Source organism: Fibrobacter sp., from assembly GCF_045112255.1.
In the GTDB taxonomy this organism is placed as follows: domain Bacteria; phylum Fibrobacterota; class Fibrobacteria; order Fibrobacterales; family Fibrobacteraceae; genus Fibrobacter.
The window spans coordinates 1-169325 of sequence record NZ_JBGUHR010000099.1; the positions used below are offsets into that span (position 1 = coordinate 1).

A 169325-nucleotide genomic window follows, 5' to 3' on the forward strand; every position below is an offset into this window, starting at 1 on the left:
GCTAGAATTAAGCTCTTCAGATGTTTTGTGGTCGAGTTCGTCGGAAGTAGTTTTAAGTTCATCCGAAGGGATCTTCTCAAGTTCGTCAGAAGAATCTTCAAGTTCTTTTGAAGAAATATCGTCTAGCTCTTCGGAAGAAGCTTTACTTTCAAGCTCATCTGAACTGTTAGAATCCAGTTCCTCAGAAACACAAGAATCAAGCTCTTCAGATGAATTGTCATCGAGTTCATCCGAAGATGTTTTAAGTTCAAGTTCATCCGAAGAAATCTTGTCAAGCTCGTCAGAAAGTCTGTTGCTTTCAAGTTCTTCTGAAATTGAAGTCTCTTCAAGTTCAATCGAAATTTTGATCAGTTCCTGTTCTTTTGAAGAATCTAGTTCCTCTGAAATATTGCTGTCTAGCAGTAGTGTGATTTCATCGAGTTCGCAAAATCAATCAAGTGCTAGCGTCATTCGCACTTCGTCAAGTTCTGCAAAATCGTCAAGCTCGGCAAAATCTTCATCCAGCTCAGTGAAGTCTTCTTCAAGTGTCGGCAAGTCGTCATCCAGTGCGGAGAAATCTTCCAGTTCAATGCAAAAGCAAGACATTCCCTCCATTGTATATAGGAGTGTCCATATAGATGTCTCGGGAAGATCCTTGCATGTTTCTGGCGTTCCTCATGGCGAAAAATATGCCATATTTAACATGCAAGGAGGGCTTGTTGAATATGGTTTTGCAAACTCCGGTTCTGTCGAAGTGACTTTGAATTCATCAGGTTCCTATTTGCTTTATACTGCGGGCCGGTTCAAGAAGTTCTCCATCAAGTAAAAAAACTGCGAAAAAGTCTACTAAAACTGCTTTTTTGAACACTGTTTTGCGGGGTGTCACCTTTTGACATCCTGCTTTTGTTATATTAGTGCTCATGGTAGCAGTAAATAAGTCTAAGAAAGAAATTGAGTATCTCTGTACAGAATGTGGCAATACGACTCCTAAGTGGGCGGGTAAGTGTCCATTCTGTGGCGCGTGGAGTTCGCTGAAGGAACATGTCGTTGAACGGATTACGGAGGGTCCTGGGCGAACTGGGCGAGGGCTTGGTGGTCCAGTCCATAAGGTTGTTCCGCTGAGGGATGTTGCAACGGAGGATACGCGTCGCCTGAGTACTGCGAATACGGAATTTGACCGTGTGCTTGGCGGTGGGTTTGCTCCAGGAAGTTTAGTGCTGATAGGGGGCGATCCTGGAATTGGCAAATCGACGCTCGTACTTACGACGCTTGCGACGATGAATGCTGCTGGAGTCAAGGCTCTATATGTGAGCGGTGAAGAGAGCGCGTGTCAGGTAAAACTCCGCAGCGAAAGGTTGAATGTCTCAGGGAGCGATATGTTGCTTCTTTGCGAGACGAATCTTGAAAAGATTTTGGAGCAGGCAAAAGAGGTCAAGCCTCAGGTGCTTGTGATTGACTCTATCCAGACGGTCTACAAGAGCGATCTTGCTGGGACTCCCGGGTGTGCGACGCAGTTGCGTGAATGCACGCTAGACTTGATGGTCTTTGCGAAAAATTCCGGTTGCATTACGATTCTCATTGGACATGTGACGAAGGATGGCCAGATTGCAGGGCCGAGAATCCTGGAGCATATGGTCGATACGGTTGTTTATTTTGAGGGCGACCGAAATCATCAGTACAGGCTATTGCGCACGATAAAGAACCGCTTTGGAGCGACCGATGAAATTGGCGTTTTCGAAATGACGAGTCACGGGTTGAACCCTGTCCTGAACCCGAGCAAGGTCTTTTTGCAGGAGGGCGTTCCGCCGACACCAGGGAGTGCCGTGTGCTGCACGATGGAAGGTTCACGGGCGCTCCTGTTCGAGACTCAGGCGCTTGTGAACCAGACTAATTTTGCGGTGCCGCAGCGTGTGGCAGCTGGTATTGACCCGAAGCGCCTTACGATTATCCTTGCGCTTTTGGAAAAGTTCGGTGGTGTGACGATTGGTGCTTCGGACGTGTTTGCGAGTATCGCCGGAGGCATGAAGGTGAATGACGCCTCTTCAGATTTGGCTCTTGCTCTTGCTGTGGCGAGCAATCACTTGGGAATCCCGCTTTCACGGCAGACGATTGCTATTGGCGAACTTGGACTGTCGGGCGAGGTGCGTGGCGTAAGCCTCCTGGAACAGAGACTCAAGGAAGCAAGTCGCTTGGGAATGACGGAGGCCGTTGTGCCGGCGAGCTGCAAACTCTCTGAGAATGTTGGGCGGATGAAAATTGTGCACGTGCATACGCTTTCCGAAGCGATAAGCTGGCTCATGGATAAGAAATAAAAGAAAAGGGGCGCTCTTGTGAGCGTCCCTCGTTTCCGTTATTCAAAAAGGCTTACTTGCGCTTTTCGCCCGGCTTGGAGAAACCGAAGGCGCGCGGATCGAAACCGCTGGGGAACTTGGTTCTTTCGTTGTAAAGAACGCGCTTGGCAGTGAACTTTTCAATCTTTGCACCGGTCAAGTCTGCACCGGAGAAGTCCACGTCTTCCATCTTGGTGTCTGCGTCGATCTTGACGCCTTCCATCTTGGCGTTGATGAACGTGACCTTGATGAGCTTAGCACCGGAGAAGTTTGCACCGGAGAGCTGTGCATTGTTGAATGCAGAACGTTCGATGGTGGAGTTTGCAAAGTTTGCCTTGGTGAGGTCTGCGTTATCGAAGATGTCCTTGAAAACGTAGGCACCGTCGAAGACAGCCTTCATGAGTTCAGCGTAGTTGAACACGTTCTTGCTGACGCTAGCATCGAAGAAGGAAGACTTGTTGAGCTTGGTCTTGTCGAAAGAACTCTTGGAAACTTCGCCCTTGTCGAAAACGACACCGTTCAAGTCCTGGTTGTTGAACTTCATGTTCTTGAGCTTGGACTGAGCGAACTTGGCCTTCTGGAGCTGCGTTCTGGAGAGGTCCACGTCATTGAAGTAGGTCAGAGAAAGGTCTGCTTCCTGAAGGTTGACGTTGATGAAGTCTGCACCATCGAAATCAGCCTGGGAAAGACCAGCCTTGGCGAAATTCACGTTGTTGAGCTTCACGCCAGAGAAGTTTGCAGCGATGAGGTTGCATGCTGTAAAGTCTGTCTTGTCCATGGTGGTCTTGCGGAGGTCGCTGTTTGCCATCAAGGAACGGGAGAAGTTCGTGTTGGTGAGGTTTGCCTTGCTGAAGTCAGCGCGGGTAAGGTCCATGTCCATCACGGATGCCTGGGTGAGGTCTGCCTTGCTGAAGTCGCATTCGTCAGAGACCTTCATAGCGTCGAGACGGGCGTTCTTGAGGTTAGCCTTCGGGAATTTGCTATCGAGAAGCGTTGCACGATAGAGGTTTGCATTTTCGAGGTTTGCGCCTTCGAAGGATGCAGAGCGGATGTCTGCGCCGCTAATTGTTGCACCCTTGAGGTTTGCCTTTTCGAAGTTGGCGCCGCTAATCACAGCGTTGCGGAAAGAAACTTCGGCGAGGTTTGCTTCTTCGAAGTTCGGAGAGTCGCCGGCAGAGCGCTGGAAGTCCGTAACGCCCTTGATGGCCCTTGCCTTCTGGAACTGGTAGTTGTCGATACGCTTGTCGCGGAAGGAGGTGTTCAGGTCCTTACCTCTAAAATCTTGCGCAGATACGTTGAGCGCAAGGGCACTAAGGAGGCAAAGACCAAATTTATAGACGTTCTTCATATTCATAGTCAAATTCCCTTTATGAAAAAGTAAATCAAATAACGGATAGCCCTAAAATAACTAAAAAATTTGCAAAACTAACAACTAAAAATAAAAAGTGACCAAATAAATACTAATTTTACGTTGAAATGACTTGTTTTCGTTCAAATTCTTACAAAGTGGTGGTCTGCGGTGCAGGTCCGGCCGGTCTTATGGCGGCATTCCAGCTTGGAAAGTTGACGGGCGGTGCCGGACGAATCCTTCTTTTGGATAAAAAGGAACCTTGGAAGGAACCTATTTTTTGTGCAGAAGCTGTATCGACCCATCGTTTGAACGATTTATGGCCTATTGATGAATCCTGGGTGCGTGGAAGCCTTTCGGGCATCTACTTTACGTCGCCAAAGGGATACAAGGCTGAATTTTACAGCAAGGATTGCGGGCGGCTACTCGACCGCTCGAAGTTCCACCACGCTATTGCCGACGCCTGTGTCGAGGCTGGCGTGGAATGCCGTTTTGACGCTCTCGTCAAGAGAATCGAAAAGACTGAAAATGGCTGGAATTTGGATGTCCAGGTGGGTGGCGAGCTTGTTTCGCTTTCGTCAGAGGCTTTTATTGACGCTAGCGGTCCTGGTTGCCGTTTGACTCGCGGAATTCCGTGCCTTGAAGGGATTGAATCGGGCGATACTGATTTGGAACCTGGCATTTTTGCCGTGGCCGAAGGCATCAAGCACGACCGCGACCATATCGACTTGCTTTACGGAAGCGAATTCCCGGGCGGTTATGGCTGGATCTTCCCGCGTGATGGCAAGGAAGTGAATGTTGGCTTTGTGCTTTCTAAGGACGTGAAGCCTGAAATGCCTTTGCGTGAAAAGCTCAAGCACTTTATCGCAACGCATTATCCGAATGCCAAAATCAAGGCGATTTACGGTGGAATGATTGCCTGCGGGCAGTCAAATAAACCGCTTGCCAAGTGCGGTCTCTTTAAGTCGGGCGATGCGGCGAGCTGCGTGAACCCGATGAGCCGTTCGGGCATTGTCGAAGCGCTCCTTAGCGGAAAAATTACAGCTGAAGCGGTTCATGAATGGCTGAATGCTGTAGATGATGGCGCTCGCGCCCGTATTGAGGCTTCTGTCCTTGATCGTTGGATGGCCGCTCTGGGTAAGACTCATTTGCAGATTTCGCGAGCCAAGTCAGGCTTTGCAAAAATCAAGGACGAACAGTTTGATAAGGCTGCAAAGAGCCTTTCGAAGCTCCCGCGCGAAAAGCAGACATTGTTTAGGATCTTCTGGGCCGTGCTTTGGTCCTGTCCGTCTTTAATTTGGAAAATGCGTTCTTTTTTGCATTAGTATGATTATGTCTGAAAGTATTGTTGATCGTCAAGAAAAGATTAGAGCAAAATTTGCATCGTTCACAGATCCGGATGACAAGTGGAAATTCCTCTTGGATTTGGCTCGTGAGCACAAGGGCATGGATGCCTCCCTCAAGGCGGAAAAGTTCATTATTCAGGGCTGCGCTTCGACAATGTATCTTGTGCCGAAGTTTGATGGCGCGAAAATCCATTTTGAGATGGACGTGGAAGGCGGAACGACGAACCCGCTCATTAGCCGTGGCCTCGGTGCGCTTGCCTTGCAGGTTTTCAACGACATGGCTCCTGCCGATATCCTTTCGGTGGATCCGACGTTTTTCCAGCAGATTGGTTTGAATGTTGGGCTTTCGCCGACGCGCTCGAACGGTTTTGCGAGCCTTTTGAAACAGATTTATTTATACGCACGCGTCTTTGACGCAATTTCAAAAAAATAGGACGACTCTATGTTTAGTTTCTTGAATGGAAAAAGCCCGTTTGACGAGGCTGAAGAAAAACTGGAAGCCGGTGAAACCATTAACGGGAGACCGAAACTTCCGCAGGCGCCGATTATGGGCTGGCAGGACGGCGTGTTCTTGCTGGTGCTTGCCGGCTTGATCGTAGGTTGTTATTATTATTATCAGTACGCCAAGCAAAAGAGCGCTGACGCTTTTGCGAAGTGCGATGCTTTGTACGTTGCCGCCGAAACGGATGCTGCAAAGTATGTGGAAGCTGAAGCCTGCTATAACGAAACGTGGGACTTGGGCTTTGTAAGCGATTCCATGGAAATTCTCCGCCAGAACCGCCTGGGCGCGATTGAAGACTTGCGCAACCAGCAGAAGGACCTGTATGCTGAAGCTATGGGGGCCATGGCTGCTCGTGATACCGTTGCTGCATTCAATGTCGTGAAGGATTACAAGGGCCCGATGCTTTTGAATCAGGGAGACCGCAAGGATTGGAACAACATTGCTGAAAACGATGCAATCAAGGCTAGTGTTGCTGCTGCCGCCGCTCGCGCTGATTCGATTGCAAGGGAAAAGGCTATTGCGGATTCTTTGGCACAGGTCGCTGCGGAACTCCGTGCAAAGGCAGTTGCTGATTCCATTGAAAAAGTGAACAAGAAACTTGCTCGCAAGAAACGTAAAAAGGCTCAGTAAGGTTTAGTCAGTAGTCAATGGTCATTGGTCAATAGCATTTCTAATAACTAACGACTAATGACCAACGACTGATAACTGAATGCTACTTCGCGATTTTCTCGACTGTAATTTCGCGTTCGGTTTCGGAAACGATTTGGATTTTAACGACGTGGGTGATGCCTGTGTCGTTTTCTTCTAATCGCTCGGGCCATTCGATGAGGCTGATGCCGCTTTCGAGGTAGTCCGGATCCATGCCGACTTCATAAAGGTCTGCGCCGCCTTCGAGACGGTACAGATCAAAGTGGAAAATGGGCGGGTTGTTCGGATATTCGTGGAGGATGGTGTATGTCGGGGAACAGACCGTGCCTTCGAAGCCAAGCCCTTTGCAGATGCCGCGGCTGATGACGGTCTTGCCTGCGCCGAGGTTCCCGTAGAGGGCGACCTTGTCGCCGACCTTGAGTTCCTTCGCAAATTCAAGCGCCCAGTTGTATGTGTCTTGTTCGGAATGGAATAGCATAATGAAATGGGGTTGTTAGTCAATGGTCATTAGTCTGTAGTTTATATTTGGCGCCTATGGCGCGATTATACGACTAATAACTAATGACTACCAACTAATTACCGTGGCGTTGTCAATTACAATTTCTCTTTAAACTGCTCGTACGTGAATTTGTGGAGCAGGTGGAACTTGCCGTTTTCGTCGAACTTGCCGATGCTCGGGTGGCGCACACCGTTGAAGAACGTGGTCTTGACCATGGTGTAGTGGATCATGTCTTCGAAGATGATGCGGTCGCCGACCTTGAGCGGTTCATCGAACGAAAAATCGCCGAGCTGGTCGCCTGCGAGGCAGGAGTTGCCTGTGAGCTTGTACGTGTGGGCCTTTTCACCCGGGAATGCGGCGCCGATGATGTTCGGACGGTACGGCATTTCGAGGCAGTCCGGCATGTGGGCGCTGATGGAAACGTTGAGTATTGCGATGTCCATTTCATTGTGGACAATGTCGCCAACGCTTGCGACGAGTTCGCCGGTCTGCCAGCCGATGGCTTCGCCCGGTTCCATGATGACCTGCAAGTGCGGGTAGCGTGCGGAGAAATCCTTGAGGATGCGTACGAGTTCGTCGCGGTGGTAGTCCTTGCGGGTGATGTGGTGGCCACCGCCGAAGTTCACCCACTTCATTTGTGGGAGATACTTGCCGAAGTGCTTTTCGAATGCGGCGAGAACGCCTTCAAGGGCATCGGCATCTTGTTCGCAAAGCGCGTGGAAGTGGAGGCCGTCAATGCCGTCGAGGAGCTCGGGCTTGAATTCCTTTTCGGTTACGCCGAGGCGGGAGAACTTGCCGCAGGGGTTGTAAATGTCAGTTTCGACTGTCGAAAATTCCGGGTTCACGCGGATGCCGGCACTCACGCCGTGGGCGAGCGTCTTGTCCTTGAAGCGCTGCCACTGCGAAAAGCTGTTGAACGTGATGTGGTCTGCGGCATCGAGGATCGCGTCGATTTCGTCGTCTTCGTAGACGGGTGCAAAGACGTGAACTTCCTTGTTCATCTCTTCGCGCGCGAGGCGGGCTTCGTTGAGGCTAGAGGCGGTGGCGCCGGCGAGGTATTCGCCGATGAGCGGGAAGGAACGCCAGAAGCTGTAACCCTTGAGGGCGCAGATGATTTTGACGCCGGTCTTTTTCTGGATATCGTTAAGGATTTCCATGTTGCGGCGGAGACGTGTTTCGTCAAGTACGAAACAAGGACTTGGAACTTGAGAATAGTCGAGCATGGCAAGAAAGATAGAAAGATTTTGGCTTTAGATGCCATTCTAATCAAACGACAAGTTAAGATAATACGCTGTTGCGGTTTGAATATCTTTTAAACGAGGATTTGATCTGCGTAGTAGCAAAAAACAGGTGTCTTGAATTTCCTCTGTTTTTAGTGGCAGGCTTACAATCTCTAAATTTCCATTATTAAAATGAGAAAACCACGAATCATGCTTTGCTGAAAGAAACATTCTGTAACGTGCGTGTTGTTTTCCGTCACTAGAATCAAGAACTATTAAAAGCGCGCAGTCCGGTTGCTTTGTAAATAGTTTTGCAAGTAAATATGCTATGGTATTTTTTAGTTTATGTGGAAATTTTTCATTTTCAAAAGAATTGCGTTTTGCGATTTCTATGCCAAAGTCGTAAATCCTTAGTCCGGTAAGTCCAATTATATCTGTTAGGTCAGAAAATGTAACCAGATATTCGTTTCCGAAATCTGTTGTAAAGGCGTACCCGTTTTCAGAGTCTGTTAAATTATAATGGCTTAGCGAATTTAATTTGATCATCGTTAAATGACTTTAAAGACCCATGTTTTTTGATATGGGCAGACATACGCCGTTTGGCTGCAATCACATCAGGCAGCTTGTCAATCAGCTTTTTTATGTCTTTTTGAATTTTTTCGTTCATTTTAGATGACCTTATCTCTATGTGAATATAGTTATTTACCGTTGTGAAGTCAAGAATTCAAATGAATTGAGCCCATTGGATGAACAAATCTACAAACATAAATTTCAAAAAGTATGATTTGCTGAAATTTTGCAAACAACCGTTGGCAAAAAGAGAAAAAATGTTTCAAATTTTTGTATGATTGGTGGTGTTATCTGTTGCATCGGAGGCTTGTTTTGCGGCGGTTGTTGATTGGTTTTATAGCGTTGGTGGTCTTGATTGTGTTGCTGTGCGTGGCGACGCTTTGCTTTGGTGCGGTGAACATTCCGTTTGCGGATGTGGTGCAGGCGCTGTTTAGCCCGGGTGCAGATGTTTCTTCGAACATCTTGTGGAACTTGAGAATCCCGCGAATGATTGCGGCGATTTTGGCGGGTGCGTCGCTTGCTGTGTCGGGCTTGTCGCTACAGACTGTGTTCCGGAATCCGCTTGCGGGACCGTTTGTACTTGGTATTAGCAGTGGCGCAAGTCTCGGCGTAGCGCTTGCGCTTTTGGCAGGCATTGGCTTTGGAAGCGTCGGCGTGCTTGGCTCGGCGGCGCTTGGGGCTTTGCTCGTGACGCTTGTCGTGATGTTTGCGGCGACGCGTTTTGCGCAGACGGGCGTTCTTTTGATTGTCGGGCTTTTGACGGGGTACTTTATCGATTCGATTGTGAGCGTTTTGATTGCAGGGAATTCTTCGGAATCGCTTCGCGTTTACGTGGCGTGGGGCATGGGTAGCTTTGGGCGCGTGACGCTCGGTGATGTCTGGATTTTTGTGGCGGCTGTTTTGGTGGGATTGGTGATGATTGGTGTTTCACTGCGGTACCTGAATGCTGCGCTTTTGGGCGATGATTTTGCACATGGGCTTGGGTTGAACGTGAAGCGTTCTAAGATTTGTGTGTTGCTCGGAGCAAGCCTTTTGGCGGGGGCGACGACGGCGTTTTGCGGGCCAGTGGCGTTTATCGGAATTGCGGTTCCGCATTTAGCTTATCTGCTTTTCAAGACAACGAACCATCGAGTGCTTTTGCCTGGGGCTGCGTTGTGCGGCGTGGCGCTTGCGCTTTTGGGTGGACTTTTCCCGGCTTCGGTGCCGCTGAATGCTGTTCTTTCGCTGGTGGGTGTTCCTGTGATTTTGTGGGTGCTTGTGCGCGGCTCTGGTGCGCGTTTTTAGGGGGCTTTTATGACGAATGTTGAATCGCAGAACGTTTTGCTAGAATGTAAGGATTTGCTTGTCGGCTATGGTAGTGCGCTCCCGTCTATGAAAATCCCGTTTGACTTTTCGCTTGCGCCGGGAACGGTTGTGGCTTTGATGGGCGAGAATGGTTGCGGCAAGAGTTCGCTTTTAAAAACTTTTGCAGGCTTGCTTATGCCGGTGGCGGGCGAGGTCTCGCTTGAAGGTAAATCTCTTACGGAATGGGCGCCTCGTGAACGCGCTCAGGAAATCTCGCTTGTGCGAATGTCGAGTGCTGTGCCCCCGCGAATGAGCGTGAGTGAATTTGTGCGATTGGGCCGTTCGCCGTATTCGGGAATTTTTGACAGCCGCACAGAAGAAGACAATCGCATTGTTGATGAATCGATGGCGCTTTTGGATGTGGCGAATTTCGCGAATCGTCCGATTGCGGAATTGAGCGATGGCGAGCGCAGCCGTGTGTTTTTGGCGGAGGCCGTGGCGCAACAGGTGAAAATCTTGCTGCTCGACGAACCGAATGCGTTCTTGGATATTCCGCGTAGCCATGCGCTTTTCAGGTTGCTTAAGAAAATTGCGATAGAACGTCAAATGGGCATTGTTGTCTCGACGCATTCCGTAGAGTATGCGGAACGCTATTGCGATAAGATTATGGTTGTGAATGGAGGCTCGGTGTGCGTGGCGCCTGCCGCTGATGCCCGCAAAACAGGCTTGTTAGATTGGACGGAAATATGCGACGCTCTTTGATTTTGTTTTATGCGATTGGTGTGTTTTTTGTTGCGCTTTGCTTGTCATCGTGCGCGGGGTCGAAAAATGTTGCGGAACCCTCGGAACAGAAACATTTCTTCTGGAAAGTTTCCGATGAAAATTCTTCGGTGTGGGTGCTGGGGAGTATCCATTTGGCAGACTCGACTTTGTATCCGCTTGATCCTGTGATTGATTCGGCGTTTGCGCATGCGGAGGAGCTTGCTGTAGAACTCAATATGAACGATGAAGAAGTCGTGAAGGAGATTGGTAAGGAATCCGTTTCGCAGGGAATGCTTGATGAAAGATTACTCCGTGATATTCTGCCGCCGGAAATGTGGAATACTTTGGATAGCCTTTGCGCGGCCTGGGATATTCCTATGGTCGTATTTGAAAAGATGCGCCCCTGGCTTGTGGCAACAACGCTTAGCGCGTATGCGTTTGAACAGGCTGGCTTGAATCCGGAATATGGAATCGACTATGTGCTTTTGGATAGGGCTGCAACAGATGGCAAGGCAATTGTCGGGCTGGAAACTGCTGAAGAACAGATTGGCGCCCTTGCAGATACGACAGAATCGGATTCGGCGGGTGTGTATTACTTAAAGACGACTTTGCGTGAAATTGCGGAACTTGAAACGCTTGTGAAAAATTTGATTCATGCCTGGAAAACAGGTGATGACGATTTGTTGCGTAGTTTGCTGAATAAAGATGACGAAGAAGACGAAAGCGCAGAAACGTCGTCTAGCGATCAAAAGTTTAAGGATGGTTTTGAACAACGTATTTATGTAAATCGCAATGCAAAAATGGCCGAATCAATTGCGTCTTTCTTGCGCGAAAATAGGAATGTTTTTGTCGTGGTCGGCGTGGCGCACTTGGCGCTTGAAAAAGACAATGTGATTGATGCGCTTCGCAAGCGCGGCTTTAAGATTGAACGCTTTTAACGCTTAAGCCGAGTCGCGTGAGGCGGTTATAAAGGGCCGTGCGGTTCATGCGGAGCCGTTCGGCGGCAAGGCTTACGGAACCATCGCAATTGCGAATGGTCGATTTCAAAAATTCTCGTTCTTCGTCGAGCTGCATGTCGCGGAATTCTTCGTAATTGCTCACGTTGAAGGCTTTTATCGCGGCACGATCGGCGCTAGTAAAGCTTGTTGAATTGTTGTCGGAACTTTCGTCGATTTGCAAATCTTCGGTGCGTAAAATGCCTGGGTCTGTAAAGCAGAGTGCGCGTTGGATGACGTTTTCGAGTTCGCGAATGTTGCCAGGCCAGTTGTGGTTCTGGAGCTTTTGCAAAGCTTCTGGCGAGAGCGTGTAAGGCTCGCCTTCGGGGGCGTACTGGCGGATAAAGTAATTCGCTAAATCTTCGATGTCTTCTTTGCGGTCGCGGAGCGGCGAAAGTTGCATCGGAATCACGTTCAGGCGATAGTAAAGGTCTTCGCGGAAACGCTTTTCGCGGATTTCTTCGCGAAGGTCGCGGTTTGTGGCGGCGATGATGCGCACGTCGATGTGTCGCGTCTTGTTTGCACCGATGGGGCGGATTTCGTGATTCTGGATGACGCGCAAAAGCTTGACTTGAGCGTGGAGCGGCATGTCGCCAATTTCGTCCAAGAAGATGGCGCCGCCATTGGCATCTTCGAAAAGACCGATGCGTTCGTTTTGGGCGCCCGTGAATGCTCCGCGCGTGTGACCGAAAAGTTCACTTTCGAAAAGCGATTCGGGAATGGCGCTACAGTTGACGGTGACGAATTTGTCGTAAACGCAAGCGATGGCTCGTGCGACCAGGTCTTTGCCGACGCCCGATTCTCCTTGGATGAGGACGGGGCCTGTGTGCAGAATGGCGCGTTCCACTTTTTTGCGGAGGTGCTGCATGGCTTCGCTTTTGCCGACGAGATGTGACATCCTTTCGCGGAAAATGCGCTTTGCGTTGTAGATTTCCTTGAGTCTGGAAATCTTGCTCATCAAGTGGAGGCGAAGCGCTTCGACAGAGAGTATCGTGTCGTAGAGCTTGCTAGAAACTTCGCTGTAGCGTTCGGGTGATTCCGCGTAGGCGAGAATCATGGAATCCGGGCTAAAGTCGCGAAGGCTTGCAAGCAGTTCTGCATTTTTTGCAGTGAAAGAATCAAGGTCCCAGATGACGATGGGCGCGAGTTGAGTGCGCAATGCTTCTGCGATTTCGGGCGCCTCGTCGCTGGTGGGGGTATGAACATCGACAGTGTTATCCACAGAAGAAAGGACGTCCAAGATGAACGAGGACGTCGAAGTTTCTTTTGTGAAAAAGTCAATGGAAGGCATTTGTTTGTAATTCGGAATTAGGAAGTAGGAGTTAGAAATTTTTTAATTTGGCGGCTTTGCCGCAATTAATACAATTCCTTATTCCGAATTCCGCATTCCTAATTATTTTCCCAGTTCCTTGCTGCGGTTCGTGCCGGCGACAACAGCCTTGATAAGTGTGCTGCGGAACGCACCTTCTTCGAGGACGTCGATGCCAGCGATTGTCGTGCCTGCCGGAGAGCAAACCATGGCGCAGAGGTCGCTCGGACTCTTGCCGGACTGCTTGACGAGTTCCACGCTGCCTTCGATGGTGCCGAGGGCAAGCTTGAGGGCGACATCGCGGGTGAGGCCTGCCTTCACGCCACCGCGGGTAAGGCCTTCAATGAATTCAAAGACGTAAGCAGGGGCGCTGCCGGAAAGTCCGGTTACGGCGTCGATGAGAGATTCTGCAACGCGGCAGGTCACGCCGATGTTGCCAAAGATTTCTTCGGCGAGCTTGAGCGTTTCTTCGGAGACGCCGTCGGTGGCGAGGCCAACGGAACCCTTGCCAACGGTCAGCGGTAGGTTCGGCATCACGCGGAGCACTTGGTTCTTTTCACCGAGCACTTCGATGAGGCTCTTGCGGGCGACGCCGGCCATGATGCTGATGAATGTCTTCTCGCTCTTGAGAGCGGATGCGGCGGCCTTCCATTCGGCGGCGACGAGCTTGAAAATCTGCGGCTTGACACAGAGGAATGTGACGTTTGCTTTTTCGATGCCTTCGGCAAAGCTCTTGACGCGGACGCAACCGAGGGCGCTTACGGCTTCGGCAGCCTTGTCGCTCGGGTCAAAGAAGAAAATGTTCTTGGCGTCTGTGCCTGCGTTCAAAAGACCGCGGAGGATGGCTCCGCCCATGTTACCGGTACCGGCAAAGAAAATCGTAGTGTTCATATAGGTTCCTTTTTTAAACTTTGTAGATTGCTTCGGCCCCTTACAGGGTTCTCGCAATGACGAAAGTTGCGTTCGCTTTTTGCAATGACGTTACGGTAGTAAACGTAAAAATTTTTCAGTTGTAAAATGGTGATGCCGTTCCGGAATAGATCCGGGATGACAAAAAAGTCCGGCATGACATGGGGATAAAAAGGAGATGCGCTCCCCATACGCGGATCATAACCACTAAATACTAAAGTATTAAGTGGTTAAAGAGTTCGGAGACGGGCATGACAAGCGTAAAAAAAGCCCGCGCTTTAATGCGCGGGCTTCTCGCCAAATTTGAATAAGACGTTTCTTGTCTAAATTGTATTAGACTTTTGGTTTGGAGAGGACACTCAGGAGTTCGGCATTTGTCTTGAGCTTGCTCATGAGTTTGAGCAGGTTTTCCATGATGCCTGTTTCCGTCTCGTTCTGGCTGCCTCTGCGGAAATTCCATGCGGCATTCTGTTCGAGGAGCGTCAGCAATCGTTCTTCCTTGCGGGTGCCGGACTTGAACACGTCAATGGCAGGCCAGATGCGCTTTTCGGCGATGCGGCGGTCAAGCACGAGTTCCATGTTGCCGGTTCCCTTGAATTCTTCGAAGATCACTTCGTCCATGCGGCTGCCCGTTTCGATAAGGGCGGTACCGATGATGGTGAGAGAGCCATTCTTCTGGACTTCTTCCGTGATGGAGCCGTCTTCGTTTTTCACGGTGCGGATCTTGTCCTGAATCTTACGGGCGGCACCGAAGAACTTCTTCGGGAACTGCATGGCGTTTGCATCCACACCGCCCGACAAAATCTTGCCGGAATGCGGAATCACGACGTTGTTTGCACGGGCGAAACGCGTGATGGAATCAAGCAGAATCACGACGTCCTTCTGGCTTTCGACGAGGCGCTTGGCCTTTTCCAAAACCATGTTCGCGACACGGGTGTGATGCTCTGGTGGTTCGTCGAATGTCGATGCGACAACTTCAGCCTTGATTTCAAGTCCTTTTTCAGCGGCCTTTTCCTTGATGTCCGTGATGATGTCGCGCATTTCCGTGACTTCTTCCGGGCGTTCGTCGATGAGGAGCGTGATGAGGATGATTTCAGGATGGTTTTTCGCGATAGCGCGGGTCACGTTCTGCAAGAGAACGGTCTTACCGGTACGCGGAGGTGCGAGGATGATACTGCGCTGGCCCTTACCGATCGGGGAGAACAAGTCCATGATGCGGGTGCTGTATTCTGTCTCGTTCCATTCGAGGTGGATCTTTTCTTCCGGATGGATCGGCGTTAAATATTCGAACGCCACACGGCGGCGCATCTTGTCCGGTTCTTCAAAGTTCACGCGGTCGATGCGGCGCATGGAGAAATACTTATCTTGTTCGCGAGGAGTGCGGACAAGTCCTTCAACCGTATCACCAATCTTAAGGTTGAATTTACGGATAAGGTTTTGGCTGACGTAGACGTCGTCCGTGCTGGTCTGGTAGTTCTGATCCGGCATGCGGAGGAATCCGTGGCCTTGCGGAGTCACTTCGAGGACGCCTTCCGTATAAATGATATTGCCTTCGTTTTCGAGGCTCTGCAAAATGTAGTTGAGGGACTGTTTGCGCATTCTGCGGAAGTCCACTTCCTTTTGCACGGCGAGTTCCTGGAGTTCGCTCATGGAGAGCTTGCGGAACTTGAGCCAGTTTTCCTTGGCCTTTAAAATGGCTTCGGAACCCGGTGCCGGGAGCGTCGCAGAGTCATCGACAAATTCTTCTTGCTGGAAATTGCGATTGCGGTTGTTCTTGTTGAACTTGTTGTTCTTATTGAACTTGTTGAATTTGCCGTTTTGGTTGTTGAAGCGGCGGTCGTCCTGACCTTCGCCATTCTGGGCTTGGCCTTCGCCTTGCTGCTGGGCGTTCGGATCAGCATTCGGATCTACAGAAACTTCACCTTGGTTTTCTGCTTGAGCCTGAGCCATATCGGCTGTTGGCGGAATTACGGATTCGACGTTGCTGTCGCCGACAAAAGCGTTTTCTTCGGCAGATTCTGCCGGCTTGTAGTTCTGTTCGCCAGTGTAAATTGGTTCTGCAATGGCGTCGATGTTGGAAACGCCGTACTGCTCAGCGAGACGCTTTTCGGCTGCAGCTATGCCATCAACCGGTTCTTTTTTTTCCTGATAATTTTGTTCGATATCGGCCTGGAAATTTTCTTCGACATCAACGTCCTTGCGGGCTTTTGATTTTTGGCCTGGCTTTCTACCGCGGCGCTTGGGCTGAGGCACTTCATCGGCGCTTTCAGGAAGCTTGTCGGGTGTTCCCAGATAATCGGGTACGGGAATGCCTGTGCTTTCGGGATAAACGAGATCCGTCAAAGAGGGGGCTTGAACGTCTTGTTCTAAATTCTGATTCTTGGGTGTTCTGGGCACGATTGCGTCCTATAATTGGATATTTCAAAAAATGAAATAGGCGATATAGTGAAAGGATGATAAGGGCTTACAGCCCCATAAATTTTTATTGATGATTTAATATTACGTTCCGAAACTGCGGAACGGGTTAAAAGATACATTAAATTTTGTGAAATGTCATAAAAAAAATTTTTTTTGTGAAAAATATGAGTTTTTGAGTTTTGTTCTTTTAAATTTGACTGGATCCTTCCGCTTTCAGCGTCAGGATGACAATGTTTAATCGTAAATTGCTTTCTGCTGCCTACATTCTACTTCTCACTTCCTACCGTCTACTTCCTACTGTCTACTCTAAAAATTGACTATATTTGGGGCGTGGATTCCTTAAATAGAGTATATATAGCACTCGGAAGCAATCTTCCAGACCGCTCGGCCCACTTGAATGCCGGGAGGGAGATGCTTCGCCGTATAAGCGCTGGTGGCTGGGTGGAAAGCCCTATTTATGAAACGCCGCCTGTTGGACCGGAGGGTCAAGGACCGTATTTTAATCAGGTCGTGAGCTTCTGGTACGATGGTGATCCGACTAAGCTTTTATACTATTTAAAGGGGTCCGAGCTTGTTCTTGGGCGCAAGGATCGTGGCCATTGGAATTCTAGGGAAGTGGACCTGGATTTGCTCTTCTTTGGTCGTGAAATATGTTCTGGGCGCCCGACTATACCGCATCCGCAGATTTATAATCGCCAGTTTGTGCTTGTGCCGTTATGCGACATCGCACCGGACTGGGTGGATCCGAAGTCGAACAAGACCGTGAAGGAATTGCTTACGGAACTTCTTTCGAAAGAAGAAAAGATTCCGTTCCGTGTTATAAATGGGGAGGAACCTTAATGCTCCTTGACAAGAACATTCATTTCATGGCTATTGAGGGTGTGATTGGTGTCGGAAAGACTTCGCTTGCCCGTGCCATTTGTGAACGCTGGAATGCAATGTTCATCGAAGAGAATTTTGCTGAGAATCCTTTCTTGCCAAAATTCTACGAGAACCGTTCGGCATACGCATTCCAGACGCAGCTCTTCTTTTTGCTCGACCGTTTTAAGCAACTCCAGAATTCAGCCTTGCAGAGCGATCTGTTCCACGATTTGCTGGTGAGTGATTATACGTTTGATAAAGACCGCATCTTTGCTTCGCAGAACCTCACCGAAAATGAACTTACGATGTATGACCAGGTGTCGAACGCCTTGAATCACGATATCCGCAAGCCGGATTACGTTGTCTATTTGCAGGCAAGCGTTTCGACACTCTTAAAGCGCATCAGGGGCCGTGGCCGCGCGATGGAAAAGACCATTGACGGCAATTACCTGAGCGACTTGCAGGACCGTTACGACCACCATTTCTGGCATTACACGGATGCTCCTGTGCTCATCATCAATACTGACAATATCGATTTTGTCCATAACGAAAGCCATTTGCAGATGGTATTGAACGCGATTGCGTCTTGCCCAAGTCAAACGACTTATTTTGTTCCAGAAGGTAACTAATCATGCAGATTATTAAGTCTATCGATTCCCTACGTCAAACGCTTGCTCCTCTTGCGAAGGAAGGGAAAAGAATCGGTCTCGTTCCAACGATGGGTGCTCTCCATGAAGGTCATGGCGCTCTTATCAAGGCTTCTGTGAGCGAGTGCGATGTGACTGTTGTAAGTGTGTTCTTGAACCCCATCCAGTTTGGCAAGAACGAAGACCTGGACAAATATCCGAAGCGCTTGGAAGCTGATGCTAAGCTCGCTGAATCCATTGGCGCCGATTACGTCTTTGCTCCGTCTGTTGCTGAAATGTATCCTGATGGCGACCCGATGACGCTTGTTCGTGATGAAGCTCTCGAAGGCATGTATTGCGGCGCTTACCGTCCGGGACATTTCCGCGGTGTCTTGACGGTTGTTTCCAAGCTGTTCCTCATTTCTGGCGCAAATGACGCCTACTTTGGCGAGAAGGATTACCAGCAGGTGTTCCTGATCGAAAGAATGGTGAAGGACTTGAACTTCAATATCAAGATTCACCGTGTGAAGATTGTGCGTGAAGAAAGTGGCCTTGCCCGCTCTAGCCGAAACGAATACTTGACTCAGGAAGAACGCGATCAGGCGCTTGGCATTTACAACGGACTCAAGGCTGCAAAGGCTGCCTACGAAGCTGGCGAACGCAGCGTCTCGAAGATTCGCGATATCGTCGTGAAATCCATCGTTGCCGCTCGTGGCGTGGTGCAGTATGTGGAAGTTGCAAACCAGAAGAACTTGCAGAAGTGCAATGGCGCCCTTGCCGCCGAAGACAAGGCCGTAATTCTTGCTGCCGCCTTCTTCGGAAAGACTCGCCTCATTGACAATATGGAGTTGAACTAGGGAATACCCGCTACTTCTCTGTAGCGGTAAAGATTCCGTCCCATTTTTCGCCTGCGTGAGCGGGCGGATTTTGTTTATAGGCTTTGCAGCGCTTGATGTAGACCTGGCTTGGGCAAGTTTTGCTTCCCGGATCGCGTTCGGGCAAATGCGGCTCGTACGCGAGGCATTGCGTGAATAGTTCTGTTGCCTTGTTCCATTGCATGTCGAGATAAGCGGCTCGGGCCTGTTCCCAGAGCTTGCAGAGCTTTTTGAGCTTGCTTGAATCTTTGTCGTTTGCGTAAGCGAGGAGTTCGAATGTTTCAACAGGTTCGTCTTTTCCTACTACGCGAATGATATCGAGTGGACGGTAAATATATTGGTTGTTTACTTTCTGCTCGATAAGTTGATCAATTGTATTTTTGCAAATGTGAATATAGGCTCCGTACTGTTTGGCGGCACTTTCAAGGCGCGCAGCAAGGTTCACTTCATCGCCCATCATTGTGTAGTTCTTGCGCATGGTGGAACCCATGTTTCCGGTCACGATGTTGCCTGTGTTGATGCCGATTCGCATGTGCATGTTGAGTACGACGCTTGGCCATTTTTTTTCTTCGCTGTGCCATTTTTTGCGGAGTTTTAAAAGTTCGCTTTGCATGTCAAGTGCTGTGTCGCAAGCGCGTTTTGCGTGATCGTCGTATTTCATTGGGGCGCCGAAAAATGCGATGATGGCGTCTCCTTCGTACTTGTCGAGCGTTCCTTTGTTCTTGGTTGTCAAAACTTCGGTCATCGCGGTCAGGTATTCATTCAAAAGTTCAACGAGCTTGGTCGGGTTGCCAATTTGTTCAGAGAAAGTCGAAAAACTCTGGATGTCGGTGAAGTAGGCCGTGATGTTTGATTCTTCACCGCCGAGTTGCGGGGTGATGCCTCCTGCAACCATTTCATCGATCAGTTCCGGGGATATGTACTGCTTGAATGAACTTGTAATAAATTTCTTTTCCTTGCTCTCAAAATACGCTTGCACAACCATGGCGAGTGTATTTGTCGCAATGATGGCTAGGAGTTGCTTGGAAACGCCTATATAAATATTGTGCTTGAAACAAATGTAGGCTAGTAATGTGTATAGAATGGCAAGCGTGATTGTGAAGAATAGTGAAGCAAAACTTCTGAAGTATAGCCCGATGAGAGTGCTGATTAAGGCGAGTATAATCACGGCATAACGCTGGTGGCGTTCGTTCAATACGGTCAGATAATCGTCTTCGAGAATGTTCTTGATAATGCTTGCGTGTACGAGAATTGCTGGAACGTTTTCCTCGTGCGGGCCGTTGACAATATCGAAAAGTGCAGAAACGGAAGACCCGAGAATAATTGTTTTCCCGGCGTATTGATCGAGATTTGTGGTGTCTCTAAAGATGTCGAAATAAGATATGTGCTTGAAGGTTCTTGTTTCGGGGGTGACTCGGTTGAAACGGCCTTTGTACTTGATGAGGTATTCGCCATGTTCCCCGATGGGAATGCGCTTGTGAGGACCGAATCGCAATTCTTCGCCGGGCGTGAGGCTACTGATTTGTTTATCTGTAACCTTGGAAATGTCCCGCAAGATTTGATTTGTGAAAAATGCGATTGAAGCGGACCATTCGTCTTTTGATTTGTTGTAGCTTATATCCATTTGGCGTGACAAATGCTTGTGCTCGCCAACCTTGATGCGTCGATAGCTTGATTCGTAAAAATGGATGGTCTTGATTATGTTGGGCGTGATATAGATTTCTTCATCGTCTTCGTTTGTGATGACGTAAACACCTTCGTCATCTTCGCTTTTTGCCATTTTATAGCCGAACTTTAAATCAATGGATTTGTTGTCTTTGAGCTTGTCAAAGATGCTTACAGGAAGCTTTCGTAAAAGCATTGAAAGCTTTTCGTCTAGGTGCTGGTCGTCGTCAATGAATATGTCAAAGACGATTTGTCCTTCGTTATTTCTTTTGGCGGTAACCTTGGATGATGTCTCGACGAGACTAGCCTTTTCAACGCCGCTTTCCTTGATCTGCTTCATCTTATCGCGCAAGGCGATAAACATGGGATAGGTAAAGTTTGGATACGTTGTATGATACTCGCCGATAGAGTCTCGGTAAATTCCAAATGGCTTCCCGATATCGATGTATTTTCCCGTTTTTACGGTGATGTCTTTGGGATCCTTGTGGAAAAGGTGTAAAATGGTCATTAAGGAAAGCGTCGAGTAGATGCGCTGCGGGGCGAGCTTATCGTCTTTGACAAATGGGAACTTGTACAGCATGCTGATGCGGCGAATGGTGCCGTCGTTGTCGGGGTATGCGTTTACGGCTCCGATGCGGGCGCCCGCGTTGGAAAGCTCCGGGAATACGTTGTCGAGTAGTTGTCGTGATTCAATATTTTGCGGCTTGTCGACCTGGTTTAACTGAAGAGTCGATGAAAATCCGATTTCTTTGGCGCGGTCCCATGTGCTTAGCGGATTCCAGTCGCTTTTGTTCTTGTAGTACGAGGTGTTGTTCATCAAGAAACTGACGATGCAAATGCCGGAATTGCGTGTGGCTTCGACGAGAACGGAATCGTAATTGTAGTACGATTGAATTTGTGAGAACAACGCTATATGACTTGTGTCTGGATCAAGTGCAGTAAGGATGTCGCGGCACTGCTCGCCTCTGCGTTTTCCGAAGTCCGCTTCTTTGAAAAGAATATCGAAGGCAATGGCTGCGGCCCCGCCTTCGCTTAAGTTCTTGATGACTTTTGCATGAATGGATCGGTCCCATTCGTAGTAATGGCCGAGCTTTTGCAATGACTTTTCATCAATATCTGCAATGAGGATACTGGGATCGTTGTACGGCTTGCTTTCCATGATGATGCCGTCTTTTGTGCTTGTCGTATCCCGTACTTCAGTTGTCCATTTAAAAAACTGGTCGTAGAAAATATTTTCTGCAGATTCCGCAGTAAAGTTGTTTTGCCTGTTGCCAAAGATCAAAATGAGCAAAACGGCGATTGCCGAAAATGCTACCCCAAAATACAGTTTTCTTTGATTTTTCGAATTTTTTTGTGCCATGACATCAAAAAAATAATAATTGAGCAAATAGTGTCTTTTTTTGTGTCAAAGTTAAGGCCGTTATTAGACTATATTTGAAGAGGATAATAGAGGAGCGTGTTTTTTGGCTGTTCAAAAGAAAAAAACTGTAAAGAAATCGAAGAAACCCAAAGTTGAACCGAAAAAGGATATTCAGCCGGATTCGTATTTTGTGACGATGATGGTTGGCTATCTGGTTTTGCTTGCTGGTGTCATTTTGTTGCTTGGCTGTGTTACAATTTCAATTGTGGGCGAGCAGGAAAATTGGCTTGGCGATTACTTTGGCGTGATGTTCCCAAGCTTTATGACATTCCTGTTTGGGCGCGTGGCCGTTGTCGTGTTTACGGCGGCACTTGTGCTTTGGGGGCTGTTTATCGCGATAGCTTCGCTCCGTGCAAAGTTGTTGCGCTTTGCGGTTGGGTTAAGCTTGCTTGCGGTGAATGTGTCGTTTCTCATGTCGCTCAAGAATTTTGGCGTAAGGAATGTCTCGAATGATGCGCTTTCGATGAGCGGTGGCGTACTGGGCGAGTTCTTTTTGCAGAATTTGGCGATTCCTGTGTTTGGGCGCGTTTCATATGTGGCTCCGCTGATTATTTTGTTGACCACTTTGGCTCTGATTCTGGTGCTTTCGTTTGGGGTGCGTCCGAGACACTTTAAGTTTGTGGCCCAGACGATGCGTTATTTGGCAGGACTTTTTGGACGTCGCCGTAAAGATGAAGTTGATGAACCGAAAACGGAATACGTGCCGAATATCCGTGATGAACGCTCCGAAAAAAAGCAACTTCGCCGTGGCGTTGTAATGGAAGACGAGACGATGATTTTTGTCCCGGATTCCGTGAAGATGCGCAGGCGCGGAAAAGTGGAACCGTTCAACGGTCGCCATAACTGGCTCACGGATGAGCTGGACGTGAGTCGTTCGGATATGCAGACGCAGGTCGGTGAATCGTTTGGCTTGCCGCAATATGCAGGGAATGCCATGCTTGAAAAAGCGGCGGGGAATGTGCGACCGGGCGATTTGCGAGAAATTCCGGTTGAAAACGCACAAAATGCCCAGCTTGGGAATATGCCTGCGGGTGCAACATTGGGCGGTGCTGATGATGGAGTCTATGAAGATCCGGAAATCCGTCGTTTGGAAGAAGAATTGCGTTTGAACGAACGCCACATGAACGCGCTCCAGATTCTGGAAATCAAGGAACGCATTGGCGCGCTCCGCCGTGCCCGTGACTTGATTGATTGGGAAAAAGGCCATAAGGGCCGTATGCAGGTGAAGGGCGATGTGCGCCGTACAGCCGGCTCTGAAACTGTGGATGATGCTATTGCTGGAAATGCCGGCGCGAAAGCTGGTGGAAATGCTGCTAATGTCGGCGGCGCGGCTCGTCGAACATCTGAAAGAACTGTTGTTGGAAAAGTTGAAGTGCCGAAATCTTCGACAAGCGCCAATACGATTGTCCGTGATGCGGCGCTTTCGGATTCTGTGGCAACGCGGGCTGCGATCCATGCCGAAGAGCTTCTGGGCGGTGATGGCGCCTACGTAGAGGACTTCCCGGGAAGCCCGGCGGTCGAAGATGATGAAACATTCGCCCCGGTGGTCGTGACTGCAGATGAAGTGGGCGAGGACCCGACTTTCGGCGCTGATTTCGGTGCGACGATGGGTGGTGCTGGGAATGCAAGCGGGGGTGCTAATGGGAATGCGCGCCCGGCGGTCCATTCGGCTACGATTCCTGCTGCACCGACGGCTTCTTACGACGAATACAAGATTCCTGAAATTTCAAAGATTCTCGACACGCACGAAGTGCAGACGGCCGACTATACCGAAGAAGAGCTGAACGCCATCGGCAAAATGCTCGAAGAAAAGCTTGAAAACTTCAAGGTAAAAGGCCGCGTGATTGGTTGCGAAACGGGTCCGATGATTACCCGTTTTGAAGTGGAACCTGGTCCAGGTGTGAAGGTGAGCCGCTTCTCGGCTTTGCAAGAAGACTTGGCGCTCCCGCTCAAGGTCTCGTCCATCCGCATTCTGGCGCCGATTCCTGGCAAGGCGGCGGTTGGCGTTGAAATCCCGAATCGCAAGTTCCAGACGGTGTTCTGCCGTGACGTGTTCATGAGTGAAAAGTTCAAGCCCGCGCATGACAAGATTCTCGTGGCGCTCGGCAAGGACATCACGGGTGAATCGTTTACGATGGATTTGGCGAAGGCTCCGCACTTGCTGATTGCTGGTCAGACGGGTTCTGGTAAGTCCGTTTGCATTAACGCGCTCATGGCATCGATGCTGTTTAGCAAGACTCCGGATGAACTCCGCATGATTCTCGTGGACCCGAAGGCGGTGGAACTCAAGATGTACGAAAACATCCCGCACCTCCTTGCGCCGGTGATTACGAAGCCTGAAATTGCTATCCAGGCGCTCCAGTGGCTTTGCTACGAGATGGACCGCCGTACGGAAGTCTTGGCATCTGCAAAGGTGCGTAACATCGGCGGCTTTAATGCAAAGTTCGAAGCGGGCGAGTTGCCGGATGAAGTTCCAGAAGAAGACCGCGGTCACCGCATGGCGTTTATCGTCGTGATTATCGACGAAATGGCGGACCTCATGATGGTTGCCGGCAAGGAAATCGAAAAGTCCGTGGCTCGTTTGGCGGCTAAGGCTCGTGCTGTGGGCATCCACTTGGTGCTTGCCACGCAGCGTCCGTCCGTGAAGGTCATTACGGGTATCATCAAGGCGAACTTGCCGACTCGTATCAGCTTCAAGGTGGCATCGCAGATTGACGCCCGCACGGTGATGGACCATGCCGGTGCCGAAAAGCTCCTTGGCCGTGGCGACATGCTTTACAAGGCCGTGAACGACCCGGATCCGGTGCGCGTACACGGTGCATTCTTGAGCGACGAAGAAGCCGAACGCTTGGCTGACGCTTGCTCTGACCAGAACGTGTTCTACCCACAGGTGGAATCGTTCGACGTTTCGGGCGGCGAAGAAGGCGATGAAGAGGGCGGCGGTTCTCTTAAGAACGAGAAACTCGACAAGTTGCTTTTCGAAGTTGCGCAATGGGCTATTAGCGTGAACGGTCTTTCGACCTCTGCGGTGCAGCGCCACTTTAGCGTGGGTTACAGCCGAGCAGGTAAGATTGTGGACCAGCTTTATGGCCTCGGCGTGTGCGGCCCGAGCAAGGGCAACTCGAAACCGCGAGCCATGCTTATCGGAATGGACGAACTCATGCAACTCGAACGCTCTGGAAAATTTGGATAAAATTCGGAATTAGGAAGTAGGAATTAGGAATTTTTAGTTAGGCGGCTTTGCCGCGATTATTTCAATTCCGAACTCCGAACTCCTAATTCCTAATTATCGTAACCCCTATAACCTACAACCTACGACCTATGCTTGAATACGCTCCTGCAAAAATCAATTTGTTTTTAGATGTCATCCGCAAGCGCGAAGATGGCTACCACGATCTTGGAACTGTTTTCCAGACCGTTGACGCTGGCGATACGGTTGAAGCGACGCTTCGCGAAGATGGCGAAATTCATTTGACGTACAATGAACCGCAGAATTACCCGCTGGAATCGGACCTCGTGTTCAAGGCGGCAAAGGCACTTAAGGAATATGCCAATTGCGCTCTTGGTGCGGACATCCATCTCACGAAGGTCATGCCGCTTGGGGCGGGCCTTGGCGGTGGCAGTGCCGATGCTGCGGCAACGCTTCGTTTGCTCAACAACTTGTGGAACTTGAACCTCCCGTTCGAGACGTTGGAATCTATCGGAACCCGTCTTGGCGCCGATGTGCCGTTCCTCGTTCGTGGTGGGACCGCTTTTGCCGAAGGTATTGGTGAACGCTTGACGTTCGTGGATCCGCTGGATCTCCCGGAAGGGGCTGCGCTCCTCATTGCGACTCCGCTAGATTCCGTGCCGACGAAGGATGCTTATGCGGGCGTCCCGAAGTCTGGCCCGGACCGCTGGGAACAGTACAAGGCCGCATGGACCGCTTCAAAAGCCGCGCAGTCCAATGCCGTGCAGTCCCAAAGCGCGAAGTCTACAATTCCGCAGTTCCTGAACCCGGATTCCTATTTCAACGCCTTTGAAATTTCGGTTTTCCCGACGCATCCGCTTGTTGCCGAAATGAAGCAAAAGTTCATTGAACTTGGGGCCGATGTCGCCTTGATGTCTGGCTCGGGCGCTTCCGTTTTCGGGATTTTCAGGACCAAGGAGCTTGCTGAAAAGGCTGCCGCTGCGATGAAACCGATTTCCCGCTACCAGACTGTCACCAAGTTCTGGCATCGGTAGTGTTGCTTTTTTTTGTCAAAATGCGCGAAAAATGACTTTTTTCAGCTCTTTTTTTGCTCGTTAATCTTTGACAAAAGAGACTTTTTTACTATCTTTGTCGCACCATTGGGGTATCGTCAAGTGGTAAGACAACGGATTTTGATTCCGTTATTCGTAGGTTCGAATCCTGCTACCCCAATGAATTTTTTTATCTAATGGAGATAACACAATGGAACTCACAACGCTCAAAGCTGCCTCGAGAGTGCTAGGTGCAAACCGCGACAACGCCCGTTTGCGTAAGGCTGGTCAGATTCCGGCCGTCTATTATGGTAAGGGTATCGAAGCTAAGAACATCAGCGTCAGCGAAATCGACTTGCGCAAGGTTCTTGCTCCGGGCAAGCGTTACACGCTTCTTGACCTCGAAATCGACGGCAAGGCTGGCAATCCGGCTATCGTCTACAGTGTCCAGAAGGACGCTCTCACCCAGAAGATCACGCACGTTGACTTCATCAAGATCGCTGATGACGAATTCGTTAAGGTTCGTATCCCGGTCAAGCTTTCCGGTCTCCCGGTTGGCGTGAAGACTCAGGGCGGTCTCTTCTCTCAGGAAGCTCGTTATCTCATGCTCGCTGCTAAGCCGGCTAGCATCCCATCCGTTCTCGAATTGGACATCTCCAACTTCGAAACGAACGTGACCTTCTACGCTAAGGATTTCAAGCTCCCGGAAAACGTTACGCTCGCTTCTGGCCCGCGCACCGTTATCTTCACGATTTCTTCTAAGTCTAAGAAGAAGGATGCTGCTGCTCCGGCTGCTGACGCTGCTGCCGCCGCTGCTCCGGCTGCCAACTAATTCTGGCAACAAGCTGAAAGGCTTTAAGAGACCTGCTCCGATTGGGGCGGGTCTTTTTGATTTGTTATAAATAATATCCTATATTTGCGGCATGAAATTCTTAAAGATACTGTTTTGTGGTGGTCTTGTTTCGTTTCTAGGCTGCGCTGGTTCTGGGTCTACAGCTGGACATAACGATGCTGATGATATCCGAGCTAGGGCAGAACTTGCTTACAGTGAACTTGACAATGTCGCACTCTCGTCATCATCAAATACTTCGCAAGATGCAGAACGGCCTTTGCAAACAGTTGTAGATTCCCGGTTTTCGCTTGTTGAATTGTTGCAGTCTTCGACGTGCCCGGATGCGGATGATTTGCGTGGCGTAGGTATTGCAGGTGATGCAAGTGCCGCTCTTGTTCTTGCGCAAAAGGATATTGCCGTGCAAATCCAGTCTGTTGTTGCTGCAAGGATTGAAGATGTTCGTCGTTCTGATGTCGATGCTGATGGAAATGAATTTGTACAGTCGTCGCTTGAAACTAGGACGCTGGTGCTTACCCGTCTGCAAAATGCCCAGGATGCAAAACCGATTGCCACACTGAATTCTGGCGACAAGTTTGGCGTCGTAGCCTGCATGCGTAGAGCGGATGCAGCCAGGCCTTTTATCCAGGAATTTAATTTGTTGCAGGATTCTCTGAAATTAGCGGTAAAGCTTTTCGAGGAGCAGAAGCATCCCTTGGTGAAGAACGACGCGTTCCGCACGGCACAAAATGCCTATGTCCGTTTGACCGATATTGGCTCTGTGATTAAAGGTATTGGCGCTGAATTTGACGACAATTCGAAGTTGATGTTTGAGTCGCTCCAGCAGAAATACAGTGTATTCCGTTCCCAGTATGCCTTTTATTACCAGTTGTCCGGTGATAAGGATGCTTTGGTGTCTCAACTTCATCGTAGTACTTTTGAACGTATTTCGGAAAGGTATCCAGTGCGTACGGCAAAGTGTACAAGTGGTCTCTTGCTGAAATTGGATATTTCGCCTGTTGAATGTTCCGAAGGCAGTCTTGGAATTGCCTGTGTGTCGGACTTGTCTTTGTCGGGTTCGAGTTGCGAAGGGGAATCTTACTTTAGTCTTCAGGCCAAGGTTAAAGGGGCCGGTCGCTATGATACAAAGGAAGCGAAAAAGCGCTTGAGGGAAAATGTATCTAAGGGAGCCTGGTTTAAGGAATGGGTGATCGAACTTGACAAGTGGAGATTGAAATGATTCGTTTAGCGTTTGTTGTCCTGCTGATGGTTTCGCTTTCTTGGGCTGAAAATTTTACTCCAGACAAGGAATCGCGCAGGATGGAATTGCCGGCTGCCCTTTCCGATTCGCTTCCGTGGTTTGCTGTTCGAGAAATTTCTGAAAATTCGCTGCCGTTTACTCGTTCCCATTTGGCAAAGATTGCTAGGAAAAGCGAGCGTACGGCGTTGGTCTATTTTGCGACGTGGTGCATCCCTTGCAGGGTTGGCGTCAGGCGGCTTGCTGAAAATTTTGAAGAACTGCAAAAGAACAAGGTTTCTGTGGTGCTTGTGAATATCGGCGAACAAGATGAGAATCTTGTTATGAACTGGGTGGAGAAGAATCATGCGACAAAGTTTATGGTCATAGGTGATCCGTTCAAGCGCCTTACTGAAGGTTTTGGACTTGTAAAAGAAAACGAAAAAATCAGCCTCCCGCGCACGATTGTATTGGACAAAAAAATGAAGCCTTTGTTCATGCTTGGTGAAGAGGGGAGAGACTGGCCTCAGGTCCTTTGGAGTAAATAGGTTTTATTATGTATTTAATTGTCGGTCTTGGAAATCCTGGTACTCAGTACTCGAATACGCATCACAATGCTGGCTTTATGGCTGTCGAAAAGCTTGCCGATTCTAGCAAGGAATGGAAGAGCGAACACAAGGCGCTCACCATGAAGGTGAACATCGCAGATGAGGAATGCCTCCTCGTGAAGCCGCAGACTTACATGAATTTGTCTGGTGAGGCTGTGCAGGCGCTCATGACCTGGTACAAGGTGAAGGTCGATCACCTGCTCGTTTTTAGCGACGACATTAATTTGGATGTAGGCCGCATCCGCTGCCGCAAGGACGGCAGCCATGGCGGTCAGAATGGACTCCGCAACATTATTGAACATGTGGGCGACAAGTTCCCGCGCATCCGCTTTGGCGTGGGCAAGTGCCCTCCGAAATTTGACCTGAGCAGCTGGGTCTTGGCGAAGTTCTCGCCCGAAGACCGCCCGAAATTCGATGAAGCGATTGCAAAAGTTCCTGCCCTTGTGGAATGCTACTTTAAGCTCGGCATTGAAAAGTGCATGGAACGCTACAACGGGAAGTAAAACCGACTTTTTTACATAATTCTAGTGGTTTAGAGCTAGGATTTAAAGCCGAAAATTACTATATTCAATGCGCAAAAGAGGTACTATATGAAACTTTTGCCAGAAGCATTGACGTTTGATGACGTCCTACTCGTTCCCGCTGAATCTTCTGTTCTTCCGGCTCAGACGGATGTGAGCACCCAGCTCGCCCCGAATATCAAGCTGAACATTCCTATCATCAGTGCTGCAATGGATACCGTTACGACGGCTCCGTTGGCTATTTCCCTTGCATTGCAGGGTGGCCTTGGCATTATCCACAAGAACATGTCCATTGAAGACCAGGCCGAAGAAGTCCGCAAGGTCAAGCGCTGGCAGTCTGGTATTGTTACCAATCCGGTGACGCTCGATGCGGACCAGCCGGTTTCTGCTGCTTTTGAACTCCGCGCCAAGAACAAGGTGAGCGGTTTCCCGATTCTTTCCAAGGGCAAGCTCGTGGGTATGCTCACGAGCCGCGACCTCCGCACGGTGAGCGACATGAATGTGAAGATCAGCTCTATCATGACGAAGGATCCTGTGACGGCAAGCCCGAAGGTGAGCCTCGCCAAGGCGAAGGAAATCCTCGCCGAAAAGCGCATTGAAAAGCTCCCGCTCGTGGATGCTTCCGGTGCTTTGAAGGGCCTCATCACGATGACGGACATCTTGAAGCGCGAAAACAACCCGAACGCAAGCCTCGACAAGAATGGTCAGTTGCTCGTCGGTGCTGCTGTTAGCACTTCTGCAAATACTCTTGAACGCGTCGCAGCCCTCGTGGATGCTGGTGTTGACCTGTTGATTATCGATACGGCTCACGGCCACCACATCGGTGTGCGCAACATGGTGAAGACCGTTCGCAAGAAATATCCGAAGCTCACGATTTGCGCCGGTAACGTTTGCACGCCGGAAGCTGTCGAAGAACTCGCCAAGTGCGGTGCCAACATCGTCAAGGTGGGTATCGGTCCGGGTTCCATCTGCACGACCCGTATCATTGCCGGTGTCGGTTACCCGCAGTTCTCCGCTGTCGTGGAATGCGGCAAGATGGCTCGCAAGGTCGGCGTGAAGATTATCGCTGACGGTGGCCTCAAGTTCTCTGGCGATATCGTCAAGGCTTTGGCTGCTGGCGGTCACGCTGTGATGGTGGGCTCTCTCTTTGCCGGTACCGAAGAAGCTCCGGGCGAAGTCATCCTCGCTGATGGCCGTAGCTACAAGAGCTACCGCGGCATGGGTTCTCTCGGCGCCATGAAGGCTGGCTCTGCTGACCGTTACTTCCAGGGTGGCGTTCAGGAACCGCGCAAGTTTGTTCCGGAAGGCATCGAAGGCCGCGTTCCGTACAAGGGACCGCTCCGCGACACCGTTTACCAGCTCATTGGCGGTATCCACTCTGCTATGGGTTATGCCGGTGCTGCAAACCTCGAAGAACTCTACAAGAAGGCAACGTTTGTCCGTATCACGGGCGCAGGCCTCCGTGAATCTCATCCGCACGATGTGACCATCACGAAGGAAGCTCCGAACTACCGTACTGGCGACTAATCGCTTTCGCCTTCTCGAAAAAAAAACTTCAATCCGTTGCATACAAGTGCGGCGGATTTTTTTATTATTTGCAAAAAAATTGGAATAATATCAAAGAAGGAGTTGTAAATGAGAAATGTTAAGTTGTTTGTTGCCTTGGCCTTGTGTGGCCTAGCCCTTGTCGGTTGTTCGGCTTCAAAGCAGCACAAAGATCCGTCGTGGACGGCGAAACCCTCAAATTTACAGGTGGTGTTCACTGCACCTGTTGTTTTGGATTCGGCAAAGGATAATTGCCCGATGTTCCCTTGGTATTATAGCGCTTCTGGTGTAGCAGGAGGGGGCGCAAAAACTATATGTGAGAAGGATGCTCTTATGCTGCCTGATGAAATGAAAAAGATGTCGGAGTGGTTCTTGAGCAATGTCGATAATACGCTTAAGTTCAATTCAAGTTCTCATTATAAGATCAGTGAAGTTTCAAAGGATCTTGTTTCTTACTCTGAAAAAGATGCTGATGGTGAAAAATTTCGTGTTCCTGTGCTGAAATCTATGTCGGACAGTGCCGATGTCTATATGGTTTTGGATAGTATTCGGCTGAAGTCCAATATCCGCGTGATGGAAGGGGCTTCTACAAATTTGGTGTCTGTAGGCATGAGTGTTGGATCTACCATAAATAATAATTGCGTACATATATCGGCTTCGTACGCTTTTTACGAGGTGAAAACAGCAAAACCGCTGGATTATGGTTATTTGGAAGAATCGCAATGCTCGGACCAGAATGTAATTGAGCATGACTGGCAGAATGTTCTACGAGACCTGATTCTGCACATGATTGATAAAACTCCAATTGCGCAGTTTTAAATAAGAAAACGCAGCTTCGCCAGGCTGCGTTTTTTGATATATATTAGGGATGAGAGTGTATTATGAATAGTAAGTCTCGTTCTAATTGGTTATTGGCGACGGTGCTCGCGGGAGCGCTAGCGGTTCCGTTTGCTTTTGTGGCGTGTGGCGATTCGCCGAATGGTTCGCCGGTTATAGTCGGTGAGGATTCTTCTTCTTCGCAAGAGTTTTCATCTTCTGAAATGCCCGCGAGTTCAAGTTTCGAGAAGCTTGCGGAATCCTCGTCTGCAAAAAAAGCTGAAAGCTCTAGTTCGGAAAAGTCCGTGGAATCTTCTTCTTCCGAGAAGCCCGCGGAATCGTCGGATAGCGGCGTCTGCACGAGTTGCGATAGCTATACGGCTGCAGATCCTGTGCTTGTTGAAAATGGAGGCAAGGGTTCCGTGACAACTTACGGAAGCGTCACAGCGAAAGAAACGAGTCTCGGTGGCGCCTGCAATTACGGACAGACGAATATCCAATATTATGCGGCTATCCATGTGAATGTTTCTCCGGGCGATGATAAAGGCCCGTGGGATGGCGGCATGGCTTGTGGCGGCTGCGTTCACGTGAAGGCAAAGACGCCAGACGGCTGGAAAGAAGTGACCGTGCGCATTACGGACCGTTGCCCGGATGCTGACTGCGGCGTGGATTTGGGCGGTGCGCCTGCCAGTGACATTATGGGAATCCAGGTTGGCCGCTATTACGGCGAATGGGAATTCGTAAGCTGCGAAGGTGTCGAAGGCGTATGGGGCGATTCCACATCCATCTGGGTCAAGGAAGGTGCTAGCACGTACTGGAGCATTATTCAGGTGCGTAACCCGAAAGATGCTGTCCGCAAAATTGTGTTCAACGAGTTGGATGGCGACAAGACTTATCCGCTTGAATTTGTTGTCGGGACGGAAAACTTTTGGACCGTTCCGCTGGAAATTTTGCAATCGGAAAAAAGTTACAGCGTAGTCGTCACTTACCGCACTGGTGCGGATGACGAATGGATTATCAAAGGCTCGGAACTTGCTGTTCCCGAAGCGAACCTTTATCTGTACGAACACCGTGCTGATGTGAAATTTTAAAATTGTATCTGTTATTGGAAGTGTGTAAGTTGATCCCGGCACAAGGCCGGGATGACAAAAAACGGCGCCTTGGTGGGCGTCGTTTTTGCTAGAGTCGCGGCTTGGGGAGGCCGCGCTTTTTTACTTGTTCAAGCGTTCGGTTGCTTCGGCGACGGCGAGCAAGTCTGCTTCCTGGAACGGCTTGCCAATCCACTGGAGGCCAACCGGGAGTCCGCCTGCCATACCGCACGGAACGCTCACGCCCGGGAGACCGGCGAGGTTCAAGCTAACGGTGTAGATGTCGGAGAGGTAAACTGCCATCGGATCGGATTCGTTCATGCCGCACTTGAGCGGGAGACCTGGCATCGTCGGGCTTGCAATCACGTCGCAAGTCTTGAAGGCTTCGGTGAAGTCGTCCGTGATGAGACGACGAACCTTCTGGGCCTGCACATAGTAGGCATCGTAGAAACCGGCGGAGAGAACGTAGCTTCCGAGGAGGATGCGGCGCTGCACTTCCTTGCCGAATGCTTCACTGCGGGACTTGGCGTAAAGGTCGAAGAGCTTCTTGGCTTCGGGGCTGCGGTAGCCGTAACGTACGCCGTCATAGCGGCTGAGGTTGGAGCTTGCTTCTGCCGTTGCAATGATGTAGTAGCTCGAAACTGCGTAGCTGATGTGCGGAAGGCTCACTTCCTTGATTGTTGCGCCTTCGGCTTCCATCTTCTTGAGCATGTTTTCGATGGCGGCCTTGCATTCTGCATCGAGACCTTCACCAAAGTATTCCTTCGGAACGCCGATGACCTTGCCCTTAACGCCAGTGCCGAGCTTTGCGGTAAAGTCTTCGGTCGGGCGAGTGCTCGTGGTGTTGTCGTGCGGGTCAATGCCGCAAATAGCACCGAGGAGCGTTGCGCAGTCACGAACGGTAGCACCGAACGGACCAATCTGGTCGAGAGAGCTTGCGTAGGCGAGGAGGCCGTAACGGGAAACGCGACCGTAAGTCGGCTTCAAACCGACGACGCCTGTGCAGGCAGCCGGCTGGCGGATAGATCCACCCGTGTCGGAACCGAGAGCGCAAGGAACTGTGCCAGAGGCAACGGCGACTGCGGAACCACCCGAGGAACCACCCGGAACGCGGGATTCGTCGAGCGGATTCTTGACCGGGCCGTAGTAAGAGGTCTCGTTGCTGGAACCCATGGCGAATTCGTCCATGTTCGTCTTGCCAACGATGATGGCGCCAGCGGCTTCGAGCTTTTCGAGTGCCGTTGCGGTGTACGGAGCAACAAAGTTGTCGAGAATCTTGGAGGCGGCCGTGGTGCGTGTGCCGGTTAAGCACATGTTGTCCTTCACGGCGACCGGGATGCCATCGAGGGCGCCCAGAGACTTGCCTTCGGCGCGGCGCTTGTCGCTTTCCTTAGCGCGTTCGAGAGCGCGGTCGTTCAGCACCGAGATATAGGCGTTCAAATTCTTAGTCGATTCAATTTTTTCGAGGGAGGCCTGTGCGAGCTTTTCGGCAGTGGTGCTGCCGTTAGCCAATTGAGCCTGAAGTTCCTGAATAGTCTGCATTATCTTTCTCCGGACCATTTCATGATGTAAAGAGCTAAACCCATGCCAACTGCACTTAGGGCATTCACCTTGAAGCCAAAACCAAGCGCAAATTTGACGAGGTACAAATCAATGACGACGGGCTGCGGGGTATCGCCAGAAAAACCGATACTATAATCGGCCGCCGCTGTAAAAATGTGGTGAACGCTGTTATCGTAGCCACCAGCGTTCAAGAGGACTCCGAGTTCGCCAAATAAAGCTCCGAGAGCTTCGCTCATGATGCCGCCTAAAATGAGGCCGACAAAAATGAAGAGGACGACACGTGCCAATGAGTTCTTGTGAGTCATGCCCGCAAATATAGTATTTTGGAATGTCATCCTGAACCCTTTATGGGTGAAGGATCCAGTAAAACTTGAATATTATCCCAAATCGATATCGGGTGAAACCTGTATCTTGTAATCGGGGTAGAGTTGGGCGGCTTCGCTCTTGATTGTATCAAGTGCTTCCTGGGCGTTCACACCGAATTTGATGACTACGTCAAAGCGCATTTCCTTGGCTTCGATGTTCACGTAAAAACCGTGCATCTGGAGTGCCCAATCGTGAGACTTGACTTTGTTTAAAATCGTGTCGCGGATCTTGGCGGCTTCGTCGTTTTGGGTGTTGTATGAGTAAACGCCGATAGCGGTGAGGATGACGCCTGTTTCGCGGTAGACCTTCTTTTCGATTTTGCGTGTGAGGGAATCCAGGTCGGCGACGGTCATGGTGTCGGGGAGTTCCACGTGTACGGAGGCGAGTTTCTTTTCAGGGCCGTAATCGTTGATGACGAGGTCGTATGCGCCGTGAATCCCTTCTTCGCTGCGGATGAGTTCCTTGATTTGCTTGGCGAGTTCGTTGTCGTTTTGCTTGCCGAGTAAGTCGCTCACGGTGTCCTTCAGCATTTCAAAGCCGGCTTTGACAATGAAGATGGAAATCAGGACGCCGACGTAAGCTTCGAGAGAGAGACCCGTGAAAATGAAGATGAGGGCCGAGGCGAGAACGGAAAGGGAGAGAATGGCGTCAAAGAGCGCGTCGGAGCCGGATGCGATGAGCGAACCAGAATTTACGCGTTCGCCCTGCGATTTCACGTAACGCCCGAGGACGACTTTCACGACCACGGCGATGGCGATGATGACAAGAGAAACCGTAGAGTAGTCGGCTGCTTCGGGGTGAATGATTTTCTTGACGGATTCCACGCAAGAGGTGATGCCCGCGTAAATTACGATGGAAGCGATGACCATGGCGGTCAGGTATTCAATACGGCCGTATCCGAGCGGGTGCTTTTCGTTGGGCAATTTTCGCGAGAGCTTGTTGCCGACAATCGTGATGATGGATGAGAGCGCATCCGAGAGGTTGTTCACGGCATCGAGAACCACAGCGATGGAATTTGCCATAAGGCCGATAATCGCCTTGACGCTCGCGAGAATGACGTTGGTGACAATTCCGACAACGCTTGTCTTGACGATGACCTTATTGCGGTTTTCTTCGTTGTGCTTTTCTTCATTGCAGTTCTTTGCCATAATTTTTTCCCTTTTAAAGTATCGCTGTCTGCATCCTGCTGCTTTTTCCTACAGCTTGCTTACCGTGTACTTTTTACTTCCTACTTCCTACCGACTACTGCCTACTTTACTTAATGCTCCAGTCGATGGGTTCGAGCCCCTTGCTGATAAGATAGTTATTTGCCTTGCTGAAGTGTTTGCAACCGAAGAATCCGCGGTATGCCGAAAGTGGGCTTGGGTGCGGGGCAGTGAGAATCAGGTGGCCGCGATTGGGCGCAATGAGCACTTGCTTTTTGATGGCAAAACTGCCCCAGAGCAAAAAGACAAGGTTCTCGCGGACTTGCGAAAGGCGCTGGATAATCGTGTCCGTGAATTGCTGCCAACCGATGCCTGCGTGACTTGCCGCCATGTGGGCGCGTACCGTGAGCGATGCGTTTAAGAGCAAAATTCCTTGGTGTGCCCAACCTTCCAAATTGCCGTGTGGCGGCGGCGTGATGCCGAGGTCGTCGTGGAGTTCCTGGAAAATGTTCACGAGGGAGGGCGGCGGCTCGATGCCAAATGGCACCGAGAAGCAAAGCCCGTGGGCTTGGCCCGGATTGTGGTACGGGTCTTGTCCGATGATGACGGCCTTGACTTTATCGACGGGGCAATAGTCGAGTGCGGCAAAAATCTGCGGTCCGGGAGGATACACCACATGATGTTCCGCGTGTTCCTGCAAAAGTTTTGCCTTAATTTGTTTAAAATACGGCTGTTCGAACTGATCGGCGAGCAGCTTTAGCCAAGATTCTTCAAGTTTAACGGACATAATATTAGTAGACAGTAGGAAGTAGACGGTTAGAAGTTGTTTTGTTTCTTGTCATCCTGACCCTGGAATGCGCAGCATGAAAGGGGAAGGATCTTGTTAAGTTCTTGTGGTGCTACTCGATTCTCCTCGCAAGAATCGCGATTTTCTCGCCGTCGAGGCGTGTGTAGAATAGCGTTGCAGCGTTTTTGCCTTTGGGCTTGAGGCGCTTAATTTCTTGGTCGGGATCGACTTTGACGCCTCGCAGCTTGAGCGTGAGTTTTCCGATGTCGTGCGATTTGAGCATGGCGCGGACGGCGCCTGTCGAAATCTCGGATGATTCCAAAATTTCGTAGTTCGCGAAGGCGGGCGAGGGGAGCGGTTTTTCGCTAGTCACGTATGCGATGCCCGGCGAAATCAAGTGTGTCGTTTCGTCGTGGGCGAGGGCGACCACTCCAAAGAGGTGGCTGCGGAGCAACACCGGTGCGGGTTCTGCGATGAACTTGGAAATCCCGCCGAGAGGCAAGTCGGATTCGCTGCTTGATGTGCGGTAAACGCGGTCGCGGCCTTCAAGTTCGTAGTTGTGGTCGTATTGCGATTGTTCGCTCTCGTTGCGGGCTTCGCGCTTCTCGTCGCGGGCGAACGTCCAGTTGGCGATTTCGTTCCCCGTTTTGTCGACCATCACGGCGCGAACATGGTCGGGATTCTGGGCGAGTTCGCCGAACAGCACTAAGCATTCGCGGCAGTCCGTGCGTGAACCGATGTATAGAATTTCTGTGCCTTTCGGAATTTCGCAAATGGGATAGCCAGGCGGGATTTTTGCCATGCCGCCTTTGTAGTGCTTCGAAATTTCGATGACTTCTTCGAATGTGGGCGTGAGGTTGCGCAAGTCGCGCTGGTTCTCGCCTTCAATCGCTCGGCGTGCCGGGTCTATCGTGAAGTAGTCCGCGTGCTGGGCGTCTGATGCTGCTGCGTTGGAATGCGTCGCGACTTCGCGGACATCCCCGAGGATGACGTGTGCGTCGCTAGACTCTGGCGAGATGCCTCGCATCACGCTGCTGTTGTAGCGGTACATCGCCAGTCGGTTTTCGTCGAGGTCTACGCCGATGGTTGAAAATTCCTTGGGCAAGTAGAAGGAATCCCCTCCCATGCCACAGCAAAGGTCGTGAACGATGGGGGCGGCGCTATCGTTGCTGTTATTTTCGCCATTATTTTTGTTCGCTTGGCGGGCGTTTTCCCAAAGCGTTGCTTTCCAGCGCCCGATATCTTGCGCCGTACTCTGTTCTAAAGCTAATTTATCGCAAAGGAGGAACGCGGTATTCTCGATTCCGAATTTTTCGCGGAATTTCGGCACAAGCGCCATATAGTCCATAATTGCGGCTCGTTCTTCGTTGCTGAATTCCTTGGCCAGTTGCGTCGATACTTGCAATGCATCCAATTTTTTCTTGGTTGCAAGCTTGATAAAATCCTGAACTTTAGCCGAAGTGAGTAAATCCGCGTTGAACATGCTAGAAATTTAATTTTTATGCGGGAATTTTACAATTTAAAATTTTGAGGATTGGCGATTAAGATGTATTTTTATGATGAATGCGGTAGCGGCTCGTCATTCTGAGGCGTAGCCGATATACGAAACTAGCTACTTGAGTAGCTTAGTTGAGTTATGCCCTTTGGGTAAGAATCCAGTGAAATTTTATTGCCAGATGAATGAAAATTTGTAGGATTGGGTTGGTATGAAGTTTTTGAAAAATCTTGCAGCGTGTGCGTCTAGTGCGTCATTGGCGCTTTTTATGCTGGGTTGTGGTGACGATCCGGCTTCGTCGCCTGTTTATGCTTTAAGTTCATCGTCTGCGCAGGAATCTTCGTCATGTCATTCCGGACTTGATCCGGAATCATCTTCGAGTGTGCCGGAATCCTCGGCTCAAGAATCCTCGTCATCGGCGTTTTCTGAATCGTCTTCTAGCCAAGATGTTGGTGGCATCTCGTCGAGCCGTTCCGAATCTGATGCAGAATCATCTTCATCCGTTGCAACGTCGTCTGCGGTAGAACCGACTTCGTCTGAAACACTGCTCAGTTCTTCTTCAAAAACGCCAAGTTCATCGTCCGCTCAACCTATAAAAATTGACTTTTTCAATGGCGCCGACATTTCCGAAGTCCAGGAGTACGAACGAAATAACACAAAGTTTTACGATGTCGATGGCAAGGAAAGCGATATTTTCACGATTTTGAAAAATCACGGATTCAATTCCATTCGCTTGCGCACGTTTGTTTCGCCCAAGGCTAAGTACGGCTATGCGGCGAGTGGTTGCGGTCATGATACCGAAGCGTATGGCGACAAGGAACATGTTGTTGCATTTGCCAAGAAAGTCAGAGCGGCTGGTATGGGCCTCCTCGTGGATATTCATTACAGCGACGTCTGGGCAGATCCGGGCAAGCAGATTATTCCCGAACGCTGGCGTAACGTGAACAATGCTAATGCGATGGCGGATTCCGTGTATGCGTACACCAAGGATTTGATGCTTGCTCTTAAGAATGCGGGCGCAACGCCTGACATGGTGCAGATCGGCAACGAAACAACGCCAGGCATCTTGATTCATAAGCCAAATAACAATACAGACTGCTGGGGAAACGGCGTCGATAAGGCTGCAACTTCAGTCAATGGCGATATGGGAACCGCGACGGGCAAGGCGAATGCCGCCAAGTATTTCAATGCGGGCATCAAGGCTGTCAAGGAAGTTTCGCCGACAACGAAAACGGTGCTTCACATTGAACGCATCCGCAAAGAAGAAACCGTAAAATGGTGGATGGGCGTCATCTTTGACGACTATAAAATCCCCGCCGACGTGATGGGCTTCTCCGCTTATACCGCATACGGCGATGGCACTCCCGATAATTGGAAGAATTTGTTCAATACGATTACGACAAAGTATTCTAAGTTGGAATTTATCGTTGCGGAATATAATGGTGGTGATTCTGACAACCACTACAATTTCGATAAATCTCGCCAAAAGACACGTGAATCCGTTCGCGAGATGAACCGCTGGATTGGCTCGTTCTTCTGGGAACCGACAATCGGTGGCGCGTGGGGGCCGGGCCTTTTTGACTGGCGAGGTAAAGATCTTTACGCCAACAAGGATGCGTTCAAGGAATTTTTCTAAAACGTAAAAGGGGCCTTGTGGCCCCTGTGTTTTCAGCTCGTTTTTTGCGGTTATGCAAATATTCTGTAATATGTTTAAGCATACGCTCTTTCGTCAAGGCATTTTTCAAGCTCGACAATGATGTCGTCTTTGTTATAGCCTTTTCCGATGAATACGACTTGGTTCTCGCGGTCGCCAAAACGGGAATCCCAGTTTTCTTGAACTTCAGGATTGTCTGCGAGGTAGGCTTGTTTTACGTCTTCACGCAGTGCGTCAATCCAGTAAGAAACCGGCATTACAGACGAGTTGCGGCCAGCCTGCTCAAAAAGTTGCACATCCCTGCTTGCGTCAGAGAACCAGATGTAACCCTTGGAGCGGATAAGCTGTGACGGGTATCTGTTGTTGACAAATTCCATAAAGCGGTCTCTGTTGAACGGTTGTCTAGCCTCGAAAACGAAAGATGAAATACCATATTCGTCTACACAACCGTTATTCTTGCGGCCTGGCTGGGTTAATGTTGCTGTTGCCTTCTGGATGGCCGAAGATGAATCGATTTGATCGTAGTTGAACGGCTTTGTCGTCATGATTTTTTCGATGTCGATATCGCCGTTGACGGAGTGGATAATCGGAGCGCGGGGCTGGAAATCGCGAACGATGGATTCAACTTCCTTGAGCTGGTCTGCCGAAAGTAAATCGCACTTGTTCAAAATGATGAAATTGCAGAATTCAATCTGGTCTACGATCAGTGTCGAAATTTCTTCATCGCTCAAGTCATATTTTTCTGCAAGGCTGTCTCTTGCTTCTTTTTTCTGCTTCAATTCGCTAAGGAATTCACGATAAATTCTGTCGCCATCGACGACCGTGACGATAGAAGTCAAGTAGACATTCGTATTCGGATTGTCTTCTTCATAAGCGAGGAAACTTGCGCTGACTGCGCCCGGGTCGCTGATGCCGGAGGCTTCGACAAACACGACTTCAATGGAATCGAGATTGGAAATTTTTTCAATCTGCTGGATGAATTCATCGCGCAAGGTGCAGCAGATGCAGCCGTTTTGCAATTCGAACATCGGGCATTCGGTGACGTTTGAACCGTTCTTCTTCAGGATTTCGGCATCGACGTTGATGCTTCCCATATCGTTCACGATAAGGGCTACTTTTCTCTTTTCTTGCTTGAGAAGATTGTTCAAAAGCGTAGTTTTACCCGATCCCAAATACCCGGTGATGAGTACCACCGGTTTCTTATTCTTTTTCATAAGAATCCTTTGTTGAAAAATTATGTAGTTATGTTGTTAAACCGCTAGGCGACAGTTCTCACAAAGTCCGTAAAAAACAGTGCGGAATGGATCAAGCGCAAAACCGTGTTCTGCCATCAGATGCGAACTCAGCTTTTCAAGATCGTGACATTCGAGATGGATGAGTGTACCGCATTTTTCGCACTTCAGGTGAAAATGCGAAACTTCTTTGTGACATTCTTCGCCCATGTACTGGAAGCAGGCGGCATTCTGTTCGCCAAGGAAATACTTTTGAACAACGCCCATCGCCACAAACTTTTCAATCTGGCGATAGATTGTCGCAATGCCGATAGAAATGTTCTGCTTCTGGAAATAAGCCGCCACGTCTTCTGCGGTGAAATGCCGGCCCTGCATCGCTTTAAAGCAAGAAAGAAGTAGTTCCTGCTGTTTGGTTTTGTATTTGATAATACCCATGCTTATCTCGAAATTTGATAACCATTATCAAATTATACTAAAGTAGGAGATGTTTGGCAAGGGGGAAGGAAAAATTACGGTTCCACTCTAAAAATAAACTTGTTCTTTAGGCGACTTTCGCGGCCTTTGTTTTGTACGCTTTTTCCGAGCGCATCCACGCGCTTGATTTGCGCATTCGGATTTTTCGATGTGTCTTGTCGGGAGTCTGCCGTGCGCTTCTTGTGAAACGCGTCGATGCTTGTCGTTCCTTCGTGCAATACAACAGCGATACTGTCGAGAATCGGATTCCCGACGCCTTCGATATAGTCGTGTGAAACTTCCCAGACCATGATGCCTGCGTAACCGTTCTCCTTGACCCAACGCGATTTTACGGCGGAAGAATGCGGGTCTTCGAAGGTGACGTAGCGGTTTTCTGTTATGCCGTAGGGTTCCACGGATACGCTGTCGAAATGATATTCCCAGGCGGTATTTTTGACGATATCCTTGTACGGTACCTGCTTGGCGGTGCCTTTGGTGAAGTCCTTGCCGGGGCCTGTGGCTCCTTGAAATTCAAAGCCGAATGATGGAATTCCGAAGACCATCTTTTCGGTGGGAACTCCGCGCTTGCTCCAGTATTCAAAGGTCTCCTGCCATGACCATGTGGTGTAGCCGTCATGCGGGTAGAGCGGAGAATCGAACATGGCTTTATCGTCCCAGTCGCCGGTTATGTCGTAGGTCATGAATCCGAGCCAGTCCAAGTTTTTCACGAGAACTTCGGGTGTGAAATACTTGCCGTAATAGGGGGAGCAGGGGAGTGCTGCCGAAAGGCTTTTGTCTTTTGGGAGAGCTTCGCGAAGCTCCGTGAGCAATTTACTGTAGGCGATAGTGTCCGCTTCGGGGACGGGATTGTATTCCCATTCCCAGTCCATGTCAAGTCCGTCGAGATTGTGGTCTGCAACGTATTTGACGAGGTTTGCGACGAATTTTTGACGGAGCGCGTCGTTTGACGCAACAGGTACGAAGTTGTCGCTTTGTCCGCCACCACCGAGTGAGACAATGACTTTTGTGCCTGCCGCATGGGCTAGTGTTACCATTTCGTCAAGTGCGCTTGGGTCTTCTGCCGCATCTCCGCGCAATGAACCGTCCGTGTTAGGAGTGATGAAGCTCCAAAGCACATGAGTTAATTTGCTATATGGAACTTTATCTACAGTGTAGGCAGGCTTGTGCCATTTGCCCCAATCGGGGTAATAGCCGATAAATAGCGGAGTGGCCCATGCGGAGCAAAATGCTGCGTAAACTAAAATCGAGAGTGCAAATTTTTTCACGTGCTACTCCTTTTTTAAACATTCGTCAATTGGATTTTGGATGAACGCTTGATAGTATGGGTTTATCGTAGAAATCCCATCGCATATTTGCGTTTTTGCTAGAATTCCTGTGAAGGTGTCGTTATGGTGTTGCGCCGCGGTGCTGATACAAGTTAGTTCATCGCTAGAAAGTTTTTTTTCATTTTTTACACTATCAATGTATGCTTGTGTATCTTCGAAAACATCAGAATCTCTTGCGTATACAAAATCTGTTTTTTGACAAAGCGGAGATGGTGCTGGAGAAGAAAATTTTGTTTTGTATTCTTCGAATGAATAGAGAAGGCTATCTATTTCGTAATAGTCTTCTTTCCCTGGTTCGAAGTATTTTTTCTCATAGGTGCTATCGTTGGAGCATTTGAATAAATCTATATGTTCGTAACTGACGCAATTTGTTTCGATAAGGAGATTGCCGCCGATTTCCTCAAGCTCCTTTTCGATTTCGTTAAGTTCTTCTAATGAGCGAGTTTCGTTTTGCTCAAGTTCATCTATTAATTGATTTATTTTATGATGCCCCATCATGTCTGAGACGCAAAAACCGGAGTATGATTTTTCTAATTTACACGTGATTGAAGTGTCTCTTGCTAGTTTGTATGGACCGAGCTTTTCGGCACTGGAACTGCTTGGAATTATTTCAAAGGAACTGCTTGAAAAAACTTCTGTAGAACTACTTGGAAATATTTCGGAACTACTCAATGGAATGTCGCTAGAACTGCTTGAAAGCGTCTCACATTCATTGCTGTAGGGGATAGATGGAGAATTTTCGCTGCTTCCGTCGCAACTTGCCCCAAATAGAGCTATTGCAGAGAATAAAATCCTTTTCCAGTGCTTGCGAATGTACATATTTTCTCCTAATCACATACAGTTCTGTTATCTTTAAAATAAAATTTTTTAAAGGGCTAGACAAGTATATTTTATTTTCTCTTCAATTCGACTACGTAATCGGCTGAATCTACAAAGTCTTGAGCATGTTCAATGGCGATGACGGTGTGGCCTGCGTTGCAAAGCCCGTGAATAAGGCCGAGCAATTGCTGGATGTCCTTTTGATGGAGGCCGCGGGCCGGTTCGTCAAAGAGGAATAGCGTATTCGGTGCTTTGGCGCGGGCGAGCGTAATGGAAAGTCGGAGTCGTGCGCGCTCGCCGCCGGAGAGGTGTGCTGTCGTTTGACCGAGACGCAAGTAGTCAAGACCCGTGTCTACGAGCGGTTTTAGCTTTTCGGCGAACGGCTTCATGTTTATAAATAGCTTGTACGCACTGCCGATTTCCAAGTCCAAGATGTCGGCGATGGAGAGCGACTTGAAACGGACTTCCAAGACTTCGTCGCGGAAGCGCTTGCCGAGGCACACGGGGCATTCGGATTCTTCGTAGCCGAGCGGGTCGTAAATGACGCCTTCGCCTTTGCAGTTTTCGCAGCGTCCGCCGGGGGCATGCATGCTGAATTTGGAGGCGGTGTAGCCGCGTACCTTGCTTTCGGGGAGCTTCGCGAATAGGTCGCGGAGCAATGTGGCAAGCCCGATGGCGCTCAAGACGGTGCTGCGTTTGCTCCCGTGAAAATCGCCAGTCGTGAGGATGGAAAGTGCGTCGATGCCGAGCTTTTTGAATTCTTCTGCTTTTGCGCGCTTGGCGATGTTTTCAAAAAGCAGTGTCGATTTTCCGCTGCCGCTTTGACCGGTGATCACGCTAAACTTGTTGATGGGGAAGGCTGCATTTACCGGCGCCATGTCAAACTTCGCGAAGTTCTCGACGAGGATTGCCGTGTCATCCTCCGAGCGGGAATCTCCTCTTTCGTCTCTCGTCTTTCGTCTTTCGTCTAATTCCCGAATCCATTTCCCCGTGGGCGATCCTGGATTTTCAAGCACTTCGTCGCGAGTGCCCTGGAATAAAATCTCGCCGCCTTTTTCGCCTGCGCCAGGTCCCATTTCAATGATGTAATCGGCGCGTTTGATGATTTGTGGATTATGCTCGATGAGCACGAGCGTGTTACCGCGCTTGCGGATTTTTTCGAGGACCTTCCAGAGGGCTGCAACGTCGCTGGCGTGAAGACCGCTGGCGGGTTCGTCAAGTGCGATCAAAAGACCGTTCAAGTGCCCAGTGCTGAGACTTGCGAGCTTGAGTCTTTGTAGCTCGCCTCCCGAAAGTGTTTGCCCTGCGCGCCCTGGCGTGAGGTAACCAATGCCCAAATCGTTGATGGCTTCAATGCGGTCTAGGAGCGAATTGAATGTCGCCTTCAGATTTTGCCCGACTTTGTTGTCAAAAATTTTGTGCAAAAGTTCTGGCAATTCCGCAAATCCCGTCATGAGAATTTGCTTGTAACTAACGTCATCTATAGTTGCGTTCAAGTACGTTTTCTTGAGGCGGAGGCCGTTGCAATGTGGACACTCTGTGTTTTCGTCCTCGTCACTTTCTACATCAGATTCGGCGCGATTTTTGCGGCTGTTTCCTTTATCGTTTGTTGCGGAGACTTCCTGAACGATTCCCGTGCCGTCACAGTATTCGCAGACGCTTGCGCGGTTGTATGGCGAGAATGCCCGCGCATCCAGGCTCGCGATAGTTTCTTGCATGTCGCTTGCTTGGTGCTGCTCGTCGCCAGCGTTCGGGCAGCACGGCTTTGTGCTGTAGAACTTGCGTTCGCCTGCAATGTCAAGTGTGATGGCGGAATGCGTCAGCTTTAAAGTTCCGTCAACGGCTTCGGCGATTCGTGTACGCGTATTTTCACGGACGATGATTCTATCGACGATGATGTAGAATTCCTTGGGCGTCAAGACTTTTTCGCCAGGGAGCAAGTCTGCAAGCGAATACATGGTGCCATCGGCAATTGCGCGTGTAAAACCTTGTGCTAAAAACACCGCCGAAAGCTTGTCCAACGTCGTGCGTTTTTTGTCATTCCCGGCTGCATTTATGTCACCCCGCACTTGTTGCGGGGTCGCCATTTCAGTATTTCCCGTTTCGATCTTCGCCAAAAACTGTAGCTTTGTTCCGACAGGCATTCCCGCAATTTCGCGAATGATCTCTTCGCGGCTCTGGCTCACCATCGGAGCGCCGCAAATAGGGCAGGCGGGTTTTGCAAATGCCGCAAACAATGTGCGCAAAGCATTGTCGCATTCGGCAATCGAAAGTGCAGAGGCTTTTGCGGGCGCTTCTCCGCGTGTGGCGGCAATCGCCAAACTAGCCGGGAGTCCTTCGGCGCTGTCGAGCGGGATGCTTCGCTTGCCACCGAGCAAGTCCGCTGCAAAAGGTGAGAGTGTCTCGAGATAACGTCGCTTGCTTTCGCCGTGGAGCGTGTCCATTACGAGTGTCGATTTTCCGCAACCCGACGGTCCGCATACAACCGTAATTTTCCCCAGCGGAAACTGGGCGTTGACATTCTTTAAATTATGGAGTCTGCAACCGCGAATCGAAATGTAATTAAGCATCGATTAAAAGATAATTAATATTGCTTCGGTGTATAAGTAATTACCTTTAACGATTGGGTTTTAGATTGCATAATAGATGTCATTCTTAGGAGTGGGGTGGGAGTAAAGGTTGTCTTTTTTTTTTTGCTGCCTTATATTTTTTTTATTTGAATTCTATGATTGATGTAGCTTTTTTTATTTTAGTTGTGCTTTTGATTTGTTTGTTTTAAATATTTTATTTGTGAAATAATTTATATAATGTTAATATCAATTTTATTTGAAAATAATAAAATTTATTTATAATAATATATTGACATCATAAAAGAATGTTTCTATATTTATGTTATTCTATCCCGTTTTAACGGGCTGATTTTTAGGAGTGTGCTAGAATGCATAATTTGGTTTTGAAAAAAAAAACTGCTTAGGACTGTTGTCTCCGCGTTGCTGGTTCTTGCTGGATTAAGTGTTGCGGATGATTTGGAAAAATGGGATTTTGCCGTAGCTGAAATAGTGCCGGGACCCGGTAATTTAGATGAGCCTGCTTGGAAAAAAGAAATTATAAGACCGGGCGTAAAGGCTACTGAGGATTTAATTGTCGCATACGATGAAAATAATTACCGTCCACACGGTTATTGTCAAGACATCGTTAATGCAACAGGAGATAATTTTAAAGACGGCGTTTTTCGTGTTGAATCTTTAGTTGGACAGCTTAAAAAGGAAGTGGAAAAACATGGCCCTTCTGTGGGCGGCATCATTCCCATATACCCATTCAGTATATGGCATTGGATGGCTCATTATACTATGGACTATACTGTAACTTGTGGAAATAAAATTACATACAAAGGTACTTTTAAATGGCGAGTAGAGTTGTTGAATTGTCAAGTGGGTTGCTCTGATGAAGATGATCATGATATGAGGCCTCATGATTTGGATGTTGACACATATAATTATACAACGAATGCCTTTACGTCTTTTCCTGAAGCCGAGGAACGTGGAAAAAATGTTGTGCCCATAAAGGACTTGATTACGGCATGGAATGAAAGACAAGTTGAATTTCCTGCGTGGACCTATACCGGTGAACCAGGAAAGACTCTTACTCATCCAGTTTTGTTTGTACATGGTTTAAATAGTGATTATGAAATATGGGGTGTAAAATCAAATGCACCAAAGCCATGCGATGGATGCGAAAAAAAAGCGCAGCCAGAATTCATGAAAGCTCTTGTAAAATCCTATGAAAACGGATCTGCACCAGATATTCTTGCAAGAACATACAATATTCCTAATACCGGTGATGCAATCAATAAAAACGGTATTTATTTCTACCAAACGCCTGGTGAATATGATAAGGACGGAAATTGGATAGAAGCAAGGCCCTCTTGGGATGCAACACCATCCCAATCCAAGAGATTATACGAAAGAATTAAAGAGGTTCTGAATGATTTTTATGGATCAAAGGATATTGACTGGACGACTAATGAAAAAACTTATATCGACTTGATTGGACATAGTCAAGGCGGCCTTACTATTAGAGAAATGTTTCGTGGTTTGAAAATAGACCCAGGGGAAGATGGTACAGGAACAGCAAATGCAGCAAATCATGTCCGTAAAGTTATTACCGTAGATACTCCTCATTTTGGTTCAGAATTGGCTACGGAAAATCCTGATGATATTTCAGAAGAATTTTCTGGTTTGAAAAAGATTGTTAAAGATTTAGATGCTTCTAAAACAGCAAATCCTCCAGAACATGAACTTGTTAAAGCAGAATTAGACATAGACTGGCTAGAATATATTTCAGCTGCAACAGAAGATGCAAAAAATCATAATAAATATTATTGTAAAAATTTTTCCATTAATGGTATTAACGCATGTAACGTGCTTGGCTGGTTTGGAGGGACATTTATTTATCTTTTTGATAAAAGTTATTTAACGATTAAGGGACCTTATATAGGTAAATATGTTGCAACAGTGTCTCTTGAAGGTCCGCATGATGATCCTAATGCTAAAACCATAGTAATTGATAAGCTCGAACCAGTTGCAGAAGATCTTTATTATTCTCGCCATAATGGAATTCATTTGGACCCTACAAAACAATTTATGAGCAATCTTAATAAGGTGATTAATGGAAAGCCTCCTTACCCAGAAAAGCCAAATGGAGAACTAGTTAATATGTTACCATTGTATTCTCCGAAATCAACACAAGTTCTCTCTTCATTACTAGGTTCTGTTTCTTATACTGCAGAAAAATTGTGCGAAGATTATGATGACGATGCAAGTGGGTGCTTTGTTATTGGTAAATATTTTAATGATGTTGTTGTTAATATGAGTAAGGAGGAAGGCTTTGATATTAGTAAAGCTTCTATAAAAACAGTAAATTCTGAATTGTGGAAAGCTCTTGTTGAAATTCAAGACACTTGGTTCGGTCAGAGTGATGCTCTTGTAACGGAATATAGCCAAAAGTTTGTTGATCAAAATTTACGTCTTTCTCCCGAAAATATAGCCGCATTCACTAAACCTAGACGATTTGTTTTCCATGATGCAATGGCTCCTTGGGAAGATATTCTTCATGGTCCCTTTAGCTCAGCGGAACTAAATATCAACATCGCGGGAGCTACGATGCAGGGACTTGATATTGTATGTGCATTGGATCTGCATTGTGACGATGTAGCACATAATGATGCCTCGAAAATTATTTACCTCAATATGGGAACAGTTGATTTTGTAGGGGACTTTGATGTAGCTCCGATTTTCATGAACCAAGGTACCCAAGAAATCAAGGTTAGTGACGCAACTTACGCCCTTACTGCAAGTTATATTCCAGGTACAGGTTCTGTAGTTCGCTTTACAGATGAAAATGGAGTAGAACACCAAGAAACGTTGTTTGATGGTTCTGTAGCAACCAGCCCTTCTATTAAACGTATTGGACAAGTTCTTCATGTTACATTCACCAACCAGTCGGGTAAAACTTTTGAAAAGGACTATCAGCTATCCAATTTGTCCGCAACAACTACTTTTGCAGTTGTTGTTGGAGCAGGTGAAGTTGCTCCCAGTGTAGTAATGGCTAAAGGTACTGCTGCAAATCCCTCTACACAGACTCCCCCTGTTTCTCCCATCGATAGAGTTACAAAAAATAGTCCTGTGACGGTGTACCATCGTGAGGCGCGAGCACAACATGAAAAGAATACCTCTCGTCCTAGAATTCTTGTTGTAAATGACAGTAAAAAGGATATTGTCGGTTTTAAAGTTGCATATTATTTTACAGCAGATCCAGCACGCAAGCCTGTTGTTGAAGTTGATTATCCTAAGATTCCCGTTTCCTTAGAAAACCTTGGGGGAGATCAATGGAGATTCATCCTTGATGCAAGTGATCAAGTTCTAACTGCGGGTAGCATTCTTCCTAATGTTGAAGGTTGGCAGATTCGTATCCATTATGAAGACTGGACAAACTATAAGTTTGTTAATGATTGGTCAGCAGACCATAATTATGGGATTCCTGCAAAAAACTCAAAGATTGTTGTTTACGACCTAAACGATAATATCATTTGGGGTATAGAACCTAGTGCATATAAGAGTGTTGATGAAAGAATAATCCCACAAGCTACAGCAACCATGACATGGCATGATTCAGCTCCTGATGAAACGAATTATTTAAAACCGGCAGTTACTATCAAGAATACGGGTTCTGTATCTCTCCGGAACTACAAGGCAAAAATTTGGTTCCGTGTGCCCGAAGGTAAGGAACTTTATGTTCCTGCAGATGATTGGTACACACCAAATTCAATTCCATCACTTACCAATATGGGTGAAAATGTATGGGAATTGGTCATGAGCTTCAAAAAGTTCATTCTATACCCAGGTGAATCTGTAAAAGAAGGCGATGTTGGCGTTCATCTGAAAGATTGGAGCACTTTTGACAAAACCGTTTGCGGTATGGCATTGCTTGATGCTGAAGATAATGTTATTTTCGGTAGTGTACCTACAGTTGAACATTGTAAGTCCTTTGATGAACCAGGTCTGTTAACCCCACTTTACACATGGAAGTTCTAATATGAAAAACTTTTTATGTCTTGTGATTGTTTCTATAATCTATGTCGCCTGTACTAAAGAATCTGGCATGATTTCAGAGCCGGCAGAAACTGTGCAAGATGGCTGGGTTTCTGTTTTCACTCCTGATGAGGAGTCTCTCAACACAAGAGGAAGCGGCTTGCAAAAGGTATTGCATTCAGGTTCATGGATTATGGTTGAAGATGCCTGGAGTATCCCTGCAGAAGGAAAACCCGGATATCTTGTGCATGCGCCACGCCTTTTTATATCTACCGTAAATGGAAATCACTGGGATACTCTTTCAGTGCCGTCGAAGGGCTTTGTGCATACGCTTTACTCTGACTCAACCGCATTCTATATTGGAACAACAACGGGTGATGTGTTGAAATATTTGCCGGATAGTAAAGAGTGGATAAAGATAAATGTTCTCGATTCCTCTGACGGTATTGAATATGGTGTCTATGGAATCGCCAAATTTGAAAACAACCTGATTGTTTGCCTGGCAGGATTCAAGGATACTGTCACAAAGGAGGTCAAATCTGTTCTGAGATTGCAGAATGGAGACTCATGGATAGATTTGGAAACACCTCCTATTCATTACGATGACTATACCGCAAAGAAAATTCCCTTGCAATTTCATAAGGGTGTTGAGTGGAATGGAAATTTTTATGCAGCAACGTCTGATGGAGTTTTTGAACTTAAACCTGGATCTAGAACGTGGACACAGCTTCCATTTCCTCCAAAAGTTCAATATACAAAGCTTTATATTGCGAATCCTGTTCAAGATATCCTTGTTCATAAAAACAAGTTGATCATAGCCGATCAATGGAGCTTGTTGGCATATGAATGGGACGATATAAAAAATGATTGGGTTTCCATAGACAGTCTTTTCTTAGATGGTTTTGATAAGGATACTTTGGATTATACAATTCGTGTCAATTCGATTCATGGTAAACACGCACTTGTGTCTGATGGAGTGCACTTATTCACTTTTGGTGATCGATCCTATCCTAAGGTATATATGGGTGATTACGGAGAACCCTATGGTAATATTCCTAAAGGATGGAGAAAGATTGTCGGCGAAATCAACAATGGGAAGCATATTCCGACATCACTTATATATGGAGGTGATGTGATAGACGGTATGCTCTACGCAGCAACCTACAAAGGTTTATATAAAATCCCATTGAAAAATCTAGACCGCATTATCGCTAACGAAAAGGATTTCTTCTGAAAAGATGAATAATCAGATGATTAAAAGGAATTATTATAATGAAGCATAGTTTTGAAAGAATGGTATCTATCGCAGCTGTTGTTGCAACTTCCGCAATTGCAGATGAAACATTTAATGGTATTGGTATTGCAATCACACCAGCTGAAAAAGGTGCTGAGGTTGTGAGTGTTATTCCGGGAACTCCTGCTGCTGATTCAAAGCTACAGAAAGGTGATGTAATTATTTCCGTGAACGGAAATAGTACATATTGTAAAAAGATGGATGTTGTCCAGAATTTGCTACGTGGTGAAAAAAATAAGCCGGTAGAAATTGTTTTTATCAATAATGGCGATACTCTTGAAACTAGTATCCGTCGTGAAAAATTAACTGTAAAAAATCTGAACAACGAAGGCTTCAAGCGAGACGATCTAGAATCTTACGCTAGCACTATTCAATCGGACAAGAAACTTGTTGCAATTATGGACCAGGGGAATGTCCTTGATAATGAAGCTACCGTAAAAGCAACGAAAGTGGACTGCATTTATATAGACAAGGATGTGATTAAGAATCCGCCCCCAGAAACCCAGGGAAAGGAAACTGAAAAGATTAAGGTGAAAGGTGTCGATCGTAACTCTATTACCTTTGAACTGGAATCGGCAGGCGAAGCCGTTGTTACGGTGACTAATTCTAGTGGGGTCGTTGTATCAAGTGTTTGGATTCCCCATGCTGTGAAGGGATTCAATAGAACCTCTTGGGATTCTAGCAATGCTCCTGCTGACCGTTATGTCGTTAGTGTTGAACATCGTGGTTTCACGAAAGGAAAGAGCGTTCTTCTGAAATAATTTGAACGCACTTAACTAGTTTAAAAGTAAAGCAAAGCCCGCGCAGTTCGCTTACTGCCGGGCTTTTCTAATGGCTACTGACCAATGGCCAATGACTATTCCTTAAACGTGAATCTCAGTTCCCCGAACGGAGTGCGGAAATCCTTGTTCTTAAGGTTGTTGGCTTCGATTCCTGCAAACAGCCTGTAGCCGCCGCCTACAGAAACTTCAAGGAGCTTTGTCACGCGGAAGTTGAACTGTGCCGAAAAGTCCGAGACGAAGAACGCGTCTTCGGCTTTGAAACCGTCTTCATCGCCTTTGTCCATAAAGTTGACTTCGCCAAACCCGAGGCTTACGGGGAGGGATATTGAAAATAGCCCATTGCGGAAAACGACGGGTTCAGCAAAAATGCCGAATGCGTGGTAGTCGATCATCTGGGAATGGTGCACTTTCGGGTTCTTCACGTCGCTAAAAATGGAAGAGCTGTATGCGCCCAAGCTGATGTAAGGGTTTAGGGCAACACCGATGCGGAGGTTCATGAAAATCGTTCCGTCGCGGGCAATCAAGGAATTGCCGCCGCTAACGCCTAAAAGAGCGCTCCAGCCTGAGGATTTTTCTTCTTTGGGCTGGTAGTCTCCGGAACCCTGGAGTTCTGCGTGGGAACTTACGGCAAGGGTTAAAGCCATAAGGAGTGATGTCAAAATTTTAGTTTTCATAGTCCGTCCGTATTGCCTTCCCATCTCCAGCTCTTTGTGCTGACGGCTGGCCAGTGGCAAATGGTCCACACGAGACTGTTGCCGCACAAAATGATAGACCAGACGCCAAAGAGCAAGAAGAGGAATAGTGGAATAAATGCTAGTGAACCATAGAAAATGGACATGCGCGTGACCATCGCGGTCTGGATGAGCATCAAGATTTTTACGTAAATGTTGATCGCGAGCCACGAAATCAGTGCCGATAAAAACGATGCCAGAAACAGCTTTTTACGCGTGTAGAGCTTGTGTCCGCTTGGGCGGGCCGGGAGCGCGTAAAACATGAGGAAGATGACCAGGATGACTGCGGCGTGGAATGTTGAAAACCAGAACGCCGAAATTAAAGCCTTGATGACTTCTGGCGAAAAATGGAATCCATCGACGATGATGACCGAAAGCACTTTCTGGACGTGGTTCACGAATCCTGCGAACATCCCGACGACAACGGCGCCGATGAGGAGGAACGGCGTGTAAACCTTGATTTGGCGCACCAGGGTTCTGGAGGTCTTGTTTTCCCAGACCACGTTGAAGTTCGTTTCGAGGCTGCCGAAAGCAAGAATGAATGTCACAAAAAGACCGCCGGCACCGATAAATCCGAGCTTCCGTATGGGAATGTGCTCTGCGTTCTCCACAATGTCCATGATCTGCTCTGTTGGCCAGTCCAGGTTGAGCATGTCGATGACGATGGGGAGGTAATCCGAGATGAAGTTTCCGAATCCGACGGCAAGCGTAATGGATGTGAGCATGATGAGCAGTGGGACAACTGCCACTAGCGTCGTGTATGTCAAAGACGCTGCTCGGGTCATTCCGTGGTAATACAGGAATGATTTGCCCGTGACAACCATGATTTTTACAAATGTTGGAGAACGTGCTGCGATGTGATCGAACAACCATTCCCACGAAAAATTTTTCCACCAATGCGGCATACTCGTATTAAATATAGTTAAAGGAACGACTTACGAGACCTTTTGGCGCGTATCGTTTCGTTTTTTTACGAAAAAGCGGTGTTTTCTGGTTGATTTTTCCTGAAAACTGGTTGTGAAATGTAGACTTTTAATTAATTCTAATTGTGGACTGAAAGTGCAAAAATGTTTGTTTGAAAGATAAAAATATAATATACAATGTGGACTTTTTATTAAAAAATAGATTATATTAAGGTAAATTGATGGTTTGGTTTTTAACATCGTTAGGAGCGTTGTTCATGGGATATAACCGTAATTTTAGGGTGATTTTAGCAAGTTCGCTGTTGGCTGCGGGCTTGGCTGTTCCTTCTTTTGCCGCGCCGCGTCAAATGGAAAACTTGACGCGTGGTCTTGTGGCATCAAATGTGGGCAAGGGTATGCTTGTAAGCTGGCGCTTGCTGGGAACAGATGATCCGGCGACGGAATTCAATCTTTACCGCGATGGAAAAAAGATTGCTTCGGTTGCGAAAAATGCGGGTACGAATTATTTAGATGCTGCTGGCTCAACGACTTCTAAGTACACGGTGGCTGCCGTGGTCGAAGGCAAGGAACAGGCTCAAATTGCTCAGTCGCTCGTTTTGGACAAAACGGTCTCGAATAGCGGAAAATCCTTCCCGTACAAGACTCTCAAGCTTGAAGTTCCTGCGGCGCAGACAATGCCCGATGGCGAAAAGTGCACTTACACACCTAACGACATGAGCGCTGCCGACCTCGATGGCGACGGCGAATATGAACTCATTTTGAAGTGGGATCCGTCTAATGCTCACGATAACTCGCAAACGGGTTATACGGGTACGGTGTTCATTGATGCGTACAAGCTCGATGGCACACGCCTTTGGCGCATTGACCTGGGCAAGAACATCCGCGCGGGCGCCCACTATACGCAGTTCCAGGTTTTTGACTACGATGGCGACGGCAAGGCCGAAATGATCGTGAAGACTGCCGACGGTACGATTGACGGTACGGGCAAGGCGATTGGCGATAAGTCCAAGGACTATCGCGATGCTAGTGGCTTGGTTCTCAAGGGTCCTGAGTATTTGACAGTTTTCCGTGGTTCTGATGGTGCTGCCATAACGTCGATCGAGTACACGCCGAGTCGCGATATCAACCAGCATGTAAAGGGTAAAGACGCCAAGGGCTACTGGGGCGATAATTACGGTAACCGCTGTGAACGTTACATTGCGGCGACCGCTTACCTCGATGGTGTGCATCCGAGTGCTATTTTCATTCGCGGTTATTACAGCTCCTCTTACGTGGTCGCATATGACTTTGATGGTAAGAGCCTAAAGCAGCGCTGGTATCATAAGTCTGAGGATCCGGGCAAGGGTCTTTATGCGCAGGGCAACCACAACATTGCCGTGGGCGATATCGATGGCGATGGCTACGACGAAATCGTGTTTGGCGGTGCAACGCTGAATCACGATGGTACGCTTCGCTTCAGTACGCAGCTCGGCCATGGCGATGCTGGCCATTTGGGCGATTTGGATCCGGACCATCCGGGCTTGGAATTCTGGGATGTGCACGAGCACAAGGATGCCCAGTACACCGAAGAAATGCGCGGTGCCGACGGCAAGGTCTATTGGGGCACTCCGCAGCCGAATCCGGGCGTGGACAACGGCCGTGGCATGGCGGCAGACATTGACTCCGAATACCGCGGTTACGAAGTCTGGTCGTCTAAGGGCGGCGGCATGAAGACGGCCTCTGGCAAGTCGATCGGTTCTCCGGCTGTTTCTACGAACTTCCGCATTTACTTTGACGGTGATGAATACGATGAACTCTTGGATGGTGCTTACTTGACCAAGTTCAATTCGACTACTAAGAAATCCGAGGTCTATTTTGATGGCGGGGCCGCTCTCGGCGCTGCTGGTTGCAACGGCACGAAGAATACTCCGAGTCTCGTTGCAGACCTCTTTGGCGACTGGCGCGAAGAACTCGTGGTGCGTTCCGAGAAGGATCCGACGACGATGTACATCATTTCGACTCCGGTCGAAAGCAAACACCGCGTCTATACGCTGATGCATGATGCAACCTACCGCGTGTCTATTGCTTGGCAGAATACGGCTTATAACCAGCCGCCTCATGTGGGCTACTACATGCCGGACATGGTCAAGTCGCTCAAACAGCCCGATATCTACGTTGTTGGCGAAAGTGTTGAAATCCCGGTTGATACGACTCCTGTCGTGAACGACGGCAAGTCGACGATGGATGCGTCCAAGCCGAAGGAAGGTGCTGGCTGGACGGAAAAGGATAATGAGGGCTATCTCGAAAATGGCTACTACAATTTCGAAAATACGCTCTCTAGCTATGGCGTCTGGGAAATCTTCTCGCAGAAAGATGCTAGAACGACGCTTACGATTCGTTATGCAAATGGCGGAACGAGCGACCGTAATATGTCTCTCAGCATGAACGGCAAGTCTGCGGGGACGGTGAGCTTCCCGGCTACAGGCTGGACAACGTATAAAGAAGCAAAAATTGATGTGTATTTGAAGGTGGGTGTCAACACGCTCAAGCTCTCTTCGATGACGAGTGACGGTGGCCCGAATGTCGATATGTTCACGTTCGGCATTGATGGCGTGGAACTTTACGATGGTTCACAAGTTGCTCCGCCGATTTCGATTGTGCCGCAGACGTTCATGCCGAATGTCTACAATCCGGTGACGGGAATTCTTAAAACTCGTGAAGCTGGCCTTGCTGAAATTTACGCTTATGATGTGTCTGGCCAGCTGGTTGGCGGAATCTCCCGCAATGTCACCGCAGGTACGTCTGAAGTGAAGTTCGATCGCGAAATGCTCCCGCGTGGTGCGTATATGATGGTTGTGAAGCTGAATGGTCGCGTGATTTCGAAGTCCATGCACAATGCCGCGAAGTAAGAGGATTGAATATGGGAATGTTTAGTAAGGTTTGGCAATGTGCTGTTGCGGCTTCGATGGTTGCAGCTCCGCTTGCAATGGCGAAGGTCACGATTTATTTGTGCGGTGATTCGACCATGCAGGACTGGGCCGACGGTTACTATCCCAAGCAGGGCCAGGGCCAGGATTTCCATTACTGGTTTGACGTGAACAAGGCTACGGTCGTGAACCGTGGCCAGGGCGGCATGGCTGCTGATGGCTATTACGACATGTTCTGGAAGCATGGCTGCTCTGCAGGCAACTGCATTGTGGACAAGCTCCAGGCCGGCGATTATGCCGTAATCCAGTTCGGCATCAATGACGTGAGCAAAAGTGACGAAGCGAAGTTTACGGTCGCGATGAGCACGATGGCTAAGGAAGCTGCCGCAAAGGGGGCTTACCCGATCATCATGAGTCCGATTCGTCGTTGCTATTTTGATTCCCCGACTGCTATCCACAACAGCTATCGTGGCTATCCGGCACGCGCGAAGGCCATTGCGGATTCTCTGAAAATTCCGTTTATCGACATGAGCGAAATGGTCGCAAACTACATGATTTCTGTTGGCGAACGCTATGCTCAACAGTTTATCTTCAACTATGCGACGAGCGGTGAATATTCTAATCTCAAGAGTGACCAGGCCGACCAGGTTCATTTGCAGATGAACGGTGCGAACGCTTTTGGCCGAATCATTACTGAACAGATGCGTGCTCACTCGGATCCGCTTGTGAAAAAGCTTGGTGACTATATGGCGCCCATGTACCAGGTGAGTGTGAAAGTCTCGCCGGAAGGTGCTGCCGAAGCGACATCGATTAACGCCTATTATCCGCAGGGCATGACTGTAATGCTCAAGACCATCCCGAAGTCTGGCAAAAAGTTCTTGGGCTGGTATGACGGCAATGGCAACAAGGTCAGCGGACAGGCTGTTTCTACCGTGAAATCGCAGTATATCTATACGTTCACGATGAAGGGGGCGGCAACGCAGTACACTGCTGTTTACGAGGGTGGCACGGCGCAGAAGTATGATGGCGATGGCAAGGCGTTGACTGCTTTCCCGACGACGACTCCGAAGAACCTTGATGACGTGACTTTTGTGCCGTTTACGCCTATCGATGGCAGCAAAGAAGATAGTGTGAAGGTTGATAAAAATATCAAGAAGTTCTTCGATGCCTATACTCCTGATGTGGCGGGAATAGGATGGTCCCAGAATGAATGGACCGGATTTACGGGCGAGGGATACTACAATCTGGATAACACTAAGGAATCTTTTGCCGGTTACAAGATGAAGTTCCCCGGAGCGGGTTACGTGACGCTTGGTGTTCGCTATGCTAATGGCGGCACGAGTGACCGTATGTTTAATGCATACCTCGATCACGATTATTATGTGAGTGCGCCTCCGACTGGCGGCTGGGATAAGTGGGATACCGCCTATGTAGTGATGGATGCTCCACAAGGTGAAGCTCTTCTCAAGTTCATGTCGCTTACGTCCGATGGTGCACCGAATCTTGATGCGTTTGGCTTTAATCTGGATGGCGTTTGCCGTGTGGGCGCAGACTGTGCAACGATTTCATTGCATGTTGATGCCGCTCGTGTGGAACCTCGGATTCGAGGAAATATGCTTTCGCTTACAGAACGTGCAAACGTAAGCGTTTTCGATATGAACGGAAGTTTCGTTGTGCGTAAATCTGTTGATGCTGGTGAAGTTGACTTGTCTTCGCTTGTCCGTGCAAATGGACTCTACCGCGTGATGGTCCAGCAGGGAAGTAGAAAACTTGTCGCAACTTGGGCGAAGGTCAAATAAGTGCAATTTGCTATGAATAAGTTTATTAAATTCTTTTTTGCCGCCGCTGTTTTTGCGGGTGTCGCTGTGAGCGATTCCACGAGCTTCACGATTCATGTCGTGGGCGATTCCACGGTCTGTACTTACAAGGATAACGCTTACCCGCAGACGGGCTGGGGACAGGTCATTGGCTATTTCTTCGACGGTGCGCGTGTCAAGGTGAACAACGCTGCTATCGGAGGGCGCAGTTCTAGAACGTTCATTGAAGAAGGTCGCTTGGACGGCGTGATTGCCGCTGCGCAAAAGGGCGATTATCTCTTTGTGCAGTTTGGTCACAATGACCGCGATTACAGCAAGGCCGCTCGCTATGTGGAGCCTTCGCAGTTTCCGGGGTATATCCAGAAATATGTGGATGCAGGTCAAAAGAAGGGCATGAATGTTGTCCTGATTTCGCCGATGAACTTGAACGGAAGCCGCAACGTGTTCTCGACGGGTAGCAATAATTACGATGCCCGTGGCATGATGCAGACGGTTGCCAAGAACAACAAGATTCCGTTTGTCGATTTGAACATGAAGTCGTACAACACGTACAATACGACGTATAAATCGATGCCGGATTACGTGACGCGTTACTTGTACAAGTCTTTGCAGAAGGGCGAATATCCGAATTACCCCGATGGCGTGAGCGATGGTACAACGCATTTCCAGGAAATGGGTTCGATGGGCCATGCGCAAATGATCTGCGAAGAACTCGAAGAAAATCTCAAGTCCAATACGAATCTCTCTGCCGATGCAAAGGCTGCGCTCACAACGCTTGTGGCGAGCATCAAGAAACGTTACACCATCAAGGTCAAGACGAACCTCTCGAATTACAATGGACTCATTACGCAGACGCAGTATTTCCCGGCGGGTTCCCCGATGACGCTTCGCGTGACGCCGAACGGCCAGACGTTTGAAAAGTGGGTCGATGACGACTGCAACGAAATCTCGAAGAACATGATTTATTACGGCTTCAAGACGAAGGCTCGCGATATCACCTACACGGCGATGTTCAAGGGCGGTTCCGCTTGTACGCCGACATCTCATGGCTCCGAAGATACTTACAGTTCGGGAGCTGGCGAGTCTAGCAGTTCAAGCGGGCCGATTGAAGCAGTCGAACTCGACGAATCGCTTTGTTCGCTTGATGCGGGCACGGATGCCTGGCCTTCTGTGATTGAAACGTATCAGCCGGAGATTGCGGATGGCTTTTCGGAAGACAATCACGAAAACTTTACCGGCAAGGGTTTCTTTAATTTTGACAATTCCGCTTATAGCAAGGCGACGTATTTGGTGACGTCTGACCAGTCGGCTGAAAAGGCCCGCGTGATGATCCGTTATTCTTTTGCAGGGAATGCAAATCGCAACATGAGCGTCACGATTGATAATGGCACATATGATGTCGTGTTCAAACCGACTGCTTCTTGGGATGTCTGGGATACGGTCTATATTGATGATGTCTGGGTGGACGCCTTGGATTTCAAGGTGACTTTCCAGTCCGCTACTGCTGATGGCGGCCCGAATATTGACATGTTTGCGTTTGACATGGCGAATGTTTACCGCACAGGTTGCAAGGCTGCTCGTGAAAAACAGCATGGCTCTGTTTCGATTGTATCGAAAAAGATGGCGACAAAGCCGCGTTCCAAAGGCATCACGGTCAATGCGCTTGGTCAGAAAGTGCAAAATGTGCGCAATCAGTCGGACTTGCGAAACCTTCCCAAAGGCAATTACTTCCGCTATTAGAAATTGGCAAGTTTAAATTGCTGTTTAAGTTGTCATGAACTTTTTGTCGCCCCAGATTTATTCCGGGGCGGCATCCCGCTTTTACAACGTAATGTGGACTTTAAATTTGCAAAACTGTGGACAATAATGTATATTAAGTCTACAGATTCTTCTTACTTCCTACTAGATAATGATCAATATTTTTGAATATCTGAATTACCGCGAATTTTTGAAAGACGCCTACGAAGAGCGCCATGCAAGCGATTGGCGTTTTAGCCATCGTTTTATTGCCGAAAAAGCGGGTTTTGATTCATCGATGTTCAATAAGATTTTGCAGGGCAAGCGCAACTTGACCGACCGGATGGTTGAAGTCTTTGCGAATATTTTTTGTAGTGACGATCGTGAAAAGTCTTACTTTGCGAACATGGTCTCGTTCAACCAGGCAAAAACGCATACGGAAAGCCGCCAGTTTTTGGAGAAGCTTGTGGCGTCCAAGGAATGCAAGGTCGAAAACTTGGCGAAGGACCAGTTTGAATATTTTGACCATTGGTACCATGCGGTTGTTCGTGAGCTTGTGACGTTTTACCCGTATGTGGGGGACGATGCGGCGTTGGGCCTTATGGTGCGCCCGCCGATTTCTGCAAGCCAGGTGAAGTCTTCGATTGCGCTCTTGGAACGCCTTTCGATGATCAAGAAAAATGAGCAGACCGGTTTTTACGAACAAACGCAGGGGCTTGTTTCGAGTGGATTTGAATCGTACAATACGGCGGTGAATGCGTACATCCAGCAGAATCTGGATGTGGCGCAGACGGCGATGGACCGCTTTGAGCGCGATGAACGTAACCTCTCGACGCTTGCGTTTGGATGTGACGAAGCGACTTATAAAGAACTCGTAGAAATGGTGCGCCGGTTCCGCCGGGAAGTCCTTGCGAAAGTAGAATCGTGTCAAAAGCCAAATCGCGTGTTCCAGCTCGGCATGCAGCTTTTCCCGCTTTCGGACCCGTATCCGCCGCCGCAGAGGCGCGGGCGCAAACGCCGTATTCGCGGTGCGGAAATGCAGAACGCATCTCGTGAAGGCGCATCTTGTGAAATTGCAGACGAATCTCGTGCGGATAAGTCTTTCGAACCTGCCGAAGTTCAAGGGGGCGATCATGAAAACTAGCTGGATGACGGTTGCTCAAATGCGTTTGCTCGTGTGGCTTGGTGCTATTGCTTTTGTTTTGACATCGTGCAGTGAAAAAAATGTCGCCGGTGGCACCGAGGCGGAATCGACTATTGCTTTGTATGTTCAGATGGCGGATGGAACGCCTGCTTCTACGGCGCGTGTTCGCATTTTGCCGGATAAGTACCTTTCTAGCGGCCCTGCGGAAAATGCTTGGAACGAAACAGATGAGGATGGGCAAGTCTCGTTTGAAGTCCGTAACGGCCGCTATACCATTGAAGCGCGTAATGTGAGTGAATCTAAAGCTTCGGGCGCCGTGCATTCTGTGGCTCTCGATGCCAAGTCGGATTCCAAGGTCGATACCATTAAGCTTGGCGAGCTTTCGTCTATCGAAGGCTTTGTGCTGCTTGGAACGTCGCCTGTTGTTCGCGTGGCTGGCCTTGACCGCTATGTTGTTCCTGATAGTACGGGGCATTTTGTGATTGACTCGCTTCCGCAGGGGAGTTTCGATGTGCAAATTGGCGACCCGGAAAAAGTCCATTCGACGACGGTGCAATCCAATGCAGGGGACACTTTATTTGTGGATGGCTCCGACACTTCATCGACCGTTAAGGTGGTGAAGTCTAAAACGTCGGCCGCAACGGAATATCCCGAGAGCGACTGGAGCGCCCATGAAGCTTTGCTCAAACAGATTCAGGGATATGCCGCCGGAACGCTTGGCGCAGCAGGCCTTGCGGACAGTGCAGGAAAAATCAACAAGGCCAAAGGTGAAATTTGCGTTGTCACGACAACGGATGATTTGATGGATGTCATTGATTCTTCGAAAGTGGATTCGCTTGGGAACTATGGGACTTCTGTTGCTGTTGCCGCAGGTTCGTTCCGCGAATGTGCCGAGAAAGATGGCGCCGTCTGGATTCTATTTGAAAAGAGCGGTTCGTACAATTTGCAGTCTCCGTTACGCATAAAGTCTAATAAGACTATTGATGGTCGTGGGCGCGATGTCCGCATTACGGGCATGGGCATTTTGACTCAAGAATCCTCAAATCTCATTTTCGAGAATTTGACGTTCACTGCGCCTGCGATTACCGCACGGGATACGTCAAGCCGTCGTGCGCTCTCGATCCACAACCGCACGCATCACGTTTGGGTGGACCATTGCACGTTCGAAGAATATCCGCTTATTGAGGTAGACATCAAGCGTAGCTCGTATGCGGTGACGCTCTCGTGGAACCGCTTTGAAAATGCGCAGACAGGCATTCTCTTTGGGCTTGAACCGGATATTTACGTGGATACCGCTCAGACGCTTACGATGCATCACAACTACTTTGCGAACATGGAGGCTTGCGGTGTGCTTGCACGTCATGGCAAGTTGCATGCTTATAACAACTTCTTCTATGACGTGAAAATGGCGGGGGTTGAATGTTCGGATTCTGCTCAATGCTATGTAGAAAGTAATGTGTTTAATATTGAGAATCCGATTGCAGTCTATCGTCTTGAAAACGAGGATGGTTCGCCGGATGTTGCAACACGCGGTTTTGTTTATGCGCTCGACAACATGTTTAGCCGTGGTGGCGAAAATACACAGGATGCTTTGGTGTTTAAGCCAGAATACAAAGTGACCGTTGATGATGCCGACGCTGAACTTGCCGTTCGTGTGAAAAACGGAGCCGGTCCCCGGTAGAATCTTGCTAAGCCGGGCGTTACGGGCTGGCGTTTGAAGCCCGTAGAGGGGGTGGAGAGTAACAACGTGCGAACCAGGGGGATACATCCCCCTTCCATAAAAAGACTGCACTTTGCTTTAGTTTTAAGAAAAATCTCTCGTCTCTCGTCCCTCGTCTCTCGTCTAAAAAAGCTATATTTGGGACGCGAACTTTAAAGGAGCTATAATGCTTAAATCTACATTGCAACAGACCGATCCGGAAATCTATAACATCATCCAGAAGGAAGCCGAACGCCAGGAATATGGTATCGAACTTATCGCTTCTGAAAACTACACTTCCAAGGCTGTGATGGAAGCCATGGGTTCCGTCCTCACCAACAAGTACAGTGAAGGTTACGTTGGCAAGCGCTACTACGGCGGTAACGAAGTTATCGACGAAATGGAAGCTCTCGCTATCGATCGTTGCAAGAAGCTCTTTGGTTGCGATCACGTGAACATCCAGCCGCTTTCCGGTTCTCCGGCTAACGCTGCTGTTTACTTTGCCGTTCTTAAACCGGGTGACAAGGTCCTCGGCCTCAAGCTTGATCACGGTGGACACCTTTCTCACGGCCATCCGGTGAACTTCTCCGGTATGCTCTACAACTTCGTGCAGTACGAAGTCGATAAGGAAACTGGCCGCATCGACATGGACAAGGTTCGTGAAATTGCTCTCCGCGAAAAGCCGAAGATGATTCTCGCTGGTTTCTCTGCTTACAGCCGTAACCTCGACTGGAAGCGCTTCAAGGAAATCGCTGACGAAGTTGGCGCCCTCACGATGGCTGACATTTCTCACATTGCTGGCCTCATCGCCGGTAAGGCAATCGAATCTCCGGTGCCGTACTTCGACATCGTGACGACCACGACCCACAAGACTCTCCGTGGCCCGCGTTCCGCTATCATCATGTGCAAGGACCGCACCATCCAGAAGATGGTGAAGGGTGAACTCAAGGAAGTTTCCCTCGCCAAGGAAATCGACAAGGGCGTGTTCCCGGGCATGCAGGGTGGTCCGCACGACCACATCAACGCCGGTAAGGCCGTTGCATTCCTCGAAGCTTTGCAGCCGGAATTCCAGACCTATGCCAAGAACGTCATCAAGAACGCTCAGGCTATGTGCGCTGAAATGCAGAAGCTCGGCTACAAGGTCATCAGCGATGGCACCGACAACCACCTCATCGTTGTCGATATGACTTCTAAGGGCGTTTCCGGTAAGGAAGCCGAAGTCGCTATGGAAAAGGTCGGCATCTCCTGCAGCCGTTCTACGATTCCGTTCGATCCGCGCAAGCCGATGGACCCGTCCGGTGTCCGTCTCGGTACTGCTGCAATCACGACTCGTGGCTTCGACGAAGAAGATACCCGCGAAGTGGCTCGCATCATCGACCGCGCTATCCAGGCTAAGGACGACGAAGCTGCTCTCGCCAAGATCCGCGAAGACATCGTCGCTCTCTGCAAGAAGCACCCGCTTTACAAGTAATTTTGCAGAGCAAAATTACTTGAGGTTGTGAGGACGCTCGCATAGCTCGCTTTGAGTAATGAGGACGGCTTTCGGCCTTTGAGTAAAATAATGGCACCTTCGGTGCGAAAAATTAAAAGGCGATCCGATAGAAACGGGTCGCTTTTGTTTTTGTGTCATCCTGAGCCCATTCGGCAAGCTCAGGGTAAACTCCGCAACGTAGTTGCGAAGTCGAAGGATCCAGATCAGAGTTAATCGCCTCGGCATTTCGCCGGGCTTTTTGTATATTCTTAGAATCTTCAAGGATTTTCTATGAATCGTTCTTTTGCCATTTTTGCTTTGCTTGTGTTGTCATTCGCGATAAACGCTTGTGACTCCAATTCTGAGATTGGAACGATGACTGATTCCCGCGATGGTCAAACTTACAGGACGGTGAAAATCGGCAATCAGGAATGGATGGCCGAGAACCTCAATTTCAAAACGGATAGTAGTTGGTGCTACGATGATAATCCTGATAAATGCAAAGAATATGGAAGGCTTTATGCATGGAATGCCTCTATGAAGGCGTGCCCAGTTGGTTGGCATTTGCCTAGTAAGAAAGAGTTTGAAATATTGATTGATGTTGTTGGGGGTGTGGCTACAGCGGGGTTGAAACTTAAGTCTGTGAGTGGATGGTTTGCAGATGACAAAAGAGACGGCAACGGTGAAGACGCCTTTTCTTTTGCTGTTCTTCCTGCTGGCGGGAGGAGTGATGGAGGGGATTATAGTGAAGCGAGGGGGTATATGAGTTTATTTTCTTCGACAGAAGAAAATCCCTATTCTGCGTACGTTTTGACTTTTGGGTTTGATATGGATAATGCTGATATGGGTGGAGGGTATAAGAAAGTTGCCAGTTCTGTCCGTTGCGTCAAGGACTCACAAGCCGAGTGAAGCGGTCGCCAAGTTTACTTGAGCGACCATTTCCGAGGCGCCGCAGTCTGCACTACGAAGTAGTGCCATGATTAGCCTTTTATCATTTTGTCAATGTTTTTTGTGGCGTAGCGAGTTCGGTCAGTGACGCTTGGAATAACATAAAGGCCAACCTTGTGATTGACGCCTACGTGATGCGCTTTGGCAAAGTCGATGGACGTAATATGCGCATTGTGCAAGTTAAAAAATGAAATCTAACTCACTGTGGTTAGCTTCTTTCAATCACGAACATCTGAATACTCCTTTTTCTAGCCCATTCAGGGGCTTTTGTTGTACATTCCCATTAATTTGATTATATTATTCTGAAGCGTGTCTTGGAGGTCTTGAATGAAAAAATCGCTATTTTATGCTCTAGCTCTACTGGCTTTTTTTTCTGCTTGCCAGGATAATTCGTCTTCGGTTTTGGATTTGCAAAATGAAATCTCTAGTTCTGCGGATGGCCCTTCAACTCCTAGAAAACTTGATTTATCTTCGTCTAGTTCGCGGGTTCCTGTCGTTTATGATAAAGATCCGAAATTTGCTTGCTCTGATTCTACGAAAATCTTTGGTGAATTTACGGATGCTCGCGATGGGCATGTTTATAAGACCGTTAAAATTGGGGATCAAGTTTGGATGGCGGAAAACCTAGAGTATAATCGTGAAAAATATACGGGAGAATCGAAGTATTATTATTCCTGGGTGGACGCTGTTGGGGGGATTGCTGCGGGTTGCTCTGGCGATGATGGTTCTGTAAGATTTATTAGCGATTATGTTTATAAAAATCTTTTTGTCTATGACGGTGTAACATTTCAAAATTGCCCTATTGCACGGCCTGCTCGCGGCCTATGCCCTGAAGGTTGGCGCATCCCTACTATAGAAGATTTTCAAACATTGCTGGATTACGCTGGCGGCTCAAAATATGCGGGTAAGTATCTGAAATCAACTACAGGATGGAGCGGAGTTGGAAACGGATTAGATTGTTTTGGATTCGGTGCTTTGCCCTCCTATAGTAAAGATTATGTAACCGGTCTCCATGAAGATCTTCATATTCTGACAGACGAACCAAAAGCGTTGTACATGTCTTATGAAAATGCCTTTGTGTATTTTACTTCTGTGACAACATATGAGGCGAGTGCACATGTTGTCCGCTGCATTCAGGGTGAAGGGAGAGTGGGGCTGGATATCCAAATTGACCGTGCCGAGAATACTTACGCAGGGCCTTTTGAATCGTTTACGGATACTCGCGATGGACATGTTTATAAAACAGTTGATATTGGCGGCTGGGTCTGGATGGCCGAAAATTTATCTTATGATTCCAAAGAGACTTACACTTATGAAGAGATGATTAATGCTCCGGTTACGGGGTGCTATTTAGACAGTTTAATATGGGGCGATGATTACGGAATGTGGAACTATTGCGCTGCTGAATATCCTATTCAGGGGATTTGTCCAGATGGCTGGCATGTTCCGAGTTCTTATGAATGGAGAGTCCTGAGTGCCTTTGTAAATGGTTTAAGCAATGCGACAAATTTTGCAGAAGGTGCTTATACAGGACCGATGCTGAAATCTACGAGTGGCTGGCCTGATGGAAAAAACGGCCTTGATGCATACGGCTTTGGTGCTAAGCCTCTTGAAGGAAAAGACCAGGTCCGCTTTTGGTCTTCAACGAATGCGGCAACCACATGGGATTGGTTTGGCAATGTCGTTTTGACAATTGGTGCTGACAGTGCTAGGTTAAAAACGGATGAAATTAATGGCTCCTATGAGGCTTCTGTACGCTGTCTTAAAGATGATGATAGCCAAAAGCGAACGTCTTCATCTCCTTCTGATTTTTCGATAAAGCCAGATGAACCCACTACTTATTCTGGCGAGTATGGCAAGTTTACAGATGAACGAGATGGCAATGTTTATAGGACTGTTGATATCGATGGTACCGTTTGGTTTGTAGATAACTTAAAATATGAAGTCCCAAACGCGTTGTCTTTTTGCAATTGTGCCGATACGACATCGTGTGATAGCCGTGGTCGCTTGTATCCTTGGAATGTGGCGAAAAATGCGTGTCCTGCTGGTTGGCGTTTGCCTTCTGTAGAAGAGGCTAATCATTTATTGACTCTTGCCGCTCAAACTAAATACGATTTGGGAGGTTTTGAACGTACTGACAAATTTTTAAAGGATACTGTAGGTTGGAAATATAAAGAGGGCTATAATACGTTCGGGTTTAGTGCTGTTCCTGCTGGTGAGATGTTTTATCGTTTTGATTCGTTATTTGTTATTGATGAAGAATCTTGTAATGTTCCCAAAGGCTACGAGGAATTGATGACAACTGGATGGTCTGCTTCAGCTGATTATTGGGTCGATGGAGAAAATGCAAAGGGCGAACAAGCCTATCTATGTATAAGCGAATCAGGTGTCAGTGAATTTGTTTCTTGGTATCCAACACCGCCTAATACTTTCAAAAACTATTATAGCGCAATTTCTGTCCGCTGCGTCAAGAATTAGACGAAAAAAACGCATTCTACTTCCTACTTCCTACTTCCTAGTCAAAAATAAAACCTATCTTTGTTTCGACAACACGAGGTTTTATGCAGTCCTGGACTGATATTAAGAAAATTGAAAATCCTACTGAGGCCGAACAGCTCGAAGCTATCGGTATGAACTGGTATGCCATCAGCCTCATCCAGAACCCGACTGAAACAGTGCAAAAGGCTGCTTTTGAAAAAAATGAGCAGGCCATTCTTTATGTGAAATGTGGCCCTTGCGAAGCTTTGAAGCAGTCGCTTAATGCTATGGACGAGGCTAAGTTCCTCGCCGCATTCAAGGCTGAACCGAACTTGCTTAAGTTTGTCACGAACCCGGCTCTTCTCAAGGTCGCCGTATCGCAGGACTGGCGCATTGTCCGTAAGATCGATGGTGCTTCTGATGAACTTTGGGCCGAGGCCGTTCGTCAGAGTGCGGATGCTTTGAAATTTATTCACAATGCCGGCGAAAAGGTGCTCATCGCTGCTGTTGAACGCGATTGGAAGTATCTCCAGGAAATCGAAGTTCCGACGGCGGCTGTTGTTGTGGCCGCAGTCAAGCAGGACTACCATGCGTTTGAATACGTGAGCATCCGTCGCCGTACAGAACCGGTGCAGCTTGCCGCCGTCCGCGCGGACTGGCGTTGCATCCAGTACTTGCAGCGTGCGAGCGAAAATGTGCAAATGGAAGCGGTGCGTCAGTCCAAAGATGCGCTCAAGCTTATCAAAAATCCGACGCCTGCAGTCAAGGAATTCTGTGCGTGATTGAACTTGATTCGGTGACATTCCGTTATCCGAAATCCACGGCAGATGCTCTGTCAAATATTTCTCTTAATATCCCGCAAGGGGGTTTCTTTGCACTGATTGGCCCTAATGGCGCAGGCAAGACAACATTGTTGCGCTTGCTTTGTGGTCGCCTGGGATCATTCAAAGGTTCTGTCAAAATTGACGATGCCTTGCGCAATTCCGCAGGATTTCTGAATGCTGAAAAATACGGCGTGTTGCTCGAAAATCCGGGAGTCTATCCGAAACTTTCCATCAAGGAATACCTCCAGTATTTTACGGGCTTTTATGGCTTTGGCGCAGAAGAATGGCGCGAAAATGGCGCGATGCTGGAGCGGTGCAAGTCTTTTGCTGAACGCCTCAAGTTGCCGCCACTCGATAAGCGTTTGGAAACGCTCTCGCTTGGAAACCGACAAAAAGTGCAAATTGTCCGTGCGCTTTTGCATAGTCCAAAGCTTTTGATTCTTGACGAGCCTGTCGCCAATCTCGACCCGATTTCAAGAGATACGGTTTGGCAATTGCTCGACGAATGGCGCAAAGAAGAAAGCGGAACGGCGATTGTCTGCTCGCATGTGCTTGCCGAAATGGACCAGTGGGCAACGGATTACGCCATTATTGACTGCGGGCGAGTCTTGAAAAGCGGGCGAGTCGCCGATGTCGGGGCTGATACCACTTCGTTTAAGGTAAATGCCGCTGGCGTGTCGTCTGAACAAATCCGTGCTGCCCTTGCCGCCGCCGGAATCACCGCTGACGTTAATATAGAGCATACAAGCCTTTCAAAGCTTTATCGTTCAATCATTCAGTAAAATACTGGATCTCGTCGCAAATGTTGGTACGAGAAATTATGGTTTCCCTCCCAAATGTAGATACAAGAAATTATGGTTCCCCTACGCTTCGCTTCGAGGATGACATGGTCGAGAATGACTGACTGAGAATGATGGCTCCAGAATGGCCGTGGTGTAATGCAGTCGCATTAGAACGCTTGCGACAGGTCAAATGCAAATCGGCTCCAGGTAAAGCCTTCTGATTTGTGCCAGTTGGTTAGCCCTTTCTTGAATGCATAATCTAGGCGGAATGTAAGGAACTGCCAGTGGTAACGGATGCCAAGTCCAAGGCTTCCGTCTTGCCTGTCCTTGTAGTCATCGTCCTTCATGTCCTTGACCATGGCCCAGTCGCAGAATTGCACGATTTGCCATTTGTTTAAGGATTTCCACGGGAGCGTCCAGCGGAGTTCCTCGTTGATGCGGTAATACATCGGCGTAAGTGCCGTGTTAATGACTTCTTTGCCATTTTCATCGGAGCTTGTGTAGCTTGCGTAAATGCTGCGGAATCGGAATCCGCGTACAGAACGGGAACCACCTTGATAGAATACGCGGGCGTCGTCTTCAATGCCTTTGTTAAAAAATCTTCCAATGCTTCCGCTAAGTGCACCATATAGAGTCCAGAAAAGCGGCGAGTATAGGTTCATGGTCGCTTCGCCATATGTGTAAAAACGTCCGTCTTCGTAATCTGTTTTATCGCTAAAGTTTGTTCCAAGACCTGCTGTCGGTGACACTCGGATACCCTTTGTCGGGTTGAAGTAATCATCGGTGTAGTCAAATGTCAAGGCTATTTCGCCCTTGAGCTTGAAAAGCTTATCTTCGTTTTTGCTCACGTATCGGGTATCGATCGTTCCACGGAATCTGATGTTGTTTGTAATGCCGAAGGTCAAGTCCCCGCGGTTGATTATTTCGTAACGCTCTTCGACGCTGTCTGGATATGCAGGTGGATTGATCTTTTCATGGTTGAATGAAAGGCGGTCTACAAAGCGGATGGCTGTCGGGATGAATGTAAATGCCGTACCGAATAAAAGCGGGTTTGCGTATCCAAGAGTGATTTCCTGTTTGTGCTGCGCAATCTGGATACTTGTCGAAAATTCATTGAACTTTCCAAAAAAGTTCTTGTGGTCCGCGTAAGCGAGTGCTCCAAAACCGTAAATTTCTTCAAAGAAAAAGCCATATCGAGCTTCACCTGGCACACGTTCAATCACATCGAGATGGACGTCCGAAAGTCCGTCTGCACGAAGAGAGTCGTTCAGCTTGACTTGGGTGAATAGCTGTGTAGAATAAAGCTTGCTCTTGAAGTTAAAATATTGGTTACCGTCAATGATTTCTCCTTTAGGGATTCTCCAAAGCGATGAAAGCCATGCGGTATCCGAAAGCCCCTGTTCTGGTGCCGCTTTCTTGTCGTTTTTGTTGACGGCGCGCTGTGTCGTTGTGATGATGTTACCCATCAAAACTTTAGGGCCTGGCCTTACATTGATGATGACGTTGATTTTTTTTGCGGTAGTATCGACATGTTCTTCCGATGAAAGGTAAACATGCAAATTACCTTGTTTGCGGTAAGCTTTCTGGATTTCCTGGAGATCTTCTGAAATGTCCTCTTGATTGTAATACTTGTGCTGTGAAATTTTTAGAGATTTCACGTCTACAGGTATGGCCTCGTCATCCTCGGAGATAATCTGGGCTTCATTAAACCGGTAGCAGTCGCCCTCTTTTACCGTAATTACGTAATTGCGTTGCAGACTTCCGTCAGAGCGCGGTTCGCGATTGATCTCAAATTTTAAGTCAAGGCTGTAATAGCCGCGAGAATAATAAAGTGCTCGGACATTTTCTGATGACAGGCGCATCAAAAAATCTTGCTTGATCGTATCCAGCTGCCCGAATTCTTCGGGAATATCGAGCTGCTCGTTTAATTGAAAGTTTGAGAAAACCTTGTTCCCTTCAATGGATACAGACCACGGGTGCTTTTCTTCGTTTTCTGCATACGAGAGCGCCGAAAATAACAATAATGCGCAAATCAATAAAATCATTTTGCGTTCTCCATAGGTCTTTTTTCGACGGCTTTCTTTTCTTTACCGGGTTCCATTTCAGGAGTATCGTTCGGTTGGCGCATTGCTCTTGGCGGGCGTACCGTTTCGCAGCTGCCAATGCCCAAAATGCATGGGTTCCAGAATTTGTACGTGTAATTGATACCGATATTTTTTTCGACACGGTTTTCGTTGCTTTCTGTACCCGTGTTGGACATGTACTGCTTTGAAATGAGAAGTCCGTTCAAGGATAGCGATGGTGAAAGATGATTCTTGTGAGAATATTCCTTGTCCTGGAACACAGGAAGCGTGTAGGTTGCGCCAAATTGTAAAGCCTGGTCGTAAGTCGGGTTCTGGCTTTGGTCTTGAGTATAGCCGAAAATGAGGCTCAAGTTTTTAACCCAGCGGTCCAGCGAAATTGGAACCTTGACGTATGAAGAATCCTTTTCGTTGCCGGAGTTGTCGAACAACATGACCTTCATATCGATATCTCCAATGTAGTCGCCACCAAGAGTCTTGTTGGCCGTTGAAGAGATGACCTTGCCAATTGCTTTACCGGCGAGCTTGTTCCAGTCTGTCGATTCGCCTGATTCATTTGCAATACATCCAAGGAATATGTTGTAATAAGTCGCCGCAGCGGTAGATTCTGTTCCGCAGTTGGAACTTGGGTTGGGCTGTGGGTTGGTTATGGTGCCTTGAATGTCAAAGTTGATAGGACAGGTTTCTTTGTCCTTATCTTCGGGTTCGGAGCAATAGGGGAGTTCCTGTGAACTTGAAACATCGATGATGCCATGCTGCCAGGGCACGTCGTTCCAGGAGATGCTGAAGGAATTCAGGTTGAATTCATAGAGATCCTTAACTCCGATGAATCCGTTGTCTGCATTGGTGACGTCTCCACGTAAAATAGGTCTTGTCGTTGTTCCGAGCACCCAAATGTCGAACGTAAGCGGGAAGGCCGCAAACGGCGTGATGATTTCGACAGAGTCGCTTTGTGAGTCGCTTATGTGGAACGCCAGGTCGATTGGACTTGATACGGATATCTTTGCCTCTGTCTTTTCCTTGCTGCGCAGGCTTGCAATTGCGTTGTTCAGGAGCGAAAGAATCTTGTCAAGAGAACTTGGCGTGATTTCGATTTCCAGATCTTTTCTGTAGACGAGCTTATCGATGACGAAATTGCCGCTAATGCTCTTGTTCTTGATCTGTCTTTCTTGCGTGTGCGGAATATTAAGCGTAATATCGCTTTTGCCAGTGAGCTTTGCTGTACCGTACGTTTCGTCCTGGAATGAATACTGGATCATGGGAATGTTTGCCACGAGGGACATCTGGTCCGCAGAATCCACTAGATGGCTTTTTACATTCAGGATGGTTACAGTGTGATTGTCTGTTTCGAGCGTGTATTTGTCTGTGCTGATGTCAATGGCGTCGAGATGCATGTTTTGCAAATCGTAGAGCAATGTTCCGAAAACCAGGTCGCCGATTTCGTTTTGCGTTGAAACTTCGTTGATCGCAAGAATTCCGTCTTTCAGGTCGCCTCTCACGTGGATCGGGAAGTCTGTGGGAAGCGTTGAATACTTGACGATGGTGGAGTCCGACCAGATCTGGGCGGTGATTCCTTTCAGCCCTTCGCGAAGCTTTGCCTGAACGTCGATCTTCATGTCGGTCTTTTCAATTTCGGCTCGAGTTTCTGGCAATAGCCATGTGCCGCCAATGTTGACCGTTCCGAGAAAATCGAGATCGTTATTGATGGTGCCGTTGCCTTTGATGTATCCGCTATTGGGACTTATGTATGTAAGATCGACCTGTCTGTTGGGATCAAAAATGTCGTTTACGACGACATTGGCGTCTCCAGTCCAGACTCCGTTTAAGATGTCGAAGTTGGTGAGAATCTCGATCTTGTTCTTTTGTGCGGACACGTTCAACTGTTTGAGATTCAACAGCTCGGAAGGAATGTTCGTAAAGCTCAGGTCCTTGAACTCGATATTTCCAAGCAGGCCGGAATCTTCTTCAAAGGAAATTTCGCCGTTAAAGCTGCCAGATGCAAGCGTCGTGTCTCCAAGCGGTTCCAGGAGAATTGGCAAGTTGAAGTCTTCTGCAGACGCCCAGGCATGCAATACCTGTATGGGGAGCATGGCGGTCGGCTTGAAGTTTGGATTCGAATCGTTCGGCAAGATGAACGATCCTTGCATGGCGACTTTGTTACTGTTGTGAGTAAAGTTCGCTTTGTCGATAAAGACCGTGTCGCCGACTTCCCTGATTTTTGTGTGCCCGTGCAAGATAAACGGCTCCACGTTTCCGTCGATATCCAGTTCGGCCTCGCCGACTCTAGAATCAAGATTGTAGTCGATGGATCCTGTAACGGTGCCCTTAAGCTTGTCGCTGAGTTCGATGTCCGAGAACGGTATGGTCGATATTTCGGCATGGTCCGCTTGTGCCCAGACGAGGAGCGAATCGCCGACGTGTACGATTGTTTCTGCCGAGCCGCCGTTCTTTTGTTTCAGACGCCAGGAAGTGTGGAGCGTGGGATCGTGGTAATCGACATCGCCAGAAATGGCATATTCTTCGTTAGGTGTGTAGATCGTTGCTTTTGGAAATTCGATGTAGTCGCGATTGAGATCAAGAATAAGCTGTAGACGGAGCGAGTCTGCCTTGAAATGGTAGGCGTTGATGATGGAATCGATCTTGACGTAGGCGCGTAATCTGTTGTTTTGATAAGATCCGATTATCTTGGGGTTCTTGCCGATTTCGACGTTGCCCCTGACCCAGTCCAGTGCCCATGGTTCCATAGCGGAAAGGTTTGCTGCAAAGAAAACTTTGAGGCTATCTTTGGTTTTCACATGAGCCTTGACAATGGATCCTTCGCGAGTTTCGATCGATGCGTCAATATCGTTTCCTGTCTTGGTCAGGGACTGGATGTCCATGTCCATTGGCATCATTTGCGGACCGTACATGGCGCTCATGTTTGCGATTTCGCCAGAAAAGTCAAAGTCCAGTTTATCGTCGATCGATCCGTCTAGGCTGATTGATCCGCCTTCGTTGTTGTGGAAAAATGATTCAATATTTGTTTGTTTGGGCGAACCGTTGATCTTGATTGTCGCGTAGAGCGGAAGGAACGGCCAGAACTCGCCAATGTGGGTCTTGAGAGTCAGGTTGTACTGTAGCGTCTTTTTGCTGAGCGAAGTCGAAACGCTGCCGTTTAAACTCAAGTTGCTTATCGAGGGGATGGACTTCGACAGTTTCATCGGGACCCAGTTCAGCGGATCCTTGACATTTATGTTTGTAGAAGCCTTTAACTGTGTGAGGTCTTTTTTGGGCGCGGAGGCGCTCAACGAAATGTGGTCGTTTGGCGTTTTGATATTTCCATTGACAAGGATGTTCTTGTCGGCAAAGTCCACATCAAGCTGTAAAGACGCGGTTTCCTTGATGTAGCTACCTTCGATATTGTTTGCGCTGAGCGTGATGTTTCTTTGACCGATATTCTGGGCTTGGATATTTTCTGCTTTCCAGTCCATATCTCCCATTTTAAAGTCAATTTTTCCGATGTTGACCTTCACGGGGAACGGAATCCTGACATTGTCAGGAAATTCAATGGGTTCGATTTTTGAAGAATCCTTTTCTGTTTCGCTTGTGGTAGAATCCAGAACCTGGTTGGCGGACACTTCCTTTACATCGAGGACTATGCCTCTGTCGTCTCCGAATGGCGTGATGTCAAGGTGCGGACCGCGTATCATGTATTTCGAAGGCCCCTTTTCCACGAGGATAGAATCGTAAAAGTGGTCCAGGAGGTTGTTTTGACGGTGACCGTAAGGGGTTATGGTGACATCGCCAAAAGTATGGGGGGATGAAAGTACTTCTTCGATGGCAAAATGCACATACCAGACGCCAAGAGCGATAGCGCCTACAATCGCCGTCATGATCGCGGCTTTAACTGCAAAAATCGATAGTAAACTCTTCAAGTACCCTTAATATAGATAATGTTCATATCTGTAAATGGTTGCAGATGTGGAACTTACGCTTGAAAGTACGCCAAATTTGCAAATTACGGTTTGTTTAGAATAAAGTATTTTGCGATTGGTCGTTAGTCATTGGTCATTAGCCGTTGGTTCATGAATTTCTAAATCCTGAGTTAGGATTTCTTGCCATAAAAACTATTGACTAGTAACTAATGACTATTGACTAATAACTAGTAACTACTAACTAAAAAATTGTTATATTCAAGCACACACATTTATGAGGACTTTATGAAAAAAGCTTTGCTTGCGATTTTCTCTTTCTGTACCCTTGTATTTACAGGATGTAATTCCATTGGTGAGAAGGATACCCTTGTGGCCAGGGTGAACGGAGAACCCATCTACAAGGAAGACTATGCCTTCATGATGCGTGTGGGCAATATAGTCCCGAATACAGAACAGATGAGAAAGGCTTCGGGTTCTCTCTTTAGCCGCAAAGCTCTTTATACGGTCGCCCTTCAGAAGAGTCCTGAACTCAAGGAGAAGCTTGCTAGCCACAATGTGGCTCTGGAAAACTACCTTTTGACGTTTGTTTATCAGCGCCTGTTCTCGATGGACCGCTTGATGTACAGCGATAATGAACTGGCTTTCTATTACGATAAGCATCGTGACCAGTTCCCGGATTCCCTTGCTTACATGAATCTTCGTGATAAGATCGCCGATGCAATGTATATCGAGTCTCATAAGGATTCCCTGAAATCCTTTGCGATGTTGCACAGGAATCTGGCTGATTCTACAGCTGAAGTTGAAATTACGGATGATATTAAGGAAAGTTTTGTCTCGGACCATCGCCAAAGGATTGTTCGCGAAACCGGTCCAGCTCTTTTGAAAAAGTTCAATATTCAGGAAACAAAGATTGAGATGCCATCGGCGGAAGAGTACTATAACCGTCATCCTGAACTTTACAATACCCCGATGGGCTATGTCGTCTATCACGTTGAATCGGCGGATTCCGCATCTCTTGCAAAGCGTTTCAAAGGCAAGAAAATCGATCTCAACATGTTCAAGAAAATCGCATCCAAGTATAGCGAAAACAAAGAAACTAAGAAGGCGAAAGGCTATGTCGGCAAGGTCTTGCTCGGCCATTCGCTCCCGTATGAGATTGGCTTTGTTTCGAGAATGTTTATGGAATTTAGTTCTATGGAAGACGGTTCCATTTCTCCGATCATTCGTTCTGAATCGACGGGGCGTTACCATGTCTTTTATCGCGAATCTTTTGTTCCGCCAGTTCGTAAACCGTTCGATCGCGTTCGCAAGGTTATTGAACGAGAACTTGCTACGACTGCAAATTACGAACTCGACTCGAACTATGTGCTTGTAACGAAAAACGGTGAACCCGCCATTCGTGAAAAGGATGTTATTGCTGTATATGATGACAATTCGGCGATGCTCCGTTCCCGTAGATCTCATGACCAGATTGTGAATGCTCTTGCGCTTCAGCTTGCTTTTGCTTCGGAAGCACGTGAAGTGGGGCTTGACCATTCTTGGGAATACCGTGCGATGAAACGCCAGAGCGATGTGGATTACGTTATTAAGCTTTACAAACATAAAGTTCTTACCCGAGTCTCGGTCCCCGAAGATTCCCTCAAGGCTTTGTATTCTCGGATGGGGAACCCGGCTCACCCGAATATGGGCTACGAAGAATCCCGTGCGGAATTGAGTGACTGGTTCGTAATTCCTGAAAATCTCATGAAGAGAACCTATTACTATGCAGAAGAAGATTATTTGCCGAAAACCTACGAAGAGGCAAAGAAGCAGGTGTTCGAATCGGCTTATCTGACATACCGTTCTGGTCGTTGGGACAAGGAAGTTGTGACGTCCTGGGGTACGGCCAAGGTGGATCTTTTTGCAGATAACATAACGCTTTTGCCGCAGGAATGGTCCGTTGATCTTGCTGTGAGATCTGCGGATTCCCTCTATGCGCAGGCCAAAAGTATTGAAAAGGCTTATCTCGCCTGGTCTGGAATCCGCGACCGCTATGTGGACATTGATTCTGTCGCCCGCAGGGCGACTTTTGAACTTGCTCATATCTTTAGCGACAGGGAAAATTTCAACGAAGCCCAGCGCGAATACAGGGCCTTCTACAAGACTTGGCCGGATTCTCCGGATGCCGAAAAGGCGATGTTCAGCCGCGGATTCATCTTGAACGAAAACCTGCACAAGGATGATGAAGCGCTCAAGGTCTTTGAAGAATTCAAGAAGCTCTATCCGAAGAGCGAACTCAATGAATCTGTCGATTGGCTTGTCCAGAACATCAAGAGCAACGGCAAACTCGCCGATGATTTGATGAAAAAAATCGAAGCAGAAGAGTAGCGGTTTAGACGAGAGAACGGCGGATCTCGCCTACAGACTAGAGACGAAAGATTATAAAATGTCGCTTCGCGATATTATTTATGGGATTTTTTCAAGCTCTAGTCTAAAAGCAAGTTTTTCTCTCGTCTCTCCTCTCTCGTCTCTCGTCTAAAATCTATATTTCTCACATCTTTAACTAAAAGGTACTACTATGGAAATGACATTTGCAATGATCAAGCCGAACGCAGTCAAGTCTGGCTTGGTTGGTCGTATTATTGATCGCTACATCAGTGCCGGTCTCTCTGTCTGCGCCGTCAAGATGCACCAGATGACCTCCGAAGATGCTCGCGGTTTCTACGCTGAACACGTCGAAAAGCCGTTCTTCCCGGAACTCGAAGCCTACATGACCAAGGGTCCGTCCGTGATGCTTGCTCTCGGTGGCGAAAACGCAATTGCAAAGGTCCGCGCCATTAACGGTGCTACCAATCCGGCCAAGGCGGAACCGGGTACCCTCCGCTACGATTTTGCACCTTCCATGACCGAAAACGTCGTTCACAGCTCCGATAGCCCGGCATCTGCAGAACGCGAACTCGACTTCTGGTTCAAGAAGGAAGAACGCTACGCTTACGAAATGCCTTCTCTCAAGGCCTGCTGCGTCCTCTAATTTTTAACAATAAAACAATCCTTCTAAGGAGTAGACTCAAATGCAATGGATCATCAAGTATCTTACCTCGTCCATTGGTAAGAAGCAGATCATGGGATGCACAGGCGCCTTCCTGGCTCTGTTCATCTTTGGCCACATGTGTGGCAACTTCCAGCTCTTGAACTTCGACCAGGCTGCGGCACAGGCGTCCTACAACGCTTATACCGAATTCCTGACCGGATTCAACCCGCTCCACTTCCCGGTGAAGATGATTTACCTCGTCGAACTGGTACTCGTGGCTGCCTTTGCCATTCACATCTTCCTCGCTATCAAGCTGAAGATTGAAAACAAGAAGGCTCGTGGCGGAATTGAATACGAAGTCAATGCACGCAAGGGCAAGAAGACTTTCGCAACCTTCACCATGATCTGGTCTGGTCTCTTCATTCTCGGCTTCCTCATCCAGCACCTCATGATGCTCAAGTTTGGCGAACACTACCTCTATGTGAACGACAAGGGCGAAATCATCCGCGACATGTGGCTCACCACGATCCAGATGTTTGCAAACCCGGGCTGGGCTGCATTCTATGTTGTTAGCATGTTCGTCATCGGCCTCCACCTCTTCCACGCCATCTCCTCTGCATTCCAGACGATGGGTATCGCTCACCAGAAGTGGACTCCGATTATCGATATCGCGGGTATCGTTTATAGCGTCGTCGTAGCTCTTGGCTTCGGCATCACCGCTGTTGCCTCTTACTACCTCGCTAACCAGCCTGAAACCCAGGCTCTTATCGAAAAGTCCCGTAGCCTCCAGCAGCAGTACGAACAGCAGAAGGCCAAGGCCGACAAGGCTGCTTTCGTCATTCCGTCTGTTGGCGAAGTACAAGTTTCTTTCAATATTGAAAAGTAAGGAGCCCACTAATGATTCTTGATTCTAAAATCCCCGGTGGTTCCATCGAAGAAAAGTGGACCAAGCACAAATTCGAACTCAAGCTCGTGAACCCGGCTAACAAGCGTAAGTTCACAGTGATCGTCGTGGGTACTGGCCTTGCAGGTGCATCTGCTGCCGCATCCCTCGGTGAACTTGGTTACAATGTCAAGTCTTTCTGCATCCAGGATAGCCCGCGCCGTGCCCACTCCATTGCTGCACAGGGCGGTATCAACGCTGCTAAGAACTACAAGAACGATGGCGACTCCGTTTATCGTTTGTTCTACGATACTGTTAAGGGTGGTGACTTCCGCGCTCGCGAAGCCAACGTTCACCGCTTGGCAGAAAACTCCAACTTGATCATCGACCAGTGCGTCGCTCAGGGCGTTCCGTTCGGTCGTGAATACGGTGGCCTTTTGGACAACCGCTCTTTCGGTGGTACGCAGGTTTCCCGTACGTTCTACGCTCGTGGTCAGACGGGTCAGCAGCTCCTCCTCGGTGCATACCAGGCCCTCATGCGTCAGGTTGCCGCCGGTAAGGTCAAGATGTTCCCGCGTCGCGAAATGATGGACCTCGTCGTGATTGACGGCAAGGCTCGCGGTATCATCGTCCGTAACCTCATCACTGGCGAACTCGAAAGCCACGTTGCAGACGCAGTCTGCCTTTGCACTGGTGGTTATGGTAACGTCTACTACCTCTCCACGAACGCTCAGGGTTCCAACGTCACGGCTGCATTCCGTGCATACAAGCGCGGCGCTCTCTTTGCAAACCCGTGCTACACGCAGATCCACCCGACCTGCATTCCGCGTCATGGCGACCTTCAGTCCAAGCTCACCTTGATGAGTGAATCCCTCCGTAACGACGGTCGTATTTGGGTTCCGCGCAAGGCTGGCGACACTCGTTCTCCGGACCAGATCCCGGAAGAAGATCGTTACTACTACCTCGAAGAAAAGTACCCGAGCTTCGGTAACCTCGTCCCGCGTGACGTGGCTTCCCGTAACGCCAAGCAGGTCTGCGACGCAGGTCTCGGCGTGGGTAACACCAAGCAGGCTGTGTACCTCGACTTCGCCGACGCTATCCAGCGTATGGGCGTTGCTGGCGTCTCTGCCAAGTACGGCAACCTCTTCCAGATGTACGAAAAGATCACAGACGAAGACCCGTACAAGGTCCCGATGCGCATCTTCCCGGCTATCCACTACACCATGGGTGGCCTCTGGGTTGACTATGATTTGATGTCCACCATCCCGGGCTGCTTCGTTCTCGGTGAAGCTAACTTCTCCGACCACGGTGCAAACCGCCTCGGTGCATCTGCTCTTATGCAGGGCCTCTCCGACGGTTACTTCGTGATTCCGTTCACCATCGGTGGATACTTCGCAGGTACCAAGCTCGAAAAGGTCTCTGAATCCGATGCCGCCTTCGAAGACTGCAAGAAGCAGACCGAAGAACGCATCCACAAGCTCCTCTCCATCAAGGGTCACCGCACTGTTAACGATATCCATCGTGAACTCGGTAACATCATGTGGGAATACGTTGGCATGGCTCGTAACGAAGCCGGCCTCAAGACGGCTCTCGAAAAGATTCCGGCACTCCGTCAGGAATTCTGGGAAAACGTCAACGTGCTCGGCTCCGAAGGTTCCTTCAACCAGAACCTCGAACGTGCTGGCCGCGTTGCTGACTTCCTCGAATTCGCCGAAGTCCTCACTCTCGACGCTCTCCATCGTAAAGAATCTTGCGGTGGCCACTTCCGTGAAGAAAGCCAGACTCCGGAAGGCGAAGCAAAGCGCGATGACGAAAACTTCTGCTACGTCGGTGCTTGGGAATACAAGGGCGACGGTATCGCACCGGAACTCTCCAAGGAACCTCTTACCTTTGATAACGTCCACCTTGCTACTAGGAGCTACAAATAATGAGCGGACTGAATTTGACTTTGAAGATTTGGCGTCAGAAGGATGCCAAGACCAAGGGACAGTTCGAAACTGTCAAGATCAACGATGTTTCTCCGGACATGTCCTTCTTGGAAATGCTCGACATTGTGAACGAAGAACAGATGAAGCAGGGCAAGGAAGGCTTCGCTTTCGACCACGACTGCCGCGAAGGTATTTGTGGTATGTGCTCTCTCGTCATCAACGGTATGCCGCACGGTCCTGACCATGCAACGACTACCTGCCAGCTTCACATGCGTAAGTTCAAGGATGGCGATACCATCGTGATCGAACCGTGGCGCGCTGCCGCATTCCCGGTTATCCGTGACTGCGCTGTGGACCGTACCGCATTCGACCGCATTATCGCTGCCGGTGGCTTCGTTTCTGTGAATACCGGTGCCGCTCCTGAAGCATCCACGATCCCGGTTCCGAAGGCTGATGCCGACCGCGCATTCGACGCTGCTGCTTGCATTGGTTGCGGTGCTTGCGTCGCTGCATGTAAGAACGCTTCTGCTATGCTCTTCGTCTCTGCTAAGGTTTCTCACCTCAGCTTCTTGCCGCAGGGCAAGGTCGAAGCAAAGAAGCGCGTTTTGGCCATGGTCGCTCAGATGGACAAGGAAGGCTTCGGCAACTGCACGAACCTTTACGAATGCCAGGCTGCCTGCCCGAAGGGTATCACCGTCGATTACATCGCCAAGATGAACCGCGAATACCTCGGCGCAACAGTCACCTACGCCGAAAAGGTTTACGGCAAGGACTAAGGTAATTAGGAATTCGGAGTTCGGAATTAGGAATTGAATTACTAATTCCAACTTCTTAATTCATAATTATAGAATGTGTCATCCTGAGCGGAGGCGCATTGCGCCAAAGTCGAAGGATCCAAAGCGTTAAAAAGGGACCGCAGCGATGCGGCCCTTTTTTTTGTATAAAAACAGCAATTGTCCAAAATTCTCGGGAAAAGGTCAATTTTTCGGGAAATTCCCAAAAGAAATAGTAGCCTGGTCGTGTTCGATAGGCTGTGCAATGAGTCTCTTTCCTATATTTGCTTTGTAAATTAACAAGGAATCTACGATGAAAAAGATTTTTGCCATTCTTGCGACGGTAGCTTGCGCTGCTTTCCTTTCTGCCTGCAACGACCAGAAGTCCGAAACAAAGGCCGCTGCCGACGAATCCTTCAACAAGGTCAAGGCGGCAGGCGTGTTTGTGCTTGGCCTCGACGATTCTTTCCCGCCGATGGGCTTCCGCGACAAGGACAACAACATCGTGGGTTTCGACATTGACCTTGCGACCGAAGTTTGCGCTCGCTTGGGCATCAAGCTCAAGACGCAGCCGATTTCCTGGGACGCGAAGGAACAGGAACTGAACACCGGCAAGATTGACTGCATCTGGAACGGCATGAGCGTTGACTCGGCACGTGCCAAGGCTATGAACCTGAGCGATGCCTACCTCAAGAACCGCATGATTTTCACGGTAAAGGACAAGTCTCTCGCAAACCTCGCTGCTCTTGCGGGCAAGAAGATTGCTGTGCAGAACGGCTCTACAGCTCAGAAGCTCTTGGACGCATCCGAAGCTGGCAAGGCTGCCAAGGAAATCGTCCCGTTTGACGACAACCAGACGGCTCTCATGGATTTGGACAAGGGCGGTGTCGATGCCGTGTTCCTCGATGAAATCGTTGCCAAGTACTGGATTGTCACGAACGCTAAGCCGTACATCGTTCTGGAAGAAGGTCTCTCCGACGAAGTCTACGCTGTGGGCTTCCGCAAGAAGGATCAGGCTCTCCGCGATTCTGTGAACAACGTCCTCGCTGCGATGAAGGCTGACGGCAAGTTCGCTGAAATCTCTGCCAAGTGGTTCGGCAAATAACGCTCGGCGCTCATTCCCATGTCTGACTTAAGCTCTTTACTCCCGATTCTCTGGGGCGGTTTCTGCACGACGCTTGCGATTTTCGCGCTCACGCTCCTGTTCTCGATTCCGCTCGGCTTGCTTGTGGCGGTCCTCAAGATGAGCCGCTACCGCATTGTGCGTTATCCGGTTTCGTTCTACATCTCGGTTATGCGCGGGACTCCGCTACTCCTCCAGATTGTGGCGATTTACTTTGGCTCGTACTACTTGAGCGAATACACGGGAGTGGCGTTATCGTTCGACCGTTTCCCGGCGGTGATTGTCGCGTTCTCGATAAACTACGCGGCTTACTTTGCCGAAATTTTCCGCGGTGGCATCCAGTCGATTCCGAAGGGCCAGTACGAGGCCGCTGCAATGCTTGGTCTTACGCGCGGTCAGACTTTTTATCGCATCATTCTCCCGCAGGTGGTCAAGCGCGTTGTGCCTGCAAGTGCAAACGAAGTCATTACGCTTGTGAAGGATACTTCCTTGGCGCAGGTAATCGCCGTGACTGAACTTTTTGCGCTTGCGAAAAAGCAGCAGGCCGCCTACGCGAGCATTTATCCGCTATTTGTGGCGGGCGTGTTCTACTACATTGCAAATTTGCTTTTGAGTGTTGTCTTTGCTTACGTTGAACGTAAGTTGGATTACTACAAGTGAGGCGTGTCATGGATTCTCAAGTTCAGTCTGTTATCATCAATGACGCGTCCCAGGATTCTTCTCCGATTCTCGAAGTCAAGCATTTAAAGAAGTCCTTTGGCGACTTGCATGTGCTCAAGGATATTTCGTTTGATCTCAACGCAGGCGAGGTGCTTTCGATTATCGGGCCTTCTGGTTCCGGCAAGAGTACGCTCCTCCGTTGCTTGACGCAGCTTGAAACGTTTGAAGCGGGCGAGGTGCGTGTCGATGGCAAGGATATGGTCATTCCCGGTTCTTGCATTGGCGGAAAAATCAAGTACGCTCCCGCAAAGACGCTCCGCGACATTCGCCTTTCGACAGGCCTAGTGTTCCAGAACTTCAACTTGTTCCCGCATTTGACGGTTCTCCAGAACTTGACGCTTGCGCCGATTCGTGTGCTTGGAGAAAATCGTGAAGATGCCCGTGCGCTTGCCCGTGTCTTGCTCAAACAGATGGGGCTTGAAGGCAAGGAAAAGTCTTACCCGTGTGAACTCTCGGGCGGTCAGCAGCAGCGCGTGTCCATTGCCCGTGCGCTTGCTTTAAAGCCAAAGATTCTCTTCTTTGATGAACCGACGAGCGCTCTTGACCCGGAACTCACGGGCGAAGTCCTCAAGATTATCAAGAAGCTAGCCGAAGACCGCATGACGATGGTCATCGTGACGCACGAAATGGCATTTGCACGAGATGTGGCGAACAAGGTCATGTTCATGGACCAGGGCGTTGTCGTGGAACAGGGAACTCCTGATTTTGTGTTCAACCAGTCTCAGAACAAGCGCTTGAGTGCATTCCTGGAAAGATTTTCAAGAACATAATACATCCAAATTTGCCAATTTTGAGCAAATTTAGGGATGTTGTAAATTTTTTTAATTTTTTTGTTAAAAATTGTGGGATTTTTTTCCTACAATTTTGTATTTTTCCCCCATCTTTAACAAAAACACATTATTTTAATAACATTTCATGTTGTTTCAAGGAGTCCATATGAAAAAACTCATGATTGCATCCGCTATTGCCTTGATGTGCTTTAGCGCAAACGCTTTTGCTGAAGATGATGGCTATGGTAACGATATCCCGACTGCAAGGGAATAAGGTACCGTTGATGATGGCTATGGGAACAAGCTTCCGTCGTCTGGTGAATCCGAATTCAAGAGCTTCACTGATGCCCGCTCGTCGTCTAATGGCAGCAGCCAGTCTCGACAGCTCAACATTGGTGGCCACTTTGGCTTTGGCCTCGGTACTTACTGGGATTATCCCGCGCAATTGGGCAGTAACGAGTGGTTTGGCCTGGCCTTTGATCTCGGTGGTGTGCTCAAGTATCGCGTCAATAACATGCTCGCCGTCGTGCCCGAATTGAACATCGGCTTTATCCATTCTTCTAGAAAGGTGGCTGAAGGTTATTGGTATGGTGGTTACAATGTTAACGAAACCCGCCTTCTCGTCAATTTGAACATCCCTGTCACCGCACGCTTTACTCCGGTTCCTTATGCTTATCTTGAAGCGGGCCTTCGCATGAACTTTAACTTTGCTACAGGCCATAGCTTGGATGCAAGTGATCAGGCAACTGGACAGACTTTTGATAGCGAAGACTTGGATACCTGGGAAGTCAAGACTTTTGTTCCGTCCGTTGTCGCAGGTCTTGGCGGTACGATCAAGGTTAAAAACCACGAAATGGATTTGGGCCTTCGTTTGAACCTTGATGTTAGCGGTATTCAGAAGGACAATAAGTACTACGGAATGGAAGATAATTCCAAGATTTGGAATATCCAGTTCGTGCTGAACTACTACTTGTACTAATAAATTCAAGAAAGGAGAGTGGAATCCATGCTGCAAAGTGTGGATTCCTTTTTTTTTGAAAAAAAGTGGCTCAAAAAATCTGAAAAAAGCGTGTTTATATAATAGAAACCTTTATAGGAGAAAATCCATGAACCACAATCAGGTTGCGCTTTTTTCAAAAACAGGATATAACTTGATGCCACGAGAAAAAATGGAACATATCGGAGTCAGTGCCTTAAGTAATGAAGAACTGTTGTCCATTATTCTTGGGAGCGGAACTCGCGAATGCAATGTGTTTGAGCTGTCTAGGCGGCTTTCCAATTTTTTATCGACGGAAACGTCCGTTCCAACGCTTGACCGCCTTAAGAAAATTCGTGGACTTGGAAAAGTCAAGGCGGCGCAGATTTTGGCCTGTCTGGAACTTTCGGGGCGCTTCATTTTAAGCGACAAGGCGATTCCCGTTTCGGTTCCGGAAGATGTGCTTTCACGCTTGTCGTACATGAAATACGAATCGCAGGAACACCTGGTGGTTGTTTCGCTAAATTCTGCTAATTACATCATTCGCGTCCATGAGCTTACGACGGGACTTGTGAATCAGACTCCTGTTCATCCGCGCGAGGCTTTTGCATTAGCCATTGAGGATCGCGCGGTATCGGTGATTTTTGCCCACAATCATCCTTCCGGATCGCTGGAGCCGAGTTCCGAGGATATGTCGATTACGCGGCTGCTCTGCGCTTCTGGTAAAATTTTGCAAATACCTGTTTTGGACCATATTATCATAGGTAAAAGTGGGTTTACAAGTTTATGCCGCTGTTTCCCAGAAATCTTTGAAAGCACATTTTTTAAGTGAATTTGTGTAAAAAAAAAGAAATAAAATGGCGAAATATAAAAAGTATGTACGATTTGTCAATTTTTTCATAATACAAAAAGTGCGGACTTTTTTTTAAAGAGTTATATTTCACATAAACATTACTATAAGGACCGCTCTATTCAAGGGTTGGTCAAAACAAGGAGACTCTATGAAACGAGTAGCAATGGGATTGGCTCTGGCGCTGGCGGTATCCGCTTACGCTGACCAGCATGCCAAGACGATCAATAAGACGGGCTTCGTCGGTGTCAATAAGACACAGTCAGCTCAGTCTCTCGGTCATTCCAAGCTTGTGTTTAATGCTTTGGGAGACTATGCATTTGGTAACAAGATGTTCCAGCCGGAGGCTTATTACGGTTATACTCTGGAAAGAACATTTGATGAAACTCAGACTCCGGGTGCATGGAAGCAGAGAGCAGATGTTGGTAACTATAACGGTGTTAGCGCTTATGTTGGGTTCGCTATTGGCCTTTTGGACTATTTCGACCTCGGTGTGACGTTGCCGGTCTACTATGACCAGTTCAAGGGTCCGACGATGTGTGGCAGTGAAGCTAACTGCAACCCGGAAGATCTTTACGGCACCAAGAAGGGTTACGTTGGTAACTTGACGGCCAACTTGAAGATGCGTGCTCCGATTCCGTCCGATATTCCGGTGGACTTCGCTGCATTCTTCAGATATTCTTTTGCTACTTCCAAGAAGACCGAACAGGGTCTCTGGATTCGTGAACCGGAATTCATTGGTAACAAGGGTGAAGTTGCTGGTAAGGCTTACCCGTTCGGTGCCAATAAGTCCGACTTTACTGCCGGTGCCGCTTTGACATTGGACCTTTCCAAGGTTGATGTCATGCCGCTCCTCCTCCACATTAACGGTGGCTACCGCTTGTCGATGAACAAGGACTATCTGTCCTTCCCGTTCGGTAGTGCCGCTATCGAAATCTATCCGCTCGACTTCCTCTCCTTGTTTGCTGAATTCTACATGGATTATCAGGACAAGAACTTCGAAATGAAGACTCCGGCGGGTCAGACTCTTGAAGAAAAGCTTGATATGAAGCAGGTCACGGGTGGTCTCGTATTCCACTTGCCGGTTGGCCTCGATATCCAGCTCGGTGGTTCTATGTACGTGGGTAACGACAACTACATCCACTTCGTGGAAGTTCTCGAAAACCAGGACAAGGCTAAGACTGTTGCAACCAAGATTCGCGTGAATCCGCAGTACGCCTTGTTCGGTGGTTTGACCTGGTCTGGCTTCCTGCTTCCGCAGGACCGCGATGGCGATGGCGTGTCGGATGCTGATGACCGTTGCCCGGATGACTATGGTCATCGTTTGAACGCTGGCTGCCCGATGGGCAACCCGGATAGCGACGAAGACGGTGTCTGCGACGCTTGGGTTTCTGAAAAGGGTATGCTTGACGAATTCCGCAATGTTTGCGAAGGTATCGACCAGTGCCCGAACGAAAAGGGTAATAGTACGAATGGTTGCCCGACGGATGATCCGGACCCGGATAAGGACGGCGTCTGCGATTCTTGGGTAAGCCAGAAGGGTCAGCTTGACCAGTTCAAGGAAATTTGCGAAGGCATCGACCAGTGCCCGGCTGAAGCTGGTACGCTCGTCAACAACGGTTGCCCGGAAGACAATCCGGATCCGGATGGCGACGGTCTCTGCTCTCCGTGGGTCACCGACAAGAACAAGCTTGATCAGTATGCCGGCGTCTGCAAGGGCTACGACATGTGTCCGGGTGAAGCTGGTGCTGCCGGCAATAAGGGCTGCCCGTGGGATGATCCGGACAGCGACGGCGACGGTATCTGCGACGAATGGGTTGTACAGAAGAAGCTCGGCTACTACTTCGAAAAGGCTGCCGAAGACGAATCTCTCGCTAAGGAATGGTTCATCTCCAAGTCCTGCAAGGGTCTTGACAAGTGCCCGCTCGAACACGGTGTTGCTGCCAATGACGGCTGCCCGCTCCCGGATCCGGACCTTGACAAGGATGGCGTCTGCGATGCTTGGGTCACCGAAAGAAATATGTTCAACCTCTTTGAAGGTGTCTGCGCTGGTCTTGACCGTTGCCCGGCTGAAGCTGGCGACGACGGATTCGGATGCCCGAAGAAGAAGGCTGAAAAGCTCGAAGGTCTTACCTTCAAGAGCGGTAAGGCTACAATTTCCGCCAATGCTAAGAGAATCCTTAAGGACGTCGCCAAGAAGCTCAAGGAAGACGACGCATACAAGGACCTCAAGATTGTGATCCAGGGTCATACCGACAACCGCGGTAAGGCCAAGAAGAACCTCAAGCTCTCTCAGAACCGCGCTAAGGCAGTTATGAAGCAGCTCACGAAGTTCGGCGTTGCTAAGGATCGCATCAAGTCCATCGGTCTCGGCTCTACCTGCCCGGTTGACGATAACTCCACGGCAGAAGGTCGCGAAATGAACCGTCGTATTGAAATGCACTTCGTCACACCGGAAAATGACGGTATGAAGTGCGAAAGCAACTACGTTGGTGACTAATAACTTTTAGAGTCTCAACCAAAGCCCCGGGCATTAGCCCGGGGCTTTTCTTATAGTCGCAACTACGTTGCCATTATGTCATCCCCGCCTTGAGCGGGGATCGCCTTTTTAGATTTCTACATTTACAACATGACAAAACTTGATGAAATTCTGACCGCAAATAACTTTAGCAATCACGATCTCGTTGAAATGCTCCCTGTGAACTTGAACCATAAGATGGTGCAGAAGGCGCGCCTCGGCAAGAAGCCTGTGCCCAAGCATACACAGGACTTGATTTTGCAGGCTTTGAACAAACTCTTGTTGCAGACCGCCGCCGAAGTAGATGGCAAAGTCGCCAAGCAGTACAAGCGTGTGGAAGTGTTTGGGGAATAATTAGACGAAAGAACGCCGCTTGGCGGCTACAGACGAGAGCACCCAGAGGAATAATGGCGCTACGCGCGGTTTAACGTAAAAATCTCTCGTCTTTCGTCTTTGCACAAGTGCTAAATGCTAGGCTCAATCATGTCAAAAAACAAGTTTTTTGCCGTGATATTCGCCTTACGCATTTATCGTCTCTCGTCTAAATTTTATAATTACAATATGCAGCAATACTTAGATCTTCTTAAAGATATTATCGATAACGGTGTGGATCGCTCCGATCGCACTGGCACCGGCACTCGCTCTGTGTTTGGTCGCCAGACCCGCTTTGACCTTTCCAAGGGCTTCCCGTGCTTAACGACCAAGAAACTCCACTTGCGCAGTATCATTCACGAACTGCTGTGGTTCTTGAAGGGCGATACGAACATCAAGTACTTGCACGACAACAAGGTTACGATTTGGGACGAATGGGCCGATGAAAATGGCGACCTGGGTCCGGTTTACGGTCACCAGTGGCGCTCCTGGCCGACACCCGATGGCGGACACATCGACCAGATTGCAAACTTGATCAATAGCCTCAAGAACAATCCGGATTCCCGCCGTCACTTGGTTTGCGCCTGGAACGTTGCCGAAGTGGACAAGATGGCTTTGCCGCCGTGCCATTGCCTGTTCCAGTTCTACGTGGGCGGTGTTGGCGCTAGTGGCAAGCGCAAGCTCAGTTGCCAGCTTTACCAGCGCAGTGCCGACATGTTCCTCGGTGTGCCGTTCAACATTGCGTCTTATTCGCTCTTGACGATGATGCTTGCCCAGGTCTGCGGTTACGAAGCGGGCGAGTTTGTCCATACTTTTGGCGACCTGCATTTGTACAGCAATCACTTTGACCAGGCTCGTGAACAGCTTTCACGTACGCCACGTGCGCTTCCGACCATGAAGATGAATCCTGATGTCAAGGACTTGTTCGATTTCAAGTTCGAAGATTTTGAACTTGTAAATTACGACCCGTGGCCGACCATCAAGGCTCCGATTGCCGTTTAATGAACGCTTCGATCGACTTCATTGGCGATATTCATGGGCACTACGATGAACTCGTGGTGCTCCTTAAAAAGCTAGGCTACGAAGAACGCGGAGGTGCGTTCCGCTATCCGGGCGATGCTCGGACCGTTGTATTTTTAGGCGATTACATCGACCGCGGAAGTCAAGTGCGTGAGACGGTGAATCTTGTACGCGCCATGCGCGATGCGGGTTCTGCGGTGGCGCTGATGGGCAATCACGAGTTCAATGCGCTTAGCTTTTGGCATGAGAATGGAGCCGGCGGGCGGCCTTTAAAAGCGATTCACGGCGGATATTTGCGTGAGCATACTTTTAACAAAGTAGCGATCCACGTGAAAACCGTCGAGAGCTATCGCGGGCGCAAGGCTGAATTCCTGGAAATGCTCGATTTCCTCAAGACGCTCCCACTTTACTTGGAAACGGACTTGTTCCGTGCGCAGCATGCCTGCTTTGACTTGAAATGCGCCGAAATGCTAAAGGCTGAAAACATCCGCTCTTTCATGGATGGCGATTTCGATGAGCTGATTGCCCGTGCGAACGACAAGAATGACGAATATGATGATTCTCTGTACTGGCCGATAAGTTTGTTCTTAAAAGGTCCGGAATTGGACTTGCCTGAAGGCTTGACTTTCCGCGATGCCGAAGGTGTGCTTCGCAAGCGCACGCGCATTCGCTGGTGGATTTGCCCGAAGAACAAGAATTTGCAGGAACTCAGTTTCCAGCCGGGTGTGGAATTGCCGCCGCGCGAAGTTCCGCTTGAAATCCAGACTCGTGATTTTTATGGCGAAAATGAACGCCCTGTTTTCTTTGGACATTATTGGTTGACGGGGCTGCCTGAACTTATTCGTGATAACGTTTGTTGCTTGGATTACAGCGTTGCTGGCTACCGTGGTGACGGGCGCCTTGTTGCTTACCGTTTTGATGGCGAACAGAAACTCGATAACCGAAAGTTCGTCTCGGTCGACGCCGGAACTGCATTATAGAGACCAGTTTTCGTAAACTCTCTCGTCTCTCGTCTCTCGTCTAAAATCTATATTTATGGTATGCTACAATGGGATACGCTTCTTTCTGCAACGCGTTACGGTCACCCGGCCGATCCGGACCCGAACCGTTCTGACTTCCATCGCGATTACGACCGCATCGTTTTTTCTACCGCATTTCGCCGCTTAGGCCGCAAGACTCAAGTTCACCCGTTCTCGGTGAATGACCACGTCCACAGCCGCCTCACGCACAGTCTCGAAGTTTCGAGCGTAGGCCGTAGCCTTGCAATTACGGTGTATCACCTGATCAAAAAGCATTTGCCGAAGTATGTGAACGAATACCAGTTCGGTACGATAGTGCAGTCGGCATGCCTTGCGCACGATATTGGAAACCCGCCGTTTGGCCATGCGGGCGAAGCCGCCATTCGCGAATGGTTCCGCAAGAATCGCCGTTCGGCGCCGATGTCTGAACTCAACGACAAGGAAATTGCGGACTTCGAAAACTTTGACGGTAACGCTCAAGGCCACCGCATTTTGAGCAAGCTGGAATACCACTTCCTCGATGGCGGTATGCGACTTACGTATGCGACGATTGGTTCGATGATCAAGTATCCGCGACTCGCGTATTACGGTTGCCCGACGAGCTTGTTCCGCACCGAAGCAGAGCTTTACCGCGAAACCGCAGAGACTCTTGGCATTCCAGAAATTGAAAACGGCGTTTGGGTTCGCCATCCGCTCGTGTATTTGATGGAAGCAGCAGATGATATTTGCTATTCCATTCTCGATGTCGAAGATGCGATTGAACTTGGCATTTTGACGTTTGGCGATGTGCGCAACATGTTCAGCTTCTTGTGCGGTCCCGAAGTCGATATCGACCGCGAGTTCGAAGAAAATGGCCAGAATTTCAGGGACTTTCTCAGCAGTATTCGCGGGCGCGCGATCCAGAACTTGATCGATGACGTGGCGGTGCTTTTCGTAAAGCACTATGACCGCATCATGGAAGGGACGCTCGACAAGCATTTGATTGACCTTTCCCGTTCGGATACGATGGAAGGCATCCGCATTGCAAAGCGCCTGGGCGTAGAACGCATTTACCCCGACCGCCGCAAGACTGAACTTGAAGTCGGTAGCTATACGACGCTCAGCACCGTGCTCGATGCGTTTATCAACGGTGTTTACGATTACCGCCAGAATGACCGCAATTCGTACCGTGCAAACCGCATTGTCCGCTTGATTGGTCAGGCGAAGATTGGCCAGAGCGTGACGACCGCCGAAGCTTACCACCAGGTGCTAGACTTTGTGAGCGGCATGACGGACAACTATGCCACTTACCTCGCTCGTCAAATCGGCGGGCTTGCGATGGGATATTAAGAGGTCTTGCTCTGTGAGTGCGCTGGATATCGGCATCAAAAACGACGCCTCGAAAATTTGGCTGTTCGATTACGACTTGACGCTTTATGGCGAAGAGGAACGCTTTGTCTTAAATTCGCTCGACCACCGTATTGCAGAATTTGTCCAAAAGACCGTGGGCGGGACGTTTGAAAGTGCGACTGAAATTCGCAAGGATTATCTGCACCGTTTTGGCACGACGCTTTCGGGACTCATGGCGATGAATGGCACCGCTCCTGACGATTTCTTTGACTTTATCCATGAACCGGAGTACCTAGTTTATCCAAAGGTGGCACCTGAAAAGCTCGAACTCCTGAAATCGCTTGAGGGGCACCGCTTTGTGTTTACGAATGGGCGAGGGGATTGGAGCCGCGCAGGCATGGCGCATATGCAGCTTGATTCTGCGATTGAGGATGTTTTTGACCTCAAGCTCATGGATTGGGAAGGCAAGCCTCACGTGAGCGCATACGATAAAATCGAAAAATGGCTTATGGCGCGGGGCGTCTTGGCTCAGGATTCGTCGGAAAAGTCACAAATTGTGCTGCTCGAAGATTCGCTCCGCAATTTGGAACCCGCTCATGAACGAGGCTGGACGACCGTTCTCGTGAATCCGAACATACAAGCGCCCGGCTGGGTGGATTTTCATATCCCGCATTTACTAAATTTACGGGAGAAGCTAATCTCTAACCCCTGATACCTAAAAATGCTCGATTTGCTTTCCATGGATTTTATGCAGAACGCCCTTGTCGCGGCGGTGCTTGTTGCCATTGCCTGTGGCGTCATGGGGACGTATGTCGTGGTGAACCGCTTGACATCGCTTTCGGGCGGTGTGGCGCATGCTTCGTTTGGCGGGGTGGGGCTTGCCTGCTTTATCGGCTTTTCGCCGATGCTTGGGGCGCTTGGCTTTGCACTTGCCTGTGCCATGCTCATGGGCGTTCTCACGTGGCGCGACCGCAAGCACTCCGATACGTTCATTGGGATTATCTGGGCGGCTGGCATGGCGCTTGGCGTGATTTTGACTGATTTGACTCCCGGATACAGCGGCGAGATGATGAGCTTCTTGTTCGGTAGCCTATTGACGGTGCCGACAGAACTTCTCTGGTGGATGGGCGGTTTGCTCGTGTTCATTCTGGGGGCTGTTTCTGTTTGCTACCGCAATTTCCTTTCGATTTCGTACGATCCGGAATTTGCGCGTGTCCGGGGCATTCCTGTGCTGAACTACTACATGCTCTTGATTGCGCTGATCGCCCTTACGGTCGTGATTGCCGTGCAGGCGGTGGGCATGATTCTCGTGATTGCGCTTCTCACGATCCCGGCTTACATTGCAGAATGCTATGCCAAAAACTTGCTACAGATGATGGTTGTTTCCGTCGTCGTTTCGCTTGTGCTTGTGGTGCTTGGACTTTTAGTCGCTTGCCAGCTGAATTTTGTCGTCGGTCCTACGATTATTGCAGGTGGCGTCATCCTGTACTTGCTGAATTTTGCTGTAAAAAAATTTGTGAAAAAATAGGAGAGGGAAATGTTTTCAAGATTGGGTATGTCCATTGCTGTTGCGTGTTCGTTCTTGGCCACTTCGGCTTTTTCGGCGGTTGCTCGTAACTCATTTGACAACATGGATGTCAAGACTTCTTATTCTGAACTGTTGCAGGAGAAAAACGCCCGTAACGATTCTCTTTTGCCGGCGTTCGATGGCGACAAGGCTTTTGCCGAAGTGCTTCGCCTGAATCCGAATTTCTGGAGCTTGGGCAGTGCCATCAACAAGGAAGAATCGCTTGTGACAAAGCTCCACGTGAACTTGATTTTTGTGGATGGTACCCGCGAAGAGCCGTTCTGCGAGCTTGACAAGGCCGCAAAAAATACAGCCGATGAATGGAACGTGCGCATTGGTGCGGACTTCGTTTCCGCAGGTTCCAATACGGTGCATATTCACGTGCAGCAGTGCTTGGACTATGTGCGCGACCAGCTCGGTTACGCCATCAAGAAGGGTGACAAGATTATCCATGTACCGCCTAAGGAAACGCTTGACAAAATCAAGAAGAGTGAAATTCCGGATGCTATCGACATTGAATTGCAGCAGACGCTTTTGAAGGCGCACGAAGATGTGAATCTCACAGGCAAGTGCCCGAAGGATATCGAAGCTTACATCATCCTCATGAATGTCTACAATCAGGTCAAGAACATGAAGATGGATTACGTGGTCATCAACGACCAGCTGAACAAGCACCGTAGCGGTTCTCGCGTACAGTCTTGCGCCTTTAGTCGCGAATGGAACAAGCGCTACCAGGAAAGCGCAAGCTTTGAATGCGATATCGACAATGACCGCTGCACTTACCGTCAGGAAAACGATGGCGATACGGAATGGTCCATCAACTACGAAAAGGACCGCTTTGAATACATCAACAAGAAGTTCCTCTTCTTCAATTTGGACCCGATGAGCATCCACAAGGGCGGCACGATGATGGACTTGCGCCTCATTCGCCTCTCGACGACGCTCTATCTCGAAGCCTACATCAACTTGAAGGGCGAGCCGGTGACGCTTGGCTTGATTGTTGTTCCTGGCGACAAGACGATCAAGGATTACGAAGATGACCGCCCGTCTTACGACGAATCAAAGGAAATGACGGAATAAAAGAATGTACGCTTTTTATGTGTTATTCTGATGACTTTGGACAATAGTGTCATCTTGAGCGAAGGGCGTAGCCCGAAGTCGAAAGATCCAGTAAAATTCCCTTTTGCGTATTACCCCGGATATTGAACTGGGGGCTTTTTTTATCTAAAAATTGTTGTTTTATTTTATGGTAAAGTATATCTTTACGGAAGAAAAACGGAGATGGCTATGTTTGATTATGCTCAATATAAATCATTGACTCTCTTTGGGTACATATTCTGCAGATAAATGTAGTGTAAAAGGTGTTTATAAAAAAGAGCAATTGAGGAAATAAATTATGGGTATTATTGACGCTTTATTTTTTAAGTATTTTGGTCCTGTATTCATTAAGGAAGATAGCGATGCTGAATCTTTTATTGAAAAAATGAAATCGCTTTCATCAAGAGCCTCTGGAAAACTCAAAGATAAAATTGATGAGCAAATTGCTATTGCTGAAGCAGGACTTAAGGGCGAAAAACAGATTGCATTTGAACTGAAAAATAGTGGTATGGACATGCTTATTATGCATGACCTGTATTTGGAAAAGAACGGTCTATCTGCTCAAATAGATTTTTTAGTGATAACAAGAAAGCATATATTTGTTATTGAATGTAAGAACCTTTATGGTAATATTGAAATTGATGAAAAGGGAAACTTTATTCGTCATAAGTGGTTAGGAAAATTTGAGCGAAAAGAAGGATTCCCATCTCCTGTTTCTCAAAACGAAAGGCATTTGAATATTCTCAAAGAAATTCGTCGTGAATACAAAAATAATTTTGTAACACAGGGCTTGTTTGATAAGTTGTTCCCTCAAACATATCGATCAATTGTTGTCTTGGCGAATCCAAAGACAATTTTAAATGACTCAAAGGCTCCTGAAGAAATTCGTAAGGTTGTTATTCGTTTGGATCGGCTTGTTGCCTATATAAGAAAAATTGAAGATGAGGATGATTCTTTAAAGTCCTCTGAGAAGGATATGCACGAATTGTTAGATTCGTTCATTAAGTGTAGTAAGCCTATAAAATCAGATTATGCAAAGAAATATGAGGAAATGCTTACAGAGTTGATTGCAAATAAGGCTGAACCTCAGTGTGAAAAGATTTGCCCCAAGTGTGGTAAGCCATTAGTTTTACGAACAGCAAAGAAAGGTGAAAATCAAGGCAATCAGTTCTGGGGATGCTCGGGATTTCCGAAGTGTTGGTATAAGGAGAACGGATAATTGCAATGATTCACTAGCCAAAAAGGACCGTTTATGTGCCCATCCGTTGCTTTGAAGTGTGTTTTTGCCGTTTTATCCCATATATTTCAGTGTGAATTCGTTTGAAATAGCAACTTTTTATTATATATTATGGAAGAAAATTAAGGAGATTTTTATGAATTCTTTCGTTAAGGCTTCTCTGATTGCCGCTATGATGACGGCTCCGCTTATGGCTGACGAATCCTTTGGTGGCGTTGGCATTACGATTTATCAGGTGGGCGAAGGTGTCCACGTGGCTGAAGTCATCCCGGGTACACCGGCTGCAGAGACGAATCTCCGTGCTGGCGATATCATCACGTCTGTTGATGGTGTAAGCCTCAAGGGACAGGATATCGAGTTTTCAAAGTCTAAGCTCCGCGGTCAGGTCAATAAGCCGCTCGAAATCACCTACACAAGCAATGGCGAAACCTATTCTGCCGTGATCCGTCGCGCCCAGATTACTGTGAAGGACTTGGACAACAAGGCTGTCAAGAACTGGTATGGCGACAAGGAACGTGTGAATGTTCAGGAACTTGAAACGTTTGCAAGCGCTACCGAAAACGACAAGCAGCTCGTCGCTGTGCTTAGCCGTGGAAATCTCATCAAGAACGATGTGGCTGTTGCCTCTGCTGATGTCAATGGAATTTATGTGGAAAAGGCAAAGTCTGCTCCGAAGTTCTCCAAGCCGACTCCGGTCCGCTCTGGCGATGCAAGCCTCCGCCTTTTCAGCCGCAAGGCAATTGCGTTTACGCTTAAGTCTCCGGGCCGTGCAACCGTGACGATCTTGAACGCCGATGGCGAACAGGTGGCAAAGCTTGGCCTCGACAATGCTGTCGCTGGCGTGAACACGCTCAACTGGGACGGTTCCAAGATTTCTAATGGCCGCTATGTTATTTCCATTGACCACAATGGCAGCGTGAGCGGTGCAAATGCTGTGCTGAAGTAATTCGCGCTTTAAACAAAAATTTTGAAGAACGCTGCTATTTTGGAGCGTTCTTTTTTTCTATCTTGTGGAACCGTGATTTTATCCAAAACCCATCGCTTCTTGTGGGCCTTTTTGGCGATTCTCTTCGCTGCGGTCTTCGCTCCTTGCTCTTATGGCGAGGAGATGACCCGCTTTGAACTCGAAGAGCGTGAACAGCCTGTAGAAGATACGACCGAAGTCGATTGGATGAACGATACGACGGGTGTCGATACGATCGAGTATCATGCCGTTGACTTGGTTTATGATGTTGAATCTTCGACTTTTAATCTGAATAAGTCGGCCCAGCTTAAGTACCGTACTGCAACGCTGGAGTCGGACACGATTTGGATGGACCAGAAAAATCAGATCCTTGCGGCTTCAGGCAATCCAGTTCTCCGTGAAGCGAAGAACCCGTCTTTGTCGGGGATGCGCCTCAAGTACAACCTTAAGTCCAAAATTGGTGAAGTCTATTACGCTACTACATTCCAGGATAACCAGCAGTTGAACGGTATGGAAGTCCGCCGCTTGCCTGATACGCGAATCCAGATTGCTCGTGGCGACTTCAGTACGTGTAACGATACGACGCACCAGCACTTCTACTTCTATGGCCGCCGCATGGTGGTCAAGCCCAAGGAGACGATTACCGCAAGGCCGGTGGTGTTGAACATTGCCGATGTGCCGGTGGCGGTTCTCCCGATGATTGTCGCCCCTCTCAAGAGTGGCCGTAAATCCGGCCTTTTGACGCCGAAGTTCGGTGGTGACCAGAAGCAGGGATTCTATTTGCGCAATATCGGTTTCTATTACGCTGCCAACGATTACTGGGATGCAACGCTTTCCGCTGACATTATCGAAGGCGACGAGGCACGGTTTGAAAAATCGACCTTGTCGGGCGAGATCCGTTACAAGAAGCGTTATTTGCTGGATGGCTACTTGAAGTACACGAGTTACCTCCAGGAATTTGATTTCAGCAATAGTGGTTACGACATCGAGTTCTCGCATAATCAGAACCTGACTCCCGACGCAAAGCACACTTTGAGCGGTCAGGGTTCTTTTGTGAGCGACCGAAGCATCCGTAAGGAAAATTCGCTAGAGGCGAGTACTATTTTGAACCAGCAGGCAAACGCTTCTCTTGCTTATTCTGGTAAGTTCGGGAACAACAAGAGCTTGACGGTGAAAATCTCGCAGAGCCACAACCTCACGACAGGCATGCTTGAACGCAACTTGCCTGATATCCAGTACCGTATGAGCGGAAACCTTTTCAACTTTGAACTGGAAGAAGGCGAGGTTGCCGCAGAAGATGGATCGTTCCAGTCGTTTCTTGAAAAGTTCAACTACAGCTTTACGAACCGCTTTAACTACAACATGCGCAAGGCCCGCGATACGACTTTGAACAAAGATACGGCGGCCCATTACCTGGGGTACACGGGGAACTATACTTTGGATTACTCGGGACGTCTTTTTGATGTGATCAACATAACTCCGCGAGCTTCTTTTTCAGGTTACTGGACGGGTACTTCCTGGCGCAATCCGAACGATTCTTTGTACAAAAGAAAACGCTACATGAGCTTTAATCCGGATGCCGGAACTTATGGCAATGTGGCTTATAATCACAATTACAGCTTGACTGCCGATACAAAGCTCTATGGTATCTGGGTTCCTGAAATCGGACGATTCACCGGTATTCGCCACGTGCTTTCTCCGAGCGTCTCTTACACGTATGCTCCTGAAATTGATACTGTAAAGACCTTTGCGCCGCACCCGCTTTTGGGGCAGTATCCGTACCAGGAAAAGCAGCAGACGATTGGCTTTAGCTTGAGTAACGACTTTGATATCAAGTATCTCAAGGTGGCTGGGCATGCCGATACGAGTCGTGGTGATTCGGCCAAGCGCGCGAAAGCTGTTGAAGATCAGTACGGCACTCGTCGTTTGCTCACGACAAGGCATAGCTTTTCGTACAACTTTGCAGCCGATTCTCTGAACTTCTCGGATATCTCTTCGTCGTTCGGCTTCCAGATTTTGCCGGACTACATGTTTACCATCAATACGCGTCATAGCTTCTATCACAAGTACGATGTGAATCCGAACAAGGTAAGGTTCCCGGAACTCACGTATTGGGGTTACGAGCTTTCGAAGAGCTTCCACTGGAGCGGAACTTTTAACGGCGGCCTTCCGTCGCAGCTTGAAAAGTACGAAATGCTCAAGTGGTCGTTGAGTTTGGATTATCGTTATTCGTTTAGCAGTACACGAGTCGCAAAGAATTTGTTCAAAGACAATATTTCTCATTCGACCGGGATCTCTGCTACATTTCAGCCGACTGTGAACTGGGACGTGTCTTACAGCACCCGCTATGATTACAATGAAGGCAAGTTTGTCTCGCACGAGTTTACGTTCAAGCGTTCGTTGCATTGCTGGCAGCTAGATTTTACGTGGACCCCGACAGGGCCTGCCGCAGGGTGGAGCTTCTCTGTGTATGTCCGCGACTTGCCGGATATCAAGCTTAACGCCGGCAGCACCGATACAAAGAGTTATGACTAAGTTAGGCGAGAGAACGGCTCTTCGAGCCTGTAGACGAGAGACGAAAGAGTTAACTAGTAACTAATAAGCTATTATGACTGAATCAGAAATAATCCTTGCAAGCGGTTCTCCGCGCCGTTCTGAAATTTTAAAGCAGCTGGGAGTCAAGTTCCGCGTGGTCGTTTCGGGCGAAGACGAAAAGCCCACGAGCACAAACCCGCTCGACTTTCCTCGCGAAAACGCCTGCATCAAGGCTTTGTCCGTATCCCGCCAGGTACGCGATGCTTACGTGCTTGGCTTTGATACGCTCGTGTTTTTGGATAACGAGCCGCTTGGCAAGCCAAAATCCGAGGCGAACGCTCTTGAAATGCTGAGTAAACTAAACAATCGTTCGCATTTTGTCATCACCGGAGTTGCGATTGCGCTCAATGGCGAAATCGTTAGCGCGTCTGAGGAGAAAACAGAGGTCTTTTTTAGAAACTGTTCCTTACAGGAGCTTAAAGATTATGTAAATTCTAAGGACCCGATGGACAAGGCTGGCGCCTATGGCATTCAAACGAATGGCGCGCGCCTGATCAAGTCTATCAACGGTTGCTACTACAACGTGGTTGGGTTACCAGTTGCACGTACACTGGAAATGTTGGATGGTTTACAAGTTAGGGTATAGCAAATGATTCAGTTGGAAGAGAAGAATCCAAACGAACGCCTTGGCGACTTCTTGGCCCGCGTTCGCGAATCTCAAGGGCTTTCTATCGAAGATCTTGCCGAGCGCACGAAAATCTCGGTGAAAATGCTTCACTTTATCGAAGCGAGCGACTGGAAATCCTTGCCGGTTGAAGCTTATGTCCGTAGCTATTTGAATTCTGTGAGTTCGAAGCTTGGCTTGGATGCAAAGGCCGTCCTTAAAATGTACACCCAGGAAGTGGGTTCTAGTTACGAAATTCGTGAAGCTGAACCCATCAAGAATATCGCTCCGGTGACCGAAGACGAAAAGAAGCCGCGCAGCAAGGCCGTGCCTATAGCAATCGTAGCCATTTTGGTTCTTCTCATTGTCGGGCTTCATTTTGTAACCCGTGACAATGCTGCCTCAGATGCCAAAGCCAATCCTCCGGCGGCAGTTGCTGCTGACGATTCTTCGGAAGTCAGCCAGGACATGCCTGAAGGGGCAATCAAGGTCCCGGTCGATTCCAGCAAGGACGAAAAAACGGATAAGGTGACTCAGGCCGAAATCGACAAGGCTGTGAAAAAGGCCGAAAATCTCCCGGCATCTGCAACGATCTTTATCTCATCGACCTCCAAGAAGGATACTGTGACAGGCCCGGTTTCGGATAACGGTCGCACTCGAATTGAACTCGTCGGTTCCGGCGAGATGCGTTCTTGGGTCGGCATCAAGCGCGACGAAGATGATGACGAATTTGTGAAAGAAGCGAACATTGCAACGGTTGATAACAAGCTTGTCTATACCGCAAGTGGTACGCTCTACATTGTGATTGGTGAACCGCGCGCTATCAGCAAAATGTATTTGAACGGCGTGGAAACCCCGGTGCCGGTGCCGAAGTTTGGCCGTGTGGCTCGCTTTAGCGTTTATGACGGTCGTGTCCTTAAATAAGAGGTGCTAAGATGCGTTCTTCTAAGATTTCTCGCAAGACGAGTGAAACCGATATTCAACTTTTCTTGAACCTGGACGATTGCTCCAGAGGCAAGATCAGCTCGGGTTCGGGCTTCTTGGATCATATGCTTAACTTGTTCCAAGTCCACGGAGGATTCCACCTCGATTTGACCTGCAAGGGCGATACCGAAGTCGATATGCACCACAGCATGGAAGACATCGCCATTGTGCTTGGCCAGGCGCTCGTTGAATGCCTCGGCGACAAGAAGGGTATCGAACGTTACGGCTTTTACTTTGTTCCGATGGACGAAGCCTTGAGCCGCGTGTGCATCGACTTTAGCAACCGCATCGGCTTTGTGTGGAACGTGAATTTGCCCGCAGCAACCGCAGGCGGAATCGAAGCCAGCATGTTCGAGCACTTCTTCAAGAGCCTCTGCGAAAACGCTCGCATGAACTTGCATGTGGAACTTTTCTACGGCAAGGATAATCACCACTGCCTGGAATCCATCTTCAAGGCATTCGCCCGCGCCGTCGCCATGGCTGTAGCTCCTTCCCGCAATGTGAAGGGCGTCCCCAGCAGCAAAGGCGTGCTGTAAGCTCCTCGAGACTCGCCGCAGTCGAGAACTGCTGCGGAAAAATGCGCGAGAATCGCCGAAATTGTCATGCCCGCCTCCGAGCGGGCATCGTCTTTATATTGTCATGCCGGACACCGATCCGGCATCGCCATTTACAAAATGCGGAACAAATGTTCCGCATTTTGTGTTGTAATAGTTCTGTTGTAAGAAATAAAAAGTATTTATTTGTAACGAGTTAGTTGGAATTACAAATAAAAATACTATGATTTGGATGTGATTTGTTGCTTGTAATAGAAAGTGAAATATGAAGAAAATTAGAGATTTTTTTGCGGAATTATTGCTTATTTCTGTAATAATTGTTTGTATTGTATGTTGCATTGGAATGTGTTATAAATATTGTACGGAGTTTTTGCATATGGATCCTAATATGATTGCTGCAATCTCAACTGCTATCGCGACAATTGCTGTTATCGTTTTTGGTTGTTTTGGTGATAGAATAAAAGAATTTTTTTCAGAAAAACCGAACATAGCTTTTTTGCGTGTGGAAAAGATTCCACAAAATGTTCAAAATTGTCGAGCTTATGAAATTTATCGACTTGTATTCAAAAATGATTCTAGAAAAACGGTAAAAAAAATATTTGTAAAAGTTGTAGAAATTAAAGGGGCTTATGGAACTTCCCGTAAAATTGTTCCTGCTCCATTTAAATGGACTCATTTAGATTGTGTTTATCGTGATGTTGCTTCTGGACAATGTGTTTATTTGGACTTTATAGAGTCCTCAGTGGATATGGTAAATCATCTTTCTACCAGATTTGTTTTACCTCATTTGAATCAAAATCCACACATGACGTATATTAGGGGGAATTGCTCTGTGAAAATTAAATGTTATGGTGATAATATAGAAGCGAGCGAAATTAATTTGAAGATTGATTATACTAGTAATGGGCCAGGGGCGTTGCCGAGTATTAATGTGGAAAAGGTATAGTTTTTACCGAATCCCCCCCCTCCACATCTTGTAACTTTTTCCAAGGCGGAACTCCGGTTTCGCCTTTTTCTGTAAAAAATTGACTATTGTGTAAGAAAATTAACGTAAATTTTTGTTAATATTCCCCCTTTGATATTTCAAGAAAAAATTTATGTTTCGCGTCGTATGGGTGATATCGCGAGGTCGATATGAAGGTAATTTCTACGACGTTGAAATTAGCGTGTTGTCCGTTGTCTTATCATGATATTGCATGGGTCAAGAGCGATGCAAAGTTATTGAATGCAGTCAGCGAAGCTCATGTGTATATGGTCGCTAAGAAGTCGCGCCTTTATTTTGGCAATTTGAAATTTTCTGGCCATAAGATAGAATTTGATCTTGTCGGCGTTCATGGGCGTTTAAGTGTATCGATCCCTACAAAAGAGCCTATTTTCAAGACGAGCGCGAAAAAAACGCTTGTTTTAGATGCCGGTGATAAAGAATCGCACATTCTTGCAAATAACGAAGTCGTCCCCAAAGCTCATCGATTGAAGATTTATGAGGTCGATTCTGATCTGTTTAAAAAGATGAGCGCTAAAGACTTGAAAAAATGTCTGAATGAGGACTCTTTTGTCACTTGGCTTACGCCTGAAAAAATTTTGTACCTCTATTTGAGCAAGCAACTCCATATTCCGAACTTTGATAAGTCCAAGGAATTCTTTTGGGATTACGAGGTGATGTTCATTGGGATGGTGACGAACGGATGTATGAAGGCTCGTCACGGGCATCACGAGTCGATTCTGGATTTGCTGGAATCTGAAATTGAGGATTATGAGGACATTCGTGATGACGTTGTTTTGCTGTTCTTTGATGTCCTGGAACGCGATAATAGCCTTCTGATCGGTAATTCTGTTTCGATAAATGAATTCCAATCTCCGCTGATGGGAAGAAATTTCCCGTCTGTCGAATTGCTTTCGCTAGAAACCGAGCGCGTCTTTATTGAAAAGTTCAAGCCCAAGTACAATGCGGCCCTGTTTCATTCAGACCTTGCATGTAATGGTGATTCCGAATTCGCCAAAATCGATGTTGCTGATTTTTCTGTTGACGATTGCATTACCCTTATGTTCAAGGGGATGGATTGGCTGGGCGGCCCAAAGGGGAACTGCCTTGTCTATAGCAAAAACGAAGAATTGAATGTGATGCCGCCGGCTGTTTTTGATGATTTCCTGGAAAGGAAATTTATCGAATCTGTGCTTGCGTGTTAGTGTTCGGTAGAAACGCTTTGTTCTCTCATGAAACAGATTGTTTCATATGGTAAAGTGAAAATTTTAAAATAGCGCTTTTAAACGTTGTTTTTGTAAAATTTTACGCAATTTTGTTTTGTGTGTGTTGCTTTTTTAGGATGGATTATTTATTTTAGCTTTAGAAAAGCGAATAAATATGAAATCCGTTTTTGAATACAGAGATTATCGCGCGTACATGCAGGATTTTTACGAATGCCGTAAAAAGACTTCTGCGTTTACGTGGCGCAGATTTGCGATGCTTGCGGGTTTTTCGTCGTCCGGTTTTTTGAAACTTGTTTGTGACGGCAAAACGCGGCTTTCAAAAATTGGTGTTGAAAAAGTCTTGCCTGCAATGAATTTGTCTGGTACGCAGGCGGATTATTTCCGTGAAATGGTTACGTTCTGTGATTCTTCGAATCCGGATCTGCGCCAGGCTTCTTTTGAAAAGATGATGCAGATTGCGCAAGGGAATAAAATTGAATTTTTGGAATCCAAGTCCTTTGCGTATTTTTCGTCGTGGGTGAATCCGGCTCTCAGGGAACTTGCTCCGATTATGAAAGGCGCTACTCCGCTTGAAATGGGGCATGCGCTTGTTCCGCCGATCCCTGCCGCCGATGCTCGGAAATCTTTAGAGCTTCAGGAATCGCTTGGCCTTTTGAAAAAGGATGAATGCGGAAATTACGTGCAGACAAGTGTGGGCATTTCGAGTTCTCGCGAAGTTGTTTCTGCAACGGTTGTCAATATGCAAAAGCAATATGCGAATCTTGCGTCCAATGCTTTGAGCCGGTTCTCGCGAAGGGAACGGCATATTTCTGGGGTGACTATGGGGCTTGATAAGGAGGCCTACGAACGCCTTGCCGAAGAACTGGACGCTTTCCGTAAAAAAGTGGCGAGCATTGTTTCTAACGTAAAAAAATACGATTGTGTTTATCGTATGAATTTGCAACTGTTCCCGTTGAGTAAAAAAGTGGGGGATAAATGAAAACTGTAGATTTTATTCGAAATTTCTTTGCCGTAGGCTGTACTTGTATGGCTTTTATTGCCGGTTGTGCAGGGTTTACCGATGATTCGAATACGACTGGTATGGTCGATGAAGATAATTCACTGGAAAATGCTTTTGCGATGAGCCGTGTGGTGGGGAAGGGCAAGGTGCTGGTTAATGAATCTCAGGATTCTATAACGTTTGTAACTGAAATTTTTGGAGGCTGCTTTAAGCGCGATGGATCGCTTTTCTATGATCCTGACTATTATTTTGCAGATACAAATCACTATGCTTATAACTTCCGCAATGATACATTGCAACTTTCTTTCATTTACGAAGATCAAACAACAAAAGAACTTGAGACGTTTCAGTACGTTGGCGGAACCTCTGGCGTGTTAGAGGGAACTTGGCGTCTGCTGCCGTGCTTTTATATCGATGGTGTCTATGGCTGTAACAATGACGCTTACGATAAGTTTTTTAAGCTCGTTGGCAATAAAGTTGAATTCCGTGCAGGCGACCCAGCTAACTATGATTATATGAACTCGGATTTTGTGGGTGATATATTCCGGTTCTTGAACGGTAATAACACCATTATGTTCGAAGATGTTTTTTATTCACGTATTAACAATAGTCCTGAAAAATACGGAATTACAGTTCAAGAAAAAACGAATAGGAGCATGAAGTTTACGCATGAAGGTCATTCGTTTGACTTGAAACTGGACTATGCTCGTTATAGCGATAGCGTGGCTGTAACGCTCTCGTCTAATGGAACAATATGCGCTGGCTATTATAGCAAGAAGAATGATGTCTCGCCTGAATTATGCCGTGAAGAAAATGCGCCTTATCTGGATTTTCTCGCAAAAGATTCGGATTCAGATGCACATGCGTTGCAATATAAAAAGGACAATATTTCTGAATTTGAAAAATGCATTGAAAGCATTATCGGGCGTGAATAAAATTACTGTAAACCGAGTTAGGAAGAAAATATGTTGTTTGAAAAAATGATGAAGGTTGCCGCTGTCGTTCTGTTGCTAGCCGGTGGGGCCGAATCGGCTGCTGCGACTGACAGACCTTTGCGATTGGGAACTCACTTGAATCTGAGTAAGGTTAACGAAATTACCGATGCACCCTGGGGCGTTTATGCGGACGGCGTCGGGTCCGGCGTAACACTTTCGTTTGATGCGCTGTACCAGCTTTCGAACCGCTTTGCGCTGCATCCATCAATCGGGCTAGACTACCGCTATTTTGTTTCGGATGATCAACAAGTGGGTGTTAGCTGCGATGGATGCACAGAATCTTTGTGGAAAGGTGATAATAAGGACTATCTGCTTTATTTGGAAATTCCCGTGATGGCGCAGTTCCAGATTCCAGAAATAATTTATTTCGAGGCGGGGCCGGTTTTTGACTTTTTGCTTATGCGAAAAAGTGAATTCTATATCCCGAAAGAACATCGGCCGGACAAATGCCATGACGACCGCTTTTTCGGAGCAGGCTTATCTGTAGGTCTCGGACACGAATTTTCTTTTGGCCTCTTTGTCGATGTGCACTTGTCATATCAACTGACCGATGTCGTGACGGTCAATAAAACTTGTGGCAGCTACACCGTTTCTGGATGGAATAGCCGTACAGACAATGCGACGGGTATCGAATCCGTTGAAAAGGAATTCGAATATATCGACGAAGGTATGGTCGGTTCGTATTACCTATTCAACAAAATCCAGCTTGGCGTAGGCTACTGGTTCTAAATGAAATCGTCATCCTGAGGACTGAAAGGACGAAGGTCTCAGTTAAGTCTTGTTACACCGGCGTCTTGCTCTTTTCGCCGGCGATTTCTCGAACGAGCTTGGGCACTTGATAGCCGGGGAGCTTCGTGCGGATCTGCGCGATGAGTTCTCGGGCGCGTTCGTCGCTGACTTCAAAATGGGCGACGCCTTTTGCGTGGTCGAGCTGGTGCAGGTAGTAGGGGAGTACGCCTTGCTCGAATAGCCTGCGGCTCAAGCGTTCAAGCGTTGTTGCATCGTCGTTCACGCCTTTTAAAAGAACGCTCTGGTTCAAGAGTGTCCAACCGCTGAATTTAAGTTGTGCGAAAACGGCGGCGGATTCTTCGTCTAGTTCGTCGGGGTGGTTTACGTGCACCACGAGCACACAATTGAATCGTGCGGGGAGTTCTCGCAAAAGTTCAAAATGCTGCATCACGAGGTCCGGTCGCATAATCGGGAGTCTCGTGTGGATGCGGAGCGTCGTGACAGACGGGTGGAATGCGATTGCTTCCACGAGGTCGCGGAACGGTCCCGGGCCAAGCGAGAGCGGGTCTCCGCCCGAGAGGATGACTTCCCAGATGCTCGTATGGACATCCAGCCAGTTCGAAACTTCACTCGCGATATTCTGCGTGTCCTGGAAGGGGTAGTTGCGCCTGAAGCAGAACCTACAGCGCACACCGCAGGCAGAAGTCGAAACGATGAGGGCGCGGTTGTCGTACTTTTGCAAGATGCATTCGGACTTGCCGGCGGGGAGGTCCCCGACGGGGTCATCGACAAAGCCTGGGGCTTCCTTGAGTTCGTCCTTGCTTGGGAGAACCTCGCGTAGCAGTTTGACGGACTCGGCCGAATTCTTGATGAGGTCGGCGTAGTGCTTGGAACAGTTGAATGCGAACGTGGGCTCTTGGTCGAGGTTTGCGCGCATTTCGCTTGTCAAACCTGTAAAATCTTTGCCCAAATAGTCTAAAAATTCAGAAATATGCGTGAAAGTTTTAACAGAATTGTTCATTATATTGCTAAATTTAGAATCAAAAACCAAAAGAGGATAATATGGGTACTGTAAGCACCAACGAATTCCGTAAAAAATTGAAAATCATGGTTGATGGTCAGCCGTATGAAATCATCGAAAACCAGTTTGTGAAGCCGGGTAAGGGTCAGGCTTTCAACCGCGTTCGTATCAAGAACTTGGTGACTGGCCGTACTCTCGAACGCACCTGGAAGAGCGGTGATACGGTGGAAGAAGCTGATGTGACCTACACCGAAATGACCTACCTCTACAACGACGGTTCTACTTGGTACTTCCTCAACAGCGAAACTCAGGAAACTGAAGAAATCTCCAAGGAAGCTCTCAATGGCTGCGAAGTTTGGCTCCTCGATGGCGCTACTGTCGAAGTCACTTGGTGGAAGGATCCGAAGACGATGGCTACACTTCCGATCGAAGTTATCCCGCCGACCTTCGTTGACTTGATGATCGTTGACGCTCCTCCGGCAGTTCAAGGCAACACCAGCGGTAACGTGATGCGTGAAGCTACTCTCGAAACTGGCGCTAAGGTGATGATTCCGCTCTTCATCGAAAACAACACCAAGATCCGCGTCGATACCCGCGACGGTTCTTACCTCGAACGCGCAAAGTAATCTATTTTGCGTCATCCTGACGCCGAAAGGCGGAAGGATCCAGTGATTTTTTTTAAGCCTCGTCCAAAGCGACGGGGCTAATTTTTTTTGCTAATTGCAGATGATGTGTGCGACACTTTTAGAGTGCAATCTTAATGGCTAAGTTGAAATTGTGGCTTGTAGTAATGTCATTGTGTTCGTCGTCAGAATCATGTCTGCCGAAAGAATAGCTGAAAGCTGGGCCTACTCTCCAACGATTATCAATCCAGAAGCTGTAACCTACTTCAAAACGGATAAAGGTATTGTCGAAGATTTCTAAATCAGGATCGGCTGAGCGGTATGTGTAGCCAAAGCTTTCGTTGTCGTCTTGTGCCCTTTCGACGGCGCCGCCAACGCAAAGCCCTAAATACAGGCCGTAAAGAGCGCTTTCCTTGTTTTGAAATGGATAAACTTCAGCACCGAGTCCTAAAAGACCTCTAAAGCTCACGGCGTCAATTTCCTCTTTATCTTGCTTTGGGTAGGGGCCTTCGTATTTGCCTGTGCCAATTCCGATTCCAAGTGCTCCATAAACGGAGACTATGTTAGCGAAGTAATGACCAAACCGTATTTCGGCATAAGGAAAAGATAGTCCGCTGAATTTTTGTACAGATTTGCCGCTTCTGTTGTTTACAGAATAGTTTAGCGACGTGTAACCGAATGCAACTTCCGCTGAAAAATAGCATCCGAGATAGACGTGCTTGTTGATTATCTGTTGTTTTTTTTCTTCGGTTAACGCCATGCTGCTGTCGGCGTCTTCGGGTTGTTTTTGCTCGATTTTTTGAACAGTGGATGAATCAATTTTCCCTTCACCGGCTTGTGCGCTTTCAACATATGCTCCCATATCCCAGGCACTGGCGTTCGATGCAAAGAGGAATATAAAAAGCGAGGTCGCAAAAAGTCTTTTTGTCATAAGATTTGATAAAAAATTTCCGAGAATATTAACTTTGTAAAAAATACATTTTTTTACCCATTCCTATCTCTACTGCCTGCTTCTTACTGCGACGAAATCGCATAGACAAAGTGTCTATAGAATTTTTTAGGGTGGGGGAGCGCTTTATTGCATTTCTGTATAATTTATAGTTGTTGTTTAACCCAAAGGGATATATGGGAATGTTTAATAAGCTTTCTGGTTTTGCGTCCGTGGCATGCGTTGCTGCTGGCTTTGTGTTGTTTGGTGCTGCTCCTTCCGAGGCTGCTCCAGATCCGAATTTCCACATCTACATTGCGTATGGGCAGTCCAACATGGGCGGCACTGCCGATGCCCAGAGCGCGGACAAGGTCGAAAATTCGCGCTTCAAGATTTTTGCGACGCAAAAGTGCTCGGGCAAGGGGCGCAACACGCTTGGTGACGTTTACCCGGCGGTGCCATCGCTCTTTAACTGCGGCAACACGATTTCCGTGGCGGACTGGTTTGGGCGCACGATGGCGGACAGCATGCCTGATGTGACCATCGGGATTATCCCGGTGGCCGTGGGCGGCGCAAGCATCAAGCTCTTTGACCAGGACCAGTACAAAAATTACCTCTCGACGGCAGAATCCTGGCTCCAGAACTACGCGAAGGAATACGCAAGCGACGGTAACGTGACGAAGACGATTATCGACATCGCGAAAAAGGCGCAAGAAAAGGGCGTCATCAAGGGATTCATTTTCCACCAGGGTGAAACCGACGGCGGTTATTCCGACTGGCCGAAGATCGTGAAGAAAACTCGCGACGATATTCTCAAGGCGCTTGACATGAGTTCTGATACGGTGCCGTTTGTGGCAGGCGAACTCTTGCGCGAAGGCTGCTGCTATTCCGACCGCGTGTCGAAACTCCCGAATACGATGGACAACACGTATTACGCCTCGTCCGAGGGCTTGGGCGGTAACGGCGTGGACCGCTACCATTTCAATCACGATGCCTACGTGGAATTCGGCAAGCGCTATGCGGCGCAGATGCTCAAGGCGGTGAACCGCAAGCCCGTGGAACCTGTTCCGCAGAAGCCGTTTGGCAAGGTGGAAGGCGATAGCGTTGTCGCCGGCGAGCCTGCAAAAATCCCGGGCAAGATCGAGGCGGAAAATTACGACATCACGGGCATTGGCACTGGAAATGCTTCGTTCTCGGACAACGATTCCGAAAACAGGGGCGGCGAGTACCGCAAGGACGGCGTCGATATTTATACAGGTGGCGACAACTACGCTATTGGCTACACGCAGGAAGGCGAGTGGCTGGAATACACCGTGAATGTTGAAGATGCTGGCGCGTATGGCGTCAGCGTCAATTATGCTTCGGGTTCAGAATCGTCGGGATTGAGTTTGCTCTTGGATGACAAGGAACTTATTCCGGCGAGAACGCTTTCCAAGACGGGCGAGGACTGGAGCGTGTATAAAACAGAAAATCTGGGAAATTTTGATTTGGAAGCCGGAAAGCACGTTCTGAAAATTCTGATTACGGGCAACTACGTGAATATCGATTGGCTTGAGTTCTTCCATGAATATGTTTCGGTTCGCCCGAAGTTTACGTCAAGCCGAGCGCCTGCCTCCTACGATGTGTTTGATATGCTCGGGGCGCATGTGGGTCGCGTCGATGCTTTGAACGTTCAGGACGCTTCGCAGAAAGTCCGCGCACTCGCGAAGACAAACGGCACGTATCTCGTGAAATCCCGTAACAGCTCCGCGACTATACGCGTGATGAAGTAATTAGTGGGCGACTCTTACTGAAATGCCAATGGTGTGTGTGACACAGGATGCTTTTTCGTTGATTCCTGCGCTATTGTACGAGGATGTCTCGTCTTTGAGTTCAAGGGATCCGTACATGTAGTTCAATGCTACGCCGAGACTCCAGCGTGTGTCAATCCACCATTCCTTACCCAATTCAAAACGGTAAAAGATGTTGGCAAATCCGTCGAAGTCGCCATCGTTTTCGTCGATGGTGTATTTTACGCCGTCAATCACGAAACCCAGGGAGAATCCTAAGAATAGACCGTAAAGAGGATTCTCCTGATTTTGAACGGGATAAAACTCTGCGCCTCCGCCTACAAGGAATTTGACGTCCAGACCGGTGGCCTCGACTTGGCTGTTGTTGTCTGGATGAACATTGTAGGACTTGTCCACGGCATCAAAATTTCCAATCCCGAATCCAAGCCCGAGGGATCCGTATAAGGAGAAAATGTTGGCGGTAGTCCTGCCGAATCGCAATTCGGCATAGGGGTGCATGGCGCCATTAAATTTGTGCGTCTTTTCGTTGTAGCCTTCGTCCTGAATGCTCAACTCGTAGTTGCGCAGGTACGTATATCCGAAGGTTAGACTTGTTGAAAAGAAAAGCCCTCTATGAAATTTGCCGTTGGCATACTGGGCGAATGCGCTTGACGCGAGTAAGAGTAGTATTGCGAGGATCTTTTTTTTCATAAAAAATTATTGGGGTTGTTTTTTAAGAGCTTTTCTGAAAACATTCGCGACTTCGTCCGGGTTGTCGCTTTTGAGCCAGCTCAATGTTTCTGTGCCTCGGTAGCTCCAGGCGAAGATGTTCTTGATGCCTGCGGCTCGGCTTTCTTCGACGGCGATGGCGAGGTCGTTTTCGCGTCCTGCTTCAATCTGGTAAGCCTTGATCCACATCTGTACGGATTTTGCGTAACGGGATGCGACTTCTACGAGTTTGTTTGCGGTCTCGCGGTATTTTTCGCGGACCCATTCTTCGCTTGCTCCGCGCTCCCAGTACGGATCGCTTGCGATTTCATCGACGGCATCGAGGCTTGCGACGCGGCTCCAGTCATCGAGGCCTGCGGGAAACCACGGCGGGAGCATGCAAACGCAGTTGCGCTTGCCGCGCGCTTTGACATCTCGGGTCATCTCGTCCAGAAATTCAATTAGGCTTTCTTCGCGGAACTGCTTTACGTCTTCCGTAAGCTCGGCGGGCATTTCGTAGCCGTACTTTGTACGGAATTTTTCGCGGCATTTTTTGCAACGGCAGCTCCAGTTTTGAAGCCCGCCTTTTTCAAAGTAAAAGTGTGGCTCGTCCCAGAAGATCGTCGAGACTTTCGTGTCGCATACGGCTGCAATCCACTTGTGCATGTACGCGCGGAACTCCGGGTGGTTCGGGCATGCGGCCACTTTCGGTTTCCCGTCGAGGGCGACCTGGCACATGTCGTGGTTCCTTGCGGTGAGTTCCGAATAAGCTTCACCGCCAAACACGCGGCCTACGCCCCACGGGTTCACATAAACAGAAAGACCCATGGCGGCAGACTCGTCTACAATCTGCTTCATGGTGTCGTAATAATATTGCAGGTCCTCTTCGCTCCATGTGTGGAGAATGGCGTTGAACCCCGCTTCTTTTATGTGTGCAACGTCCATGAGCGCAAGCTTCGGTGAGCGCACTCCAAAATAGCTAACGCCTTTAATCACGTTTAAAAACCTCTATAGCTCTTGTGTTTGGTCCACTTTGCCCATTGCGGACAACCGTTCTTGTGCAGAACATTTTCAAGCGTGGCGTACCATTCTTCTTCGCTGACTGGGCGTCTGATCCAGAAGGTGCTATCGTCTCTTGAATCTTCGGGGAGCGGCATGTCGTCTGGGATGATCTCGATAATCCAGGATTCCGGGATGCCGTTGTGGAGTTCCTTGCTGAAAGCCAGGTTCTTCTCGGTGGCGTGGTCGGCATGGTCAAAGATGATGAGCGATGGCGACTGACCGATGATGAGTGCAGATTCCAGAAGGCTCTGGGCGCTTTCGATGGAATTGCAAGTATAGAGGGTGGAATCTTCTGCCATGTTGCCATGTTCCAAAAGCCAGCGGAATGTCCACTGGTTGAGCTTGTCCAAGCTGCCTGGCGATGATGGCGTTATGAAAAATATGTGTCCCACGCCTTAAGTATAGAAAGTTTATTGTTAAATTATCGGGTGAAAAATTGAATTGTCCTTGAAAAATATGAAATTCCCAGATCTTGGCGAGTTCAGGTTCGTCACAAAAATTTTGGAAGGGGCACGCCCCTTAAGAAAAGAGCCTCCGGCATACCGCAGCTGGCTGTCTGCTGGAGACGACTGCGCCATCTTTGACGGATGGCTTGTAACAAAGGATCTATCGGTCGAAAACACGCACTTCCGCCTGGACTGGTCTAGTCCAGAACAGGCGGTCGAAAAGCACATTGTCTCCAACGTCTCGGATGTGTCTTCGATGGGCGGTCGCCCCAAAATTGCCTTGCTTGGACTTTGCCTGAACAGAAACTGGAGCGAAGAAACTCGAAACAGAATTGCAGAAGCTTTTGCGCAAGGCTTTGAGAGAAGAGGAATTACGCTGATTGGCGGTGATACGGTTGCAGGCGATGTCGGGATGTTTTCGACAACGCTTCTCGGCACGACCGATGGCGAAACGGCGCTCCTCCGCAGTGCGGCAAAACCGGGTGACCACGTTTTTGTGGCGGGAACTCTCGGCAAATCTGATGCCGGACTCTGGATTTTGATGAACCATCCCGAAGAGGCCAAACGCTTCCCGCGCCTGGTCGAGTACCACCTTTCCCCGAAAATTTGCGAAGATGCGGGGGCGCAGCTGGTAAAACAGGGGGTGCATGGCGCTTGCATGGATATTAGCGATGGCCTTAGTTCCGAAGTGAACCACCTTGCGCTTTCGTCTGGCGTTTCCATCGAAATTGACGAGGAAAAATTGCCCATTGACGACGATGTTTTAGAAATGTGCGAGTATTTTGGCCTGTCTCCCCTCAAATTTGCGCTAAATGGTGGGGAAGAATATGAACTCCTTTTTACTTCTGAAGTTACAAATAGTATATATTTGAAGGGAACGCCCAAGTGGGGCGAAATCCACGACGTCGGTTTAGTAAGTTGTGGGAGTGGAGTTTCTTTGAAAAGAAAACTTGGTGGTAGGATTACTTTAAACGCTCAGGCGTGGTCGCATCTATGAAGGATTCAAGCAGTTTAGGACAGTTGCTGGTTCGCGTTAACCTGATTAACGAAGATCAGCTGAAGTACGCTGAAGAAGAAGTCAAGTTCTGGACACAGAAGGGTAAAAAGTTGACCCTGACTCAGGTCCTTCTCAAAGCGGAGATGGTAAAACCTGAGCAGCTTACGGACATTTTGGGCGTCCAGATGCAGAGTGTCACCAAAAAGCGTATTGGTGAAATGCTTCTGGACCAGGGCTTTATTACGCAGGAACAGCTGAACGAGGCCCTTGAAAAGCAGAAAACTTCGGGCGGCAAACGTCTCGGCAGTATTCTTGTCGATTTGAAATTCATCCAGCAAGATAAGCTGATGAAGATTCTTTGCAGCCAGTTCGAAGTTCCTTACGTCAAGCTCGATTCCATCAAGCTCGATGAAAAGGTCTACGAGTTTATCTCTGAAGATCAGTGCAAGGCGAACAAGATTGTTCCGCTTTACGTGACAAAGGATGCTCGCCAGGCGCTCGTGGTTGCCATGGCGGACCCGACGAACGTACGTCTCAGGGACTCCATCAAGTTCAAGGTCAAGCGCAATGTCGATGTGGTCATGGCGTCTGAACAGGACATCAAGAAGACGATCGACATCCTCTTTGCGGGGCACGGCCCGGCCGAAGAATCCCTGGCAGAACTTATTGGATCTTCTGGCGACGATGAACTTGAAACAGTCGAACGCGGCAGCAGTACAAGCGATGAACCGGAACTTTCCGACGAAGAAGGCCGCCAGGTCGTGAAGATCGTGACGACCTTGATCCATGAGGCTATTGCGCGTCATGCATCCGATATTCACCTTGAACCGCAAGAGACGTTCCTCAAGCTGCGCTACCGTATTGACGGTGACTTGCAGGTGATGTCCCCGATTCCCGCGCGACTCATGCCGCAGATCCTTTCGCGTATCAAGCTCTTGTCCAAGATGGACATTGCAGAAAAGCGTAAGCCGTTGGACGGACGTTTCACGGTGCGCTACAAGGGATCCGAAGTTGACCTTCGTGTGAGCTCGTTCCCGATTTCTTTGCGTAAGCGCGGCGTCTGCGAAAAGATCGTTATGCGTATTTTGGACCCGAATTCGGGTCAGTTCCCGCTACGTGAAATGGGCTTTGACCCCCGTGTGCTCAAGCAATTTATCGATGCCATTAATGCCCCGAACGGCATTGTGCTCGTTACTGGTCCGACGGGGTCTGGTAAGTCTACGACGCTTTACGCTTCCATTCGAGAAATTTTGGATTCCACGATCAACATCTCGACGATGGAAGACCCGGTGGAATTGAATATTGACGGTGTGAACCAGGGCCAGATCAACAATGCCGCAGGCTTTACCTTTGCGGCGGGCATTCGTGCCTTGCTCCGTCAGGACCCGGATGTGATCATGATCGGTGAAATGCGTGACCAGGAAACCTCGACAATGGCTATCGAAGCTGCTTTGACGGGTCACTTGGTCTTCAGTACGCTCCATACGAACGACGCTGCCGGCGCATTCCCTCGTTTGCTCGAAATGGGACTGGAACCGTTCCTTGTGTCTACCGCCATTAAGGGTGTGTTGGCCCAGCGACTTGTGCGCCGCATTTGCAAGAACTGCAAGGAACCGGTCGAAATCTCGCAGGAACTTCGCGACGAACTCCACCTCTCGCCGGACATGCAGTTCTATCATGGCCGTGGTTGTGAAAAGTGCGATGGCTCGGGCTTCAAGGGCCGTTGCGGTATTTACGAGTTCCTTGTACCGAACGAAGCCGTGCGTAATCTCGTGATCAAGCGCGCTTCCGGTGACGAAATCAAGCGCGAGGCCATCAAGTCTTGCGAAATGATTACGCTCCGTATGGACGGCATCAACAAGGCTCTCCAGGGTCTGACCACTTTGGAACAGGCCATCGGCGCTTCCACAGCGGATGAGTAGTATTACAAATCAGCTTTCATTGCGATATTCATCAAAGCTGAAAAATCCATTTTTTTATCTCTGGCGAAAGACAAAAAATCTTTCTCTTCCTTTGTGACTCTAATTTGAAATTTCAGAGGGAAGGAAAATTTTGTTTTTCTGCCTGCGTTTTCGCGGGTGCCTCCGTGTCCAAATTTTTTTTCGTATAAGGCTATTCCAGATTTTTTCTTGTATTCTTTTTCGGAGATGATTTTTTCATTCGCTGCAACTTCGGATGCTTTTTTTTTGAAAACAAATCCTTCGGAATCCTTTACATAAACGTATTGCATTGCTAAGCCTCCTTCAGTCGTTGTATGGCTAGTTTGATTTTGTCTTTTGGCGTTTTTTGAGTCCTTTTTACGAAAACAACTCCAATTATTATAATGGCTCCAGCCTTATATTTAAACAAGGATCGCAATTCATTTGATTTTATTTCGAAGATTTCTTTTTGAAGTGGCCGAACGCGAACATACTCGATACCTTGTTTTTCGATAATTTCATAATCTTTATTCAGAAGATCTTGCTGATTTTTTTCCAACGCTTTAATTTCAGCAATGACCGAAGACATTTTTTCCACGGTGAATTTCATGCTAAAATATACTCCAGTATCTTGATTTTGTCAACATATTCAAATGTTGGAAAAATATATGTGGTCCGCTATCAACAAATTGATACTTTTGTGATTTCATATGGTCCTTTTTGTGTGTCAGGGATATTTAAGATACCCCTGCTATATTAACACGCATGAGCAAGGATTTTGGTTCTGTATTTTTATGTAAAATAATGTTAGTAGTTCTTGTCACATCTCTAATAACCAACGACCATAGACCAACGACCAAATTACTATATTGCACATCTGTATATCGACTAGGAGTGCTAGATGGACGATTTCGTAGAATGCAATGTTGTTGATGATAGTGTTTTAGATAAAGAATTGAACCCGGAACAGGCGGCCGCCGCGAAAAAGATTAACGGCCCGATGCTGATTTTGGCCGGTGCAGGTTCTGGAAAGACGCGTTGCATTACTTACAAGATTGCTCACTTGGTTTCGTACCACAATATCGATTCCAATCGCGTGTTGGCGGTGACCTTTACGAACAAGGCCGCTCGCGAAATGAAGGACCGTATCCAGAAACTTTTGAATTGCCGTAAGCCGTTCACGTGGATGGGCACGTTCCACTCCGTTTGCCTTAAGCTTTTGAAGCTCTGTCTGGCGAAGGAATCCGTGATCAAGGCGCTTGGTGGCAAGTGGTTTGACGCAAATTTTTCCATTTACGATGACGACGACCAGAAGCGCATTCTCAAGGAAATTTTGAAGGACGATTTGGGCGACGATTACGATGTGAATGAACTGAAGAAGGTTCACAGCGCGATTTCCCGTTTCAAGAATACGGTCTTGTACAAGAACGACAAGGCTGTCTTGCAGACGCCGGATGTGGCTGCTTTGAACGCCGAATTTGCCGACGAAGAACGCAAGGCCCGCTATTACGCGGCTTATCAGAAAAAGCTTGCGGAATCGAACGCAATGGACTTCGATGACTTGCTGTTCAATACGGTTCGCATGTTGCAGATGGTCCCGAATTTGGCGGAACAGCTGAGGGAACGTTTCCAGTACGTTGTCGTGGATGAATACCAGGATACGAACGACGTTCAGTATGAACTTTTGAAGTTGCTGATCAACAGGGAAAAGAAAAACGTAACGGTGGTGGGCGATGACGACCAGAGTATTTACGGCTGGCGAGGCGCAAACATCAAGATTATCCGCAACTTCCACCGCGATTTTGCTCCGGTGACGATTGTAAAGCTCGAACGCAATTACCGCTCGACCGCAAACATTGTGAAGGGTGCGGGTTCCGTGATTGCTCATAACGTCCGTCCTGCCGAAATGCAGAAAAACGTGTTTTCCAAGGAAGAAGCGGGCGAACTCATTCACGTGCGCTATTTTGAAGATGATCGTGCCGAAGCTTCGAACATTGCAAAGACGGTGGCGCAGGCGGGGCCTGATTTTTATGCCAAGACGGCCATTTTCTACCGCACGAACGCGCAGTCCCGAGTACTTGAAAAGGCGCTCAATGATTTGCGCATCCCGTCGGTGATTTTTGGCGGTACAAGGTTCTGGGACCGCAAAGAAATCAAGGATGTGCTTGCCTATTTGCGCGTACTTGCAAACGAGAAAGACGATGCCGCCTACTTGCGCGTGATTAACACTCCGCCGCGTGCCATCGGCAAGACGACAGTCGAAGGTGTGCTCGCCAAGGTGAAGGCGGGCGAGGGTTCGTTCTGGGACAATTTGTTGGCTGAGGCGAACGGCACGGGGCGCGGCGCTCCGAAGCTGAAAGTTTTTACGGACCTTGTAACGAACTGGAAGAACATGATGACTTCTGGCGAGTATCCGCTTCCGATTCTTGCTGAACATATCATCAACGATACGGGCTATAAGGACTTCTTGCGCAAGGAAGATGAAGTCACGGCCGACGAACGCATTGCGAACTTGGACGAAATGATCAACGCTATCCGCGAATTTGACGAAGAACATCCGGGCGCAACGCTTGATGCGTTCTTGCAGGATATTTCGCTCTTGACGGATGGCGACAAGAAGGTCGATACGTCTAAGGGCCTTGTGACGCTTATGACGATTCACATGGCGAAGGGCCTGGAATTCAATACGGTTCACCTTGCCGGTTGCGATGATGAAATCTTCCCGCTCGTGCGTGGAACTTCGATGCTCTCGATGGCCGAAATCAACGAGCAGATGGAAGAAGAACGCCGCCTGTTCTACGTGGGCTGTACCCGCGCCGAAAAGAAACTTTATCTGTACCATGCGGAACGAAGGTTCTTCCAAGGAAACATCCGCCCGTTTGCGCCGTCGCGCTTCCTCAAGGAACTGGATCCGTCTGTGGTTGATTTTACGCCGTGCTTGAATACGCGCCCGTCTGTTCCTGATTTTGTGGGCAATACGCGTTCCAAGCCGTCTTACGGTTCGTCGAATTATGGCTCTCGTCCGTCTTATGGCAACTCGGGTTCGGGTAATTCCTATGGCAACCGCTCGTATGGCAATAGTTCTTATGGCGGCGGCTCTCGCGGCTATGGGAGTGGTTCCGGCAATTCGTACGGTGGCGGTTCTTACGGCTCGTATGGCTCTCGACCGGCGCCTGTGCCAGCCTCTATCAAGAAGAACGACAAGCACATCGTGTACCGCAATCCGGTGAAGGTCGTGAAATCGCCTGCACCGTCTGGCCCGACAATCGAGTACGACAATCCGTACCACGAGGGCGCCCGCGTTCGCCATTCCAGGTATGGAACGGGCGTGATTATGAAGGCTTATGGCAGTGGCGATAACGCTCGTGTCGATGTGCGCTTTGACCGCGAGAACATGAACCGCACCATCATCCTCAAGTACGCCGCATTGGAAGTGATAGGATAGTAATTAGGAATTCGGAATGCGGAGTTCGGAATTGAAATAATCGCGGCAAAGCCGCGATTATAATTCTCTCGTCTAATGCATTTTCTGTCTACTTCCTACTGTCTACTTCCTACTTCCTACTAAAATATTCTATCTTGCATCCTGTAAAAAAAGAGGTTTTTTATGCTTGAACGTGAAGAAGTTTTGAAGCTCGCGAAGTTGTCTCGCCTGAGCATTGCAGAAGAAGATATCCCGGCTATCAAGGGTCACTTGGACAAGATGCTCGACCATCTCGAAGCATTGAAGGCTTTGGACCTTTCTAACGTGGAACCGATGACAGCTGTTGAAAACGGCGCTACCATCCTCCGTGAAGATGTGCCGGTACAGGGCTTTACGCTTGAACAGGCTTTTGCAAACGCTCCGGCTGTGGAAAACGACCACTTCGCCATCCCGAAGGTGATGTAGTCGGAGATTGCCGCGTCGCTACGCTCCTCGCAATGACGTGTTCGAGGAGGTGGCTTTCTATAATTTTGCCACATGGTCAGCTGCATCGTTCCGGCCCGCATGGGTTCGTCCAGATTCCCGGGAAAGCCTCTCCTGAAGCTCAATGGCAAGGAGATGATTGTCCGTACCATGGAACGCGCGCTCCTCGCCAATTGCTTTGATCGCATCGTCTGTGCGACGGATAGCGCAGAAATCGAAGCTGTGGTCACGGCGGCTGGCTTTGATTGCGTGATGACTGGCGAATGTGCAACCGGTTCCGACCGCGTGGCGGAGGCCGCCAAAAAGCTTGGCCTTGACCTGGTCGTGAATCTCCAGGGCGACGAGCCTCTTGTTGAACCTTCCGTGCTCCGCGATGTCGCAAAAGACCTCTCGGAACACCCCGAATGCTGGGTGACGGTCGCATGCCCGCTGAACCCCGCAGAAGCTGAACTCAAGACCGTCGTGAAAGTGCTCGTGCGCGACGGTGTGGCGGTCGACTTTACAAGGTCTGTGCCGCCTGCAGAAGCGAACCTCTGGTTCCAGCACCAAGGCATTTACGCTTACTCCCGTGAATCCCGCGACGAGTTTGCGTCGCTTCCGCAGAGTAAAATTGAGCTGGAACGCTCGCTGGAACAGATGCGAATTCTTGGGCGCCGCCCGATCCGCATTGTCGAGAGCGCTTACCCGAGCATTTCCGTGGACGTTCCGTCGGACGCGACCCACGTCGAGAATATTTTGCTAGATCGTTTGCTATATCCTTTGCTAGATGAACCTCTCAGAAAAGGCAATGAACGCATCTGAAAAAAGAATTCTCAAACTCGCAATCATCCTCTTTATCATTGGCTTAACCGTCCGCTACCTCCCGTGGGGACTCCCGTCTATCGAGACATTCGAAGTCGGAGACGCTATAGTTGTTGCAAATGCATCACCGGGGGGTACTCCTGACGCATCACCGGGTGCGTTTTCTGATGCTGTCCCGGTTGCAGATGCTAGTACAGTCCAGGCTTACGATACCGACAAAGTAATACCCCTTGCGGATCCCGGCCCGAAATCGACGGAGCGTCACCGTAAGGCGAAGAAAAAGGTCTCGTTCCCGCTGAATATCAATACGGCAAGTGCCGACGATTTGTGCGCCATAAAGGGGGTGGGGCCAAAGCTTGCTGACAAAATTATCGAGCGCCGAAACGCCGCAGGGCCATTCAAAGGACCTTCTGACCTCAAAAAAGTGCATGGAATTGGAAAGAAAAAGCTCGAAAACATGTTACAATCGATAATTTTTGATTAGTTTTAGGATATAAAACTTTACATAAGCATATATATGAGCGATACGAAGTTATATCTAGGTATTGAAGTTGGTGACACCTCTATGAAGGTCGCCCTTGTGGACGCGACTGCAAAGATGGTGGTCAAGGCTGCGGTCCTCCCTGCTGAAACCAATCCCATTTACGATATTTTCCTTTTTGAGAGCATGCTCCAGCAGTGGGTGGACGAAAACCAGATCAAGGATATCGAAGCGACTTCGGTGACGATGCCTGCGACGATGTCTATTATCCGCAAGGTCTACGTGCCGCAAGAGGCTGTTGCAAGCAAGTCTCAGTATTTGAAATGGTATATGGAACTTTTCACCAACGCCGATGTGAGCGCTTATGTTGTCGATTCCATCACGTTGAGCGGTGACGATACTCTCGGGTATAATGAACTGATCATGGCTGTCCGCAAGGAATGGGTCGATGCTTTGCGCAAGGGCTTCCGCTCCCGTGTGCTCTCGCCGAAGTCTATGGAAGTCGATGTGCTTTCGCTCATGAATGTAATGGATGTTGGCGAAAAGATCAAGGATGCAGTGTGCGTTGTGAAGGCTGACTTTACGGGCGTGACGCTTGCCTGGATGCGTCGCGACGAACTCCTTGCCTTGCGCTGCGTTTCGACGCTTTCGATGGTCGGAAAGACTGAAGAGATGGCGTACCCGATCCTTGCAAACGAAATTGTTGAACAGATGAAGCTTGTCCAGTCTGAGAATTCCGTCAACGGTGTGACCGACGTGCGCTTGTGCGGCGAAATGGCTTCGAACGAGCAGTTCGTGAATATTCTCATGGAAAAGTTGAGCGATTACAAGGTGTCGCTGATGACAAACTTGTCGCAGCTCCCGTGTGACGAAAGCGTGAACCCCGTTGACATGATTTGCTGTGTCGGCGCTGTTGGTGCTGCTCTCAATCAGATGGAGGGTGTATGATTCACATGAACCTTATTGCGGTGGCGGAAAAGAATTCCACCATCGGTAGTGTTTCGCAGCATTTGCATGTGACGAATGTTGCGGATGTGGAACGCCGCTACAAGAAAAAGTATTTGACTGTTGCTGCTGTTGTTGTCGCTGCCGTGCTTGGTTTTAGCGGTTACTTGAGCATGAATGGGGTTCCGGCGGCGCTGGATGGCGTTTTCCCGGAATCTTACCTCAACTTGATTGGCGCGAAGGGGAGTACTCCGACTAAGACGGCCCCTGCTGGTCCGACCGCCGAAGAGATTGCAGAACAGCAGAAAGCATTGGCTAAAGCTCGTGCCGCAATGCCTGTTAGGGAAATCGTAAAGGAAATCAACCCCCAGGCTTTGTTTAATAACAAACGAACGAGCTACAATAGCTATCTCCCGCTGGAAAAGATTTCGTTCCAGAAAACGGCGCTGGCCCAGTTCCTGTCGTTCCTCAACACTGCCGCACCGGACGATATTGGATTCTCTGAATGCGTGTTCCAGGCTCCGAACTACTATTACCTTCGCGGTATCGCGATGAAGGCTTCGTCGCAGCACACGCTTATGGATAGGCTTAAGGCGGTGAGCAAGTCGTTCCAGTCCCCGATTGCATCGGAAGCTGCAACTGAAGTGGCTGCCTTCGGACAGTTCTCGGTTCCGCAGGTGCACCTTGATGCTGTGCGCGGCTTTGTTCCTGCTTCTGAAGTGGGAGCCGAAGTCAAGGCTCTCAAGACGCTCGCTTCTACGCACAAAGTGCAGCTGAAGGGAACTGAAAAGCCGATAGTTGAGGACTTCGGCGTGTATAAGCGCTATGCCTATCAGGTGACTTCGACTGCGGACTTTGCCGACTTGTTGAATTTCCTGAATGCATTTGCTAATTCTCCGATTCGCATGGGTGTCTCGAAGACCGATCTTAGATTTGCTAAGAAGTATCTGGTTACGAACATGCGTATCGAAATGCTTGTGCTTCGCTAGTATGCCGATTCGTATTACAGGCGGTTCGTTGCGGGGGCGCAACATCGAGTCCCCGGATACCATGAAGACGCGTCCGACAGCTTCTCGCACGAGGGAAGCTCTCTTTAACATTTTGCAGGGCGTCGATGGTTTTCGCATGCTGGACCTTTTTGCCGGCAGTGGCATCATGGGGCTTGAGGCGCTGAGCCGTGGGGCTGCAAGCGTTACTGCGGTGGAACTTGCTCGCCCGCAGGCGAAGATGATCGAACGCTCGTACAAGTCGGTCGGCATGGATTCCAGGCTCAAGCTTCTGGAAACGAGTGTGCTTACGCTGAAAAAGGAAATTGTCTGTGCCGATGGCGGTTTTGACTTGATTTATGCGGATCCGCCGTTTAAGGACATGGAATACCCAGACTTGCGACCGTTTATCGAATGGCTGAACCCTGGCGGCGTGGCCGTCTTCGAGGCTCCGAGCCGCAAGTTGCCTGAATGGGCGAAAGGTGACGATTTCCAAGGGCAAGTTCGCCGCTATGGCGAGTCGTCGCTGATAATTATTAGGGCGTGATTTTTATTAGGGCGTGATTTTTGTAAATTATACCACATGGTGTGGAAATCAAAAGCACAGAAAAAATCGATTGTGGAGGAAGGGCGCGAACGCCGCGTGGCGGTTTTTGCAGGTTCTTTCGATCCGTTTACTGTGGGGCACTTGGATCTTGTGAAGCGTGCCGCGGGCATCTTTGATTCCCTGATTGTACTCGTTGCCCAGAATGCAAGCAAGAAAAACTTGTTTGACGCCGAGACGCGCAAGGCGATGGTGGAGGCGGCTGTCTCTGGATTCTCGAATGTCTCGGTCAAAGTTCACAGTGGGCTGACTGTCGATTTTATGAAGTCCGTCGGGGCGCATTATCTGGTACGCGGGATTCGCAATTCCGCAGACCTGGAAGCAGAACAGGCGGCCGCCTGGAATAACAAGGTCATTTACGGCAAGGGCGGCGTTGAAACGGTGCTTCTGCTTAGCGCTCAGGAACATCTCGTTGTGAGCAGTACCTTGGTGCGTGAACTTCTCAAGTGCGGTGCGAACCGAAGTGCAACCGAACAGAAGAGTCTTATCTCTAAATACGTGCCGAAGAATATGGTGTCAATGCTTTTAAAAGAGTATAGGAAGGTTTATGAAACCGTTTAAATATTTGCCCAAAGCTTTGCAGACGCTTTTGCTTGCGAATGCAGCTGTATTTATTATCGCTTTTCTTGGGCGTGGACTTGAAGTTAATCTGGGGGCTGGATACGGAACCTTGACGGATTACATCAGCTACTTTGGTGCATTTATGCCGCGAGTTCCGCTCGAACTTTGGCGTTACGTGACGTACATGTTCATCCATTTCGACTTCATGCATTTCTTCTTCAATATGCTGATGCTTTGGATGTTCGGCTCTGAAGTCGCAGAATGGATGGGAACGCGTCATTTTATCTCGATGTACTTTTTCTGTGGCATTTTTGCTGCGCTGTTCAGCTTTTTCATGTGCTTGCTCGGACTTACGAACAATCCGATTATTGGTGCGTCGGGCGCCTTGATGGGCGTTTTTGTCGCGTATTACAAGTTCTTCCCGGAGCGCATGATTCTCATGTTCTTTGTCATCCCGATGCGAATCAAGCATGCCATGTGGGTGATGATTGCGCTTGACATTCTTTTTGCAAATTCGGGCGACATGATTGCGCATTTTGCCCACTTGGGCGGTGTCGTTGCCGGGTTTATTTACATGGCTGTTTTCCAGAATGGTCCGAAGGTGCTTTACCATTCTCCGCTTTCGGCTATTTTCCGCTTGTTCTCAAGCAATCCAGAAAAGTTTAATCGAGACCGTCGCTCGGGTTCGCGCTCTTATTCGCGCAATTCTGAAGAGCCGGAAGTTCTCGAAGGTGAAGTGTTCTACGTCGATGAACAGAAACGCATGGACGAGATCCTCAAGAAGGTGGAACGCAGTGGCATCCAGTCCTTGAGTGAATCGGAACGTGAATTTTTATTGAAAGCGGGTGACAAGTTGCGTCGCCGTCGCGGAGGATTCTAATGAAGAAAGTTCTTGGTATGGGCGCAGCCCTTGTTGATATTTTGGCAAATGTGAGCGACGAATGGATTGCTGCACAGGGCGTCCAGAAGGGCGGCATGAACATGGTCGATTGGCCGCAGATGGAAAAGTTCCTTGGTGCGCTCGAAAATCCGATTCGTGTGCCGGGTGGCTCGACTTGCAATACCATGGTGGGTCTTTCCCGCTTGCATGGCAAGGCTGCCTTTATCAGCAAGATTGGCGATGATGAACTTGGTAAGCTTTTCCAGGAACACTTGAAGAATAACGGTGTGGAATCGAAGCTTGGGATGAGCGATGTCGCTACGGGCTGCGTGTTCTCTGCCGTGACTCCGGATGCCCAGCGCTCCATGTGGACTTACCTTGGCGCTTCGGACTTCCTTGGTTCGGATGACTTTACGCCGGCTCTCTATGACGATGTGGGCCTTCTTTATGCTGAAGGCTATCGCGCATTTAACGGCGAATGCTTCAAGAAGTCGTTTACGCTTGCTCGCAGCCTCGGCGTTGAAACGGCTCTCGACTTTAGCTCGTTCGGCGTGGTCGAAGCTTGCCGCAAGCTGTTTGATGAACTCTTCGAAGAAAAGATGATCGATATCATCATCGCAAATGAAGATGAAGCCTTTGCTTATGCCGGCGTCAAGGAAGAAGCGGCTCTCGAAGTCTTGGCCAAGAAGGCCAAGGTCGCTGTCGTGAAGATCGGCAAGCGCGGTGCCTTGATCGCTAAGGATGGCGTGGTGACTCGTGTTTCTGCTGGTGCTGCAAAGGCTATCGACACGACGGGTGCTGGTGACCTCTGGGCATCGGGATTCCTCTACGGCTACATGAACGGCTGGGATATGGAACGCTCGGGCAAGCTCGGTAGTATCGTCTCGAATGAAGTGGTCCAGGTGATGGGCGCCCAGATTCCGGAAGAAGGCTGGCAGCGCATTTACGCCCAGATGTAATCGAGGGAATATGGTTTCTCTTGCTCGTTCTTTTTTGAAATCATGTGCTTTGTGCTCTTTGCTTGTGCTTGCTTTTGCCGGAGCTGTGAATGCTGCGGAATCGAAAGCGACTGGAAGTGTTGCAGATAATGATGCCGAGAAGGCCGAACTTGTCGCTGAAATTGCCGTGCGCGATAGCGTGATGGCGATTCACGACAGTGTCTGCATTGCTGAAAAGAAAGCTCTCCGTTCGGATCTCGAAATCGAGACGGCCAAATGCGAAAATTGGGAACAGAGCTACAATATGCTCAAGAAGAACAACGAGACTTGCGCCAAGGCTTTGAGTATTGCGGTACAGGCTTCCCAGGAACAGGCTGAAAAGCAAAAAGCTAAAGACGAAAAGATAAAGAAAGAAGAGAAAAAGGACATGGTCGTGCAAACGGCGTCTATGGCGGCTAGCTTTGGACTTGGTATGCTTATCATGTGGCTGATTCTGGATTAATTCATTAAGTCGCGGCGCCGCCGCAGGGAGTTGAAAATGAAAAGAACCGCTTTTGTCATGAGCCTGCTTATGTGCACGGGCTTTTCGTTTGCTAAAAAGTCGGATGTGCCGGCGGGTCCGTTCCATTGGGGATCGACGCTCAAGCAAGTTGCTTCTATCCCTATGACGACGGCGGAAATTTCGGCGTACATGCCCGAAAAGAAAGTGCTGTTTGTCGTTGGCGGCGAGAATGTCCTTGAAGTCGTCGATATGGCTGACCCTGCAAATCCAAAAAAGGTGAGCGAGATGAAATTGCCGGGGGGCGCCTCTAGCGTGACTGTCCATGGGGATCTTGTGGCGGTAAGCCTCTTGAACAATCCCGAATGGAAAATGGGGCATGTGCAGGTGATGCGCTACAACAAGAAACTCGAAGTTCTTGGAAAGCATGAACTGTGCTACATGCCTGACATGATCACATTTACTCCTGATGGCGCAAATTTGCTTATCGCATGCGAAGGATCTCCGGATGAAAATTTCACGGAAGACCCGGAAGGCGGCATCGGCGTCTTGTCGATTGCTGGCGTGAATGCATCGAGTGCCGTAGATTTGGCTAGAGCTTGGAAAAAGCCGCAGAAGACTGTTCTCGGATTTGGCGGGCTTGATTCGATTGCGCTGATGGCAAAAGGTGTCCGCAAGACGGGCGTGAAGAGTTTTGCGCAGTCGCTTGAACCGGAATACATTACGGTATCTAAAGATTCCAGGACGGCTTGGGTGAGCTTGCAAGAAAACAATGCGCTTGTGAAGTTCGATGTCGAAGCGAAAAAGATTTTGGATGTGTTTCCGCTTGGTTATGTGGATCATTCCAAGCCTGGGTTTGGGCTGGACGTCAAGAAGAACAAGAAAATTGAAATCAAGAATTATCCGTTGCGCGGATTGCGCCAGCCGGATGGAATTTCTGCATTTACCGCCGGAGGCAAGACGTTTGTGCTCACGGCGAACGAAGGCTCTCCGGTGAACGATTACAAGGCATGGACGGATGTGACTACTCCGATGATGCTTATGCAAAATGGCATTTTGGACCCGAATGTTTTTACGGCAGAAGTTCTTGAAAATGTGAAGAACGTTTCAGTGAGCAATCTGGAACGCTGCAATGTGGCGCCGGATAAGACTGAAAATGGCAAGTGCCCTTACATGTACAGCTTTGGAACGCGTTCGATCAGCATTTTCGATGGCGAAACGGGGCACTTGATGTGGGATTCTGGCGACGCGTTTGAACAGACTATGGCCCAGATGGCGCCTGATTACTTTAACTGGAATTCCAAGAAGGGCAAAGTCAAGATGGATGCCCGCAGCGAAGACAAGGGCTGCGAACCGGAAAACGTGACGACAGGCATTGTAGGCGATAAGCGTTATGCATTTGTCGGTCTGGAACGCACGAGTGGTGTTGCCGTATTTGATATTTCGGGAATTGAAAGCGGAAATACTCCGAAGATTGTCGATTTCTATTTAGACCCGAAAGATCGCGGTCCAGAGGGCATCTTGTTTATCCCTGCTGAAAAAAGCCCCAATGGTGAACCGCTTTTAGTTGTAGGCTACGAGTATAGCAAGACTCTCGCTGTATATAGCGTGAAATAATTCCTAATTCCGCCTTACTAATTCGTAATTACATTCTCAGGCCACGGGTGCTTTGGATAGCGTCCTCGTAATTCTTTGCGGACTTCGGCGTAGGTGTTCTGCCAGAAGCTCGTGAGGTCCCATGTCTTTTGAATCGTGCGGAAGTTCGGTGCTAGAATGTCGTAACGCACTTTGAGCTTGCCGTCTGCAATTTTGTGCTCGCCACGGAGCTGCATAAAGTCTTCGATGCGTGCCGAAATCTCGACGAGTACGCCGTCCGCGCTTTGAACAATCTTGCCGTTGCCTTGTTCATCGGCGGTGGCGACTTCTTGATAGCTATAGCGGGCGCGCTTGCCATTGGGGAGTATGTAATGATCGGGGAACGTCTTTTGCAGCCATGCTAACATGGATTTGCCGAAGTAGTCTTCGACAATGTTGCGGTAACGGTCTTCGTTGATGTCGCGCAATAGGAATATGCCGTCCGTAAGCTCGTTCAGGATAAGCTCCATGTCTTCTTCGTTGAATTCCGGGAGTCCGTATTCCGGGTAAAGCTTTGCGGCAAGGCGCATCTTGATGAGGAGCGTCTGGATGTTTTCGGTGAGGTAACGGCCGGTCCAGTTTTCTTTTTCGAGCTTGTCGCGCCAGGCATCGGCGGTGAGTTCCTTGAGCTTTTCGAGAACTTTTGGCGAAGCTTCTTGCGGGAGAATTTCTTTGCGGCTTGTTTCGCGAATGTCGCCGTTGGGGCTTTCGCATTCGTGAATCTCGGCGCCGATGAAGCGTTCTTGACCGCTCCGCCAAAGCAGTTCGTAGCGGATGATTTCGCTTTCGCCGCCGAGCAATTCTTTGGGCACTGGAGCGTAAAGGTTGACGCGCATTTCTGATTTGGCGCCTGCTTCGGTGCGGAGCATGGAGAGCGCGAGCAATGCATAAGGCGGCTCTGCAACTTGCAATCGAATGGTGTTGCCGTTGCTCAACTTGTAGACATTACCGCTTGGTGTCGCGAGTGCGTCTGGGAATGCGGCGAGAAGGCTTTGGGCTATGGCGTGTGCGGCAGACTCGCCTTTTGCAATAGGCATACCTCGCCTCTCGTCTCTCGTCTCTCGTCTCTCGTCTAAATTGTCCCTGTAATCCCGCAGTTGCTTTAGCGTGAACGAGACTTCTCGCGGAGCGCTGATGGCTTTTGATAGTGTATCGCTTGCGAGCGTGAGCAAGTTGAGCGTGTTTTTAGATTTCTGGATAAATTCTGTGCCGGAATGGATCCATGCCATGGCGGCGAGGAGCAAGTCGGGGAGGTCCGCTGTGGTTTTTGCTTTTGCTAGAATCAGTGCTAGAGGAATGCTTGAAATTGGCGTTTGGATGGCTCGCTTGCCGAGTTCAGTGATGCGCCCGTCTTGCAGCATGCTGAATTTTTCGAGCATCGCTGTAGCGATCTTTTCGCGCACTTCTGGAATCGCCGTAGGTAATGTAATAGATTGCTTCGCTTCGCTCGCAATGACGTTTCTCTCGTCTTTGACGCCTTCGGCGTCAGACAGTAAGGCTCGGTCATGCCAACAAGTAAACTTGTTGTCGCGACTCTCGCCTCTTTCGTCTCTCGTCTGTAGGGCTTTGCTCGTTCTCTCGTCTGATTCCAGTGCGGCTTTTTGCAATAAAAGTTCCGACGGCTCGATTTGCAGGACTTCGGGCACGATGCCTTGCGGCATGTGCTTCTCGGCATCTTCTGTCCAGAGGCGGATGGCGCAACCGTTTTGTGTACGACCGCTACGACCGCTGCGCTGGATGGCGTTCTGTAGCGAAATCGGGAGTGTGCGCAGTACATTCACTTTCTTGTTGTCGTCATATTCGTTTACGCGCTCGATGCCGCTATCGACAACGCCTGTGACGTTTGGCACGGTGATGGACGTTTCTGCAATGTTGGTTGTAAAGATGACGCGCGGGCGTTCTGTTTCTTCAAAGATGCGGTCTTGCGTTTCGCGGTCCTGACCGCCGTAGAGTTCAAGGAACTCGGCGACGTTTGCGCCAAGAGCTTCGCTTGCGGCGGTGTGGCATCTTGCGATTTCTGCTTTGCCTGGCAAGAATACGAGCGTTGTCTGCCAAATGTTATTGCGGTACAAAGTGCGCAATGCGCGGACTACTTCGCTTTCGATTCCCTGGCCTGCGCTGATGTTTGTGCCTGCGGCGGGCTTCTGGTAAAGAATTTGTACAGGATAAAGTGGATGTCCGAGTTCCAGGCATTTGACGCCGAGCGCTTGTTCCATTTCTTCGCGGTTGAGCTTTGCGCTCATGACGGCGATTCTCGGCGCTTTGATGTTTTTACTTTCTGATGCGCGGCTTGATTCTTGCAATTTTAGCAGATACGCAAAGAGCAAGTCCATGTCGGCTTTGCGTTCGTGGTATTCATCGAAGATGACCCATTCAGCGTCCATCTTGCCGTGCAAAAGTTCCTGCAAAAAGTTTCCATAGGTCTGGAACAGAATTCGCGTAGCGCTGGATTTGCAGCTGTCTTGGCGGAACTGATAACCGACGGTCTTTCCGCAAGGCTCGTTGTGAAGTTTTGCAGAGTACTGCGCAAGTGCAAGTGCTGCGATGCGTCTCGGCTGCAAGACGACAATGCGACCGCTAAAGTGATTGCTCAAGAACCACGGAATGTACAACGACTTACCGCTACCGGTGGGCGCTTCGACGAGCAAGTTGTTCGTCCTGTTTACAGCGTCTATGAGCTTTTGTTCTTCTTCGGCAATGGCTAGATCTTTGTACGTGCGCATTGTAGATGGTTCTCTTTGAGTCTCTTTAAAAAAGTTGACCCCGGCACAATGACCGGGGTATATAAATCAAATCTATCGCCTCTCTCGTCTTTCGTCTGTAAGCGAAGCGAACTCTCGTCTAATTAAGCCTTCGGGTATCTCAGCTTTTCACCGGTTGCGGCGTCGATATAAGGCGGCTTGCCTTCGCGGAACTTCTGGTTGATGACCAAGTTCTGGAGTCTTCTCTTGATGCCGGCTTCGGTCTTGCAGAAGAAAAACACGACCTTGTTTGTGCCCGGAACCTGGAACACAGCGAGTTTAAACTTCTGTGAAACAGCACGACGGAAAAACTTGACATCTTCCTTTTTCGGAATCACCTGATCGCTGCCCGGTTTGATTTCGCAAACCATGTCGGCATCGGCGAGCAAAGCTTTGGACTTCTGCTGGAGGGCAAGAAAGTTCGGCTCGGTGCTCTTGCGGATGTTTTCCATGTTGAACGGGCTTCTTGCTTTCAGGCCCTTGAGTGCACCACGGATAATAAAAAATAAAGCGACGACCACGACCAGGATAACCAGGTAGGGCCAGTTGTTTGCTAAAAAGTCTAACATAATCACCTCAATTTGAGTATCCCTAATATAGCAATTTTTCGGAGTATTGCGAAAATGCAGGGTGGTTGCCTTTTGTATCTTTGATTCGTGAATTTTTTTGTGAAGACTTTTTTGCTGGCGGGGCTTGTTTCCGCCTTTGTATCTGCAAACGCTGCAGAGCCGGATTCGCTGCGCGTGGATTCCGACCAGTGCGTTGATGGTGCAAAAATTGAATCGATTGAAATAGAGGGCTTGGAGCATACGAAACCGCGTGTGGTGTGGCGCGAACTCTCGCATAAGGTTGGGGAAGCGTTTTCTCAAAAGGTTTTTGAAGCCGAGAAGCTTCGCCTGCAAGACCTGGACCTCTTTACGGATATTTATGTTTCCTGTAAAAAGCAACTGGATCCTTCGACTTCGCCTAACGGCTTCGCTCAGGATGACGGGGTTGCTGTAGTTTACAATTTTAAAGAAATCTTCCGCTGGATTCCGTCACCCGCTGGTAAAAAGACAGACCGCGATGGCCTCATGCTTGGGCTTGCCCTTGCGAACTTGAATGTGCTTGGCGAAGACATTCGTGCTGAAGTCCAGTTCCGTACGGCGCTTGATCCGTTCTTCGAAAATAACGAGTATGCTTTTTATGCCAGTTCTCCGTATTTATTTGATCTTCCTCTGGGCTGGAATTTTGAATTCTTGCGGACGGATAGCTGGGATGACCTTCGCGGATTCCAGGATGCCACATGGCTGCTTAGTTTGGATGTAAACTGGAAATTGCTTTCGCATTTCTCGATTCTTGGGAAAACGGTGTACCGCTATCTCGAAAAGGGACCGGGTGTTTTGCCGGAATTTGGACTCGGCGTCGCCTTTGATTATCGCGATAGCGAACTTGATTCACGCGAGGGAATATATTTTGAAAGCATGGTAACGCATGTGGGCGTTGGCGGAAAGCGGGGCGAAAACTTTGTCGAGTTCCTGGAAGATGCTAGAGCCTATTATACAATTGGTCGATTTGTCACTGGAGCTACGGCGCTTGTCCGTTTGCGTCCAGGCAAAGTGCAGAAATATGATTATTACTATCACGGCGGTGCAAATACGTTCCGAGGTCACGAGTCGGATTCATTGCATTTAGGGGTGCACGAAATGCTATTGACTTTGGAAGAGCGTTTTGTGTTGCGTGAACGCCGTCCGGCTTCGATTTGGGGAATCAATTTCTTTTACGGGATTCAATTGGTGGCGGGTCTTGATGCAAGTGTGCTTTGGGACAAGGGCGCCCCAGGCTGGAAAAATTACGAAGGCGCAGTCTATGGCGGCCTGCATATCGTGATTCCTGCGCTGGACCGAATCCGCTTTGAAGTGGGGTACAGTCCTGATCACGGTGAACCGGTGTTCTATTTTGGACTTTTCGACAAGGTGACATCAGCGCGCTGGCGGAGCAGATAATTCGGGGTTAGGATTTCGGAATTAGGAATTGAAGACACGTTGGTAAAAAAAGACTTTACAATTTCTGAATAAATACTAAATTAGGGATTATATTTGTAATAAAAAGATAATGAGGCTCAATGTGGGCCTACGGAGAGTAAATGGCTATCAATTATCTAGATCTTCCTATTGGACGCAAGTATCCTTATGAAGTGGATTGCGTCGTGGAAATCGGCAAAGACACGAACTTGAAGTATGAATATGACGAACGCCTGCATGTGTTCCGTCTCGACCGTTGCCTTTTGAGCTCCATGAGCTATCCTTGCACTTATGGTTTTATCCCGAGCACCAAGGCTGACGACGGTGACGCTTTGGACATGCTTATTTACAGCCCGGCATCCATGATTACGGGTACGGTTTGCACGTGCCGCGTGATTGGTGCTCTTGATATGACCGATGGTGGCAAGAAGGACTACAAGGTTTTGGGCGTACCAATATTTAATCCGCGTCCGTTCTGCGACATTACTGACGTGGACCAGATGTTCCTCCGCATTACGAAGAACTTCTTCCAGAACTACAAGGAACTGGAAGGCAAGGACGTACAAATTGGTGAATGGAAGGATGCTGCGTTTGCCCGCGAAAAGGTAATCGCTGCGCACAAGGCTTATTTTCAGAACCAGGTCCAGGTGCCGGAATCCTGCTACCAGGAACCCGAACACGATGACAAGATAACCGCTGAAGAATTAATCTAAAGGCGAGAGCTGCGACCGTGCTTGCACGGGCATTGCCGAGCCGCTGATTAAAGAACCGCGAAGCGGTAAGTTGATATAAGCCGAGAGTCGCAGCGGCAAACATGTTTGAAAATCTTAAAAAAAATCTTGTCCTTGGTGGCAGGATTTTTTTTGTAAAAAAGACTTGGTTTTGTTTCAAAATATTTAATATATTATCTTTGTTGTAACACTCAAAGTATAATGAGGTCATATGAATAAGCTTGTGCTTACCTGTGCCATGTCGTTAATGATGCTTAGTACTTCGGCTATGGCATTCTCGATAAATCTTGCACCCAAGAAGGGGGACAATTCTCGTATGGATCCTCCGTCTGTAAGCTGCCGATATGCAGAACCGAGATGCGATCGTCATGACAGGATTCATGTCGAACGTTATGGAAATGACCAGAAAATGTACAGCCGTGGTGAATGCTATCGTGGTGATAAGGAACGCCGATTTGACTTTTACTGCAGCAATGGTGATGTCTGGATGCAGATTGATTACCGTCGCGACCGTCCTGATCATATTGATTGCAAGGATCCGCGTCGTGGTAGATACTTCTCTGCTCGCAGCATTGGCGAATGTGAAGACTTGTATCGCGAATCTAATCGTAGGCACCATCACCATCACGATCGCTAAATCGCGGCGTCATGGCGAGCGTGAGTTCGCTTGATGAATTTAAAAATGCCTCTCGCTTATGCGGGAGGCTAAATTTTTTGTTAATTGGTGATCCCGGCACAGGGCCGGGATGACACTGTAAAAGATGGGACTTAGCCCTTGTATCCTTTGGGGTTGTTCTTTTGCCAGTTCCAGGCGTCGCGGCACATTTCTTCGATGCCGTACTGAGCCTTCCAGCCGAGTTCGTCGAATGCCTTTTGCGGGTTGCAGTAGCAAGTAGCGATGTCGCCTGCGCGACGCGGCTTGATGCTGTATGGAATCTTGACGTTGTTGACTTTTTCGAATGCTTTCACGACGTCGAGCACGGAGTAGCCGTGACCTGTACCCAAGTTATAAATGGCGAGTCCGCACTTGCGTTCGATTGCCTTGAGGGCGCTTACGTGGCCAGAGGCGAGGTCGCAGACGTGAATGTAGTCGCGAACGCCAGTGCCGTCCGGGGTGTCGTAGTCATTGCCAAATACGCCGAGTTCCTTGCGGAGTCCGACTGCGGTCTGCGTGATGTAAGGCATTAAGTTATTCGGAATGCCGTTCGGGTCTTCGCCGATGCGTCCGCTCGGGTGTGCGCCAATCGGGTTGAAGTAACGGAGCAATACGATGTTCCATTCCGGGTCTGCTTTTTGCACATCGCGAAGGACTTCTTCGAGCATGGATTTTGTCTGTCCGTAGGGGTTGGTGCATTGGCCCTTAGGGCAGGCTTCTGTAATAGGAATTTGAGCCGGGTTGCCGTAAACGGTTGCCGAAGAGCTGAAAATGAGGTTCTTGCAGCCGTGGTTACGCATGGCATGGAGCAGCACGAACGTAGCGTTCATGTTGTTTTCGTAGTATTCGAGCGGCTTTGCGACGGATTCACCGACGGCCTTGAGTCCTGCAAAGTGGATGCAGGCGTCGAACTTGTTTTCGCTGAAAATCTTGTCCATGGCATCAGCGTCACGGACGTCTGCCTTGACGAATGGAATGGGGGAGCCGACAAGCTCTGCTACGCGGCGGAGCGATTCATCGCTTGAGTTTACAAGGTTATCGACGACGACAACGGAATGACCAGCTTTGTAGAGTTCAATGATGGTATGGCTTCCGATGTATCCTGCGCCACCCATAACGGCTATTTTCATGATTGCTCCAATGATAAAAGTTCGTTGCATAATATACGAAATTTTTAGATTGTAGGTATGAACGATTATTACCAATTTGCGATACTTTCTGCTGTCGTTGCTGCTGTTTATGCTTTTTTGTATTTCGTGGTGCATCCGATTGCGAAATGGATTGCCATAAAGACTCCAAATAAGTTTGATGACTTGCTTGTGAAAAAGAAGGTGATTTCGCGAGCACTCTTTTTTGTGCCGGTGATAATTCTTGTGCAGTCGTTCCCGTATGTGCTTGCGAAGGGACACTGGCTTTATGAATTTTGTGAACATATCGGAAATATTTTGTTTACGGTGGCAGCGTTCCTGCTTGCAAGTGCGGTGCTTGATGTCATAGAAAGCTTGAATGAACGCAATGTGAAAATGAAGTTGCGACCAATGCGAGGCATCTTCCAGGCGGTAAAACTTGCGATGTTCTGCGTTGCGACGATCCTTGTGGCATCGCAGATTGTGAACAAAAGTCCTGTGATTATTTTGTCGACTCTGGGCGCCATGGCGACGGTCTTGTTGTTGGTCTTCAGGGATTCGATTTTGGGCCTGGTTTCTGGAATCCAGATAAACTTGTCGGACCTCTTGCGTAAGGGCGACTGGATTGAAATTGAACGCCACCATGCCGATGGCTCGGTCATCGATATTACGCTTACGTCTGTGAAAGTGCGCAACTGGGACAATACGGTTTCGGTGATTCCGGCATACGACTTGATTACGAATTCGTTCCGCAACTGGCGCGGTATGCAGGAATCTGGTGGTCGCCGCATCAAGCGTTCGCTTTTCATTGACCAGCAGAGCATCCGCTTTTTGACGCCTGAAGAAATTGAAAAGTTCATGAAAATTGATGTGCTGCGCCCGTACTTGGAACAAAAGCTGGATGAAATCGGTGAAAATTCTGGCGTGTCGGAAAATGTCACGGTTACAAAATTGAATGGTCGCCATTTGACAAATATCGGAACGTTTAGGGCTTATTGTACGGCGTATCTCCGTAGCCGTAAGACAATTGCTCAAGACATGACGCTCATGACGCGCCAGCTTGCGCCAACGCCGACGGGACTTCCGCTTGAAATCTATGCGTTTGCCAATACGGTGGAATGGATCGAATACGAAAATATCCAGTCCGATATTTTTGATTTTCTGATTGCGTCGCTCCCAGAATTTGGTCTTTCGCTGTACCAGTACGCGAACCGTACGCTGTAAGGCTTGTGCGCAGGGAGGCTCGCGTTCGCCCGTCGCTTGATTTTTTCTACATTCGTTAATATGGATATTAATGAATGGCGCATTCGCATTGACGAACTTAATGATGAACTGATGTCGCTCCTCAACAAGAGGGCTACATACGCTGCTGAAATTGGGAAAATCAAGAAGCAGAAAGGTTTGCCTGTTTTTGATAATGGGCGTGAACAGTCTGTCTTGAATTTGGTCGCCGAGAAGGCCGTAAAGGCCGGTGGCCCGCTTTCTCCGGAATCGTTCCAGAATATTTTCCGTGTCATCATGGAAGAAACTCGCAAGGTGGAAGAATAATGGTTGCCCGCATTACTATGGTGGGGTTTGGTCTTTTGGCAAGCTCGATTGCTGCGGCCATCAAACAGGCTAAACTCCCGACGAAGATTCGTGCCGTGAGTTCGCCTGCAACGCTCAAGCGTGCTCGTGAACTTGAACTTGCCGATGAATTTTTTGAATACGACGAGACTGAAAAATGGGCGAAGGATAGCGACCTGATTTTGCTCTGTGCGCCGATCCTCCACATTTTGAAGATGATTGATGCGCTCGGTAAAGTTTCGTGGGCGGGTTCTGATGCAGGCCGAGAAATCTTGGTAAGCGATATCGGCTCGACGAAGGTTGAAATTTGCAAGGCGGGCGTGCGCTTGCCGGCTCCGTTCCGCTTTGTTGGCAGCCACCCGATGGCGGGTTCCGAAAAGCGCACTTGCGAATACAACGACCCTGCAATTTTTGAAAATGCGTATTGGTTTGTCTGCCCGCCGGATGGAACGCCTGAATCTGTTTATGCACCGCTTCTGGAAATTATCCGCTTTGTGGGTGCAAATCCTGTCGTGTTCCCGCCGGAACATCATGACCGCACGATGGCGTGGGTGAGTCACATGCCGCAGATGCTGAGCTCGACACTTGCGGGCAACTTGCCGGAACGCTTGCTGAAGCACAACTACCAGCATTTTGCAGGCCGCGCTTTCCGCGATATGACGCGCATTGCCGCCTCGGGCTGGGGAATGTGGCACGATATCGCCGTGACGAATCGCGACGAGACGACTCGTGCGCTTTGCGAAGTTCGCGATGGCCTCGACAAGACGATTGCTGCGATGAACGGACTCAACGTCGTGAAAGACGGTAAGCCTGCTTCCGGTGATTTTGAAAATGACGAGCATAGCGTGGTTGCCGACAATTCGCAGGCGCTTGCCGACATTTTCAAGGCGGGTAACGATGGCCGTGCGAGCTTGTTTGCTCCGGGTCGCAATAACACGAATTCGTTTTACGAAATTACGGTCCAGCTCAAGGATAAGCCGGGTGCTTTGTTGAGCGTGATGCAGCCGCTTGCCGAAGAGGGCCTTAACATTCGCGATATAGAACTCATGAAGGTTCGCGAAAATGTGGCGGGTACGCTTTTGCTTGCGTTCAAGACTCAAGAAGAAGCGGCCCGTGCCGTGAAGACTCTGCAATATTTGGAATACGAAGTTAAAGAAAGACGTTAATTTGCTTAAGGAATAGACGATGGAATTCTTGATGAATCCCGACCGTGAACGGATGAATTTGACGTTGGTGATGGCTCTTTTGGTGAATGGCCGCACCGTGTTGGAAAATTTTGCGTGGGCAAGTGGTTGTGAAAAGTATGCCGAGGCGCTGAAAGATTTTGGTCTCACTTACGAATTGCAAGGGCATCAGCTTGTCTTGAATGGCAAGGGATTCCAGTACTCTATTCCGACCATGCTTCCGTTCAAGTTCAACGAAGCCGATAACGTGATGCTTTGGACGCTCGCAAGCAAGGACGATGAGCAACTTTACACGTTTGCCGCCGAAGTTGATGATGCCGGCATTGCCCGCGTGAACACGGCGAAGGAAACGCTCCAGAAGTATTTCAAGATCAAGGTGCAAAAAGATGAACCCGCAAAGTTTGTCTTTAACTTTTTGCGTGATGAACTGAACGTCAAGAAGGATTCTCTTGGGAACGTTTCGTCTGTGATGCGCAACAGGCTCTTGCTCCGTGCGCTTATCCGCAATGACTATTTGAATTTTGAAGAAAAGTCTACGGTACATGACCAGTGGACAAAGATGCTCATCTACTTTGGTGCGGCTGTGAAATATGAAGGCCGTGGCATGGAACAGTTGAGCGAATTCGAACGCCGCTTGATGATTGCGCAGGGCAAGAAAATTGAACGTACGCAGTTTACGGAACTTTCGGAAACGAAGGTGATTACGGCGCGTGAATACTATGTGCCGGGCGATACGACGGAAGCGACTGCGTTTGCGGTACTCGCGACTGTTGGGAACATGCCGAAGGACAACGTCATCAAGCTTTTGAATGTGGATTTGAACAGCAGCCGTGCGGGAGCGCTCACATGTCTTAAGCGCATGGGTGCAAACGTTGAAACGGTAAGCCGTCGTGAAAAGTACGGCGACGTTTTTGGCGATGTCGAAATCAAGCCGCTCGCTTCTGGAAAGCGCTTGCAGGGTCGCCGCTTTAGCGAAGACGTGATTGCAACAGCGCTCGAAGAATACCCGCTTTTGGCAGTGGCGGCTTGCTACGGTGAAGGCGAAACGATTTTGCGCGTACCCAAGGAAGTCCGCAAGGAAATGCGCCCCAAGAACGAATTCTTGGCGGTGAACTTGCGCAAGACGGGTGCCGAAGTTGGCGTGTACGACGATGGCCTTGTGATTCGTGGTCTTGAAACGATTGTGAACGGTAGCGATTTTGACGGCGGTGATTCGGCGCAGATGGGGCTTGCCTTGAGCGTGTTGTCACTTGCGCTCCAGAACGATGAACCGGTCGAGAATATGGACAAAGTCGAAGCGATGTTCCCAGGCGTTGTCGAAAAGCTCAAGAATGTGCTTGTGGCCGAAAACGCCGAGAAGAAGGAATAAGTTCGGCTGACGCAGGGAATGAACGCAACGGTAAAATCGCGAAACTTGAGGATGAAAATGGAAAAGTCTTTCAGCAACATTGGAATTGTCGGATTCAAGGACAAAAGTTCTGACTTGGCTTGTGCCTTGAAGCAGATTACTTCTTGGGCGCTTGAACACCCGCAGGTGAAATTCTGTGCGCTCGATTCCCTCAAGGAACTCGTGAAAAAGCCGATTCGCATCGTGAAAGAATCCGCGTTGCAGAAGACGGATTTGTTGATTGCGATTGGCGGTGATGGCACTGTGCTGACGGCGGCTCACATGGCGCTTGGCCATAACATCCCGATTCTCGGTGTGAATGCTGGGCGCGTGGGATTCTTGGCAGAATCGCGTGTGGAAGGCTTGACCAAGACGCTCGATAGCTTGCTGGCGGGTGACTTCTCGACTCGTGAACGCATGATGATTGAGGCTGCGGTTTACCACGGCAAAAAGTGCATTGCAAAACAGACCGTGTTGAACGAAGTCCACGTGCGCGCTCACGCTCCGGAACGCATGGTGAACGTAAATGTCGCTTATAACGATACGTGCCTGACGGAATACTGGGCGGATTCGATTCTCGTTTCGACGCCGACGGGTTCGACGGCTTATAACTTGGCTGCGGGTGGCCCGATTATTCATCCTTCGACGCCGGCGGTGGTGCTCACGCCTGTGGCTCCGAGCAGCCTCTCGGTGCGTCCGCTTGTGCTTTCTCTTACGGATAAAAAATTGCGAATGGCTTCGGCGGTGAATTGCTCGCTGGATCTCGTTTTTGACGGGCGTATTGATTTCGAAATGAAACCGGATGAATATGTGATGTTGTCAGAAAGTAAGCTTGTGACGACGTTTATTCGTATGCGTCACACGGGATTTGTAGGCGCTCTTCGCGAAAAGCTTGGCTGGACGGGTAAACCGCGCTCGGCTTAATGCTGCGGGGCTATGGACGCGGTGCGTCAAGTTTCTTGATGCACCCCTGCTTTAAATTGCCTAGTTCAAAATTGCAGAACTTGATGCGCACAAGGCGTAAAACTTCGTAGCCGAGCTTAGCAAGCATGCGGCGGATTTCTCGATTTTTGCCTTCGTCTAAAGTGATTTCGAGCCAGCAGTTCTTTTCACCTGCGCTGTAGAACTTGGCGCTGACGGCGTGCATGAATTCTTCGGGTTCACCAAAGACGCGTGGCGGAACGTTGAAACCTTCTTCCATCTGTTCGAGTTCTGTTGCAGTTGGCATTCCCGCAACCTGAACTCGGTAAATTTTGAGATGAGGATTTGTAACTGGATTAGTTGTTTTACAAGTGTTGGTAGGAATTGTATGGGTCCCCTCCGCTTTGCTTCGAGGATGACTGCTCAGGATGACGCTTGTATTCTTAATTCCAGCCTTGGGGCCGCGCGATTCTCTCGTCTTTCGTCTCTCGTCTTTCGTCTTTAATAAAGCGTCTGCCCATTGCGTATCGTTCGTAAACAGCAACAATCCTTCGCTGGCAGCATCGAGCCTGCCGACGGGTGAAATGTGTGGCACGGGTTTGCCGGGGAACATTTTGGCGTATTGCTCGCGGAAAAGGTCCATGACGGTTGCACGCCCTTTTTCATCGCTTGCCGTGGTCACGTAACCACGCGGCTTATTCATCATAAAGTAAACGAACTCGCTTGCTTTTACGATCTTTCCGTCAACGCAAATTTCATCATTTTCGCGGGCGGGAGTGTCCGGATCGCGGACGATTTTACCACGCAAAGAAACCCGGCCCTCGCGGACCAGGTTTTCTGCTTGGCTTCTGCTGCAAAAACCGCGCTTAGAAATCACACGGGCAACGCCGTGAGCTTTGGCGCTAGGCGCGGGCTTCGCGCAGTCTCTTTCTCGGTTTACTTGCCGAGATATGCCTTGATGTTTTCGAGGCATTTCTTGTTCTGAGCTTCGGTACCGACGGTAATGCGGAGCACGTCACCCATAGCCGGCTGCGGGCGGATGATGGTACCCTTGGCCTGCAAGAACTTGAAGGCGTCCATCGGATCCTTGAATCCGCTGACGGCGATGAAGTTGGCGTGGCTGTCGACGTAGGGGAGGCCGAGTTCCTTGAAACCAGCCTTGAGCTGTTCGAGACCCTTCTTGTTGAGTTCGCGAACCTTGTTCACATAATCCTGGTCGTCAATAGCGCCGATGGCGGCTGCCTGAGCGATGCTGTTCACATTGAACGGTTCACGCACGCGGTTGATGAGTGCGACGATTTCCGGACGGGTAATGCAGTAGCCCACGCGGAGACCGGCGAGACCGTAGATCTTGCTGAATGTACGGCAGCAGATGATGTTCTTGCCAGCGGCGATGCGGCTGTTGAAATCCGGAACGAGTTCCGGCGTGTCTTCGATAAATTCGGTGTAGGCTTCGTCCATCACGAGAACGCAAGTTTCCGGGAGGCTGTCGGCGAAGTCGAGAATTTCCTTGGCGGTGAGGTCAGAACCGGTCGGGTTGTTCGGGTTGGCGAGGAACACGATGCGGGTCTTTTCGTTCACGGCGTCGCGCATGGCCTTGAGGTTGTAGTTGTATCCCGGAGCAGGCATGTCAACTTCAACAATCTTGGCGTTCATGGCCATCGTGGCGAGCTTGTAAACAGCGAAGCTGTGGTTACCCATGACGGCTTCCGTGCCGGGGCCGAGGAACACTTGGGCAATCATGTCCAAAAGTTCGTTACTGCCGTTACCCACTGCAATTTGGTCGCGGTTCACGCCGCGGAATTCAGCAATCTTTCCGATGAGGTCGTAAGAGCCGCCATCCGGATAGAGGTTCACTTCTTCCAAAGCCTTGCGAGCTTCGGCCATGCCCTTCGGGCTCGGGCCAAACGGGTTTTCGTTGCTGGCGAGTTTGTCGATGTCTTTCGGATCGAGGCCGAATTCACGAGCGGTGTAGGCGATGGGTTTGCCGGTCACGTAGAGCGGCTGCTTCAAAATGTGCTGTTGTGCGAGTGCGTTAATGTCCATTTTGCTGTAATCAGTGGTTAATGATGTGTATTTAGGATTCGTTCAGAACTTTTTTATAAGAGGTGCTTTTTAAACTGTCATCCTCGACCGTTAGGGAGGGGATCCATACAGGTTAAAAGGACACTTGTATAATTGAGTCGAAGGATCCTGTAGATTTGTAATCCAAAGGGAATAATAGCAATTTTTTATATCAGGATTATTGCAGCTGTATTCTAGGACGCTTTCTTGAAAAAGCTTTTGAGTCTTTTGACGCCTTCAACGCCGATGATGGAAAGCCCGGCGTACTGGAATGTTTTGGCTAGCCCGAACAGCACTACCCAAAGGATGCCTTTGGCTTCGGTCGAAATGGGGAGGGCCATTTGCGCGAACGATAAAATGTAAAAGGGAATGCAAAGTGAAAGGACGATGACGCCGGTTCTGAATGAAAAGCTTTGCAATCTTTTAACGATTTGTTCCCGCAGGGTAATAAAGAGTTTTTTCATGGCCTTTTCCTCGATTGAAAGATATTTCTTTTGCCTATTTCATCAAGGTGCGCTTTTCAGAAAGCAGAAAAAAGTATGATGGCGAGAGCGTTATTGTATTCTTTGACAAAATGTCTAGAAATTTAATTCGTAATTACGCCCTATAATGGCTTTGGGAATGTAGATTATATATTGGTAAAATATTAAGGAATTTTTGAGATGTTTGAAGTTTCGAATCGAATTTTAGCGGTGTTATGCGGACTAGCTGTTTGTGCGTCTGCGGCGGTGGATCAGTGCAAGCCGATTGGATGGGCGACTCGTGCGGGCCGTACTTCGACTGAATTTAATGTGACCGGTGGCGGGAATGCGACTCCCATTACGGTGAAGACGTTTGCCGATTTGCAAAAGTATGCGAAGGATTCTTCTCCGCGCGTGATTTACATTGATGGTACGCTTGGCGATGGCTGGAGCGGAACAACGGGTAGTCGCCTGAACATCACCGCATCGAATAAGACGATTATCGGTCTCAAGCCGGGAACGCTTTTGAAAGCTCCCATTCATATCACGAGCAAAGCTTCAAACATCATCGTTCGTAACATCGTGATTCAAGGCCCGGGCAGCAATGCCGACCAGGCGTGGGACAACCTCACGATTGAAGGCGAATCAAAGAACATCTGGATTGACCACTGCGAATTTTGGGACGGTCAGGATGGCAATGCCGACGTGGTGAAAGGTTCAGACAACGTTACATTTACTTGGTGCATTTTCGGCTACAAGAAAAAGAGTACACACAACTTATCAAACCTCATTGGCAGTTCCGATAACGAACCTGTGAGCGAAGGCAAATTGAATGTGACGTATATGTTCAACTGGTGGAAGGCTGCTAACCAGCGCAAACCTCGCTGCCGCTATGGTAATGTGCATGTCGTGAACAACCTTTTGACGGGCGATGCGAGCATCACGAACGGCACGGATGTGCTTGGAGTTTCTGCGGGTCACATGTGCAAAGTGCGCACTGAAAGAAATGTGTTTATCAACGAATCGAATCCGATTTATACCGGTAATGCAAATGGCTCGGGCGTGAACGAAGTTATAGACAACATTTTCACGAACTGCTCCGGCAATACGAAGGGAACGGGGACGTCTTTTACGCCACCGTATGAATACACGAGCTTTATGCTCAAGGCGAGCGAAGTCGAAGCTGCCGTGAAAGCGAATGCGGGTGCGACGCTCAAGAATCCGACGGAATGCGATGCTAATTATGTGGAACCGGAGCCGCCGACACCTGATAAACAGTACCAGGCCGAAGCGGGAACAATCACGGGAGGCGTTTCTGAAAGCAGCAATGCTGGCTATCACGGCGATGGCTACGTGAATTTCGATAAGGGCGGCGATGTCGTCGTGAAAGTAAAAGTCAATACGGCTGGTCAATATCGTTTTGATATCGATTTTGCAAACGGCTCCAGCGAAGTTCGCTCACTTGCGATTTCTGCAGGTTTGGATACCGCGATGACATCTTTCAAGACGACGGGCGGCTGGACCGTTTGGGAAACAGCTGAAGTCTTGGTGAATCTTGCGGCCGGCGAAAACGCGGTGAAGTTTGCAACCGTTGGCGGTAATGACGGTCCGAACATCGACCAGTTTGATGTAACGCTTGTGAAGGCAACCGAAAAAGATTCCACGGAAGAAGAACCGATATCGATTCGTTCAAAGTCGTTTGCTATGGTCGCGCCGAGCGTCTATCGCGTTAGCATTTTCGATACGAAGGGATCGCTGGTGCGTCGCATGAATGTGGAATCTGCAAAAGTCGGTGATGTTGCTTGGATGACCCGCGGACTGCCTGCAGGTTTATACGTGATGCAGCTGAAAAGCGTAAGCACGGAGCGTAGTAAGTTTATTGCTGTGAAGTGAAGCGTTGCTCCGCATTCTTCTTTTTGATTATATTTCTCATATCATTGAAAAGAGGGGCGCTCAATGCAAAAAATTCTTTCAAGATTTCTTTTTACTGTAGCTGTTTGTGGGACCGCTCTTTGCGGTGCCGCAGACGAAGTCAAGTTGTATATGGATGCGGAGGCGCTTCCGAATGCGCTCAATTTTTTGCCGCCTCCGCCAAAGGTGGGGTCGGCCGCATTTGCGTATGATTCTTCGCAATATGTGTGGGGAAAGTCCATGCGTACGGATTCTGCGCGTGCTGCACTTGCGCTTGTCCAGGCGACGGTTGATGTTTCTGAAATGGCGGTGCTTTTTAGCGAAGCTTTCGGCATGGAAATTTCGGCAAAGAAAACTCCGGCAATTTTGAATGTGCTCAAGCGCGGTGTGTTGACGATGCGTCTTGCAGCTCGCGGACCCAAGAAGTTTTACAAGAGGCCCCGCCCTTACGAATACTTTAACGAATCGACTCTTATTCCGAGCGCAGACGAAGAACATCGAAATACGGGCTCGTTCCCGTCGAGCCATACGGTTCGCGGATGGGCGATGGCGCTTTTGCTTGCTGAGATTAACCCCGCGGCTCAAGATGCTTTGCTGAAGTATGGTTATGAGTGGGGGCAAAGCCGCGTGATTGCTGGATTCCATTGGCAAAGCGATGTGGACGCATCGAAACTGATTATTTCAGGATGCTATGCTCGCTTGCATGCTGATGAATCTTTCAATGCCGATATGCGCAAGGCTCGTGCCGAGTTCAAGAGACTCTCTGCCAAGAGTAAAAGATAAGCGCCTGAAAAGCGAATTGCAATAGTTGATTTGTGCTAGAATGGGTGTATGCCCGGCGCAGTTAAAGCTTCTGCAAAAACTCGACAAGTTCTCGATTCAGCTCGCTGTTGAGGCGGTCTGCTTCTTGGACGGTGTGGTGTTCGTTGCCTTCGAAATCGTGGGCGCGTTCGCCGCAGATGTCGATACCGAGAATTTTGCGGCCTGCGGTAAGGACGGTGATGCTTTCTTTGAGGGCGTCGAGCGTTAATGAACCTTGATCCCAGTTTGTTGCGGCGTACGCTGGCAAGAGTGCGTCTTTATCGATGGAAATGTAGAGGGAATGTGGAGACGAGAGACGAAAGACGAGAGACGAGAGAATGCTTTGATCGCTTTCTCGGATGAACGTAACTTTCTCTAAAATACTTGCTTCTCCGGATTGCGAAAGTTCTTCGCGAACGGTTTCAACGAGTTCGTCTTTGACTCCGATGATAATGACGTTTTGAATAAACTCGTTGTTGTCAAGAACTTCTTTGACCCAACCGCCACAGCTTAAAATTCCGCCAAAGCGGGGCGGTTGCATGTCGGGATGGTGATCGAATACGATGAGCGTGAACGGTTCCTGGACTCTGTCGGTCCAGAGTTTGCTCATGTAATGATAATTGCCGTTGTCAAAAAAGTGAATACTTGGTTGCGGCGCAATGTCGTTTGTGGAATTGCCGCGATTCTCGAAAATGCTGCTTCCGGCATTGTCAATTAATTCGTTGATTTCTTTGATGGCATCATCGTCGCAGTAGCAGTCAGTTCCTACGATTTTAGTGCAGTTGAGCCAATGAACGTCCTTGCTTGTTTCTGCGGCGGCGCGCAGTTCTTGCATGAATGGCTGCTCGGCATAAACGCCCGTGAAATCTTGAACCGTGATGATCATGATTCAAAAATAGCTAAGATGGGTCTGGGGCGAGCGCTTTTGATTGTTTTTCTCTGAGTTTTTGATTATCTTAGTGAGGTCAAGGAGTTTTTATGCAAGCAGAATTGAAGAATATTACGGACGAAGACAAACGCTTTATGCAGATGGCGATTCAGCTGTCGGTTGACAATGTTGATAATGGCGGTGGCCCTTTTGGCGCAGTGATTGTCAAGGATGGCGAGGTCGTGGCGACGGGGGCAAATCGCGTCGTGCCGAATAACGATCCGACGGCCCATGCCGAAGTAACTGCGATTCGCAATGCTTGTGCGAAACTTGGAACGTTCATGCTGGATGGCTGTACCGTTTACACGAGCTGTGAACCTTGTCCGATGTGCTTGAGCGCTTTGTACTGGGCTCGCGTCAAGCGCATTTGCTATGCCAATACAAAAGCCGATGCTGCTGCAATTGAATTCGACGATTCCTTTATTTATGACCAGCTTGATTTACCGTACGAAAAACGTGCCATCAAGTGCGACCATTTTATGCGGAACGAAGCGCTCGTCGCATTCAAAAAGTGGGCAACGAAGACGGACAAGACGCGCTATTAGATTCCCGTTATTTCTAATAACTAATGACTAATAACCAGTAACTAAAAATTTATTTAAATCGCTTGCAAAAACTGCAAGTTTGGCAAAATGGGTGGCGTAGCTCATGCTGCGCGAACCCTTCTTTTATATTTTGCGAGAGTGGGCTTTTTAAAATTTCAGCAAGGTTTTGTTCGGCAATGTGACCGAGCGTAATTTGTCCGCTGTGGTCAAGGCAGCAGGCGACAACGCGACCGTCGTGGAGTATTGCAATATGTGTGTCAAGCGCACGGCAAGTGCCTGCGACGATTTCCTTACCTGTCCTCTCGTCTCTCGTCCCGGAACAAGTCCGGGATGACAAAATAGATTTGTTGGTTCTTTCGTCTATACTTGGCCATTCAAATCTTGTGTCTTCGTGCAAATAGAGGCGGCCGGTGATGTTGAAACTCTTGCGGCGACTGCAAAAATGCCCTGGCGTGACTTCGACGCCAAAAGTCTCGTGGATGCGCTTAAGCATGTAGCTGTTCCACGGGGAGGCATCTTCGGCGCCGACGTTCCATAAGCGCAAATTGATGTAGAGGTCGGGGCGCTCGACAATTGCGAGACTGCAAAAATCCAAAACGTTTTGCAAATAGCGTTCTGCGGTTTTGCGGGGGAGTTCTGCGTAGGCGTGTGTCGAAAAGTTGACTTGGCGGATGGCAGGCGAGGCTAGAATTTGGCGGCCTGAGCGTTCAATTGTTGTGCCGTTTGTCGTGAGCGTGAGCTTTAAGGGCGTTTGTTCTAACTTCTTGACGTAGTGTGCAAAGCCGGGATGGAGCGTGGGTTCGCCGAGAACATGAAAGTACACATTTGTAGCGCCGATTTCTTGTGCGCCTGCGATGCAATTTTCGAACAGCTTGGAATCCATGAACGTGCGGCTTGCGGACATCGACGAATTGTCCGCTGCATTTACATTGCCGTCGGCATATCCGTTGTCTGCGGCGGTTCCGCAAGGGCAAAAGCTGCAATGCAAATTGCAAACATTTGTGATTTCGATGTAGACGCTGTTCACGAGAGACTCCTCATCGCCGTAATTGCTTCTTGGTATTCGCTGAGTTTGCCGGCCTTCTTGATTTTCTTGAAAATCTTTTTAGGGATGCTTGGCTCAAGGTATTCCCAGAAACTCTGAACATGCGAGAGGATCTGGCTGTCGCCTTGATACGTTTTGCAAGCGTGGTCGAAAAAGACCTGGTGCATCTGGAAAAGTTTGCCGAGAAAATTCTGTGCGGTGGCGGCGCAGTTCGTATTGCACAAACTTTTATATTCCGCAGCTAAACTTGGTCTTGCAAGTAGTCCGCGACCAATCATTACGCCTGCGAGCTTTGGGTAGCGACGTTCCATTTCACAGATTTGCGAAACGCTTGTGATATCGCCGTTGTAAACGAGCGGATGGCGACATTCTTCATAAAATTTTTCAAACGACTTGAAGTCAATTGCGCCTTTGTATTGCTGTTTGCCGAGTCTCGGGTGGAGCGTGATTTGCGTGAGTGGCGCTTCGTTTAAAATGAGGAGGAGTGCGAAGGCTTCGTTGGGGGAATCTTGACCTAGGCGCATCTTGACGGAAAATTTTACCGGCGCGGTTACTTTTGCCATTGCCGGCGCAGTTCCGTTTGCGGCACAAGAAATTTTCTTAATCTCGTTCATGATTTCTTGGACGGCCAGTGCGTCGCTTAAAAGCCCGGCACCGCGATGGCGGTTGACTTGCATTGGAAAGGGGCAACCCATGTTGAAGTCGATTTCCGTGTAGCCTTTGGCGATTAATGCGTTTGCAAGAATTTTGAATTCATCGACGCTGTTCGCAATAATCTGCGGAACGACATTGTAGCCCGCGCAGTTCTCCTCGCGCGCATTCCCGTCGCGCGCAATTCCTTCCGCGATGCCCGCGCATTTTACATTTGCGCAATCAGCATTCGCAATTTCTAAATCCCGCAAATCTTTTTCGCGCGGTTTCCCGTTTTCAATCCGCAAGAACGGTGCGTAATAAGCATCAACGCCGCCAAAGATTTCAGCGTGGGCTTTTCGATAAATGCCCGTCGTGTAACCTTGTAGCGGTGCAAATAGAATTTTCAGCATGGCGCGATTTTTGCAGATTTTGTTTTTTACAAATACAATAGTAAATGTATTAATCTTTTTTCAACTAGGAATGGCGATGCCGGATCGGAGTCCGGCATGACAATTAAAAAAAATTGTAGATAATGCTTTTTACTTCCCAAGAGCTTTTTTCAAAGCTCTGATGGCATTTCCGCGATGGCTGATGACCTTTTTCTCTTCAAGTTCCATCTGCGCAAATGTTCTCGTTTCACCATCCGGGACGAACAGCGGATCGTAACCGAAGCCCATGTCGCCTACGGGTGCGTGGTTGATTTCGCCTCGGCATTCGCCTTCGAAAATAATCGGCTTGCTGATGACAAATTCACCTTGTTCGTTCTTGGTGACGGTCTGGTACGAGAGTGCGCAGAAGTAACGTGCCTTGCGGTCTTCGATACCTTCGAGCTTTTGCATCAGCTTGATATTGTTGGCTTCATCATCGCCGTGCTTGCCGCAATAGCGGGCGCTGTAGATGCCCGGTTCGCCTTTCAATGCGAAAACTTCAAGGCCGGAATCATCGGCGAGAACGGTCGCTTCGATGTTGCGTTTGGCGAGCCATTGAGCCGTTGTGTTTGACTTGATGATGGCGTTCTCGGCAAAGGAATTACCGTCTTCGATGATGTCTTCATCAAAACCGATATCTTTTAAGGTCTTGAATTCGTAATGGTCTGTGCCCAAAATGTGAGCGAAGTCTCTAATTTTTCCGGCACTTCCGGTTGCAATAACAAAAAGGTGTTTCATTTTTTTTCTGTCTACTTCCGACTTCCTACTGTCTACTAATTAGTAATGTTCCGGTTTCATGACGATCAAGATGGCGTCAACGACAACGCCTACGCCAAAGAGTCCTGCGGTGCAAAGCCACAAGATTCCTGTCCAGATTTTTCCTTCGTAAAAGCGATGCAAACCCAGGTATCCGAGTAGAATACAGAGGGCAAGGGCTATCCATTTGTTGTGTTCACCAGTAGAAGGCATAAAGACTCCTTGTTTTTTACGGGTACAATTTAGAAAATGTGCGGAATAGCCGCTAGTCAATGGTCCATAGTCATTAGAAATATTCAATAACCATCAACTAATGACCAATGACCAATAACTATTTACTAATGACCATATCTACCTACTTAAACATTTATTATTATTCCTTTCGTGAAAATGAAAAAAATATCGACTTCCCTTTTGTGCCTCGCTGGACTTTCTGCGGGCATGTTCCTTGTGGCATCCTGTGCTGCACCGTCTGTCAATCCTTCCGTTCAAGCAGCTGAATCAAAGGCCCCGGATTACATTCCTCCGATGCCTGTTGCTCCAGTCGCTGTCTTTGAAATGCGTGTGCTTGATTTTGATAAGCAAGAGCGTGTCGTTGAGAAGCCAACTCTTGCGGCTCTTGATTTTGCAGCGTATTTTTTGAATCCGATTCGCATGGCGGGTATGGATGAAAAGCCTGAAAATTACACGGGCAAAATGGCAAATGCAAAACTTGCTGAATACCCTTTCCCGATGCTCGACTCGATTTCGGAATACGAACCGGAGGCTGTTGCCGGTGTAGCTCCGATTGCGTGGGAACCGTTTGCGAAAATTCTCTATGCGCAGACGGGCGATGATGCCCTTGCAAAGGTTTTGAATGAAGTTGAGGCGGTCAAGTGGAATGAACCTGATGTTTTCCGCGCTTTCCAGACTGTAAGCCGTTTGTGGGGAGTGCCTGGAACAGGTGATAATCAGGGCAAAATTGAATGGTGGGCCGAAGTGATGCCTGCTGTCTGGACGGGTCGTGCTCCATTTTACGGTAAACTCAAGTTTGTTTCGGGCGGCGAGTCTGCGGAAGTCTTGAACTACTACATGACGGCCGAGATGAACAGTGAAGAGGCGATGAACTGGGCGCGTACGCTCTCGTCTTACTGGTATCCGACTTTGAATACGGACTTGGAACAACATACTCCAGGTGCCATTTGGGAAAATTCCCAGGCCAATCGTCCGTTTGCGGTGATGCGCGGAAACCCGATGGGTAAGCCCATGTGGGTGGCGTTTGAAGTCCCTGCGTTCCGCTTGACGGATGAACAGCTCCGTGCTGCTGCCGTGGCTGATTCTCTTGCTGCTGCGGGCGAAGTGGTGCCGGTGAACCGCACCCTTGATACGAGTTCTTATGCTCGTTTGGAAACGCTTGCCGCTATGGAAAATAGCTGCCCTGCAACGCCTGAGACAAAGAAGTTCCGCGAAGCCTTGAAGAAAAAGCTTGCAAAGCTCCCGAAGGAACAGAATGCGTGGGCCGATAACGGAATGCTCTGGTTCCGCCGCAATGCAAACTATCTTGTTGCAGATAAAATTAGCGGTCAGGATAGCCTCCACAATCCGCTTCCGAGAATGATTGAACTCAAGCAGTACCTGGATTCCATGAATATTCAGCTTCTCGTGGTACCGGTTCCTGTGAAAGAAGAAATTTATGCAGACATGCTTGTAAAGGGAACTCCTGCAGATTTGTGCGTGAACGTAAATGGTCGTGAATTTATCCGCGAAATGCTTGCGGCTGGGATTGACGTGCTTGACCTTTACCCGTCTCTGATGGCGGCCCGCAGTGGCGATGACGCTCCGCATTACAGCTACCAGCGCTACGATACGCACTGGGCGCTGCCGGGTATGCTTGCTGCAATGGAACAGCTTGCTTCTCGCGTGACGCAGTACAGCTGGTATGCCGATGCAAATCCGCAACCGGGTAGCCTCGTGATGAAGGATACGGTAGTGTTGCGCGAAGGGGACTTGGTCGCTCACTTGCCGGATAAGGAAAAGTCCAAGTATGCTGCCGATACTCTTGCAGGCATGAAAATCTACAAGGGCGACAAATCTTACAAGGGCGGCAAAAATGCACCGATCCTCTTGATGGGCGATTCTTTCACGGGCGTGTTTGAATCTGTGGACCAGAAGAGCGGTGGCCCGGGTTCTTTGCTTGCTTATGCAACGGGGCTTGATGTGCAGGTGCTTACGAGTTGGGGCGGTGGCCCTGGTGTTCGCGCTCGCCTCAAGAAGATGAAAAAGGACATGCTGAGCAAGCGTCTCGTGATTTACATGATGACCGCTCGCGACTACTGGCAAAGCCCGATGGAATGGGACGGACTGTAATTCGGAATTAGGAATTCGGATTTCGGAATGAAATCTCTTTCATCCCTCGTCTCTCGTCTCTCGTCTAAACTTTTTTGGTTGCTGTTCCTTGCGACGCTCGTGATTGCACTTCCGTTTCTGCTTTGGAATGGCAAGGGCGAGTCCATGAGCTATGGCGAAATGGCGTGCGTTTTTGAAGAACGTGCGCCGGGTTGCCTTGATTCTGTTAGCGATTGGCATGCGGGACTTGCTTACTTTGATAGCAGTGTTGCGGCAACTCATGACACTTTGCAATCTCTGAAAAATTTGCTTTGGCAATTTTGGAATATCGAATTTGCCGGGGCGGGTGAGGCGGCGATTGCAAAAGAATCTGTGCTCCCGCTTCGCGTTCTTGCAAACAGAAAATCTGGTTGCATGGGGCTATCGTGGCTTGCGCTCATGGTGGCCGAAGCGCGCGGTTTGCCTCTCGACGCCATTCTCCTTCCGGGACATGTTTTTTTGCGCTATGAATCTTTGGATCGTTTCACGAACCTGGAACCGAACCGTCGCGGCTTTTCCTACACCGATGACGAATACCGTGAAAAGTATCAAAAAGGTCCTTGGACCGGCCTTGAATTTAAACCGCTCGAAACGCGACAGTTTATAGGGCTTGCCGCATTTGATATCGGCAATCTGTATCTTGAAAACGACATTCCTCGTGCGCTCACGTGGTACCGCATGGCCGAAGAATTTTTCCCTGAATATCCGGGTATTGGCGTGAATCAGGCTATAGCGAAAAATCGTTTGCCGGATTTATTGTAGCTCGGCGCATTTCACGTTTTTTCTGCTTATTTAAAAGGGATGCCAACGGGGCGTTCTTGGTTTTGATAGACGTAAAAAGCTATTTTTTAGGAGAAATGTCCACAGCTCGTAATTCTTTTAAAATTTTTAAAGAGGTACTTTTTTTAGTATCGACCGTTCTTGTGTTTTCCGGATGTGAAACTTTTTTTGGGGATCATGTCTGGCTCCATGCTCCGATAGAAGAGGATAAGGTTCATGACGGACTTGTTGTCGTTAGAGCTTCGAATGTAAAGCATAAAAGCGGCGGCTCGGTGACTTATCTTGGTACTTATGCGTCCTCCGCGAAAGTAAATGAACAGCCCCAGTTGCGTGTTGCCTTGAATTATGATTATTCCTTAGGCATGCACGAAGTAACTTGCGCTGAATTTAAAAGTGTTATGGGGACAACTTTTGACGAACGGTGCCGAGGCAAGGATTCGGACTTGTTACCTGTAACGAAGGTGACTTATTACGATGCTGTCCTTTATGCCAATGAACGCAGTAAACGGGAAGGCTACGATACGGCCTATACGTATTCATCTGCAAATGCAGATGATAACGGAAACTGTACTTCAATGGAAGGGCTAGTCTTTCATCCTGAAGTAGACGCATATCGTTTGCCTACGGAAGCGGAATGGAACCTGGCTGCTGATCGCGATTGGGACCCTTCTGCGGAATGGAATGCGCAGAACTCTGATTTTGAACCTAAAAATGTTTGTTCGTATCCGCATCTTCACGGTGATTTCTGTGACATGGGCGGAAATGTGAAGGAATGGGTTTCTGATTGGCTTAACTATTTTAGAGATACGACCATTACAAACTTTGTCGGTGCTCCAGATGGCGGAGTTCTTGGGGAACGGGTCATTAAGGGCGGTAGCTATCGCAACGATCCGTCTTCTATCAAGCTTTATAATCGCGGCGATGTCTACATTGTGACTTCGGCGGCAAAGTCAGATTATTTGGGATTCCGTATTGCATTCGGCAAGATCCCAAATGCAGTTTGGATGGGACATGACGGTTTAGTTCGTGAAAGCCGAATCATGCCGTTAGCGAGTGCTTCTGTCATCAAAAAAAACTTTGATACATATCGTATTAAACTTGCCTTTCGCAATGATGCAACGGGAAACTTGGCGTTTGTCGATTACGTTAATGGAACTTTATCTGTTTCTGAAATCACAGATACACTAGATTCTTATCATCCAGATATTTCTCCAGACGGTAGGCTTATTGCATTTTGTACAGGTCTAGAAGGTGTTTCTGGAAAGTCTGATCTTTACATTCGCCCTTTGGGCCTATCCAAAACAAGACCTATAAAGCTTAATATCAAGGGAAATGCTTCTATTCCGCGGTGGAAAGTTCTGGAAAATGGCGATACTGTGATTGTCTATGTGTCCGATGCGGGAAATAATAAAGAAACTTCGGAATTTAAATCCAAGAGTACATGGCAAGTGAAGTATGCAAAAGGTCGATTCGGAACGCCTCAAAAGCTTTTTAGCGGGGCGTATCACGGAGGTGTTTCTGACGACAATACACTTGCTGTTACTGGCGCCCGTCTGCTTCGTGCGCGTATTGCAAATCCGGGAAAAACGCTTTCGGACGGTCGCGATACCGTGTGGTATAACGGTGAGCAGGCTTGCAATGCCTCCCTTGCAAACGATGGAACCAAGCGTGTCGCGTTCCTTGATTTTGGCGGAAAAACAGGAGCTGAGTTTGTTGGAAAAAGTTACAGAACGCATGAACGTTTGCTGATCGCTGATAGTACTGGAAAGCTTATTAAGACTATTCCTGCGCCTGAAGGATTTACTTTTGACCATACGGAATGGGCGCTGAATTATGCCGACGCTAAAAAGGATGGCGGCTTTATTGTGGCCACGCTTGTAAATGCAAATGGCGCCCATTTGAAAATTGTTCTCGTGAATGTTGCGGACGGTTCAATCCTGGATTTGGTGGAAGGTGACGATCTTTGGCATCCGAGTCTTTGGCGAACAAAAAATTATATCCCTGAAAGTACAAAACTTGATCCTGACAGTGCAGGCGTTTATTTGCAGCCATCGGATGAATGGGCCTCCATTATCATGCGGTTTAAAATGGAACTTCTCTGGAAATACCATGATTCTGCTAATGTGGCGATATTGGGTTCTTCGAGGTCCATGTATGGAGTTAGCCCATCTCGTTTGGATGAAAGATTCTTTGCCGTAAATTTTGGCCACACGCCTAATTCTATTTATACGTCTAGGGATTTGTTAAATCATTATCTCTTTAACCATCTGAAAAAGCTGAAGTATATTGTTGTTTCGCTAGATATTGATTTTTGGTATAAAATTGATGGACCTGATGGCGATAATATGTTCTATACGACCTTTGATAATTATCCAGGGTATGTATATGATAAAAATCATGATTACTGGAAAGATGGTGTTCCAGAAGGCTTGCTGGAATATACGCAAAATTCTGTGGGTTCATCGGATGAAAAATACTATATGAACGATCGTGGGCGCTATACAAATGCTTATTGCCAGTGGGAATGGAAAGAAAAGCCCGAAATTGAAATGGATAGCACCTATTATGACCAACATAAGGGTATTTATAACGATAGCAAGAATGCACTTATCGATATCGTTAAAGAAGCCGCCAAGAGAGATGTACGTGTGATTGGCCTTATTTTCCCGCAGAGTCCGGAGTATGCGAAAACAGGTGCTTTTGGACGTTATGGCCTTCGTCGTAGCGTCGCTCAAAAGATGATTAGTGAATTAGAAGCTTTGAATAAAAAGTATCCGAATTTTGTATTGATGGATGAAAATAAAATGGGCAAGCATGATTATGACGGACAAATGGCGATTGATGAAGACCACTTGTGCAATGCCGGTGCTATGAGGCTTACATCTCGGCTGAATGACGTTTTGCTGTCTCTGGAGGCAAAAAAATGAAAAATGTCGTTCAGATGAATTTTGGATTGCTTGCGGCTGTTTTATTTTCCCTTGTATTTTTTAATTCATGTACTGAGGAAAATAAATTTCCATATGGAGTAGAAACTCCGCCGGTGGTCAGTTTTGATGGTTTTGTCTATGTTAACGCGAATGGTCAAAAAACATCGCTTGGGATAAATGAAAATGGCGGACGTGCTAGTGAATATCCGAGAATGGATGCTAGTTTTACTTATAACTTCTATATAAGCGAACACGAAGTCTCCCGAGCGGAATACAATGCCTTGCGGAAAAATGCCGGTGCCGAATGTAGTGGCGTGTGTAATGATAATAGTCCTGTGACAAATGTGACATACTATGATGCCGTTCTTTATGCAAATGCAAAAAGCAAGGCTGAAAATTTAGATACCGTTTATACTTATACGAAAGCCTCTTTCGATGCAAAGGGAAGCTGTATTGATTTGGATGGGCTTGTTTTTCATGAAAAAGTAAAAGGATTTCGTTTACCGACCGAGGCAGAATGGGTGTATGTCGCAAGTCAAGGTTGGTATCCTGAAAAGGGATGGAATAGCCAGAATTCAGGTTTTGTCGTTCATGACGTAGCAACTTCTCCAGCGAATGATCTTGGCGTTTACGATATGGCTGGGAATGCTCTAGAGTGGGTGAATGATTGGCTTACTTTTTTTAGCAGTAGTCCTGTAACGAATTTTGTGGGAGGCGCTGATGGTGGAAGCCTTGGGGAACGCGTTGTCAAGGGAGGTAGTTTCCGGGACGACCCTTTGCAGATAAACACCTATGGCCGCGGAGATATCTATACAGTATCGTCTTCGACAAAGGGCTATTATTTAGGATTCAGGCTTGCAATAGGGCCAATTCCTAATGCGATGTGGCTTGATGAAAATGGTTCTGCTAAAGAGTCCGTTGTGATTCCTCTGTTAGGAATTTATGAAACTAAGCACATGACGGGTTCGTTCCAGTCAAAGCTTGTTTTTCGTAATGATCTGACGGGTAATTTGGCGTATATCGACTATGGAAAAGGAATCAACTCCGTCGTTGAAATCAAGGATACAATTCAGGCTTTCCATCCCGATGTTTCGCCCAATGGCAAACTTGTTGCATTTTGTACGGGTGTCGAAGGGATTCCTGGAACTTCAAGTATTTATGTCCGGAATTTAGATGCTTCGGGTTCAGGACTTGTGAAGCTAAATGTCAAAAGCGCTGCAATTCCAAGATGGCGTGTCACGGATGATGGCGACACCTCTATTGTCTATGTTTCAAGTGCCGCAAATAATAAAGAAGATGCAGACTTTGCTGCTATGAGTACATGGCAGGTTCCGTTTGCAAACGGAAAATTTGGAACACCGCAAAAGCTTTTTGATGGGGCGTTCCATGGAGGTGTGAGTTCTGGTAAGGAGCTTGCAGTTACGGGATCTACTCTTTTACGTGTACGAATGTCGCCTGGGATAGATTCTGTCTGGTATAATGGAGAACAGGCATGCAATGTCTCTCTTGCTAATGATGGCAGCAATCGGACGGTATTCCTTGATTTTGGCGGTAAGACAGGTGCAAATTATGTAGGACGATCATACAATACCCATGAAAGGCTCCTAGTTGCAAATGAAAAAGGAGAACTTGTTCATAGTGTAGCCGCGCCACAAGGCTATACCTTTGATCATACGGAATGGGCTTTGGGCGGTTCGAATCTGGTGGTTGCAACGCTTACAAACCTGAATGGCGCTCATCAAAAAATTGTTCTGGTAGATCTGTCTACAGATTCGATCAAGACTCTTGTTGAAGGCGATGAACTTTGGCACCCGTGTTTATGGCATTCCAAAAATCGCTACGATGGAAAAACTCTTGATACGGACAGTGCTGGAGTCTATTATCTTACTTCGGCGTCTAGTGGCGCTTTAGACCTTCGCGTCAAAATGGAACGATTCTGGGAAAATCGAAATGAAATTACCGCTGTAGCTCTTGGTTCGTCAAGAATGATGTTTGCCCTTCGCGATAAAGAGGTAAAATCTCATAAACTATTGAATATGGCTTTTTCTGCGGGACAGATGGCTGGTGCAAGTTACTTGTTTAAAAATTATATTCTGAAACATTTGAAAAAATTGAAGGTCCTGGTTTTGGAATTGTCGCCAGATTTATTCTGGGCGGATGCTTATGCGACCTGGATTGATGTGATTTACAATAAGGTTCCTGGATATCTGTACGATGAAAATCATGATTTCTGGGTGGATAGCTTGCCAGAACATTTTTTGGATGTCATAAAGGAAACGCCTCGTCCTGAATCCGCTTTGCAGCTTCTCTATACACTTGAAGATTTTTCATTGCCGACCGGAAACTGGGCTGCTGCCGTTTGCATCAGGGATTCGAATGTGCTTACATATGATTCCCCTGTATTTGCCGAAAATGAGCATTTGTTTGAAGAAATTGTTGTTGAAGCCCGTAATGCAGGGCTAAAGGTCGTATTGGCCGTTTTGCCGCAGAATCCAGATTATGCGAAAACGGGAACATTTGGTATTTACGGACCGCGTCGCAGTATCGCCATCGAACTTATTGAAGCTGCTAAAAAGTTCGATGCCATTGTGTTTGACGAAAACAAATTTGGTGAACACGACTATACGGATGATATGGCTTACAATGCGGATCACTTGAGCTGTGTGGGGGCAAAGCTGTTTACGCATAGACTTGATTCTTTGCTAATGACTTTGGAATGAGTTTGTGAAAATACGGAATAATTAAGTTTATTTCTTTAGCTTTGGAAATGTATTTTTTCTATTTTGATTGTTATGATAAAAAAATTATTTCTTTTCTTCTTTGTTTTATTTCTAGTTGCGTGCTCGGAATCTGGTGGCGTTTCTTCTGCCAACAGTAAAATTAGGACGGAAAATGATTCTCTTGCGGGAATGCTTCTTGTTCATGCCAATAATTCAGTCGCCAGTCTTGGAACGAACGATGCCAAGGCCAATGTCAATGAACGTCCCGAGATGAAAGTCACTATGGATTATGACTTTTCGATTGGAAAGCATGAGGTTACTTGTGGCGAGTTCAATTCCCTCATGAAGCCTCTGACTGGACTTGAATTGGAATGTTCTAGCGATAAGATTCCGGCAACGAATTTGACATTTTATGATGCCGTGCTTTATGCAAATGAACGTAGTAAAGCTGAGGGCTTTTTAGATACGGCCTATACCTATACTAGTGCCGAGTTTGACGAGAAAAAGCGCTGTACAAACTTAGAAGGCTTCGTCTTCCATCCAGAAGTTGATGCCTATCGTTTGCCGACAGAAGCGGAATGGTCTCTGGTTGCTTTAAAGTATTGGAAAACGTCTGAAGCGTGGACTTCTGAAAATTCTGATTTTAAATTGCATGAAGTCTGCAGTAAGACGGATTCGAGCCAATCTGTATGTGACATTGTCGGAAACGCAATGGAATGGGTCAATGACTGGCTTGGATATTTCTGTGACCAGCCCGTAAAGAACTTTATTGGACCTCCTGATGGTGGTTCTAATGACGAACGTGTCTTGAAGGGTGGAAGCTACCATAGCAAGGCGGACGTAATTAAGCTCTATAATCGTGGTGATACTTACATGGTTACATCGGCGACTAAGGCTGACTATGTTGGTTTCCGTCTAGCATTTGGTGCGATTCCCAATGCGGAATGGATGGGAAAAGATTGCAAGGCTATTACGAGCCGTGTCTCGCCTCTTGCAAATTCAGCCGCATTGCGATCAAAGACAGGAACCTTCCATGTGAAGCTTGCTTTCCGCAATAATCCTATGGGGAATATTGCATTTATCGATTATTCGAGTGGGATGCTTTCAGTGAATGAAATTTCAGATTCTCTTGATGCTTATCATCCTGAAATTTCGCCAGATGGTCAAAAAGTTGCTTTTTGCACGAGATATGAAGGAGTCTCGAGTTATAACAAGAGTACAAAAGCCTATTCTGCTCTTTATGTGCGCGATTTGAAGGAATCTGGTTCTGGCCTTGTTAAGCTGGATGTAGAAAGCGCTGAAATCCCGCGCTGGCGAGTTCTGGAAAATGGCGATACTGTTATCGTTTATGTGACCGATGCAGATGACAACACGGAAGAATCGTCTTTCAAGAAAGCTTCTACCTGGCAGGTGAAATTCTCAAATGGAAAGTTTGGGAAACCCCAAAAGTTGTTTGATGGCGCTTATCATGGGGGAATCAGCGAGGATGACAGGCTTGCGGTTTCTGGTTCGAAGCAATTGCGTGCGCGAATCGCAGCGAAAGGCTCGAATCTTTCAGGAAAAGCAGTCGATACGGTATGGTATAAAAATGGCAAAAATGCAGAGCAGGCTTGCAATGTCTCTATTGCTAAGGATGGCAGCAAACGTACGTTGTTCCTTGATTTTGGTGGAAAAACTGGACAGGAATTTGTTGGCGAGAATTATGGAACGCATCAAAGGCTGTTGATTGCTGATTCTACAGGTAAGCTGATCCAGTCTGTAGAAGCTCCGAGCGGTTATGCATTTGACCATACGGAATGGGTTTCTGGTGCTAGCGACCTTGTTGTTGCGACGCTTACAAATGCTGATTATGCTCATGGAAAAATTGTTTTGGTTAATTTGTCTGATAGCAGCATCGTTGACCTTGCTGAAGGCGATGAGCTTTGGCATCCGAGCTTATGGGTCAAAAAGATAGCTCCGTCCAGTGGCGATGACAAGCTTAATCTTGATAGTGCTTGTGCTTATATGACCGAAAAAACGAATATTTATACTCGAATCATGAAAGTGAAAATGGACTATTTCTGGCAGTATAAAGATTCCGCAGAGGTCGTTGTTATCGGTTCGTCCAGATCGTTCGCGGGCGTGGATCCTGAATTTATTAAATCAGGATTTGCTATAAATATGTCTTATTCCGCTCAAGATTTGATGAGTACGAATTTCTTTGTTAAAAATTATATCTTGCCTTTGATGCCGAAGTTGAAAACGATAGTTCTGGCTTTGGATTATGATCGCTGGTATGTTAAAGATGAAAACTGGATTGACTGGTTCTCCAATATTCCTGGATATGAATACGATAAAAACCATAACTACTGGCAGGACGGCTTTATTGGCGATATGGTGGCTGCATCTCAGGCGGCCTTGAATCCGAATGAATATGAATATGAATTATTCGGGTATCATCGTGGAATGTACAAATCGACTACAGTAGGCTGGGGTAGCGATGTGCCTCCGATTGATTATGACCCGCTATGGTTTGATTATGATAAATTACGCTATAACTACAACTTGCAGAAACTTCTAGAAATATTGGAACTTGCTCGCAATTTCGATGTCAATGTTGTTGGTGTTATCTATCCGCAATCTCCAAATTATACGAAAACAATGGCATGGGGACGCTATGGACCAACTCGTGATGCTGTAGAGATCATAAAGCAATCCGTTCAGAAACTTGTTGATAAATATCCGAATTTCAAGGTCCTTGATGAATACAAGGATGGTAACCATGACTATGCTGAAGGTGAGTTTTCCAACGAAGATCACCTGGGGTTAGAGGGTGCTAAAGTTATAACGGCGAGGATAGATTCCTTGTTGAAAACACTTAAATAAAATATGAGCTTTTGGCATATTTCCTTTTTAAGTACGTTTGACGCTGCGAAATTTACGCGGCGTCTTGGCGCACTTTTAAAGATGTTTCCTTAAAAAAGCTATATATGGTAAAAATAAGGGGACTTGATATGTATGGAGTATATGCGAGAGGATCTTTTTTTACTTTAGTTACAGCTGTAGCCATGCTGCTTTTGGTGGCGTGTTCTGGGGAATCTACAAATGGATTCGCATGGGATGTTGATTGCTCAAATGTTGATTTGAAGGGTGATTTTATCTATATCAATTCTGTTGGAAAATCAGTAGTACTAGGTACGACTCTTAAATCAGCGAAGAGCAATGAACGACCTGAAATGGGCGTTACGTTTGATTACAGTTTTCTGTTGGGCAAAAATGAAATCACGTGTAAAGAGTTTAATGACCTTATGGGAGGGAAAAAGGGACACCTTACGCTTGATTGTGACAATGAATCTCTGCCTGCGGCTAATGTAACTTATTATGACGCCGTTCTCTTTGCAAACGCGAAAAGCAAAAAAAGCGGGATTGATTCCGCTTATTCCTATTCTTCAGCGCAATTTGACAAGAACGGCCATTGTGTGTTGCTTGAAGGCTTTAAGTTTAAGCCAGAAGTTGATGCGTTCCGCTTGCCGACAGAAGCGGAATGGGTGTTCGCGTCGAGCCTTTCATTTGATTCGACGAATAGCTGGAATGCAAGTAACTCTGATTTTGCGACACATGAAGTATGCCTGAAAAAAGATAAAAAGGGCTTTTGTGACTTGTCGGGAAATGTAGCGGAATGGGTAAACGACTGGCTTGGAAATTTCCAGGACACCGTAATTTCAAATTATATGGGTGCTTTGAATGGAGGTAACTTTGATGAACGCGTTATTAAGGGGGGTAGCTTTAGGAGTGATCCTTCGACAATAAATCTTTATTCGCGGGGCGATGTCTATACTGTAATGAGTGCAAGTTATTCGGATTATTTGGGATTCCGTCTAGCGTATGGAAAAATCGCAAAACCAGTTTGGCTTGATGCTTCAGGGGAGGCCATTTCTTCGAATATCCTTGTCTTGCCCAATAGGAAAATGTTGTCGTCCCTTTTAGGGACAAACCGTTTGAAACTGGCTTTCCGTAATGATGTCTCTGGAAATTTGGTTTATGTCGATTTGTCAAAGATATCTCCGGTTGCTGTTGAAATAAAGGATTCGCTAGAGGTCTATCATCCTGATATTTCACCGGATGGAAAGCATGTGGCGTTTTGTACTGGACTGGAAGGTATTGCCGGCAAATCAGCGGTCTATGTTCGCGATCTGAACGAAACGGGAACGAATCTTGTTAAGCTGGATGTCAAATCTGCTGCGATTCCGCGTTGGCGCGTCCTTGAAAATGGGGATACGGTAATTGTCTATGTTACAGATGCTGGAAACAATAAAGAAAAGTCTGATTTCTTTTCGCAGAGCACATGGCAGGTTCCTTTTTCAAAGGGAGCCTTTGGCAAGCCTGTTAAGCTTTTCGATGGCGCTTATCATGGGGGAATTAGCAATGATGAAAAGCTCTCTGTCTCTGGGGCGCGTCTATTGCGGGCCCGTGTTGCAAAGAACAAGTCTACGGTAACATCCAAAGCTGTCGATACGGTATGGTTCAATAGCGATCAGGCTTGCAACGCTTCATTGAACAGAAATTCTAAACAAACGCTTTTCCTGGATTTTGCAGGAAAGACTGGGACCGATTTTGTTGGAAAAAGCTATCAGGTGCATGAACGTTTGCTTGTTGCCGATGAGCAAGGAAAATTGCGTACTTCTGTTGCCGCCCCAAAGGGTTATACATTCGATCATAGCGAATGGGTCCTGAATGAAGAAAATTTTGCGGTGGTTACACTTACAAATTTTGATGGTGCGCATCAGAAAATTGCGCTGGTGAATATAAAAACAGGCTCTATAACGAATCTTGTTGAAGGCGATGAACTTTGGCACCCTTGTTTCTGGACTCCATTTGATAAGACGACGAGTGAAACTAGTTGGAGCGAAGACAGCGTGGGCGTGTATCTTTCTGCGGAAAATCTGTCTGCTAGTGAATTATCCCGTAAAATGCTTGCTTTCTGGACTTTTAAGGATTCCATAGAATTGATTGGACTTGGCAATTCTCGTATGAGATCTGGTTTTTATCCGCTTGATATGAGTGTTTCTTCCTTGAATTTTTCTGGAATTCCCTGCGACATGCATTGCATCCATTATCTTTTTAAAAACTATGTTTCAAATCAATGTCCCAAATTGAAATATGTTGTTGTAAGTCTTGATTTTGATATGTGGTTCAATTATGATGGGCGTACGGATGTTGATAGGAATATGAGCGGTTCTTTGGGCTTTGAATATGATGTAAATCATGAGTTTTATCCAGAAGGGGTTGATTCTTCATTTGTCAATTTGGTAAAGCTTAATTCACCTGTTGATGCTGAAGAGTTTGTTGCCCGTAAAGGCTGGTTTGAGAGTATGGAAAAACGTGGATGGATTGATGAAAATGGCGTGGCTGAAATTGATATAGATTCTGCTTGGAGTACTTGCCTGGTGGATAAAGATTATGCAGAATGTGTCATTGACAATAGAAGTGAAATCTGCCGTTCGACTTACCATTTAGAAAATTGCATGCTGGATTCGAATGTGAATATGTGTTTGGCCAATCATCCTTTCAATGAATGCCTTTCGGATTTCTTTAGTAATTACGAAAAGCTAAAAGATCTTGTCCGTTTGGCGAAAATGCAAAATATCACAGTTGTTGGGGTTACATTCCCTGTAAGTCCGTATTATAAAAAAACAGGTTCCTATTCGCGTCATGGAATGCTGCGTAGCCATGCAGAAAAATTGATTGAAGAAATGCGCCGAATGGAGGATGAAAATTCGAATTTTATTTTCATGGATGAAAATAAAATGGGCGATCACGATTATCTAAGTTCGATGGCTCATGATTATGACCATTTGAATAAGTTTGGCGCCGAAAAATTTTCTGCGCGTCTTGATTCTCTGATAAAGTCTTTGCAAAAATCAAAGTGATTGACTTTAGGGCTTTTTACTTGTATCTGATAATCATTTTTGTTGCTCTTTTTGCGATCTTCCCGCTGACAGATACCGATATCTGGTGGCATTTGGCCTGTGCGCGAGAGTGGGTGACGACTTGGACTCCGGTGCGTGAGCCTGTTGTGAATGTACACGAGTATTTTCAGCAGGTGGTGGCAATTGTCTATGATGTTGGCGGTGCTCCGCTTTTGGTTGCGTTCAAGGCGGTTTTGTGGAGCCTTGTATTTGCGTTGTTTTTGCGTGGAGTGAAATGTCGCAATTTGATGTCTTCCGCGATTGCTGTGGTTGTTCTCTTTATTTTCCGTTACCAGTTTGAAATTCGGCCGGTGCTTTTTAGTTTGCTGTTTCTCGGAATATATTGGAATGTGTTGCCGTGGCTTTTCCGTACCCGAAATGAAATGCGCGGATTATGCGCGAAGCGCGTTGCCAAGCCGCATAATGTCGCGAAAACAGCGGGGGCGGCGGTCTTGATTCTAGCCATACAATGGCTGTGGTGCAAGTTCCAGGGACTGTATATTCTCGGTCCGATCTTTGCGATGACTTTATTAGCTTTGGAGTGGGGAAAATCTCGCGGGGCGCTTTTGTGGCGGGTCGCTTTTGTGGCGCTTTTGTTTGCAATGCCGCTCTTGCATCGCGATGGCCTGAATTTGTTCCTGTATCCGTTTGGCTTGCTGGATCGTTTGCTAGGACTTTCTCCTTCGGCTGCGATTTTTGCGAGTGAAATTGCGGAGAACCGTTCGCCCATTACGCTTTTGATGGCGGGGGAGAACGTTTTGCAGTCGGCGCTGATGGTTGTATTTTCTGTGGCGGGGATTGTTTTTGCGGTTCGTCGCTTGCGCCATGCTGAAACGGTTTGGCTTCTTGTAACAGCAATTCTCGCGCTTGTTGCCGAACGCAATTTCGTTCTCTTTTTGCCGGTGCTTTTTGCTGTTGTTTTAAAAACGCGCCCCGCTTTGAAAGTTTCGCTTTCTACCGTCTACCCGATGTTCGCTGTTGTCCTCGTTGCTTTTGTTCTTGGCCTTTGGCTCCGCAGTATTTCGCAATACGATTCGATGGTTGCGTACCAGCGTGTACCTGTAACGGCGACGCAGTGGATGCTTGAAAATCCGCATTCGGGCAGGCTGTTTAACGATGATCGCGCAGGCGGCTATTTGGCGTTTATGAATCCATCCGATTCGACTTTCATCGATGGACGTTTTATCTTGAAAACGGCGGAATTTTTTGAACGCTATCTTGAATATGTGGATACGCCGACGCTCTTTTTGCACGATGCCGATTCACTGAACATCGACCGTGTCGTGCTCCCTTTGCGCTATTATGCAAGGTGGGATAAATTGCTTGGAACCCTTGATTCTAGCGAAAAATGGCACGTTGCGTACCGTGATTCTCTTTTTGCCGTGATGGATCGCACAGAGCATTAAAACGTAAGACTAAAAAAATTTAAATTTAGTCGCTAATAATTTATTTTTAGATAGATTTAACGGCCCTTAGGGCATAGGAGTTGTGTATGAATCGTTTGGTCAAATTGGGACTTGCTGGCTTGTTCGCTTTCGGGCTTGCCGAAGCTAAGGTGAATTTCCCGTTTCCGCAAATGTCCGATTACGGTGGAAATGCGACGCTTTTGAGCGACAAAGCTAAAGCTTCCGAAGAATTGAAATCCCAGTTTGCTTATTGGATGAAAACCATGTACAACGAAGACGGCGATGTCGCCGGTGTGCGTTCTGATCCGGGTTCCAACGAATACTTCTCGGAAGGTGTCGGTTACGGCATGCTTTTGATGGTCTATTTCAGCGATAATACGACAAGCTATCAGCCGCAATTTGACAAGATCTGGAACTTCTACAAGAAGATGATGAACGAAAACGGCTTGATGGTCTGGAAGGTCGGTAACTTGAATCAGGCTTACGACAAGGGTGCAGCTCTTGATGGCGATATCGATGCCGCCGCAGCCCTCGTGATGGCTTATTACCAGTTTGGCGATGAAAAGTACAAGGAAGATGCCAAGAAGCTCATCCAGTCCATGAAAAAATTCGAGTTTGAATCGAACGGCTTGCATTTGCCGGGCGACAAGTGGGGCGATGCCGGTTACAACCGCAAGAACCCGGGCTATTTTGATCCGGCCTACATGCCTGTCTTTGCTTTGGTCGATACTGAAAATGCTGAATTCTGGAGCAAGACTGCCTACGAAGCCAACATGAACCTTTATGAAATGAGTGCTTCTGACGCTCCGACGACTGGCCTCATTGATGACTGGACCGACAAGAACGGCAAGAGCGAAGACGACTATTACAGCTACGACGCTTCCCGCGCTCCGTGGCGTAACGCAAAGGCTGTTTGCTGGCATGGCGATCAACGAGCTCTTGCGCTCGACAAGAAAATGGCTGAATTTGTTTCTACCGTCAAAGCAGCCGACATGAAGGGTCCTGTGCTTAGAAAGTCCGGTAGCCTTGGCAACGATCACAACAGCACGTTCGTGACTTCCCTCATGACATCGCTTATCTCTGATGCAAAGTACCAGGCCAAGCTTGATGAATACTGGAAGGAAGCCGTCGCTCTCGGTGACGAGAACTATTTCAACCAGTCCCTCAAGCTTTTGAACGGCTTGCTTGTCTCTGGTAACATGCCGAACCTCGCCGCTGCAAATCCGTCTCAGCCGTCTTCTTCGAGTTCCGTGAATCCGGGATCCAGTTCTAGCGAAGGCACAATTGCTTTGCCGACCATCACGGCGAAATCTCCGAAGATGATTCTCTCCGGCAGGACTCTCCAGATTGACGCCAATGGCAATGTCCGTGTAGACTTGATTTCTATGACGGGCAGCGTGTTGAAGTCTTTTGACCGTCAGGCCAAAGGCTCGTTGAATGTTTCGTTGAAGGCTGTTCCGAACGGTCTCTATGTTGTCCGCGTCAAGAACGCAGGCGTCACGAGCCTCAAGAAAATCAAGTTGGATTAAATCATAAAATGAATCTTCTGGCTCGGTTGGGCCAGAATGACGAAAATTCGGGAATTTGTGATTCTCGGATTTTTTTTATTTGTAAATGTTTGTTTGCTTTTTTACAGACATATTGTATCGTCCAAATGAAATATTTACGGCTAAATTCTGTAAAAATTAAGTTACCTGGTGTGTTTTTTTTGCCTAAATTCTTGAAAATTAAGCAATTTATGCCTTTCTTGTAAAGATATTATATGCTTAAACTTATTTTGTATGATTTGTTTACTAAATTTATTTGACCTTAAAATAAACTAAAAAAAGGCAAATAAATGAAAACAACCAAAAAAACAACCTTATTCTTGGGCTTGGCATCAGCAATGGTGTTTGCTCAAGAAGCTTCTCCTTGTATTCCGTTTGTAAACGGAACGGGCGATTATGACAAGCATTGTTATAATTCTGGTCTTCTCGATATGGCTCCGGGCAAGTGCTATACCATCAACCCGGATCGTATTAAGGAAGGCGTCCCGCAGTGGATTAACCAGATGGTTTCCCAGACTTGGTGGTGGACTGAAACGCCTTGCATCGAAGCTGCTTCTAGCTCCAGCGCAGAAAGCTCCAGTTCTGTCGTCTCTAGCTCTAGCGAAGTCTCTTCCAGCTCTGTAGAATCCAGCTCCAGTGTGGAATCTAGCTCCAGTGCAGAAAGCTCCAGCTCTGTTGTCTCTAGTTCCAGCGTAGAACCGATCGTTTCTACTTGCATCGAGTTCAAGAACGGTACGGGCAACTACGGCGACCACTGCTACAGCTCTGGTCTTAAGGAAATGGCTCCGGGCAAGTGCT

General features: G+C 48.3%; 138 protein-coding genes, 1 tRNA gene and 2 pseudogenes. 100 read left to right on the forward strand and 41 right to left on the reverse strand.

Annotated elements, in window-relative coordinates; all coding sequences use genetic code 11:
• Positions 1–805, forward strand: a pseudogene (locus ACJMM9_RS12825) (hypothetical protein); the annotation flags it as partial.
• A 94-nt stretch (positions 806–899) separates the two neighbouring features.
• A complete protein-coding gene (gene radA / locus ACJMM9_RS12830; RefSeq protein ID WP_405327644.1) occupies positions 900–2291 on the forward strand; it encodes a DNA repair protein RadA in 1392 nt (463 codons plus the stop codon).
• 52 nt (positions 2292–2343) lie between these two features.
• On the opposite strand, the gene ACJMM9_RS12835 is transcribed toward radA, so the two are convergent.
• Positions 2344–3663 carry a pentapeptide repeat-containing protein gene (locus tag ACJMM9_RS12835; RefSeq protein WP_088640113.1) on the reverse strand — a complete coding sequence of 440 codons (1320 nt, stop codon included), beginning with the start codon at positions 3661–3663 and terminating at the stop codon, positions 2344–2346.
• 122 nt (positions 3664–3785) lie between these two features.
• Between ACJMM9_RS12835 and ACJMM9_RS12840 the strand changes: the two genes are divergently transcribed.
• The 3 genes from ACJMM9_RS12840 to ACJMM9_RS12850 are packed head-to-tail and all read left to right on the forward strand — an operon-like array spanning position 3786 to position 6135.
• Entirely contained in the window at positions 3786–4982 is a 1197-nt protein-coding gene (locus ACJMM9_RS12840; protein WP_405327647.1) for an NAD(P)/FAD-dependent oxidoreductase, read from the forward strand.
• A 7-nt stretch (positions 4983–4989) separates the two neighbouring features.
• A complete protein-coding gene (locus ACJMM9_RS12845) occupies positions 4990–5436 on the forward strand; it encodes a SufE family protein (protein ID WP_405327649.1) in 447 nt (148 codons plus the stop codon).
• Positions 5437–5445: 9 nt separating this feature from the next.
• Positions 5446–6135, forward strand: a complete 690-nt coding sequence (locus ACJMM9_RS12850; protein ID WP_405327651.1) for a hypothetical protein — start codon at positions 5446–5448, stop codon at positions 6133–6135.
• Positions 6136–6217: 82 nt separating this feature from the next.
• On the opposite strand, the gene tsaE is transcribed toward ACJMM9_RS12850, so the two are convergent.
• From tsaE to ACJMM9_RS12870, 4 genes are all read right to left on the reverse strand, one after another.
• The gene (tsaE, locus tag ACJMM9_RS12855; RefSeq protein ID WP_405327654.1) at positions 6218–6631 is read right to left on the reverse strand and encodes a tRNA (adenosine(37)-N6)-threonylcarbamoyltransferase complex ATPase subunit type 1 TsaE; all 414 of its coding nucleotides are present in this window, start codon (positions 6629–6631) and stop codon (positions 6218–6220) included.
• A 116-nt stretch (positions 6632–6747) separates the two neighbouring features.
• Entirely contained in the window at positions 6748–7875 is a 1128-nt protein-coding gene (gene nspC, locus ACJMM9_RS12860) for a carboxynorspermidine decarboxylase (protein WP_405327656.1), read from the reverse strand.
• 39 nt (positions 7876–7914) lie between these two features.
• The gene (locus tag ACJMM9_RS12865) at positions 7915–8418 is read right to left on the reverse strand and encodes a DUF6169 family protein (protein ID WP_405327659.1); all 504 of its coding nucleotides are present in this window, start codon (positions 8416–8418) and stop codon (positions 7915–7917) included.
• On the reverse strand, positions 8387–8539 hold the full coding sequence (locus tag ACJMM9_RS12870; RefSeq protein WP_173469307.1) for a hypothetical protein: 153 nt from the start codon (positions 8537–8539) through the stop codon (positions 8387–8389). The genes ACJMM9_RS12865 and ACJMM9_RS12870 overlap by 32 nt, the downstream gene beginning before the upstream one ends.
• A gap of 227 nt (positions 8540–8766) precedes the next feature.
• Here ACJMM9_RS12870 and ACJMM9_RS12875 point away from each other — a divergent pair, with 227 nt between their 5' ends.
• The 3 genes from ACJMM9_RS12875 to ACJMM9_RS12885 are packed head-to-tail and all read left to right on the forward strand — an operon-like array spanning position 8767 to position 11426.
• Positions 8767–9726 carry a FecCD family ABC transporter permease gene (locus ACJMM9_RS12875; RefSeq protein ID WP_405327663.1) on the forward strand — a complete coding sequence of 320 codons (960 nt, stop codon included), beginning with the start codon at positions 8767–8769 and terminating at the stop codon, positions 9724–9726.
• A 9-nt stretch (positions 9727–9735) separates the two neighbouring features.
• Positions 9736–10488 carry an ABC transporter ATP-binding protein gene (locus ACJMM9_RS12880; protein WP_405327666.1) on the forward strand — a complete coding sequence of 251 codons (753 nt, stop codon included), beginning with the start codon at positions 9736–9738 and terminating at the stop codon, positions 10486–10488.
• Positions 10473–11426 (forward strand): TraB/GumN family protein, encoded by a 954-nt coding sequence (locus ACJMM9_RS12885; RefSeq protein ID WP_405327668.1) that lies wholly within the window; start codon positions 10473–10475, stop codon positions 11424–11426. Before ACJMM9_RS12880 ends, ACJMM9_RS12885 begins: the two co-directional genes overlap by 16 nt.
• Here the strand turns inward: ACJMM9_RS12885 and ACJMM9_RS12890 are convergent.
• From ACJMM9_RS12890 to rho, 3 genes are all read right to left on the reverse strand, one after another.
• The gene (locus ACJMM9_RS12890) at positions 11407–12774 is read right to left on the reverse strand and encodes a sigma-54 interaction domain-containing protein (RefSeq protein ID WP_405327671.1); all 1368 of its coding nucleotides are present in this window, start codon (positions 12772–12774) and stop codon (positions 11407–11409) included. The genes ACJMM9_RS12885 and ACJMM9_RS12890 overlap by 20 nt on opposite strands.
• 102 nt (positions 12775–12876) lie before the next feature.
• On the reverse strand, positions 12877–13683 hold the full coding sequence (gene proC, locus ACJMM9_RS12895; RefSeq protein WP_405327674.1) for a pyrroline-5-carboxylate reductase: 807 nt from the start codon (positions 13681–13683) through the stop codon (positions 12877–12879).
• 351 nt (positions 13684–14034) lie between these two features.
• The gene (gene rho, locus ACJMM9_RS12900) at positions 14035–16098 is read right to left on the reverse strand and encodes a transcription termination factor Rho (protein ID WP_405327677.1); all 2064 of its coding nucleotides are present in this window, start codon (positions 16096–16098) and stop codon (positions 14035–14037) included.
• 351 nt (positions 16099–16449) lie between these two features.
• Here rho and folK point away from each other — a divergent pair, with 351 nt between their 5' ends.
• From folK to panC, 3 genes are read left to right on the forward strand one after another with little or no spacing between them, the layout of a single operon-like run.
• Positions 16450–16959, forward strand: coding sequence for a 2-amino-4-hydroxy-6-hydroxymethyldihydropteridine diphosphokinase (gene folK, locus ACJMM9_RS12905; RefSeq protein WP_405327680.1), 510 nt, complete (start codon positions 16450–16452; stop codon positions 16957–16959).
• Positions 16959–17609: a deoxynucleoside kinase gene (locus ACJMM9_RS12910; protein WP_405327683.1), complete on the forward strand. Its 651-nt coding sequence runs from the start codon at positions 16959–16961 to the stop codon at positions 17607–17609. Before folK ends, ACJMM9_RS12910 begins: the two co-directional genes overlap by 1 nt.
• 2 nt (positions 17610–17611) lie before the next feature.
• On the forward strand, positions 17612–18463 hold the full coding sequence (panC, locus tag ACJMM9_RS12915; protein WP_405327686.1) for a pantoate--beta-alanine ligase: 852 nt from the start codon (positions 17612–17614) through the stop codon (positions 18461–18463).
• A gap of 10 nt (positions 18464–18473) precedes the next feature.
• Here the strand turns inward: panC and ACJMM9_RS12920 are convergent, their stop codons facing one another.
• Positions 18474–21437 carry a CHASE2 domain-containing protein gene (locus ACJMM9_RS12920; protein WP_405327689.1) on the reverse strand — a complete coding sequence of 988 codons (2964 nt, stop codon included), beginning with the start codon at positions 21435–21437 and terminating at the stop codon, positions 18474–18476.
• 172 nt (positions 21438–21609) lie between these two features.
• Here ACJMM9_RS12920 and ACJMM9_RS12925 point away from each other — a divergent pair, with 172 nt between their 5' ends.
• The 10 genes from ACJMM9_RS12925 (at position 21610) to ACJMM9_RS12970 (ending at position 32434) form a co-directional block, all read left to right on the forward strand.
• A complete protein-coding gene (locus tag ACJMM9_RS12925) occupies positions 21610–24759 on the forward strand; it encodes a DNA translocase FtsK (protein ID WP_405327692.1) in 3150 nt (1049 codons plus the stop codon).
• 128 nt (positions 24760–24887) lie between these two features.
• Complete coding sequence (ispE, locus tag ACJMM9_RS12930) at positions 24888–25790, forward strand: 4-(cytidine 5'-diphospho)-2-C-methyl-D-erythritol kinase (RefSeq protein ID WP_405327695.1); 903 nt, start codon at positions 24888–24890, stop codon at positions 25788–25790.
• Positions 25791–25896: 106 nt separating this feature from the next.
• Positions 25897–25968: transfer RNA gene (locus tag ACJMM9_RS12935), tRNA-Gln, on the forward strand.
• Between the two features lie 30 nt (positions 25969–25998).
• Positions 25999–26619, forward strand: a complete 621-nt coding sequence (locus ACJMM9_RS12940; protein ID WP_405327698.1) for a 50S ribosomal protein L25 — start codon at positions 25999–26001, stop codon at positions 26617–26619.
• 91 nt (positions 26620–26710) lie between these two features.
• Entirely contained in the window at positions 26711–27856 is a 1146-nt protein-coding gene (locus tag ACJMM9_RS12945; RefSeq protein ID WP_405327701.1) for a hypothetical protein, read from the forward strand.
• Positions 27853–28401 carry a TlpA disulfide reductase family protein gene (locus tag ACJMM9_RS12950; protein ID WP_405327704.1) on the forward strand — a complete coding sequence of 183 codons (549 nt, stop codon included), beginning with the start codon at positions 27853–27855 and terminating at the stop codon, positions 28399–28401. Before ACJMM9_RS12945 ends, ACJMM9_RS12950 begins: the two co-directional genes overlap by 4 nt.
• A gap of 8 nt (positions 28402–28409) precedes the next feature.
• On the forward strand, positions 28410–28964 hold the full coding sequence (gene pth / locus ACJMM9_RS12955; protein WP_405327707.1) for an aminoacyl-tRNA hydrolase: 555 nt from the start codon (positions 28410–28412) through the stop codon (positions 28962–28964).
• Between the two features lie 87 nt (positions 28965–29051).
• Positions 29052–30509 carry an IMP dehydrogenase gene (gene guaB, locus ACJMM9_RS12960; protein WP_088640097.1) on the forward strand — a complete coding sequence of 486 codons (1458 nt, stop codon included), beginning with the start codon at positions 29052–29054 and terminating at the stop codon, positions 30507–30509.
• A 108-nt stretch (positions 30510–30617) separates the two neighbouring features.
• Positions 30618–31346 carry a hypothetical protein gene (locus tag ACJMM9_RS12965; protein ID WP_088640096.1) on the forward strand — a complete coding sequence of 243 codons (729 nt, stop codon included), beginning with the start codon at positions 30618–30620 and terminating at the stop codon, positions 31344–31346.
• Positions 31347–31408: 62 nt separating this feature from the next.
• Positions 31409–32434: a hypothetical protein gene (locus ACJMM9_RS12970; RefSeq protein WP_405327711.1), complete on the forward strand. Its 1026-nt coding sequence runs from the start codon at positions 31409–31411 to the stop codon at positions 32432–32434.
• Between the two features lie 120 nt (positions 32435–32554).
• Here ACJMM9_RS12970 and gatA read toward each other — a convergent pair whose 3' ends face one another.
• The 5 genes from gatA to ACJMM9_RS12995 form a co-directional block, all read right to left on the reverse strand.
• Positions 32555–33973 (reverse strand): Asp-tRNA(Asn)/Glu-tRNA(Gln) amidotransferase subunit GatA, encoded by a 1419-nt coding sequence (gene gatA, locus ACJMM9_RS12975; RefSeq protein ID WP_405327714.1) that lies wholly within the window; start codon positions 33971–33973, stop codon positions 32555–32557.
• Positions 33973–34299 carry a DUF4321 domain-containing protein gene (locus tag ACJMM9_RS12980; RefSeq protein WP_073423078.1) on the reverse strand — a complete coding sequence of 109 codons (327 nt, stop codon included), beginning with the start codon at positions 34297–34299 and terminating at the stop codon, positions 33973–33975. The genes gatA and ACJMM9_RS12980 overlap by 1 nt, the downstream gene beginning before the upstream one ends.
• Positions 34300–34371: 72 nt before the next feature.
• Complete coding sequence (locus tag ACJMM9_RS12985) at positions 34372–35508, reverse strand: cation diffusion facilitator family transporter (protein ID WP_405327718.1); 1137 nt, start codon at positions 35506–35508, stop codon at positions 34372–34374.
• Positions 35509–35614: 106 nt separating this feature from the next.
• Positions 35615–36292, reverse strand: coding sequence for a uracil-DNA glycosylase (gene ung, locus ACJMM9_RS12990; RefSeq protein ID WP_085490733.1), 678 nt, complete (start codon positions 36290–36292; stop codon positions 35615–35617).
• Between the two features lie 112 nt (positions 36293–36404).
• A complete protein-coding gene (locus ACJMM9_RS12995; RefSeq protein ID WP_405327721.1) occupies positions 36405–37775 on the reverse strand; it encodes a THUMP-like domain-containing protein in 1371 nt (456 codons plus the stop codon).
• A 223-nt stretch (positions 37776–37998) separates the two neighbouring features.
• Here ACJMM9_RS12995 and ACJMM9_RS13000 point away from each other — a divergent pair, with 223 nt between their 5' ends.
• Positions 37999–39423 carry a glycosyl hydrolase 53 family protein gene (locus ACJMM9_RS13000; protein WP_405327724.1) on the forward strand — a complete coding sequence of 475 codons (1425 nt, stop codon included), beginning with the start codon at positions 37999–38001 and terminating at the stop codon, positions 39421–39423.
• A gap of 74 nt (positions 39424–39497) precedes the next feature.
• On the opposite strand, the gene ACJMM9_RS13005 is transcribed toward ACJMM9_RS13000, so the two are convergent.
• From ACJMM9_RS13005 to ACJMM9_RS13025, 5 genes are all read right to left on the reverse strand, one after another.
• Entirely contained in the window at positions 39498–40655 is a 1158-nt protein-coding gene (locus ACJMM9_RS13005) for a CobW family GTP-binding protein (RefSeq protein ID WP_405327727.1), read from the reverse strand.
• A 36-nt stretch (positions 40656–40691) separates the two neighbouring features.
• Complete coding sequence (locus ACJMM9_RS13010) at positions 40692–41108, reverse strand: Fur family transcriptional regulator (RefSeq protein ID WP_405327730.1); 417 nt, start codon at positions 41106–41108, stop codon at positions 40692–40694.
• A 74-nt stretch (positions 41109–41182) separates the two neighbouring features.
• The gene (locus tag ACJMM9_RS13015; protein ID WP_405327733.1) at positions 41183–42412 is read right to left on the reverse strand and encodes a glycoside hydrolase family 18 protein; all 1230 of its coding nucleotides are present in this window, start codon (positions 42410–42412) and stop codon (positions 41183–41185) included.
• 3 nt (positions 42413–42415) lie between these two features.
• Positions 42416–43291 carry a hypothetical protein gene (locus ACJMM9_RS13020; protein WP_405327736.1) on the reverse strand — a complete coding sequence of 292 codons (876 nt, stop codon included), beginning with the start codon at positions 43289–43291 and terminating at the stop codon, positions 42416–42418.
• 71 nt (positions 43292–43362) lie between these two features.
• Entirely contained in the window at positions 43363–45861 is a 2499-nt protein-coding gene (locus ACJMM9_RS13025; RefSeq protein ID WP_405327738.1) for an ABC transporter, read from the reverse strand.
• A 420-nt stretch (positions 45862–46281) separates the two neighbouring features.
• Here ACJMM9_RS13025 and ACJMM9_RS13030 point away from each other — a divergent pair, with 420 nt between their 5' ends.
• From ACJMM9_RS13030 to ACJMM9_RS13040, 3 genes are read left to right on the forward strand one after another with little or no spacing between them, the layout of a single operon-like run.
• The gene (locus ACJMM9_RS13030) at positions 46282–49884 is read left to right on the forward strand and encodes an esterase/lipase family protein (RefSeq protein ID WP_405327741.1); all 3603 of its coding nucleotides are present in this window, start codon (positions 46282–46284) and stop codon (positions 49882–49884) included.
• A gap of 1 nt (position 49885) precedes the next feature.
• Complete coding sequence (locus tag ACJMM9_RS13035; RefSeq protein ID WP_405327743.1) at positions 49886–51115, forward strand: hypothetical protein; 1230 nt, start codon at positions 49886–49888, stop codon at positions 51113–51115.
• 38 nt (positions 51116–51153) lie between these two features.
• On the forward strand, positions 51154–51936 hold the full coding sequence (locus ACJMM9_RS13040) for a S41 family peptidase (RefSeq protein ID WP_405327746.1): 783 nt from the start codon (positions 51154–51156) through the stop codon (positions 51934–51936).
• 95 nt (positions 51937–52031) lie between these two features.
• On the opposite strand, the gene ACJMM9_RS13045 is transcribed toward ACJMM9_RS13040, so the two are convergent.
• Positions 52032–52631 (reverse strand): hypothetical protein, encoded by a 600-nt coding sequence (locus tag ACJMM9_RS13045; protein WP_405327749.1) that lies wholly within the window; start codon positions 52629–52631, stop codon positions 52032–52034.
• Complete coding sequence (locus tag ACJMM9_RS13050) at positions 52628–53593, reverse strand: YihY/virulence factor BrkB family protein (RefSeq protein WP_405327752.1); 966 nt, start codon at positions 53591–53593, stop codon at positions 52628–52630. Before ACJMM9_RS13050 ends, ACJMM9_RS13045 begins: the two co-directional genes overlap by 4 nt.
• Positions 53594–53868: 275 nt before the next feature.
• On the opposite strand from ACJMM9_RS13050, the gene ACJMM9_RS13055 reads away from it, so the two are divergent.
• The 10 genes from ACJMM9_RS13055 to ACJMM9_RS13100 all read left to right on the forward strand — a co-directional run bounded on the left by ACJMM9_RS13055 (position 53869) and on the right by ACJMM9_RS13100 (position 69417).
• Positions 53869–56499, forward strand: a complete 2631-nt coding sequence (locus ACJMM9_RS13055) for a pseudouridine synthase (protein ID WP_405327755.1) — start codon at positions 53869–53871, stop codon at positions 56497–56499.
• An 11-nt stretch (positions 56500–56510) separates the two neighbouring features.
• Complete coding sequence (locus ACJMM9_RS13060) at positions 56511–58316, forward strand: carbohydrate-binding protein (protein ID WP_405327758.1); 1806 nt, start codon at positions 56511–56513, stop codon at positions 58314–58316.
• 12 nt (positions 58317–58328) lie between these two features.
• A complete protein-coding gene (locus ACJMM9_RS13065; protein ID WP_405327760.1) occupies positions 58329–60074 on the forward strand; it encodes a GDSL-type esterase/lipase family protein in 1746 nt (581 codons plus the stop codon).
• Between the two features lie 169 nt (positions 60075–60243).
• Entirely contained in the window at positions 60244–61215 is a 972-nt protein-coding gene (locus ACJMM9_RS13070) for a TIGR02147 family protein (protein WP_405327763.1), read from the forward strand.
• Positions 61205–62896 (forward strand): right-handed parallel beta-helix repeat-containing protein, encoded by a 1692-nt coding sequence (locus ACJMM9_RS13075; RefSeq protein ID WP_405327766.1) that lies wholly within the window; start codon positions 61205–61207, stop codon positions 62894–62896. Before ACJMM9_RS13070 ends, ACJMM9_RS13075 begins: the two co-directional genes overlap by 11 nt.
• 205 nt (positions 62897–63101) lie before the next feature.
• Positions 63102–64385, forward strand: coding sequence for a serine hydroxymethyltransferase (glyA, locus tag ACJMM9_RS13080; protein WP_173462490.1), 1284 nt, complete (start codon positions 63102–63104; stop codon positions 64383–64385).
• A 291-nt stretch (positions 64386–64676) separates the two neighbouring features.
• Positions 64677–65294 carry a fibrobacter succinogenes major paralogous domain-containing protein gene (locus tag ACJMM9_RS13085; protein ID WP_405327769.1) on the forward strand — a complete coding sequence of 206 codons (618 nt, stop codon included), beginning with the start codon at positions 64677–64679 and terminating at the stop codon, positions 65292–65294.
• Between the two features lie 366 nt (positions 65295–65660).
• Positions 65661–67811 carry an FISUMP domain-containing protein gene (locus ACJMM9_RS13090; RefSeq protein WP_405327772.1) on the forward strand — a complete coding sequence of 717 codons (2151 nt, stop codon included), beginning with the start codon at positions 65661–65663 and terminating at the stop codon, positions 67809–67811.
• Between the two features lie 83 nt (positions 67812–67894).
• Positions 67895–68593 carry a hypothetical protein gene (locus tag ACJMM9_RS13095; protein ID WP_405327775.1) on the forward strand — a complete coding sequence of 233 codons (699 nt, stop codon included), beginning with the start codon at positions 67895–67897 and terminating at the stop codon, positions 68591–68593.
• A complete protein-coding gene (locus ACJMM9_RS13100; protein WP_405327777.1) occupies positions 68590–69417 on the forward strand; it encodes an ABC transporter ATP-binding protein in 828 nt (275 codons plus the stop codon). Before ACJMM9_RS13095 ends, ACJMM9_RS13100 begins: the two co-directional genes overlap by 4 nt.
• Positions 69418–69584: 167 nt before the next feature.
• On the opposite strand, the gene ACJMM9_RS13105 is transcribed toward ACJMM9_RS13100, so the two are convergent.
• Both ACJMM9_RS13105 and ACJMM9_RS13110 read right to left on the reverse strand, forming a co-directional pair.
• Entirely contained in the window at positions 69585–71462 is a 1878-nt protein-coding gene (locus ACJMM9_RS13105; protein WP_405327779.1) for a BamA/TamA family outer membrane protein, read from the reverse strand.
• On the reverse strand, positions 71459–75370 hold the full coding sequence (locus tag ACJMM9_RS13110) for a hypothetical protein (RefSeq protein ID WP_405327782.1): 3912 nt from the start codon (positions 75368–75370) through the stop codon (positions 71459–71461). The genes ACJMM9_RS13105 and ACJMM9_RS13110 overlap by 4 nt, the downstream gene beginning before the upstream one ends.
• Positions 75371–75697: 327 nt before the next feature.
• Here ACJMM9_RS13110 and ACJMM9_RS13115 point away from each other — a divergent pair, with 327 nt between their 5' ends.
• From ACJMM9_RS13115 to ACJMM9_RS13255, 29 genes are all read left to right on the forward strand, one after another.
• Complete coding sequence (locus ACJMM9_RS13115) at positions 75698–77779, forward strand: peptidyl-prolyl cis-trans isomerase (protein ID WP_405327785.1); 2082 nt, start codon at positions 75698–75700, stop codon at positions 77777–77779.
• A gap of 190 nt (positions 77780–77969) precedes the next feature.
• Positions 77970–78422, forward strand: coding sequence for a nucleoside-diphosphate kinase (gene ndk / locus ACJMM9_RS13120; protein WP_014547101.1), 453 nt, complete (start codon positions 77970–77972; stop codon positions 78420–78422).
• Positions 78423–78462: 40 nt separating this feature from the next.
• Positions 78463–79308 carry a succinate dehydrogenase cytochrome b subunit gene (locus ACJMM9_RS13125; RefSeq protein ID WP_109572250.1) on the forward strand — a complete coding sequence of 282 codons (846 nt, stop codon included), beginning with the start codon at positions 78463–78465 and terminating at the stop codon, positions 79306–79308.
• A gap of 11 nt (positions 79309–79319) precedes the next feature.
• Entirely contained in the window at positions 79320–81233 is a 1914-nt protein-coding gene (locus ACJMM9_RS13130; RefSeq protein WP_088640072.1) for a fumarate reductase/succinate dehydrogenase flavoprotein subunit, read from the forward strand.
• Positions 81233–82009, forward strand: coding sequence for a succinate dehydrogenase/fumarate reductase iron-sulfur subunit (locus tag ACJMM9_RS13135; protein WP_072811006.1), 777 nt, complete (start codon positions 81233–81235; stop codon positions 82007–82009). The genes ACJMM9_RS13130 and ACJMM9_RS13135 overlap by 1 nt, the downstream gene beginning before the upstream one ends.
• Before the next feature lie 310 nt (positions 82010–82319).
• Positions 82320–83111 carry an amino acid ABC transporter substrate-binding protein gene (locus tag ACJMM9_RS13140; protein WP_405327789.1) on the forward strand — a complete coding sequence of 264 codons (792 nt, stop codon included), beginning with the start codon at positions 82320–82322 and terminating at the stop codon, positions 83109–83111.
• Between the two features lie 18 nt (positions 83112–83129).
• Positions 83130–83789 (forward strand): amino acid ABC transporter permease, encoded by a 660-nt coding sequence (locus ACJMM9_RS13145; protein ID WP_405327791.1) that lies wholly within the window; start codon positions 83130–83132, stop codon positions 83787–83789.
• Positions 83790–83797: 8 nt separating this feature from the next.
• Positions 83798–84619: an amino acid ABC transporter ATP-binding protein gene (locus tag ACJMM9_RS13150; RefSeq protein WP_405327794.1), complete on the forward strand. Its 822-nt coding sequence runs from the start codon at positions 83798–83800 to the stop codon at positions 84617–84619.
• Positions 84620–85064: 445 nt separating this feature from the next.
• The gene (locus ACJMM9_RS13155) at positions 85065–85598 is read left to right on the forward strand and encodes a hypothetical protein (protein WP_405327796.1); all 534 of its coding nucleotides are present in this window, start codon (positions 85065–85067) and stop codon (positions 85596–85598) included.
• 55 nt (positions 85599–85653) lie between these two features.
• Positions 85654–86427 carry a DNA repair protein RadC gene (gene radC / locus ACJMM9_RS13160; protein ID WP_405327799.1) on the forward strand — a complete coding sequence of 258 codons (774 nt, stop codon included), beginning with the start codon at positions 85654–85656 and terminating at the stop codon, positions 86425–86427.
• A 169-nt stretch (positions 86428–86596) separates the two neighbouring features.
• Positions 86597–88945: an OmpA family protein gene (locus ACJMM9_RS13165; RefSeq protein WP_405327802.1), complete on the forward strand. Its 2349-nt coding sequence runs from the start codon at positions 86597–86599 to the stop codon at positions 88943–88945.
• Positions 88946–89074: 129 nt separating this feature from the next.
• Positions 89075–89317 (forward strand): hypothetical protein, encoded by a 243-nt coding sequence (locus ACJMM9_RS13170; RefSeq protein ID WP_405327805.1) that lies wholly within the window; start codon positions 89075–89077, stop codon positions 89315–89317.
• Positions 89318–89524: 207 nt separating this feature from the next.
• Positions 89525–90337, forward strand: a complete 813-nt coding sequence (locus ACJMM9_RS13175; RefSeq protein WP_072827012.1) for a thymidylate synthase — start codon at positions 89525–89527, stop codon at positions 90335–90337.
• A complete protein-coding gene (locus tag ACJMM9_RS13180; RefSeq protein ID WP_405327808.1) occupies positions 90337–91335 on the forward strand; it encodes a metallophosphoesterase in 999 nt (332 codons plus the stop codon). The genes ACJMM9_RS13175 and ACJMM9_RS13180 overlap by 1 nt, the downstream gene beginning before the upstream one ends.
• 60 nt (positions 91336–91395) lie before the next feature.
• Positions 91396–92703 (forward strand): deoxyguanosinetriphosphate triphosphohydrolase, encoded by a 1308-nt coding sequence (locus ACJMM9_RS13185; protein ID WP_405327811.1) that lies wholly within the window; start codon positions 91396–91398, stop codon positions 92701–92703.
• Positions 92654–93415: a pyrimidine 5'-nucleotidase gene (locus ACJMM9_RS13190; RefSeq protein ID WP_405327813.1), complete on the forward strand. Its 762-nt coding sequence runs from the start codon at positions 92654–92656 to the stop codon at positions 93413–93415. Before ACJMM9_RS13185 ends, ACJMM9_RS13190 begins: the two co-directional genes overlap by 50 nt.
• 9 nt (positions 93416–93424) lie before the next feature.
• Positions 93425–94231, forward strand: a complete 807-nt coding sequence (locus tag ACJMM9_RS13195) for a metal ABC transporter permease (protein ID WP_405327816.1) — start codon at positions 93425–93427, stop codon at positions 94229–94231.
• A gap of 9 nt (positions 94232–94240) precedes the next feature.
• Positions 94241–95350, forward strand: a complete 1110-nt coding sequence (locus ACJMM9_RS13200) for a hypothetical protein (RefSeq protein ID WP_405327819.1) — start codon at positions 94241–94243, stop codon at positions 95348–95350.
• A 316-nt stretch (positions 95351–95666) separates the two neighbouring features.
• Positions 95667–96587: an NERD domain-containing protein gene (locus tag ACJMM9_RS13205; RefSeq protein WP_405327822.1), complete on the forward strand. Its 921-nt coding sequence runs from the start codon at positions 95667–95669 to the stop codon at positions 96585–96587.
• Between the two features lie 154 nt (positions 96588–96741).
• Positions 96742–97551, forward strand: coding sequence for a PDZ domain-containing protein (locus tag ACJMM9_RS13210; RefSeq protein ID WP_405327825.1), 810 nt, complete (start codon positions 96742–96744; stop codon positions 97549–97551).
• A gap of 72 nt (positions 97552–97623) precedes the next feature.
• Positions 97624–100104, forward strand: coding sequence for a putative LPS assembly protein LptD (locus tag ACJMM9_RS13215; protein WP_405327828.1), 2481 nt, complete (start codon positions 97624–97626; stop codon positions 100102–100104).
• Between the two features lie 73 nt (positions 100105–100177).
• Positions 100178–100750: a Maf family protein gene (locus ACJMM9_RS13220; RefSeq protein ID WP_405327831.1), complete on the forward strand. Its 573-nt coding sequence runs from the start codon at positions 100178–100180 to the stop codon at positions 100748–100750.
• 3 nt (positions 100751–100753) lie between these two features.
• Complete coding sequence (locus ACJMM9_RS13225; protein ID WP_405327834.1) at positions 100754–101692, forward strand: helix-turn-helix domain-containing protein; 939 nt, start codon at positions 100754–100756, stop codon at positions 101690–101692.
• Between the two features lie 11 nt (positions 101693–101703).
• A complete protein-coding gene (gene hisB, locus ACJMM9_RS13230; RefSeq protein ID WP_173354424.1) occupies positions 101704–102288 on the forward strand; it encodes an imidazoleglycerol-phosphate dehydratase HisB in 585 nt (194 codons plus the stop codon).
• Between the two features lie 283 nt (positions 102289–102571).
• Positions 102572–103252, forward strand: coding sequence for a hypothetical protein (locus ACJMM9_RS13235; RefSeq protein WP_405327838.1), 681 nt, complete (start codon positions 102572–102574; stop codon positions 103250–103252).
• A 188-nt stretch (positions 103253–103440) separates the two neighbouring features.
• The gene (locus tag ACJMM9_RS13240; protein ID WP_405327841.1) at positions 103441–104493 is read left to right on the forward strand and encodes a hypothetical protein; all 1053 of its coding nucleotides are present in this window, start codon (positions 103441–103443) and stop codon (positions 104491–104493) included.
• A 175-nt stretch (positions 104494–104668) separates the two neighbouring features.
• Positions 104669–105493, forward strand: coding sequence for a TIGR02147 family protein (locus ACJMM9_RS13245; protein WP_405327843.1), 825 nt, complete (start codon positions 104669–104671; stop codon positions 105491–105493).
• Positions 105490–106449, forward strand: coding sequence for a hypothetical protein (locus ACJMM9_RS13250; RefSeq protein ID WP_405327846.1), 960 nt, complete (start codon positions 105490–105492; stop codon positions 106447–106449). Before ACJMM9_RS13245 ends, ACJMM9_RS13250 begins: the two co-directional genes overlap by 4 nt.
• Before the next feature lie 30 nt (positions 106450–106479).
• Positions 106480–107238, forward strand: coding sequence for an outer membrane beta-barrel protein (locus ACJMM9_RS13255; protein WP_405327849.1), 759 nt, complete (start codon positions 106480–106482; stop codon positions 107236–107238).
• Positions 107239–107290: 52 nt separating this feature from the next.
• Here ACJMM9_RS13255 and ACJMM9_RS13260 read toward each other — a convergent pair whose 3' ends face one another.
• Positions 107291–108259: a KamA family radical SAM protein gene (locus ACJMM9_RS13260; RefSeq protein WP_405327851.1), complete on the reverse strand. Its 969-nt coding sequence runs from the start codon at positions 108257–108259 to the stop codon at positions 107291–107293.
• A gap of 41 nt (positions 108260–108300) precedes the next feature.
• On the opposite strand from ACJMM9_RS13260, the gene efp reads away from it, so the two are divergent.
• On the forward strand, positions 108301–108885 hold the full coding sequence (efp, locus tag ACJMM9_RS13265) for an elongation factor P (protein ID WP_072827029.1): 585 nt from the start codon (positions 108301–108303) through the stop codon (positions 108883–108885).
• A 118-nt stretch (positions 108886–109003) separates the two neighbouring features.
• Here the strand turns inward: efp and ACJMM9_RS13270 are convergent, their stop codons facing one another.
• On the reverse strand, positions 109004–109813 hold the full coding sequence (locus ACJMM9_RS13270; RefSeq protein ID WP_405327854.1) for a hypothetical protein: 810 nt from the start codon (positions 109811–109813) through the stop codon (positions 109004–109006).
• Positions 109814–110013: 200 nt separating this feature from the next.
• Between ACJMM9_RS13270 and ACJMM9_RS13275 the strand changes: the two genes are divergently transcribed.
• Positions 110014–111582: a sialate O-acetylesterase gene (locus tag ACJMM9_RS13275; RefSeq protein WP_405327857.1), complete on the forward strand. Its 1569-nt coding sequence runs from the start codon at positions 110014–110016 to the stop codon at positions 111580–111582.
• Here the strand turns inward: ACJMM9_RS13275 and ACJMM9_RS13280 are convergent, their stop codons facing one another.
• From ACJMM9_RS13280 to ACJMM9_RS13290, 3 genes are read right to left on the reverse strand one after another with little or no spacing between them, the layout of a single operon-like run.
• A complete protein-coding gene (locus tag ACJMM9_RS13280; RefSeq protein ID WP_405327860.1) occupies positions 111583–112290 on the reverse strand; it encodes a hypothetical protein in 708 nt (235 codons plus the stop codon). It abuts the gene before it with no gap.
• A 6-nt stretch (positions 112291–112296) separates the two neighbouring features.
• Complete coding sequence (locus ACJMM9_RS13285) at positions 112297–113283, reverse strand: hypothetical protein (RefSeq protein WP_405327862.1); 987 nt, start codon at positions 113281–113283, stop codon at positions 112297–112299.
• A gap of 2 nt (positions 113284–113285) precedes the next feature.
• On the reverse strand, positions 113286–113741 hold the full coding sequence (locus ACJMM9_RS13290) for a hypothetical protein (RefSeq protein ID WP_141099219.1): 456 nt from the start codon (positions 113739–113741) through the stop codon (positions 113286–113288).
• Positions 113742–113805: 64 nt separating this feature from the next.
• On the opposite strand from ACJMM9_RS13290, the gene thiL reads away from it, so the two are divergent.
• Positions 113806–114792: a thiamine-phosphate kinase gene (thiL, locus tag ACJMM9_RS13295; protein ID WP_405327865.1), complete on the forward strand. Its 987-nt coding sequence runs from the start codon at positions 113806–113808 to the stop codon at positions 114790–114792.
• Entirely contained in the window at positions 114789–116714 is a 1926-nt protein-coding gene (locus ACJMM9_RS13300; RefSeq protein WP_405327868.1) for a GspE/PulE family protein, read from the forward strand. Before thiL ends, ACJMM9_RS13300 begins: the two co-directional genes overlap by 4 nt.
• Before the next feature lie 2 nt (positions 116715–116716).
• Here ACJMM9_RS13300 and ACJMM9_RS13305 read toward each other — a convergent pair whose 3' ends face one another.
• A complete protein-coding gene (locus tag ACJMM9_RS13305) occupies positions 116717–117022 on the reverse strand; it encodes a hypothetical protein (RefSeq protein ID WP_405327870.1) in 306 nt (101 codons plus the stop codon).
• Positions 117023–117024: 2 nt separating this feature from the next.
• Positions 117025–117321 (reverse strand): type II toxin-antitoxin system RelE/ParE family toxin, encoded by a 297-nt coding sequence (locus ACJMM9_RS13310; protein ID WP_405327873.1) that lies wholly within the window; start codon positions 117319–117321, stop codon positions 117025–117027.
• Between the two features lie 291 nt (positions 117322–117612).
• Here ACJMM9_RS13310 and ACJMM9_RS13315 point away from each other — a divergent pair, with 291 nt between their 5' ends.
• The 12 genes from ACJMM9_RS13315 to ACJMM9_RS13370 all read left to right on the forward strand — a co-directional run bounded on the left by ACJMM9_RS13315 (position 117613) and on the right by ACJMM9_RS13370 (position 128930).
• Entirely contained in the window at positions 117613–120156 is a 2544-nt protein-coding gene (locus ACJMM9_RS13315) for an ATP-dependent helicase (protein WP_405327876.1), read from the forward strand.
• Positions 120157–120318: 162 nt separating this feature from the next.
• Positions 120319–120600, forward strand: a complete 282-nt coding sequence (gene gatC, locus ACJMM9_RS13320; protein ID WP_073422954.1) for an Asp-tRNA(Asn)/Glu-tRNA(Gln) amidotransferase subunit GatC — start codon at positions 120319–120321, stop codon at positions 120598–120600.
• A gap of 72 nt (positions 120601–120672) precedes the next feature.
• Positions 120673–121419, forward strand: coding sequence for a 3-deoxy-manno-octulosonate cytidylyltransferase (locus ACJMM9_RS13325; protein WP_405327880.1), 747 nt, complete (start codon positions 120673–120675; stop codon positions 121417–121419).
• Positions 121406–121903, forward strand: a complete 498-nt coding sequence (locus ACJMM9_RS13330) for a ComEA family DNA-binding protein (protein WP_254917340.1) — start codon at positions 121406–121408, stop codon at positions 121901–121903. The genes ACJMM9_RS13325 and ACJMM9_RS13330 overlap by 14 nt, the downstream gene beginning before the upstream one ends.
• Before the next feature lie 33 nt (positions 121904–121936).
• A complete protein-coding gene (locus ACJMM9_RS13335; RefSeq protein ID WP_173354359.1) occupies positions 121937–122848 on the forward strand; it encodes a hypothetical protein in 912 nt (303 codons plus the stop codon).
• Positions 122845–123834 (forward strand): hypothetical protein, encoded by a 990-nt coding sequence (locus ACJMM9_RS13340; RefSeq protein ID WP_405327883.1) that lies wholly within the window; start codon positions 122845–122847, stop codon positions 123832–123834. The genes ACJMM9_RS13335 and ACJMM9_RS13340 overlap by 4 nt, the downstream gene beginning before the upstream one ends.
• Before the next feature lies 1 nt (position 123835).
• Positions 123836–124378, forward strand: a complete 543-nt coding sequence (gene rsmD / locus ACJMM9_RS13345; RefSeq protein ID WP_405327886.1) for a 16S rRNA (guanine(966)-N(2))-methyltransferase RsmD — start codon at positions 123836–123838, stop codon at positions 124376–124378.
• 36 nt (positions 124379–124414) lie between these two features.
• Positions 124415–124996 (forward strand): pantetheine-phosphate adenylyltransferase, encoded by a 582-nt coding sequence (gene coaD / locus ACJMM9_RS13350; protein ID WP_405327889.1) that lies wholly within the window; start codon positions 124415–124417, stop codon positions 124994–124996.
• A complete protein-coding gene (locus ACJMM9_RS13355; protein WP_405327891.1) occupies positions 124983–125876 on the forward strand; it encodes a rhomboid family intramembrane serine protease in 894 nt (297 codons plus the stop codon). The genes coaD and ACJMM9_RS13355 overlap by 14 nt, the downstream gene beginning before the upstream one ends.
• Positions 125876–126835 (forward strand): adenosine kinase, encoded by a 960-nt coding sequence (locus tag ACJMM9_RS13360; RefSeq protein ID WP_405327894.1) that lies wholly within the window; start codon positions 125876–125878, stop codon positions 126833–126835. Before ACJMM9_RS13355 ends, ACJMM9_RS13360 begins: the two co-directional genes overlap by 1 nt.
• Before the next feature lie 10 nt (positions 126836–126845).
• Positions 126846–127316, forward strand: coding sequence for a hypothetical protein (locus ACJMM9_RS13365; RefSeq protein WP_088640032.1), 471 nt, complete (start codon positions 126846–126848; stop codon positions 127314–127316).
• A 36-nt stretch (positions 127317–127352) separates the two neighbouring features.
• Positions 127353–128930, forward strand: coding sequence for a choice-of-anchor I family protein (locus tag ACJMM9_RS13370; protein WP_405327897.1), 1578 nt, complete (start codon positions 127353–127355; stop codon positions 128928–128930).
• Positions 128931–128947: 17 nt separating this feature from the next.
• Here ACJMM9_RS13370 and ACJMM9_RS13375 read toward each other — a convergent pair whose 3' ends face one another.
• Positions 128948–131671 carry an ATP-dependent helicase C-terminal domain-containing protein gene (locus ACJMM9_RS13375; RefSeq protein WP_405327900.1) on the reverse strand — a complete coding sequence of 908 codons (2724 nt, stop codon included), beginning with the start codon at positions 131669–131671 and terminating at the stop codon, positions 128948–128950.
• Positions 131672–131793: 122 nt separating this feature from the next.
• Positions 131794–132258 (reverse strand): hypothetical protein, encoded by a 465-nt coding sequence (locus ACJMM9_RS13380; protein WP_088640029.1) that lies wholly within the window; start codon positions 132256–132258, stop codon positions 131794–131796.
• 99 nt (positions 132259–132357) lie between these two features.
• On the opposite strand from ACJMM9_RS13380, the gene ACJMM9_RS13385 reads away from it, so the two are divergent.
• The 3 genes from ACJMM9_RS13385 to ACJMM9_RS13395 all read left to right on the forward strand — a co-directional run bounded on the left by ACJMM9_RS13385 (position 132358) and on the right by ACJMM9_RS13395 (position 135060).
• Entirely contained in the window at positions 132358–133674 is a 1317-nt protein-coding gene (locus ACJMM9_RS13385; protein WP_405327903.1) for a BamA/TamA family outer membrane protein, read from the forward strand.
• A gap of 140 nt (positions 133675–133814) precedes the next feature.
• Positions 133815–134405 carry an inorganic diphosphatase gene (locus ACJMM9_RS13390; RefSeq protein WP_088640027.1) on the forward strand — a complete coding sequence of 197 codons (591 nt, stop codon included), beginning with the start codon at positions 133815–133817 and terminating at the stop codon, positions 134403–134405.
• Between the two features lie 229 nt (positions 134406–134634).
• Entirely contained in the window at positions 134635–135060 is a 426-nt protein-coding gene (locus ACJMM9_RS13395; RefSeq protein WP_405327906.1) for a hypothetical protein, read from the forward strand.
• A gap of 131 nt (positions 135061–135191) precedes the next feature.
• On the opposite strand, the gene galE is transcribed toward ACJMM9_RS13395, so the two are convergent.
• Positions 135192–136208, reverse strand: a complete 1017-nt coding sequence (gene galE, locus ACJMM9_RS13400; RefSeq protein WP_405327908.1) for a UDP-glucose 4-epimerase GalE — start codon at positions 136206–136208, stop codon at positions 135192–135194.
• A gap of 57 nt (positions 136209–136265) precedes the next feature.
• On the opposite strand from galE, the gene ACJMM9_RS13405 reads away from it, so the two are divergent.
• The 5 genes from ACJMM9_RS13405 to ACJMM9_RS13425 are packed head-to-tail and all read left to right on the forward strand — an operon-like array spanning position 136266 to position 141266.
• Complete coding sequence (locus tag ACJMM9_RS13405; protein WP_405327911.1) at positions 136266–137429, forward strand: mechanosensitive ion channel family protein; 1164 nt, start codon at positions 136266–136268, stop codon at positions 137427–137429.
• A 60-nt stretch (positions 137430–137489) separates the two neighbouring features.
• Positions 137490–137753, forward strand: coding sequence for a chorismate mutase (locus ACJMM9_RS13410; RefSeq protein WP_405327914.1), 264 nt, complete (start codon positions 137490–137492; stop codon positions 137751–137753).
• Complete coding sequence (locus tag ACJMM9_RS13415; RefSeq protein WP_405327916.1) at positions 137753–138937, forward strand: prephenate dehydrogenase/arogenate dehydrogenase family protein; 1185 nt, start codon at positions 137753–137755, stop codon at positions 138935–138937. Before ACJMM9_RS13410 ends, ACJMM9_RS13415 begins: the two co-directional genes overlap by 1 nt.
• A gap of 19 nt (positions 138938–138956) precedes the next feature.
• Positions 138957–140324, forward strand: coding sequence for a 3-phosphoshikimate 1-carboxyvinyltransferase (locus ACJMM9_RS13420; RefSeq protein WP_405327918.1), 1368 nt, complete (start codon positions 138957–138959; stop codon positions 140322–140324).
• A 57-nt stretch (positions 140325–140381) separates the two neighbouring features.
• On the forward strand, positions 140382–141266 hold the full coding sequence (locus ACJMM9_RS13425; RefSeq protein WP_405327920.1) for an NAD(+)/NADH kinase: 885 nt from the start codon (positions 140382–140384) through the stop codon (positions 141264–141266).
• Positions 141267–141276: 10 nt separating this feature from the next.
• On the opposite strand, the gene ACJMM9_RS13430 is transcribed toward ACJMM9_RS13425, so the two are convergent.
• The 3 genes from ACJMM9_RS13430 to ACJMM9_RS13440 all read right to left on the reverse strand — a co-directional run bounded on the left by ACJMM9_RS13430 (position 141277) and on the right by ACJMM9_RS13440 (position 143791).
• Complete coding sequence (locus tag ACJMM9_RS13430; RefSeq protein WP_405327923.1) at positions 141277–142236, reverse strand: pseudouridine synthase; 960 nt, start codon at positions 142234–142236, stop codon at positions 141277–141279.
• Positions 142200–143309: a histidinol-phosphate transaminase gene (hisC, locus tag ACJMM9_RS13435; RefSeq protein WP_405327926.1), complete on the reverse strand. Its 1110-nt coding sequence runs from the start codon at positions 143307–143309 to the stop codon at positions 142200–142202. Before hisC ends, ACJMM9_RS13430 begins: the two co-directional genes overlap by 37 nt.
• A gap of 212 nt (positions 143310–143521) precedes the next feature.
• Complete coding sequence (locus ACJMM9_RS13440; RefSeq protein WP_405327929.1) at positions 143522–143791, reverse strand: hypothetical protein; 270 nt, start codon at positions 143789–143791, stop codon at positions 143522–143524.
• Between the two features lie 228 nt (positions 143792–144019).
• Between ACJMM9_RS13440 and ACJMM9_RS13445 the strand changes: the two genes are divergently transcribed.
• Entirely contained in the window at positions 144020–145681 is a 1662-nt protein-coding gene (locus tag ACJMM9_RS13445) for a carbohydrate-binding protein (RefSeq protein WP_405327931.1), read from the forward strand.
• Positions 145682–145744: 63 nt separating this feature from the next.
• Positions 145745–146482 (forward strand): acid phosphatase, encoded by a 738-nt coding sequence (locus ACJMM9_RS13450; RefSeq protein WP_405327934.1) that lies wholly within the window; start codon positions 145745–145747, stop codon positions 146480–146482.
• 61 nt (positions 146483–146543) lie between these two features.
• On the opposite strand, the gene ACJMM9_RS13455 is transcribed toward ACJMM9_RS13450, so the two are convergent.
• Positions 146544–147386 carry an arginase family protein gene (locus ACJMM9_RS13455; protein WP_405327937.1) on the reverse strand — a complete coding sequence of 281 codons (843 nt, stop codon included), beginning with the start codon at positions 147384–147386 and terminating at the stop codon, positions 146544–146546.
• 92 nt (positions 147387–147478) lie between these two features.
• On the opposite strand from ACJMM9_RS13455, the gene ACJMM9_RS13460 reads away from it, so the two are divergent.
• Complete coding sequence (locus ACJMM9_RS13460) at positions 147479–147973, forward strand: nucleoside deaminase (protein WP_088640010.1); 495 nt, start codon at positions 147479–147481, stop codon at positions 147971–147973.
• A 49-nt stretch (positions 147974–148022) separates the two neighbouring features.
• Here the strand turns inward: ACJMM9_RS13460 and ACJMM9_RS13465 are convergent, their stop codons facing one another.
• The 4 genes from ACJMM9_RS13465 to ACJMM9_RS13480 form a co-directional block, all read right to left on the reverse strand.
• On the reverse strand, positions 148023–149000 hold the full coding sequence (locus ACJMM9_RS13465) for a radical SAM/SPASM domain-containing protein (protein ID WP_405327939.1): 978 nt from the start codon (positions 148998–149000) through the stop codon (positions 148023–148025).
• Positions 148997–150061, reverse strand: a complete 1065-nt coding sequence (locus tag ACJMM9_RS13470; protein WP_405327942.1) for a tRNA-dihydrouridine synthase family protein — start codon at positions 150059–150061, stop codon at positions 148997–148999. Before ACJMM9_RS13470 ends, ACJMM9_RS13465 begins: the two co-directional genes overlap by 4 nt.
• 129 nt (positions 150062–150190) lie before the next feature.
• The gene (rdgB, locus tag ACJMM9_RS13475; protein WP_405327945.1) at positions 150191–150817 is read right to left on the reverse strand and encodes an RdgB/HAM1 family non-canonical purine NTP pyrophosphatase; all 627 of its coding nucleotides are present in this window, start codon (positions 150815–150817) and stop codon (positions 150191–150193) included.
• A 39-nt stretch (positions 150818–150856) separates the two neighbouring features.
• On the reverse strand, positions 150857–151048 hold the full coding sequence (locus ACJMM9_RS13480; protein WP_073422902.1) for a TM2 domain-containing protein: 192 nt from the start codon (positions 151046–151048) through the stop codon (positions 150857–150859).
• Between the two features lie 177 nt (positions 151049–151225).
• Here ACJMM9_RS13480 and ACJMM9_RS13485 point away from each other — a divergent pair, with 177 nt between their 5' ends.
• The 9 genes and pseudogenes from ACJMM9_RS13485 to ACJMM9_RS13525 all read left to right on the forward strand — a co-directional run.
• Complete coding sequence (locus tag ACJMM9_RS13485; protein ID WP_405327949.1) at positions 151226–153181, forward strand: hypothetical protein; 1956 nt, start codon at positions 151226–151228, stop codon at positions 153179–153181.
• A gap of 27 nt (positions 153182–153208) precedes the next feature.
• On the forward strand, positions 153209–153961 hold the full coding sequence (locus tag ACJMM9_RS13490) for a transglutaminase family protein (protein WP_405327952.1): 753 nt from the start codon (positions 153209–153211) through the stop codon (positions 153959–153961).
• Positions 153962–154056: 95 nt separating this feature from the next.
• On the forward strand, positions 154057–156906 hold the full coding sequence (locus tag ACJMM9_RS13495) for a TIGR02171 family lipoprotein (protein WP_405327955.1): 2850 nt from the start codon (positions 154057–154059) through the stop codon (positions 156904–156906).
• Complete coding sequence (locus ACJMM9_RS13500) at positions 156903–159626, forward strand: TIGR02171 family lipoprotein (RefSeq protein WP_405327958.1); 2724 nt, start codon at positions 156903–156905, stop codon at positions 159624–159626. Before ACJMM9_RS13495 ends, ACJMM9_RS13500 begins: the two co-directional genes overlap by 4 nt.
• A 72-nt stretch (positions 159627–159698) precedes the next feature.
• Positions 159699–162491 (forward strand): TIGR02171 family lipoprotein, encoded by a 2793-nt coding sequence (locus ACJMM9_RS13505; protein ID WP_405327961.1) that lies wholly within the window; start codon positions 159699–159701, stop codon positions 162489–162491.
• A 128-nt stretch (positions 162492–162619) separates the two neighbouring features.
• Positions 162620–165535 (forward strand): TIGR02171 family lipoprotein, encoded by a 2916-nt coding sequence (locus ACJMM9_RS13510; protein ID WP_405327970.1) that lies wholly within the window; start codon positions 162620–162622, stop codon positions 165533–165535.
• A 20-nt stretch (positions 165536–165555) separates the two neighbouring features.
• The gene (locus ACJMM9_RS13515) at positions 165556–166980 is read left to right on the forward strand and encodes a hypothetical protein (RefSeq protein ID WP_405327964.1); all 1425 of its coding nucleotides are present in this window, start codon (positions 165556–165558) and stop codon (positions 166978–166980) included.
• An 86-nt stretch (positions 166981–167066) separates the two neighbouring features.
• Entirely contained in the window at positions 167067–168509 is a 1443-nt protein-coding gene (locus ACJMM9_RS13520; RefSeq protein WP_405327967.1) for a glycosyl hydrolase family 8, read from the forward strand.
• Positions 168510–168817: 308 nt separating this feature from the next.
• Positions 168818–169325: pseudogene (locus tag ACJMM9_RS13525) on the forward strand (hypothetical protein); the annotation flags it as partial.

Coding starts and splice junctions, on each gene's coding strand:
- ACJMM9_RS13000 (WP_405327724.1), top strand. CDS start 37,999: ATGAAGTTTTTGAAAAATCTTGCAGCGTGTGCGTCTAGTGCGTCATTG.
- ACJMM9_RS12870 (WP_173469307.1), bottom strand. CDS start 8,539: ATGAACGAAAAAATTCAAAAAGACATAAAAAAGCTGATTGACAAGCTG.
- ACJMM9_RS13500 (WP_405327958.1), top strand. CDS start 156,903: ATGAAAAATGTCGTTCAGATGAATTTTGGATTGCTTGCGGCTGTTTTA.
- ACJMM9_RS13235 (WP_405327838.1), top strand. CDS start 102,572: ATGAAGAAAATTAGAGATTTTTTTGCGGAATTATTGCTTATTTCTGTA.
- ACJMM9_RS13115 (WP_405327785.1), top strand. CDS start 75,698: ATGAAAAAAGCTTTGCTTGCGATTTTCTCTTTCTGTACCCTTGTATTT.
- ACJMM9_RS13425 (WP_405327920.1), top strand. CDS start 140,382: ATGGAAAAGTCTTTCAGCAACATTGGAATTGTCGGATTCAAGGACAAA.
- ACJMM9_RS13360 (WP_405327894.1), top strand. CDS start 125,876: ATGAAGAAAGTTCTTGGTATGGGCGCAGCCCTTGTTGATATTTTGGCA.
- ACJMM9_RS13055 (WP_405327755.1), top strand. CDS start 53,869: ATGGGATATAACCGTAATTTTAGGGTGATTTTAGCAAGTTCGCTGTTG.
- ACJMM9_RS13310 (WP_405327873.1), bottom strand. CDS start 117,321: ATGAAATTCACCGTGGAAAAAATGTCTTCGGTCATTGCTGAAATTAAA.
- ACJMM9_RS13220 (WP_405327831.1), top strand. CDS start 100,178: ATGACTGAATCAGAAATAATCCTTGCAAGCGGTTCTCCGCGCCGTTCT.
- ACJMM9_RS13420 (WP_405327918.1), top strand. CDS start 138,957: ATGGAATTCTTGATGAATCCCGACCGTGAACGGATGAATTTGACGTTG.
- ACJMM9_RS12965 (WP_088640096.1), top strand. CDS start 30,618: ATGAGAAATGTTAAGTTGTTTGTTGCCTTGGCCTTGTGTGGCCTAGCC.
- glyA (WP_173462490.1), top strand. CDS start 63,102: ATGCTTAAATCTACATTGCAACAGACCGATCCGGAAATCTATAACATC.
- ACJMM9_RS13005 (WP_405327727.1), bottom strand. CDS start 40,655: ATGAAAAAGAATAAGAAACCGGTGGTACTCATCACCGGGTATTTGGGA.
- ACJMM9_RS12940 (WP_405327698.1), top strand. CDS start 25,999: ATGGAACTCACAACGCTCAAAGCTGCCTCGAGAGTGCTAGGTGCAAAC.
- ACJMM9_RS13455 (WP_405327937.1), bottom strand. CDS start 147,386: ATGATCATCACGGTTCAAGATTTCACGGGCGTTTATGCCGAGCAGCCA.
- hisC (WP_405327926.1), bottom strand. CDS start 143,309: ATGGACATTAACGCACTCGCACAACAGCACATTTTGAAGCAGCCGCTC.
- ACJMM9_RS13050 (WP_405327752.1), bottom strand. CDS start 53,593: ATGCCGCATTGGTGGAAAAATTTTTCGTGGGAATGGTTGTTCGATCAC.
- ACJMM9_RS13205 (WP_405327822.1), top strand. CDS start 95,667: ATGGGTATTATTGACGCTTTATTTTTTAAGTATTTTGGTCCTGTATTC.
- ACJMM9_RS13255 (WP_405327849.1), top strand. CDS start 106,480: ATGTTGTTTGAAAAAATGATGAAGGTTGCCGCTGTCGTTCTGTTGCTA.
- ACJMM9_RS13270 (WP_405327854.1), bottom strand. CDS start 109,813: ATGACAAAAAGACTTTTTGCGACCTCGCTTTTTATATTCCTCTTTGCA.
- panC (WP_405327686.1), top strand. CDS start 17,612: ATGCAGATTATTAAGTCTATCGATTCCCTACGTCAAACGCTTGCTCCT.
- ACJMM9_RS12835 (WP_088640113.1), bottom strand. CDS start 3,663: ATGAATATGAAGAACGTCTATAAATTTGGTCTTTGCCTCCTTAGTGCC.
- ACJMM9_RS13110 (WP_405327782.1), bottom strand. CDS start 75,370: ATGACGGCGATTGTAGGCGCTATCGCTCTTGGCGTCTGGTATGTGCAT.
- ACJMM9_RS13275 (WP_405327857.1), top strand. CDS start 110,014: ATGTTTAATAAGCTTTCTGGTTTTGCGTCCGTGGCATGCGTTGCTGCT.
- ACJMM9_RS13325 (WP_405327880.1), top strand. CDS start 120,673: ATGGTCAGCTGCATCGTTCCGGCCCGCATGGGTTCGTCCAGATTCCCG.
- ACJMM9_RS12945 (WP_405327701.1), top strand. CDS start 26,711: ATGAAATTCTTAAAGATACTGTTTTGTGGTGGTCTTGTTTCGTTTCTA.
- ACJMM9_RS13060 (WP_405327758.1), top strand. CDS start 56,511: ATGGGAATGTTTAGTAAGGTTTGGCAATGTGCTGTTGCGGCTTCGATG.
- ACJMM9_RS13410 (WP_405327914.1), top strand. CDS start 137,490: ATGGATATTAATGAATGGCGCATTCGCATTGACGAACTTAATGATGAA.
- ACJMM9_RS13150 (WP_405327794.1), top strand. CDS start 83,798: ATGGATTCTCAAGTTCAGTCTGTTATCATCAATGACGCGTCCCAGGAT.
- ACJMM9_RS13070 (WP_405327763.1), top strand. CDS start 60,244: ATGATCAATATTTTTGAATATCTGAATTACCGCGAATTTTTGAAAGAC.
- ACJMM9_RS13045 (WP_405327749.1), bottom strand. CDS start 52,631: ATGAAAACTAAAATTTTGACATCACTCCTTATGGCTTTAACCCTTGCC.
- ACJMM9_RS13020 (WP_405327736.1), bottom strand. CDS start 43,291: ATGTACATTCGCAAGCACTGGAAAAGGATTTTATTCTCTGCAATAGCT.
- ACJMM9_RS13175 (WP_072827012.1), top strand. CDS start 89,525: ATGCAGCAATACTTAGATCTTCTTAAAGATATTATCGATAACGGTGTG.
- tsaE (WP_405327654.1), bottom strand. CDS start 6,631: ATGCTATTCCATTCCGAACAAGACACATACAACTGGGCGCTTGAATTT.
- ACJMM9_RS13280 (WP_405327860.1), bottom strand. CDS start 112,290: ATGAAAAAAAAGATCCTCGCAATACTACTCTTACTCGCGTCAAGCGCA.
- ACJMM9_RS12995 (WP_405327721.1), bottom strand. CDS start 37,775: ATGTTCAACGCGGATTTACTCACTTCGGCTAAAGTTCAGGATTTTATC.
- rsmD (WP_405327886.1), top strand. CDS start 123,836: ATGCCGATTCGTATTACAGGCGGTTCGTTGCGGGGGCGCAACATCGAG.
- ACJMM9_RS13355 (WP_405327891.1), top strand. CDS start 124,983: ATGAAACCGTTTAAATATTTGCCCAAAGCTTTGCAGACGCTTTTGCTT.
- ACJMM9_RS13505 (WP_405327961.1), top strand. CDS start 159,699: ATGATAAAAAAATTATTTCTTTTCTTCTTTGTTTTATTTCTAGTTGCG.
- ACJMM9_RS12885 (WP_405327668.1), top strand. CDS start 10,473: ATGCGACGCTCTTTGATTTTGTTTTATGCGATTGGTGTGTTTTTTGTT.
- ACJMM9_RS13095 (WP_405327775.1), top strand. CDS start 67,895: ATGCAGTCCTGGACTGATATTAAGAAAATTGAAAATCCTACTGAGGCC.
- ACJMM9_RS12850 (WP_405327651.1), top strand. CDS start 5,446: ATGTTTAGTTTCTTGAATGGAAAAAGCCCGTTTGACGAGGCTGAAGAA.
- ACJMM9_RS13135 (WP_072811006.1), top strand. CDS start 81,233: ATGAGCGGACTGAATTTGACTTTGAAGATTTGGCGTCAGAAGGATGCC.
- ACJMM9_RS13075 (WP_405327766.1), top strand. CDS start 61,205: ATGAAAACTAGCTGGATGACGGTTGCTCAAATGCGTTTGCTCGTGTGG.
- ung (WP_085490733.1), bottom strand. CDS start 36,292: ATGTCCGTTAAACTTGAAGAATCTTGGCTAAAGCTGCTCGCCGATCAG.
- ACJMM9_RS13040 (WP_405327746.1), top strand. CDS start 51,154: ATGAAGCATAGTTTTGAAAGAATGGTATCTATCGCAGCTGTTGTTGCA.
- ACJMM9_RS13390 (WP_088640027.1), top strand. CDS start 133,815: ATGGCTATCAATTATCTAGATCTTCCTATTGGACGCAAGTATCCTTAT.
- ACJMM9_RS13225 (WP_405327834.1), top strand. CDS start 100,754: ATGATTCAGTTGGAAGAGAAGAATCCAAACGAACGCCTTGGCGACTTC.
- ACJMM9_RS13185 (WP_405327811.1), top strand. CDS start 91,396: ATGCTACAATGGGATACGCTTCTTTCTGCAACGCGTTACGGTCACCCG.
- ACJMM9_RS13480 (WP_073422902.1), bottom strand. CDS start 151,048: ATGCCTTCTACTGGTGAACACAACAAATGGATAGCCCTTGCCCTCTGT.
- ACJMM9_RS13105 (WP_405327779.1), bottom strand. CDS start 71,462: ATGATTTTATTGATTTGCGCATTATTGTTATTTTCGGCGCTCTCGTAT.
- ACJMM9_RS13245 (WP_405327843.1), top strand. CDS start 104,669: ATGAAATCCGTTTTTGAATACAGAGATTATCGCGCGTACATGCAGGAT.
- guaB (WP_088640097.1), top strand. CDS start 29,052: ATGAAACTTTTGCCAGAAGCATTGACGTTTGATGACGTCCTACTCGTT.
- ACJMM9_RS13365 (WP_088640032.1), top strand. CDS start 126,846: ATGGTTTCTCTTGCTCGTTCTTTTTTGAAATCATGTGCTTTGTGCTCT.
- ACJMM9_RS13370 (WP_405327897.1), top strand. CDS start 127,353: ATGAAAAGAACCGCTTTTGTCATGAGCCTGCTTATGTGCACGGGCTTT.
- ACJMM9_RS12840 (WP_405327647.1), top strand. CDS start 3,786: ATGACTTGTTTTCGTTCAAATTCTTACAAAGTGGTGGTCTGCGGTGCA.
- ACJMM9_RS13395 (WP_405327906.1), top strand. CDS start 134,635: ATGAATAAGCTTGTGCTTACCTGTGCCATGTCGTTAATGATGCTTAGT.
- ACJMM9_RS13250 (WP_405327846.1), top strand. CDS start 105,490: ATGAAAACTGTAGATTTTATTCGAAATTTCTTTGCCGTAGGCTGTACT.
- ACJMM9_RS12980 (WP_073423078.1), bottom strand. CDS start 34,299: ATGACTCACAAGAACTCATTGGCACGTGTCGTCCTCTTCATTTTTGTC.
- ACJMM9_RS13130 (WP_088640072.1), top strand. CDS start 79,320: ATGATTCTTGATTCTAAAATCCCCGGTGGTTCCATCGAAGAAAAGTGG.
- ACJMM9_RS13140 (WP_405327789.1), top strand. CDS start 82,320: ATGAAAAAGATTTTTGCCATTCTTGCGACGGTAGCTTGCGCTGCTTTC.
- ACJMM9_RS13315 (WP_405327876.1), top strand. CDS start 117,613: ATGGACGATTTCGTAGAATGCAATGTTGTTGATGATAGTGTTTTAGAT.
- ACJMM9_RS13380 (WP_088640029.1), bottom strand. CDS start 132,258: ATGTTAGACTTTTTAGCAAACAACTGGCCCTACCTGGTTATCCTGGTC.
- ACJMM9_RS13375 (WP_405327900.1), bottom strand. CDS start 131,671: ATGCGCACGTACAAAGATCTAGCCATTGCCGAAGAAGAACAAAAGCTC.
- ACJMM9_RS13335 (WP_173354359.1), top strand. CDS start 121,937: ATGAGCGATACGAAGTTATATCTAGGTATTGAAGTTGGTGACACCTCT.
- ACJMM9_RS13190 (WP_405327813.1), top strand. CDS start 92,654: ATGCCACTTACCTCGCTCGTCAAATCGGCGGGCTTGCGATGGGATATT.
- ACJMM9_RS13405 (WP_405327911.1), top strand. CDS start 136,266: ATGAACGATTATTACCAATTTGCGATACTTTCTGCTGTCGTTGCTGCT.
- ACJMM9_RS13090 (WP_405327772.1), top strand. CDS start 65,661: ATGAAAAAATCGCTATTTTATGCTCTAGCTCTACTGGCTTTTTTTTCT.
- ACJMM9_RS13450 (WP_405327934.1), top strand. CDS start 145,745: ATGCAAAAAATTCTTTCAAGATTTCTTTTTACTGTAGCTGTTTGTGGG.
- ACJMM9_RS13490 (WP_405327952.1), top strand. CDS start 153,209: ATGAAATCTCTTTCATCCCTCGTCTCTCGTCTCTCGTCTAAACTTTTT.
- ACJMM9_RS12865 (WP_405327659.1), bottom strand. CDS start 8,418: ATGATCAAATTAAATTCGCTAAGCCATTATAATTTAACAGACTCTGAA.
- efp (WP_072827029.1), top strand. CDS start 108,301: ATGGGTACTGTAAGCACCAACGAATTCCGTAAAAAATTGAAAATCATG.
- ACJMM9_RS13470 (WP_405327942.1), bottom strand. CDS start 150,061: ATGCTGAAAATTCTATTTGCACCGCTACAAGGTTACACGACGGGCATT.
- ACJMM9_RS13200 (WP_405327819.1), top strand. CDS start 94,241: ATGTTTTCAAGATTGGGTATGTCCATTGCTGTTGCGTGTTCGTTCTTG.
- ACJMM9_RS13305 (WP_405327870.1), bottom strand. CDS start 117,022: ATGCAATACGTTTATGTAAAGGATTCCGAAGGATTTGTTTTCAAAAAA.
- ACJMM9_RS13125 (WP_109572250.1), top strand. CDS start 78,463: ATGCAATGGATCATCAAGTATCTTACCTCGTCCATTGGTAAGAAGCAG.
- ACJMM9_RS12970 (WP_405327711.1), top strand. CDS start 31,409: ATGAATAGTAAGTCTCGTTCTAATTGGTTATTGGCGACGGTGCTCGCG.
- galE (WP_405327908.1), bottom strand. CDS start 136,208: ATGAAAATAGCCGTTATGGGTGGCGCAGGATACATCGGAAGCCATACC.
- ACJMM9_RS13415 (WP_405327916.1), top strand. CDS start 137,753: ATGGTTGCCCGCATTACTATGGTGGGGTTTGGTCTTTTGGCAAGCTCG.
- coaD (WP_405327889.1), top strand. CDS start 124,415: ATGGTGTGGAAATCAAAAGCACAGAAAAAATCGATTGTGGAGGAAGGG.
- proC (WP_405327674.1), bottom strand. CDS start 13,683: ATGAACACTACGATTTTCTTTGCCGGTACCGGTAACATGGGCGGAGCC.
- ACJMM9_RS13430 (WP_405327923.1), bottom strand. CDS start 142,236: ATGCCTCGAAAACATCAAGGCATATCTCGGCAAGTAAACCGAGAAAGA.
- ACJMM9_RS13010 (WP_405327730.1), bottom strand. CDS start 41,108: ATGGGTATTATCAAATACAAAACCAAACAGCAGGAACTACTTCTTTCT.
- ACJMM9_RS13035 (WP_405327743.1), top strand. CDS start 49,886: ATGAAAAACTTTTTATGTCTTGTGATTGTTTCTATAATCTATGTCGCC.
- pth (WP_405327707.1), top strand. CDS start 28,410: ATGTATTTAATTGTCGGTCTTGGAAATCCTGGTACTCAGTACTCGAAT.
- ACJMM9_RS13210 (WP_405327825.1), top strand. CDS start 96,742: ATGAATTCTTTCGTTAAGGCTTCTCTGATTGCCGCTATGATGACGGCT.
- rdgB (WP_405327945.1), bottom strand. CDS start 150,817: ATGAAACACCTTTTTGTTATTGCAACCGGAAGTGCCGGAAAAATTAGA.
- ACJMM9_RS13440 (WP_405327929.1), bottom strand. CDS start 143,791: ATGAAAAAACTCTTTATTACCCTGCGGGAACAAATCGTTAAAAGATTG.
- ACJMM9_RS13195 (WP_405327816.1), top strand. CDS start 93,425: ATGCTCGATTTGCTTTCCATGGATTTTATGCAGAACGCCCTTGTCGCG.
- ACJMM9_RS13260 (WP_405327851.1), bottom strand. CDS start 108,259: ATGAACAATTCTGTTAAAACTTTCACGCATATTTCTGAATTTTTAGAC.
- ACJMM9_RS12910 (WP_405327683.1), top strand. CDS start 16,959: ATGCTCCTTGACAAGAACATTCATTTCATGGCTATTGAGGGTGTGATT.
- ACJMM9_RS12950 (WP_405327704.1), top strand. CDS start 27,853: ATGATTCGTTTAGCGTTTGTTGTCCTGCTGATGGTTTCGCTTTCTTGG.
- ACJMM9_RS13165 (WP_405327802.1), top strand. CDS start 86,597: ATGAAACGAGTAGCAATGGGATTGGCTCTGGCGCTGGCGGTATCCGCT.
- gatC (WP_073422954.1), top strand. CDS start 120,319: ATGCTTGAACGTGAAGAAGTTTTGAAGCTCGCGAAGTTGTCTCGCCTG.
- ACJMM9_RS13170 (WP_405327805.1), top strand. CDS start 89,075: ATGACAAAACTTGATGAAATTCTGACCGCAAATAACTTTAGCAATCAC.
- gatA (WP_405327714.1), bottom strand. CDS start 33,973: ATGCAGACTATTCAGGAACTTCAGGCTCAATTGGCTAACGGCAGCACC.
- ACJMM9_RS13145 (WP_405327791.1), top strand. CDS start 83,130: ATGTCTGACTTAAGCTCTTTACTCCCGATTCTCTGGGGCGGTTTCTGC.
- hisB (WP_173354424.1), top strand. CDS start 101,704: ATGCGTTCTTCTAAGATTTCTCGCAAGACGAGTGAAACCGATATTCAA.
- ACJMM9_RS13485 (WP_405327949.1), top strand. CDS start 151,226: ATGAAAAAAATATCGACTTCCCTTTTGTGCCTCGCTGGACTTTCTGCG.
- thiL (WP_405327865.1), top strand. CDS start 113,806: ATGAAATTCCCAGATCTTGGCGAGTTCAGGTTCGTCACAAAAATTTTG.
- ACJMM9_RS12890 (WP_405327671.1), bottom strand. CDS start 12,774: ATGCCTTCCATTGACTTTTTCACAAAAGAAACTTCGACGTCCTCGTTC.
- ispE (WP_405327695.1), top strand. CDS start 24,888: ATGCTTGAATACGCTCCTGCAAAAATCAATTTGTTTTTAGATGTCATC.
- ndk (WP_014547101.1), top strand. CDS start 77,970: ATGGAAATGACATTTGCAATGATCAAGCCGAACGCAGTCAAGTCTGGC.
- ACJMM9_RS13460 (WP_088640010.1), top strand. CDS start 147,479: ATGCAAGCAGAATTGAAGAATATTACGGACGAAGACAAACGCTTTATG.
- ACJMM9_RS13495 (WP_405327955.1), top strand. CDS start 154,057: ATGTCCACAGCTCGTAATTCTTTTAAAATTTTTAAAGAGGTACTTTTT.
- ACJMM9_RS13330 (WP_254917340.1), top strand. CDS start 121,406: ATGAACGCATCTGAAAAAAGAATTCTCAAACTCGCAATCATCCTCTTT.
- ACJMM9_RS12880 (WP_405327666.1), top strand. CDS start 9,736: ATGACGAATGTTGAATCGCAGAACGTTTTGCTAGAATGTAAGGATTTG.
- ACJMM9_RS13510 (WP_405327970.1), top strand. CDS start 162,620: ATGTATGGAGTATATGCGAGAGGATCTTTTTTTACTTTAGTTACAGCT.
- ACJMM9_RS13340 (WP_405327883.1), top strand. CDS start 122,845: ATGATTCACATGAACCTTATTGCGGTGGCGGAAAAGAATTCCACCATC.
- ACJMM9_RS13300 (WP_405327868.1), top strand. CDS start 114,789: ATGAAGGATTCAAGCAGTTTAGGACAGTTGCTGGTTCGCGTTAACCTG.
- ACJMM9_RS12985 (WP_405327718.1), bottom strand. CDS start 35,508: ATGGCAAAGAACTGCAATGAAGAAAAGCACAACGAAGAAAACCGCAAT.
- ACJMM9_RS13025 (WP_405327738.1), bottom strand. CDS start 45,861: ATGCTTAATTACATTTCGATTCGCGGTTGCAGACTCCATAATTTAAAG.
- radA (WP_405327644.1), top strand. CDS start 900: ATGGTAGCAGTAAATAAGTCTAAGAAAGAAATTGAGTATCTCTGTACA.
- ACJMM9_RS13085 (WP_405327769.1), top strand. CDS start 64,677: ATGAATCGTTCTTTTGCCATTTTTGCTTTGCTTGTGTTGTCATTCGCG.
- ACJMM9_RS13240 (WP_405327841.1), top strand. CDS start 103,441: ATGAAGGTAATTTCTACGACGTTGAAATTAGCGTGTTGTCCGTTGTCT.
- ACJMM9_RS13180 (WP_405327808.1), top strand. CDS start 90,337: ATGAACGCTTCGATCGACTTCATTGGCGATATTCATGGGCACTACGAT.
- nspC (WP_405327656.1), bottom strand. CDS start 7,875: ATGCTCGACTATTCTCAAGTTCCAAGTCCTTGTTTCGTACTTGACGAA.
- ACJMM9_RS12845 (WP_405327649.1), top strand. CDS start 4,990: ATGTCTGAAAGTATTGTTGATCGTCAAGAAAAGATTAGAGCAAAATTT.
- ACJMM9_RS13520 (WP_405327967.1), top strand. CDS start 167,067: ATGAATCGTTTGGTCAAATTGGGACTTGCTGGCTTGTTCGCTTTCGGG.
- ACJMM9_RS13065 (WP_405327760.1), top strand. CDS start 58,329: ATGAATAAGTTTATTAAATTCTTTTTTGCCGCCGCTGTTTTTGCGGGT.